Origin of the sequence: Tsukamurella paurometabola (assembly GCF_900631615.1) — a bacterium.
GTDB classification, from domain to species: Bacteria; Actinomycetota; Actinomycetes; order Mycobacteriales; family Mycobacteriaceae; genus Tsukamurella; species Tsukamurella paurometabola_A.
This window is the reverse complement of record NZ_LR131273.1, coordinates 835,924-1,056,472: the sequence shown is the minus strand read 5'-3', so window position 1 is coordinate 1,056,472 and position 220,549 is coordinate 835,924. Positions and strand designations below refer to the sequence as shown.

The following is a 220,549-nucleotide window of genomic DNA, read 5'->3' as shown; positions in this document are numbered from 1 at the left end:
CTTCACCAGCCGGCCGAGGGCGGCCAGGTCGCGCGGATTCGCGTACGAGGACCAGGCGGCGTCGCCGCCGATGAAGCGCTCGTAGGCGGCGTCGAACATCGCCTCCTGCCAGCGCATGTGCTCGTCGACCGCGAGGTCGCCGGGCACGTGCAGGACGCTCGGCGGCAGTCCGGCGCCGCGTCGATTCGACCCGCTCGCTCCGCTCCCGGCGTCGAGCGCCGGGAAGCGGCCCGCGTACGCGGGCACGACCGGAAGCAGGTCCAGCTCGTCCTCGGCGGCGGGCCGGTCGAGGCCGCCCGCGGCGAGTGCGTCGAAGACGAGTTCCGGCATGGTCAGCACGCTCGCGCCCGGATCGATGACGTGCCCGCGCACGCGTTCGGTCCCGGCGCGCCCGCCGACCTGCGGCGACCGCTCCACGACGGTGACCTGGTGACCCGCCCCGAGCAGGTGCAGCGCCGCCGACAGCCCGGACAGCCCCGCCCCGATGATTCCGATGTGCACGGGACGAGTCTAGGAAGGACTCCGAGAAATATATTGCAATGTATGCATATGTGACATACGCTCGGGCTCATGAGCGCAGAACACGACCACGAATCCGGCCACTCGGCGCGGTGGGAGATCGGCTTCGCCATCGCCTCGGGCGTCACGTACACCGCGGGCATGATCGCCGAGTACGCACTGAAGCTGCCCGACGTCGGCACCGCCTTCTTCCTCGCCACCTACTTCTTCGGCGGCTTCTTCACCATCCGCTCCGCCATCAAGTCCACCCTGGCCGGGAAGTTCGAGGTCGACTTCCTCATGCTGGTCGCGGCGATCGGCGCCGCCTCCATCGGCCGGTTCGCCGAGGGCGCGGTGCTGCTCTTCCTGTTCAGCCTCGGCCACGCGCTCGAGGAGTTCGCGCTGGCCCGGGCGTCCAAGTCGATCGAGGCGCTCGCCGGCCTCGCGCCCCGCACCGCGCTGGTGCACGTCGGCGGACCGTCGACCACGGCGGGCGAGTTCGTCGACCGACAGGTCGAGGACGTGGCCGTCGGCGATCTCGTGCTGATCCGCCCCAACGCCCGCGTCAGCTCCGACGGCGTGGTCGTCGACGGCCGGTCCGCGATCGATCAGAGCGCCGTCACCGGCGAGTCCATGCCCGTCGAGAAGGAGCCGCTCGACCCCGCTCGGGCCGGTCGTGTCGCCGACGAGAACAAGGTCTTCGCGGGCACCGTCAACGGCTCCGGCGCCCTGGTCGTGCGGGTCACCGCGCTGGCGAAGGACTCGACGCTGAGCAAGGTCGTCGAGCTCGTCGCCTCCACCGACCAGGCCAAGTCGCCCACGCAGCGCTTCCTCGACAGGTTCCAGCGCATCTACGTGCCGGCCGTGATCGCCTTCGTCATCGGCGTCTTCCTCGTCGGGTACTTCGCGCTGGGCAATCCGTTCGACGACGCCTTCTACCTCGCGATGGCCGTCCTCGTCGCCGCGAGCCCGTGCGCGCTGGCGCTCGCCACCCCGTCGGCCGTGCTCGCCGGCGTGGCCCGCGCCGCCCGCGCCGGCGTCCTCGTCAAGGGCGGCGCCCCGCTCGAGACGCTGGGCCGCGTCACGTCCATCGCCTTCGACAAGACCGGCACGCTCACCTGGGGTGAGCCGCGGGTCACCGACACCGTCGCCGCGCCCGGCGTCGAGCTCGACGAGTTGCTCGCGACCACCCTGGCCGTCGAGAAACTCTCGGATCACCCCCTCGCGGCGGCCGTCGCCGAGGCGGTCGCCGCGCGGACGTCGACGGTGCTGACCGCCTCCGACCTGCAATCCGTCACGGGGCGCGGCGTCCGCGCCGTCGTCGACGGGGAGACCGTCGAGATCGGCAACGAGCGGCTCTTCAGCGACGCCGGCATCGCGCTCGACGGTGCCGTCGCCGCCGACGTCGAGCGGCTCCAGTCCAGCGGCCGCACCCTGATGATCGTGCGCCGCGGCGGCCGCTTCCTCGGCGTGATCGGCGTGATGGACACGCCCCGCCGGGAGGCCGGGCAGGTGCTCGACCGGCTGCGCGAGTCCGGGATGACCGACATCGTGATGATCTCCGGCGACCACCAGCAGGTGGCCGAGGCCGTGGGCCGCGACGTGGGCGTCGACCGGGCGCTCGGCGGGCTGCTGCCCGAGGACAAGGTCACGCAGGTCCGGGACCTCTCCGGGGCCGGCGCGGGCACCGAAGCCCGACGGTGCGCGATGGTCGGGGACGGGGTCAACGACGCGCCCGCCATGGCGCAGGCCGACGTGGGCATCGCGATGGGTGCCGCCGGCTCCGCGGTCGCGCTGGAGACCGCCGACGTCGCGCTGATGAGTGACGACCTCGGCCGCCTGCCCTTCGCCGTGCGGTTGAGCCGGCAGACCAGTCGCATCATCCGGCAGAACCTCATCGCCGCGCTCGGCGTCGTCGTCTTCCTGGTGATCGTCACCTTCCTCGGCATGCCGATGGGGCCGGTGGTCTTCATCCACGAGGGCTCGACCCTCATCGTCGTCGCCAACGCGCTGCGACTGCTGCGCTTCGAGGTGGGGCGGGAGCATGACGGGGTGGAGCACGAGGTGCGCCCGGAACGCGAGCCCGCGGCAGCGTGACCGGGGGGGCGCGCAGCGGAGCACGAGGTACGCCCGGAACGCGAGCCCGCAGCAGCGTGATCGTGCCCGCGGTGGCGTGAGATCCGCTGAGGGCGAACGTCGATGCCCGGCCGGAACAACCCGGCCGGGCATCGACGTTGAGCGGGGCAGACTGAACTTTGGAGGTCCCATGTCTGAGCAGATCTCACTGCCCGTTCTCTTCGTCCCCGACCTCGTCGTGCTCCCCGGCATGGTCGTGCCCATCCCCCTGGACGACGCCGCCGCGCAAGCGGCCGTCGACGCCGGCCGCGCGAGCGAGCGCGGCAGGCTCCTCGTCGCCCCGCGCCTGGACGATCGCTACCCGACGCACGGCGTCGTGGCGTCGATCGTGCAGGTCGGGCGGGTTCCCGGACAGTCCGGGTACGTGGCCGTGCTGCGCGGCGAGCAGCGCGCTCACATCGGGTCCGGCACCACCGGCCCGGGCGCCGCGCTGTGGGTCGAGGTCGACGTCGTCGACGAGACCCCGGTCACCGAGCGCACCCGCGAGCTGGCCGCCGAGTACAAGAAGGTCGTGCTCGCGATGCTGCAGCGCCGCGAGGCGTGGCAGGTCATCGACGCCGTCAACCGGCTCACCGACCCCGCCGCGCTGGCGGACACGTCGGGCTACTCGTCGTGGCTGACCGACGAGCAGAAGCGCGAGCTGCTGGAGACCGGCGACGTCGACGTGCGCCTGCAACGGCTCATCGACTGGACCGGCGAGCACCTGGCCGAGACCGAGGTGAGCGACAAGATCGCCTCCGACGTCCGCGACGGGATGGAGAAGCAGCAGAAGGAGTTCCTGCTCCGCCAGCAACTGAACGCCATCCGCAAGGAGCTCGGGGAGGACGAGCCCGACGGCGCCGACGACTACCGCTCGCGCGTCGAGGCCGCCGACCTGCCTTCGACGGTCCGCGAGGCCGCGCTGCGCGAGGTCGGCAAGCTGGAGCGCGGCACCGACCAGAGCCCCGAGGCCGGCTGGATCCGCACCTGGCTCGACACCGTCCTCGACCTGCCGTGGAACGTCACCACCGAGGACTCGGACGACCTCGACGGTGCGCGGGCGATCCTCGACGCCGACCACCACGGCCTCGACGACGTGAAGGACCGCATCGTCGAGTACCTCGCCGTGCGGTCGCGCCGCGCGCAGCGCGGTATGTCGCTGGTCGGCGGCCGCGGATCGGGGGCCGTCATGGTGCTCGCCGGGCCTCCCGGCGTCGGCAAGACCTCGCTCGGCGAGTCCGTCGCCCGGGCGCTCGGGCGGAAGTTCGTGCGCGTGGCCCTCGGCGGCGTGCGGGACGAGGCGGAGATCCGTGGGCACCGTCGCACCTACGTGGGCGCGCTGCCCGGCCGGATCGTGCGCGCGATCGGCGAGGCGGGGTCGATGAATCCCGTTGTGCTGCTGGATGAGATCGACAAGGTGGGCTCCGACTACCGCGGTGATCCCGCGGCGGCCCTGCTCGAGGTGCTGGACCCGGCGCAGAACCACACCTTCCGCGATCACTACCTGGACCTCGATCTGGACCTGTCCGACGTGGTCTTCCTCGCGACGGCCAACGTGGTGGAGAACATCCCGTCGGCGCTGCTCGACCGCATGGAGCTCGTCACCCTCGACGGCTACACGGAGGACGACAAGGTCGCGATCGCCCGCGACTACCTGGTGCCGCGGCAGCTCGAGCGGGCGGCGCTGACACCCGACGAGGTGACCGTCACCGACGAGGCGCTGCGCGAGATCGCCGCGAACTACACCCGCGAGCCGGGCGTGCGGCAGTTCGAGCGGCTGCTCGCGAAGGCGCTGCGCAAGGTCGCGGTGGAGCAGTCCTCCTCGTCGGAGGGCGGGCGCACCGTCGTCGACGTCGGGGACCTGAAGGGGTACCTGGGCCGGCCCCGGTTCACCCCGGAGACCGCCGAGCGCACCGAGGTGCCCGGCGTCGCGACCGGCCTCGCCGTGACGGGCATGGGCGGCGACGTCCTGTTCATCGAGGCGCTGCACACGCCCGGCGAGTCCGGCCCGGAGTTGAAGCTGACGGGCCAGCTCGGCGACGTGATGAAGGAGTCGGCGCAGATCGCCCTGTCGTACGTGCAGGCGCACGCCGCCGACTTCGGGATCGACCCGGATGCGCTGAACGGGACGGTGCACATCCACTTCCCGGCCGGCGCCGTCCCCAAGGACGGGCCGTCGGCGGGCGTCACAATGGTCACCGCGCTGGTGTCGATGCTGACGGGGCGGCGCGTGCGCAGCGACGTCGGCATGACCGGCGAGGTCACCCTCAACGGCCGGGTGCTGCCCATCGGCGGCGTCAAGCAGAAGCTGCTGGCCGCGCAGCGCAACGGCCTGGCGACGGTGCTCATCCCGCAGCGCAACGAACCCGACCTGGACGACGTCCCCGCCGAGGTCCTCGACGCCCTGGACGTCCGGCCGATGGTCGACGTCGCGGAGATCGTCGCGCAGGCCCTCGAACCGGTGACGGAGAGCGCGCAGGTCGCCGCCTAGCGGGTTCGACGGTGCGGGCGGGTCGCTGCGGCGGCCCGCCCGCTCGGCGTTTCGTGGGGAGCCGGCGGCTCAGGTCGACGCGGCCGCGAGGACGGCGATGACGATCATCCCGACGACCGGGCCGGTGATGGCGAGCACGGTGGTGCAGGCGATCCGGCAGGGGCCGAGGCCCCAGAAGCTGCCGATGGCGGCGAGCACGGGAGTTGCGAGAGCGAGTATCACCGCTGGCCCTAGTAGCGCGTCGAGGTCGTCGATGTCGTTGCTGCCCAGCGCGGCTGTGACGATCAGGAGGAAGCATCCGTACGCCCCGCCGCTGGCGAAGAGGGCGGCGCGGGCGACGCGGGTTCGGAGCGCGTCGCGGTGTTCGGTGCAGACCGTGTTCGTCATGCCCTCCAGTCCACCCCGTCGCGAGTGGCGGCGGATCCGTGGAACTACCCAGTCGACCCCTGGGATTCCCCGCGGTCCGCGGCGGCGGGGCGGGTGTGCCCGGGCGTGCCCAGGGCGGCACCGTCGGGCAGCGTGACCAGGGAGAACATGCCTTGAGCGACCTCCGCTCAACTTTTTCGCGAATTCGGGAACAATTCCGTCGGCCCGCCCGTTGGACAGGACGTACTACTTGAGCGTGCTCCGCTCAATGGGGTAGAACTGAGATGTTCGCCCCTTGAGCCGGGGGCGCTGAAGTCTGGATCTGTAGCAGAACTATCAGGAGGCAAATCAATATGGGACGTGCAGTAGGCATCGACCTCGGCACCACCAACTCGTGCGTCGCTGTCCTCGAGGGCGGCGACCCGGTCGTGATCGCGAACGCCGAGGGCTCGCGGACCACCCCCTCGGTGGTCGCCTTCGCGCGCAACGGTGAGGTCCTGGTGGGTCAGCCCGCCAAGAACCAGGCCGTCACGAACGTCGACCGCACCATCCGCTCGGTCAAGCGCCACATCGGCACCGACTGGTCGCAGAAGATCGACGACAAGGACTACACCAGCCAGGAGATCAGCGCCCGCACGCTGATGAAGCTGAAGCGCGACGCCGAGGCCTACCTGGGCGAGGACGTCACCGACGCCGTCGTCACCGTTCCCGCGTACTTCAACGACGCGCAGCGTCAGGCCACCAAGGAGGCCGGCCAGATCGCGGGCCTGAACGTGCTCCGCATCGTCAACGAGCCCACCGCCGCCGCGCTCGCGTACGGCCTGGACAAGGGCGAGAAGGAGCAGACCATCCTGGTCTTCGACCTCGGTGGCGGCACCTTCGACGTCTCGCTGCTGGAGATCGGCGACGGCGTCGTCGAGGTCCGCGCGACCTCGGGTGACAACAACCTCGGTGGTGACGACTGGGATCAGCGCATCGTCGACTGGCTCGTGGAGAAGTTCAAGGCGCAGCACGGCATCGACCTGACCAAGGACAAGATGGCCATGCAGCGTCTGCGCGAGGCCGCGGAGAAGGCGAAGATCGAGCTGAGCTCGGGCCAGAGCACGTCGATCAACCTGCCGTACATCACGGTGGACGCGGACAAGAACCCGCTGTTCCTCGACGAGAACCTCTCGCGCAGCGAGTTCCAGAAGATCACCAGCGATCTGCTCGAGCGCACCCGCACCCCGTTCCAGGCGGTCATCAAGGACGCCGGCATCTCGGTCAGCGACATCGATCACGTCGTGCTCGTGGGTGGCTCCACCCGTATGCCCGCCGTGACCGAGCTGGTCAAGGAGCTCACCGGCGGCAAGGAGCCCAACAAGGGCGTCAACCCGGACGAGGTCGTCGCCGTGGGCGCCGCCCTGCAGGCCGGCGTGCTGCGCGGCGAGGTCAAGGACGTGCTGCTGCTCGACGTCACCCCGCTGAGCCTCGGCATCGAGACCAAGGGCGGCGTGATGACCAAGCTCATCGAGCGCAACACCACCATCCCCACCAAGCGGTCCGAGACCTTCACCACGGCCGACGACAACCAGCCGTCGGTGCAGATCCAGGTCTTCCAGGGCGAGCGTGAGATCGCCGCGCACAACAAGCTGCTCGGCAGCTTCGAGCTCACCGGCATCGCGCCGGCGCCGCGCGGCGTGCCCCAGATCGAGGTCACCTTCGACATCGACGCCAACGGCATCGTGCACGTGACCGCGAAGGACAAGGGCACCGGCAAGGAGAACACCATCAAGATCTCCGACGGCAGCGGGCTGTCGCAGGAGGAGATCGACCGGATGATCAAGGACGCCGAGGCCCACGCCCAGGAGGACAAGGCTCGCCGCGAGGAGGCGGAGACCCGCAACCAGGCCGAGTCGCTGGTCAACCAGACCGAGAAGTTCCTCAAGGAGAACGAGGACAAGGTCCCGGCGGAGAACAAGACCAAGGTCGAGGCCGCCATCAAGGAGGCGAACGAGGCGCTCCAGGGCACCGACATCGCCGCTGTGAAGGCCGCCGTCGAGAAGCTCTCGGCCGAGTCGCAGGAGCTGGGCCAGGCGCTGTACGCGCAGGCCGGTGCTGAGGCGCAGGCCGACGGTGCCGCCGCCGGCGCCCAGCAGGACGACGGCGTCGTGGACGCCGAGGTCGTGGACGAGGACCCGAAGGACGCCAAGTAATGACGAGTCCCGAGAATCCGGCGCAGCCGGATGAGGTGACCCCGGAGTCGGAGGTCGCGGCGGAGGAATCCGCCGCGGCCCCGGCCGAACCGGGCGAGACGGCGGACGCCGAGGTCGTCGAGGAGGCCGCGCCGGACAAGGAGGCGGAGCTCACCGCCGACCTGCAGCGTGTGACCGCCGAGTACGCCAACTACCGCAAGCGCACCGCGCGTGACGTGGTGGACGCCCGCGCCGCGGGCAAGGCCTTCGTAGTCGGTGAGCTGCTGGTGGTCCTGGACGACCTGGACCGCGCCCGCAGCCACGGCGATCTCGAGTCCGGCCCGCTGAAGTCGGTGTCCGACAAGCTCGACGGCGTGCTCAAGGCCCTGGGCCTCGAGGCCTTCGGCGAGGTAGGCGACGAGTTCGACCCCGCCATCCACGAGGCCGTGCAGCACGAGGGCGACGGTGCCGATCCCGTGGTGGGAGCGGTTCTGCGCCAGGGATATCAGATCGATGGCAAGGTGATCCGTAACGCGATGGTCGCAGTGGTCGACCGTCCGGCGGAGGCCCCGAGCCAGGACGAGCAATAAAGGAGGTGATGCCCAGTGGCACAGAGGGAATGGGTTGAACAGGACTTCTACAAGGAGCTGGGCGTCAGCTCCAGCGCGAGTGCCGACGAGATCAAGAAGGCCTACCGCAAACTGGCCCGCGAGCTGCACCCGGACGCGAATCCGGGCAACACGCAGGCCGAGGAGCGGTTCAAGCGGGTCTCCGAGGCGCACGCCGTGCTCTCCGATCCGGCCAAGCGCAAGGAGTACGACGAGACGCGGCGCCTGTTCGGCAGCGGCCGGTTCGGCTCCGGCGGTGCCGGCGGCTACGGCGGCGGTGGCGGATTCGGCTCCGGTGGCTTCGGCAACACGGGCGGCGGATCCGGCGGGTTCTCGTTCTCGGACATCTTCGACGGTGCCGCCTCCGGCAACGGCGGGGGCGGATTCGGGGACATCTTCGAGGGCCTGTTCAACCGCGGCGGCGCGGGGCAGGGCCCCGGGCCGCAGCCCACGCGGCCGCGCCGCGGCAGCGACCTGGAATCCGAGCTGACGCTGGGCTTCCGGGACGCCACGCTCGGCGTGACCACGCCGATCACGCTGACCTCGCCGTCGCCCTGCACCACCTGCCACGGTTCCGGCGCCAAGCCGGGCACCAGCCCGCGGGTGTGCCAGTCCTGCAACGGCTCCGGTCTCGTGAGCCGCAACCAGGGAGCGTTCAGCTTCTCCGAGCCCTGCCCGGACTGCCGCGGTACCGGCTCGGTGATCGACGATCCCTGCACGGACTGCAACGGCACCGGGGTCACCGTGCGCACCCGCACGGTGAACGTCAAGATCCCGCCCGGCGTCAAGGACGGCCAGCGCATCCGCCTGGCCGGCCAGGGGCAGGCCGGGATGCGCGGGGCACCGTCGGGCGACCTGTTCGTCACGGTCCACGTCAGCGCCGACGACGTCTTCACCCGCAACGGTGACGACCTCCTGGTCACCCTGCCCGTGAGCTTCGCGGAGCTGGCGCTGGGCGCCACCGTCACCGTCCCCACGCTGGGACAGCCGGTGGGCGTGAAGATCCCCGCGGGCACGACCGACGGCCGCACCCTGCGGGTGCGCGGGCGCGGTGTGCCGAAGCGGGCGGGCGGCCACGGCGACCTGCTCGTCAAGGTGCAGGTCGCGGTGCCCCCCTCGCTGGACGAGCGGGCACAGCAGGCGCTGCGCGACTACGCGGAGGCCGAGCGCGCCGCGGGCTTCGACCCGCGGGGCGGATGGGCCGGTGCCGGAAGCACGGCGGGGGCGTGATCATGAGCGTCGACCAGCAGTTCCCCGACGATCCGGACGCGCACGTGTTCATGATCTCGGTCGCTGCGCAGCTCGCGGGGATGCACGCGCAGACCCTCCGCACGTACGACCGGCTCGGGCTCGTGACGCCCGAGCGGTCGGCGGGCGGGGGCCGGCGCTACTCCTCGCGCGACGTCGACCTGCTCCGCGAGGTGCAGCGCCTGTCCCAGGACGAGGGCGTGAACCTCGCCGGCATCAAACGGATCATCGACCTGACCAACCAGGTCGACGCGCTGCAGCGGCGCGTGGAGGAGCTGACCGCTCAGCTCGAGTCCGCGCGCCGTTCCGGCGGCGAACTCGTGCACGTGCCGAAGAGCTCGGCGATGGTGGTCTGGCAGCCCAGGAGCCGCCGCAAGAGCTGACCCGTGGACGCCCGCTCCCAACTGGGAGCGGGCGTCCCACCGACTGCAGCAACGGGGAGCCCGGCTCACGACGGGACCCCTGCTCATGACGGGGAGTCCGGCTCCCAGCTGGGAGCGGAGCTACAGCGGGTCGTGCACCACGTCCTCGGGCGCGGCGCCGCGCACCACGGCCTTCTCGCTCGCGGCCCGCAGGAGCCCCTTGGGGCCGGCGATGAGCACGCGGTGACCGGCGAGGTCCAGGCCGTCCATCGCATCCACCAGCGAGCCGTGCCGCAGCGGCAGCGCGCGGTAGGCGGTCGCGGGATGCTTGAGCCACCACGGATCCCGCCGCGCGTCCGTCACCTGCGTCACCTTGAGCCACGGATTCGTGGCCGCGAGGCGGACCAGGGCGTCCGCGTCGTACAACAGCCCCGGCGAGCGCGCTCCCACGAGGAGGTGCACGTCGGGGTTGTCGGCGTTCATGGCCATCGCCAGCAGCATCGACTTCATCGGGGCGAGGCCCGTGCCCCCGGCGATCATGGTGACGGGGCGGTCACCGTCGGGCCGCAGGAGCCCGTGGACCTGCCCGAACTGCCACACGTCGCCCGGCCGGCTCTCCCCGAAGACCGTGCTGGAGAGGTAGCCGCCGGGCACCGAGCGGATGTGGAACTCCAGCTGGCCCTGCGTGTTCGGCGGCATCGCCAGCGACAGCGGCCGCCACACGCGCGGCACCTGCGGGATCTGGGTCTCGACGTACTGGCCGGGCCGGAACAGCAGCGGCTCGTCGGCGACGAGGCGCACCACCGCCAGCCCTGGGTGCGGCCGCAGCACGTCCACCACGCGGGCCGTCCTGCGGGCGGGCGTCGGATCGGAGTGCGCGCCGCCGCGCATCACCCCGGTGAGCAGGTGCACGCCCTGTTCGAGGACCGCGGCGTCCTCCTCATCGAGGCCGCCGTGCGGCTTGTAGACGGCGTGCACCTCGGCGATGAGGGCCGCCGACATCGTCGCGTAGTGGGCCTCGGTGAGCCCGTACTTGCGGTGGTCACGGCCCAGCTGGGCCAGGAACTCGATGAGCTCGTCGTGCCCCTCCGTCTTCGGGATCGATGTGAAGACGTGATCGAGCACGCGCATGAACGTCGCGCGGTGCCCGGTCATGTTCGCCGGGAAGAGGTCGCGCAGCGACGGGTCCATCGCGAACAGCCGGGCGAACAGGCCCTTCGTGAAATCGTCCGCCACCGGCTTCAGGTCGGCCGCGATCTGCGCCAGACCGTGCCGTGCATGCGAACCCACTGCTGCCCCGCTCCCGTCCTCCGAAGCCGTCCCGAACGGCCCCATCCTACCTGCGGCTTTGCATCCGTCACACCGCTGCGCGCACGGCGCGCCCGGTGCGGCGCGGATTCGTTCCGTCGAGTATCTTTCTCCCGGGCGCGGACGCCGTGCCGAGGGGATCGACGAGCTCGAAGAGAGGGTTCCATCGCATGGTCGCTTTGCGAGTCAGCCGCCGCGCGCGCCGCATCGGATACGGCATCGCCGTCGGAGCGGGCATCGCCCTCGCGCCGATCGCCGCGGGCGCCGCCTCCGCCGACACCGGCCCGGCCGCCGAAGGCCCCGCGACCACGGCGGTCCAGCGGGTGAAGCCGGTCGTCGTGCCCAAGTCCGCCGTCGTGCAGCCCGCCGGGACGCCCGTGCGGAAGCCGGCGGGGAAGCCCGTCGCGGCGCAGCGCGCGGTCGCGCAGCCCGGCGGTGCCCCGGCGTCCGCCGTGCCGCACACCGGGAAGGCCGCCGTGCCGCAGGCCGGGAAGGCCGCCGTGCCGCAGGCCGGGAAGGCCGCCGTGCCGCAGGCCGGGAAGGCCGCCGTGCGGCCGGCGACGACGCGGGCCGCGTCCGCCGTGGCCAGGCCGGTCTCCGGAGAGATCCGCGGTGGCACCTCCGACCGTCGCCCTGTCGTGGTGATCGGTGCCTCCGTCTCCTCGGGCAAGGCCGTCGCAGCGACGCAGGCCTACCCGAGCCGGGTCGCCGCGCTGTCGGGGCGCCCGGTCCGGGTCAGCTCCCGCGTGGGCGCCGGGTACGCCGACGGCTCCATGGCCCGCCTCACCCGCGCCGCGAACCTGCCGGCGCAGAACCCCGACCTGGTCGTGCTGCAGGCCGGCACCAACGACGTCGGCGCGCCGCCGGCCCTGATCGCGGGCCAGGTGCGGCAGGTCGTGGCGACCGTGCGGCAGCAGGCGCCGGGCGCGCGGATCGCCGTGGTCACCGTCTTCCCGTCGATCCACCGCGGGGCCGCGGCCCGCAGCACGGACGCCGCGATCATCAGCGCCGCGCGGTCCGTGGACCCGGGTGTCGCCGTGATCTCCCCGCTCAACGAGGGCTGGACCTACGGCGCCGCCGATGACGGGCATCCCGGCGCGGGCGCCCACCTGCGCATCGCGGAGCGCGTCGCCGGCCTGGTCTGACCACGCCGGCCTGATGCGGCTGATGCGCTTGTGAAAAAAGTCGCGGAAGTTATGCATGTGGCGACTGTTGTGTCAAGATGTCGGCATGAGCGTGTCGCGTTTCGGTGCAATGGTCGGAATCGGAGCCGCGGTGATGGCATCGGTGGTCGGCGCGTCCGCCGGCACCGTCGCCGCTGAGCCGGGCTCCGCCGTCCGTACCGCCGACTCCCGGCCCGTCGTCGTGATCGGCGCGTCGATCTCGACGGGCTACGAGGTCGCCGGAGTCGTCGCCTATCCGCGCATGATCAGCGCCATCGCGGGCCGGTCGGTGTACCTCAGTGCGCGCAGCGGTGCGGGCTACAACGACGGGGCGATCGCCGGGCTCACCCGCGCCGCGAAGCTTCAGGAGCGGGATCCGGCGCTGGTCGTGGTGCAGGCCGGCTCGAACGACGTCGGCGCCTCGACGTCCGCGATCGACGGCCAGGTGCGGCAGGTGATCTCGACGGTTCGCGCGCAGGCGCCGAACGCCAAGGTCGCGCTGATCACCGTGTTCCCGACGGTCCGCGGTAGCGGCTCCGACGCCCGCGCCACCGAGGCCGCCATCGTGAACGCCGCGCGCGCCGTCGATCCGTCGGTGTCCGTGATCTCCCCGCTCAGTGAGGGTTGGGTCTACGGGACCAGTAGCGACGGTCATCCCGATGCCGCCACGCATCAGAAGCTCGCGGAGCGCGTTGCCGCGCTGGCGTGACCGTCGCGCACTGCGCGCACCGTCGTACCTCCGGGCGTGACCGAGGGGCGCCGGCCCCTTCGCCAGGGGCCGGCGCCGCCCCGTAGTCTCGATCGCGCTGTGAGGTGGGTCACCCACGATCTCCGAGTTGAGCGGAACAGACTCAAGCTTCTGCGCGTTGAGGAACACAGAAGGCATACTTGAGTGGAGAACGCTCAGGGTGCACGAGACGTGTTCGAGACGACCCAGGAGGAAGTACGTTGGATTCGTTCCAGCCCACCACCAAGACGCAGGCCGCGCTGACCTCGGCCCTGCAGGCGGCGTCGGCCGCGGGGAACCCGGAGATCTCTCCGGCGCACCTGCTGGTGGCGCTGCTCGACCAGACCGACGGGATCGCCGCGCCGCTGCTCAAGGCGGTGGGCGTGGATCCCGTCACCGTGCGCAACCGCGCGCAGGACCTCGTGGACCGCAAGCCGAAGGCGAGCGGCTCCACCACCACACCGCAGCTCAGCCGCGAGTCGATCGCGTCGATCAGCGCCGCGCAGAAGCTCGCCACCGAGATGGGCGACCAGTACGTCTCCACCGAGCACGTGCTCTACGGGCTCGCGGAGGCGGGCGGTGAGGCCGCGCAGATCCTGACCTCCGCCGGCGCCACCCCGCAGGAGATCCGTGAGGCCTTCACGGCCGTCCGCGGCAGCGCGAAGGTCACCTCCGAGAACCCCGAGGGGCAGTACCAGGCGCTCGAGAAGTACTCGACCGACCTCACCGCCCGCGCCCGCGAGGGCAAGCTCGACCCGGTCATCGGGCGCGACAACGAGATCCGTCGCGTCGTGCAGGTGCTGTCCCGCCGCACCAAGAACAACCCCGTCCTCATCGGTGAGCCCGGTGTCGGCAAGACCGCCATCGTCGAGGGCCTGGCCCAGCGCGTGGTCACGGGTGACGTGCCGGAGTCGCTGCGCGGGAAGACGGTGATCTCGCTCGACCTCGGCTCGATGGTCGCGGGCGCCAAGTACCGCGGTGAGTTCGAGGAGCGGCTCAAGGCCGTCCTCGACGAGATCAAGGCCAGCTCCGGCCAGATCATCACGTTCATCGACGAGCTGCACACCATTGTGGGCGCCGGCGCCACCGGCGACTCCGCCATGGACGCGGGCAACATGATCAAGCCGATGCTGGCCCGCGGCGAGCTGCGGCTCGTCGGCGCCACCACGCTCGACGAGTACCGCCAGTACATCGAGAAGGACGCCGCGCTCGAGCGCCGCTTCCAGCAGGTGCTGGTCGGCGAGCCGTCGGTCGAGGACACCGTCGGCATCCTGCGCGGCCTCAAGGAGCGGTACGAGGTGCACCACGGCGTGCGCATCACCGACTCCGCGCTCGTCGCCGCCGCGTCCCTCTCCGACCGCTACATCACGAGCCGGTTCCTGCCCGACAAGGCGATCGACCTCGTCGACGAGGCCGCCTCGCGCCTGCGGATGGAGATCGACTCGCGGCCCGAGGAGATCGACGCCGAGGAGCGGCTGGTCCGTCGCCTCGAGATCGAGGAGATGGCGCTGTCCAAGGAGTCCGACGCCGCGTCGAAGGACCGCCTGGAGAAGCTGCGCGGCGAGCTCGCCGACCACAAGGAGAAGCTGGCCCAGCTCACCTCCCGCTGGCAGAACGAGAAGGGCGCCATCGATTCGGTGCGCACGCTCAAGGAGCAGCTCGAGACGCTGAAGGGCGAGTCGGAGCGCGCCGAGCGTGACGGCGACCTCGGCCGTGCCGCGGAGCTGCGCTACGGCCAGATCCCCGCGCTGGAGAAGCAGCTCGACGAGGCCGTCGCCTCCTCGGGTGCCGCCTCCGACGGCGAGGTCATGCTCAAGGAGGAGGTCGGCCCCGACGACGTGGCCGACGTGGTCTCCGCCTGGACCGGCGTCCCCGCCGGCCGCATGCTCGAGGGTGAGACGGCGAAGCTGCTGCGCATGGAGTCGGAGATCGGCAAGCGCGTGATCGGCCAGGAGGCCGCGGTCACCGCGGTCTCGGATGCGGTGCGCCGCACCCGCGCCGGCGTCGCGGACCCGAACCGGCCCACCGGCTCGTTCCTGTTCCTCGGCCCCACCGGTGTGGGGAAGACGGAGCTGGCGAAGGGGCTCGCGGAGTTCCTCTTCGACGACGAGCGCGCCATGGTGCGCATCGACATGTCCGAGTACGGCGAGAAGCACTCCGTCGCACGGCTCGTCGGCGCGCCTCCCGGGTACGTCGGTTACGAGGCCGGCGGCCAGCTCACCGAGGCCGTGCGGCGCCGCCCCTACACGGTGGTCCTGTTCGACGAGGTCGAGAAGGCGCACCCGGACGTCTTCGACGTGCTGCTGCAGGTGCTCGACGAGGGCCGGCTCACCGACGGCCAGGGCCGCACGGTGGACTTCCGCAACACGATCCTGATCCTCACGTCGAACCTCGGCGCGGGCGGCACGCCCGAGCAGGTGATGGCCGCGGTGCGAGCGAAGTTCAAGCCGGAGTTCATCAACCGGCTCGACGACGTGCTGATCTTCGACTCGCTGAGCTCTGAGCAACTGACCGGCATCGTCGACATCCAGCTGGACCAGCTGCGCAAGCGGCTGTCCCAGCGCCGGCTGGAGCTCGACGTCTCCGACGAGGCCAAGGGCTGGCTCGCGGAGCGCGGTTTCGACCCGCTCTACGGCGCCCGGCCGCTGCGCCGCCTGGTGCAGCAGGCCATCGGCGACCAGCTCGCCAAGGCGCTGCTCGCGGGCGACGTCCGCAACGGCGACACGGTGAAGGTCACGGTCAGCGACGACGGCGACCGGCTGATCATCGGCTGACACGCCCGTGTGGCCGGGTCCCTCGCGGGACCCGGCCACACGCGTATCGGCACTGAGATCAGACGGAACCGGCCTTCTCGACGACGAGGATGCTCGCTTCGCCGACGGGGACCGCCTTGTGCTCGTCGCCCACCTCGGCGACGCACACGATCCCGGGCGAGAGCCTGCGCACGTGCTCCTCGCCGTGCGCATCGCGGTAGTGCATGTCGACCTCGCCCGCCACCACGGCGGGCGTCGAGGTCTGGAGAAGCGGTCGCGGTCGGATCAGCTCGCCGACGGCGCCGAGAGCAGCCCGGCGTGGAAGTCGGCGATCAGGGCGTCGACGGTACCGCGGGCGTCGTAGCGGTTCGTGCCGATCACGCCCGTCGGCCCGCGCTTGCACCACCCGGCCACGTACACGCCGGGGAGGGCGGCACCGTCGGGCCCGAGGACGCGGCCGTCGGCGTTCGGGATGGTGCCGGTGCCCTCGTCGTAGGGAACCCCCGGTACGGAGGTGCCGCGCAGCCCGATCGACGGCAGCACCGCGCCGCACGCGAGCTCCGACGGTGCGCCGTGGTCGTCGAAGGCGACGGTCAGGGCACCGTCGGACGCGGTGATCGCGGTGGGCGGCGTGCCGAAGCGCAGGACCACCCGTCGGCCGTCCGGGCCGGCGTCCGCCGGGAGCGACTGCAGCAGCGCGAGCTTCTGCGCGCGGTAGAACCGGGCCTGCTCGTCGGTGGGCTCGCCGGCGCTGCCGGAGGCCGACAGGTCCCCGGGCTCGACCACCACGGGCACCGTGCGGGCCAGTCCCACCAGCTCCGGCGCGGTGAACGCGGCGTGCTCCGGACCCCGTCGGGCGAGGATCACGACCTCCCGGACCCGGGAGTCCCGCAGCGCGGCCAGGGCCTCGTCCGTCATGTCCGTGCCGGTGAAGGTCTCCGGGTCGGCGGTGAGGATCCGCGCGACGTCGAGCGCGACGTTGCCGTTGCCCAGCACCACGACCCGCTCGTGCGACAGGTCCACGGTGCGCCCGGCGAAGTCGGGGTGGCCGTTGTACCAGGCCACGAAGTCGGCGGCCGCCGTGACACCGGGGAGGTCCGCGCCCGGCAGCCCCAGCTCGCGACCGTGCAGCGAGCCCACCGCGTACACCACCGCGTGATGCGACCGCGCCAGGTCCTCGTGCGTGACGTCCTCGCCGACCCGCACGCCCAGGTGGGTCGTCACGCCCGACTGCTTGCGCGACTTCGCGAACTGCTCCTGCACCTTCTTGGTGTCGGCGTGATCGGGCGCCACCCCGAACCGCACCAGCCCGCCCGTCTCCGGCAGGCGTTCGTAGACGTCGATCGTCGCGCGGACGTCGATCCGGTGCTGCAGCTCGCTCACCACGTAGTGCCCCGCCGCGCCCGCGCCCACGACCGCCACGCGCAGGGTCTCCGCGTCGGACGACGGTCGCTTGCGCCCGATCCGCGGGTCCGTGAACGGGTGGTCGCGGTCCGCCGCCGAGCCCACCGCCTCGTAGTAGTCCGCGTTCATCGTCTCGAACGGGGCCATCTCGGCGGTCAACTCGTAGTCCGTGGTGATCGCCGAGACCGGACAGGCGTCGATGCAGGCGCCGCAGTCGATGCACACGTCCGGGTCGATGTAGAGCATCTCCGCGGTGGCGTAGTCGGGCTCGTCGGGCGTGGGGTGGATGCAGTCGACGGGGCACTCCGGGACGCACGACGCGTCGTTGCAGCAGTTCTGGACGATCACGTGGGGCATGCTTCGATACTGAGCCGTGCGCCGCGCCCGGGCAAGGGATCGCGCCGCGTGTCAGGCTGGGGTCATGACGACCCTCTCGCCGCACATCGTCCGCACCGAGCGCCACACCACCGCCTACCTCGCCTCGGGGCCGGTCGACGGTCCGCTACTGGTCTTCGTGCACGGCTGGCCCGAGCTCGGGTACTCCTGGCGGCACCAGCTGCGGGCCCTCGGCGCCCTCGGATTCCGGTGCGTCGCGCCCGACATGCGCGGCTACGGCCAATCGACGGTGCACTCCGAGAAGAGCGCCTACCGCCGCGAGGAGGCGGTCGCCGACATGCTGGAGCTGCTCGCCGGCCTCGGCCGCGATTCGGCCGTCTGGATCGGGCACGACTGGGGCGGCCCGGTGGTGTGGAACATCGCCACCCACCACCCCGAGGTCGTCGACGCGGTGGCCGCCCTGAACGTGCCGCACTTCCCGTCGAGCGGGCCCACGCCGTTCGACCTCATCGACCGCGAGAAGTACCCCGCCGACGAGTACCCGTACGGCCAGTGGGACTACCAGGTGCATTACCTGAAGTCCTTCGACGAGGCGACGGCCCAGTTCGAGAGCGACATCCCCGCCCTGATCGCCGCGCTGTTCCGCAGCGGCGACCCGCGCCACCTCGAGGGTCCCGCGCCCACCGCGGTCATCACCCGCGACGGCGGCTGGTTCGGCGGCGGTCCCGTCCCGCAGCTGCCCCTCGATCCGGCGGTGCTCACGCCCGAGGACCACGCCGTGTACGTCGCGGCCTTCGAGCGGAACGGCATGGCCGGCCCCGATTCCTGGTACGTCAACACCCCCGCCGACATGGAGTACGCGAAGACCGAGCTGAACGAGGGCCGCATCGACAAGCCCGCCCTGTTCCTGCACGGCCGCTACGACGCGATCCTCGACACCGTCGGGACGCGCCTGGCCGACCCGATGCGCGCCGCGTGCTCCGACCTCACCGAGGTGATCGTCGACTCCGGGCACTGGATGGGGGAGGAGAAGCCGGCCGAGGTCAGCGCCGCGATCGCGGGCTGGATCGCACGCAGTGTTCCGGCGTCCTACCCGGTTACGCTGGGCCTATGAGTGAAGGAACCGTCGGCTCCGTCGCGGAGGCCAAGTACGTCCTGCTGACCACCTTCCGCAAGGACGGCACCCCGGTCGCGACCCCGCTGTGGGCAGTGCGCGACGGGTCCGACCTCCTCGTCTGGACCGTCGCCGACTCCTGGAAGGTGAAGCGGTTGCGGCGGAACCCGTCCGTGCTGGTCCAGGCGTGCGACGCCCGCGGCAGGAAGACCACCGGCCCCGAGGTCGCGGGGACGGGCGAGATCGTCGACGGTGTCGACGCCGCCGGGAAGATCGCGAAGAAGTACGGGGTGATCGGTTGGCTCACGGTCACCGGGTCCAAGCTGCGGCGCGGTGCCGGCGGCACCGTCGGTATCCGGGTCCGCGACGCGGAGTGATTCCGAAAACCGCGCTGAGCTCACCCACGACGAACCATTTCCATCGTGACCGAGCTCAGGCGCGGTTTCTGTCAGCGTGATGCGTCGCGCCACTGCTCCACGACGGGCTGGAGGTACTGCGCGAGTTCCGGCAGCTGCGGGACCAGCGCGAGCGTGGTGATCGCGCGCAGGACGCCGACGGCGTTGACGAACTCCAGCACGTCCGGGCACAGCCCGCGGATGCCGGCGGCGGCCGCGCCGCGATCGTAGGCGGCCTCCAGGTCGGGACCCAGCGCGGCGAGGTCCCACTCGACGGGGCCCAGCGTGACCAGCTCGAAGTCCGCGTACCGCAGGCCGTCGACCGCGGCGAACATGTTGGCCGGCGGGCAGTCCCCGTGGATCGGCTGCAGGTCCGCGCCGGGGAAGCGGCTTTCGAACTCGGCGCGGGAGCGGACGGCCGGCTCGAGCGCGGCCCACTCGGCGCGGGCGCGGGCGACGTCGGCGGCGGGGAGCAGGTCGGGGCGGCCGTCGAGCAGATCCAGGTGGGCCGCGACGCCGTCCGGGTCGGCCGTCGCGAGGAAGCCCAGCTCGCCCGGGTAGTTGCGCAGCGCCGCGTGCAGCCGGGCCGTGCTCTCCGCGTTCGCGGCGTAGTCCGGCTCGGCGGCGCGATCCTCCTCGACGTACTCCCAGAAGGTCATCGACAGCCCGTCGCGCTGCACCGGCGCCGCGGGGACCAGCGGCGCCGGGCGCAACACCGGCACGCCCTGCGCGGCGAGCCAGGCCGTGACGGCCAGCTCGTCGGCCTGCCGTCGCGCGACGGTCTCCGGTGTCTCGGACGCCGGGAGCACCGTCGGGATGCGGACCACGACGGGCGCCGGCTCCAGCCGCACCACCACGGAGAACAGGTCGTGCAGCACCGTCGTGTCCGTGACGGCGAGGCCGAGCTCGCGGGCCGCTCCGATAGCGGCGTCGACGGCGGCGGCGGTGCGGGCGGTGCGTTCGGTGCCGGTCATGTCGTTCACGCGGGCCATGGTGTCCGATTCGCGGCGCGATGTCGACGGATTTGCGCGAACCGTCAGCGCACGGCGGTGAGGACGCCTACCGCCGCCAGCGCGACCACCGCGACGGTGAGGACGAGGGCGGACAGCGGCGGCCGTGTCCGCACGGTCACGACGGCGGCGACGGCCACGGCCAGGCACACCAGCGCCGCCGCGGGCCGCACGTCGAGGGCCGCCCGCGCCACGATCGCGCTGGTCAGCACCAGCGCGACCGCGGTGCGCACCCGCGCCAGCAGCGTCCGTTCGGCCGCCTGGGTCGACGGTGCGCTCACCTCGCGGGCCTCACGTCACGAGCAGGGAGACGGCCAGGACGATCCCGGCGAGGCCGATGAGCGCCGCCAGCGCGAGGGTCGCGGGCGTGCCGCGCAGCTCGCGGCCCGTGCGCAGCGCGCCCTCGACGGACAGCCACCGGCGGAAGGCGTAGCCGGCGAGCGCGGCGGCGACGAGGAGCAGCGCCACCACGAGCGGCGTCCGTACGGGCGAGGGCACGACGTGCGGCGCGAAGGCCTCCAGTCCGACCGCGGCGGCGACGAGCCCCAGCGAGGTCCGGATCCACGCGAGAAACGTCCGCTCATTCGCCAATGTGAACCGCGCGTCCGGCGCCTCACCATCGGTGAGGTCGCGCGGCGGCCACAGTCGTCCCACGCCGACAACGCTAGCGGGGTGCATAGGCATTCGCCCGTCACATTCACAGGCCCGTCTCAGACACGACGCATAGTTTCGCGCAGGGCGCCCTCGTCGAGGCGCACGATGAAGGCAGGGAACGGACGCGAGGAGGTGGTCGCCGTGGGCGGTGACGCTCGCACCCGCGGTCCCTGGCCCGCCGTCCTGCTCTGTCTCCTGGGAATCGGCGTCGTCGGCGCGGGCATCGCGTACGCGCTGCACATGTCGTCCGACCTGGGCAATGCGCGCCGCGTCCTCCCGGCCGCCCAGTCCGCCGGGGTCTCCGTGAGCGACCAGCGCAGCGTCGCGATCACGCCCGGCCGCGAGGTGATCGGCGCGGTGACCTCGGTCGGCGCCGCCGCGATCACGGTGCGCTCGGCGCCCGACGGTCGCACGGTCGTCCTGCGCACCGACCCGACCACCCAGGTGACCACCACGCACGGCAGCACACTGTCCGATCTCGAGGTCGGCGACGTGGTCATGATCCAGGTGAGTGCCGACGGCAAGTCCGCGCTCGCGATCTACGCCGGTCAGATCTCGGTCGCCGGAACCCCGTCGGTCGGGTGAACTCCCCGGTCGACGCGCTACTGTAGGTGGCGATGTCGTACGTAGTGTTCCTGATCCTCGCGGTGGTCTGCGCGGCGCTCGCCGCCGCGCTCATCTGGTATGAGCGCAACCACACGCCCGCCATGAACTCCGAACGCGCCGACTGGGCCGCCGAGCGGGAGTTCGTGTACTCCGCGGCCGACCCGGCGCTGCACGACGAGTTCCACCGCGGCGGCATGGCCGTCCCGGGTGACCCCGCGATCGTCGACGTGGCCTACGGCAGCTACTTCGGCGCCGCGGCGTACGTCTTCGACCTGCAGGAGGCCGCCACGGTCGTGGCGGTGAGCCGCGGCGCCTCGTCGGGCGCGCTGCTGGACCTGCGCCCCGAGGGCCGGCCGGCCCCCGCCGAGCCCGGCATGGAGCCGCTGGGCGCACTGGGGCCGCGCGTGCTGTACACGAACAACGCCGAGGTCGCGCGCCGCGTCGCCGACCGCCGCATGATCACCTTCGCGGAGCAGGTGCCCGACTACATCGAGTCGCTGTGGAACGAGGGCGAGTGGACGCTGGCGTCCATGGCCGTCACCGACGACCCCGAGGACCTGGACGAGTCGCTCGAGGCCGTGCGCCGCTTCGGCGACCTGCTGCGCGTCCTCCCGCCCGAGGGCCACGCCCGCGTGGTGACCTCCGGCGGGCCGCGCGACCCGGGCCAGCCCGTGCCCGTCCGCTCCGGCAAGGAGTCCGGACGGTGACCGGCACCGGGAACGCAGTGAGCGGTCCGCGTGACGCCGCACCCCTCGACCCGGCCGCGAAGGCCCGGCTCGCCGAGCTCGTGCGCGAGCTGGCCGTCGTGCACGGCAGGGTCACGCTGTCCAGCGGCCGCGAGGCGGACTACTACGTGGACCTGCGCCGCGCCACCCTGCACCACGAGGCGTCGCCGCTGATCGGCGCGCTGCTGCGCGAGCTCACGGCCGACTGGGACTTCGCCGCCGTCGGCGGCCTCACCCTGGGCGCCGACCCGGTGGCCACGGCCGTCATGCACGCACCCGGCCGGCCGATCGACGCGTTCGTCGTCCGCAAGGCCGCGAAGGCCCACGGCATGCAGCGCCAGGTGGAGGGCCCCGACGTGGTCGGCAAGCGCGTCCTCGTCGTCGAGGACACCACGACCACCGGCAACTCGCCGCTCACCGCGGTCCGCGCGCTGCGCGACATCGGCGCCGAGGTGGTCGGCGTCGCGACCGTCGTGGACCGCGCGACCGGCGCGGCCGACGTCATCGCCGCCGAGGGCCTCGAGTACCGCTCGGTGCTCGGCCTCGCCGACCTGGGGCTGTGACCCCCTCGTCCGACGCCGAGGACGGCCCGGACGAGCAGCTCGGGCCGACCGAGTGGGTGACGGGCCTGCCCGGGCCGCACACCGTCGGGCTGGGGCCGTGGGCGTCGGAGCATCCAGGCGTCCCGGCGCCGACCGATCCCCGCTACGACCCCGACCTCCTCGCCGAGGGCGACCGCCGCAACGTCGTCGACGCGTACCGCTACTGGACCCGCGAGGCGATCGTCGCCGACCTCGACGCCCGCCGCCATCCCTTCGAGGTGGCCATCGAGAACCTGGGGCACGACGCCAACATCGGGACCGTCGTGCGCACGGCGAACGCCTTCGGCGCGCGGGCCGTGCACATCGTGGGGCGGCGCCGCTGGAACCGGCGCGGCGCCATGGTCACCGACCGCTACCAGCACCTGCACCACCACGAGGACACGGACGCGCTGGCGGCGTGGTGCGCCGAGCGCGACCTGCCGATCGTCGCCGTCGACAACCTGCCGGGCTCGGTGCCGCTGGAACGGGCCACGCTGCCCCGACGGTGCCTGCTGCTGTTCGGGCAGGAGGGGCCGGGCGTGTCCGGGGGAGCGCGGCACGTCGCGGGCACGACGGTGTCGATCGCCCAGTTCGGCTCGACCCGTTCGATCAACGTGGGAGTGGCGGCCGGCATCGCCATGCACGCCTGGATCCGCGAGCACGCCGATCTCGACGTGGCGTGGTGACCGCTCGCTGACCTGCGGGGACGTGCACTCGTCGGTGACCCGTGATGTGATGTCACCATGAGTTCGGTCGAGTGGAATCAGCGCGCGGCCGCGGCGCAGGCCGCGGTCGTGGAGCGGCACCTGAAACCCGTCTGGGGCATCCCCGGCACCCTGCTCGGCACCCCCGCCTACCCGGCCACCCGGCGCGAGTCCCTGTTCTTCAGCTGGAACTACTGGTGGCAGGCCCACCTGCTCGACGTGGCGGTGGACGCCTACGTCCGGGACGGCGCACCGTCGACCCGGAAACTGGTGCTGCGCATCGCCCGCGGGCACCGGGTGCGGAACCTGTTCCGCGTCACCAACTCGTACAACGACGACATGGCCTGGATGGGCCTCGCGCTCGAGCGGGCGCAGCGGCACGCGGGCCTGAACTCCGCCCGGCGGCTGCGCGTCCTGCGGGACACCCTGTACGACGCCTGGGTGCCCGACGCGGGCGGCGGCATCACGTGGCGCACGAAGGGGCTGTTCCTCAACGCGCCCGCGAACGGCCCGGCCGGCATCTTCCTCGCCCGGATGGGCCGCTTCGAGCGCGCCGAGGAGACCTCGGACTGGCTGTACCGGCGGCTGCTCGACCTGGAGACGGGGCTCATCAACGACGGGGTCGACGGCGACTACGACAGCCCCGAGGCCGGCAAGATCTACCCGGAGAAGTACTCCTACAACCAGGGCGTGACGATCGGCCTGGACGCGGAGCTCTCCTCGGACCTGGCGCCGACGCACGCGCTCCGCGCCGCGGGCCTCATCGCGGCGGTCGCGGAGCACATGACCGAGGGCGGCATCATCACCGGCGGGGACGGGGGCGACGGCGGCCTGTTCAACGGCATCCTCATCCGGTACCTGGCGCTCGCCGCGCGCTCCCTGCGGGGCCCCGGCGCCGAGGACGCGCGCGCCGCGGCCTCGGAGATCGTCTTCGCGTCCGCCGAGGCGGCGTGGCACGGCACGCGCGAGCTCGACGGTCGCGTGCTGTTCTCCGCGGATTGGACGCGCGACGCCCGGATCCCCGGGACGACCGACGCGCCCGCCTACTTCACGGGCGGCACCGTGCGCTCCAGCGAGACGCCCGAGCGCGACCTGTCGGTGCAGATCGGTGGTTGGATGGCGATGGAGGCCGCTGCCGCGCTCGCCCGGAGCTGAGCCGGCCACCGGGACCGAGGAGGTCGCCATGCGGGTCATCGAGGTCGACGGAGCCGCCCTGGCGGTCGCCGAGACGGGGCGGGCCGACGGTCCGGCGGTGCTGCTCGTCGCCGGCGGCGGGCAGTCCATGGACTGGTGGACGCCGGAGTTCTGCGCCCGTCTCGCAGGCGACGACCTGCGGGTGATCCGCTACGACCACCGCGACACCGGGGAGTCCAGCGCCTCGCCGCCGGGCGCGCCCACGTACACCGGCGCCGAGCTCGCGGCCGATCCGGTGCGGATCCTCGACGCCCTCGACATCGGTGCCGCACATATCGTCGGGATGTCCATGGGCGCGGGGATCGGGCAGACGGTGGCGGTCCGCTCGCCGGAGCGGGTGCGGTCGCTGACACTGATCGAGTCCAGCCCGGCGGGCGGTGAGCACGACGCGCTGCCCGGGCCGACGCCCGCCGTGGCGGCGACGTTCGCCGAGCCGCCGCCGGAGATCGACTGGTCCGACGAGACCGCCGTGATCGACTACCGCGTGGACGTCGAGCGGCCGTACGCGGGGCCCGGCGGCCTCGATGAGGAGCGGACGCGGGCGATCGCGACCCGCGAGGTGCGCCGCACGCCGAACATGGAGGCGTCGCTGAACAACCATTTCCTCGCGGAGCCGGCGCCGCCCGTCGACCCCGCGGCGATCGCCGCACCGACGCTGGTGCTCCACAGCGCCGACGACCCGTTGTTCCCGCTCCCGCACGGCGCGGCGCTGGCGCGGATGATCCCGGGCGCGCGGCTGCTCACGCTGCACGGCCCCGGCCATGAGATCCCGCCGCCCGCGACGTGGGACACGGTGATCCCGGAGCTCCGCCGGCACGTGCGCGACGCGGAGGCCTGACCGGCGTCAGTGCGCGTCGAGGTGCGCGGCGTCGGCCCGGTCGCTCCGGTGGACCGGGCAGCCCGGCGCGAACGTGCCCAGCGATTCCGTGCGGAAGCCGTTCGGGTAGCTGCGGATCCGGTGGTTGTCCTGCACCAGCGCGGGGGTGCGCCGGGAGGGGAGGACGGCCAGGAGCCGGGCGCGCAGCTTCATCGCGCCGACGGAGAGGCGCCGCACGACGGGGCCCGGGTCGTCGTAGTGGAAGGCGCGCAGCAGCGGCGGGTCCATGAGAGCACGGCTGAAGACGCCGATCGCCGGGCGCACGGGCGCGAGGTAGAAGCTCTTGAGCAGCTCCAGCGTCGAGTCGGCGACGCGGCGGGCGCCCTCGTCGAAGGCGAAGTGCTCGGCCTCGTAGCGGTCCATGAAGTCGGCGAACTCGTCGTACGTGGCGGGGATGTCGGGGATCGCCATGTGCTTGCCGAGGGTCTGGTAGTAGCGGACCGTCGCGAGCTTCTCCGACTCCGTGAGGTCGCGCCAGCCGTAGTCGGCGATCCAGCGCACCGGCACCACGACGAACGTGCACAGCACGTATCGCATGTCGTCGTCGGAGATGTCGTACATCTTGTGCATCTGGTTGATCCGCCGGATGGCGGCCCTGCCGTCGGCGCTGGCGAAGCCCTTGAGCAGCGGCACCTCGAGCAGGAGTGCCGTGTCGTCGTAGCGCTTCTGCACCCGCTCGGTGAATTCGCCCGTGTCCGCGAGGAGGCGTCCGATGCTGGGCACGGCGTACGTGCGGAACAGGGCGAAGCTCAACGCCTGCGTGATGTCCCACGGGAAGTCGTACGTCCCCAGGTTCCGCGAGATCTCGACGAAGTCGGTCTCGGGGTCCAGGCCGCGGTTCCGGTCGATCTTCCAGCGCCGCGGGCGCGGTGGGCGTGCTGGGCGTGACTGCATGACGTCTCCTCGGTGGGGGTGCCCTCACTGTAAGTCGACTTATACAGATGTGCAAGAGGTCACATAGGATGCTCGACAGTGGTGCGTGCGGCGACCCGCTAGTGCTACCGAACCGGGTTCGGTGTCGAATCACTCACCCTTGACGGAGCGTCGTCACCGTCCGGTCCAGGGCGTCCATGAGCGCGCGGCGCTCGTCGTCGGTGAAGGACCGCGCGACGGCGCTCTCCATGTCCGCGACCGCGCGAGACGCCCGGCGGAGGAGGGTGGCACCGTCGGGCGTCAGGACGGTGGGGAGCTCCCGACCGGCTGTGGGGCGGTCCGCGCGGTCGACGAGGCCGCGGCGCTGGAGGCCCTGGAGCATGGTGTTCATCGACTGCCGGGTGACGAAGGCGGCGCGGGCGAGCTGCGCGTTCGTCGCCTGGGGGAAGCGGCCGATCAGCTCGAGCGCCGCGTACTGCGAGACGCTGAGGTCGAACGGTCGCAGGACCTCCTCCATACGGTTGTGCACCGCTGCCTGCGCGACCTTGATGCGGTAGCAGATCCGGTCGTCCAGGGACTCCTCTTGCGTCATGTCAGCATTCTGACATACAGTCGCGATGTCAGGATTCTGACACTCAGATCTCGCAGAGGAGCATGCATCATGACCACACTTCCGGGACCCGACTTCCTCGCCCTCCAGGTCCGCGACGTCGAGCGGTCGGCACAGTTCTACGAGACCGCGGTCGGCCTGCGGCGCGCGCCCCAGTCGCCTCCGGGCGCGGTGGTGTTCGCCGGCCCGATCCCGTTCGCGGTCCGCGAGCCTTTGCCCGGCGTCGATCTCGACGCCGCCGCACCCGGCCCGGGCGTCGGCATGGCGTTGTGGATGGGCTGCGAGGACGCGCCCGCGCTGCACGACCGTCTCGCCGAGGCCGGCGTGCACATCGTCCGTCCGCCCGCGCCCGGCCCCTTCGGCACCGCGTTCACGTTCCTCGACCCGGACGGCTACGCGGTCACGATGCACGACGCCGCGTGACTCAATCCTCGGTCAGGGCACCGTCGGCCATGCGCCAGCGGCGCGTCGCGCGGACGGTGCCGAGCATCCGGCGGTCGTGCGTGACCAGGATGACGGTGCCGTCGAAGGAATCGACGGCCTGCTCGAGCTGCTCGATCGCGGGCAGGTCCAGGTGGTTGGTCGGCTCGTCGAGGACCAGCAGGTTCACGCCTCGGGCCTGCAACAGAGCGAGGGCGGCGCGGGTCCGCTCGCCCGGCGAGAGCGACGACGCCGGCCGGAGCACGTGGTCCCCGCGCAGCCCGAACTTCGCGAGCAGCGTCCGCACGTCCGCGGGCGGCGTGTCCGGAACCTCCGCGCAGAAGGCGTCCAGCAGCGGACCGTCGGACAGGAAGCGCCCGCGGGCCTGGTCGACCTCGCCCACCTCGACCCCGGAACCGAGCGTGACCGTCCCGGCGTCGGGAGTGAGCCGCCCCAGTAGGAGCCCCAGCAGAGTCGACTTGCCGGCCCCGTTGGGCCCGGTGAGCAGGATGCGGTCGCCGTACTCGACGCTCACCGTCACGGGCCCGACGGTCCGCGAGGGGTAGCTGACCGCGGCGCCCGACGCCGTGACCACGACCGTCCCGCTCCGGGGCGCGGCGGCGATGGACATCCGCAACTCCCACTCCTTGCGGGGCTCGGCGACCACCTCGAGCCGCTCGATGGCGCGCTCGGTCTGCCGCGCCTTCGACGCCTGCTTCTCCGTGGACTCGAGCCGCGCCTTGCGGCCGGCCTTGTCGGGATCGGAGCCGGCCTTCATCTTCCGGCGCGCGTTCCGCACGCCGTGCTCCATCCAGTTCCGCTGCATCTGCGCCCGGTCCTGCAGGTCCGAGAGCTTGCCGGCGTACTCCTCGTACTCCTCGCGCGCGTGCCGCCGCGCCACCTCCCGCTCGGTGAGGTAGGCCTCGTAGCCGCCGCCGTAGACGCCGATCTGCTGCTGGGCGAGATCGAGCTCCACGACGGTGGTCACCGTCCGGGCCAGGAACTCCCGGTCGTGCGAGACCACGACGATCGCCGTCTGCGCCTCGGCGACGAAGCGCTCCAGCAACTCCAGGCCGGCGAGGTCCAGGTCGTTGGTGGGCTCGTCGAGGAGCAGCACGTCGTACCGTGAGGCGAGGACCGCGGCGAGACCGGCGCGGGCGGCCTGCCCGCCCGAGAGTCCCGTCATCGCCGCGTCCGGGCTGCCCAGCCCCACGTCGGACAGGATCGCCGCGAGCCGCTGCTCCAGGTCGGCACCGCCGAGGGCGAGCCACCGGTCCAACGCGGGCGTGTAGTGATCGGTGTCGGGGTCGGTCGCGAGGGCGGCCGCGGCCGCGTCCATCGCCTCCTGCGCCGCCGCGACGCCGGTCCGCCGCGCGACGAACTCGGCGACGGTCTCGCCTGCCCGGCGCTCGTGCTCCTGTGCCAGGTACCCCACGCTCGCGTCGGCGGGGGAGAGGTCGACGGTGCCGGTCACGTCGGGACCGCCCTCGGCGCCCACCCCGGCGAGCAGCTTGAGCAGCGTCGACTTCCCGGCCCCGTTGGCGCCGACCAGCCCCACCACGTCGCCCGGCGCGACCACCAGGTCGAGGCCGGAGAACAGCGTGCGGTCGGCGTACGCGACGGACAGGTCGCGGGCCTGCAGGACGGTCATGTCCGCCGCCCCGGCGCCGCGCCGTCAGTCATCGAGGTCGACGGTGACGTTGGGCTTGGACATCTCCCGGCGGTAGCCGACGATCCCGACGATCGTGCCCACGACGAGCATCACGATCATGCCGCGCAGCGCCCAGTCGAGCACCCACTTGTAGTCCTCCAGCGCCGACGAGGCGTAGTACCCCACGAGCAGGAGGAACGGCGCCCAGATCAGCGACCCCAGCACCGAGGCGATGGTGAACTTCCGCTTGTCCATGCCGACCGCGCCGGCGACCAGCGGGCACAGCGTGCGCACCCACGGGATCCAGCGGGCGATGAGCACGGAGAGGAAGCCGTGCTTGTCCATCAGCTCCTTGACCCGGTGCAGGTTGTGCGCGTTCAAGTAGCGGCCGTCCTGCTTGGCGAGCACGTGGTCGCCCATCTTGACGCCGATGCCGTAGCCCACGTGGTTGCCGGCGATCGCCGCGAGGAAGGCGGCGAGCGCGAGCCCCCACACCGACAGTGCGGAATGCCCGGTGGTGGCCATCGCGAGACCGGCCGTGAGCAGCAGGGAGTCGCCGGGCAGGAACAGCCCGATGATGAAAGCGCATTCGCAGAACACGAATCCGGCCACGACGAGCCAGATCATCACCGGTCCGGCGGTCTGGACGAATTCGAGCACGGGCGGGGCCTAGGCGCCGGTGTCGGCGGCAGCGGCGCGCCGCCCCGCGAGGTACTTCTTGACGACGCCCCACACGATCGGCAGCACCGAGACCAGCACGATGCCGAGGAAGATCTTGTCGATGTTCTCGCGGACCCAGTCGATCTTGCCGAGCCAGACGCCCAGCAGCAGGATGCCGTCGGCCCAGATCACGGCGCCGATCGCGTTCCAGATGACGAACTTGGCGTAGTGCATCTTCGCGGCGCCGGCGGCGATCGGCGCGAAGGTGCGCACGAAGGGCACGAAGCGGGCCAGGATCAGCGTGGCGGGGCCGTACTTCTCGAAGAACTCGTGCGACTCGTCGAGGTACTTGGTCTTGAGGAAACGCGCGTCGGGCTTGAAGAACTTCTCCCCGCCGAAGCGGCCGATGAAGTAGCCCACCTGGGAGCCGAGGATCGCCGCGATCGGCGTCGCGACCAGCAGCACCGGCAGCGACATCGCCGAGCCCGTGTAGGTGGCCTCGCCGACCGCGGTGCCGGTGCCGGCGGCGGTCAGCAGGCCGGCGACGAACAGCAGCGAGTCACCCGGCAGCACCGGGAACAGCACACCGGATTCGATGAACACCACCAGCAGCAGGCCCACCAGGGCGATGCCGCCGAAGGCGTTGAGGACCGCCACCGGATCGGTGATGTCCTTGAGGGCGAACGCCTGCATGGTGGTCGAGGCGGCCAGAGTCAGGTCGTTGAGATGCACCGGACCAGGATACCGGTGCTATCGCAGGAGTTCGTCGATGTAGCACCAGCGCCACGACTCCCCGGGCTGGAAGCTGCGGATCACCGGGTGATTGGTGAGTTCGTGGTGGACGGTCGCGTGCTTGCCCTCCGAGGAGTCGCAGCAGCCGACGTGTCCGCAGGTCAGGCACAGTCGCAGGGCGACGGGGTTCTGCCCCGACTCGACGCACTCGAGGCAGGTCTCGCTCAGCGGCACCGGGTCGGCGAATTCGTCCGAAACGCGAAGATGGTCACATTCGTCCTGCGCCCACGGCGGCGTCAGCAGCTCCGCCACCGCGATCCGCTCGCTGCGCACCGCCGAGACCTCCAGCATCGCCTCCTCGACGTCGAAGTTCGACAGCACCTGCTCCAGCACCTCGTGGTCGCCCTGCCCGGCGTCGCGCATCCGCAGCACCTCCTCGCGCTCGGCGGCGAGCATCTGCAGCCGGACCGCGCGCAGCTGCGCGGCGGGCGTGTTCGCGGCGTCCGGGCCGAGCCGCTCCCAGAAGGCGCGCTCGCGGTTGATCGTGTGCTCCCGCACCCCGTCGAGCACGGTGGCCGGCACGGTGTTCTCCGGGCTCGCGGCGATCTCGTCCAGCCGCGCGAGGCCGGCGTTGAGCGCGGAGCGCATCACCACGGCCTGTTGCAGAGCATCGGTGCGGGCGTTCGGCCCCTGCACCTTGAGCAGTTTGGCGAGCGCGGGCAGCGTCGAGCCCTGGATCAGGAGGCTGCCGGCCACCACGACCATCGCGGCGAAGACGAGGACCTCCCGGTCGGGGAAGTCGAGCGGCAGGATGAACGCCGCCGCCAGGGTGACCACGCCGCGCATCCCCGCCCACGACAGCACCGTCGTCTCGCCGGCCGAGAGGCGCTCGCTGGCGTCGTCCACCTTGATCGCGATGAGGGCCGACGGCGCGCACCACACCATGCGCGCGAGGATCACCGTGATCATCACCGCGATGCACGTCGTGATGATGAGCGGCCAGCCGATCGGCGAGTTGTCCGCGCCCTCGAAGATCGTCCGCATCTGCAGGCCGATGAGCAGGAAGACGGCGTTCTCCAACAGGAACTGGATGGTGCTCCAGTTGATCCGCGCCGACATCCGGCCGATCGCCGTCTGATCGGTGGGCGCCTTGTACGCGACGATGAGCCCCGCGACGACGGTCGCCACCACGCCCGACGCGTGGATGTGCTCGGCGGGCAGGTACGCGATCCACGGGCTGATGAGGCTGATGCCGGTGGTGAGCACCGGATCGGTCAGGCGGCGGAGCGCGAACCGGATCAGCAGGGCGGCGCCCACGCCGACCACCACGCCGCCGACCGCGCTGAGCGCGAACGAGCCCACCACCTCCCAGAAGCCGATGGTGCCCGCGACCGCCGCGATGGCGGTGCGGAGCAGCACGATCGACGTGGCGTCGTTGAACAGGGACTCGCCCTCGAGCAGCGTCGTCACCCGCCGCGGCAGGCCGATGCGCCGGCCCACCGCCGTCGCCGCCACCGCGTCGGGCGGCCCGACGATGGCGCCCAGCGCGAGCCCGGCGGCGAACGGGATGTCGAGCAGGTACGAGGTGACGACGCCGACCGCCGCGGCCGTGAACAGCACCAGCCCGACCGAGAGCATCCCGATCGGCCGGATGTTCTCCTTGAAGTCGACCAGCGAGGCCTTCGACGCCGCCGCGTACAGCAGCGGTGGCAGCAGACCCAGGAGCACCACGTCGGGGTGGAGCGGCACGTCGGGCACCGCGGGGATGAACGAGACGGCGATACCGACCACCGTCAGCACCAGCGGTGCCGCGAGACCGAGACGGTCACAGAATGCACTGACCACCAGAACCGTGGCGACGAGGGCGACCAGCCCAACAGCGAGCTCCATGGGCGATAGTCTTTCACTGAAACGTCGAACCGCTCAGGAGGACAGACATGCCCATCGCGACCCCCGAGGCCTACCGGGAGATGCTGGACCGCGCCCGTGAGGGCGGCTACGCCTATCCGGCGATCAATTGCACGTCGAGCGAGACGATCAATGCGGCGATCAAGGGTTTCGCCGATGCGGGTAGTGACGGGATCATTCAGTTCTCCACCGGGGGTGCCGAGTTCGGTTCCGGTTTGGGGGTCAAGGACATGGTCACGGGTGCGGTCGCGTTGGCGGAGTTCGCGCATGTGGTTGCGGCGCGGTACGACGTGACGGTCGCGCTGCACACCGATCATTGCCCGAAGGACAAGCTCGATTCGTATGTGCGGCCGCTGTTGGCGGTTTCGCAGGAGCGGGTCGATGCCGGCCGGAATCCGTTGTTCCAGTCGCACATGTGGGACGGGTCGGCGGTGCCGTTGGAGGAGAACCTGGAGATCGCGCGGGATCTGCTCGCTCGGGCGAAGGCGGCGAAGATCATCTTGGAGATCGAGATCGGTGTGGTCGGTGGTGAGGAGGACGGTGTCGAGAACGAGATCAACGACAAGTTGTTCACCTCCGATGAGGATTTCGCGAAGACCGTCGACGCGTTGGGTACGGACGGGTATCTGCTCGCGGCGACGTTCGGCAACGTTCACGGTGTGTACAAGCCGGGGAATGTGAAGCTGCGTCCGGCGGTGTTGCGCGATGGGCAGGCGGTCGCGGCGGAGAAGCAGGGGCTGCCGGCCGGGAGTAAGCCGTTCTCCTTCGTCTTCCACGGCGGTTCGGGTTCGCTCAAGAGTGAGATCGAGGAGTCGTTGAGCTACGGGGTGGTGAAGATGAACGTCGATACCGACACCCAGTACGCGTTCACCCGCCCGGTGGCCGGGCACATGTTCGCCAACTACGACGGGGTGCTCAAGATCGACGGCGAGGTCGGCAACAAGAAGACCTACGACCCCCGCTCGTACCTGAAGAAGGCCGAGACCTCCATGGCCGAGCGCGTCGTCGAGGCCTGCAACGATCTGCACTCCGCCGGCAAGTCCATCAGCGCGAAGGGCTAACTCAGGCCAGGGCCAGTCCCAGGAGGACGGCCAGCACGAGCACGATCATGGCCGCGGCCGCCGCCCATTCCGGGCCGGTGAGCCGCGGCCGTGCGCGTTCCGGGGCACGATTCGGGGTGGGTGCGGCAGGCGGGGCCGGCGGCGTCGACGGTGCGGCCTGCGCCCGCCCGGCCGGCCGGGCCTGGGCGGGGCGCGCCTGGCTCGCCCGCTGCGCGCGGGCCTGCTGCGCGGGCGGACGATGCTGCGCCGCACCGTGCGGCGGGTGCGGCCGCGCGGCCATCCGGTGCGGCGCCGCCATCGGCGGGGTGGCGGTGCGCCGGGGCGGCGTCACGCGGCCCGCGCCGCGCGCGATCCGGTCGGTGCGGGGGGTGGGCCGGTCCGGCACCTCGGAGTACGCGAGCTTCGGTTCCGACGGTGCCGTCCGCGGCGCGGGCTTCGGCTCCGGAGCCGGCTTCGCTGCGGGCCGCGGATTGCGGAGGGTGGGGTCCTCCGACGGGGTGCTCATTGCGCCCCGACCCGGGTGCACACCTTCCAGGTGTCCGCGTCCTTCTCCAGCGTGAGGGTGTTGCGCACCTTCGCGCTGGGCTTGTTGGCGTAGTGCACCTCGACCTGCACCTCGGCCTTGTCGCCGCGCACCTCGACGGCCTGCAGACCGTCGAGTTCGGGGAGCAGTCCGTCGGCCTTGGCGTTGCCGTAGACCCGCTGCCACTGGCCGTCGTCGAGGCCGTCGTAGTAGGCCTTGGCGTTGCCGCAGGTCTGCTCCCGCAGCGCGGGGAGATCGCCGCGGCCCACCGCATCGATGAACGAGGTCGTCGCGTTCGCCGCCTGCTGCCGCGGGTCGCCCGACGAGCCCGAGCCCGACTTGGGCACGAGCAGCGCGATCGCCGCGACGATCACCACGACCGCCACCACCGCGGCCGCCACGATCCACAGGGTCCGCCTGCCCTTCGGCTCCTTCGGCGGGGCGCCCTGTCCGCCCGCCGGCGCGTAGTACTCGGGCGACTGCCGCTGCGTCTCGGGCGCAGCGGGTTTCCCGAGGTGGGGGCCGGGCTGCGCCGCCGACGGTGCGGCGCCCGCGGCCGGGGTGGCCGCCAGCGGCGCCAGCGGGATGGCCTCGGTCTCGGGTGTCGCGTCCGGCAGCTCGTTCTGCTCGGTGTCGATGGTCGCCTGGTCGGGCCGCGGGGCAGCAGGGATCGCCGTCGTCGCCGCCTCCGAGGTGGCGGTCTCAGTCGCGTCGTCGGTAGCGGGCTCGTCCTCGTCGGCGTCCTCGTCCGCGGCGGGCTCGTCGCCGGTGGTCTCGTCACCCGCGGTCTCGTCACCCGCGGCCTCGTCGCCGGTGGTCTCGTCGCCGGTGGTCTCGTCGTCGCCCTCGGCGGTGGTGGCGGGCTCGGCCTCGGCGTCGCCGGACTCCTCGTCGTCCGTGGGCGTCTCCGGCGACGTGGTCTCCACCGGCCCGACGGTGCGCAGTGGCGACGGTGCCGTCTCGTCCGTCGCCGGGTCGGCCTCGGAGACGGCAGGCTCCGCGTCGTCCTCGTCGGCGGTCTCGGTGATCGCGACGTCGTCGGCGTCCGCCTGGGTCCCGGGCTCGGCCTCGGGTTCGGGCGCGGCCTCGTCTTCGGCGTCCCGGTCGTCGGCGTCCTGGTCGTCGTCGGTGAGCGCCGCGGCACCCGCGGCAACGGCTGCCGCGCCGGCGACGCCGGTGGCGGCAGTCGCGACCGACGGCCCGTCGGTGTCCTCCGCGTCGTCGTCGCCCGCGCTCTCGCCCGCGTCGGTGCTCTCGGGTTCGCCGGCCTCGTCCGCCTCCGGCTGCGCAGCGGCGTCGGCGTCCGCGTCGGCGTCCTCATCGCTCGCCTCGGCGGACTCCTCGTCGGGCGTCGCCGCCGCGTCCTCGACCGTCTCCTCCGGGGTGTCCTCGTCGGCGGACTCCTCATCGACCGCGGTCTCCGCGGTGTCCTCGTCGTCCGTGGCCTCGGTCTCGGCGGCGGTGCTCTGCGCGGGGAAGGCCGCGGTCTCGGCGGTGCTGGGTCGCGGAACGACGGGCAGCACGGTGGTCTCGGTCTCGTCGGCGGCGGGCGACGTGGTGACGACCGGGCCGACGGTCCGCAGGGGCGACGCCGCAGCCTTCGACTCCGCCTCGCCGCCCTCGGCCTCGGTGGCACCCTCGGCGGCACCCTCGGCGTCGGCCTCCGCGGCACCCCCGGCGTCGGCCTCCGCGGCACCCTCGCCGTCGCCGTCGCCGCTCGCGTCGTCCTCGCGGTCGGAGGCGGAACCCGCGTTCTCACCTTCGGTCGAGGCGCCGTCGCCCTCCGCCTCGCCGGACGCGGCCTCGTCGACCAGTGCACGGCCGGCAGCGGGCAGCACCCGCGTCTCCGCCTCGGACGGCGCCCCGGTCGCGGCCTCGGCCTCCTCCGCGCTCCCCGCATCGTTCGCGGCGGCACCGTCGACGGGGATGGCCCTGGTCTCGGCCTCGGCGGGCGACGGCGCGGGCGCCGTGTCCTCGACGAGCTTGGCGAGCGAGTCGGAGTGCGAGGGCGACACGGCGTCGGCGGGCGCGCTGCCGAGCGTGCCGGCGGTATCCGCCTGGTGATCGTGGAGCGGGGCGGCGGGCCAGGAGGCCAGGCGTCCGCGCAGGTCACGAAGTCGCGACAGGGGTCCCCGGTTCTCATCCCGCGCCATCGGTTCCGCCATCCCCTCGTTCGATATCCGGTCCTCCTCCGCAGCGGCGCGCCGCACGCGGAACACCTGACACCCTAGCGGGCGTGCACCCGCGGGGACCGGCGCGTTGTCCCGCCGCGTACGTCGTCCTCCCCTCCCCGGGCGCCGCATGGAACACTGGAGCAATGACGTCCTTCGGAGATCTCCTCGGCCCGCCCCCGGTCCTGCTCGACATCGACGAAGAGCCGGAACTCCAGCTGAACCAGGGTCGCCCGGCGGCCGAGGTCGCAGCGGACGCGCCCACCTCCTCGCTGGCGTGGGCCGTGCTCGCGGAGCAGGCGCTCGAAGCCGGCCAGGCCGTCACCGCCTACGCGTACGCCCGCACCGGCTACCACCGCGGCCTCGACCAGCTGCGTCGCCAGGGCTGGCGCGGCTTCGGTCCCGTGCCGTACAGCCACGAGAACAACCGCGGCTTCCTGCGGGCGGTGGCCGCGCTGGCCCGCGCCGCGCAGTCGATCGGCGAGGAAGACGAGTACCTGCGCTGCCTGGACCTGTTGAACGACTGTGACCCCGAAGCCGCCGGCGCGCTCGGACTCGGCGCGTAGCCGACTGGTCCGGCGGCACAACGCGCTGCCGCAGGTGATCCAGAGCCGCACCAAGCGGCTCTGGAACGCGAAGCTGCCGATCCTCCAGTGCGCGGTCGCCGCGGGCATCGCGTGGTTCATCGCCAACGACGTGATCGGCCACGTCTCGCCGTTCTTCGCGCCGATCGCCGCGATCATCTCGCTGGGACTCTCGCTCAACCAGCGGCTGCGGCGCTCCCTGGAACTGGTCGGCGGTGTCACCGTCGGGATCGGCGTCGGCGACCTGCTGATCTCCGTGATCGGCACCGGGCCGTGGCAGCTGGCGCTCGTCGTCGCGATCGCGATGGCCGTCGCCGTGCTCGCCGACCGGGGCCCGCTCGTGCCGATGCAGGCGGCGTCGTCGGCGGTGCTGGTCGCGACGCTGCTGCCGCCCGGTTCGACGGGCGGATGGACCCGCATGCTCGACGCCCTCATCGGTGGCCTGGTCGGCGTGGTGATCGTCGCACTCATCCCGAACAACCCCGCGCGGCGTCCGCGGAAGGACGCCGCGAAGGTGCTCGACACCATGCGGCGCGTCACCGCCTCGGTCGCCGCCGGACTGACGGACCGCGACATCTCCTCGCTCGAGTGGGCTCTGGAGACGGCTCGCGCCACCCAGCCCGACCTGGATCAGCTCTCCAGCGACCTCGCCGGCGGCATCGAGATCACCAAGGTCGCGCCGATGTTCTGGAGCTCGCGGCAGCGGATGGACAAGCTGCAGGCCATCGCCGATCCGCTCGACAACGCCGTACGCAACGTGCGGGTCATGGCGCGGCGGGCTCTCGGGTCCAACCAGGCGGGGGAGAAGATCGACCCCGCGCTGGTCACCGAGATCGGCCGGCTCGCCGACGCCTTCAAGATCCTGCGCGACGTGGTGCTGGCCGAGCCGGGGACGCAACCCGACCAGGCGGAGGCGGCGCGCGTCCTGCGTTCCTCCGCGCGGCGGGCCAACGCGCTGCATCTCGAGGAGAGCGAGTCGCTCAACGAGGTGATGATCTACGGGCAGCTGCGCTCGACGATCGTCGACCTCCTGCAGGTCGCCGGGCTCTCCCGTACGTCGGCGGTCGCCCAGATGCGCGACGTGCCGAAGAAGAAGGACGCGGCGCCGAAGCCGGCCGAGTGACGCGCCCGCCGACCGTCAGCTGATGAGCAGCCAGTCGTCGGTGTTGCGGTAGAACGTCGCGCGGGTCACGACGCTGGGGTCGGTGCGGCCGTCGCGGGTCACGACGAGCTCGAGCCCGCCGGTCTGCGCGGCGCGACCGGACAGCCACCGTCGGCGCACGCCCTTCGCGAGCCGGGCGCGGACCCCGCCCCCGTCGCTCGAGCCGGTCGGCTCGACGATCACGGCCTTCGCCTGGCCCGTGAACAGCTTCTCCGAGTCCACGAAGGTCTCGCCGGTGAGCGGGCCGCCGTCGGGGCCGGTGATCTTGGCCTTGCCGACGAGCACGAAGCCGCGGTCGTCACGGATCAGGGGCACGGCGCGGGGCGTGCCGGTCAGCGGATCGCCCGGCGGGTAGATCGCCGAGGCGTGCGAGTTCTGGGTGGGCGCGTACGCCACCTCCACGTCGAGCCGTTCCGAGGCCATCAACCGGGCGATCACCGCCGCCAGCAGGTCATCGGGCCCCGCGACCACGATCCGCTTCGGGAACGTCAGCTTCTGCTTCAGTTCCGCCTTGGCGGAGTCGAGGTCGACGGTGATCGTTTCGAGGTCGCGGAGGCTGCCCGGGATACGGACGTCGGGGGCGCGCACCACGACGGTGCTCTGGGTCACGGAGCTCACCGCTCCTACTGTAAGGTTGCGGCACGGCTCGACGTTATCCAGGTGATTCCGAAGGTGAATATGCGGGCCGGAAGGAGATCGTCCATGCCTGCGATCGTGCTGATCGGCGCCCAGTGGGGCGATGAAGGTAAGGGGAAGGCCACCGATCTGCTGGGGGAGAAGCTCCAGTGGGTGGTCCGCTACCAGGGCGGCAACAACGCCGGCCACACGGTGGTCCTGCCGAACGGCGACAAGTTCGCGCTGCACCTCATCCCGTCGGGCATCCTGACCCCGGGTGTCAAGAACGTCATCGGCAACGGCGTGGTGGTGGACCCGTCGGTCCTGCTCGCCGAGCTCGACGGCCTCGAGGCGCGCGACGTCGACACGTCGAACCTGCTGCTCTCGGCCGACGCGCACCTGCTCATGCCGTACCACGTGGCGATCGACAAGGTCACCGAGCGCTTCCTCGGCAACAAGAAGATCGGCACCACCGGCCGCGGCATCGGCCCCTGCTACCAGGACAAGATCGCCCGCGTCGGCGTCCGCGCGCAGGACGTGCTGGACGAGTCGATCCTCACCCAGAAGGTCGAGGCGGCACTGGAGTTCAAGAACCAGGTGCTCACCAAGATCTACAACCGGCGGGCGCTCGATCCGCGCCAGGTGGTCGACGAGACGCTGGAGCTCGCGGAGAGCTTCAAGCACCGCATCGCCGACACCCGCCTGGAGCTGAACCTCGCGCTGGAGCGCGGCGAGACGGTGCTGCTGGAGGGCTCGCAGGGCACGCTGCTCGACGTCGACCACGGCACGTACCCGTACGTCACCTCGTCGAACCCCACGTCGGGCGGCGCGTCGGTGGGGTCGGGCATCGGCCCCACCCGCATCACGACGGTGCTGGGCATCCTCAAGGCGTACACCACCCGCGTCGGCTCGGGCCCGTTCCCGACGGAGCTCTTCGACGAGTGGGGCGAGTACCTCGCCAAGCACGGCGGCGAGGTGGGCGTCACCACCGGGCGCGCGCGCCGCTGCGGCTGGTTCGACGCCGTGATCGCCCGCTACGCGACCCGCGTCAACGGCATCACCGACTACTTCCTCACTAAGCTCGACGTGCTCAGCTCCATCGAGAACGTGCCGATCTGCGTGGCCTACGAGATCGACGGCGTGCGGTACGACGAGATGCCGCCCAACCAGACCGATTTCCATCACGCGAAGCCGATCTTCGAGACGATGCCCGGCTGGTGGGAGGACATCTCCGGCTGCCGCACCTTCGAGGACCTGCCGAAGAACGCGCAGGACTACGTGCTGCGGCTCGAGGAGCTGTCGGGCGCGCACATCTCCTGCATCGGCGTGGGCCCGGGCCGCGACGAGACCATCGTCCGCCGCGCCATCGTCTGAGGTGTTCTGAAACCGAGCCGATTCGAGGCCGCGGCGAAGTATTTCCATCGTGGCCTCGCTCAGGCTCGGTTTCGGACGCGCCCTAGGGCGTCGGGGCGGGGTTCGGCGTCGCCGACGGAGCGGCGGTCGGGGTCACGCGGTACATCCGCGGTCCCTCGCCGCGCCCGGGTCCGTGGCGCTGAGCGTCGCCGCCCGGTCCGCGCTGCTGCATCGAATGGCCCCTGTGCTTGCCCGTGGCCTCGTTGACCCAGTAGCCGGCGGTGAAGCTGACGCCGCTGATCCCGATGAGCCCGAACACGATCGCCGCGATGAGCAGCTTCCGCGACGGCCCGGTCGTCGACGGCGCGGGCTCCTGCGGGGCCGGGGCGGGCGCTGCGGCTGCGGGGGCGGCCGCGGGCGCGGGCGGGATCGGCGCGGTGGGCGTCGGCTGCGGATCGGTGGGTTCGGTCATGGGTTCTCGCTTCGGTCGGTGCGGTCACCGCGACCGCGCTGGAACCGATGATGCGACGCCCGGCTGGGAATCCGCTGTCAGGTCCCTCCGAATCAGGCCTGCCTTCGTCGGGCTGAGTGGGGTTCGATGTCGCGCGGAGAAGCCATGCGCGCCGCGCATGGCACACAAAACCGCAGTTCAACTGCATTTTCAGCGCATCGAGTCATGCGTGTCGCGCATGGCTCCCGTGAGAGCACACCACCCTTGCGTTGCCGGTGCCGAGACTCGCCGAGGCAGCCGTCAGCGCAGCGTCGGGTCCTGGGCGCGCACGGCGTCCACCTCGGCCATCGACGGGGCGTAGGCGCCGGCGCGGCTCACGGTGAGAGCGGAGGTGATGACGGCGCGGTGCAGCGCGGGCTGCACGTCGCTCCACTGCGCGGCCCGCAGCCGTCGGGCGGCGTACCGCGAGCCCAGGTATCCGGCGTCGAGCAGTCCGGACACCAGACCCGCCATGAAGGAGTCGCCGGCGCCCACGGTGTCGCCGACCTCGACGGTCAGCTGGTCCACGTGCAGCATGTCGCGATTGCCGGCGAGCAGCGCGTACGCGCCCCAGGGGCCGCGGGTGAGGACCACCATCGCCGGGCCGGACGCGATCCAGCGGCGCATCACGTCCTCGACGGGCTCGTCGGGGTGCAGCCAGGCGATGTCCTCGTCGCTGGCCTTCACGACGTCGGCCTGCGCGATCATCTCCGTCACCCGCGGCAGCACGTCGGCGGGCGTGCCCATCAGCGCGGGCCGGATGTTGGGGTCGTAGGAGACGGTGGCGTGGTCCCGGATGCGGCGCACCACGTCGGCGACGCCGTCCGCCCCCGGGGCGAGCGTCGCCGCGAAGCTGCCGGTGTGCAGGTGGCCGTAGCGTTCCAGGGATTCGATCGGCGGCACCTCCCACGTGAGGTCGAACTCGTACGTCGCGCGTCCCTCGGCGTCGACGTGCGCGTACGCGAGCGGCGTGTTGGCGGCACCGTCGGCCCCGGGAACGACCTCCACGCCCGCCCGGGCGGCGGTCTCGGCGATCCGGTGGCCGCGTACGTCCCGCCCCCACCACGACAGGATCGACGTGGGGTCGCCCAGCGAGGCGAGTCCGCACGCGACGTTGAACAGGCTGCCGCCCACGTGCTCGGACGGTTCGGCACCGTCGCGCAGTACGACGTCGACGAGTGCCTCGCCCAGGCACAGCGTCCGATCGGTCATGTCAGTTCCCCTTCGTGGCGGGCTTCTCGACGGCGTCGTCCGCGTCGAGGCCCAGCCGCTCGGCCATCTCCTCGAGCGGAATGCCCTTGGTCTCCGGCATCACCTTTATCACCCAGAGCAGTTGGAGCACCATGAACCCGAAGAAGATGGAGAACGCGACGCCGCCGCCGAAGGCACCGATGATGGGCGGGAACGCGAAGCTCGTGATGGCGGCCCACACCCAGTGGGTGAGGCTACCGAGCGCCTGGCCCCGGCCACGAATGCTGTTGGGGAAGATCTCCGACAGGAACACCCAGATCACCGCGCCCTGCCCGAACGCGTGCGCGGCGATGAACACCATGAGGCCCAGCAGCACGAGGATCGACGAGGTGCTGTCGAAGGACCGGCCGTCGCTCTCGTAGTAGAACATCACGGCGGCCATGAAGCCGAGGGAGACCAGGTAGCCCACCGAGCCGATCAGCATGAGTCGCCGACGCCCGAGCCGGTCGATCACCGACAGCGCGGCCATGGTGGCGACGAGGTTCATCACGCCGACCGCCACGGACATCAGGTACGCCGCGTTGGTGCTGGCGCCGGCGTCCTGCATGACCCGCGGTGCGTAGTAGAGGATCGCGTTGATGCCGGACATCTGGTTGAAGAAGGCGATGGCGATCGCCAGCAGGATCACCTTGCGGTGGCCGCGGGTGTAGAACTTCGTCTTCTCGGTGCCCCGCTCGGCGGCGAGCGTCTCCTCGATCTCGGCCATCTGCGCGTCGGCCTCCGCCGTCGTGGAACACAGCCGCTCGGACGTGGCGCGCGCCGCCGCGAGGTCGCCGTGCCCGGCGAGCCAGCGCGGGGTCTCGGGCACCGTCGGGAGCATCACGAGGAACAGCACCGCCGGCACGACCATCACCCCGAGCATCCACCGCCAGGCGTGCGGGTCGTCGCCCATGACGGTGCGGATGATCGCGTTCGAGGCGTACGCCACCAGGATGCCCAGCACGATGTTGAACTGGACGAGGCCGACGAGGCGACCGCGGAACTTCGGCGGCGCGATCTCGGCGGTGTAGATCGGGGCGCACACGCTCGACGCGCCGATGCCGAGGCCGCCGAGGAAGCGGAAGACCTGCAGGATCTCGACCGAGGACGTGGGCGCGACGGCGCAGCCCACGGCGCTCACGACGTAGAGCACGCCGATCGCGTACAGCACCTTCTTGCGGCCGAACCGGTCCGCGAGCCGGCCGGAGACGATCGCGCCCACGATGGTGCCGATGAGCGCGGTCGTCACCGTGAAGCCGAGTGCGGCGTCGGACAGGTGGAACTGCTCCTGGATCTGCTTCTCGGCGCCGGAGATCACCGCCGTGTCGAAACCGAAGATGAGTCCGCCGGTCGCCGCGACCACGGCGCTCCTGATCACGAGTGCCTTCATGCTCCGAACGTAGGCGTCCCGTGCGGTGCCCCGAGTGATTACAACCGAAACGCTCACCACCGCAGAACGATCGGAAGTAAACGGGAATCCGCGGGTCGGCAGCCGCACCGCGGGGCGCCGTGGTTTGCCAGAATGGACCCCATGACGAACCTCAGCGAGACCGGCGGCAACCCCCGGATCGGCACGGCGCTCACCCCCGGTGCCACGAAGGCGTTGATGCTGGGTTCGGGCGAGCTGGGCAAGGAGGTGGTGATCGCGTTCCAGCGCCTCGGCGTGGAGACGATCGCCGTCGACCGGTACGCGAACGCGCCCGCGATGCAGGTCGCGCACCGCAGCCACGTCATCGACATGACCGACGCCGCCGAGGTCCGCCGCGTCATCGAGGAGGAGAAGCCCGACTTCGTCGTCCCCGAGATCGAGGCCCTCGCCACCGACGCCCTCGTGGCCGTCGACGAGGAGGGGCTTGCCGAGGTCATCCCGACTGCGCGGGCCGTCGCCCTCACGATGGACCGCGAGGGCATCCGCAAGCTCGCCTCGGAGGAGCTCGGGCTCCCGTGCTCGCCCTACGCCTTCGCGTCGTCGCTCGACGAGGTGCGCGCCGCCTCCCGCGAGGTCGGCTTCCCGTGCGTGATCAAGCCGGTCATGTCGAGCTCGGGCAAGGGCCAGTCGGTGGTCCGCTCGGTCGAGGAGCTCGACGGTGCGTGGGAGTACGCGGTGGAGGGCGGTCGCGTCCGCAACGAGCGGGTGATCGTCGAGGGCTTCGTCGACTTCGACTACGAGATCACGCTGCTCACGGTGCGCGTCTACGACGCCGAGCGCGGCAAGGTGGTCACCCGGTTCTGCGAGCCCATCGGGCACCGCCAATCGGACGGCGACTACGTCGAGTCCTGGCAGCCGCAGGCGATGAGCCAGGCGGCCTACGATGCGGCGACGTCCGTCGCGGGCCGTATCACCACGGCCCTCGGCGACGGTGGCACCGGCGGCCGCGGTGTCTTCGGCGTGGAGCTCTTCGTCAAGGGCGATGACGTCTACTTCTCCGAGGTCTCGCCGCGCCCGCACGACACCGGACTGGTGACGCTGGGCTCGCAGCGGCTCTCCGAGTTCGAGCTGCACGCCCGCGCGATCCTCGGCCTGCCCGTGGACACCTCGCTCATGTCGCCGGCCGCGTCGGCGGTGATCTACGGGACGAAGGACAGCAGCTCCGTCGCCTTCGACAGCGTCTCGCGCGCTCTCGACGTGCCCGAGAGCGACCTGCGCCTGTTCGGCAAGCCCGAGGGCTACGCCAAGCGGCGGCTCGGCGTCGCGGTGGCGACCGCCGACACCGTCGAGGTGGCGCGGGCCAATGCCACGGAGGCAGCGAGCCGGGTGGTCGTCGTCGACAGCGACGACCCCGTGCAGCAGGGTGCGCCGGAGACCACCGCCGTGCCCATCCAGCGGCCGCAGCAGCCCGAGGACCTCTCCACCCGCGCGATGCCGGTGCAGCGCCCCGTGCACCAGCCCCCGGCCCAGCAGATCCCCGTCCAGCAGGCGCCGCCGTCCGGCCCGCCGCAGGGCCCGTCGGGTCAGCCCCCGCAGGGGCCGCCCGCGCAGCAGCCGCCGGTGCCGCCGGCTCCGCCGACAGCGGCCGCCCCGGTGGTGCCGCCGCAGCAGTCCTCCTCGCGCGTGGTCCCGCCCCCGCCGCAGGGCGGTGCACCGTCGACCCCGCCCCAGCCTGCGCCCGGTGATCCGGTCGCGCCGACGAGCATGCATCCCGTCGCGGCGCGGCGGCCCGCGCAGCCCCGCCCGATCCAGCCCGCTCCGCGGCCTGCGACCGGCGAGCACGCGACCCGCCCGAAGCCTCCGGCCGCACCGGAGACGGAGGAGTACGACCACAACCCGGCCACCTCGATCAACCTGCCCCCGCAGCGCCCGCAGGACTAGGCGAACCGCTCGAAGGCCTCCACCCAGTCCTCCGCGCGGAGGTCGCGGGGGAGCGGCGTGCCGCGGTGGCCGCGCCGGGCCGCCCACCGCCGTGCCTCCGCCCGACGGTGCCGCGGCGCGACGCCCGCGAGGATCTCGGGCAGCCCGTGGCCTCGGCCGGTGAACACGGCGTGCACGAAGGCCGCGTACTCGCGGCGCCGTCCCGGCGGCACCAGCGGGGTGCCGCGGCGGGTGATCGTGAGCAGCCCGGCGTCGACGGACGGCCGTGGGGTGAAGGCGGAGGCGGGGATCCGCCCGCCGAGGCCGAACTCGTACCAGGGCGACCACTGCGCGGTCATCATCGTCGCGCCGCCGACTCCGGCTCGCCGCCGGGCGACCTCCCATTGGACGATGAGGACGGCGGCGGTCCAGTGGGGCGCGTGCAGTAGTTTGCGGAGCACGGCGGTGGTGAGGTGGAAAGGCAGATTGCCCACCACCGCATGGGGTTCGGCGGGCAGCCGGTGGTGCAGGAAGTCGCCGTGCACGATGGTCGCGCCCGGCGTCGTGCGGCGCAGCCGGTCGGCGTGACGCCGGTCGATCTCGACGGCGGTGAGCGGACGCCCCAGCCGCAGCAGGGGTTCGGTCAACGCGCCCGCGCCGGGACCGATCTCGACGATGGGGCCGTCGGTGCGGCGGGCGAGGTCGATGACGCGGCCGATGACGGCACCGTCGGTGAGGAAGTTCTGGCCGTGCTCGTGACGGCCCCCGTGGTGGGTGGGCATGAAGGGAGTTCTCCGGGTCGAGGTTCACCCGGGCAGCACGAATCGCCGCCCAGCGGAAGGAAGCCGGGGCGGTGAAGCCGAGGAGGTGGGGGAGGCTCCGCCGCCGCTACGGGCGGCCGCGATCCACCACTGCCGCTGCTACTGCTGCGGCTGCTGCCGAAGAACTCACGGGGTGCACACTAGGCGCCCGAGCGGCGCGATGCCAGCGGGTTATCCGCGCTGCAGCCAGTAGGCCTGGGACTTGATGCGGTCCTTGGGCAGGCCGAAGTCGCGCTTGGCGGCCCTGGTGATCTCGCGCGTCGCCTTGGTCTCGGCGGCGACGAAGAGGAAGGCCTCGGAGGGGATTCCGGCCCGGGTGACGGTGGAGACCAGTGTGGCGCCGCGGTTCTCGCGCGGCACCCAGGTGACGGCCTCGCTGTGGACCGGCAGCTCCCGCTCGGCGTCGTGCTGATACTCCAGGTACACGCGGCACGGTGCCTGCGCGGTGCCGAGGATGCTGTTGATGGCGGGGATCGACGCGGCGTCGCCCACGAGCACGTATTCCGACGGTGCCGGCTCCTCCGGGAGGGTCAGGTCGGCGCCCATCATGGTGGCGGCGATGCGGTCGCCGGGCTCGGCATCGAGGGCCCAGCGCGGTGCGGGACCGTCGTGCATCGCGAACTCGATGCTGAACTCGCTGCCGCGCGGGTCGATGATGGTGTAGCCGCGCTGCACCAGGGCGCCCTCGTCGGCGTCGGTGGTGGCGGTGCCGCTCTTGGGGACCCACAGGCGCACCCACATGGTCGGGAACCACGGATTGTCGTGCAGGAAGTCGCCGCCGTCGAAGCGGATGCGGTGGTAATGGTCGCTGACGGATTCCGTCCCGAGCACCGTGAACACGTAGTCGTCCGCCCGCATCGCCTTGAGGATCAGGCCGGTCACTCCTCTACCCATGAAGCTGAGGCTACCCTAAATAGTCGGATCCGCCTACGTAGGTGGTGCGGGCCACGGCGTCGTCGGCGTCGACGGCGCCGGCGATGGCTGCGGCGAACTCGCTGACCGTCGGCAGTGGGCCGTGACTGCGGCGTTCCTCGACGGCGGCGGGATCGCGGCGCTCCAGCAGCCGGACGATGATCGTGCCCTCGATCATGTCGCCGGAGACCACGCGGAGGTCCAGGTCCAGCTCGGCGGCGAGCGCGCGCAGCGCCCGCTCCCCGGCGAGCTTGCTCACGGCGATCGGCTCGTACCCGTCGGGCACGGGACGGGTCTCGGAGAAATGGGCCTGGTGGCTGGTGACGAAGACGATGCGTCCGCCCGGACGCAGGCGCTCCGCGGCGGCGCGGGCGGCCGCGACCTGCGCGTCCCGGTTCAGGCGGATGGCGTAGTCCTCCTCGGCGCCCAGCTCCAGCCCGCCCGATGCGTTGAGGATCGCGGCGTCGAGGCCGCCGAACTCGGCGATCGCCGCGTCGAGCAGGCTCGACGGTCCGTCGGGCGCGGTCACGTCGGCGCCCACGGCGACCGCGCGTCCGCCGGCTTCGCGGACCAGCGTGCACACCTTCTCCGCGCGTCGCTCCTTCTCGCGGTAGTTCACCACCACGTCGTGGCCACGCGCGCCGAGCGCCACCGCCGTCTCGGCACCCACTCCGCGGGACGCCCCGGTCACCACTACGACCGCCATCGCCGAACCTCCGTGCTTCTGATTTAGAACTGACGCCAGCATGACGCTTCGAATTCAGAAGCGCAAGTAGGCTCTGTTCCGTGTCAGTGCGTGATGTGGTGCCCCAGCGGCGCGAGGACCCGGACCCCGAGGTCGTCGCGGCGATGGACCTGCTCGGCCAGCGCTGGGTGCTGCGCATCGTCTGGGAGCTCGGTCCCGGTTCGCTCGGATTCCTCGAATTGCGCAGGCGCATGGGCAATTGCAGCTCCAGCGTGCTCGCGACGAGGCTGGCGCAACTGGTCGAGAAGGGCATCGCCCGCAAGCTCCCCGACAAGCAGTACGAGTTGACCGGGCGTGGCGAGGCCCTCGGCCGGGCGCTTCGGCCGGTCTGGGCCTGGGCGGCCGAATGACCTGCGTCTCGCGGAGGATCGACCTCGCTCGGCGACGTGAATCCGCCACACCGCGCTGAGCGAGCCATTCCCGATCGCGCCGTCGTCGAGGGAGCGCTGACCGCGACCCGCACCGGGGCCGCGGCGGACGACGTCGTGGCGATCGCCACCGACCGGGCCGACGGTCCGGTGGTCGCCGCGCGGCCGAATTAGAATCATCGTGAGCGAAAAGTGCCGCCGCCCCGAAAAATCGGGACGGCGGCACCGTCGTTCGTCAGGCTCAGGCCTAGTTCTGCTGGACCTTGTCCGGCTCCGAGGCGGCCAGCATGTCGTCGCGCTCGACGACCTTCACCCGCTCGCGGCCCTCCGCCTCGCCCAGGCTGCGCTCGTGCTCGTCGAGGCGGTACCAGCCGTCCCACGTGGTGTACGGGGTCTGGTGGTCGTCCAGCCAGTTCGTGACGCCCTCGGTGGACGGGTCCGACGGGGCGTTCAGCTTGCCGGCGTGGAAGTCCTCGAGTAGGCAGGCGATGGTCTCGTTGGCGTCGCCCTTCGTGTGGCCGATGAGGCCGACGGGGCCGCGCTTGATCCAGCCCGTGGTGTACACACCCTGGATGTGCTGACCTGCGTCGATGACCCGGCCCGCCTCGTTGGGGATGACGCCGGCCTGGTCGTCGAACGGTATCTCCGGCAGGTCGTTGGAAAGGTAGCCGACGGCCCGGTAGACGGCGCCGACCTCCCAGTCGGTGAACTTGCCGGTGCCGCGCACGTTGCCGGTGCCGTCGAGCTCGGTGCGCTCCGTGCGCAGGCCGACGACCTTGCCGTTCTCGCCCAGGATCTCGACGGGCGACTCGAAGAGGTGGATGAACAGCTTGTGCGGGCGGTTGTTGGGCTCGCGGATGGCGTAGTTCTCGAGGATCGTCGCGACCTGGTCGGTGATCTTCGACTCGCGGCGGGCCTTGGCCGAGCCCTCGTCGTACTCGATGTCCTCGGGGTTCACCACGACCTCGATGGTCTGCGAGTGGTCGAGCTCCTTGAGCTCGAGCGGGGTGAACTTCACCTGCGCCGGGCCGCGACGGCCGAAGACGTGCACCTCCTTGGCCTTGTTCAGCTTGAGGCCCTCGTAGACGTTCGGCGGGATCTCGGTGGGCAGCAGCTCATCGGCGGTCTTGGCCAGCACGCGGGCCACGTCGAGGCCCACGTTGCCGACGCCGAGGACCGCCACCTTCTCCTCCGTCAGCGGCCACTCGCGCGAGAAGTCCGGGTGGCCGTCGTACCAGGCCACGAACTCGGCGGCGCCGTAGCTGCCGTCGAGGTCGATGCCCGGGATCTCCAGGTTGCGGTCCGCGACGGCACCGGTGGAGAAGATCACCGCGTCGTAGTGGCGGCGCACGTCCTCCAGGGTGAAGTCCTTGCCGAAGTCGAGGTTGCCGAGCAGCCGGACCTGCGGCTTGTCGAGCACCTTGTGCAGCGCGGTGATGATGCCCTTGATCCGCGGATGATCGGGCGCGACGCCGTACCGGATCAGGCCGAACGGGGCCGGCATCTTCTCGAAGAGGTCGATGCTGACGCCGGGGTCCTTCGCCTCGTCGGACTTCATGAGGGCGTCCGCCGCGTAGATACCTGCGGGGCCCGCGCCCACGATCGCGACGCGCAACGGGCGGTTCTGTTCGGTCATGTGAAGTCGGCTACCTTGTCTGCATACGCGGTTGAAGTTCCCCACCAGGTTAGTGCGGACTTATCAACTGTTCCTAGTGCGGGTGGCACATCGCACCCCGCTCCAGGGAACTGGAACGTGTTCTAGTAGCAGAGGGTAGAGACTTCAGTGAGCGCAGACAAGGCCCCCGCCGGACCGCCGCCCGAACGCCGCACCACGGCGACCCCCTTCGTCATCGCCCTCGTGGTGGCGGTGGTCCTGATCGGGGGCATCCTCCTCTGGAACGTGATCCGTCCGTCCGAGGAGCGGCTCAGCGACTCCGCGCAGGTCCAGGTCACCATCGGCCAGTACTACGGCGCCCTGAACAAGGGGCGGTACGCCGACCTGGTCGCCAACACGTGCGCCAAGGACCGCGCCGCCGCCGACTTCCCGAAGGAGGCCGGCTTCCCCGACGCCCGCAAGGCGGCCGTCGAGCGCGAGGGGGAGGCGAAGCTGGACGAGAAGGACGTCAAGAACCTCACCGTGAACGGCGACTCCGCGTCCGCCGACCTCACGGTGCGGTACGAGAAGGCGGGTGAGCGCACCGAGAAGGCGACGTTCGTCCGCGAGGACGGCAAGTGGAAGAAGTGCTCGTGAGCTACGCCGGAGACCTGACTCCCCGCGAGGCCTGGGACCTGCTCGAACAGGACCCGGCGGCGGTCCTCGTGGATTGCCGCACCGAGGCGGAGTGGAACTACGTGGGCATCCCCGAGCTCTCGCAGGTCGGGCGCAATCCCGTGCTCGTCGAATGGCAGCGCTACCCCGACGGCGCGCTCAACCCGACCTTCGTCGAGGAACTCCGCGCGAAGGGCGTCACCGACGACGCGCCCGTCGTCTTCCTCTGCCGTTCCGGGCACCGCTCGATCGGTGCCGCGGAGACGGCCACCGCCGCGGGCGTGCGGCGCGCCTACAACGTGCTCGACGGCTTCGAGGGGCCCCTCGACGCGCTCGGTCACCGGGGCGCTGCGGGCTGGCGCGCCGACGGCCTGCCCTGGCGGCAGTTCTAGGCTTGACACCATGACGGAGTTCAGCCCCCTGCCCGACGGCCTGCGGCCCGAGACGTACGCCGTGCGCGGCGGAGTCCTGCGCACGAACTACGAGGAGACCTCCGAGGCGCTGTTCCTGAATTCGGGCTACACGTACCAGAACGCCGAGGCGGCCGAGGCGGCCTTCAACGGCGACATCGACCGGTTCGTCTACTCGCGGTACGGCAACCCGACGGTGGCGATGTTCCAGGAGCGCCTGCGCCTGCTGGAGGGCGCCGAGGCCTGCTTCGCGACCGCTTCGGGCATGTCGGCGGTCTTCACCGCGCTCGGCGCGCTGCTCAAGGCGGGCGACCGGCTCGTGGCGGCGCGCTCGCTGTTCGGCTCCTGCTACGTGGTGTGCAACGAGATCCTGCCGAGGTGGGGCATCGAGACCGTCTTCGTCGACGGCGAGGACCTCGCGCAGTGGGAGTCGGCGCTGAGTGAGCCCGCGCAGGCGGTGTTCTTCGAGACCCCCGCCAACCCGATGCAGGGCCTCGTCGACGTGCGCGCCGTGGCTGCGCTCGCCCACGCCGCTGGCGCGCAGGTGGTGCTCGACGCGGGCTTCACCCCCGTCGGCTATCAGGATTCGTTCGGCATGGGCGCCGACGTGATCGTCCACTCCTCCACCAAGACCATGGACGGCCAAGGGCGCGTCATGGGCGGTGCGATCCTCGGCCGGTTCGACTACATCGACGGCCCCGTGAAGCAGCTGATGCGGCACACCGGTCCGGCGATGGCGCCGTTCAACGCGTGGGTGCTGCTCAAGGCGCTCGAGACGCTGGACCTTCGGGCCGAACGGGTCAGCGCGAACGCGCAGAAGGTCGCCGAGTTCCTCGACGCCGACCCCCGCGTCTCGAAGGTGCTCTTCCCCTTCCTGCCCTCCCACCCGCAGTACGAACTGGCGAAGCGCCAGATGAAGGCCGGGGGCACGGTCATCACGCTGGAGCTGGCCGATTCGGCTACGGCGGCGGGGAAGGCGCGCGCCTTCGAGTTCCTCAACCGGCTGCAGGTCATCGACATCTCCAACAACTTCGGCGACGCCAAGTCGCTCATCACGCACCCCGCCACCACGACGCACCGCGCGACGGGGCCGGAGGGTCGCGCGAAGATCGGGCTCACCGATTCGATGCTGCGCCTGTCCGTCGGGCTGGAGAACGTCGACGACCTCATCGCCGACCTGGACCGCGCCCTCGGCTGACCCGGCGCCGCGAGTGCGGTCGGTTTCCTGCACTGTCCGTGGGAATTCGACCGCACTCACGCGTTCAGATCGTCGATCGCCGCGCGCCAGCGGCGGACGGCCTCGACGTCCACCGGCGTGTCCCAGCCGCCGTGTCGCACCCCACTGCCGGCGTGGAACGCGTCGATCCCCGCTGCCGTGAGCCGCGGAAGATGATCGAGGCGGAGCCCGCCGCCCGCCAGGAGCCGCTGCGGCGCATCTCTTTCCGCGATGAGGGTGTCGACGCCGTCGTCCACACCGGTCGCCGCGCCCGCCGTGAGGAAGGTGTCCAGGCTCGGGAGGCCGGCGACAGCCTCGCGCAACGCCTTCCGGTCCGCCGCGTGATCGATCGCGCGGTGGAACGTCCACGGCGCGCCCTCGATCGCTTCGACGATGCGCGTGACCGCCGGCAGGTCGACGGTCCCGGCGGGCGTGAGGAAGCCGAGCACGAACTCCTGCGCCCCGGCATCGCGGAGTCGCTGTGCGGTGCTGACCAGTGCGTCGAGGTCTCCCGGTGCGAAACCGGCTCTCAGTCGGAGCATCACGCGCACAGGTAGATCCACGGCGGCGCGGACCTCGGCGGCGGTGGCGGGGGAGGGGCTGAGACCGTCCGCCGCCATATCCGCGACCAGTTCCACCCGATCCGCCCCGCCCTCCTGCGCAGCGACCGCGTCCCACGCGTCCAGAACGATGACCTCCAGCAATGCCATTCGCCCACCCTAGACGTGCTCGGCGCGAGCCGATCGACGCTGCTGGGGACTCACACGGAGTCGTCGAATCGATACGGGGCACTGTAGATGTCGAGGTCGAGGGCGATGCCTCGTGCGCCGAGCGAGGCGAGCGTGGTCGGGGAGAGGGTTACGCCCTCGTTCCCGCCCTGCAGGAACCATCCGCAGAACAGGCGGAGCGTGTATTGATCGGACAGCTCCCGCCAGACGCCGAGATCGGTGGGGAGTCCGGTCAGCAGCCGCGTCACCTGCGTATCGATGTCGGCGGGCTCGGTGTCTTCGACAGCGAGGGACCACAGACCGAACCGGGCGGTCCGGGTGCCGCGCCCGGCCGGTACGAGGTCGCCCCGCGCGTAGGACAGCGTCGGCGAGGTGCCGAGTGTCCGGGTGATGGCCGACGGGTCGAGAGCAAGGCCGCTGAGCTGCAGAGACGCGACGGCGCGGTGTATGAGCGGCACATGGTCGACGGTAGGTCGCAGCGCGCGCGAGATCAACGGAGTATTCGCCGGTGAAACCACTGGCGCCGCGATCAGCGGCCGATCTACGGTGCTGCTCATGGAGGTGCCTGAGCCGACGAGCCTGCGCCCGCTCACTGATCGTGAGCGGGCCATCCTCGACGGCTTCCTGTACTTCGCCTTCCCCGGCGTCGGCGAACTCCGCGCACAGGTTCCCACTCTCCGCGTGAACTCGGACCGGTCCTGCCCCTGCGGTTGCGGCACGGCCGATCTCGTGGCGGACCGCGCGCTGGCACCGGCCGCCGCGGCGAGTCCGCTCCCGGTGGGTGCCGACATCCCCGGCGACGGCGACATACCGTTGGGCGGGATGATCGTGTTCCTGCTCGACGGCTTCCTCGCGAGCCTCGAGGTCTACTCCTACGGCAGCGGCCCGCTCCAGCTGCCGGCGATCGAAGACGTCGTATGGAGCGGGCCCGATGAGTGACTCCGGCGGCGTCCGGCGCCCCACACCCTCGGAGGTCACCGCGTTCGACGCGGCTTGGACTCGGAACGTCGGCTCTGAACTGCCGTACGCGTACTGGCTTCGGGCGACGTGCCATGAGCGATGGGTGAGGCTGCACAGCCTGCCGGAGAGCAAACAATATCCGGACACCGAGGCCGAGTACGACGTGGTGCTCACCCGCTATCTGGCCGAACTCGACGACCTGCGGGCAGGTGCGGACGACCTGTGGGTGGTCACGTCGTCGTACTCGTCCACAGCCCGGCCTGTTCGACGGTCCGCCGACCTCGTCGGTCTGCTCCCGCGGCCGCGCCTGTGGCGCACCTTCACCGAGGACGACGAGGGCGAGGAGTACCGGATCTGGACCCATCACTACCTCTCCATCGTCCGGCGGGATGCCGATGAGGTTCGGCGCCTGCTGCGCTTCGTCGCCGACGAGGTGGTCAGCGGCGTCATGATCACCGATGCGGACGCGACCTGGGTGCATCACCCGTACGACGGTGGCGCCGACCTGATATTGCCGACGACCGGTGAGCGCGACCGCACAGCGGCTCTCTTCTCCGACTGGCTTCCGGCTCCGGGCTTTCCGGGCGCTTCCCTCGGCGATGCGGTTCTGGACTGCGATGGTGCGAACCGCGGGGCGTAGATGTCGGGGCAGTCGTTGAGCGAGCTTCGAGGGTGGAGGCGCGGCCCGGAAAACATCTGGAAGTCTTCGTTGCAGTCGAATAGCCTCCTGGACATGGATATGCGGAAACTCCCCGAATCGCTGCGGCAGTACGACTGCCGTCGGTTCGGCGTGCCTGCATAACCTGCGGCAACCCGGGCCGTCGTTCCAGCGCCGGCCCGGTACCCATGCGTCACACGCATGGCTTCTCGGACCGGTGACCATCACATCGAGACGAGAAAGACATGGAGAAGATCAGTAAGTCGTTGGTCTCGTGGGCGTCCATCTTGGACGACAAGACCCGCGAGCAGGCGATCACCACGGCCAAGCTGCCGTTCATCTACCCGCACATCGCGTTGATGCCCGACGCCCACCTGGGCAAGGGCGCCACCGTCGGTTCGGTCATCCCGAGCCTCGGCGCAGTGATCCCGGCGGCGGTCGGCGTCGACATCGGCTGCGGCATGATCGCGGTCCGTACCCAGTTCACGCTGGCCGATCTGCCGGACGACCGCGCGACGGTCCGCGAGGCCATCGAGCGGGCGATCCCGCTCTCGCCGGGCCGCTACAACACGAAAGTCGTGGCCACGGCGGAGCCGAGGATCGCGGAGCTGACGGCGCTCGCCGAGCGCGCCGATTTCGATCCCGCGACGTACGCCGGGAACTGGGCGCTGCAGCTCGGTACCCTCGGCGGCGGGAATCACTTCATCGAGATCAGCCTCGATGAGGACGACACCGTCTGGGCGTTCCTGCACTCCGGCTCTCGCGGCGTGGGCAACAAGATCGCCCAGCACCACATCGCCGTGGCGACCCGCCTGTGCAAGCAGTGGTGGATCCAGCTGCCGGATCCGGACCTCGCGTACCTCGTGGAGGGCACGCCCGAGTTCCGCCGGTACATCGCCGAGCTGACGTGGGCGCAGCACTTCGCGCTGCTCAACCGTGAGGAGATGATGGACCGGGTGATCCGCCAGCTCGGCGAGTGGGTGGGAACACCTGTCGTCGAGGCGGAGCGGATCAACTGCCACCACAACTTCACCAAGCGCGAGAGGCACTTCGGCAAGGAAGTGTGGGTGTCCAGGAAGGGCGCGATCGAGGCGACCGAGGGCAAGCTCGGCCTGATCCCGGGCTCCATGGGCACCGCGTCCTACATCGTCGAGGGCAAGGGCTACGCCCCGTCGCTCAACAGCTCGCCGCACGGCGCGGGCAGGGAGTACTCCCGGTCCGCGGCGCGGAAGACCTTCACGCACGAGCAGTTGCGGGAGGCCATGGCGGGCATCGAGTTCCGTGACAGCCCCGACTTCATCGACGAGATCCCGCAGGCCTACAAGCCCATCGACCGCGTGATGGCAGATGCGGAGCAGTTGGTCACGGTCCGCGCCGTGCTGCGGCAGATCGTGAACGTCAAGGGGCAGTGAACATGTGCAGGTTGTGGCTGCGGCACGCTGTTGATTCGCAGCCACAACCTGCGCAAGTCCGTGAGAGATCCTCAGCGACCCGCCGCGCCTTCCTCGAGGAGGCGAAGGGCGTCGGGCAGTGCGTACACCGACGACACGAACGGAAGCTTCACGTCCAGGTCGGTGCGCCGGTGCGTCGCGGTCGAACCCCAGACTCGCGTACCGTTCCGGCGCACCCAGGCGATGGTTCGATTGACCCATCGTTCGTAGTCCGAGGAGACGGCCAGCATCGAATCCGCCTGAGACCCGATCGATCCGGTGCTGAGGCCCTCGGCGGTGCAGGTCGCGGGTTCCCAGTACAGGGCCGGCGACGTGTTCGAGTCTACGAGGCCCTCCGTTGTGCTCGGTGTGAGGCGCCTCCAGTTCAGGCGGTTGAACAGCGCTGACCTGGTTCCGCCAGTCATGGCGTCGCTCTCCTCGCGGGCCACGACAGGCGGTCCGAGTGAACGGCTGGCAATCAGCACCTGGGGCACCGCCAGCGCCTCCGCCCTGGACAGGCGGAGCGGCGGCGTCGCGACCACCGGCCATGGATGCAGCGTGACGTCCTCGGGCTCGCCGAGGCGATCCAGCATGCGCGCGTGATCCTCCTCGGTCGCGTAGTACCGGATCGCGGTAACCATGCTCAGCGCTTCCGGAACAGGCGGTCGAGGTGGTAACTGGCGATCTCGACTGCGCGCTCAGGCGTGTGATGCCCGATGATCACCGAGGTGCTCAAGCCGTTGCAGAGGGCGACGAGAGTGTCCGCCTCCAGGCCGGGATCCGCGCCGGCGGCGAGTTCCCCTGCGCGGGAAGCGTCGTCGAAGGCGGCGGCGACGGCCGCGCGGAGCCGGCCGACGCCCCCGGCGAGCGGTTCCGCTGCGAGAGCGGGATCGGTCGACGCGAGACCGCTGAACGCGGAGGAGACCCGGTAGAAGTTCCGGCTGGGAGGGTCGGTCGGCAGCGCCTCCTCGATGAACGCGGTCAACACCTGCCACGGCGTGGGATCCGCTCCGATGCGCGTGAGCCGGGCCCGCCACCGCTCGTTCGATTGCTCCTCGAGCCTCCGGAGCGCCCCCACGAGGAGCTGTTGCTTGCTCGTGAAGTAGTACTGCACGAGCCGCAGTGAGACGCCCGCTTCCGCGGCGACCGAGCGCATCGACACCGCATGCAGGCCGTCGCGAGCAGCGACGCGGGCCAGCGCGTCGGCGATCTCAGCTCGTCGTTCGTCGTGATCCACGGACCTCGGCAACGCCACCTCCTTGTTGATACAGTCGTATCACATCATTTTGATACAGGTGACGTAGAAAGGTGGGTCATGTCTGGACGCGTGCTCGCCGCGGCCTGTCTCGCGCAGCTGATGATCACGCTCGACGTCTCGGTCGTGAACATCGCGCTGCCCGCCGTCCGGGCCGACCTGGGGCTCGGCACCGTCGGGCAGCAGTGGGTGGTCACGGCCTACGCCCTGCCGTTCGCCGGCTTTCTCCTGATCGGTGGCAGGTTCGCGGACCTGGTCGGTGTTCGCACGACGTTCGGTGGCGGCATGGCGCTGTTCACCGCGGCGAGCGTCGTGGCCGGGGCGGCCCCCGACCCGGGGGTCCTCCTCGCGGGGCGTGCGCTCCAGGGGCTGGCCGCGGCGTTCGTCGCGCCCGCCGCGCTGGCACTGGTCACCACCACCTTCGAGGAGGGAGAGGCGCGCACCCGGGCGCTGGCCTGGTGGACCGCGATGAGCATCGCGGGCGGCACGGCCGGCAACCTGTGCGGCGGCGTGCTCACGGAGGCGTTCGGCTGGCGGTCGGTGCTCCTGGTGAACGTTCCGCTCGGCGCGATCGCCTCGACCCTGGCGCGGCGTGCCCCGGTGCCCGCCGGAACGGCGCGATCGCGCGCACGGCGCGGCCGCCTGGACGTGGGCGCCGCGGTCCTGGTGACGACGGCGCTCATGACCGCCGCGTTCGGGCTCGGCGCGATGGGCGAGCGGCGCTGGACGGCCGGCGGCGCGGCGCTCGTGACGGCGGCGATCCTGTTCGCCGCCTTCGTCCGTCGAGACCGCCGCAGTCCGCTGCCGATGGTCCCGGCCGGTGTGCTGAAGGGGCGGGTCGTGCGCTGGGGCAACGTCGGGATCCTGCTCGCCGCGGCGGCGCTGGTTCCCATGTGGTTCTTCCTGTCACTCCAGCTGCAGGTCGTGCTGGGGTATCCGCCCATGATCGCCGGTCTCGCGTTCCTGCCGCACACCGTCATCCAGTTGATCGTGGGCCTGCGGTGCGCGCCGCGCCTCCTCCAGCGATACGACGCAACCGCATTGGTGGCCGTCGGCTCGCTCCTCCTCGCCGCGGGCTTCGCCTGGCAGAGTCGTCTGGTGCCCGAATCGACCTATGTCGCAGCGGTTCTCCTCCCCGCCGTTCTCATCGCGGTGGGGGCGGGCGTCATGAATCTACCGTTGACCGCGATGACCGTCGCCGGCGTTCCCGATTCGATGGCGGGCATCGCCTCGGGAATCATGAACTGCGCCAAGCAGATCGGTGGTGGTATCGGGTTGGCCGTGCTCGTGGCCGCGACCGCGGGTATTGCCGAGCCCGCGACCGCCTACGGCGCCGCGTTCGTGATCATGGCGGGCCTGGTCGCGGCCATCGGCGTCGGAGCCGTGCTCGTCGCGCGGAGTCCTCAGCCGGGGAACGGGTCCTCCGTGTGACCGACGAGATCGGCGACGGAGTCGATCGTGCGGGTGGGGCGGTAGGGGTAGGCGGTCACGGACTCGCGGGTGGAGATGCCGGTGAGCACCAGGATGGTGCGGAGGCCGGCCTCCAGGCCGCAGACGATGTCGGTGTCCATCCGGTCGCCGATCATCAGCGTGTCCGCGGAGTGCGCCCCGAGGGCGCGCAGGGCCGACCGCATCATGAGGGAGTTCGGCTTGCCCACGTAGTACGGCGACCGGTTCGTGGCCTCGCGGATGAGGGCGGCCACGGCGCCGGTCGCGGGCAGCAGGCCGTCGCGCGACGGCCCCGTCGGATCCGGGTTCGTGGCGATGAACCGCGAGCCGCGCTCGATCAGCCGGATGGCGGTGGTGATCGCCTCGAACGAGTACGTGCGGGTCTCGCCCAGTACCACGTAGTCGGGATCGTTGTCGGTGAGCACGTAGCCCACGTCGTGCAGGGCCGTGGTCAAGCCGGACTCACCCACCACGTACGCCGTCCCGTTCGGTCGCTGGTCCTGCAGGAACTTCGCGGTGGCGAGCGCCGACGTCCAGATCCGGGCCTCGGGGATGTCGAGGCCGGTGGCGACCAGTCGCGCGCGCAGGTCGCGGGGCGTGCGCGTCGAGTTGTTGGTCAACACCATGAACGGCGTGCCGGCCGCCGTGAGTTCCGCGATGAAGGCGTCGGCGCCGGGAATGAGGTGCTCCTCGTGGACGAGCACCCCGTCCATGTCCATCAGGTACGTCCACTCGGTCATGCCGCGAATCTACTCCGGATGATTTGGCGTCGCCGTGATTCGAACCTTGACGACCGGACCGCCCACAGGGCATTCTCGACGCAGGTCATGAGTGCCAGTGACAAGCCCCGGCTCGCTGGTCGGCAACCCTCCTCCGCGGTGGGGTGCTCCGGGTGACGACCTGGCCGCATCGGAAGGGTGCGGCAAGCGCGGATTCGCGGCACTGCTCGGCGGTGCCGCGCGTCCTCAACTGTTGAAGGACACGTCTCATGAGTATCACCACCTCCGAGCGCACCGCCGTCTGCCTCACCCCGACCGTCACGTCGCCGGCCGCCGCCGTCCGCAGCGCGCCGCTGTCGCTGGGGCCCCTCGCCGCCGTCACCGGTGCCGACGAGTACGCCCCGCTCAAGGACGGCGCGACCGTCCGCTACGCCAACTTCGACTACGCCGCGAGCGCCCCGGCCCTGGTCGAGGTGCAGGCCGCGGTCCAGGAGGCCCTCGGCGAGTACGCGAGCGTGCACCGCGGCGCCGGCTACCTCTCGCAGCGCTCCACCTCTCGCTACGAGCGAGCCCGCGAGGTCGTCGCCGAGTTCGTGGGCGCCCGCGCCGACGATCACGTCATCTTCACCGGCAACACCACCGACTCGATCAATCTCCTGGCCGGCTGCGTCCCCGGCGAGGTCGTGGCCCTCGACTGCGAGCACCACGCGAACCTGCTGCCGTGGAAGCGGATCGGGGCCCGCGTGATCTCGGCGCCGCTGTCGATCGAGGGCACCCTCGAGGTGCTCGAGAAGGAGCTGCGCGCCCGGCCCGCGGCCCTGGTCAGCGTGACCGGCGCCTCCAACGTCACGGGCGAGGTGCTGCCGATCCGCCGGCTCGCCGCGCTCGCCCATCGCCACGGCGCGCGCATCGCCGTCGACGGCGCCCAGCTGGTCCCGCACCGTCGGATCTCCCTGCGTGAGAGCGGCGTCGACTACCTCGCCTTCTCCGGCCACAAGCTGTACGCGCCCTTCGGGTCCGGCGTGCTCGTCGGCCGCGCCGACTGGTTCGACGAGGCCGAGCCCGTCCGCTGCGGCGGCGGCGCCAGCTACGAGGTGATCGGCACCCCCGTCTCGAAGTCCGTGGAAGTGGCCTGGCACACCGGCCCCGCCCGGCACGAGGCGGGCTCGCCGAACGTCCTCGGCGCCGTCGCGATCGCCGCCGCCTGCGAGGCGATCACCCGGCTCGGCGACGACGCGATCGCCCGCCACGAGCGCTTCCTCACCGACCTGCTGCTCCGCTCGCTCGAGGGCATCGACGGGGTCCGGACCCTGAAGATCTGGGCCGACTCCACCGAGCGGGTGGGCATCGTCGCGTTCACCGTCGACGGCCGCACGCCCCGCGAGGTCGCCGAGTTCCTCTCGTCCGAGTACGGGATCGGCGTGCGCGACGGGAAGTTCTGCGCGCATCCCGTCGTTCACCGATTGGGGTGCTACGACGGTGCCGTCCGCGCGAGCATCGGCCTCGGCACGAGCGAGAACGACGTGCGCCGCCTGGTGCGCGCACTCCACGACCTGTCCGCACGAGCGAAGTAGTCACCGCCCAGGAGGAAACAACGCCATGACCGTCTCCCGCCCCGCCCTCGTGGTCACCGTCGACGGTGAGCCCGAGTCCGTGCACCTGACCCGGGTGCGCGCCGCCGACCTCCGTCTCGCGCAGCGCGAGCGCGGCTACCTGCGTGCCGAGGCCGAGCGCGCCGGGCGGGAGCCGGGGGCCGTCGCGCTCGAGGTCGACGTGGTGATCGACGAGCGCGCGGCCGACGCCCGCGCCAGCTACGCGCCGCAGGGCGACGGCGCGCGGGGCATCACGTACGTGGGCACCCCGTCGGGCCTGAAGTCCCTGATCGAGGACGTCTACGCCGCCGAGGTCGCCGATGCGGTCGTGCTGCGGCCCGTCGGCGGGGCGCGGACCAAGGACCTCATCGCCACCCTGCTCGCGGCGTAGTCGCGGAGCGGCCCGGGTCCGGCCGCGCCCCCGCGGCGGCGAACCGGGCATACTGGTCGCCGTGACCGAGCAGTACTCCGCCCGCACCGAGGCCGTCCGCGCGGCGCTGGTCGCCGCGGGCCACCCCGACACCGTCCGGCACGTGCCCGACGGTGCCAGGACCGCCGCGGAGGCCGCCGCCGCGCTGGGCTGCGAGGTGGGCGCGATCGCCAACAGCCTCGTCTTCCTGGCCGACGGTGCGCCGCTGCTCGTCCTGTCCAGCGGTCGGCACCGGGTGGACACCGCCGGGCTCGCGGGGCGGCTCGGCCACGACGCGATCACCCGCGCCACGCCGGACGACGTGGTCGCCGCGACCGGCCAGGTGATCGGCGGCGTCTCGCCCGTCGGCCATCCGCGGCCCGTGGTCACCGTCATCGACGAGTCGCTCGCCGAGTACCCGGACCTGTACGCGGCCGCGGGTACGCACGACACGATCTTCCGCACCGACTTCGCCGCGCTCGTGGCCCTCACCGGTGCCAGAATCGTCACGACATCGGCGGCATAGGCCGGTTCGCCCGAGTCGACTAGTTCTCCTAATAGTTGTAGGCTGCACGTAGTTTTGCGTGTTCGAAACCCGGCGACGGGATCGGACAGGACCTGCGGAGGCGTGATGACGGACGAGGAACGAGCGGACCGGATCGAGGGGATCGTCGGCGTGATCGCCGAACTGACCCGGCTCAAGGAACGGCACGCGGTGATGACCCGGCACGCGGTCGCCCCGGACGGCGTCGAGCTCGCGGCGTACACCGCGCTGTTCGCGCTGGTGAAGGACGGCCCGATGCGCTCGTCCGTGCTCGCGGACCAGATCCACACCGATCCCTCCACCGCGAGCCGGTACGTGACGACCCTGACCAATCTCGGGTACGCCGAGCGGACCGCGGACCCGTCCGACCGGCGCGCCGCGCTCGTCTCCGCCACCGATGCGGGCAAGGCGAAGGTCGACTTCATCCGGGAGCAGCGCAACGAGAAGCTGCGGCCCCTGATGGAGGAGTGGACCGATGAGGAGATCGACCAGTTCGTCACGCTGGGCAAGCGCGCGCTGGTGCAGTTCGAGCAGGCGCTCAAGCTGATGCGGGAAGGCGAGTGACCGCCGCGACGGCGGACCGCGGCGACGCCGGAGTCGTGGAGACCGCGGGCGCCGGCCTGACGCACAAGCAGATCCTCTACATCCTGTCGGGCCTCATGACCGGCATGTTCCTCGCCGCGCTCGACCAGACCATCGTCTCCACCGCGATCCGCACCATCGCCGACGACCTCAACGGCTACAAGCTGCAGGCCTGGGTCACCACGGCGTACCTCATCACCTCGACGATCGTCACCCCGCTGTACGGCAAGCTGTCCGACATCTACGGCCGCAAGCCGTTCTTCATGTTCGCCATCACCGTGTTCGTGATCGGCTCGCTGCTGTGCAGTACCGCGACCTCGATGTACGAGCTGGCCGCCTACCGCGCCGTGCAGGGCCTCGGCGCCGGCGGGCTGATGTCGCTGGCGCTCACCATCATCGGCGACATCGTCCCGCCGCGCGAGCGCGCCAAGTACCAGGGCTACTTCCTCGCCGTCTTCGGCACCAGCTCGGTGCTGGGCCCCGTTCTCGGCGGACTGTTCTCCGGCGCCGACAGCATCCTCGGCATCTCCGGCTGGCGCTGGGTCTTCCTGGTGAACGTGCCGATCGGCGTCGTGGCGCTGGCCGTCGTCTCCCGCGTGCTGCGCCTGCCGCACACCCGCCGAGAGGGCGTGCGCATCGACTGGTTCGGCGCCATCGCCCTGTCCGTCGGGCTGGTGCCGCTGCTCATCGTCGCCGAGCAGGGCCAGGAGTGGGGCTGGGGCTCGACGCGGGCCATCACCTGCTACGCCGTCGGCGCGGCCGGCGTCCTCGCGTTCATCGGCATCGAGAAGCTCATGGGCGAGGACGCGATCATCCCGCTGCGCATCTTCAAGAACGTCATCTTCGCGCAGGGCGTGCTCATCTCGATGGTCGTCGGCGCCGCCATGTTCGGCGGCATCTCGCTGCTGCCCCAGTACTTCCAGGTGGTCCGCGGCGCCAGCCCCACGAAGGCGGGCTTCCTCATGCTGCCCATGGTCGCCGGGCTCATGCTCGGCTCGATCCTGGCCGGCCAGATGATCTCCCGCACCGGGCGCTACCGGATCTTCCCGATCATCGGCGCGGTGCTGCTCACGGCGGGCATGTTCGGCATGCACTACATCAGCGCCGACGTGCAGATCGGCTACGTCATGGCCGGCGCCGCCGTGATCGGCTTCGGCCTCGGCAACCTGATGCAGCCCCTGACCCTGGCGTTGCAGAACATCCTCCCGCCGCGCGACATGGGCGTCTCCACCGCCGCCGCCACCTTCTTCCGGCAGATCGGCGGCACGCTCGGCGTCGCGGTGTTCCTCTCCGTGCTGTTCTCCCAGATGCCGAACAAGATGAGCTCGCGGATGACGGACGCCGCCGCGGATCCCGAGTACACGGCGGCCGTGCAGCGCGCCGCCGCGGGCCACGACGGTCCGGCCGCGCAGGACTTCGCCGCCAAGCTCGTGCACGGCGATTCCAGCGCCGTCAGCGACATCATGTCCGACACGTCGGCGCTGCAGCAGCTGCCCGACACCCTGGTCCACCCGCTCAAGGCCGGGTTCGCCGACTCGATGGACGTCGTCTTCCTCGCCGTCACCGTGCTGGCCGCCGTCGGCCTGGTGCTCGTGCTGTTCTGGAAGTCCGTGCCCCTGCGCACCGCACCCGCCATCGAGGCGACCACCCCGGAGTCCGGCGATGCCGCGACGCCTGACAGCATCGAGACCGCGGAGATCAGCGCCGCCGCGGAATCGGTGGCGGGCACAGCACCGACGGAGGAGATCGTGACCGAACCGCCCACCGGCCCCGTTCCCACGCCGCCGCCCACACCGGAACAGGCCGCGGCCTCCCGCTCCGAGATCGACGAGCTGCGCGCGCAGAACGCCTCGCTCGCCGCCGAACTCGCGGAGCTGCGCACCGGCTACCGGGCGATCGCCGGCAACACCCGCCTGCGCGCCGCCGGCACCACCGACCCCGTCCGGTTCGCCGTCGAGGCCACCGGACCCGGTGGGGCGCGGGCCGGTCGGCTGGTGCTGCCGCGCGGCGAGATCACCACCCCCGCCTACATCCCGGTCGCCGGCCGGGGCGCGATCGCCGGGCTCACCCCGCGCGAGCTGACGAACCTCGGCGCCGCGGCGCTGACCGTCGACCTGCACGAGATGTACCTGCAGCCGGGCACCGACGTCATCGAGGGCGCCGGCGGCATCGGGCGCGCCATGGCGTGGCCGGCGCCCACGTTCGCCGACACCGGTATCGCCGCCGTCGCGGAGCAACGGAAGACCCGGATCACCGACGAGGGCATCGCCTTCCGCGGCCGGCTCGACGGCTCGCCCCACCGCTGGGACCCGGAGGAGACGGTGCGCCTCGCCCACCGCATGGGCTTCGACGTGGCCTTCGCGCTCGCCGATCCCGCGGACCCCGCGCGCACCGAGCGGTGGGCCCGGCGGGCGCTCGCGGAGCACGCCTGGCAGACCGCCGACCGGCACGACGCCCTCACTCTCTGGGCCGTGGTGACCGGCGGCGCGGACCCCGAGCGCGGGCGCTCCGCCGCCCGCGGGTTGCGGCGGCTGGCCGACGAGGACCGCCGCGCCGGGGGACTGGGCTTCGGTGGCTACCGCATCGAGGGCATCGGCGCGCCCGCCCGGGAGACGGCGCTCCTGCGCGCCGCCGTCGGCGAGCTAGAGACCGACCGACCGCGCTACCTCGGCGGCGTCACCGGACCGGCCGATCTGCTCGCCGCGATCGAGGCGGGCGTCGACGTGATCGACGGCACCGAGCCGGCGCGGGCGGGCGCCGAGGGCCGGGTCTACACCTCCACCGGGGTCCTCGACGTCACCGATCCGGCGCTGCGCGCGGACTTCCGGCCGCTCGACCCCGCGGACGGACGCCCCGGCGGCGCCAACCGCACCGACGCGTTCACCCGCGCCTACGTGCATCACCTCTTCGTGGCGAACGAGGGGCTCGCCGTGACGCTGTGCACGCTGCACAACGAGCACTTCTTCGTCTCCTTGGCCGCGGCCGCGCGCCGGGCGATCCGGGACGGGGGTTACCCGGACTTCACTGCATCCTTCCTGCGGAGGTTCGGTAAGGTCTAGCCCGATCCGGTACCCCGATCGGCAGGAGAAAGCCGTTGCGCCGCAGTGACCAGACCCGTTCCCTCGGCATCCTCGCGGCGGTCGCCGCGACCGGCCTGCTCCTCACCGCGTGCGGCGGCAGCGGCGGCGACGCCCCGGCCCCGTCGTCCGCCGCCCCGGACGTCGACGTGCCGTCGAAGGCCCTCGTCCAGGCCGACCTGCCCGCCGGGCTGACCCTCACCACCGTGCCGGGCGACGACGCCTTCCAGGGGGCCATGAACTCCGTCGGCCAGGTGCAGGCCGCGCAGATCACGCCCGCGGGCTGCAAGGACAAGAACGTCGCCGCGCAGCAGGAGGTCGTCGAGACGATCAAGTTCGGCGTCCAGCAGAGCATCGCGAAGGACAAGTCCGCCCTGTACGGCGTCACCCTCCTCCCGGGATCGGCGCGGCTGGAGGTGTTCGAGGCCGCCGGCACGGGGGAGTGCGCCACCGTCAAGTACGGCGATGCGCTGACCCAGACCGCGGTGCGCAAGGACCTCCCCACCGGCCTCGGCGGGAACGGCTTCGTCTTCGAGATGACCCGCAAGATCGGCGAGCAGTCGGCCGCCGCCCGCACGGCCTACTTCAGCAAGGGCGGCGTGGTCGCCATGGTCACGGCGAATCCGGGCGCCGACGGGACGATCGACCAGGACGGATTCGAGGAGATCCTGCGCCGCGTGGCCGGAAAGCTCTGACCCGGCGGCACGGTCCGCACAGACGGAAGCGGCGGCGAGGAATCCCTCGCCGCCGCTTCGCGTATCGCGTGCGCGTCAGTGCGCGTCGGACCCGGCGGTCTCGGCGCGAGCGATCGACCGGGCGATCTCCTCCTCGGCCTCCTTCTTGCCCACCCACGACGAGCCCTTGACGAACTTGCCGGGCTCGAGGTCCTTGTAGTGGACGAAGAAGTGCTCGATGGCGTCCAGCTCGAACTTGTCGATGTCGCCGATGTCCTGGACCGAGTCCCAACGGGGGTCGCCGGCGGGCACGACGAGCACCTTGTCGTCGCCGCCCTTCTCGTCCTCCATCTTGAACATGCCGATGGCGCGGCAGTCGACGAGCGCGCCGGGGATCACCGACTCCTGCAGCAGCACGAGCGCGTCCAGCGGGTCGCCGTCCTCACCCAGGGTGTCCTCGATGTAGCCGTAATCGGTGGGGTAGCCGAACGACGTGTACAGGTAGCGGTCCAGCTTGAGGCGACCGGTCTTGTGATCCACCTCGTACTTGTTCCGCGAGCCCTTGGCGATCTCGACGGTGACCTCGAATTCGACGCTCATTGTTTCCCTTCGCTCGCGTCAACCATGCACGCCGAGGATACCCGTGTCCCCATGCCGTTAGGGTGGTACGGTGCGACGCTCGCGGATCCGACGGACTCTCCTGCGCCTCGCGGTCACCGTGATCGTGCTGGCGCTGGTCGTCGTCGGCACCATCGCGGCCGCGCTCGGTTACGGCGTCTACCGGGATCGCCAGGACCTCGCGGACACGGTGCCGCCCCGTCCCACGGAGGCGCCGTACCGGTCCTCGATCCAGCAGGTCGCCGGTACCGTCGCGCCGACCGCCGCGGGGATCACGAGCCAGATCGACGCCGCCCTGCGCAACCCCGACCTCGGCGACTTCACGGGCGTCATCGCCGACGCCGGCACCGGGCAGATCCTGTGGCAGCGCGACGCCGCGCGCCCCCGCACCCCGGCGTCGACCACCAAGATCCTGACCGCCGCGGCGGCGCTGCTCACGCTGCCGGCCGACAAGCGGATCACCACCACCGTGGTCGCGGGCGCCGCCCCCGGCGAGGCCGTGCTCGTCGGCGCGGGCGATCCGACGCTGCGCGCGGGCGGACCGTCGCTGTTCACGGACGCACCGAAGATCGCCGACCTCGCCGCGCAGCTGCGCCGCGCCGGCACCCCGATCACGAAGATCACCGTGGACACCTCGCTGTTCACCGGCACCGACTTCGCGCGCGGCTGGGAGCGCGCCGATATCGCGGGCGGCGACATCACGCCGCTGCAGTCGCTCACCGCGGACGCCGGCCGTGTCCGGCCCGCCGAGGACTACTCGCCCCGCGTCACCGACCCCGCGCTGACCGCGGGCCGCGCGCTCGCCGCGGCGCTGGGCCTGCCGCCGACGGCGGTCGCCGAGGGCACCGCACCCCAGGGCGCCGCGCAACTCGCCGCGGTCCGCAGCGCCCCGCTGAGCACCCGCCTGCACGACGCCCTCGTGCACTCGGACAACGTCCTCGCGGAGTCCATCGGCCGCGAGGTCGCGATCGCCACGAATCAGCCGGCCTCCTTCGACGGCGCCGCGCGCGCCGTGACCGGCGCGCTGCGGGGGGCCGGGTTCGACCTCAGCGGCGTCGAGCTCTCCGACACCAGCGGTCTCTCCACCGCGAACCGCATCCCCGCGGCGGTGCTCGACGGCATCGTCACCGCGGCGGCCGGCGGGGGCAAGCCGCAGCTGCGGCCCCTGCTGGACCTGCTCCCGGTCGCCGGCGCCACCGGCACACTCGCCGACCGCTACGTCACCGTCAACCGGCCCGGCGCGGGCTACGTGCGCGCCAAGACCGGCAGCCTCTCGGGCGTCTCCACGCTCGCCGGCTACGTCCCCGGCCGCGACGGTGCGGTGCTCACCTTCACGCTCATGTCCTCCGGTACACCGGTCGACGCGGCCCGGCCCGCCATGGACGCCGTGACCGCCGCGCTCCGCGGCTGCGGGTGCCGCTGATCGCCATGAACGAGCCGAAGGCGGTACGCGCGCAGGTGGACTGGGCGCTGGCCGCCGCGTCCGGCCGCCGCGTCGCGCGGGTCCTCGGCGACGGCCCGGCCACCACGGCCTACACGCGGCGGCGTGCCGCCGAGGAGTTGCTCGCGGACGCGGTCGCCGCGGAGGAGCACGTCCTGCGCGTCACCGGACTCGTCACGCCCGGAGCCGTGCCACCCGCCCGCACCGTGGACCGGCGGGAGTGGGTCTCCGCCGCCGCGCGGTCGATGGAGGCGCTGATCGAGCACGACGAGGCGCGGCACCCCGGCCTCGGCGCGCGCCTCGCGGGCGTGCAGGCCGGCGCGATGCTCGGCATGGTCTCCGGATCCGTTCTGGGCCAGTACGACCCGTTCGGTGTCGCCGACGGTGAGCTGCTGCTCGTGGTCCCCAACGTGCTCGCCGTCGAGCGCGCCCTGCGGCTGCGGCCCGAGGACTTCCGCATGTGGGTCTGCCTGCACGAGGTGACCCATCGGGTGCAGTTCGCAGCCAACCCGTGGCTGCGGGACTACATGCGCGAGAACGTCGCCGCGCTCGCCGGGACCGGTGGTGCGGGCTCCGTCGGCGACCTCCTCGATCGCACCCGGAAGGCCCTCTCCGGCGGCGCCCGGCACGACGGGATCATCGGCGTGCTCGAGATCGCCGCCCCGCCCGAGCAGTTCGCGGCCGTCGAGCGGCTGCTCATGCTGGGCACGCTCCTCGAGGGCCACGCCGACCACGTCATGGACGCCGCAGGACCGGACGTGATCCCCACCGTCGCGACCATCCGCGCCGCCTTCGACCGGCGCCGCGCGGCACCGTCGAACCCGTTCCAGCGGCTCCTGCGCGCCCTGCTCGGCATGGACGCGAAGATCGCGCAGTACGTGCGCGGCAAGAAGTTCGTGGACGCCGTGATCGCCGAGGTGGGCATGGAGCGGTTCAACCGCGTGTGGACCGGCCCCGAGACCCTGCCGCTGCCCGACGAACTCGACGAGCCGCGCCGATGGATCGACCGCGTCCTGTGAACCGCCCCGGACCGGCGGCGCTGCGGGTGCGGCACGCGGTCCGGGACTGGTGGGCCACCCACGGGTCGGGCCGCACGGTGGCCGTGGCGCTCTCCGGCGGCGCCGATTCCCTCGCGCTGCTCACCGGCGCGCTCGCCGAGGGGCTCGACGTGGTCGCGCTCGTCGTCGACCACGGCCTGCAGGAGGGCTCGTGCGCCGTCGCCGAGCGAGCTGCGGCCACGGCGCGCGAGCTGGGCGCACGGGCGACGGTGCTGACGGTCACGGTCGACGGCCCGGGCGGGCCCGAGGCCGCCGCCCGCACCGCTCGGTACGCCGCCCTGGACGGCGCCCGCGACGGCGCCCCGGTGCTGCTCGGGCACACGCTCGACGACCAGGCGGAGACGGTGCTGCTGGGCCTCGGCCGGGGCAGCGGCGCGCGCTCGCTCGCCGGGATGGCCGCCTGGGTTCCGCCCTACGGCCGGCCGCTGCTGGGCGTGCGCCGGGCCGACACCCGGGCCGCGTGCGCGGAGCTCGGCCTGACCCCGTGGGAGGACCCGCACAACCTCGACCCGCGGTACACCCGCGTGCGCGTGCGCACCGAGGTGCTGCCGCTCCTCGAGGACGTCCTCGGCGGGGGAGTGGCGGAGGCCCTCGCCCGGACCGCCGCCTCGCTGCGCGCCGACAACGACGCGCTCGACGGCCTGGCCCCGGCACCGTCGGGCCCGGAGCTGGAGGTCGCCGCCGTGGCGGAACTTCCTGCGGCCCTGCGAGTCCGGGCCCTGCGGAGCTGGCTCGCCGGGTGTGGCGCCCGCGCGCTGACGGCCGCCCACCTCGCCGCCGTCGACGCCCTCGTCACCGACTGGCGCGGGCAGGGGCCGACGGCGATCCCGGGCGGAAGTGCGGGGCGGCGGCTGCAAGTGCACCGGGCAGGTGGCATTCTGAGAGCGTGGTGAACGGCACTGGTGAGTTGTACGCGGGAGACATCGCCTCGGTGGTCCTCTCCGAGGAACAGATCAAGCAGCGGACCGCGGAGCTCGCGGCGCAGATCGCGCAGGAGTACGGCGACCGGGAGACCGACCTCCTCCTGATCACCGTCCTCAAGGGTGCGGTCATGTTCGTGACCGACCTGGCCCGGGCCCTGCCCCTGCCGACCCAGCTCGAGTTCATGGCCGTCTCGAGCTACGGCTCGTCCACGTCCAGCTCCGGCGTGGTGCGGATCCTCAAGGACCTCGACCGCGACATCGCCGGCCGCGACGTGCTCATCGTCGAGGACATCATCGACTCCGGCCTGACACTGAGCTGGCTGCTGCGCAACCTCGCGACGCGGCAGCCCAACTCGCTCGAGGTCGTCACCCTGCTCCGCAAGCCCGACGCGGTGCGGGTGGAGGTCGACGTCAAGTGGGTCGGCTTCGACATCCCCAACGAATTCGTCGTGGGCTACGGCCTCGACTACGCGGAGCGCTACCGGGACATGCCGTACATCGGCGTCCTGGAGCCCAAGGTCTACAGCGAATGACGCTGCTCACCGCTGCGGCGACCGCGGAGCGGGTGCGATCGGGCCGGCTCACCGCCGTCGACGCCACCCGCCAGGCGCTCACCCGCATCGGTGACGACGCCGTGCACGGCTGGCGCGTGCTGCGCCCCGAGCAGGCGCTCGAGGAGGCCGCGGCCGTCGACGCGCGGCCCGACCGCTACTCCCTGCCGCTCGCCGGCGTGCCCATCGCGATCAAGGACAACGTCGCCGTGTCCGGGCACCGGATGCTCGATGGGGTGTCCGAGGCGTGCGGTGCGGGACTGCCCGTCGAGCAGGCCGATCACCCGGTCGTGAAGCGGCTCCGCGCGGCCGGCGCCGTCGTCGTCGGCCTGACCCGCGTTCCCGAGCTCTGCCTGTGGGCCATGACCGACGACGCTCGCGAGGTCGTCGGCAACCCGCACCGGCCCGGCCGCACCGCGGGCGGCAGCTCCGGTGGCAGCGCCGCCGTCGTCGCCGCCGGCCACGTCGCGCTCGCACACGGCAACGACGGACTCGGATCGCTGCGCGGCCCCGCGGCGTGCACGGGGATCGTCGCGATCAAGCCCGGCCGCGGGGTCGTACCCGCGCAGCTCGGTCCCACCAACTGGTTCGGCATGTCCGAGAACGGTCCGATGACGCGGACCGTCGAGGACGCCGCCCTGGGCCTCTCCGTGCTCGCCGGGCGCCCCGAGCTCGCGACCATCGGCGACGGTGCCGGCCTCCGGGTGGGCCTGGGCCTCAACCGTCCCACGGCGGTGACGTTCACCGCGCGCGCCATCACACGGGCCGTGCGCGGTGCCGCCGACCGGCTCGCCGAGCACGGGCACCCGGTCCGCCGCGTGAAGGTGCCCTACCCGGCGTCGCCGCTGCCGCTGCTCGCCCGATGGGCGGAGGCGGCCGCGACCGACGCCGACGACATCGTCGCCCGCGGCGCGAATCCCGCCCTGCTGCAGGCCCGGACCCGGCGGCACGCCGCGATCGGTCGGGCCGTCGCGCGCCGCGGCCTGGTGCGCCCCGCGGACGCCGCGCGCCTCGAGAGCGCCCTGGAGCGGTTCTTCGCCGCCGAGGGCATCGACGTGCTGGTCACGCCCGCGCTGGCGCGCAGGCCCGCGCCCGCCCGCCCGTACGCGGAGCTGCCGTGGGCGGCGAGCGCCCTCCCGAGCCTCGCGTACGCCCCGTTCCCGCCGCTGTGGAACCTCGTCGGCTGGCCGGCGATGACGGTCCCCTTCCTCGGCGAGGGCGTCCAGCTCGTCGCGCGCCCCGGCGGCGAGGCGGACCTCCTCGCGCTGGCCGCGACGATCGAGGTCTGAGTCGCGCGTCGCCGCCGGCGCGTCACGCGAGGGCGAGGGCCTGCAGGAACTCGTCGATCGGGCCGGTCGGCGGGGCGGCGTAGACCAGGTCGAGTCGCGCGGCCCGGATGATCCGCAGCGGCCGGTGGTCGAGTCCGTCGGGAAACGGCGTCCCCGAGTACGGCGCGACCGCGAACTCGACCGCGCCGGCCTGCAGCTCCGCGATCGGATCCGTGCATTCGACCAGCTTTGCGGGCAGCATCCTCTCGCGGTTCCAGTGGGCCATCGCGCTGTCGAGGATCGTGGGGAGTTACCCCTCGCGGTACGCGAATTGCAGGACGGTGACGGGGGAGTCGTCGAGGGCGGCGAGGGCGTCGTAGTTCTCGAGGATGGTCTCGATCCGCCGGAACGCCGCCGGTGCGTCGCCGGTGGGGACGGTCCCGTCGGGCGTGCGGTGGAACAGGGGGAACCCGACGAGTCGCTCCGTGGCCCTGACGGCACGAGTGACGGTGGGCTGCGACAGCCCCGTCATGTGCGCGACCTCACTGATGCTGCCGGAGCGCGAGACGGCGAGAACCAGTCTGAACTGGTCTATCTCGGACATGCGCGACACCCTATGTCGAACGGTCCGTCCTGCGCGGCGCAATCAGAGGGAGGATGTGCGTGTCGCCGCGCAGCGTCCATACAGAAAGTGAATAACCACTGATGAGAGCGCTGAAAGTCGCTCGGAACTGCGGTTATTCAGTTTCTGTATGGACGGCGAGGAAAGGTACCGGGCCATGGGGGACACGCAGTGACGCCGGCAGTTCGGCCGCGGGCTCGCGGGTCAGCCGCGCTTGCGGAGCAGCGGCGTGCCCTCGAAGGGGTTCCAGCTGGTGCTGCCGCGGGTGACGTGCAGGAAGTAGGCCCAGTTCGCGGCACTCGAGTACAGCACGCCGATCGCCACGCCGTAGGCGGTCGGCGGGAAGGTGAAGTCCAGCGCGGTCTCGATCAGGCCGATGAGGAGGCTGATCGCCACGGCGATCCCGAGCAGGCTCAGGCCCTTCCGCCAGGGCCCCTTGATCGCGTAGTAGATCGGGCCGAAGAAGAAGGCGGGGCCGTTGAAGCCCAGGCGGAAGCGCTGCCCGAAGGAGAGCTGTTTGAACGCTGCGGCCGACTCGGGCGACGACGCGGGCTGCCCGTAGCGGGAGAAGAAATCGAACCGGCTGCGCCACCGCTCCGGCACGTCGACGGCGGCCGGCCCCTGCTGCCCGGGATACGGCTGCTGGACGTGCGGCTGCTGGGCGTACGGGTTCCGCGGGTCCTGCGGTCCGTCCGGGTACGGGGGAGGGGTGCTGTCGTCGGTCACCGGAGCAGCTTAATCTTCGCGAATCGGGCGCTGTTCGCTCAGGGCGCACCCACGCGACCGGCTCGGCCGCGACGCTGCACGGTAACCTGGGAAGTCGACCCAGCGCGGCCCGCCGCGCGCCGGAAGAAGAAGGACTGACGAGCCGCGAGGCGAAGCCATATGAAACGGAAATCACTCATCCGCACGCTGGCGATCATCGCCGGGTTCGTCCTGCTCGTGTGGGCGTTCACCATGGTCGGCGGCGGCGACCGCGACTACAAGCCGGAGTCCACCTCGCTGGTCGTGGCGCAGCTCGAGGCCAAGAACGTCACCGACGTCCAGATCGACGACCGCGAGCAGACGCTGCGCGTCACCCTCGCGAAGCCCGTCGAGGGTGAGAACGGCACCGACGGCGCGACGAAGGTCTACGCCAAGTACCCCGCGGGCACCTCCCGCGACATCCTCGGCCTCGTGCAGGACGCGCAGAACCCCGACGGCAAGCCCGTCACGTACACCACGAACGTGACGCAGGAATCGCCGTGGATCTCGATGCTGCTGTTCACGCTGCTCCCGATCCTGCTGCTGGTGGGCCTGTTCTTCTTCCTCATGAACCGCATGCAGGGCGGCGGCCGCGGCGGCGTCATGGGCTTCGGCAAGAGCAAGGCCAAGCAGCTCACCAAGGACATGCCCAAGACCACCTTCGCCGACGTCGCCGGCGCGGACGAGGCGGTCGAGGAGCTGTACGAGATCAAGGACTTCCTGCAGAACCCGGCCCGCTACCAGGCCCTGGGTGCGAAGATCCCCAAGGGCGTGCTGCTCTACGGCCCGCCCGGCACCGGTAAGACGCTGCTCGCGCGCGCCGTCGCGGGCGAGGCCGGCGTGCCCTTCTTCACCATCTCCGGCTCCGACTTCGTCGAGATGTTCGTCGGGGTCGGCGCCTCCCGCGTGCGCGACCTGTTCGAGCAGGCCAAGGAGAACAGCCCCTGCATCATCTTCGTCGACGAGATCGACGCCGTCGGCCGCCAGCGCGGCGCCGGCCTGGGCGGCGGTCACGACGAGCGCGAGCAGACCCTCAACCAGCTGCTCGTCGAGATGGACGGCTTCGGCGACCGCCAGGGCATCATCCTCATCGCGGCCACCAACCGGCCCGACATCCTCGACCCGGCGCTGCTGCGCCCCGGCCGCTTCGACCGGCAGATCCCCGTCTCCAACCCGGACATGGCGGGACGCAAGGCGATCCTCGACGTGCACGCGCAGGGCAAGCCGCTGGCCCCCGACGCCGACCTCGACGGCCTGGCCAAGCGGACCCCCGGCATGTCCGGCGCCGACCTCGCCAACGTCATCAACGAGGCCGCGCTGCTCACCGCCCGCGAGAACGGCACCGTCATCACGGCGCCCACGCTCGAGGAGGCGGTGGACCGGGTCGTCGGGGGGCCGCGCCGCAAGAACCGGATCATCTCCGAGCACGAGAAGAAGGTCACCGCGTACCACGAGGGCGGACACACCCTGGCCGCGTGGGCGACCGAGGGCCTCGACCCCGTCTACAAGGTGACGGTGCTCGCCCGCGGCCGCACGGGCGGCCACGCGCTCGCCGTGCCCGAGAACGACAAGGGCATGTACACCCGCAACGAGATGATCGGCCGGCTGATCTTCGCCATGGGCGGCCGCGCCGCCGAGGAGCTGGTGTTCGCCTCGCCCACGACGGGCGCGTCGAGCGACATCGACCAGGCCACCAAGATCGCCCGCGCCATGGTCACCGAGTACGGCATGAGCGCGCGCCTGGGCGCCGTCAAGTACGGCCAGGACGAGGGCGACCCGTTCCTGGGCCGGGGCATGGGCGGCGGCGCGCAGTACTCCGACGCCGTGGCCGCGCAGATCGACGAGGAGGTGCGCTCGCTCATCGAGGCCGCGCACACCGAGGCGTGGGCCATCCTCAACGAGTACCGCGACGTGCTCGACGTGCTCGCCGGCGAACTGCTGGAGAAGGAGACGCTGGTCCGCAAGGACCTCGAGCGGATCTTCGAGTCCGTGGAGAAGCGCCCGCGGATCACGCAGTTCGACGACTTCGGCAGCCGCATCCCGTCGACCAAGCCGCCGATCAAGACTCCCAAGGAGATCGCGATCGAGAACGGCGAGCCGTGGCCGCCCGTCGACGAGGAGGCGGAGCGCCGCAAGCAGGAGCAGGAGAAGGCCGCGGCCCTCGCCGCCGCCCAGCCCGCGCCGAACGGCCACGCCGGGCAGAACGGCCAGTGGGGCGTGCCCGCGCCCACCGGACAGCCCTGGCCCGCGCCGGGCGCACCGTCGGGCTACGGCCAGCAGGGCCAGCCCCAGCCGGCCTACGGCCAGCCCGGCTACCAGTGGGGTGGACAGCAGGCCTACCCCGGCCCGCAGTACCCGGCGCCCGGCCCGTACGGCAGCCAGCCGCAGGGCCAGTACGGGCAGCAGCCCCCGCAGGGCAGCCGCCCCGACTACGGCGCTCCCGCGGGCTGGTCGGCCCCCGGGTGGCCCCCGCAGGGCCAGCCGCAGAACCCGCAGCAGGGTCAGCAGCCGCAGGGGCAGGCCCCGGGTGAGGACGGCCGGCAGGGCGGGGAGCAGTCCGGCCCGGACCGATCGAGCGAGAGCTGATGGGCAAGGACAGCGGGGCCGCGGTGGCCCCGTTCGACCACGCGCGCGCCGTCGCCGCGGTCCGCGAGCTGCTGATCGCCGTCGGCGAGGACCCGGACCGCGAGGGCCTGCAGAAGACTCCCGAGCGGGTCGCGCGGGCCTTCCAGGAGGTGTTCGCGGGCCTGCACACCGACCCGGACACGGTGCTGGACACCACCTTCGGCGAGGATCACGACGAGCTGGTGCTGGTCAAGGACATCCCGATGTACTCCACGTGCGAGCACCACCTCGTCTCCTTCCACGGCGTGGCGCACGTGGGCTACCTGCCGGGGGAGAGCGGCCGGGTCACCGGGCTGAGCAAGCTGGCCCGCGTGGTGGACCTGTACGCCAAGCGCCCGCAGGTGCAGGAGCGGCTCACCGCGCAGATCGCCGACGCGCTCGTCCGCAAGCTCGACCCGCGCGGCGTCATCGTGGTGATCGAGGCCGAACACCTGTGCATGGCGATGCGCGGCATCCGCAAGCCCGGCGCGAGCACCACGACGTCGGCGGTGCGCGGCGCCTTCAAGGACAGTGCGACCTCGCGCGCCGAGGCGCTCGAACTGATCCTGCGCCGGTGACCGCGGGCCTCGGAACCGGCGGCACGACCCTCGTCATGGGCGTCGTGAACGTCACCGCGGACTCCTTCTCCGACGGTGGCCGCTACCTCGACCCCGCCGCCGCCGTCGCGCGGGCGCGGGACCTCGTGGCCGACGGTGCCGCGATCGTGGACGTGGGCGGGGAGTCGACCCGGCCCGGCGCGCACCGCGTGCCCGCCGAGCTGGAGCGCGATCGCGTGGTGCCGGTGATCTCGGCGCTCGCCGCGGAGGGCATCGCCGTCTCCGTGGACACCATGCGCGCCTCCGTCGCGGCCGCCGCGCTCGAGGCGGGCGCGGCGATCGTCAACGACGTCTCCGGAGGGCGGGCCGACCCGGGCATGACGCGGGTCGTCGCCGATTCGGACGCCCCCTGGATCCTCATGCACTGGCGGCCCTCGCCCGGTGCGCCGGGACCGGTGTGGACCGGCATCCACCACGAGATCACCGAGTACGACGACGTCGTCGCCGAGGTCCGCGACGAGCTGCTGCACCAGGCCGACGCCGCCGTCGCCGCGGGGATCGCCCCCGAACGCATCGTGCTGGACCCGGGCCTCGGCTTCGCGAAGAACGCCGCCCACAACTGGGCGCTGCTGCACGGCCTGCAGGCCCTGCAGGACACCGGTTTCCGTGTCCTCGTGGGAGCCTCCCGCAAGCGCTTCCTCGGTGAGCTCCTGGGTGGCCGCGAGCCGGCGGGCCGCGAGGTGGCGACCGCCGCGGTCTCCGCGCTCGCCGCGCAGGCCGGCGTGTGGGGCGTGCGCGTGCACGACGTGCGGTCGACGGCCGACGCCATCGCCGTCGCCGAGGCATGGAAGAAGGGCGGTGCCTGATGGCGGACCGGATCGAACTCACCGGCCTGCGTGTACGCGGCAACCACGGCGTCTTCGAGCACGAGCGCCGCGACGGGCAGGAGTTCATCGTCGACCTGGTGCTGTGGGTCGACTCGAGGCCCGCGGCGGCCTCGGACGACCTGCGCGACACCGTCGACTACGGCGCGCTCGCGCAGCGCGCCCACGACATCGTCGCGGGGGAACCGCGCAACCTCATCGAGACGGTCGCCGCCGAGATCGCGGACGACATCGCCGCCGACGAGAAGGTGTACGCCGTCGAGGTCACCGTGCACAAGCCGTCCGCGCCGATCCCGCTCACTTTCGCCGACGTGGCCGTCGTCGCCCGCCGCTCCCGCTCCGGCGCGCGGAGCGTGCAATGAGCCGCGCGGTCCTCTCCCTCGGCGCCAACCTCGGCGCCGCGGACGCCGCCGTCCGCGCCGCGATCGACGCCCTCGGCCCGGCCCTGGTCCGCGCCTCCGCGCTGTACCGCACGCCCCCGTGGGGCGGGGTCGAGCAGGACGACTTCGTCAACGCGACGGTGCTCGTCGACGACCCCGCGCGCGACGCCGCCGGCTGGCTCGCGTTCGCCCGCGAGCGGGAGGCCGCCGCGCAGCGCGTGCGCGACGTCCGCTGGGGGCCGCGCACCCTCGACGTCGACGTCATCGCGGTGTGGGAGGACGGGGAACCGGTGCTCTCCGACGACCCGGAGCTGACCCTGCCGCACCCGCGCGCCCACCAGCGCGCGTTCGTCCTGGTCCCCTGGCTGGACGCCGACCCCGACGCGCGGCTCCCCGGCCGCGGCGCCGTCGCCGACCTGCTGCGGGATCTGCCCGCCGACGAGACCGCGGAGGTGACGCGCCTGTGAGCGGACCGTCGAACCGATCGGATCGCGAGCCCGACGAGCCGGGCGGCCCGACGGTGCGCGCGACCAGCTGGATCGAGCTGGTGGTGATCGTCCTGGGCGTGGGCGTCGGCTCCTACCTGCTGGTCCGCAACGTGGTGCCGGTGGTGCCCGTGTGGGCGGGCGCGCTGCTCTACGGCATCGCCGCCGCCGACCTGTACATCGCGCAGCTCGTGCGCTCGCGGCTCGACCGCGGTGAGGTGGGCTGGGGACCGGGCCGGATCCATCCGATCGCCGTCGCCCGCGCCGTGGCGCTCGCCAAGGCGTCCGCGTACCTCGGGGCCGTTGCCCTGGGCTTCTTCGGCGGCATGCTCGTCTTCCTCCTCACCGAGGGCGCGAGCCTGACCGCGACCCACGCCGACCGCCCCGGCGCCTGGATCGGTGCCGGTGGCGCGATGCTGCTCCTCGGGGCCGCACTGTGGCTGGAGCGGTGCTGCCGCACGCCCGACGATCCCGACGACCAGCCCGCCGACACATCGCCAGCCTGAGGAATCCGACCTCAGGTAAAAGGTAAGGTCGCGGATATGACGCAACCACCGATCCCGAGTTCACGAAAGCGTGTCCCGCGACGTTCCTCGGGAGCGGGTCAGTGGATGCTCGGCGTCGTGATCCTCCTGGCGGTCGTGGGCACCGGCATGTGGGTGTTCTCGGACGACCGGCGCTGGGGTCTGGTCTCCCTGATCCTGCTGGTGTGGGGACTCGTGATCGCCGCCTTCCTCATCGCGCGGTACTCGCGCGACCTGCGCGCCGCCGAATCGAAGGAGAGCGGCCTCAAGACCGTGTACGGGCTGCAACTCGAGCGCGAGATCAGCGCGCGCCGTGAGTACGAGCTGCAGGTCGAGCGGGACATCCGCGCGGAGCTCAAGGAGGAGTCCAACGAGGAGCTCACGGCGCTCAAGGCCGAGGTCCTCGCGTTGCGCGCCAACCTCGAGGAACTGCTGGGCCGCGACCTGGGGCCGTCGTACACCGAGCTCTACGCCGCCGCGGAGCAGCGGGCACTCGACGCGCAGCGCGCCAAGTCCGTCTTCGAGGACGACGACCGGTTCCGGGCGCAGCAGGACTTCGCCGGCGTTCCCGAACCCGACGCCGCCGTCGACGACTACTACGGCGCGACCTCCGTCGCGGGCGAGCCGATCGACGAGGCGACGGTCACCGACGTGCCGGCCGCGCCCGTGCCGCCCGGCCCGGCGGGGCCGACGGTGCCGTCGGGCCCCGCAGGTGCCGGCGCCCCGCAGGAGGAGTCGCCCACCACGGTCTTCCACGTGGTGACCGACGAGCCGCCCGCGGCGTCCGCCGCGTCGACCCCCGACGCGCAGCCGCCCGTGGACGTGGAGCACGTCGACCACGTGGAGGGCGCCGACGAGCCCTTCGTTCCGCTGGCGCCGCAGTCCGGGTACCGTTCGCCGCTGCCGCCCCGCCCCTACACCCCCGACACCCCGCCGGCCGCGCCTCCGGCGGCGCCGTACTCCCCGTTCCAGTCGGCACCGCCGCAGGCCCCGCAGTACCAGGGCCAGCCGTTCTCGGGCGCCGCCCAGGGCCCGACCGCCCAGGGCCAGGGCACGCCGGGCCAGGGCGGCCAGGAGCCGGGCGCCAAGCACCAGGGGCAGGCGCCCCAGGGCCGGCCCTGGGCGCAGGACCAGCGGCGCACCCCGCCGGAACAGGCCCCCGAGGACCGGCAGGAGCAGCAGGTCGAGTCGGGCCACGCCGGCCAGCACACCTCCGGCAGCACCGTCGCCGACCTCATCGCGCGGATGAACGCCGACACCGAGCGGTCCAGCGGCGGTCGGCGCCGCAAGCCCGAGTGATGATCTAGCTCACACGCCGTTGCCCGCGCGACCTGCACGGGCATAGCCTTTCGGTGACCGTCTGGTACCCGCGACGCGGGACTGGAACGACCCCCTTGGAGGCGTACGCCCATGCCCGAGTTCTCGGACTCGCCTGATGCCGTCGATCGGCTGGCGGGCATCCCCAATCCCCCCACCCCCGCGCGACTGTCCGTGGGCGTCATCTCCGCGGGCCGCGTCGGCACCGCCCTCGGCGCCGCCTTCGACCGCGCCGGGCACATCGTCACCGCCGCATCCGCACCGTCGCACCGCTCCCGCGAACGCGCCGCGCACCGTCTTCCCGAGGCCCGCCTCGACGCCCCCGCGGTGATCGCCGAGAAGGCCGAGCTGCTCATCCTGGCCGTGCCCGACACGGCGCTCCCCGCCCTGGTCGACGAGCTCGCCGGGCGCGTGAACCCGTCCGCGATCGTGCTGCACACCTCGGGCGCCCTCGGCGTGGGCGTGCTCGCGCCGCTCGCCCGGCTCGGCTGCACGACCATCGCCTTCCATCCCGCCATGACCTTCGTCGACGATCCGGAGGACACCGCGCGGCTCGCCACGTGCTGCGTCGGCGTCACGGCCGCCGACGAGATCGGTCACGCCGTCGGCCAGGCCCTCGCTCTGGAGATCGGGGCCGAGCCCGTCCGGGTGCCGGAATCGGCCCGCCCGCTGTACCACGCCGCCCTCGCGCACGGCGCGAACCACCTCGTGGCCCTCGTCGACGATGCGGTGGTCGCCCTGCGCGCCGCCCTCGCGGGCGGGATCGGGGCCGACACCGTCGGCGGACCGGCCGAGGGGCTCGCCGAGCGCGTACTCGGCCCCCTGGCCCGCGCCGCCCTCGAGAACGCGCTGACCCGCGGACCGTCCGCCCTGACCGGCCCCGCCGCGCGCGGCGACACGGCGGCCGTCATCCGTCACCTCGCCGCGATCGACACCGTCGACCCCGCCATCGCCGACGCCTACCGCGCCCAATCCCGGCGCGCGGCAGCCCAATCCGGAACCTCAGCCATGATCGATCCCGCCCTCGAGAAGGAAAACCGATGAGCGCACCCACCCGCCCGTACACCCCCGGTCAGCTGACGGTGCACCACGATCCGGCGCAGCTGACCAAGGTCACCTCCGCCCTCAAGTCGACCGGGCGGCAGATCGCGTTCGTGCCGACGATGGGCGCGCTGCACGCGGGCCACCTGGAGCTCGTGCACGCGGCCAAGCTGAACGGCGCCGTCGTCGTGGTGTCGATCTTCGTGAACCCGTTGCAGTTCGGCGCGAACGAGGACCTCGACGCGTACCCGCGCACGCTGGACGCCGACGTCGAGAAGCTGCGCGCCGCGGGCGTCGAGCTGGTGTTCGCGCCGTCGGCCGCCGAGATGTACCCGAACGGCCCGCGCACCACCATCCAGCCCGGCCCCGCCGGCCTGGGCCTCGAGGCCGACAGCCGCCCGACGCACTTCGCGGGCATGCTCACCGTGGTGAACAAGCTGCTCAACATCGTCCGGCCGCACACCGCGTACTTCGGTGAGAAGGACTACCAGCAGCTCGTGCTGGTGCGGCAGATGGTGACGGACCTGAACATGGACGTCAAGATCGTCGGCGTCCCGACGGTGCGGGAGGCCGACGGCCTGGCGATGAGCTCGCGCAACGTCTACCTGTCGGAGGCCGAGCGGGAGGCCGCGACCGCCCTCTCCGCGGCGCTGCTCGCCGGCGCCTACGCAGCGCAGGGCGGCGAGAGCGCCATCCTCGCCGCCGCGAACGAGGTGCTCGCGTCGCGCCCCGAGATCGACGTGCAGTACCTGGAGCTGCGCGCCCCCGACCTGGGAACCGCGCCGGAACGCGGTGACGGCCGGCTGCTGGTGGCCGCCAAGGTGGGTACCACGCGCCTGCTGGACAACGTCGGCATCGCCATCGGCACCGGTTTCCTGGAGGAGCCGGGAGCGGAGCGGGCGGGCCTCGTCGGCGGAGTGGAGGCCCAGTGATGCTGCGCACCATGATGACCAGCAAGATCCACCGCGCGACGGTGACGGAGGCGAACCTGCACTACGTGGGGTCGGTCACCGTCGACGCGGATCTGCTGGACGCCGCGAACCTGCTGGAGGGCGAGCAGGTCGCCATCGTCGACGTGACCAACGGCGCGCGCCTGGAGACGTACACCATCGCCGGCGAGCGGGGCAGCGGAGTCATCGGGATCAACGGCGCCGCCGCGCATCTGGTGAACCCGGGCGACATCGTCATCCTCATCGCCTACGGCCAGCTGAACGAGGAGGAGCTGAAGACCTACGCGCCGAGCGTCGTGTTCGTCGACTCCGACAACAAGCCGGTCGAGCTGACCACGGACGCGGCGCACGTGCCGGACGGTTTCGGCCTGGTCACCGGCCGCGGCAGTGGCGCGCTGGTCACGGGCGGGATCTGATGCTGCTGGCGATCGACGCCGGCAACACCTCGGTCACCGTCGGGCTGTTCGCGTCGGCCGCGGGGGAGGAGCTCCTCGGCACGTGGCGGCTGCGCAGCGATCCGCGGATGACCTCGGACGAGCTGGCGCTCATCCTGAACGGCTTCCTCACCGGCGCGGGCGTCGACCCCGCGCGGGTACGCGGCGTGAGCGTCCTGTCGACGGTGCCGGAACTGCTGCGCTCGCTGCGTGCCGTGATGCCCCGGTACTACCCGGCCGCCGAGCACGTGATCCTCGAGCCCGGCGTGAAGACCGGGGTGCCGCTGCTGGTCGACAACCCGCGCGAGGTGGGTACCGATCGCGTCGCCAACGCCGCCGGAGCCTTCGAGCTGATCGGCCGCGAGGGAGGGGTGCCGTGCGTCGTGGTGGATTTCGGCACGTCGACGCGGGTGGACGTGGTGAGCGCGAAGGGGGAGTTCCTCGGCGGCGCGATCGCCGCGGGCGTGGGCAGCGCGCTGGACGCGCTCGCCGAGCGGACCGTGGCGCTGCGGCGCGTCGAGCTCGTCGCGCCCCGGTCGGTGGTCGGCAAGAACACCGTGGAGGCGCTGCAGTCGGGCATCATTTACGGCTTCGCGGGCATGGTGGACGCCCTGGTCGGCCGTGCGCTCGACGTGGTGCCCGGGGCCCGGGTGGTCGCGACGGGCGGCTTCGACGAGGGCATCGCCCCGGAGTGCGCCACGGTGACCGACCACCGCGCCGACCTGACGCTGCAGGGCCTGCGGGCCGTGTACCTGCGTGAGTGCGCGAACCGCGCTCAGCGGGAGAAGCGTGCGGGAACCCGCGGCACCGATTCGCGTCACTGATGATTCGAACTCTTGCCGGGCGCGGCGGCGGGGTGCTAGCTTCGCTGTCATGAGCCAGGTGCGCAGCTGCATGGAGTGTTGTCGGGTCCGCTAGGAACCCGGCCCCCTTCCGCTGCCCGGACGCGCGTTTCCACGCGCTCCGCCACCCTCCTGGAGAATCCTCGATGCACCCCGTGCACTTCACGCCCGCCGCCGGCCAGATCGTCGTCGACGTCCGCGATCAGTCCGAGCGCAACCGCGACGGCATCCTCCCGGGCGCCGTGGCGCTCGACGCGGCCGCCGTCGCCGCCCGGCTCGTGCCCGGCCTCCCCACCAGCCTCGCGGCGGCCGGCCCCGACGCGCAGTGGCTGCTGGTCAGCGGCAACGGCGCCACCGCCGCCGCGATCGCCACCCGCCTCCGGGACCGGGGCGTGCAGGCCTCGTCCGTCGACGGCGGCTTCCGGGCGCTGGCGCTGGGCATCGCCCCCGGCGCCGGGCGCGCCGGAGCGTCCGAGTCCTACGAGCGCACGCTCGCCCAGTTCGCCGCCCACGAGGCCTGATCCCGGCCGACCGCCGGCGATCCGCTCCCCTGTGGGAGCCGGTCACCCCGGATCGAGTTGGTCTCCCCTCGACTGCAGGCGAGGGGACGCCGAATGCTCCCGGGGACGCCTGTTCCCCGCTGGGAGCGGGAACCCGAGTGGAATGGGGACGCGGGTGGAGCGGGCGGCGCCGCACGATCGGCGCACCGTCGGCGCTCGGACCCGCGTCGGTAGAATGACGGCCCGTGACTACTGCACCCCTGGACGATTGGGTCTCCCGCCTCGCGGATGAGGCCGTGGCCTTCGCCGAGCGCAACGGGACGCCGGTGAAGGTGGCGTCGGGCATCTCCCCGTCGGGCCCGATCCACCTGGGCAACCTCCGCGAGGTGATGGTGCCGCACCTGGTGGCCGACGAGCTGCGCCGCCGGGGCCTGCAGGTGGAGCACATCATCTCCTGGGACGACTTCGACCGCTTCCGTAAGGTCCCCAAGGTCCCCGGTGTCGATTCCTCCTGGGACGAGCACATCGGTAAACCACTGACACGCGTTCCCGCGCCCCACGGCTCGGACGCGGAGAACTGGGCCGAGCATTTCCGTCGTGAATTGCAGGGTGCGCTGGAGGATCTCGGCGTCGAGTACCGCGGAATCAGTCAGACGCAGATGTACACCTCTGGTGCGTACACCGAGCAGGTGCTGCACGCGATGGCGCAGCGCGGCCGCATCGATTCCATCCTGGAGCGTTATCGGACGCTCGATCGCGGGCAATCGCCCGCGGCCGCCGGAAATGCGCCGGAATCGGACGCGGAATCCGCGGAGGCGATCGCCGAGGCGGGATCCGGCGCCGCGGAGGACGCGGACGGATCGGGTGATTCCGGCTACTACCCGTACAAGCCGTACTGCTCCGTATGCGGGACCGATTTCACCACGGTAACGGCGTACGACGAGGAAACGACCGCGCTGACATATGTTTGTCGGTGCGGTCATACCGAGACCGTGACACTGCGCGAACACACCAACGGAAAACTGGTGTGGAAGGTCGATTGGCCGATGCGCTGGGCTTTCGAGAAGATCACCTTCGAGCCGTCGGGCGTCGATCACCAGTCGCCCGGCTCGTCGTTCGCGGTGGGCAAGGACGTGGCCCCGATCTTCGGGTGGAAGCGGCCGCTCGGCCCGATGTACGCCTTCGTCGGTATCCGCGGGATGGCGAAGATGTCGTCGTCGAAGGGCGGCGTCCCGACCGCCGCGGTCGCGCTGCGCTACCTGGAACCGCCGCTGCTCCGGTGGCTGTACGGGCGCAAGAAGCCGAACCAGTCCTTCGACGTGGCGCTGGACGGCGACCTGCCGCGCACCTACGACGAGTGGGACGCGCTGGTCCGCAAGACGGCCGGCGACAAGGCGCAGCCCGGCGACATCGCCGCGCACGCCCGTGCGGCATCGGTGCTGGACACCGCCTCGGGGCGGGTGCGGGAGCTGCCGCTGACGCCGCGCCCCATGCCGTACAAGACGCTGGCCTCGGTCGTCGACATCACCACCGGCGACGACGAGCAGACCCTGCGCATCCTGGCCGCGCTCGAGCCCGACCAGCCGCTCGCGGACCTGGCGCCGCTGCGGCCGCGCCTCGACCGCGCGACCACCTGGGTCGCCGAGCAGATGCCCGCCGAGGAGCGCACCGTCGTGCGGACCGAGCCGGACACCGAGCTGCTGGGCTCGCTCACCGACGAGCAGCGGGAGGGCCTGCGGCTGCTGCTGGAGGGCTCCGGCGTTCCCGCCCCGGCCGGTCTCGGCCGGCTCGAGGACGACTGGTCGCTCGCCGGGATCACCCATCAGGTGTACGGCGTCGCCAAGGTGCAACGCGGGCTGGGCGCCGATCAGATAGTCAAGGGTGATAAAGAACTCGCTGCGGCGCAGCGCGCATTCTTCGTCCTGCTCTACCGCTTGCTGGTGGGCAGCGATACCGGCCCACGGTTGCCGACGCTGTTGCTCGCCATCGGCGCGGATCGGGTGCGTTCACTACTGCAGCAGGCGTAGTAGCTGTCCGGTGAATTGCTCGCCATTGCGTGCGATTCGCCGGAATACGGCCACTTCTCGGTCGCGATCGTTACCCGATCGCGACTCGATTCCGCCGTTTCGAATCGAATCAATGTCAATGCTGTGTATACACTCGATTTGAACGACGCAATGGAACCATTACTCGAGAAGGGGCCAATACTATGGCGCGCAAGGTCACCGTTACGCTGGTCGACGACGTGGACGATACGCAGACCGCTGACGAGACCGTGGAATTCGGACTGGACGGCGTCACGTACGAGATCGATCTGTCCTCCAAGAACGCCGCGAAGCTGCGCGGCTCGCTGGAGGAATGGGTCGCGAACGCGCGCCGGGCCGGTGGCCGTAAGCGCGGCACCCGCTCCCTCGCCGCCCCGCGCGGCCGCACGCCGATCGACCGCTCGCAGAGCGCGGCGATCCGCGACTGGGCCCGCAAGTCCGGCATGAAGGTCAACGACCGCGGTCGGATCAGCCAGGACGTGATCGACGCGTACAACGCGGCGAACTGACGAATCGCAAGCCCCCACCCCGGCGCCGATGCGCCGGGGTGAGTCGTATCCGGGACCGTTTCGCTCACGGCGGAACGGGGATCAAATCCCGTCGAGGGCGCGTTTGACCTGGTGTATCAGGACAGTCAGCGGCGGCGACGGTGCCCTCGGGCCCCGACTGCGGGGCACTGCCGACACCACCGCTGACCGGTCCGAACTACAGTGAGAAGACGTTGATTGCAGACGGCTATCTGCGGGCCCGGCCCAGGCCGGTCCCCGAAGTAACCGGGATGTGAGGAAAATGGCCATGTTCGAGAGGTTCACCGACCGCGCTCGCCGCGTCGTCGTCCTGGCGCAAGAAGAAGCCAGGATGCTCAATCACAACTACATCGGCACCGAGCACATCCTCCTGGGCCTGATCCACGAGGGTGAGGGTGTGGCGGCCAAGGCACTCGAGTCGCTGGGCATCTCCCTGGAGGGCGTGCGCAGCCAGGTCGAGGAGATCATCGGGCAGGGCCAGCAGGCCCCGTCGGGTCACATCCCCTTCACGCCGCGCGCCAAGAAGGTCCTGGAGCTGTCGCTGCGCGAGGCGCTGCAGCTCGGCCACAACTACATCGGCACCGAGCACATCCTGCTCGGCCTGATCCGCGAGGGCGAGGGCGTCGCCGCCCAGGTCCTGGTGAAGCTGGGCGCCGATCTCAACCGCGTCCGCCAGCAGGTCATCCAGCTCCTGTCGGGCTACCAGGGCAAGGAGGGCGGCGGTGAGCCGGCCGGCGCCGGAGCCCGCACGAGCGGCGGCGGCGACGCGGGCACCCCGTCGACCTCCCTGGTCCTGGACCAGTTCGGCAGGAACCTGACCGCCGCGGCGGCCCAGGGCAAGCTGGACCCGGTGATCGGCCGGTCCAAGGAGATCGAGCGCATCATGCAGGTGCTCTCGCGGCGCACCAAGAACAACCCGGTGCTCATCGGTGAGCCCGGCGTCGGCAAGACCGCCGTCGTCGAGGGCCTGGCGCAGGCCATCGTCAACGGCAACGTGCCCGAGACGCTCAAGGACAAGCAGCTCTACACCCTGGACCTCGGGTCCCTGGTGGCCGGCTCGCGCTACCGCGGTGACTTCGAGGAGCGCCTGCGCAAGGTCCTCAAGGAGATCGACACCCGCGGCGACATCATCCTGTTCATCGACGAGCTGCACACGCTCGTCGGTGCGGGTGCTGCGGAGGGCGCGATCGACGCCGCGTCGATCCTCAAGCCGAAGCTGGCCCGCGGCGAGCTGCAGACCATCGGTGCGACCACGCTCGACGAGTACCGCAAGTACATCGAGAAGGACGCCGCGCTGGAGCGCCGCTTCCAGCCCGTCCAGGTCGGGGAGCCGAGCGTCGAGCACGCCATCGAGATCCTCAAGGGCCTGCGCGACCGGTACGAGGCGCACCACCGCATCTCCATCACCGACAGCGCGCTGGTCGCCGCTGCCACCCTGGCGGACCGGTACATCAACGACCGCTTCCTGCCGGACAAGGCGATCGACCTCATCGACGAAGCGGGCGCGCGCATGCGCATCCGCCGGATGACCGCCCCGCCGGACCTGCGTGCCTTCGACGACAAGATCGCCGACGCGCGCCGGGAGAAGGAATCGGCGATCGACGAGCAGGACTTCGAGAAGGCCGCGTCGCTGCGCGACAAGGAGAAGCAACTCATCGGCGAGCGCGCCGAGCGCGAGAAGCAGTGGCGCGCCGGCGACCTCGACGTCGTCGCCGAGGTCGACGAGGAGCAGATCGCCGAGGTCCTGGGAAACTGGACCGGCATCCCCGTGTTCAAGCTCACCGAGGAGGAGACCACGCGTCTGCTCCGCATGGAGGACGAGCTGCACAAGCGGATCATCGGCCAGGAGGACGCCGTGAAGGCGGTCTCGAAGGCGATCCGCCGCACCCGTGCGGGCCTGAAGGATCCGAAGCGCCCGTCGGGCTCGTTCATCTTCGCCGGCCCGTCCGGTGTGGGTAAGACCGAGCTGTCGAAGGCGCTCGCGAACTTCCTGTTCGGCGAGGACGACGCGCTCATCCAGATCGACATGGGCGAGTTCCACGACCGCTTCACCGCCTCGCGCCTGTTCGGTGCCCCTCCCGGGTACGTGGGCTACGAGGAGGGCGGCCAGCTCACCGAGAAGGTGCGCCGCAAGCCGTTCTCCGTGGTGCTCTTCGACGAGATCGAGAAGGCGCACAGCGAGATCTACAACACGCTGCTGCAGGTGCTGGAGGACGGTCGCCTGACCGACGGCCAGGGCCGCACGGTCGACTTCAAGAACACCGTGCTGATCTTCACCTCGAACCTCGGTACGGGCGACATCTCGAAGGCGGTCGGCCTGGGCTTCACGTCGGGCGACTCCGACGGCGCCAACTACGACCGGATGAAGCAGAAGGTCAACGACGAGCTCAAGAAGCACTTCCGGCCCGAGTTCCTCAACCGCATCGACGACATCGTCGTCTTCCACCAGCTCACGCAGGACCAGATCATCGAGATGGTCGACCTCATGCTGAACCGGGTGGGTACCGCGCTGAAGAACAAGGACATGGAGCTCGAGGTCAGCGACCAGGCCAAGGCCCTGCTGGCCAAGCGCGGCTTCGATCCGGTCCTCGGCGCCCGGCCGCTGCGCCGCACCATCCAGCGGGAGATCGAGGACGCGCTGTCCGAGAAGATCCTGTTCGGCGAGGTCGGCGCCGGCCAGATCGTCGAGGTCGACGTCGAGGGCTGGGACGGCGAGGGCAAGGGCGAGGACGCGAAGTTCACCTTCACCGGCAAGCCCAAGCCCGCGATCGACCTGGAGAAGTCCGACGACGACGTCCCGGCCCTGGTGGCCGACGCGTCGTCCGGGACGAGCCCGAGCGAGACCGCGTAGTCACCGCCCGTAGCAGCCGAGGGGCCGTCATCCGTCCGCGGATGGCGGCCCTTTGGCATAGCATCGACGCAATCGACACGAGGGGGAGTCGTGGCGTTGCTGCCTGGGTCCGTGTTCGCGGGGTACGTGATCGAGCGGTTGCTCGGCACCGGGGGAATGGGGGAGGTGTACGTCGCGCGGCATCCGCGGTTGCCGCGCAGCGACGCGCTCAAGATCCTGTCGTCGGATCTGTCCGCCGACGCGCAGTTCCGGCGCCGCTTCGAGCAGGAAGCCGATGTGGTCGCCGGCCTGCGCCACCGCGGGATCGTCACGGTGCACGATCGCGGCGAGTTCGACGGCCGGCTGTGGATCGCTCTGGAACTGATCGAGGGATTCGATGCGCGGAGCGCCGCAGGCCCGGCGGGTATGCCCGCTCGCGACGTGGCCGCGATCATCGGCCCGGTCGCCGAGGCCCTCGACTACGCGGGTGCCCGCGGACTGGTACACCGCGACGTCAAGCCGGCGAACATCCTCGTCGGGACGGATCGTCGGGTCGTGCTCACCGATTTCGGCATCGTCCGGATGCAGGAGGCCGGCGGGCGGCTGACCAGTACCGGGCTGATGATCGGCACGGCGCAGTACATGTCGCCGGAGCAGGCCCAAGGGCACCCCGTCGATCCGCGATCGGATCAGTACTCCCTGGCGGTGACGGCGTTCGACCTGCTCGCCGGGAACCCGCCCTTCGCGAGCAGCAACGTCGGAGCCGTGATCATCGCCCACGTGACCCGCCCCGTGCCGAGCGTGCGGACCACGCGTCCCGATCTGCATCCCGGAGTCGACGGCGTCCTGCAGCGCGCGCTCGCGAAATCACCCGCGGACCGGTACCCGTCCTGCGTCGCCTTCGCCTCCGCGCTCGCCGCCGCGCTGTCCGAGCGGCCGGACGCGCGGGCCGCCGGAGTCTCGGTGCCCGCGCACACCGCCGTGGCACCCGCGCCGGTCCGCGCGCCGCTGGCACCGACGTTCGTCGCGACGCGGCCGGTCACGGGGATGCACCCGGCGCCGATCACGGGACGGTTCATCCCCGCGCCGCCGCATCCGTACCCGACGAACGGTGTGCCCCCGGGCGGGCCGGCCGGACCGACGCGCGGCGAGGCGACACGTCGACGGTGGGCGCTCCGTATCGCTCTCGCGTCCGCGCCCCTGCTCCTCCTGGCGGCGCTCCTGTCGATCACGGAGGTGTCCTCCGGCGTGGCGTTGGCGATCTCGTACATCGCGAGCGGTGCGTATTTCGTGGCGACGCTCCTGAACGTCCGGTTCGGTCGCCGAGCTCGAACCGTGGGAGTCGTGTGCGTGTGGGTGGCCAGTTTCATGGTGCCGATCGGCATCACCGCCGTGGTGTTCGAGGTGACGTCAGGGTTCCTCCCCGGACTCATGGCGATGATGTTGTCCAATGCCTGCCAGCCCGGATTCATGTCCGCGGCGTGGTTGGTGGGGTCCGCTCGACAGAAGCTGCTCTTCGCACTGCCGTTGGTCGCGCTCGTCGCCACTCCGGCCCTCGTCGGGCTCGTCATCACGTCGGTCGGACGAGGCGGAATGATCATAGGTTCCGCAGTGGTGGGTATCAGCGTGCCGGTGGCGGTCCTGATCACGGTCCTGGCGGCGCGGGTCGCCGAGGCGCGGGAATCCCCCGATCGTTTTCCGGCACCGTCAGGCCCCGTCGGGAGGTGACGGCGGAAGCCGTGCTCCCCGCAGGCACGGCTGGAGCTGTGCAATAGCATCGCATCGGAATCTCATGTTGCGGATGGGGGTGGGCGGTGCGCTGGCCGGTGCGGCGATGGGTGTCCCGGGTGTTACTGGGGCTCGCGGCGTTGACCGTCGTGGGAACGATGGGCATCGTGATCGACGAGGACGACGTCGGCGGCTCCCTGTTCCTCGTGGGCGTGGTCCTGTTCGTCGCCGCGACGGTGCTGCACTGCCGCCGCCCGCCGCGCCTGGTGCCGCTCGTCGCCTGCTACGGGGTCGGATCGGCGCTGATCCCGATCGTGATCCTGGTGGCGGTCACGCTGGGGCCGGACCGTGGGGCCGAGCACGCCCACTGGGGATGGCGCGACGCCGCGCTCGGGATCGGGATGGCGTGCCTGATGTCGCTCGCCACCCTCATCTGGTGTCTCGGCACCGATCCGGTGGGGAGGGCCGCGTGCTGGGCGGCGATTCCGCTGATCGCCGGTGTCGCGACGAGTTCGGTCCCGTTCGCGGTGGTCCACGACCGGGCGGTCGCGGTGTCGATGGCGGCGGCGCTGCTCGGTGCCGTGCTGTGCGAGGTCTTTCCAGCGCCGGGGCTGACGAGCCCCGCAGCGGCACCCGCGGGTACGTCCGGCGGGTGATGCCGGCCCGCGGAAACCGCTGGCGCACTCTGCCGGTGGTCTGCGAGGCTCGGGAGGTGCTGACCGACGAGCAGGTGGAGGACTTCGTCCGCGACGGCTACGTCGCCGTCCGCGGGGCCTTCAGCGCCGCCACGGCGGCGGCCGCGCGGGACGTTCTGTGGGCGGAGATGGCGGCGTCGGGCATCGACCGGGACGACCCGTCGACCTGGGATCGGCCGGTGATCCGCCTGGGCGAGCACGGCGAGGAGCCGTTCCGGGAGGCCGCGTCGTCGCCGCTCGTCGCGGCCGCGGCGGACCGTCTGGCCGGTGTCGGGCGGTGGGTGCCGCGGGTCTCTCTGGGCACGTTCCCGGTGCGTTTCCCGTGCGCGGACGGGCCCGGCGACGACGGCTGGCACGTGGACGCCAGCTTCCCCGGGGACCAGCCGGAGGCGTTCCTGCACTGGCGGGTCAACGTGCGCAGCACGGGCCGCGCGCTGCTCATGCTGTACCTGTTCTCCGATGTCGGCGACGACGACGCTCCGACGCGGCTGCGCGTGGGCTCGCACCGCGCGATGGCCGCGATGCTGCGCCCGTACGGCGAGGAGGGCGCGGAGATGGGCGCACTCACGACGGAGTACGCCGCCACGGAGGGCCTCCCGGAGGTGTTCGCGACCGGTGCCGCCGGCGACGTGTACCTGTGCCACCCGTTCCTCGTGCACGCCTCGCAGGCGCTGCTGCCGGGGCCAGGCCGCGGCGCGCGCTTCCTGGCGCAGCCGGCCCTGCTCGGCGGCCCTGCGGACCTCGACGCCGCGGACGGCGAGCTGACGCCCGTGGCACGCGCGATCGTCCTCGGCTGCCGGGAGGGGTAAGGATCACGCCGAGCGGATCGGTGGCGCGGGGCGTCAACCGTGCGCAGGCTCGGTGGACCCGGCCGGAGGGCGTGCCGGGCGGTGGACGGGCGCGCACCGTCGGAACCGGCGGGAGTAGGTTGGCAGCATGACCGAGGCCGGATTCGACCAGCGCACGTTCCGACATGTGATGGGGCAGTTCTGCACCGGCGTCACGATCATCGCGACGTCGAACGCCGAGGAGAAGCCGGTCGGCTTCGCCTGCCAGTCCTTCGCCGCGCTGTCACTGGATCCGCCGCTCGTGCTGTTCTGCCCGATGAAGACGTCGCGGACGTGGAAGCACATCGAGGCGTCCGGGACGTTCGCGGTGTCGGTGCTGGGGCAGGAGCAGGAGTCGGTGAGCGCCGCGTTCGGGCGGTCGGTGGACGACAAGTTCGACGGGCTCCGGTGGACGCCGTCGCCGCTCGGCAATCCGACGATCGACGGCTCGCTGACGTGGATCGACTGCACCCTCGAATCCGTGCTCGACGGCGGCGACCACCACATCGCGATCGGCCGGGTGCACCACCTGGGGGACGTCGACGATGCGCGGCCGCTGCTGTTCTACCGCGGTGCCTACCTCTCGACCAACCATCCGCAGCAGCACCCCGCGGCCAGCCTGGAGTCGTTCCTCACCTGGGACTCGGGCGCCTGGCTCTGACGCGCACGCGTCCGCCGGTGCGGACAGAGGGGTGTGCGTTGGTGCGCGAAGCCATGCGTCACGCGCATGGCTCCGCGGAGCAACGCACGGAGCTGCACGCCCCCTACTGGCCGTAGGCGTACCGCAGGTCGGCGAAGACGAGGGTGCTCACCCGCCGCGCGAGGTGCCGGGTGTACTCCGGCGCAGCCAGGTCCGCGCACACGACGGGCGGCGGCGCCGGGAGGTTCCGGCGCCGCGACGCGATCTCCTGCGATCCGGCTACTGCGCGGCCCTGCCCGCGACGTCGAGGACGACCTCGAACTCCAGCAGGTCGGCGCCGGAGGCGACGGGCTTGCGGCCCTCGCCACCGTCGGGGCTGCGCTCGCCGGCGTGCGCCTGCCGGGCCGGCCCGTCGCGCCAGGCGGCGAAGTCCTCCTCGGACTCCCACTGCGTGACCACGAAGTAGCGGTCGTCGCCCTTGACCGGGCGCAGCAGCTGGAAGCCGAGGAAGCCGGGGGAGTTCTCCACGGCGTGCGCGCGGTTCGCGAACCGCTTCTCGAGCTCCGGGCCCGCGCCCTCGGGGACGTGGATGGCGTTGATCTTCACTACCGACATGACCCGACGATACCGCCGCCCGAACCGGTAGGTTGGGCGGCGTGGATGAGTGTGTGGGCCTGAGAGATTGGGGTGGCCGCGAGGGCGCGGGCCCGATCGTGCTGCTGCACGGCCTCATGGGCCGCGGCCGCACCTGGCGCCGGCAGATCCCGTGGCTGCGCCGGTACGGTCGCGTCTTCACCTTCGACGCCGAATTCCACCGCGGCCCGGGCTTTCCCGTGCCGCCCGACGACATCACCACCGAGCGCTTCGTGGCCGACGTCGCCGAGATCCTCACCTGCATCGACCAGGGCCCCGCGACGCTGATCGGTCATTCCATGGGCGGCCTGCACGCCTGGTGCACCGCCGCCGAGTACCCCGAGCTGGTGCGGGCGTTGGTGGTCGAGGACATGTCGCCCGAGTTCACCGGCCAGTCGACCGACACCTGGGCGCCGTGGTTCGCGAGCTGGCCCGAGCGGTTCGCCTCGCAGGCCGAGTGCGAGGCGCTGTTCGGGCCGGTCGCCGGGCGCTACTTCTACGAGGCCTTCGACGACGGTGCGCTGCACGGCGAGCTCGACGTCTTCCGCGCCATCGCCGACCACTGGGGCCCGCGCGATCACTGGCCGCAGTGGCGGGCCGTGCAGGCACCCACCCTGCTCATCGAGGCGGAGTTCACGGTCGTGCCGCCCGGGGTGGGGGAGCGCATGGTCGGCTCCTACGCCGGCCCCGACCTGCGGTACCTCAAGGTCGACGGTGCCGGCCACCTCGTCCACGACGACGCCCCCGGTGTGTACCGCGGCGCCGTCGAGGCCTTCCTCTCCGGTCTGGACTGACCGGTGCCCGAGGGGGACACCGTCCACAACCTGGCGGCGCGGCTGCGGCCGGTGCTCGCGGGAAAGGTGCTGACCGCCTGCGGCATCCGGGTGCCGCGGTACGCCACCGTCGACCTGACGGGCCGCACCGTCGACACGGTGACCGCGCGCGGGAAGCACCTGCTGATGGCGGCCGGGGAGGCCGTGATCCACAGCCATCTGAAGATGGAGGGCGAGTGGCACGCCTACCGGCCCGGCGAGCGCTGGCGCCGCCCCGCCCACACGGCCCGCGCGGTGCTCGCCGTCGACGGCGCGCAGGTCGTCGGGTTCTCGCTCGGGACGCTCGAGATCCTCTCGCCCGCCGAGGCCGACGGTGCCCTCGCCCACCTGGGCCCCGACCCGCTCGGACCCGACTGGGACGCCGACCGCGCCGCGGCGAACCTCGCGGCCGCACCGGACCGCCCCGTCGGGCTGGCGCTCCTGGACCAGACCGTCCTGGCCGGGGTGGGCAACGTCTACCGGAACGAGCTCTGTTTCCTGCGCGGCGCGCACCCGGCGACGCCGGTCGGGGAGTGCGGCGACCCGCTCACCTGGGCCGACGGTGCCGCGCGGCTCCTGCGCGCCAACCTCGGGCGGACGCGCAGGGTGACGACCGGCGTCGACCGGAACGGCATGCGGGCCTTCGTCTACGACCGCGCACGACGGCCCTGCCTGCGCTGCGGGACGGCCATCGTCGCGGGCACGCTCGGCGGCGCGGGGGAGGCCGAGCGGGCGATCTGGTGGTGTCCGCGGTGCCAGCCGCACGGGTCTAACTAACTAGTTGGTTGACAGCTGGGCGAGTCCGCTCTAATCTTTCAACTAACCAGTTAGTTGCAAGCAAAGGGAGAACGACATGTACCAGGTCAGTGATCAGACGGGACGGACCTTCGTGGTCACCGGATCGAACAGCGGAACGGGCAAGGAGGCGGCCAAGCGGCTCGCCGCGGCGGGCGCCGCCGTCGTCATGGCGGTCCGCACCCCCGAGAAGGGCGAAGCCGCGCGGCAGGAGATCCTCGCGCAGGTGCCGGGCGCGGACCTCAGTGTCCGGCGCCTCGACCTCGCGGACCTGGCGTCCGTTCGGGCCTTCGCCGACGGCATCGTCGCCGACGGGGTGGCGGTCGACGCGCTCGTCAACAACGCGGGCGTGATGACGCCGCCCGAGCGGTTCGAGACCGCCGACGGTTTCGAGCTGCAGTTCGGCTCGAACTTCCTCGGCCCGTTCGCCCTCACCAACCTCCTGCTGCCCGTGCTGCTGCAGTCCGCGGCGCCGCGCGTCACCACGATGAGCTCCGGCATGGCGAATTTCGGCCGCATCGACTTCGACGATCCGCAGTCGCAGCGGAGGTACTCGCCGTCGCGGGCCTACGCCCAGTCGAAACTCGCCGACCTCCTGCTCGCGAACCACCTCGCGGCGGAGAGCGACCGGCGCGGTTGGGGCCTGCTCAGCGATGCGGCGCACCCCGGCTACACCCAGACCAACCTGCAGACCGCGGGCGCCAGCCTCGGCGGTGGCAGCGAGCGGGAGTCCGTGGTCACGCGCTTCGCGGGCCGCTTCCTGCCCTCGCAGCAGCCCGAGCAGGGCGCCGAGCCGTTGTTGTTCGCGGCGAGTGATCCGCACGCGCGTAACGGCGAGTACTACGGCCCGCAGGGGCGGTTCGGCCTCGTCGGGGCGCCGGGCGTGACGAAGAAGAACGCGCGGATGCGGGACGCCGACGTCGCCGCGAAGCTGTGGCGCTACGCTGCCGAGGTGACCGGAACCGACCTGCCGCGCGATGCCGCCCGCGGCTAAGCAGCAGCGGGACGCCGCCGCGACCCGCGCCCGCCTGCTCGACGCCGCGACCGTCGAGTTCGCCGAGCACGGGCTCGCGGGCGCGCGCGTCGACCGGATCGCTGCGGCCGCCGAGGCCAACAAGCAGCTGATCTACGCCTACTTCGGCAACAAGCGGCAGCTGTTCGACGCGGTCATCGAGGGCCGTGTCGCGGAGCTGCTGGAGACGGTGCCCTTCACCGCCGAGGACCTGCCCGGCTACGCGGTGCGGCTGCGCGCCTTCAACCGCACCCACCCCGAGCTGATGCGGCTCGTGCTCTGGCACACGCTCGAATGCCCGGGGGAGCTGCTGGAGCTGGAGTTCACGTCGGACTCCAACGCGAAGAAGATCGCCGCGATCCAGGCCGCGCAGGAGGCGGGTGCGGTCACCGCGGCGACATCGGCCCCGGCGCTGCTCCTCGAGGTGCTCGCGCTCATCCACGGCGACATCCTCGCCGGCGGCAGCGAGGCCGTCGAGGTGGCGCTGGACGACGACGCCCTCGCCGCCGCGGTGCGGCGTCTCGTCGCGCCGTAGCGCTCAGGTTCAGCGCTCAGTCGCGCTGCGGCAGCTCGCAGCCGTCCGGGCCGCAGGCCTCGGCGTCGTCGCCGATGACGGTGAGCGGTTCCTCGCCGCGGGCCTTCGTCAGCGCCTCGGTGAAGACCTCCGGCGGCTGCGCGCCCGAGACGGCGTACTTGCCGTCGAAGACGAAGAACGGGACGCCGCCGATGCCGATGCGCTTCGCGGTCTCCTCGTCGGCGCGGACGGCGTCCGCGTAGGCCGTCGGATCGTCGAGCACCGCGCGGGCGGCGGCACCGTCGAACCCGGCTGACTCGGCGATGGCGACGAGGCGGTCGCGGCTGCCGAAGGCGGGCTCGGGATCGGCGAAGTTCGCCGCGTAGAGCGCGTCCAGCAGCGCCTCCTGGCGGCCGAACTCCAGCGCCCAGTGGAGGAGGCGGTGCATGTCGAAGCTGTTGCCGCTGTCGCGGCCGTCGACCTGGTAGGGCAGGCCGAGCTGTTGCGCCTGCGCGCCGAGCCCGCGCTCGTTGGCCGCGGCCTGCGCCTCGCTGATGCCGTACTTGGCCGCGATCCGCGGGATGACGGGCTCGGAATCGCCGGCGGTGGGATCCAGCTCGTAGGAGCGATGGATCACCTCGACCCGGTCGCGCTCCGGGAACGCCGCGAGCGCCTCCTCGAACCGGGCCTTCCCGATGTAGCAGAAGGGGCAGTTGATATCGGTCCAGACGTCCACGCGCATGAGTGGTTCAACGCGCGTGGACGCCCGCCGATTCCCGGTCAGACGGCGTAGGTGACGCCCGTGAGCTTCTCCGAGACGGCCCACAGCTCGGCCCATTTGGCCTTGTCTTTGGACACCGCGGTGGTGGAGCACTTGCCCACGGGACCGCGGGACTGGAACAGCTGCGTCGGCCCCCACCACGGGTGCGGGTCGAGATCCCGGTCGGTGGCCGCGAGCACCAGGGACTCGGCGGCCTTCTCCGGCGGGTTGTTCAGCATCGCGACGGCGGGCTTCATGACCCGGTCCAGCGGGGTGTCCGTGCGGGCGAACAGGCCCGTGGCCGAGACGCCCGGGTGCACGTAGTACGCCCGCTGGTCCGACCCTGCGGCCTCGAACCGGCGCTGCAGCTCGCGCGCGAACATCATGTTCGCGAGCTTGCTCTGCCCGTAGGCCTCGGTGCGCAGGTACTTGCGGTGCTCGTAGTTCGGGTCGTCCATCCGCCAGCGGTAGTTCTGCCGGTGCGCGACCGACGAGACCGCGACGACGCGGTCCGTCAGCCGGTCCAGCAGCAGGCCGGTCAGCGCGAAGTGCCCGAGATGGTTGACGCCGAACTGCATCTCGAAGCCCTGCTTGGTGCGGCGCAGCGGGATGTTCATCAGGCCGGCGTTGTTGACGAGCACGTCGACCTCGCCGGTGCGGTCCGCGAAGGCGCGCACCGAATCCAGGTCGGCCAGGTCCAGAGCCTCGACGGTCACGTCGCCGTCGATGCCGTCGGCGATGCGCTGCGCGCCCGCGACATCGCGGCACGCCATCACGACACGGCCGCCGGTGGCGGCGAGGCGGCGCGTCACGACCTCGCCGAGGCCCCCGTTCGCGCCTGTCACTACATAGGTTGTCATGCGCCTATCTTACTCCGGAGTAAGAAGTGGTCGGTCACGCCTCCCCGGTGAGGGCGAAACGGCCGTCCGCGGTCTGCTCGATCAGCCCGTCCACCAGCAGGGAGTCCAGCGCGCGGTCCCGTTGCGCGGGGTCGCGTTCCCACGCCAGATCGAGCGCGGCGCGGGGGACCGCACCGTCGGATCCGCGGAGCACGTCGAGCAGCCGCCCGCGCGCCTGCCGGTCGGTGCCCTCGTACTTCTGCACCTTCCGCGGCGCGACGGTGCCCGGCGGTGCGCCCGCCGCGAGCCAGGCGCACTCCGCGTGGAGGGGGCATTCGCCGCACCGCGGCGACCGCGCCGTGCAGACCAGCGCGCCCAGCTCCATAAGGCCCGCCGACAGCCGCGTCCGCCGGTCCGCCGGGACGGTGCCCAGCGCCGCCGTCGCCGCGGCCAGGTCGCGCCTGGCCGACGGTGCCGCCGCGTCCGAGTCGCCGTCCGCGGCGCGGGCGAGGACCCGCCGCACGTTGATGTCGACGACGGGCACGTCCTGGCCGAAGGCGAAACAGGCCACCGCGCGGGCGGTGTAGTCGCCCACGCCGGGCAGCGACAGCAGCTCGTCGACGTCGGCGGGGACGGCGCCGTCGAACCGCTCGACGAGGGCCTGCGCGCACGCGTGCAGCCGCATCGCCCGGCGCGGGTAGCCGAGCTTGCCCCAGGCGCGCACGGCGTCGGCGCAGGTGGCCGCGGCCAGGTCCGCGGGGGTGGGCCAGCGCTCCATCCACGCGCGCCAGACGGGCTCGACCCGCACCACCGGTGTCTGCTGCAGCATCACCTCGCTGACCAGGATCGCCCACGCCCCGACGTCGGGCGCCCGCCACGGGAGGTCGCGCTCCGCGGCGTCGAACCACGCGAGCACGGGTGTGAAATCCGGGACAGAATTCCGTCTGGTGTCTCGCGTGGCATGCACGACGTGCATTATGGACCCATGCCCACCTCGACTCCTCCCGGCGCCTGGCGCGCCCTCCGTGACGGCAACCGGCGTTTCGTCGAAGGCACGCCCGCGCACCCGAATCAGGGCGCCAGCCGCGTCGCCGAGCTGACCGCCGGGCAGCAGCCCACCGCCGTGCTGTTCGGCTGCGGCGACTCCCGCGTCGCCGCCGAGGTGATCTTCGATCAGGGCCTCGGCGACATGTTCGTGGTCCGCACCGCCGGCCACATCATCGACGCCGCCGTGCTCGGCTCCATCGAGTACGCCATCGAGGTGCTCAAGGTGCCGCTCATCGCGATCCTCGGGCACGACAGCTGCGGCGCCGTCGCGGCCACCGTCAACTCGATCGACACCGGCACCATGCCGCCCGGCTACATCCGCGACATCGTCGAGCGACTCACCCCGTCGGTGCTCGCCGGCCGCCGCGAGGGGCTCTCCGACGTCAACGACATCACCGCGCAGCACGTCATGGAGACGGGCTGGCTGCTGATGGAGCGCTCGCGGATCATCGCCAAGGGCGTCGAGGAGGGCCGTGTCGCGATCGTCGGCCTCACCTACGAGCTCGCCGAGGGCAAGGTGCACCTGCGCGGCTCCGTCGGCGACATCGGCGAGGCGGCCACCTCGCCGTTCCAGGCCGTCCGTCCGGCCTGATCCGCACCGATTCGTGACACGCCGCCGCAGGTCAGCGGCGTGAGGCCGGGGAAACGCTACCGTTGAGGCGTGCTGGAACCCCATGGACCCCTGCCGCCCGAGATCTACTGGCGCCGCCGCGTGCTGGCCGCCGTCTTGGCGCTGCTCGCGGTGCTCGTGGTGGTGCTCCTGATCGTCTTCGTCGGCGGCGGTAAGGACTCGTCGCAGAACGCCGCGACCGCCTCGTCGACCACCCCGGTCACCACGAGCGGCCTGCCGCCGTCGCAGGCGCCCGACGGTGCCGACCCGTCGGCCGCGAACAACAACGGCGGCGCGGGCGGGGCCGGCGGCTCCGGCGCGCCCCAGTCCGGCGCCGCGGGGTCGGGCCCGGCCTCGGCGTCCGCGAGCTCCTCGGGCGGCGGTGTCCCGACGCCCGGCGCGGTCGTCGCCGGCGGGCCGTGCCCCGACGCCAACATCTCCGTGGTGGTCGGCGCCGACAAGGCGACCTACACCCTCGGCGAGCAGCCGACCTTCGAGGCGACCGTCACCAACGCCGGCCCCGTGCCCTGCTCGCGCGACATCGGCACCGGCCAGCAGCAGCTGATCGTGCTCACGCTCGACGGCAGCAAGCAGCTGTGGACCAACTTCGACTGCACCTTCCAGCCCGGCATCAAGAACGAGGTCCTCCAGCCCGGCCAGCAGCTGCGTTACAAGCTGCAGTGGGCCGGCACCACCTCGGCCCCCGGCTGCCAGGCCCAGCGGGTGCCCGTCGCGCCCGGCGCCTACCAGGTGGTCGCGCAGCTCGGCGCCAAGCGGAGCGCGCCGGTGACCTTCAACATCGTGCGGGCCGCGCCGGAAGCCGGCGCGGATGCGGGAACGGGCACCGGGAACTAGCCGGGCGGCCGCGGCTCAGAAGCGCTCGACCGAGGCCTCGGCGAGGCGGGAGAGCCCCTCGCGGGCCTGCCGCGCACCGTCGGACCCGATGCCGGGGACGGCCTGCAGGTCCGCGGCGGAGGCGGCGAGCAACGGCTGCAGCGAGCCGAACGTGCCGACCAGCGCCTCCACCTGGGAGGCGCGCAGCCGCGGGATCGAGCCGAGGAGCCGGTGGCCGCGCGGGGAGACCGGCTCGTCCTGCGCCTCGACGGTGCCCGAGAAGCCCAGGGCTGCGGCGACGGTCGTGGCGGCGAGCAGGTCGGCGTCGGTGAGCGCGTCGATGCGGGCGACCGCGGCGTCCACGGTGTCGCCGTCGTCGAGGTAGTCGCGCAGCACCGGTTCGCGCAGCGAGATCGACTCGCCCAGAAGGTCTTCCAGCTGCAGCGCGATCTGCCGGCCCGACGTTCCCAGCTCCAGCACGTGTTGTTCGATCTCGACGGCCAGCCGCCGCACCAGCTCCAGCCGCTGCACGACGTGCACCACTTCGCGGACCGTCACGACGTCCTCGATCTCGGCCCGGGACAGTTGCGTGAGGACCTCGTCGAGGCGATGCGCGTACCGCTCCAGCGTGGCGATGGCGAGGTTGGCGCGCGAGAGGATCGGGGCGGCGTCGTCCACGAGGTGGCGCACCCCGCCCACGTAGGCGTGCACGATCGACATCGACGCGCTCACCGAGATCACCGGGTACCCGGTCTGGATCGCGGCGCGTTCCGCCGACCGGTGGCGCGTGCCCGACTCCTGCGTGGGGATCGCGGGATCGGGCACGAGCTGCACGTTCGCCCGCACGATCCTGCTGCCGTCGGTGGAGAGCACCACCGCGCCGTCCATCTTCGCCAGCTCCCGCAGACGGGTGGGCGCGAACTCGACGTCCAGATGGAAGCCGCCGTCGCAGATGCCCTCGACCGCGTCGTCGTGGCCCAGCACGATCAGCGCGCCGGTGCGGCCGCGGAGGATCCGCTCGATCCCGTCGCGCAGCGGCGTGCCGGGCGCCACCCGGATCACCGTGTCGCGCAGCGGCGCGTTCCCGACGAACGCGGCTTGCAGGTTCATAGCGGTAGGTTAGCGCTCCTTCTTGCCCGTGGGAGCGAGGGAGCCCAGACGCAGGGCATCGGCGAGGGTCGCCGCCTCGCCGATGTGGATGCCGTCGACCTTCAGCTTCTGCCCGTCGGGCGACGGCGGGACGATGGCGTGCGTGAAGCCGAGCCGGGCCGCCTCCGCGAGCCGCCGCTCCAGGCCGGTCACGCGGCGCACCTCCCCGGCCAGGCCGACCTCGCCCAGCACGACGGTGTTCGGGCGCAGCGCCTTCTCCACCGCCCCGGACGCCACGGCCAGCGCCAGCGCCAGGTCGGCCGCGGGCTCGGTGATCTTCATGCCGCCGACGGTCGCCGCGTACACGTCCTTCTGCGGCAGGTTCTCGATACCGCCGTGCTTGCTCAGTACCGCCAGGACCATCGCCACCCGGGCCGAGTCCAGGCCCGACACCGCGCGCCGCGGGGACGGCAGGGGAGTCGGCGTCACCAGGGCCTGGAGCTCGCCCAGCATCGGCCGCTTGCCGTCGAGGCCGACGGTGACCGCGGTGCCCGCCGCGGCCTGGTCGCGGTGGTGCAGGAACAGGCCAGACGGGTCCGTGACCTCGACTATGCCGGATTCGCGCTGCTCGAAGCAGCCCACCTCATCGGAGGCGCCGAACCGGTTCTTGATGCCGCGCACCATCCGCAGCGTGGAGTGCTTGTCGCCCTCGAAGCTGAGCACGACGTCCACGAGGTGTTCCAGGGACCGGGGTCCCGCGACGGCGCCGTCCTTGGTGACGTGGCCGACGAGGATCACCGCGATCCCGGACGCCTTCGCCAGTGACGTCAGGGTGGCCGTGATCGCGCGGACCTGCGTGACGCCGCCGTGCACCCCGTCGACGCCGGACGCCGAGAGGGTCTGCACCGAGTCGACCACCATGAGGGTGGGGGAGATCTGCTCGACGTGCCCGAGCACCGTCCCGAGGTCCGACTCGGCGGCCAGGTAGAGCTGGTCGGACAGCGCACCGGTGCGTTCGGCGCGCAGCCGCACCTGGCCCGCGGATTCCTCGCCGGTGACGTACAGGGACTTCCCGCGGCCGGTGGTGGCCCAGCGGTGCACGACCTCCAGGAGCAGCGTCGACTTGCCGACGCCGGGCTCGCCGGCCAGCAGGATCACCGAGCCGGGGACGATGCCGCCGCCCAGGACGCGGTCGAGCTCGTCGATGCCGACGGGTAGCGCGCGCGTCGAGTTGGGGTCGATCCTCGTGATCGGGACCGCGCGGGTCTTCGGGAGGGTGAGGCCGACGTTCGCCGCGGGGCCGGAACCGGCGGCGCGGGCGGGCGCGCCCTCCTCCATCGTGGACCAGGCGCCGCACGAAGGGCAGCGGCCGACCCACTTGGCCACGGTGTGGCCGCACTCGGTGCAGGTGTACTGCACCTTGGCTTTTGCCACGGAAGACCTAGTGGCCGCCGGAGCCCTCGCCGCCGCCGTGCTCGGCGCCGCCGGTGACGGTGATGCCCGCGGCGGAGGCCGAGGCGGCGCCGGCGTCGATCGGGACGTCGATGGGCAGCGAGCCGGCCTTCTCGAGGTGGAACCAGAGCTTGTTGGTCAGGCCCGGACGCCACGAGGCGTCGACGGGGACGGTGACCGTCAGGCGGGTGATGCCGGGGGCCTTGCTGTCGCTGCCCGCAGGGGCGGTGCCGTACAGCGAGCCGTTGGGCGTGAGCGTGGTGTCGCCGCTGATGGTGGCGAAGCGGCCCTTCTCGTCCGAGATGCCCTTGAGCTTGTCGGCCTGATGCGGGTTCAGGTTGGTCAGCACGAAGGCGAGCTTGCCCTGGCTGCCCGAGACCGGGTACAGGACGTGCACGTCGCTGAGCGTGATCTTCTGGTCCACGAACGTCTGGTTGGCGCCGTTGATCGCGGCGACCTGGTTCGCGGTCTGCGAGATCTGGCCCGCGCCGCAGGCGGACACCGAGAGCAGGGCGCCGGCGGCGAGCAGGGCGCCCGCGACGGTGGTGGCGGTGCGGCGGGTCGAGACGGTGCGTGCGGACACGGTTCCTCCAGTTTCCTCCCCGTGCGCGGCGACACCCGCGTGCGGACGGTGCTGAGTATGTCACCACGCAGCGTAGTAGAAGCCGGGTCGGGCCGTGCCGCCGGGCGGCAACAACGGCGCCAGTACTACGCGGCGTCGTGCGCGCCACCGGTCACCGGAACCTGCGGAGAACATCCGCGGCTGCGTTTGTCAAGCCCGGGAGGAGTCCTGACCTGCGACGTTGCCTCGCAGCCCGAATTCGCCCCGTGTTATCCTGGTCATATCGAAAGGGGCAAGGATCAGATGATTTTCAAGGTCGGAGACACCGTTGTCTACCCCCATCACGGTGCCGCACTGATCGAAGCTATCGAGATCAAGACCATCGGTGGACGTGAGCGCGAGTACCTCGTGCTCAAGGTCGCACAGGGTGATCTGACGGTCAAGGTTCCCGCTGAGAACGCCGAGGTCGTCGGCGTTCGCGACGTGGTCGGCCAGGAGGGCCTGGACAAGGTCTTCCAGGTGCTGCGCGCGCCGCACACCGAGGAGCCCACGAACTGGTCGCGCCGGTACAAGGCGAATCTCGAGAAGCTCGCGTCGGGCGATGTGAACAAGGTGGCCGAGGTCGTCCGCGACCTGTGGCGCCGCGAGCAGGACCGCGGCCTCTCGGCCGGCGAGAAGCGCATGCTGACGAAGGCGCGCCAGATCCTCGTGGGCGAGCTCGCGCTCGCCGAGTCCACCGATGACCAGAAGGCCGAGTCGATGCTCGACGAGGTGCTGGCGGCGGCCTCCTGACCGTCGTCGCGCTGGTCCCCGCCGCTGGGCAGGGGACGCGCCTGGGCCTGAACCGGCCCAAGGCCTTCGTGACTCTGCAGGGCCGTTCACTGCTCGAAAGGGCGGTGGACGGCCTGTTCGCGTCCGGGGTGGTCGACGAGGTCGTCGTCATGGTCCCCGCGGACATGCTGTCCGCCGCGCGGGATCTCGTGCCGCGGGCTCGCGTCGTCGTGGGCGGTGCGGAGCGGACGGACTCCGTCCGGGCCGGGCTCGCCGCCGCGGGCGACGCGGAGCTGGTGCTGGTGCACGACGCCGCCCGGCCGCTGACGCCGGCGCCGATGATCGGGCGGGTGGTCGCCGCGCTGCGTGCCGGGGCCGCCGCCGTCGTTCCCGTCCTGCCGGTCGCGGACACCATCAAGCGCGTCGACGCCGACGGTGCCGTCGAGGCCACCGTCGACCGGGCCGACCTGCGGGCCGTGCAGACGCCCCAGGGGTTCACCGCCGCGGCCCTGCGCGCGGCCTACGACGCCGCGCCGGGCGCGCTCGCCACCGACGACGCCGGGCTGGTGGAGCGGGCGGGCGGCACCGTCGTCACCGTTCCCGGCGACGCGCTCGCCATGAAGATCACCACCGCCTTCGACCTGCGGGTCGCGGAAATCCTTGCGCAGGAGCAGAGATGATGATTCCCCGCGTCGGCATCGGCACCGACGTCCACCCGTTCGAGCCCGGCCGGGAGTGCTGGATGCTCGGGCTGCTCTTCGACGGCGACGGCTGCTCCGGCCACTCCGACGGCGACGTCGCCGTGCACGCCCTGTGCGATGCGCTGCTGTCCGCCGGCGGCCTCGGCGACCTGGGCACCGTCTTCGGCGTCGGGCGTTCCGACAACGTGGGCATCACCGGCGCCCAGATGCTCACCCATGTGCGGTCGCTCCTGTCCGACGCGGGCTTCGCCGTCGGCAACGCCGCGGTGCAGCTGATCGGGAACCGGCCCAAGGTCGGGCCGCGACGTGCCGAGGCGCAGGAGGTGCTGAGCGAGTTGCTCGGCGCCCCGGTGTCGGTGTCCGCCACCACGACCGACGGCCTCGGCCTCACCGGCCGCGGCGAGGGCGTCGCCGCGATGGCCACGGCTCTCGTCTACGCCGCGCGCTGACCCCCGGCACGCCAGGCCACAGCCGCCCGCCGGGCGGGCCGTGTCGGTCTCGACAGCCATGCGTCGCGCGCATGTGTCATCCCATCGCGGCCGATCGTTGTCTGTACCTGACAGGCACGGTAATGGTTGGCCGGTAGGGGGATGAGGCGGTGGGAGTCCGCCGCGAGGTCGTGGTTTGACGGTGGGACGGTGCCCAGCATGAGTGAACAACCACATACGGGGGACGCCGGCGAGGCGGTGGTACCGACCGTGGGCGTGGGTCGAATCTGCGATGTGCGTCGCGGTACCAGAGAGGGAGATCGGCCTCAATCGCACGGCGCCGCGGTGCGAGGGTTGCTCGGAAGGTGTCCGGCTCTCGTTTCTCAGAGGTCGGGGACTGATGCCGGTTCGATCGTCAGCACGCCGCGTACGGCGGATTCCAGCCTGCGTCGGTGTTCGTCCGTCGGTGCGCGGTGCCCTCGGAGTAGAAGTGCCGTTGGAAGTTCGACCACGCAGTCTCGTATGGCTTCGACGGCGTAGCGGTCGCGGCGATGCCAGAGGGCGGTTGCGAGGTCGATGAAGAGTTCGGTGAGCTGCCGGTCGAGATTCTGAAGTGCGACCGAGAGGTCTTCGCTGATATCACCTGCCCCGAGGAGGTCGCTTCTGCGCACGGACAGGAGAAACCTGCCCGCCTCGGGTGCGGCCAGAAGGAACGCCGCTGGCGCATCGGCTGCCGCAACGACAGCGTCGGCGGCGCTGTCGCTGCCTCCGCGGTGAAGTGCTGCGTCGACGTCATGCCGCTGCTGTTGTAGGAACTGGGTCGCTGCGCGCAACCAGATCTGCGCCATGAGGCCGCTTCGTGAACTGAAGGAGTGGTAGATCGCTCCGTTGGAAACCCCGGTGAGCTCGGACAATGCGCGCACAGTCACGGCTGCTGCTCCCTGCTCGGCGGCGAGCTTCTGCGCGGCATCCATCAACTGCTCGGGGTCGTGAACGCGAGGACGGGCCATGCCCGAAACAGTAACAGAGGCACCGCTCTGTTATGTCGGTCACGATAAAGCCCGATGATTGTTTCAGAGCAGTCGCTCTGTTAGTTTCAGAGCGCTCGATCTATAACAGTTCGAGTACACGTCTCGCCGAGGAGTCGTCACCGCGCCAATGGAATTCGTGCGTAGTGGAATCGGTCTCGTGGCGGCGAGGGCCGAGTATCTGAGAGGTGCGATTGTGACAGCGAAAGATCCTGGCGACATGTCGGGTTACGAGTTGCTCGAGTGGGTCCGCACGAGCCGACCGAGCGATGTCCCGTCCATCGGCGGCCTGCTCGGGATGGACATCGTCAGGGTCGAAGAGGGCTCGGTGACCGTCACGCTGTCGACTCGTGCGGACTTCGCGAACCCGCTCGGCACCGTTCACGGTGGGATCGCCGCAACGATGCTCGATTCCGCGATGAGCTGCGCCGTGCACAGCACCCTCCCGTCCGGCGTCGGATACACGACGCTCGAACTGAAGATCAATTACATCCGCTCGGCATCAACCGACGGGCAGCGACTGACAGCGCAGGGGCACGTGGTGCACACCGGCCGAAGTACAGCCACCGCCGAGGGGCGCGTCGTCGACGAGAACGACCGCCTCATCGCTCACGCCACGACTACCTGCCTGATCCTGCGCCCGTCGGCCACATAGCCGGCCGCACGCACGTCCACCGCTCACACCCCGCACCGAAATGAGGCAAACCATGAGCATCACCGTCGAAACCCGCAACGACATCGCCACCGTCAACCTTGGAACCGACGAGAATCGCTTTTCGCCGACGTGGCTCGACGCGATCAACGCTGAACTCGATAAGGTCGAACGAAACGCCAAGGCTCTGATCACCACGGGGACCGGCAAGTTCTACTCCAACGGCCTCGACCTCGACTGGCTCGTCGCCAACGGCGATCAGGCCGAGGCCTACGTCGCTCGCGTCCACGCGCTTTTCGCCCGCATCCTCACCTTCCCCCTCCCCACCGCGGCCGCGATCAACGGTCACGCCTTCGGGGCGGGAGCGATGTTGGCGATCGCGCACGACTACCGCATCATGCGCGACGACCGCGGCTACTTCTGCTTCCCGGAAGTCGACATCAACATCCCGTTCACCCCGGGCATGGCGGCGCTCATCCAATCCAAGCTGAGCCCTCAGGCCGCTGTGACCTCGATGACAACAGGGCGTCGTTACGGCGGCCCGGATGCCGTGGCAGCCGGTATCGCCGACGCCACCGCACCCGACTCCGAGGTCGTCACGACGGCCATGGACCGCTTGACGCCGCTCACGGGGAAGAACCCCGCGACCCTGGGCGCGATCAAGAACACGATGTATGCCGCTGTCGTCGCCGAGCTGACCTAGCGATACCGGCTCGTACCCACGCGACGAAGGAGCATGATCACGATGAGTTCAACCGCCGATGCCGTTGACATGGGCACCAACCTGAAGATCTGGAACACACTGCAGAGGATCCCGTTCGGCAACTGGGTATTCAGTCAGGCCGTCTGCTTCAAAGCCCCCTATTTCCGCAGCGTGCACCCCCAGGTGATCGAGCTGCGCCCGGGTCTGTGCCGCGTCACGGCCCCGAACCGCCGCAGCGTGCACAACCACCTGGGGACCTTCCACGCCATCGCGTCATGCAACATGGCCGAACTCGCCGGCGGGATGATGACCGATGCAACGATTCCCGCGACACACCGATGGATCCCCGTCGGAATGACCGTCGAATACCGCGCGAAGGCCACCACGGCGGTCACGGCCGTCGCCCGTTTGGATCCGTTGCCCGAGTTCACGGACGAGCCCACGACGCTCACCGTTCCCGTCGACGTCATGAACGCCGACGGCACCGTATTCGTCACCGCAGCCATCACCATGCACGTCTCGAAGAAGCCGCTCTGATAGCTGGCGGCATGACAGCGCACTCTGCGCCCCTTCGTGAAGGAAATGAACCCGTGACCTCAGATCTGACTCCGGCGGCACCTGCTGCCCGTACGGCGCCGCCGCGGCGGGGGCTCGCCCTGACGCTGCTGTCTGCCGCGGCATTCCTCGCCGCGCTGGACCTGTTCATCGTCAACGTCGCCTTCCACGACATCGAGCAGAGCTTCCCAGATAGTTCCCTGGACGAGCTGTCGTGGGTTCTCAATGCCTACACGATCGTCTATGCAGCGCTTCTGGTCCCGCTTGGACGATGGGCCGATCAGCGAAGTCGCAAAGCCGGATTCACTGTGGGATTGGCTATATTTACTGTTGCCAGCGCAGCGTGCGCTGTTGCCCCGTCGCTAGCCTTCCTCATCGCCGCTCGGGTCGTGCAAGCAGTCGGCGCCGCCGCACTTACCCCCACCAGCCTCGGCCTGATCGTCCAGATCTTCGACGGTGAGAAACGATCGAAAGCGGTACGAGTCTGGGCCGCCGCCGGCGGAATCGCTGCCGCCGCCGGACCTGTCGTTGGCGGATTCCTGGTCGCATCGTCGTGGCGATGGGTGTTCCTCATCAACATCCCGATCGGCGCGATCGTGCTCATCCTTACCGTTCTCGTGATCCCTGACGGCAAAGACCCCGACGACCCCCGCACGCCACATCCCATAGGCGCGGTATGGCTGACGATCGCCATCGGTGCTCTCGCCTTCGCACTGGTCCGAGGCAACACCTGGGGATGGACAAGCGCTAAGACGATCACAGCGTTCGCAGTGGCCGCGGCCGGTGCCGCCCTCACCGCCGAGCACATCGCCCGGAGCAAGCGGCCACTCTTCGAACCCACCATGCTCGCGGTCCCCACATTCCGATGGAACACCCTCGCCGTGATCGGGTTCGGATCCGCATTCGCCGGCGCCCTCCTCACCGGAGTTCTCTGGGCACAGACGGTCTGGAACTACACACCAATCCAGACCGGCCTAGCCGTCGCCCCAGGCCCGCTCATGGTCCCCCTCTTCGCCGTCATCGCATCACGGTTGGCCACAAAGATTCCCGCCGCAGTGACAGTCATCATCGGCTGCATCGCCTTCGCGCTAGGGTGCGTCCTCCTCATTGCTTCGCTCACCGTCCATGGCGCCTACGCCGCCGAACTTCTTCCCGGCCTAGCACTCATCGGCGCCGGAACCGGCCTAGCACTGCCCGAGCTCCTCGCCGGCGCCACCGCTGACCTACCCCCCGAACGCAGCACCACCGGATCAGCAATCGTCAACATGGCACGCCAAATCGGAGCCGTCATCGGAGTCAGCCTCGTCATCGCAGCACTCACCGGGCTCGACACCACCAGCGACCCGACAATCAACTTCCGTCACGCCTGGTGGACATGCGTAGTAGCCGCAGGAATCGGCGCGGCCATCGCGGCACTGGGCATCACGCGACCGCGGCGGTGACCATTCCACGACAAGCCCACCCATCGGTCTCGAGGCCTGTGGACTGATCGGAAGCAGCGGGTTCGGCGGGGCACCGCTGACGGCTCTGCCGCGTTCAGGCGCTCGTCGCACGTCACGGGCGTTCCGTCGGCACAGGCGCGGAGCTACCCCGCGAGCCGCCCGGCCCGCGCGCGCCGCAGGGTGAGCACGCTGTCGACCGTGAGCAGGACGAGCGCGACCCAGACGATGCCGAAGCCGATCCACCGCTCGGGGGAGACGTGCTCACCCAGGAACAGCACCGCGCACAGCAGCTGCATGATCGGCGTCGCGAACTGGATCAGCCCGACGGTCACCAGGGGTATCCGGCGCGCGGCCGCGGCGAAGAGCAGCGGCGGGACCGCGGTCGCCACGCCCGCGAAGGCGAGCAGGGCGGCGTGGCCGGCGCCGTGGCGCGCGAAGTCGAGGCCGCCGCCCCAGACGGCGATGCCCACGAGCACGGCCGCGGCGATCGGCGCGAGGATCGCCGTCTCCAGCGTCAGGCCCTGCAGCGCGTTCAGGTGCACGCCCACCTTGTTCTTCACCAGCCCGTAGAGGCCGAACGAGCAGGCGAGTGCCAGCGCGGTCACCGGGAACGTCCCCGCGACCACCGCCAGGTAGACGAAGGCCAGGACGCCGATGCCGACCGCCACCCACTGCAGCGGCCGCAGCCGCTCGCGCAGCACCACCACGCCGAGCGCGACCGTGACCAGCGGGTTGAGGAAGTAGCCGAGCGCCGCGTCCGACGTGTGGCCCGATGTGACCGCCACGATGTAGACGATCCAGTTGGTGGAGATCAGCAGCGCCGCGATCGTCACGCCGGCCAGGAGCCGCGGCTGGCGCAGCACCGGGCGGATCCAGCCGAGGTCGCGCAGGATCACCAGCGCCGCGCCGCACAGCACCAGCGTCCACAGGATGCGGTGGGCGAGGATCTCCCACGGCCCGGTGGGCTTGAGGGCGTCGAAGTAGAGGGGGAACAGGCCCCAGAGCATGTACGCGGCGATGCCCATGGCGGTGCCGCGGGTCACCTCGGAGACGTCGCGATCTGGCACCGAATGATCCTACCTATCTGCTGAGGTGACTGAGAAGTAGCTCGTGTGCCGGTCGGGGATGCACGGCACCGTAGAATCAATCGGCGTGACGCTGCGCCTTTACGACTCCCTGACCCGCGAGGTCCGTGACTTCGTGCCCCTCGTGGACGGCAAGGCGGGCATCTACCTCTGCGGCGCGACGGTCCAGGGCGTCCCGCACATCGGCCACATCCGCAGCGGCGTCGCGTTCGACGTGCTGCGGCGCTGGCTCCTCGCCAAGGGCCTGGATGTGGCGTTCGTGCGCAACGTGACCGACATCGACGACAAGATCCTGCGCAAGGCCGCCGAGGCGGGGCGCCCCTGGTGGGAGTGGGCGGCGACGCACGAGCGCGAGTTCACCCGCGCCTACGACGCCCTCGGCGTGCTGCCCCCGTCCGCGGAGCCGCGGGCCACCGGGTTCATCACGCAGATGGTCACCTACATGGAGCGCATGATCGAGCGCGGCCACGCGTACGCGGCCCCGTCGGGCGACGGGACGGACGTCTACTTCTCCGTCCGCAGCCTCCCGACGTACGGCGAGCTCAGCCGGCAGAAGGTCGACGACGTGCAGCAGGGCGAGACCCTCGCCGAGGGCAAGCGCGACCCGCTCGACTTCACGCTGTGGAAGGCCGCCAAGCCGGGCGAGCCCAGCTGGCCGTCCCCGTGGGGCGACGGCCGGCCCGGCTGGCACCTCGAGTGCTCCGCGATGGCCACGAGCTACCTGGGCGCGCAGTTCGACATCCACTGCGGCGGCATGGACCTCGTCTTCCCGCACCACGAGAACGAGATCGCGCAGGCGCACGGCGCCGGCGACCCGTTCGCGAACTACTGGCTGCACAACGGCTGGGTCACCATGTCGGGCGAGAAGATGAGCAAATCGCTCGGCAACGTCGTCTCGATCCCGAATCTGCTCACCCAGTACCGGGCCGTCGAGCTGCGGTACTACCTCGGATCGGCGCACTACCGGTCCATGCAGGAGTACTCCGCCGGCGCCCTGGACGAGGCCGTCACCGCGTACGGGCGGATCGAGGCGTTCGTGCGGCGCACCGTCGAACGGGCGGGGGAGGTGCCCGTCGGGGAGTGGACCGACGGTTTCGCCGCCGCACTCGACGACGATCTCGGCGTACCGTCGGCTCTGGCGGAGGTCCACCAGGCCGTGCGGGCGGGGAACGCGGCGCTCGAGTCGGGCGATCTCGATCAGGCGCGGCGGCTCGCGGGCGCGGTGCGGGCCATGACGGCGATCCTCGGCGTCGATCCGCTGGACCCGCACTGGGTGACGGAGAACGCCGGCGACGGTCAGGCCATGGACGCGCTCGGCGTGCTGGTGCAGGCCGAGCTCGAACGCCGCGCCGCGGCCCGGGCCGAGAAGAACTGGGCGGAGGCCGACGCCGCGCGCGACCGGCTGCACGCCGCGGGCATCGAGGTGACCGACGGTGCCGACGGCTCCGCCTGGACGCTGGCGACGAAGACCAAGACGAACAAGTAGGAGGCGGACTCATGGCAGGCAATTCGCAGCGCCGCGGCGCGGTCCGCAAGGCGGGCACCAAGAAGGGACAGGTCACGGGTTCCGGCGGCGTCCGTCGCCGCGGGCTCGAGGGGCGCGGCGCGACGCCGGCCGCCAAGGACCGCCCGTACCACCCCGCGCACAAGAAGGCGCGGGCCGCGGCGAAGGCGGCCGCGAACCCGCAGCGCCGCCCGTCGAAGGTGGCCGGGCGGCCGTCCGACGACGGGCCCGAGTACGTCCTGGGCCGCAACCCGGTGGTCGAGTGCCTCCGGGCCGGCGTCCCCGCGACGGCCCTCTACGTGGCGATCGGCTCGCAGAACGACGAGCGGCTCAGCGAGTCGGTGCAGATCGCGGCCGATACGGGCGTCGCGATCCTCGAGGTGCAGCGCGGCGAGCTCGACCGGCTCAGCGACAACGGCCTGCACCAGGGCATCGCGCTGCAGATCCCGTCGTACTCCTACGCGCACCCCGACGACCTCCTCACGCGGGCGCAGGACCGCGGCGAGGCGCCGCTCATCGTCGCGCTGGACAACATCACCGACCCGCGCAACCTGGGCGCCGTCATCCGGTCGACGGCCGCGTTCGGCGGGCACGGCGTGGTCATCCCGGGCCGACGGTCCGCGGCCGTCACCGCCGTCACCTGGCGCACCTCCGCGGGCGCCGCGGCGCGCCTGCCCGTCGCGCAGGCGCCGAACCTCAACCGCACGCTGGCCGATTACGCGGCCGCGGGCCTGCAGATCGTCGGCCTCGATGCGGGCGGCGACGTCTCGCTCGACGATTACCGTGCCGACACGGGCGTCGTCGTGGTCGTCGGTTCCGAGGGCAAGGGGCTCTCGCGGCTGGTGCGGGAGAACTGCGACGCGATCCTGTCGATCCCCATCGCGTCGTCGGTGGAGTCGCTCAACGCCTCGGTCGCCGCGGGCGTCGTCCTGGCGGAGTTCGCCCGGCAACGCCGCAGCTGACGGGCGGTTTACGAGATAGCAAAATCACACTGCGATAGCAAATCTACCCTGCGGTAGCATTGACGAATGACGTCTCTCGAGGAGCGCCAGGCGGCTCGTCGCCGGCAGATGCTCGACGCGGGCATCGAGATGCTCGGGGCGCCCGAACCGGGTGTGCTCGGCGTCCGCGCGGTGTGCCGGTCCACCGGCATCACCGAGCGCTACTTCTACGAGGCCTTCGGCACGCGGGAGGGTTTCGTGCACGCGGTGTACGACGACGTCGCGCGACGCGCCCAGGAGGCGATCCTCGGTGCGATGGTCCCGGGGCCGGAAACGTCGAATGAGGCGATCAGGGTCGTGGTCACGGCGTTCTTCGAATTCGTCGTGGACAATCCCGCGGTCGGCCGGACGCTGCTGCTCGGCCCGGATCGCGAGCCTGCGCTCGCGGAACGAGGGCTGCAGCACTCGTCCGCGTTCGTGGAGTTGATGACCGCCGCTCGGCCCGAGGGGATCGACGAGAATCTGTCGCGGATGGGATCGACCGCCCTCGTCGGCGCGCAGGCGGCCGCGTACATGGCGTACCTGTCCGGAGGGTTCGACGTTCCACGGGAGGAACTCATCGACTACTGCGTCTTCCTCATCGAGGCGTCCACCGACTACTTCGTCGGCCGGGTCCGCTCCGGATCCTGAGGAACGGCCGCGAGCAACGCCTCCCGTCTACTCGTCAGTAGGTTGGGTAACGGTTACAATCGCAAAATGACCTCGCTCGAGGAACGCCAGGAAGCGCGTCGTCGGCGCATGCTCGACGAGGGCATCGCCCTGCTGGGCGGGCTGGACGCGAGCACGCTCGGTGTCCGCTCGGTGTGCCGGTCCACCGGCATCACCGAGCGCTACTTCTACGAGGCCTTCGGCACCCGCGACGGCTTCGCGCACGCCGTGTACGACGACATCGCCGAGCGCGCGCAGCAGGCTCTGACCACGACCTTCCGGCACGTGCGCGACGCAGCGTACGAGCACGGCGAGCCGGTGACCGCGACCACGATGGGCCTGGAGGGCGTCACGTCCTACGTGCGGTTCGTCGCCGATCAGCCCGAGGTCGGCCGGGCGCTGCTGCTCGGTCCGTACCGGGAGCCGGCGCTCGCCGATCGCGGTCTCCTCCACCGGCCGGGGTTCATCTCCGTCGTCGGGTCCACGCTGCCGCGCGACCTCGATCCGACGTCCCGCCGGCTGGTGGCCACCGGCCTGGTGGGCGCGCTCATCACGCTGTCCACCGAGTACGTGACGGGCCGCCTCGACGTCACCCGCGACGAGCTCGTGACCTACTGCGTGCGGCTCATCGAGTCCGCGGTGCGGGACCCGGTCACCGTCTGAGCCCGCGCTCCGGTGCTACGGGGTGAACCGCGCGACGGTCACGCCCGCACCGTCGAGCACGGTGCGCAGGCGCCGCGCCACCGCGACCGCGGACGGGTTGTCGCCGTGCACGCACACCGAATCGGGCGTGAGCTCCACCTCGGTGCCGTCGATCGCCAGGGCGGTGCCGTCGCCGACCATGCGCAGCACGCGCGCGGCGATCTCGTCGGGGTCGTGCAGCACCGAGCCCTCCCGCGACCGCGGGACGAGCGCACCGTCGGGCAGGTAGGCCCGGTCGGCGAAGGCTTCCCGTACCGTGCGGAGCCCGCGCTCGGCGGCGATGCGCAGGAAGGCGGAGCCGGGCAGGCCGAGCACCGGCAGGTCCGGCGCGGCCGCGAGCACGCCGTCGACGACCGCCGCGGCCTGCGCCTCGTCGGCCACGATCCGGTTGTAGAGCGCGCCGTGCGGCTTGACGTAGGCGACGGTGCCGCCGACGCTCCGCGCGACCGCCTGCAGCGCGCCGATCTGGTAGATCACGTCGGCGGTGAGGTCGGCGGCGGGGACGTCCATGGACCGGCGGCCGAAGCCGCGCAGGTCCGCGTAGCCCACCTGGGCGCCGATCGCTACCCCCGCGGCCACGGCGGCGGCGCAGGTCTCCCGCAGCGTCGTCGGGTCGCCGGCGTGGAAGCCGCACGCCACGTTGGCCGAGGTCACCACGTCGAGCAGAGCGGCGTCGTCGCCGAGGCGCCAGGCGCCGTAGGACTCGCCGCAGTCGGCGTTGAGGTCGATTCTCACGACCTCGACGGTACTGCGTGCACGCAGTCGTGCGCGGCGGTGTCGGCCGGCGCGACGGTGCCGCGGCGGCCGCGCTGCCCGAGCAGGCGGCAGACCATGTAGATCAGGAACGAGATCGACGTGACGAACACGGACACCGGCAGCGCGGGGGCCAGCGACAGGACGATGCCGCCGACGGCCGAGACCAGCGCGAAGATCAGTGACAGCAGCGTCGCCCGGCCGGGGGAGCTGGTGACGCGGGCGGCCGCGGCGGCCGGCGTGATGAGCAGGCTCATCACCAGCAGCGCGCCGACGATCTGCACGCCCTGCGCGGCCGCGGCGCCCACGAGCATCGCGAAGACCACCGACAGCGTCTTCACCGGGACGCCGTGCGCGGCGGCCACGTCGGGGTCCGTGGAGAGGAACAGCAGCGGGCGGTAGATGACCGCGAGGATCGCCAGCACCACGACGGTGGTGATCGCCATGAGCGTCACCCCGCTCATCCCGACGGCCACGATCTGCCCCGTGAGCAGCGCGAACGCGGTGCCCTGCCGGCCCTCGTGCAGCGCCAGGAAGAGCACCGAGAGGCCCAGGCCGAACGCCATGATCACGCCGATCACCGAGTCCCGCTCGCGGGCGTACACGCCGAGCAGGCCGAAGAGCAGGCCCGCGACCAGCGCGCCCAGCAGCGCGCCCGAGCCCACGCTCCAGCCCATGAGCAGGGCGAACGCGGCGCCGGTCAGCGACAGCTCGGACGTGCCGTGCACGCTGAACGCCATCTGTCGCGACACGATGAGCGGGCCCATCACCCCGGCGAGCACGCCGAGCAGCGCCGCGGCGAGCAGCGCCTGCTGCACGAAGGGCTGCTGCAGCAGCTCCCACGTCAGCTCGACGTTCCCGAATTCGCGCAGCCGGTCCATCAGTGCTCCCCTCCCACCACGACCAGCCGGTCGCGCACGTGCAGCACGTCGACGGGGGTGCGGTACAGCCGCGTCAGAGCATCGGAGGTCATCACCTCGGCGGTCGGCCCCACCTCGAACCGCCCGTCCACCAGGTAGAGGACGCGGTCGCAGTAGGGGAGCACGGGGTTGATCTCGTGCGTCACGAACAGCACGGCGGTGGCGTGCTCGCGGCGGCGGCGCTCGATGAGCGAGCCGGCCAGCTGCTGGTTGCCCGGGTCCAGGGAGAGCAGCGGCTCGTCGCACAGCAGGATGGTCGGGTCCGAGGCCAGGGCCTGCGCCACCCGCAGGCGCTGCTGCTCACCGCCGGAGAGCGAGCCGATGGGCGCGTCGGCGAAGGCCTCGGCGTCCACCTGGGCCAGCGCGGCGTCGACGGCGGACCGTCGGGCCCGGCGGTTCCGCAGGCCAAGGCCCCAGGCGGCACCGTCGAATCCCAGGCCCACGAGGTCGCGGCCGCGCAGGGGGACGGCGCCGTCGAGCGCGCGCTGCTGCGGGATGTAGCCGATGCGGCCGTTCACCTCGGCGGTGCCGGCGGAGAGGTGGCTCTGGCCGAGCAGGATGCGCAGCAGTGAGGTCTTGCCGGCGCCGTTCGGGCCGAGGACGGCGACGAACTCGCCGGGCGCGATGTCGAGGTCCAAACCGTCCCAGAGGGTGCGGTCGCCGTAACGCAGCGCGGCGTCGCGCAGCCGGATGACGGGCGCGCCGTTCGACGGTGCGCCGGCCGGGGTCGCGCTCACGGGCGCGGCGCGAGCGCGTCGGACAGCGCCTTGACGTTGCCGGCCTGCCACGCCGTGTAGTCGTCGACGCCGGCGGGCAGCGACTCGGTGACCTTCACGACGGGGACGCCGGCGGTCTCGGCGGTCTTCGCCAGCGCCGCGGTCACGGGGCTCTCGGTCTGGGCGTTGAGCACCACGGCGCGCACCTGCTTGCCGCTGACCAGGGCGTTCGCGGCCGCGATGTCGGCGGGCGCGGGGTCGGTGCCGGACTCGATCGCGGCGGTGTAGCGGGCGGGCGCCACATCGGTGAGGCCCGCGAGGGTCAGGAGGTAGCCGGCGACGGGCTCGGTGGCGGCGATCTTGGCGCCCGGGTTGGCGTGGCCGATGGCGCGCGCCTGCCCGATGACGGTGTCGAGCTTGGTGGAGAACGCGGCGGCCCGGCTCTCGTAACCCTCTCGGTGTGCGGCGTCCTTCTCGGCGAGCGCCTTCGCGACGGCCGCGGCCACCTTCTGCATCGTGGGCAGGTCGTAGAAGACGTGCTCGTTCTCGTGCGCGTGGTCGTGCTCGTTCGCGTCGCCGTGCTCGGCGGCGGTGGTGCCGGACTGCACGGCGACGGCGTCGACCTTCGCCGCCGAGGTGCCCTCGGCGGCCTGCTCCATGTAGGCGTCGTAGTGGCCGCCGTTGTACACGAGCACCGCGGCCTTCTTGACCTTGAGCGTGTCCTGGGCGGACGGCTCGAACTCGTGCGGGTCGCCCGTCGGGTTGGCGAACAGCGAGGTCACCGTCGCGTCGTCGCCGGCGACGGCCTTCGCGACCGCGCCGTAGACGTCGGTCGAGGCCACGACGGCGGGCTTGCCGTCGCTCGAGTCCGAGGAGGCGGTCCCGCATGCGGTGAGCGCCAGGGCCACGGCGGTGACGGCGCCGGCGACCCGGGTGAGACGAAGGCGGTTGCGCACGGCGGGGCTCCTCTGACAGCAATGGGAATCGTTGTCATTTAGAGTAGCGGCGACGTCCTCCGGCTGTCGAATAGGCGAATGCGCATGTATCAGCGCGTTTCCGCGGCCTCCGCCCGCGCCGCCGCGGCCGCCTCCTCGGCGATCGCCCCGAACTGCGCGCCCATTGCGGCCGAGAGGGCCTGGGCCGCCGACAGCGGGCGCACCATGACCATGAAGTCGTCGATCTTGCCGTCGGCGCCGACGTGGATGAAGTCGCAGCCGGTGACCTTCTTGCCGTCGACCACGGCCTCGAAGACCAGGGCGTGGTCGTCACCGTCGTTGATCTCGCGCACGTAGCGGAAGTCCTCGAAGACGCGCAGCACGCCGCGCAGGATCGCGGCGGTGATGTGCCTGCCCTCGTAGGGCTTGAAGGCGACGGGGCTGGTGAAGGTCACGTCGTCGGCGAGCAGGCCGTCGAACGCCTCGCCGTCGCGGGCCTCGACGGCGGCACGGAACTCACGCATGGCAACTCCTACTAAATTAGTTGAATAGGTCTACCGTCGAGTATAGGCAACTAGTTGAATAGAATGGAAGGCATGGCGCTGCGGCACGCGATCTCCTCGACGCTCCTCGTGCTGGGGGAGGCCTCGGGCTACGACCTCTCCAAGGAGTTCGACGGTGCCCGGGCCAACTTCTGGGTCGCGACGCCGCAGCAGCTCTACCGCGAGCTCGAACGCATGGAGTCCGACGGGGCGATCGTCGCGCGGACCGTCGAGCAGGAGAAGCGGCCGAACAAGCGGGTCTTCCGGCTCACCGACGCCGGCTGCGCCGAGCTCGCCGCCTTCACCGCGACCACCCCACGCGCCACGGCGATCCGCGACGAGCTGATGGTGCAGGTACAGGCGGTCGAGGTGGGCGACCCGGCCGCGGTGTGCGAGGCGGTCCGCGCGCTGCGGGACGCCGCCGCGGCGAAGCTCGAGTACTACGAACGCATCGAGCGCAGCTGGCTGGGCGAGCGCACCCCCGAGGAGCTGCTCGCCGACCGGCGTCTCGGCGGGCCCTATCTCACGCTGCTGCGCGGCCTGCGGTTCGAGCGGGAGAACCTCGATTGGGCCGATCTGGCCCTGCCCGTGCTGCGCGCACGCATCCTCTGACCGGCGAGGCACGCGTTTGCCGTCCCGAACGTCCGCGGGTGTGTCACGCTGTCGGGAAACGCTTCTGGGGAGGAGCTCGGCATGGACGAACGCCGGGGATCACGCGCACGCATCGCCGCGACGGCCGGGGGAGGGGTGGCGCTGTGCGCGCTCCTCGCGACCACGGCCTGCGGCGGGGGCGGCACCACCACGACGCGGACCGTGACGGCGGCGCCGGTCACGTCGTCGGCCCACGCCCCGGGCGCGACGGACCCGGGTGCGACGGACGCCGGCGCGACGACGGCCGCGTCGGCACCGGTCGGTGAGGTGCCCGGCAGTCCCGGCGCCGCGAAGGCGCTGCGGCCGTGGCTCGCCGACGTCACGGCGAAGGACCTCGCCGCGCTCACTGCGAAGTGCTGGACGCAGCCACCCGGCGTGATCGGCGCGATGTACGGCGACGCCGCGAAGATCGCGGAGGCCGTCGCGAAGCCGGGCGTGCTCGGGCAGTTCGGCCCGCAGTGGCGCAGTGCGACCACCACGGTCCACCTGCGCCCCAGCGAGGTCGCCTCCGCGTACGGCTGCCCGGACGTCTACCCCACGGGCGGTGCGATGCCGGTCGAGAAGGCGCGGTACGCCGTGGTGCGGTATCTGAGCCGGCACGTCGGGAAGCCCGTCAACGCGGCCGATGTCGAGGCGGACTATCCGCTGCTGTGCCAGGTGCGCAGCGGGACTCCGGACCTGTCCGAGGTCACCGGGTTCGCGGCGGATCAGGTCGAGGAGCCTCGGGTGGTCACGACCTCGGCGGGCAGGGTGACGTCCGTGACCTCGCGCGTCGACACCCGTTCGGGTATCCGCAAGGCGGCGAACTTCACCCTGGACACGGGGCCGGACGGCTACTGCATCAGGAACTTGACGCTCCGCTGATCCCCGTCGGACACCTCCGCTGACCGGGGTGTTGACGTTTCGTTCGAGGAATTCTCCGAAACCGGTGAGAAGTTTCGGCCGCATCCCTATCATTCGCGTAGGACAACCCGTGTAGGCCTGCGGACTGCGATCCGCAGAATCGGACCCGGATCGCCGGGGCTCTCGGGATCGCGAGTACGGAGGACGGATGAGGACGACCGGTGCGAGGGCATCAGCCGTTGTGCGCTGCCTGCTGGTCGCGATGCTCGTGGTCGCGGGAACGGCCTGGGGTGGGGGTCTGGCCCAGGCGGACCCGGCGTACAACCAGTGGGTCGACGTGTGGGACAAGGCCGTGGGGCGTGCCGACTGCCGCCCGGGCGACAGGGTGGAGACCGGAATCCAGGGGGAGGTTCCGCTGGAGGACCGCAAGAGCCGGCGCAGCACGAAGGGGTACAACTGCAACATCGATCTGGTCGGCCAGGATCAGGGCGACGGTGCCGGCATCGTCAGTCCGAGTTACAAGAACTGTTCGTACATCTCCACGTCGTTCCCGACGAATCTCGTCGGCGGCCGGGGGCCGGGCGTGCGGGTGATCGACAACTCGGATCCGAAGAAGCCGCGGCAGACGGCGGTGCTCAACGAGCTCGCGATGGTCACCGGAACGTGGGAGTCGTTGAAGGTCAACGAGAAGCGCGGCCTCCTGGTGGGCACGTCGGTGCCGGCACCGCCGGGTATGGGCTTCGGCTACCTCTCGATCTACGACATCTCGAAGGACTGCACCCGGCCGCGCCTGCTCAACCCCGGCGCCGGCACCAACCTGGGCATGCCGATCCCGATCACCACCCACGAGGGCGCGTTCTCGCCGGACGGTAAGACGTACTGGGCCTCGGGCGCTGTGGGCGGGCACCTCAGCGCTGTCGACATCACCGACCCGTCCCGCCCGATGGTCGTGTGGTCCGGCATCACGGGGATCGAGGGGCACGGCGTCGGTATCTCGCCGGACGGTCGGCAGCTGTACGCCTCGACCCTGGCCGGAATCACGGTGATCGACGTCTCGGCCGTGCAGGACCGCAAGCCCCGCACCGTGGTCACGGCTCCGGTGCCGCACGTCGGCCGACAGTTCTGGCTCGACGGTCAACTCACGCAGCACAGCATCTACGTCACCTACGGCGGCGAGCCGTACGTGTACGTGGTCGATGAGACCGGTTCCGGCGGTGTGAAACTGATGAGCCTGCGCGACCTCTCGGCATTGCGGCTGCGGAATCAGATCAAGCTCGAGATCAACCTGCCGAAGAACGCGACCAGGTGGGCGTCGAGCGCCACCGCCACCAGCGTGTTCGGGTACGACGCGCACTACTGCACCGTCGACCGGGAGAACGATCCGCGGGCGATGGCGTGCGGCTGGATCCAGTCCGGCATCCGCGTCTTCGACATCCGCGACCCCGACCGGATCCGGGAGATCGCCTACTTCAATCCGCCCGCGCAGACGGGGAAGAACCTGCAGCTGCCGAACTCGTTCCACGCCACGCTCCTTTCGATCGCGGCACCGCCGGTGCTGGGCACGTTCGCGGTGGCTCGCGCGATCCTGCAGGGGCAGGCATCGCCGAACGGCCTGTTCAACGATCAGAGTCGGCTGCTCGGCGCGGACCTCTCGGCCGACTGGTGCATGTCGCCGCCCGAGTTCCGTGGCAACGACCTCATGGTGAGCTGCATGGACAACGGCTTCATGCGGCTGCGCATCGACCCGACCGTCTACCCGCCGCGCGGATGACGCCACGACCGCCGTTGATCGCCGCCCCGGCGAGGAAGTGAAGGAAGCGTGCCTGTGACCGAACGGAGATCGGGAGCGACCGTGCAGCGGTGCCTGCTCGTCGCGCTGTTGGCCCTCGTGGGCGTGCTCGGGGCGCCCGGCGCCGCGAGCGCCGACCCGTCGTACATCCCGGAGACCGGCAGGTGGGACAAGGCCGTGGGGCGTGCCGACTGCCGCCCGGGCGACCGGGTGGAGACCGGCATCCAGGGCGACGTACCGCTGGAGGACCGCAAGAGCCGGCGCAGCACGAAGGGCTACAACTGCAACATCGACCTGGTCGGCCAGGACCAGGGCGACGGTGCCGGCATCGTCAGCCCGAGTTACAAGAACTGTTCGTACATCTCCACGTCGTTCCCGACCAATCTCGCGGGCGCCCGCGGGCCCGGCGTGCGGGTGATCGACAACTCGGACCCGAAGAAGCCGTGGCAGACGGCGGTGCTCAACGAGCTCGGCGTGGTCACCGGAACCTGGGAGTCGTTGAAGGTCAACGAGAAGCGCGGCCTCCTGGTGGGCACGTCGGTGCCGCTCGCCGTCGGCTTCGGCTACCTCGCGGTCTACGACATCTCGAAGGACTGCACCCGGCCGCGGCCGCTCAACCCGGGGGAGGGCACCAACCTGGCGATGCCGATCCCGATCACCACCCACGAGGGCGCGTTCTCGCCGGACGGTAAGACCTACTGGGCCTCGGGACCCATCGCCGGCCATCTCACGGCGGTCGATATCACCGACCCGTCCCGCCCGATGGTGGTGTGGTCCGGCATCACCGGGATTTTCGGCCACGGCGTCGGATTCTCCCCGGACGGTCGGCAGCTGTACGCCTCCACCGTCGCCGGGATCACGGTGATCGACGTCTCCGCGGTGCAGGACCGCAAGCCCCGCACCGTGGTCACGGCGCCGGTGCCGCACGTGGGGCGCAAGTTCTGGCTCGACGGCAACATCACCCAGCACAGCATCTACGTCACCTACGGCGGCAAGCCGTACGTGTACGTGGTCGACGAGGCCGGGTCGGGCGGCGTGAAGCTGCTCAGCCTCAGCGATCTCAAAGAGCTGAAGCTGCGCAACCAGATCAAGCTCGAGATCAACCTGCCGAAGAACGCCACGAAGTGGGCCGCGAGCGCCACGTCGAACGGCGTCTTCGGGTACGACGCGCACTACTGCACCGTCGACCGGCCGGAGGAGCCGCGGGCGATGGCGTGCGGCTGGATCCAGTCCGGCATCCGCGTCTTCGACATCCGCGACCCCGACCGGATCCGGGAGATCGCGTACTTCAATCCGCCTGCGCAGACGGGGAAGAACCTGCAATTGCCCAACTCGACGCACGCCATGCTCGGCTCGATCGTCGCGCCGCCGGTCATGGGCACGCTGTCGATCGCGCGGTCGATCCTGCAGGGGGAGTCCCCCGTCGGTGGGTTGCTCAACGATCAGAGCCGGCTGCTCGGCGCGGACCTCTCGGCCGACTGGTGCATGTCGCCGCCCGAGTTCCGCGGCAACGACCTCATGGTGAGCTGTATGGACAACGGCTTCATGCGGCTGCGCATCGACCCGACCGTCTACCCGCCGCGATGACGGGATTCACGGAGCGGCGGTCGGTCCGCGTGGCGGCGGCGGTGGTGGCGGTGGCCCTCGCGGTCGTGATCGGCGTCGTGATCGGGAAGGGGGTGCGCGCAGAGCCGGCGGCGCAGCAGCCCGGCGGGCCGCAGCGGCTCAGCGCCGCCGACATCGGCTTCGCGCAGGACATGATGGCCCACCATCAGCAGGCCCTGCAGATGGTCGAGCTGTTGCGGCCCGACCTCAGCGCGGACATCCGCGGGATCGCCACGCAGATCCAGTTGTCGCAGAGCCGCGAGATCGGCGTGCTGATGGGCTGGCTCGAGGTGCTGGGGGAACCGCTGCAGAACCCGAATCCCATGGCGTGGATGACGGATGCGTCGTCCGCTGCGGCGCCGACGACGACCGGGGGCGGCGGGCACGGCGGCCACACCATGCCGATGCCGGCGGACGGATCGACATCGACGAGCGCTGCCGCGTCGGCGGCCCCGTCGACCACGATGCAGCACTCCATGCCCGGCATGGCGACCAGCGAGGAACTCACCAGGCTCGCCGACGCCACCGGCGTGCAGCAGGAGCTGCTGTTCCTGCAGCTGATGCTGCGGCACCACCAGGGCGGCGTCGACATGGCCGGCTACGCGCAGCGGAAGGGCGATGCGCCCGCCGTCCGGCAGCGGGCGACGGCGATGGCCAAGGAGCAGAGCGACGAGATCAGCATGATGCTCATGCAACTCACCGCACGGAACGCCTCGGCCCTGCCGTATCCCTGAACCGCTGCGCTCAGCGCACGACGTGGGGCATGAGGGCGTCGGGCGGGATGACTCCGAACTTGCCGGCGTTGTAGTCGTCCAGCGCCTGCATCAGCTCGGCCTTGGTGTTCATGACGAACGGGCCGTACTGCGCGACGGGCTCGCGGATCGGCCGGCCACCGAGGATCAGCACCTCCATCGCGGGGCGGTGCGAGTCCTGCGACTCGTCGGCGGCCACGGTGATCCGGTCGCCGGGGCCGAGCTGCGCGAGCTGGCCCTGGTGGATCGGGTGCCCCACGGGGCCGACGGTGCCCTTGCCGCTGAGCACGTAGACCAGCGCGTTGAAGTCGCGGTTCCACGGCAGCGAGGCCTCGGCGCCGGGCGCGATGGTGGCGTGCACGAAGTTGATCGGCGTGCGGGTGGATCCGGGGCCGGCGTGCCCGTCGACCTCGCCCGCGACGATGCGGATCAGCGCGCCGCCGTCGGGGGTGGTGACGAGCGTGGTCTGCCCGCCCTCGAGGTTCTGGTAGGCGGGCGTGGTGAACTTCTCCGACTTCGGCAGGTTCACCCACAGCTGGATGCCGTGGAAGGTGCCGCCCGATTCGACGAGCTCCGCGGGCGGGGTCTCGATGTGCAGGATGCCGGAGCCGGCGGTCATCCACTGGGTCGCCCCGTCGGTGATGAGACCGCCGCCGCCGTGGCTGTCCTGATGCTGGAACAGCCCGTCGATCATGTAGGTCACGGTCTCGAAACCGCGGTGCGGGTGCCAGTTGGTGCCCTTCGGCTCGCCCGGCTCGTACTCGACCTCGCCCATCTGGTCCATGTGGATGAAGGGGTCGAGGTCGCGCGGGTGGACGCCGGCGAACGCGCGCACGACGGGGAAGCCCTCGCCCTCGTGGCCGCGGGGGCCGGTGGTGATCTTCCGGACGGGGCGCTGCGTGTCCGACGGTGCCGCCGCGGTGATGCGGGGCAGGGTCAAGGTGTCTGCTGTGACGGCGGGCATGTCGTCCTCCTCGTGGAGTGGCTGGTGAAGCTGACACTACCATCAACCGGACCGTAGTCCGATTAATTCCTCGCGGGTTCCTCGGGTTGGAAGGAGGGCATCGTCGTTCGCATCGGTCATTCCCGCCGCAGCGAACTCGAGGCTGCGCAGAACGAGGCGCAGGCCGCGTGGCTATGGTCGAAGCCGTGACTCGATCAGTGGGCTTGGCCGTCTCGTACGACGGCACGGAGATCTTCTACGCCGACCACGCGGAGGGAGCGGACCCGGCCAAGCCGGCGTTCCTGCTGGTCCACGGCTGGTCGGCGAGTTCGGACTCGTGGGGCGCGCCGTTCATCGGCGAGCTGACCGGTGCCGGCCACCGCGTGGTCGCCGTGGACAACCGCGGCCACGGCCGCAGCTCGGTCCCGGATTCCGAGCACCCGTACTCCACGGAGCGCTTCGCCGACGATCTCGCGGTGGTCCGCCGCGACCTCGGCCTGAGCGACGTGATCCTCGTCGGCTGGTCGTACGGCGGCCTGATCATCGCCGATCACCTCGCGACCCACGGCACCGACGGCGTCAAGGCTGTGGGCCTCATCGGTGCGATCACCTCCATCGGCGGCGCGAAGGACACCGGCCCGTTCCCCGGCGGCGTCACCGGCGCGTCGATGAACGCGGCCCTGCCGGCCGCGCTGTCGGCGCACCCCGGTAAGGCGATCACGGCGCTGGCCAAGCTGCGGATGCTGCCGCACGGCTTCGATCAGGACGCGCTCGGCCCCGTCGCCCAGCAGCAGTTCGGTATCGCGCTGTCCACGCCTCCGGCGGTGCGCGGCGGCCTGTTCCGGCGCACCGTCGACCACGACGCCGACCTCGCGGCCTGGACCTTCCCGGTCCTGGTGCAGCACGGCCGCGACGACGAGGTGGTGGCGCCGTCGACCGCGGAGCATCACGCACGCATCCTGCCGAACGCCACCCTGTCGTGGTGGGACGGCGGCGGCCACGCGCCGTTCGTGGTGGATCCGGCTCGCAGCGCCCGCGAGCTCCTGGCCCTGCAGGGTTAGGCTGGAGGGCGTGCCTACTGGGAAGTCCGCGGCCGTGCCGCGCCGGATCGCGGTGCTGTCGGTGCACACCTCGCCGCTGGCGCAGCCCGGCACGGGCGACGCGGGCGGGATGAACGTCTACATCTGGCAGACCTCCCTCGAGCTCGCCAAGCGGGGCATCGAGGTGGAGATCTTCACCCGCGCCACCGCATCCACGGATCAGCCGATCGTCGAAGCCGCGCCCGGCATCCGGGTGCGCAACATCGTCGCCGGCCCCTTCGAGGGACTCGACAAGACGGACCTGCCGGCTCAGCTCTGCGCCTTCGCGGCGGGAGTGCAGCGGGCCGAGGCCCGCGAGGAGCCCGGCTACTTCGACCTCATCCACTCGCACTACTGGCTCTCCGGCCAGGTCGGCTGGCTCGCGCGCGACCGCTGGGGCGTGCCGCTGGTGCACACCGCGCACACCCTGGCCGCGGTGAAGAACGACGCCCTCGCCGTCGGTGACACCGCGGAGCCCCAGGCCCGCCTCATCGGCGAGCAGCAGGTCTCCGACGAGGCCGATCGGCTCATCGTCAACACCGAGGTCGAGGCCGGCCAGCTGGCCCGGATCCACGACGTCCCGCCCGACCGGATCGACGTGGTCTACCCCGGCGCCGACCTGAACACCTACACGCCCGCGGCCTCGGACGACGCCCGCGCTGCGGCCCGCCGGGGGCTCGGCCTCGCGCCCGAGGAGCTGGTGCTCACGTTCGTCGGCCGCATTCAGCCGCACAAGGCCCCGGACCTGCTGCTGCGCGCCGCCGCGCCGCTGATCCACGCGCACCCCGAGCGGCGCATCCGCGTGCTCGTGATCGGCGGGCCGTCGGGCACCGGCCTCGAGCGCCCCGACGCGCTCATCGCGCTGGCCCGCGAGCTCGGCATCGAGCACGCGGTGACCTTCGGGCCGCCGCGCCCGCCCGCGGGCCTCGCCGAGGTCTACCGCGCGTCCGACGTGGTCGTCGTGCCCAGCTACTCCGAGTCGTTCGGCCTCGTCGCCGTCGAGGCGCAGGCGTGCGGCACGCCGGTCGTGGCGGCGCAGGTCGGCGGGCTGCCGGTCGCCGTCGCCGACGGGGTCTCCGGCCGCCTGGTCGACGGGCACGAGCCGCCGGTGTGGACCGCCGTGCTGGACGAGCTCACCGCGGATCCCGCGCTGCGGCAGCGGCTCGCCGACGGTGCCGCCGCCCACGCCCGGCAGTTCTCCTGGGCGCGCACGGCCGACGGCCTGCTGGAGAGTTACGCGAAGGCGATCGAGGCGCGAACCGTGGCGGTGCAGACGGTGCGCCGCCGCCGGCGCCGGACGGGAGCACGAGTATGACCACGATGACGCCCGAGCAGATCGAGAAGGCACTCACCGATCGGGAGCTCGAGTTCACGCGCAAGGAGGAGTCGGGCAAGGACGACGCCCACTTCGTGATCGAGCTGCCCGGCGAGAAGAAGCTGAAGACCACCACCCTGCTGACGCTGGGCACGCACGGCGCGCGGGTGGAGGCCTTCGTCTGCCGGCACGTCGACGAGAACTTCGAGGGCGTGTACCGCTATCTGCTGCAACGCAACCGGCGCCTGTACGGGGTGGCGTACACCCTCGACAAGGCGGGCGACATCTACCTCACCGGCCGGTTCGCCGAGCTGACCGAGGACGAGCTCGACCGGATCCTGGGGCAGGTCCTCGAGGCCGCCGACGGCGACTTCAACACCCTGCTCGAGCTCGGCTTCTCCACCGCGATCCGCCGCGAGTTCGACTGGCGCGTCTCCCGCGGCGAACCGTTGTGGAACCTCAAGCCCTTCGAGCACCTGCTGCCAGATTTTCCGGAGCTCCCGGAGCGCTGACCTCGTCGGCCGCCTCGGCATCGCCGGCGGCGCGCGAGCGCGGGATGGCCAGGGCCACCACGGCGGCGACCGCGGCGACGACGCCGGCGATCACGAACGACTCGGTGAACGCGGACTCCGCGGGCAGCTCGACGGCGCGCGGAGTGCCGGCGCCCAGGGTGATGGTGGTGCGGGTGAGCACCGTCGCCATCACGGCCGAGGCGACCGCGGTACCCATCGAGCGCATGAGCGAGTTGAGGCCGTTCGCGGCGGCCGACTCGGTCTCCGGGACGTTGCCCATGATGAGGGCGGGCATCGCCGAGTACGCCACGCCCACACCGCCGAACACGATCATCGAGCCGAGCGACATCTTCCACGTCGCGTCGGTGAGACCGAGCAGGGCGAAGTAGCCCGCCGCCGACATGGTGGCGCCGATCGCGAGCGTCAGGCGCGCGCCGATCCGCTTGGTGAGCAGCGCGGAGACGGGGGAGAGCGCCATCATCACGAGGCCGCCGGGCACCATCCACAGGCCCGCGTTGAGCATCGTCAGGCCGAGGCCGTAGCCGGTGGCCTCGGGGATCTGCAGCAGCTGCGGCATGGTCAGCATGAGCGAGAACATCGCGAAGCCGACCATGATCGAGGCGAGGTTGGTCAGCAGGATCGGCCGGCGCGCCGAGATCCGCAGATCCACCAGGGATTCGCGGGTGCGCAGCTCCCACCATCCCCACAGGACGAGGACGACGACGCCGCCGACGGCGCAGCCGATCGTGGCCGCCGAGGTCCACCCCCAGCTCTGCCCCTTGGTGATCGACAGCAGCACGGAGACCAGGCCGACGCTCAGCCCGACGGTGCCGACCACGTCGAACTTCCCGGGGTTGAGGTTCGGCGACTCGGGGACCACGACGTACACCAGCCCGAGCGTGATGACGCCCAGCGCGAGTGAGAACCAGAACAGCGTGTGGTAGTCGAAGTGCTCGGAGATGTAGGCGCCGAACGGGATACCGATCGCGCCGCCCACGCCGAGCATCGCCGACATGAGCGCGACGGCGCCGGGGATCTTGCGCGCGTGCAACTCGTCGCGCATGAGCGAGATGCCCACCGGCACCAGGCCCATCGCGAAGCCCTGGAACGAGCGGCCCACGACGGTGAGCAGCAGCGTGTGCGACAGCGCGCAGATCAGCGATCCGGCGATGAGACTCAGCAGGCTGGTGAGCAGGATGAGGCGCTTGCCGTACATGTCGCCGAGGCGCCCGGCGATGGGCATGGCGACCGACGAGGCGAGCAGGGTGGAGGTGATGACCCACGAGGCGTTGTCGGCCGTGGTGTCCAGCAGGTGCGGCAGCTGGCCGACGAGCGGCACCACCAGCGACTGCATGAGGGAGGCGAGGAGTCCGCCGAGGCACAGGACGGCGATGAGGAGTCCGTCCGACGGGGCCCCGGCACGGGTCTTTCGGAGCATGTCTGTCATGCCGTCCGACGGTAGTTGCAGAATACAACTCAAGCAACCGGGTGCGGCGAGCGTCACGCCCGCCGGGGGCATTGTGACGTGCATTAATGTGGGGCCGCGAACCGCCACGAATCGGGCTTTCCGGCCCTAGGGTCTGTCGTGTGAACCCCACGACGAAGCTCCGCGCCGGCGCCGCGATGCTCCTCGCGGCGATCGTGGTGCCGATCCTCCTGGTTCTCACGCTCACGCTGCCGCAGTTCCGGCTGGACGCGCGGCCCGTCCCGCTCGACGGTGCGCCGCACACCGTCGAGCTGCCGGCCGGCGCGGAGTACGCGGTGCTCGCGGCGACGCGGACGAAGGAGGGCGCACCGTCGTGCACGCTGACCGGACCCGACGGTGCGCCGATCCCGCTGCGCGAGGTGTCCGGGGGTGTCACCGTGGAGAACCGGATGGTGCTCCGCGTCTTCGACACGGGCTCCGGCGCGATCACGGCGACGTGCCCGCCGACGCCGGGCTACACGGAGGTCGTGCTGGGGAAGCGGCCCGACATGCCGCGCCTGCTGGGCGGGATCTTCGGGGCCTTCGGGTTCGCGCTCCTGGTGGGCGGGCCGGGCCTGGTGCTCCTCATCGGAGGTCTCCGGGGTCGCGCACGAGACGCCTGATTTTGGTTATGACCAGTTTCGCTGATCTGCGGGTATTCGGTGCGCGGGGCCTTTAGACTGGCCCCATGGAAATCGTGATCCGCCCGACCCCCGCCGACGTTGCCGTCACCGCCGCCGACATCGTGGCCGACCACGTGCGCCGCGGTCCCGCCGTGCTGGGACTGGCCACCGGTTCCACCCCGCTCGCCACGTACCAGGAGCTGATCCGCCGCCACCGCGACGAGGGACTGAGCTTCAAGGACTGCGTCTCCTTCAACCTCGACGAGTACGTCGGGCTGCCGAAGGGGCACCCCGAGAGCTACCGCGAGGTGATCCGCAAGGAGTTCACCTCGCACGTCGACATCCCCGACGCCAAGGTCGAGGGGCCGGACGGCACCGCCGCCGACATCGCCGCCGAGGCCACGCGCTACGAGGAGGCGATCAAGGCCGCGGGCGGCGTCGACGTGCAGCTGCTGGGCATCGGCACCGACGGGCACATCGGCTTCAACGAGCCCGTCTCCTCGCTCGCCTCGCGCACCCGCATCAAGACCCTCACCACGCAGACCCGCGAGGACAACGCCCGGTTCTTCGCGTCCATCGACGAGGTGCCGATCCACGTGCTCACCCAGGGCCTCGGCACCATCTCCGAGGCGGGGCACCTCCTGCTCCTCGCCACGGGCGAGGGCAAGGCCGAGGCGATCGCGGCCACCGTCGAAGGTCCCGTCGCCGCGATCAATCCCGCGTCGGTGCTCCAGTTCCACCCGCACGTCACCGTCGTGATCGACGAGGCCGCCGCGTCGCAGCTGCGCCTGCGGGACTACTACGTGCACGTCCTGGCGAACAAGCCGGAGAACCAGCCCTTCTAGGGCTCAGGCCCCTCGGGGCCGAACAGGCCCGTCATCAGGGCCGCGAGGCTCGCGGCGAAGTCCTCGACGGTGGCGGGCTCCGCGTCGAGCTCCGCGCTCGCGCGCAGGTTGGGCACCGCGTCGCCCGGCATCGTCCCGACGAGCTCGTCCATGCGCTCGTGCGTCAGCGGCGTCCCCTCCGCGCGCTGCCGCAGGTGGGAGAGCACGCTCCCGAGCGTGAGGCTCCAGAGTGCGCGGTAGGCCGAGAGCGCTGCGGCGCGGTCGCCGGTGAGCTCGTACGTCGCGCCCATCACGGCGTCGGTGAGCAGGAGTGCGCCCCGGCCGATCCGCTGCGGCCGGATGAGCGCCTCGGGCACCCACGGGTGCGCCGTGAGCGCCTTGTAGAGGGTGGTCATCGCCAGCCGGATGCATGCGCGCGGCTCGTCCGGGAACGGGATGGCCGCGAAGGGCTCCGCGATCGCGTCGAGCGCCAGCGCCAGCAGGTTCTCCTTGTCGTCCACGTGCCGGTACAGGGCCATGGTGGTCACGCCCAGGTCGCCTGCGAGCTCCTTCATCGTGAGTCCGTCGACGCCGGCCTCGTCGAGCCGGGCGAGGGCCCGTTCGACGATCCGTTCCCGCGTGATGCTGGGCGGGCGGCCGCGGCGCGGCGTGATCTGGCGCATGTCCCCATTCTGTCGGAGGGGGCTTGTGAGCGAGGATGACTGAGGCTACCCTTCCAAATTATGTTACTCGATACACAAAAAACTCCCGTGCGGGCGGCGCTACTCCTGGCGGGGCTGTCCCAGTTCCTCGTGGCCTTCGACGCGTCCGTCACCAACGTCGCGCTCCGAGCGATCCGGGACGATGTGCACTTCAGCCCGCAGGGCCTGTCGTGGGTGGTGAACGCCTACGCGATCGTCTTCGGCGGGCTCCTCCTCCTCGCCGGCCGGCTGTCGGACCGGTTCGGCCCGCGAGCGCTGTTGCGCTTCGGCTTCGCACTGTTCACCGTCGCCTCCCTGGCCGCGTACGCGTGCCACGAGCCGTGGCAGGTGATCGTGGTCCGGGTCCTGCAGGGGATCGGTGCCGCCGCGATCGCGCCTGCGGCGATCACCTCGGTGGCGCTCACGTTCCGCGAGCCGGAGCAGCGCGCGAAGGGCTTCGCGGCCATCGCGATCGGCGCCTCGGTCGGCGGCGCGGTGGGCGTGGTGCTCTCGGGCGTGCTCACCGACGCGTTCGGCTGGCGCACCGTGATCGCGTGCGGCGCCGTGGTTTCGGCCCTCGGTCTGGCGCTCACCTCCGCGGCTCCCGGGCCGGTGACGGGGGCGGACCGTCGGACCGATTGGGCCGGAGGAGCGCTCGCCACGGCGGGGCTGACGGTGCTCGCGTACGGGATCGTCGCGGCCACCGACCACGGCTGGGGTAGCGCGCGCACGCTCGGCTGGTTCGTCGTGGCCGTGGTGCTGCTCGCGGCGTTCGTCGCGGTCGAGCGGCGAACGACGGTGCCGCTGGTCGACTTCCGTACGCTCGGCCGGCGCGCGGTGCTGGTCCCGTGCCTGGTGTTCGCCTTCGTGGTCGCGGGGCAGTTCGGCGCGTTCTACTTCGTCTCCCTGTATCTGCAGATGGGCCTGGGCTATTCGGCGACGAAGACCGGACTGATGTTCCTGCCCTTCTCCTTCGGCATCGTGGTCGCCGTGCAGATCGCCACGCGCCTCGTGCCGAGGATCGGCGCCCGGCGGGTGGTCGCGATCGGCACAGCGCTGGCGACGGTCGGCTTCCTGCTGTTCGCCCCGCTCCCCGCCGATGGCGGGTTCCTCACCGCGGTCCTGATCCCGTCGCTGGTGACCTCGGTGGGCATCGGCATGGTCTTCCTGCCGCTCCCGGCCGTCGCCACGGCGGCGGTGGCGCCCTCCGCGGCGGGCATGGTCTCGGGCGTGCTCAACACCTTCCGGCAGGTGGGCGGTGCCCTCGGGCTCGCGATCCTGGTCACGGTGTCGGCCTCGCTGAACGACGGTGCCGCCGTCCTCCCGGGCTACCGCGGTGCGCTGCTCGTGAGTGCCGGCCTCGTGGCGGCGGCGTTCGTCCTCGCCCTGCTCCTGCCCGCGAAGCAGGAAACGGCGGCTCGTTAGAATGGCGTAGTGAATACGCGGCAGCTCGGTTTCGGCGCCCTGGCCGGGCTCGCGGCGGCGATGGGACTCGGCCGGTTCGTGTACACGCCGATCCTGCCGCTCATGCAGGAGCAGACCGGGATCTCCCCCGGTTCCACCGCGATCGTCGCCACGTTCAACTACCTGGGCTACTTCCTCGGCGCACTGGCGCTGGCGCTCTGGCCGCGGCTGGCCCGCAGCACGGTGCTGCTGCGGGCCTCGCTGATCGCCCTGGTCGCGAGCGAGATCGCGATGGTGCTCGCCGTGAACGTGCCGCTCTGGTCCGCGGTGCGACTGATCGCGGGCCTCGCCAGCGCCGTCGTCTTCGTCTACTGCGCCGGCGCCGTCGCCGGGACCGCGGCGGCCGGCGTCGCCTTCTGCGGCGTCGGCGTGGGGATCGCCGCATCGGGCGTGCTCGTCGTCGCGCTCGGCGAGGTGGTCGGCTGGCGCGCGCTGTGGTGGGTGGCCGCCCTCGCCACCGCGGTGTTCGGGGCGTTCGCGTGGCGGCTCCCGCCGGGCGGGGGCGGCACCGTCGACCGGCCCGACGGTGCCGCCCCCGCGGGCGCCCCGCTCCGGCCCGGGATCGCGGGGTGGGCGCTGGGGATCAGCTACTTCCTCGAGGGGCTCGGCTACATCGTGCTCGGCACCTTCCTCGTCGCCGCGGTCGCGGTGGGCGGGCGGTCGTGGGAGGGCCCCGCGGCCTGGGTGATCGTCGGGCTCGCCGCCGCCGTCTCGCCGCTGATCTGGGCGCGGCTGCGGCGGTACCGCTCCGCCGAATCGCTGCTGGTGATCGCGCTGCTGCTGCAGGTGGTCTCGGCGGTGCTGCCCTCGCTGGTGCGCGGGCCTGCGGCCGCGGCGGTCTCCGCGGTGCTGTTCGGCGGCACGTTCATCGGCGCGGTGATGCTGTCGATGGAGGCCGGGGCGCGGATCGGCATTCCGCGTTCGGCCGCGGTGCTCACCGCGGGCTACGGCGTGGGGCAGATCGTGGGCCCGCTGGTCGTCGCGCCGATGCTCGGGGACGGCTACGACGCCGCGTTCCTCACCGCGGGCGGCGTCCTCGTGGCCGCGGCGCTCCTGGCCGCGGTGGCGCGCTGGACGGCCCCCGATCGGGTGGCCGCCGGGGCTTGACTATTTTCCAAAACAGGAAATAATTGCGAGGTATGGATGGCAGCAACCTCGCAGCAGCAGTGATCTACCGCGACGCCCCCGCCGCCCTGGAGTGGCTCGAGAAGGCGTTCGGTTTCGAGACGACGATGGCGATCGACCCGCCGCCGGACCAGCCGACGATGGGCCACTACGAGATGGACTGCGGCGGCGGCCGGATCATGGTCGGCTCCGAGTGGAGCGACTCCGCGCGCAGCCCCGCCAACGTCGGCGGCGTGAACACCCAGTCGCTCCACATCCAGCTCGACGGCGACATCGACGCGCACTGCGAACGGGCCCGCGCAGCCGGGGCGACGATCGTTCAAGAGCCCGAGGACCAGTTCTACGGCGACCGCACCTACCGGGCGGCCGACCTCGACGGTCACGTGTGGACCTTCGCGCAGCACGTCCGCGACGTCGGCCGAGCCGAGGCGGAGGCCGCCATCGGCACGTCGATCCGGGCGAAGAACTGGTCGTGACGGCGCCTCAACTGGACGCGACCCTCGCGGCGCTCTCGGATCCCGTGCGCCGCCGCGTCGTCGAACTCCTTGCGGAACGGCCCCGCCGGCCGGGCGAGCTGACGGCGGAGACGGGGACCAGCCCGTCGACCCTGAGCAAGCACCTCCGGGTGCTGCGCACGTCCGGACTGGTGAGCGAGGAACACCCCGCGCACGACGCACGCGTGCGGATCTACACGCTGCGCTCGGCGCCGATGACCGAGTTGCGCGGCTGGCTCGAGGCCACCGAACGCGGCTGGGCGCAACAGCTCACCGCGTTCCAGGACCTGCTCGCGGAGGAATCGTGACGCCCGCGCACGGCGTCTCCCGGGACCCGGACGCGTCGCGGGTGCTGGTCGCGCTGCGCGTGCCCGCGACACCCGAGCGCGCCTTCGCGACCTTCACCGACCGGATCGACGACTGGTGGGTGCACAACGGGCTGTTCCAATTCACCCGCGGACGCACCGGGACGATGGTCTTCGAGACCGGGCCGTCGGGCCGGCTGCTGGAGCGGTACGACGACGGCACCGAGTTCGTGATCGGCGAGGTCCGCGCCTGGGATCCGCCGCACGGCTTCGTGATCGGCTGGCGCCAAGCCGGGTTCGAGACCGGACAGGACACCGAGCTGCACGTGTCCTTCGCCGCGGTGCAGGCCGATCCGCCGTCCACGCGCGTCACCGTCCAGCACTTCGGGTGGGACGCGATTCCGCCGGAGAACGCAGCGCGGCACGGCTTCCCGCTCCCGGTCTTCTCGCTGCGCTTCGCGCAGTGGTGGCGGGACCACCTCGCCGCCCTCGCCGGTCTCGCCGGGTGATCGATCAGCGGCGCGTCAGGACGGCGTGAAACCGAGCGTCGCGGGTACGCCTTTCGCGCGCGGCGCGGTGTAGTAGGCGGTCACCGTCTGACCCGGGAGCACGCGGACGGGGAGGTGCAGCCAGGCGAAGGTGGCGTCGTCCGTGTTACATGCGACGCGCAGCAGCCGATCGCCCGCCTCCACCGTCAGTGTGTTCGTCCTCCACATCGTCGCCGGCGGCCACTGCTTGACGAGGCCGTCCACGGTGGCCCAGACGTCCGGACCGTTGCCGCCCAGGTTGATGAGATCCGTCGGGTCGCGGGTCCACAGGAAGTCGGCGATGCGGTCCACGAGGTCAAACCTCTGCCAGAATCCTCGCCGGCCCCGTCGGCAGTGGAGCACGATCCGGCCCGTCGGGCGCCCGGCTTTCGATGACTGTGGATGCACCGTTTCCCTCCTGGGTATCGGCGAGGGGCCTCCTCGCCGATACCCAGGGTCGGTGCGACTGCTTGGCTTCGCCTTGCTCGCCGGTTGGCGCTGAGGTTCAGCGTTGCCGGAGAGTGCGCTCGGGTAGTCGGCTACCGACGGCGGAGAGCGCGGTCAGCTCGGCGAGCTGCTCCGCGGTGAGTGCGACGGTGGCGGCGCCGAGGTTGTCGCCGAGGTGCTTTCGTCGCGTGGTGCCGGGGATCGGGACGATGTCGTCGCCCTGCGCCAGCACCCACGCGAGCGCGACCTGGGCGGCGGTCACCGTCGAACCCGCCGACGAGAGCTCGGCGGCGATGGCGTCGATCCGGTCGACGAGCCGCAGGTTCGCCTCGAGGTTCTCGCCCTGCCACCGCGGGATCGACTGGCGGAAGTCGTCGCCGCCCAGCGCCGCGGCGACGGCCTTGCGGTCGGCCGTGAGCAGGCCCCGGCCGAGCGGGCTGAACGGCACCAGGCCGGCGCCCACCTCGCGCGCGGCCTGCAACGGGCCGTCCTCGACGTCGCGGGTGAAGATCGAGTACTCGGATTGCAGCGCGGCGATCGGGTGCACGGCGGCGGCCTTCCGGATGTCGTCGGCGGAGGCCTCGGAGAGCCCGAGCGTGCGGACCTTGCCCGCCGCGACCTGCTCGGCCATCGCGCCCACGGTCTCCTCGACGGGCACCTGTGGGTCGACGCGGTGCAGGTAGTACAGGTCGATGACGTCGACGCCGAGGCGGCGCAGCGAACCGTCGACGCACCCGGCCACCCGCTCCGGCCGGCCGTCGAGGCCGATCGGCCGCGCGTTCTCGTCGTTGACGAAGCCGAACTTGGTGGCGAGCACGATCTCGTCGCGGTGCGCCTGCACGAACGGGGCGAGGAACTCCTCGTTGGCGCCGTTGCCGTACATGTCGGCGGTGTCGTAGAGCGTCACGCCCGCGGCGAGGGCCGCCTCGAGCGTGGCGCGGGACTCGGCGGGGTCGGCGGCGCCGTAGGCGTGGCTCATGCCCATGCAGCCGAGGCCGAGGGCGGAGACGCGCAGGTCACCGAGGGTGCGGGTGGGGAGCATGTCAGTCCTCCTGGGAGTCATGGGGTTCGACGGTGCCGGGCGCCCCGGCGGGTCCGTCCGGGGCGGCGACGCAGTCGCCGAGTGCGCCGCCGTAGGTCGCGATCTTGTAGTCGATCACTGCGAGCGAGTACTGCAGCTCCTCGATCTGCGCGGCCGTGCGGGCGCGGTGGGCCGTGAGCAGCGCGAGCCGGGCGGGGATCGTGGCGTCCCCGCCGTCGACGAGGTGGATGTACTCCGTGATGTCGGAGATCGGCATGCCGGAGAGTCGGAGCCGGGTCAGGAAGATGACCCGGGCGATCGCCCGCGGGCCGTAGCGGCGGTGACCGGCACCGTCGCGGTCGACGGTGACCAGCCCTATCCGCTCGTAGTAGCGCAGGGTGTGGCCCGAGACGCCCACCAGCTCCGCCAGTTCCGCGACGGTGAGCGGGCCGTCCTGCGCCGGCCCGGCGAGCAGTTCGGCGACGTCCGGCAGCGGCCCACGCGTGCCGACGATCCTGGCGAGTTCCTCTGTTCTTGCGACCACGGGAGCAACGCTAGGCCTTCGAGCGCGCTCGAAGTCAACACAGTTCTCCGGGGCACCGCCTCACCTGCGCGGGCGTCGCCGCTCCTGCGCCGCGCGCGGCGTCACCGGCGGAGCGTCAGTCCCGGTCGGGGGCCCATGGCTGGACGAAACCCAGGTCGCCCAGGCCTTCGGCGGCGGCGATGAGCGGGTAGCCGGTGGCACCGTCGATCTCCTCGCGGAGGATGTCGGCGTGGCCGGCGTGGCGGGCCACCTCCTCGATGATGTGCAGCAGGATCCAGCGCACCGTCCATCCCTCGAAGCCCTCGGGGAACCACGGGGCCGGGCGTGCGGGCGCGACCGCGTCGAGGTCCGCCCCGTCCGCGACCGCCAGGACGCGCGCGGTCGCCGCGTCGTAGCCGGCGAGCAGCGCGGTGAGGGTCTCGTCGTCGCCGACTCGGAAGTCGTCGCCCTCGGCCATCGCGTCGAGTCGCGGATCGCTGAACAGCGCCGGTGCCGCCTCGGCGCGGGCCGACGACGCGTCGACGGTGAGCGTGACGTGCTTGAGCAGTCCGCCCACGGTGAGCGTGCTGCGAGCGGGGGAGAGGCGGATCTGCTCCTCCGTGAGACCGAACGCGGTGTGCCGCAGACCGTCGAGCTGCTGCGCGAGGAAGCCGCGGAGACCCGCCCGCTCGGATCCGGCCGGGGGTGCCATGAAGGGCATGAAGAACTCCTGGGGTTGGCGGTGGTGTCCCCCAGTCAACCGCGCACCCCTGACAAGGATCGCCGGTGGGCGATGTCGCCCTCGACAGTGGTGTCAGGCCCTATCTGTGTTCGAAGCAGAGTGGTAAAATAGAAAACATGAGCTATTCGGACGACGCATTCACACTGGGCAGGCGGGTGTGCACCCCTCTGCCCCGAGTGTTCGACGGTGCGGTGTCCGGGCTCAGCGCGGCGGGTGCGTTGGCGCGTCTGCGGGTGTTGGCTGTCGAGCAGAATCGGTTGGAGGCGGAGCGGTCGGCTGTGTTGACCAGGCTCTACGAGCTGCGTGATGACGCCCGGCGGGCGCAGGAGGAGTCGTCGCGCCGGTTCGTGGACGACTGGGACGAGTTGGTCGCGGAGGTCGGTGCCGCGCTGGGTGCGGGGCGCACGGCGCGGCGTCGGCGGTGCATCGTGGGCTGGATCTGCGGGAGAGGTGCCCACGCCTGTTCGAGTTGTTCGCGGCCGGGACGGTGAGCGCGACGGTGGTCCGGGAGGTCCTGCGATCATCGGCGGCCGTCCTGGACGATCGGGTCGCGGTCGTCTTCGATGGACGGATCACGGAGTGGTTGATCGCCCGGAGCGGACAGTCGCTGTCGGTGCGGGCGGTGGCGGACGCGGCGAAGAGCCTCCTGGTGCGGTTGGACCCCGCGGCGGCACGGGAGACGCCGCCGGCGGGGCCGCGGGAGCGGCTGGAGTTCCATGCGCGTGCGGACGGGCTGGTGGATCTGGAGGCGGTGATGCCGAAGGAGCAGGCGCTGCGGTTGTCGGCACTGGTCGGGCCGGTGGCGCAGTCGGTGTGCCGGGACGACGGCCGTACCCTGGGGCAGCGGCAGGTCGCCGCGCTCGTCGCGTTGGCCGAGGGCTACGGGAGCCTGGCGTGTCTGTGCGGCAAGGATGCCTGTGACCTCCGGGAGGCCCGTCCGCGGACCGGGGCGGTGTCACAGGAGATCCGAGCCCTGGCGGTGATCGTCCTCAACGAAACCGACCTCGCCGACATCGTTGCCGACGTTGCTGATGGGGACGCCGCCGAGCCTGACTCCGAACCCGATCTGTTCACCGATGGCGCTACCTGCGAGCACGAGCAATGCGATGAGGGTGCCGCCGACGAGAGCGGCACAGCCGCCGGCACCGATGCAGGCGCCGGCGCAGGTCGCGGAGCCGTGGTCCTCGCTGGGGATCCGGGGATCACGGGCCCGGTCACCGTCGAACAGGCGCGGGAGCTGATGGCCGCCGCGCAGACGCAGTGGAGGGTCCTCGGCCGCCGCGACCCCACGACCGGCGAGGTGCACGCCCGCGGCGCCGGAGGCTATCGGCCTACCTGGTATCAGCAGCTCGTCATGCGCCTGACCTACCCCACCTGTGTCTTCCCCGGCTGCAGCACGCCCTCCGACCGGTGTCAGGCCGACCACGTCGCCGAATACGACCACCACGATCCCGCCGCCGGCGGAACCACCACCGTCGCCGGACGCGGCTCACCGGGCAACCTCCTGCCCCTGTGCGGATTCCACCACCGGATCAAGACCGAGACCGGTTGGCTCTCCGACGTCCTACCCGACGGCACCGTCGAATGGCGCCATCCCGCCGGAGGAGTCCACACCGTCCCACCTGGCACCGCCCGAGACCTACTGCCCGGGCTCGAACGGATCATCTGGGACGCGCCCGACCCGATACCGCCACAGCCGAAGAACCCCGACGGACTCGCAACTGCCGCGAAGCGACGCGCGAAGGCACGCCGAGCCCTCCGCGCGGAGAACCAGCTCCTGCGCGAGGCGCACCGCGAACACCGCACCGCCGAGGCGGAGGAGCGCGCCCGGGACCGGGAGCGCGCCGAGGCGCTGGCAGCCGGCGTGACCTACGACGACACGCGGCCGCTCCAACCGCCGCCCTTCTGAGCAGTGACGGAAGTGAGGAGAGCAACCCGTGCTTCCCCCCGACCTTTTCATTAGCGGGTATCACGATCTGGTAGGCAGTCAGGGTATGGGCGCAGTAGGGCAGAGGTACATGGTCGCGAGCGGCGAGCGGGTGGGCTTGGGATGGTTCTTGCCCGACGATTTCGCCGCTGTTCACGCCTTCGCTTCCGATCCGCGCGTGAGTGAGTTCATGACGTGGGGGCCGAACAGTCCTGCCGATACGCATCGTTTTCTCACCGAGCGACTGACGCCCTCGGCGGATGCCTTCCAGCTCGCTGTGCTCGTGAGGGGTCGGGTTGTCGGAAGCGCTGCAGTGTGGCAGACGGATTCGGCGAACATGGTCGGGGAGATGGGATACTCACTGTCCCCTGACGTATGGGGGAACGGCTACGCAACCGAAGCGGCGAAGCTGCTGATCGGGATCGGGCGTGATCGGCTCGGGCTCGTGCGAATCGCAGCGACGTGCGACGTGGACAACGTGGCGTCGGCACGGGTGCTGGAGAAGGTCGGGATGGTCCGCGAGGGAACCCTTCGTTCCCTCAAAGTCGTGCGCGGCGAGCGTCGCGATCATCACCTGTACGCGCTGATCACGCCGCAGTAGCGGTGGGATCTGCGCAGTGACTCGCCTATCGGGCCCCGTCGCTGCGGAGAGTCGGCGGAGGCTCGTGCCGGCTGCTGCTGATGTGGTGATTGGACGGCGGCACGTCTCGCCACTCGGCCTCCTCGCCGAGCGTCCACTTGCGGAAGGCGGGGGTGAAACCGCCCGACAACTCACCGCGCTTCTGTCGGCGACGGACGACGACCATCAGGATGACCGGAACGACCGCGACCGCGACGAAGAAGGCGATGATGACCGCGACTCCTGCATCCATGTATTCAGTATGGAGCATCGCTGCTGCGATCCGCCCGGTCACGCGATTCGATCGGTCAGTGGGAGCGCGCCGTCCAGCGACCGTCCTGACGGGTGATCGAGATCGGGTGGTCGAAGGCGTGGCTGATCGCGTCGGTGGTCAGCACGTCGTCGACCGCGCCCGCCGCGGTGATCCGGCCGTCGCGGATCAGGACGGCGTGCGTGGTGGTCACCGGGATCTCCTCCAGGTGGTGGGTCACCAGGATCGAGGCGAGCTCGGGGTGGGCGCGTCGCGCACCGTCGACGGTGGTGAGCAGGCGCTCGCGCGCGGCGAGGTCGAGTCCGGTGGCGGGCTCGTCCAACAGCAGCAGCGCCGGGTCTCCCATCAGCGCGCGGGCGATCAGGGCCCGCCCCCGCTCGCCCTGGGAGAGCGTCGGCCAGCGCGACTCGATGTGGCGCGACATGCCGAGCGTGTCGACGAGCTCCTCCGCGCGCGTGCGCTGCGCCTCGGTCGGTGCCCAGCGCGGCGGGAACTCCGGCGTGTTCGTCACGCCGGTGATCACGACGTCGCGCACCGTCAGCGGCGCGTCGAGGCGGTGGCGCGGGTTGACGTGTCCGATATGGGTGCGCAGCTCGCGCATGTCGACCCGCCCGAGACGCTTGCCGAGCACGTCGACGGTGCCGCGCGTCGGGTGCGTCACCGCGCCGCAGAGTCCGAGCAACGTCGACTTGCCTGCCCCGTTCGCGCCCAGCAGGACCCAGTGCTCGCCCCGGCGTACGGTGAGGGAGACGTCGTCGAGGAGGTTTCGACCGGTGCGGACCAGGTCCACGTGGTCGATGCTCAGCACGTGCGGCTCGTTCGTCGCGGTTTCAGTCACTGTCCACCTCTCCACTCAAATTGATTGGATGATTGTATGACTTCGCACCGGTGGGATCCATCCCAGTACCTCCGTTACGGCGACGAGCGCACACGGCCGTTCCTCGACCTGCTCGCCCGCATCCCCGGTGACGCCCGCACCGTCGTGGACCTGGGGTGCGGCCCGGGCAACGACGTCGCGCCGCTCCGCGCGCGCTGGCCCGAGGCGGCGATCCACGGCGTCGACTCCAGCGCGGAGATGATCGAGCGCGCCCGCACGGACGTGGCCGACCCCCGCGCGACGTTCGAGGCCGGCGACGCGACCGCCTGGCGTCCCGACGGCGAACTCCCCGACGTGATCGTCTCGAACGCCATGTACCAGTGGGTCGACCGGCACATCGATCTCCTGCCCGCCACCGCTGACGGTGCCGGCCGGGCCTTCGCCTTCCAGGTGCCGGGCAATCAGGACGCCCCGTCGCACGCGCTGCTGGCGAAGACGGCGAAGGAGTTCGGCGTCACCGACTTCCGCCGCGTCGACGTGCGCGACCCCGCCGAATACCTCGCCGTCCTACAGCGTCCCGGCTGGACCGTCGACGTGTGGGAGACCACGTACCTGCACGTCCTGCCGGGTCCCGACGCCGTCTTCGAGTGGATCTCCGGCACCGGCGCGCGCCCGGTGCTCGCGCGGCTCGACGGTGCCGAGCGTGACGACTTCGTCGCCCGCTACAAGACGGAGCTGAACATCGCATACCCGCCACGGGAATTCGGGACCGTGCTGCCGTTCCGACGGATCTTCGCCGTCGCGGTCAGGGAGTAGCGTCTACGTCCGCGCTGCGCGCTCGAAGGCGTAGTCGCGGAAGGCGCGCACCGCCCGGGGCAGCGCGGTGTCGGGTCGCCAGAGGAGGCCCACCTCGCGGGTGGGCGCGGGTCCGGACATGGGCACCAGCACGAGGCCGGGCGGCCAGAGGGGGTCCTCGTCGACCGGAAGGAGCGCCACCCCGAGGCCGGCGGCGACCAGGCCGGCGACGGTGAACGACTCGGAGGACTCGAAGGCGATCCGCGGCCGGAACCCCGCGGCGGCGCAGCGCTCCTCGAGGATGCGGCGCAGGCCGAACTCGGGGTGCATCGTGATGAAGTCCGCGTCCGCCGCCTCGGACAGGTGCACGGACGCGCGCTCGGCCAGCGGATGACCTGCGGGGACCGCGAGGGCCAGGCGTTGCACCGCGAGCAACCCGAAGGCGACGGCGCTGGTCGCGGGGCGGGGCGAGACGATCGCGAGGTCCGCCTCGTCGGCGAGCACCCGCTCGGTGACCGTCCCGGCGGCGAACTGCGACAGCTCGAACGTCACCCGCGGCTCCCGCTCCCGGAAGCCGGAGACCAGTCGCGGCACCAGCGCGACGCCGAAGGAGTGCAGGAACGAGAGCCGGATCGTGCCCTGCGACGGGCTGCGCAGGTCCGCGATCTGCGCCCGTGCCGCCTCCAGCTCGGCGTGTGCGCGGCGCGCGTGGTCGAGGTAGATCTCGCCGCTCGCGTTGAGCACGAGCCGCCCGTGCCGCCGGTCGAAGAGCGGCGCCCCGATGTCCGCTTCGAGTCGCGCCAGAGTGCGCGACAGCGTGGGCTGCGTGATCCGCAGCGCCGCCGCGGCGTCGGTCATGTGCTGGGTCTCGGCCAGTGTGATGAACCGCGCGAGGTCGTCCGCCGTGCTCGGAACGGGCCTACCAGCTGCGGTCATGCGTTATTTCTATCAGGATCGACTGATCCATGCATTTCACACATCGTCAGTTCCGGAGCAAGGTGAGTCCCATGACCGCCACCGTCGACAGCATCGGGACCGCGCCGCTCCGGGCCGGGACACCCGCGTACCGTCGGACCACCCTGGCGCTGTTCGTCGCGGGCCTGACGACCTTCGGCTCGATGTACTCGACGCAGGCCGTGCTCCCCGAGCTGACGCGGGTCTTCGGTGCGGCACCGGCGGTCTCCGCGCTCGCGGTCTCCGTCACCACCGGCCTGCTGGCGCTGGCGATCATCCCCGTCAGCGCGCTGTCCGAACGCTTCGGCCGGACCCGGGTGATGACGGTGTCGGCCGTCGCCGCCGTGCTGCTGGGCCTGGTGATCCCGCTCGCGCCGAGCCTGCCCCTCCTCCTGACTCTCCGTGCGCTGCAGGGGATCGCGCTCGCGGGCGTCCCCGCCGTCGCCATGGCCTACCTGGCCGAGGAGGTGGACGGGCGCGACCTCGGCGGGGCGATGGGGCGGTACGTCGCGGGCACGACGATCGGTGGGCTCCTCGGCCGCGTCGTGACGGCGGTGGGCCTCGACGTCATGGCCTGGCGCGGCGCCATGGAGTTGTTCGCCGTCGCCGCGGCGGTGCTCACGGTGGTGATGATCCGCACGCTCCCGGCATCGCGCTTCCACGTTCCGACGCCGGTCTCGGTGGGGACGACGGTGCGCGGCATGCTCGGCCACCTCCGCCGCCCCGAACTCGCGACCCTGTTCGTGCTCGCCTTCCTGCTCATGGGCGGCTTCGTCAGTGTCTACAACTTCCTCGGATTCCGGCTGCTGGCAGCGCCCTTCGCGTTCGCGCCCGGCGTCGTGGGGCTGGTCTTCCTCATCTACCTCGCGGGGACGTTCTCCTCCGGTGCGGCGGGCCGGCTGGCGGACCGCCGCGGCCGGCGCCGCGTCCTGCTGGGCTCGATCGCGACGATGGGCGCGGGCCTGCTGGTCACGCTGCCCGACTCGACACCCGCCGTGCTCGCGGGGATGGTCGTCTTCACCGCGGGCTTCTTCGCGGCGCACAGCGTCGCCAGCGGCTGGGTGGGGCGGCTCGCGACCGAACACCGCGCGGAGGCGTCCTCGGGGTACCTGTTCTGCTACTACGCGGGCTCGTCGGTGCTCGGGGCGTCCGGCGGCGCGGCGTTCGCGGCGCTCGGGTGGACGGGTCTCGTCGTCGCGGTCTCGGTCGCCGTCGCCGCGGCGTTCGTGCTGGTCATCGCAGTGCTTCCCGGTTCGGCCAGCGCGTGCCGGGAGCGCTGAGTAGCGTCGACGCCATGCGCATCGGAGTCCAGCTTCAGCCCCAGCACTTCACCGACTACCAGCAGCTCCGCGACGCCGTCGCCAAGCTCGAGGATCTGGGTGTCGACGTCGTCTACAACTGGGATCACTTCTTCCCACTGTCCGGCGACCCCGACGGCACGCACCTCGAGTGCTGGACGATGCTCGCCGCCTGGGCCGAGCAGACCTCGCGGATCGAGATCGGCGCCCTGGTCACCTGCAACAGCTATCGCAACCCCGATCTGCTCGCCGACATGGCGCGCACCGTCGACCACATCTCGAAGGGCCGCCTGATCCTGGGCATCGGCTCCGGATGGTTCCAGCGCGACTACGACGAGTACGGCTACGAATTCGGTACCGCCGGATCGCGGCTCGACGACCTCGGGGCCGCGCTGCCGCGGATCACCGAGCGGTGGAGCAAGCTCAACCCCGCTCCTACGCGGGACATCCCGATCCTCATCGGCGGTGGCGGCGAGAAGAAGACGCTGCCCCTGGTGGCGCAGTACGCCTCGGTGTGGCACTACTTCGTGGACCTGGAGACCTACCGGCACAAGTCGGCGGTGCTCGCCGAGGCGTGCGCGAAGATCGGTCGCGACCCGAAGGAGATCGCGCACAACGTCGCCATCCCGCGCGGCGGCGGTGTCGATGACGCGCTGGCCTTCGCCGATCAGCTCGTCGCCGAGGGAGCGACGCAGTTCACCGCCGAGCTCTCCGCTCCCGCCTTCGACTACACGATCATCGAGGCCCTCCTGCGCTGGCGCGACGCGCAGTAGGCGGCACCGTCGTTCCCGGCCGGCCGGGACGTGCGACCCGACGAAGGTCCCTGGCGGCGTGCCGTCGGACGGGGTGAGAGTGGGGCGGCGGGCACCCGTCCGCACCCCGACCCCAGGAGCGCGTCATGGAACGTTTCACCGCCGGCACCACCGTCCTCGATCGCGACGAGGCGGCCGAATTGCTGCGCCGCAAGGACGTCGGGCGCATCGTGATCGCGATCGGGGGTGAGGCCGAGGTCTTCCCCGTGAATTACGTGCTCGGCGAGGGCTGCAACGTCCTGTTCCGGACCGGTCCGGGCAGCAAGCTCGCCTCGGCCGTCGTGGCGCACGAGGTGGCCTTCGAGGTGGACGAGGTCGGTGGGGACCAGGCCTGGAGCGTCATCGTGCGCGGACCCGCGCGCGTGCGCACGGACTCGTCCGCCCTGTCGGTGACGGACGCACTGTCGCTGCGGCCGTTCATCGACGACGGCAAGTACGAGGTCGTCGAGGTCCTCGCCGAACGGGTCAGCGCCCGCGGTTTCGGCCGCACCTGGTCCTGAACCGGCGGGACATCGATCGGGACGTCCGCCGCTCCCGTCGGGGCCGCTCGCGGCCGACGATCGATCCATGGACGGTGGAACCGAGACGACCGCCACGGACGTGGCACCCGAGCGGCGGCTGCGCGCCGCGCGCCCCGAACCCGCGCGCGGCAGGCCCGCCGGCGGATGGATCCGGGACCTCGTGGTCACCACGGATCACAAGACGATCGGCGTGATGTACATCGTCACGTCGATGCTGTTCTTCTTCGTGGGCGGCCTCATGGCCCTCATCATGCGGGGCGAGCTCGCGGAGCCCGGCCTGCAGTTCCTCTCCACCGAGCAGTTCAACCAGTTGTTCACCATGCACGGCACGGTGATGCTCCTGCTGTACGCGACCCCGATCGCGTTCGGCTTCGCCAACTACCTCGTGCCCCTGCAGATCGGCGCGCCCGACGTCGCGTTCCCCCGGCTCAACGCCGTCGGCTACTGGCTGTACCTGTTCGGCGGCCTCACCGCATCCGCGGGCTTCATGGTTCCCGGAGGCGCGGCCGACTTCGGTTGGACCGCATACACCCCGTTGTCCGACGCCGCGCACAGTCCGGGCGTCGGCGGCGACCTGTGGTTGATGGGGCTGACCGTCGGCGGGCTCGGGACGATCCTCGCTTCGGTGAACATGGTGACCACCGTGCTCTGCCTGCGTGCGCCCGGGATGACGATGTTCCGGATGCCGATCTTCACGTGGAACATGTTCGTGGTGAGCGTCCTCGCGCTGATGATCTTCCCGCTGTTGGCGTCCGCGTTGGTCGGGCTGGAGGTGGACCGGCAGTTCGGTGCGCACCTCTTCGATGCGGCGAACGGCGGGGCGCTCCTGTGGCAGCACCTGTTCTGGTTCTTCGGGCATCCCGAGGTGTACGTGCTGGCCCTGCCCTTCTTCGGCATCGTCTCCGAGATCTTCCCCGTGTTCAGCCGCAAGCCGATCTTCGGCTACAGCGGGCTGGTGATGGCGACGCTGGCCATCGCCGCGATCTCGATGGCGGTGTGGGCGCACCACATGTACGCCACCGGCGCGGTGCTGCTGCCCTTCTTCAGCTTCATGACCTTCCTCATCGCGGTGCCCACGGGCGTGAAGTTCTTCAACTGGATCGGCACCATGTGGAAGGGGAACATGACCTTCGAGTCCCCGATGCTGTTCTCGATCGGCTTTCTCGTGACCTTCCTCTTCGGCGGCCTGACCGGCGTGCTGCTGGCGTCGCCGCCGCTCGACTTCCACGTCTCCGACACGTACTTCGTGGTCGCCCATTTCCACTACACGCTCTTCGGCACCATCGTGTTCGCGGCGTTCGCCGGCGTCTACTTCTGGTTCCCGAAGGCGACGGGGCGCCTCCTGAACGAGCGGCTCGCGCGCTGGCACTTCTGGCTCACCTTCATCGGCTTCCACGCCACCTTCCTGGTGCAGCACTGGCTCGGCGCGGAGGGCATGCCGCGCCGGTACGCGGACTACCTGGCGAGCGACGGCTTCACGAGCCTGAACCGGATCTCGACGGTCGGCGCGTTCATCCTGGGCGCCTCGACGCTGCCCTTCGTGTGGAACGTCTTCACGAGCTACCGCTACGGCGAGGTGGTCACGGTCGACGATCCGTGGGGCTTCGGCAACAGCCTCGAGTGGGCCACCAGCTGCCCGCCGCCGCGGCACAACTTCACCGAGCTGCCCCGCATCCGCTCCGAGCGGCCCGCGTTCGAGCTGCACTACCCGCACATGGTCGAGCGCATGCGGGCGGAGAAGCACAACGCGCGTTAGCGGGCCGGGACGAACGTGACCACGCCGCTCCACGGGGCGTCGCCGGGGGCGCGGGGGTCGGGCTGCGGTCCCTCGGCCAGACGGTGCGCCTCGGGAGCGTCGAGGCGCCCGAGCGCCACGGCGGCCGGGAACAGGGCGGCGATCCGCTCAGCGCACCACCCGCGGTTCTCGAAATGAGCCACGCCGTCGGCGGGCAGGAAGCGCCACGGTGCGCTCCGCAGGATGCCCCGGTTCCGTTCCGCCATGACCGAACCCACGCCCGCGGAGCCGAGGTCGAGGCACCAGCGGGCCACGCCCGCGGCGCGCAGAGTGTCCGCGAGGGCGTCGGCCTGAACGGGGGAGAGGTACATGACCACGCCCTCGGACAGGGCCAGGACCCGGCGGCCCGCGAGCTCACTCAGCAGCGTAGCCAGCGCGCCGGCGTCGGCCAGGTCCAGCGCAACCCGCCGCAACCGGCAGTGGGCTTCCTCGGCGGCGAGGACCGCCGCCTTGTGCTCCAGGATCGTGGGCAGGTCGACCTCGATCCACTCCAGGTCGGCGGGCAGGTCGAGCCGGTAGGGACGGGCATCGAGTCCCGCGCCGAGGTTGATGACGGTGTCGCAGCCGTCCGCGATGGCCGTGGCCACCGCCTCGTCGACCAGGACCGTGCGCGCGGTGAGGTACCAGCCGTCGCCGCCGCCCGCCGCGGGCGCCGCACTCTCCGCGATGGCGCGGCCCGTCGTACCGGCGAGGCGCGCGGCGAACGGATCGCGGAACAGCGCATCGGCCCGGGCGGATTCGACCGCGCGGTGGTGCGCGACCCAGCGCGCCGTGTCGTCGACGGTGTCGATGAGCCGGTCGTCCATATCGCCTCCCTCTATAGAAGTAGAGTGCTCTATGGTTATAGAGGATCGGGATCCGGGAGGGCAAGCATGGATGAACGGCGCACGGCGATCTGCGAGGCGGTCCTGGACCTCGCGGCCGCGGGCGGCAACCGGGCGGTGACGCACGGCGCCGTCGACAAGCGACTGAACCTCCCGAAGGGATCGACGTCGTACTACTACCGCACCCGCTCGGAACTGCTGCGCGCCGCGATCGGGCGCCTGCGCGAGCGGTCCCGCGCCGCGTTCGAGCAGGCGGCACCGGACTCCGTCGACCCCGACGTCGCGGCGGACGTGACGGCGCACCAACTGCACCTGTTGCTCACCGACCGCCGGCGCGACGCCCTCGCGCGGTACGCGCTCGCCCCGGACGCGGAGGCGGAAGGGCTCGCCGCCGACCTCGCGACCTGCCTGTTCTCCGTGCCGCTCGCGACCGGCCTGTTCACGGCGCTCGGCACCGTCGACCCCGGCCGGGCCGCGGCTGACCTGGTCAGCCTGCTCGAGGGCCTGCTCTTCGACCGGCTCCACGGCGCGCGCTCCCTGGCCCCGCCGCGCACCCCGGAGGCGAGCATCGCGGACCTGCGTGGGCCGATTGCCCGGTTGTTTCTTAGAAGCTACTAACGAACACTGCTGGATTTGCGCTGAGATCGACAGTGCCGTAAATCATCTGGCGCACGGATTCCTGGCGACCAGCGCCACCCGCTGTCCAATTCAGATCGCCCCGCACAGTTGCCTTCGCGGCGCCGAGCGCATCCGGGGTGATCGTGAGCTTCGTGTAGTCGGTGGGCGCGGTCCATGTCACCTCTCCTGCGGTACCCAAGGTGTATGACATCTGCTTGCAGCCGGCCACGTCGGAGGCGTCCCACTTCCGTGACTTCGCACAGCCCTCGGCCCACTCACGTACCGCTTGGCGTGCAGCCTCGGCCCCGGATTCAGTGACCGCAGTACGCACCGTCATGTAGCGGGTCGACGGCGTGAACGGTGCGAGCGTGCTGCCCACCGATGAGTCAGAGGTGATCTGTAGGTTGTTCGTTGTCGTACCCCAGTACAGAGGGCCTGGGAAGACGTTGATCTTTGTCGTGCCCTCGGAGAGCTTCGTGCCGAACAATGTCGCCAGACCTAGTACCGCGGGGGTCGTGGTGCCGAGCGTCACCGTGAGGACGCCGTCCTCCAGCTTCCAACCATCAGCACGCTTGTTTACCTTGATGCTCCCGCTGACCACCTGATCGCCGACGTTGTAGTTTGCGGCGATCGTCGTGAACTCGCCCGCAGACATGCCCTCGGACAGCTGGACGCCCGTGATCTTGTCGCGCTGGTACTGCGCCTTGAGTGCGGAATCTGTGAGGAATCGCTTGTCGTTGGCGGGATCCGACAGGCTCAGCGCCGTCGCGGCATCGCCGCGATTGAGTGCGTCGAGATACCGGGAGACCACGGCCTTGGGGCTGGTGTCATCTGAGCCCCCAGTCATTACGGCGACCACGGTGACCACGGCGATGATCGCCACCAGTGCGATGCTGCCGCCCGCGAGCCACCACCGATATCGGGCGGCGAAGGACTGGGGGCGGGGAGGTGGTCCTTGCGGTGGAAAGCCGCCGAACGGCGTACCCGCCGGTGGGCCGGCATATGACCCTAGTGGGCTGGGGTGCGCCATTGCAGGGCCAGGCTGCTGCGCTCCAGGCTGCTGGACGCTCGGTGGCGGCGGGCCTGCGGGGGGAAAGCCGGGTGCGCCGGGCTGCTGAGACTGCTGCTCAAACCGTTCGTTCGGATTCTCTGGGTTGGTCATCGCTGTCCCTCGATGTTCTTCAGCACAATCTTTCCGATCTCGCGGCCGGCGTCGGTGTTCCCGCCACGGCAGTAGTTGGTCGCGATGGTGAGATTCTTGTGGGTCTGGAACGTCAGGGTGCATACCCACGGCCCGTCGTCCGCGGGGGTCACCGTTGTGGCCCAGGCGAGAGGAGCGGTGGCGCTGAGGATGCTGACGGTGCGGTCGTACGGCCTATTGTTGGGCGCCTCGGGTAGTTGGGTGAACTTGGTGCAGGTGGTGATCACGTTCTTGACCGACTCCTGCGCGGCGTTCGCGTCGGCAGCGGAGGGGAAGACTCCGACCTGCACGTAGCCGAACGCACGGTACATCTCGGCCGTGTTGTCGGTATACCGCTGCCCCGCAACGCTGGTGGTCTTCCCGATGGCGGACTGGCTGAAGGGTGCCGACGCCAGGGCGCAAGCGGCGGGCTCTGTCTTCGAGTCCGGATCGATCCCGGTATAGGGCGAGTTGATGGCTTTGAAGGACTGCAGCGTCACATCTGTCATCTGCTGAGCGGACGGCAGCACCGATGCAGGGATGATCCGAAGCACGCTCGAATCTTCGGCGTTTTCCGCGGGCTCGGCGGCGGACGTAGCGGGAGCGGAGCCGAATGTGAGTTCGTCGTCCTTCTTGGTGGCCTGCGCGATGACGATCGCTACCACGGCGATCACGACGATCGAGACGATCGCGATGAGCGACACCAGCAAGGGGACAGGGATGCGCCGCTGCTTGGGCGGAGGAGGCGCACCCCAGCCGCCATTCGATGGTTGGTACTGCTGTTGGAATTGCGGCGGATACGGCACCTGCCCGTGGGGATGTCCGCTCTGGTGGTAATGCTGGGGATCCTGGTCGGACACGGCGATCCCTTTCTCGGTCCTCGCTCCCCGGCGGCACCGGTGGACGCAAAATTCGGACTCATACTAAAGGACTGCGCGGTACCAGTGCGGGCTGCAGCTCCTTCTGTGAGCGTTAAACTACGGCGCATGACCTACGGCACCCTGATCCTGCTCCGTCACGGCGAGAGCGAGTGGAACGCGTCCAACCAGTTCACCGGCTGGGTCGATGTGGCGCTGACGGAGAAGGGGCGCGGCGAGGCCGTCCGCGGCGGTGAGCTGCTCAAGGAGGCCGGCCTGCTGCCGGACCTCCTGTACACCTCGCTGCTGCGCCGCGCGATCACCACCGCGAACCTCGCGCTGGACGCCGCGGACCGGCACTGGATCCCCGTCGTGCGCGACTGGCGCCTCAACGAGCGGCACTACGGCGCGCTGCAGGGCCTGAACAAGGCCGAGACCAAGGACAAGTACGGCGACGAGCAGTTCATGCTGTGGCGCCGCAGCTACGACACCCCGCCGCCCGCGATCGACCCCGCCGACGAGTACAGCCAGACCGACGACCCGCGGTACGCCCACCTCCCGCAGGTGCCGCTCACCGAATGCCTCCTCGACGTGGTCAAGCGGTTCGTGCCCTACTACCAGGCCGTCATCGAGCCGCAGGTCGCGCAGGGGAAGACGGTGCTGGTGGCGGCGCACGGCAACTCGCTGCGCGCCCTCGTCAAGCACCTCGACGGCATTTCCGACGCCGACATCGCACAGCTCAACATCCCCACCGGGATCCCGCTCACCTACACGTTCACCGAGGACGGCACCGTCGCCAACCCCGGCGGCACCTACCTGGATCCCGAGGCCGCCGCCGCCGGCGCCGCTGCGGTCGCGAACCAGGGCGCCAAGTAGTCGTTTCGGTACCGCCCCTTAAGTTTCTCCTCAGGCTCCGGGGCCGCCGAGGAGATAGGTTGGGTCACATGGCTGACGTGACTGTGACCCACTCCCCGGAACAGGAGCGCTACGTGCTCACCGTCGACGGCGAGCAGGCGGGCTACCTCGACTACGTGGACGAGGTGGACGTGCGGCTGCTCACCCATACCGTGGTCGATGCGGAGTACGGCGGCAACGGCTACGCGGCGGTGCTGACCAAGGCCGCCCTCGACGACGTCGTCGCCTCCGGGAAGACCGCCCGGGCGGTGTGCTCGTACGTCGCGAGCTACGTGACGAAGCACCCCGAGTACGCCGCCGTTGTCGAGGTGGCCGCCGACCGGTAACCCGTTGTTCACCAATCGTTCCCGATGTGAAGAATCGATGGGGGACCTGGGTACACTGACCGCGTGACTGTGGCCCTCTGTGTGGTGTCCGCCCTGGTGGGCGCCCTCATCGGATGGCTCGCGCGGCGCGTCCGGCAGCGGGTGACCACCGCCGAACCGGCCGGCCCGACCCGCATGACCGTGGCCGAGCTGCACCGCGCGGTGATCCGCGAATCGCCCACCGGGCTCGTGGTCGTCGACCGGTTCCGGGACGTGATCGCGTGCAACGCGCGCGCCGAGGAGTTCTCCCTCGTCCGCGAGCAACTCCTCGACGACCGGGTATGGGAAGCCGCCTCCGGGGTCCTCGAGACCGGGGCGCCCCGCACCGTCGAACTGACGGTCTCACGGCGATCGGACCGGGCGAGCATCGCCGTCCGCTGCCGGGTCGAGCTCATCCAGGGTGCGGAGCCCGACGAGCAGTACGCCGTCGTCTACGCCGACGACGACACCGAGAACCAGCGCATGGAGGCCACCCGCCGCGATTTCGTGGCGAACGTCTCGCACGAACTCAAGACCCCGGTCGGCGCGATCGGGCTGCTCGCCGAGGCGCTGCTGGAATCCGACGACGATCCGGAAGCCGTGCGGCACTTCGGTTCCCGCGTACTCGTCGAATCGACTCGCATGGGCAACATGGTCAACGAGTTGATCGCCCTCTCCCGCCTGCAGGGCGCGGAGAAGCTCCCCGACCTCGGCAGTGTGGAAGTCGACGACGTGGTCGGCGAGGCCGTCGCGCGCGCCCAGGTCTCCGCCGAGGCGAACAACATCTCGCTCATCGTCGACCAGCCCTCCGGCCTGGAGATCCGCGGCGACGACACGCTGCTGCTCACGGCCCTGTCCAACCTCATCTCCAACGCGATCGCCTACTCGCCGCAGAACACCCAGGTCTCGATCAGCCGCCGCCTGCGCCCCGCCACCGGGCCCGACGGTGCCGCATCGGTCGAGATCGCGGTCACCGACCGCGGCATCGGCATCGCCCCCGAAGACCAGGAGCGCGTCTTCGAGCGCTTCTTCCGCGTCGACAAGGCGCGGTCCCGGATGACCGGCGGCACCGGACTCGGTCTCGCCATCGTCAAACACGTCGCCGCGAACCACGGCGGCACCATTAGGCTCTGGAGCAAACCGGGCATGGGTTCGACCTTCACGCTGGTGCTGCCGGCGCCGGTCGAGCCGGGCGCGGGCCCTGCAGAGCGCGACGACCACAGTGAGGATGTACTGCGGTGACACACGTACTGATCGTCGAGGACGAGGAATCGCTGGCCGACCCGCTGGCCTTCCTGCTCCGCAAGGAGGGCTTCGAGACCACCGTCGTGACCGACGGTGCCGAGGCCCTGCGGCACTTCGACTCCGCCGGCGCCGACATCGTCCTGCTCGACCTCATGCTGCCCGGCATGAGCGGCACCGACGTGTGCAAGCAGCTGCGCGCCCGCTCGTCCGTGCCGGTCATCATGGTGACCGCGCGGGACAGCGAGATCGACAAGGTCGTGGGCCTCGAACTGGGCGCCGACGACTACGTCACCAAGCCCTACTCCGCCCGCGAGCTCATCGCCCGCATCCGCGCGGTGCTGCGCCGCGGCGCCGACACCGCCGCCGCGGACGGCCTGGACGACGGGGTGCTCGAGGGCGGCCCCGTGCGGATGGACGTCGAGCGGCACGTCGTGACCGTCGGTGGCGAGGCCGTGACCCTGCCGCTCAAGGAGTTCGACCTCCTGGAGTACCTGCTGCGCAACAGCGGCCGCGTCCTCACCCGCGGGCAGCTCATCGACCGCGTCTGGGGCGCCGACTACGTGGGCGACACCAAGACCCTCGACGTGCACGTCAAGCGCCTGCGCAGCAAGATCGAGGCGGACCCGGCCAACCCGAAGCACCTGGTCACCGTCCGCGGCCTCGGATACAAGCTCGAGCCGTAGGCGCCGCGCCGCTCACGGCCGGAGGCGCGGCTCCCCGTGGCACCGACGCTCGTCGGCGGCCGCCGCCCGAAGTCGGTCCGCCGGTAGGTTCGTCTCCGTGGGGATGTACGACGTGAACTGTGCGATCACCGGCGTGAGCCTGACGTACACCGAGGCCGCGATGGTGGTCCTCAGCCGGAAGCCGGGCGGCGTCTATCGTCCGGCGGCGCTGCCGATGGTCGGAGACTACGACTACTACGGTGGCATCACGCCGGAGGACAGCAGCAGGAACACCGAGCTGATCGCGGCCGGAATCGCGCAGGCGACGAAGTCCGGGAGGTATTGGACGGACGACGGGTGGCCGTCCGGCGGCTGGGATCCGTCCATCCATGAGGTCATCAGCAACCTGGTTCGCAACATGTGCGAATGGCTGGGGTTGTACGCGGGGGAGGAGCCACCCTCGGATTCCGGCACGACGTTCGACGGCGTCCCGCTCGTCTTCGCGCTCATCGCCCGCCCCGTGTGGGACGCGATCGTCGCTGACAGAGAAGGGGAGATCGATGTCGCCGGCGCCTTCGGCGCTGTCTTCGGCGACGAGCCGTTGCCGCGCGCGCTGTACGGCTGCGGGGGCGGGGCACCGAGCTCCGAGCTGACGGCCCTCGCCGCAGTCGACCGCTTCCTCGCCACGCGCGGCATGCGCTGGCAGTCGCATGCGGATGGGCTCGCCGGCGATGGCTTCGGAGGGCAGCACTCCCACGAGGAGATGCTCGCCTGGCTGGACCGCGCCCGCACCGAATTCGCCGATGACCCCGTGCTGGCCGCCGGGCTCGACGCCTACGAGACGGTTCTGACGGCCTCGATCGCCGAGCTCGACGAGGGTGGTCCGCCCGCTTCCGCCGGGTCGCGCGATGCGCCGAGCGCGCCCGATGTGGCGAGTCCGTGCGCCGACCTGAGGCCGACCGCGTCTGTCACGTGCGGGGTGCACCATCTGAACGGGCTCACCGCGTGGATGCCGACGTGGTCCGTCGAGACGGATCTGCATGCGCCCAACGGTGAGGCTCAGGCCACTCGCGCGGGGCTGACGGTGCGGGTTCCCGGGATGTACCTCGTCACCGCGCAGATGCCGTGGGAGGGCGCCTCTGGCGGTGAGAGTCTCATGTGCAAGGTGTACGCCGAGGGGATGCAGATCCTGGAATCGACGAACATCGCCATGACGTGGGAGAACGTCAGCGTCATCTCCGGCCTCGTTCCGCTCACTGCCGGCCAGCGGATCTTCCTGAGCCTCATCCATTCCGGACCCCGCCCCATCGCCGTCGGTGGGCCGATCCAGGGCGGGGTGCAGGCGCGCCTCGCCATGACCAGGATGGCCTAGACCCGATCAGGGTGAGCTACAGCTCCACGTACTTCATGTCGTAGTTCTGCCGCTCCGTCGCCGCGGCGGTGGCGGGGTGCACGGCGACCAGGCGGTCCTGGCGCGCCTCGCACTCGCGGGCCAGCGCGGCGTAGGCATCCTCGCCCAGCAGCTCCGTCAGCTCCGGGGCGTAGCTCTGCCACACCTGCTGTGCGCCGACGTGCGCCTCCGGCGAGCCCGTGCAGTACCACTGCAGGTCCAGGCCGCCCGCTCCCCAGCCGCGCCGGTCGTACTCGCCGATCGTGGTGCGCAGGATCTGCTCGCCGTCGGGGCGCTCGATCCACTCCTGGGTGCGCCGGACGGGCAGCTGCCAGCACACGTCGGGCTTGACGGTGAGCGGCTCCACCCCGGTCCGCAGGGCCATGGCGTGCAGGGCGCAGCCCTCACCGCCGGGGAAGCCCGGACGGTTGAGGAAGATGCAGGCACCGTCGTACCGGCGGGTCCGCAGGGCGGGCTCGTCGTCGAGGTCGTCCTCCTCGAGGTACCCCTTCTTCCCCAGTCCCTTGCTGCGGAACTGCCAGTCGTCGTCGGTGAGCTCGGCGACGGCCTTCTTCAGCCGCTTCCTGTCGTCCTTGTCCGAGAGGAAGGCGCCGTGGCTGCAACAGCCGTCCGTCTCGCGGCCCGGCTCGATGCCGTGGCACGAGGGGGTGCCGAACATGCACGTCCAGTGCGAGAGCAGCCAGGTGAGATCCGCGGCGATGAGGTGCTGCGGATCGGCGGGATCGGTGAACTCCAGCCACTCGCGCGGGAAGTCCAGGGGGACCTCGGGCACGGGGCGCCCCTTCGGCTGAGCGGCGGACCGCCGCAGGCCGGGCATCGGAAGGTCGGTCACAGGGGCCACGGTAGTCGGGTCTAGATTGGCGGGGTGAGATTGGGAGTCCTCGACATCGGGTCCAATACGGTGCACCTGCTCGTGGTCGACGCCCACTGGGGTGCGCACCCGACGCCGATGAGCTCGACCAAGGCCACGCTGCGGCTCGCCGAGAAGATCGAGCCGAGCGGCCGGCTCAGCCAGGCCGGCGAGGACGCCCTCGTCGAATCCGTCGAGGAGTTCACCAAGATCGCGCGCAGCTCCGGCTGCTCCGAGGTGATGGCCTTCGCGACCTCCGCGGTCCGCGACGCCAGCAACACCGACACCGTGCTCGCGCACGTCAAGCAGGCCACCGGCGTCGACGTCGAGGTGCTCTCCGGCGCCGACGAGTCCCGGCTCACCGCGCTCGCCGTGCGCCGCTGGTACGGCTGGAGCGTGGGCCGGGTGCTCAACATCGACATCGGCGGCGGCTCGCTCGAGATGAGCAACGGCGTCGACGAGGAGCCGGACGTCGCGCTCTCCCTGCCGCTGGGTGCCGGCCGGATCACGCGCGAGTGGCTTCCCGACGACCCGCCCGGCCGCCGCCGCGTCGCGATGCTGCGCGACTGGCTCGACGCCGAGATCGCCCCCGCCGCCGCCCGGCTCGAGGCCGCCGGCACGCCCGACCTGGTCGCCGGCACGTCGAAGACGATGCGCACCCTCGCGCGGCTCACCGGCGCGGCGCCCTCGTCCGCGGGCCCGCGCGTCAAGCGCACGCTCACCGCGAGCGGGCTGCGGCAGCTGATCGCCTTCATCAGCCGGATGACGGTGGCCGACCGCAAGGAGCTCGAGGGGCTCAGCTCCGACCGAGCGGGCCAGATCGTGGCCGGTGCGCTGGTCGCCGAGGCCGCCATGCGGGCGATGAAGGTCGAGGAGTTGGACATCTGCCCGTGGGCGCTGCGGGAGGGCGTGATCCTGCGGTATCTGGACACGCAGGCGGGCTTCACGCCGGAGAGCAGCCGGTAGAGCCCATTAAAGGCACGAAGTAACATAACGGACCGCCGCGTGTGCCGTCACGATTGCGCCGCGGTGTACAAGTAGAATCTTCTGAGACCACACAGGGCGTGAGTGGCGGGTGTGACAATTCCGGCACGCGCGGGGCCCACGAGGCCGACGAGCCACAGGACGGTGACGTGATGAGCGAGGAGCGAAGGATTTCGCTGGCGGAGCTGCTCGCCAGGGAAGGCGAGCCCGCACCCGCGCCGACGGGCGGGCGCCGCCGGCGCCACCGCGGTGGCGAGAACTCGATCACCGTCGCCGAGCTGACCGGCGAGATCCCCGTCGTCCGCGACGACGCCCCCGCGCCGGGCGCCGACACGCGCGCCGCGCAGACCGAGGCCCAGGCCGCGCCGGCCGCCCCGCAGGCTCCGCAGGCACCGACGACCCCGCAAGCGGCCCCGCAGGCACAGCAGGCCCCGGCCGAGCCCGAGGTCGTGACCCCGGAGGTCGAGCCCGAGGCGGCGGCACCGGCCGCCGAGCCCGCGTCCGCGCCGCGGACCGACGTTCCCCCGCAGCCCGACCAGGACGACGACGAGCCGATCACCTCCTCGTTCCTCGCCGCCGCCGTGGCCGATCCCGGCCCGGCCGAGGCGCCCGCGCAGCAGGAACCCGAGGCTCCGGCCGTGGACGAGACGCCCGCGCCGGACGAGGCCCCCGCCGCGCGGGAGAGCCGCCGTTCCGGGCTGCTCCGGTGGAACCGTGGCGCGAAGGCGCAGGAGCGGGAGGCGACCGCACCGTCGGACGAGCCCGCGGAGGCGGACCAGCCCGCCGACGCACCCGCCGCCGAGGCCCCCGCCGCCGCGCAGGCGGCCGACGCACCGTCGGAGAACGCGCCGTCGGAGAACGCACCGTCGGAGGACGACGGCAAGGACTACGCCTGGTCGCGCTGGGACCAGGCCGAGACGCCGATCATGGCGACCGCCGACTTCAACACCGCGCAGGTCCGCGAGCGGCAGTCGCGGTTCGCGGAGGTCGAGGCCGACGACACCGTGGACGTGAAGCCCGTCGCCGTGCCCGCTCCCGATGTCGACGCGCCCGCCGCTCCCGACACCGCCTCGATGAGCGCGCAGCAGATCGACGACGCCCGCGCCGAGGCGACTCCCGACTTCCTCGCCAAGACCGGCGACGACGTCGTGGACGAGGACGCCGACGAGAAGTCGGGCGGCAAGGGCCGCGGCTGGCTGCTGCTCGCCGGCGAGGTCCTGCTCGGCCTCGTGGCCGGCGCCGGCCTGTTCTACGGCTTCTTCAAGCTGTGGAACTGGGGCGGCGGCAAGGCGACCATCGCGCTGACCGTCGTGCTGGCGTTCATCGTGATCATCGGCATCGTCACCTTCACGCACTACCTGCGGAAGACCACCGACTACCTCACCCTGGGCCTGGCCCTGTTCGTGGGCCTGGTGATCACCTTCGGTCCGCTACTGATGGCGCTCGGCTCGAACTGAGTACCCTCGGCGACGTGAGCGGTATACCGGTCGGACTGTCGACGGCCTCGGTCTACCCCGAGAAGCTCGAGGACGCCTTCCGGTACGCCGCGGAGACCGGCTACGACGGGGTCGAACTCATGGTCTGGCACGAGGGCGCCAGCCAGGACATCGCGAACGTCGCCGGCCTGTCCATGCGGTACGACGTGCCCGTGCTGTCCGTCCACGCGCCCTGCCTGCTCATCAGCCAGCGCGTGTGGGGGCCCGACCCCATGGCAAAGCTCGGCCGCGCCGTCACGGCCGCGGAGGACCTCGGGGCGAGCACGGTCGTCGTGCACCCGCCCTTCCGGTGGCAGCGGCGCTACGCCGAGAACTTCGTCGACCTGGTGAGCGAGCTCGAGGACGACAGCGACGTGGCCGTCGCCGTGGAGAACATGTTCCCCATGCGGCTCGACGCCTTCTTCGGGCGCCGCGGCGAGTCCGTGGAGCGGCTCAAGCGCCGCGGCCACCCCGGGACGGCCGTCTCGGCCTTCGCCCCGTCGATCGACCCGACCGACGTGGGTTACGCGAACTACACGCTGGACCTCTCGCACACCGCGACCGCCGGCGTCGACGCCCTCGAGCTCATGGACCGCATGGGCGACGGCCTGCGGCACCTGCACCTCACCGACGGTCTGGGAGCCGCCGTCGACGAGCACCTCGTGCCCGGTCGCGGCACCCAGCCCGCCGCCGAGGTGTGCCGCCGGCTGGCCGCCTCCGGCTTCGACGGGCACGTGATCCTGGAGATCGCGACGGGCTCGGCGAAGACGCCCGAGGAGCGGCGTGCGATGCTCACGGAGGCGCTGGAATTCGCGCGGGAGCACCTGCGCGCCGACCCGGCCGCCTGACGTCGAAGCACCCGAGCGGGTGCCCCGGTAAGGAGAGCGCACAGATGGCTTTGTTCGCGGACCTCGTCTCCGTCGCGAAGGCCCCCGGCGGGTACGCCGCCGAGATCGATCCCACCTGGTCGGTGGGCAGCAAGGTGCACGGCGGCGCGCTGTTGGCGCTGATCGCCTCGGCGGCGCAGGCCGCCTACCTCGACGACGGGGGAGACCCCGACGTGACGCCCGTGGTGATCTCCGCGGAGTACCTCGGCGCACCCGACCCCGGCCACGTCGAGCTGCGGACCGACGTGCGCAAGCGCGGCCGCACCACGTCGTTCGTGAACGTCGAGGCGGTGCAGGGCGACCGCGTCTACGTGCAGGCCGCCGTGACCCTCGCGCGCCGCGACGAGGGCGACGAGCGCTACGCCGAGCCGACCGCCGTCGACGCGATGCCGCCCACGCCCCCGGCCGATGCACTGGCCTGGGACCCGGAGCATCCGGCGGCCAAGATCTTCAAGGTCGGCCGCGTGGCCGAGGTGCGCTACGACGCCTCCACGCTGCCCGTGATCGAGGGGCGCACCGGTCCCGCCGAGACGCGCGGCTGGGTGCGGCTGCGCGAGGAGCCCGTCTCGGGCCTGTTCGCACTGCTCGCCACCGACATCTCGCTGCCGGTGGTCGCCAACCTCGGCGGCATCGGCTGGGCGCCCACGATCACGCTGACCGCGTCCGTGCGGCGCGAGCCCGTGGACGGCTGGCTGCGGTTCCGCGCCTCGGCGCCGGTCGTCGGGCAGCGGTGGTTCGAGGAGGACCACGTGCTGGTCGACGAGTCCGGCCACGTCGTCGCCACGTCCCGGCAGCTGGCGATGATGCCGGCGCCGCGGCCCCCGAAGTCCTGAACGCGAAGAAACGAGGAGGAACGGAGATGGATGGTCGTATCGCACTGATCGGCGGCGGACGGATCGGGGAGGCCCTGTTGGGCGGCCTGATCGCGGCCGGGCACGCGCCGGGGTCCCTGACGGTCGCCGAGCCGCACGCGGGCCGGGGCGGGGAGCTGGCGGAGCGCTACGGGGTGTCGACGGTGACCACCGTCGCCGAGGCGGTCGACGGTGCGGACCTCGTGGTGATCGCCGTCAAGCCCGATGTGGTCGGGGCGATCCTGCCGGACGTGGCGGCCGCGCTGCGCCCGGGTGCGGTGGTCTCCTCGGTGGCCGCGGGCGTGCCCACGACCGTCTACGAGGCCGCCCTGCCCGCCGGGACGCCCGTGGTGCGGGTCATGCCCAACACGGCGATGCTCGTCGGCCGGTCGATGAGCGGGATCTCCGGGGGCCGGGAGGCGACGGAGGCCCACGTGGCGCTCGTGCGGGAGGTGATGGACGCGGTGGGGCAGACCCTCGTCGTGCCGGAGGCGAAGCTCGACGCGCTCACGGCGCTGTCCGGCTCCGGGCCCGCCTACGCCTTCCTCGTCGCCGAGGCGATGATCGACGCGGGCGTCGATCTGGGGCTCACGCGGGACCAGGCGACGACCCTCGCCACCCACACGATCGCGGGCGCGGGTGCACTAATGGTTGAGACTTCCTCGTCGCCCGTCGAGCTCCGTGCGGCGGTGACTTCGCCGGGCGGCACGACGGCCGCCGCGATCCGCGAGCTGGAGAAAAACGGCCTCCGACCTGCCTTTTACGCGGCGACGAGGGCGTGTGCGGAGCGTTCGGCCGAGCTCGGTCGCCTCGCTTAGAAGGTTCGGTTAGCTCACTCCCGTCGCATTATTCCCATTGGTACCGCTAAGCTGCTCGAAGCACGTGCGTGTCAGGTCCGCCGGAGGGGAAGCCGGCGGCGCGACATGTGCCGGAGGTTAGGGATTACATGGCGTCTGCAAACAAGAACACCAAGCCCGCCGAGATCGGTGCCGGAGCCCAGGCTCCTGCGGCAGCCGGCTCGTCGTTCCTGACGGTGGCCGAGGTCGCCACCCTCATGCGGGTGTCGAAAATGACGGTCTACCGCCTGGTGCACAACGGGGAGCTCCCCGCGGTGCGCGTCGGCCGGTCCTTCCGGGTCCACGAGAAGGCCGTCCACGACTACCTGCAGACCTCGTTCTTCGACGCGGGCTAGGCCCGCGGGAAGAGCGTCTGCAGCAGCGGCGGCACGGGCGGATTTCGCCTGGGCCGCCGCGACGGGTAATGTAGAAGCCTGCTGCGTGGGCGCGGGGGCTCTTCCGTACCCGGCCGCCGCGCACCGAACATGGCAATTCGATAGAGAGACGTGAGGAACCCATGGGTTCAGTGATCAAGAAGCGCCGCAAGCGCATGTCGAAGAAGAAGCACCGCAAGCTGCTCCGCCGCACCCGGGTGCAGCGTAGGAAACTCGGCAAGTAGGCCTTCTGGTCACACTTTCATGAGAGCCCGCCCAGGACATGGGCGGGCTTTCGTGTTTCCGGTTACTCTTCAGTAATGAGCGAGTCGGTCGTCACAGCGCCGCGCGTCGTCATGGTGACGGGCGCGTCCACGTTCGTGGGCGGCTACCTCGTGCGCCGGCTGGCGCAGCGGCCGGACATCGAGCGCGTGATCGGCGTGGACGCCGTCCCGCCGACCAAGGCCATGCACCGGCGGATGGAGCCCGCCGAGTTCATCCGCGTCGACTACCGCAGCCACATCTTCGGCAAGATCATGGCGACCAACGAGGTCGACACGGTGGTGCACTGCTCCACGTCGGTCACCGACAACCACTTCCCGTCGGCGTCCACCAAGGACGCGATCGTCTTCGGTTCCATGCGGGTGTTCGCCGCATGCCAGAAGTCGGAGACGGTCAAGCGGGTCGTCATGCGCTCGGCCACGCAGGTCTACGGTTCGCGCTCGCGCAACCCCGCCCTCATCACCGAGGATCTGGTCGGCGGCGCCGCGGCCAGCGGCCACCCGCGCGACCTGCTCGACGCCGAGGCCTACGCCCGCAGCATGGCCCGCCGCCGCACCGACATCGACCTCACGATCCTGCGGCTCGCGCCCATCCTCGGGCCGAACATCGAGACGCTGCTCGGCTCGCTGTTCGAGCGCCCCGTCGTGCCGTCGATCATCGGCCGCGACGCCCGGCTGCAGTTGCTGCACCAGGACGACGCGCTGGGCGCCCTGGAACACGCCGTCGTGGCCGGGCGGCCCGGGACGTACAACATCGCCGGTGACGGCGCGATCTCCATGTCGCAGGCCATCCGCCTCTCGGGCCGGGTGCCCCTCCCCGTGGTCAAGCCCGCGTTCGGCCCCGCCGTCGCGGCGATCCGCGGCCGGGGCCGCGGCCCGACGGACAAGGTGCAGCTCGCCTACCTGAGTTTCGGCAACGCCTTCGACACCACGCGCATGCGGCGGGAACTGGGCTTCGAGCCGCGGTTCACCACGCGCCAGGCCATGGAAGACGCCGCACGCCACGGCCGCACAGAACCTACAATCGGTGTGGATTCGATCGTGGGCGTCGAGCAGCGGGTCGCCTCGCTGGCCCGGCGGCTCGCGGGAATCGGTTCCGAGTACGGCACGGCTGGACGGTAGACACATGACCAACGCTTCAGGCTCACAGCACGCGAAGGTGCTGCAGCTGCCCGTGTCCATCGACACCGCTCGCACCGAGGGGCGCGAGCGCGCGCAGCAGCGGCACCCGTCCGCGCTGACCGGTGGCCCGGCACCGTCGGCCCCGCGCCGCGAGGCCACGGTGCACGCCCTCAACCCCGACTACATCGCCGCCGCGCAGCCGGGCGAGCCCGGCCCCGGCTGGCGCGAGCGCGCCGCGGAATCGGTGGTCGACGGTGCCGCGTTCGTCCGCGAGCGGCTCACCGGCGACTACGACATCGACCCGTTCGGCTTCGACCCGCACCTGACCGACGCGCTGTTCCTCCCGGCACTGCGCCCCGTCTACGACAAGTGGTTCCGCGTGGACACCACCGGCGCCGACAATCTGCCCCGCGAGGGCGGCGCGCTGCTCGTCGCGAACCACTCCGGCGTGATCCCGCTCGACGGGCTGATGTCGGCCGTCGCGGTGCACGACAACCACCCCGACCAGCGGCACCTGCGGCTGCTCGCCGCCGACCTGGCCTTCGAGTACCCGGTGATCGGGGAGGTCGCGCGGAAGCTGGGCGCCACCGTCGCCTGCAACGCCGACGCGGAGGCGCTGCTCACCCGTGGCGAGCTGGTGGCCGTGTGGCCCGAGGGCTTCAAGGGCATCGGCAAGCTCTACCGCGACCGGTACAAGCTGCAGCGCTTCGGCCGCGGCGGCTTCGTGACCGCGGCGATCCGCGCACAGGTGCCGATCATCCCGGTGTCCATCGTGGGCGCCGAGGAGATCTACCCGATGCTCGCCGACGTCAAGCCCGTCGCCCGGCTGCTGGGCCTGCCCTACGCGCCGATCACGCCGCTGTTCCCGTGGCTCGGCCCGCTGGGCATGGTGCCGCTCCCGTCGAAGTGGCACATCGAGTTCGGCGAGCCCATCGCGACCGACCGTTTCACCGAGGCCGATGCCGACGATCCCATGGTCGTCTTCGAACTCACCGACAACGTGCGCGAGACCATCCAGCAGTCGCTGTACCGCATCCTCGCGCGCCGGAAGAACATCTTCCAGGACTTCTAGGCCGACGGTCCGCGGTGTCCGCTCAGACGCGGACGGGGCCGGTGGTGAGCGACCACGGGATCACGGGGAAGCCGTCGAGGGTGTCCGCCGCGCCGCCGGTCGTCCCGGTACCTCCGTCCGTTCCGGGGTCGCCGTCCGTTCCGGTGACGCCGATGGGCAGCTCGCGGGTCAGGTTCGCGAGCGGCGCCGCGGCGTGGACGACCTCCGGGCGGCGGAAGCGGTGGCTGAACGCCGCGGCGAGGAGGTACGCGATCGCGCCGGCGACGCCGCCGGCCACCAGCGCGTACGCGGCGCGGTCGGCCGGCGCGGTGGTGGCGGTCAGGGCCACGTCGCCGGTGGCTGCGGGGGACTGAGCGCGGAGCTCGCTCTGCACCAGCGCCAGCTGCGCGTCGATGGACTTGAGCGCGATGCCCAGTTGCGTGACGCCCTTGTCGAGCGAGGCCACCGCCGCCTGGGCGCCCGGCCGGGCACGGGCGAGGGTGGTCAGGCCGTCGCGCAGTTCGCGCGCGGCCGTGCGTGCGGAGGTGAGGCCGGCGCTGCCCCGGGCCGCGGCGGCGGCGAGGTCCCCGAGCGCCCGGTCGAGCGACGGCACGGTCTCGAGCGCGGAGAGCGGGCCGGTGCGGGCGAGCACCGCGTCGATCCGCGACCGCAGCTCGACGTCCGCGGGGTCGGTGCTGGTGGCGACGCTGGTGCGGAGCCCGCGCAGGGAGGCGCGGACGGAGCCGACCGTACTCGCCATCGCCGAGGCCTGATCGAACGTCGTGCTCCAGCCGGACGTGGTCTGCGAGACCCGCGCGAGGGTGGCCGACGCGGTCCCGGTCGACTCGAGGGAGGCGGAGAGGGATTCGGCTCCCGCCCGTGCCGTGTCGATGCTGTCGAAGATCTGCGGCACCGCCGAGGTGGCGGACGTGAGCCCCGACGCCGACGACGTGAGGGCGTCGGACAGCAGGGTGAACATCGTCCGGGAGTCGTCCGCGGCCTTGAGCGCCACCGCCGACGACGGGTCGCGGCCCACCGCGCCGGAGGCGGCGTCGGCGGCCGAGGGACCGGCGGCCAGGAAAGCGCCGCCGCCCGCGGCGAGCGCGACGAGGACGGCGAAGAGCGCGGTCCCCGACAGGGCCCAGGCGGCGCTGAGCAGAACGGGGACGCGGGCGAACATCGATCGGAGCACGGCGGGAAGAGTGGCCGCGGGTGACCTCGCCGGCAGGGGGTTCACACGATCGCCATCTCCGCAGGTCGGAGTGACGTTCAGCTCCGGAAAAACACGCCGCAGGACAGTGGGGGCACGAGCCCGCACCGGGGCGGACATCGGAGGAATACTCCGTCATCGCCCCATAACGGACATCGCGGGATCAGTCGTCGCTGAAGTGCTTGATGAGTGCGGCCGCACCGCCGATCGCGGCGCCGACACCGATGGCGGTGGGCACGCCGATCTTGGCTGCCTTGCGCCCGGTGCGGTAGTCGCGGATCTCCCAGCCGCGCACCCGCGCCACGTCGCGCAGGTCGGAGTCCGGGTTGATGGCGACCGCGGTGCCCACCAGGGAGAGCATCGGCACGTCGTTGTGGGAGTCGCTGTACGCGGTGCAGCGCTTGAGATTCAGGCCCTCGCGGATCGCGAGCGACCGCACGGCGTGCGCCTTGCCCAGGCCGTGCAGGATGTCGCCGACGAGCTTGCCGGTGAACACCCCGTCCTGCGATTCCGCCACGGTGCCGAGCGCGCCCGTCAGGCCCAGCCGGTCGGCGATGGTCTGCGCCAGTTCCACGGGGGTGGCGGTCACGAGCCACACCTGCTGACCGGCATCGAGGTGCATCTGCGCCAGCGCGCGGGTGCCCGGCCAGATCTTGTCGGCGATGATCTCGTCGTAGATCTCCTCGCCGACGGCCTTGAGTTCCTCGGTGGACCGCCCGGCGATGAAGGAGAGCGCCTTCTCGCGCCCGGCGGCCACGTCGTCGCTGTTCTCCTTGCCCGTGAGCCGGAACTTGGCCTGCGCCCACACGGCCGAGGCCAGGTCGGAGTACGAGAAGTAGTTGCGCGCGGCGAGGCCGCGGGCGAAGTGGACGATCGAGGCGCCCTGCACCATCGTGTTGTCGACGTCGAAGAAGGCCGCCGCGGTGAGGTCGGGCGGCACCTGGCCGTCCTCGCGGCCCTCCTTCTCGAGCAGGAGCGAATGGGCGGCGTCCGCACTCGCCTCGCCCGCCGCGCTCTGCCGGCGTTCGTCGGCGCTGGCCTGGTCGGACAAGGGCACCTCCCCACTCGCGTGATCCCACGTGCGTGATCTCCCCTCAACCTTAGCGGCGCGCGCGGCGGCGGGGGTGGGACACTCGGCACATGTCCGTGATCACTCTGCTCACCAGGCAGGGGTGCGGGATGTGCGCCCGCGCCCACGACGAGCTCACCGCTCTGGTCGGCGAACTCCGCGCCGCCGGCCGCCCCGTCGACTACCGGCAACTGGACGTCGACGCGCCCGGCAACACCGAGTACCGCGGCGAGTACGGCGACATGCTGCCGGTGGTCCTGCTCGACGGTGCGATGCACAGCTACTGGGATGTGGACACCGTGGGGCTGCGCGCGGAACTCGGCCCGTGAACGCCCGCGGCGGCGCGAAGCGGACATTCCGCGGCTGCCGGCGGATATCCTCGGGTGAGCGGCCCTCGCGGGTGACCCGCCGTCACCTGCACGGGTGAGGTGAGGCTGTGCGCGTTTTCCCATTTCAGGGGATGCGGGGTACCGTGCCTTAACGGGAAACTACGGACTGTAGTTCACCCGTCATGATCTTCGAAGGAGCAGCGAGGGTGTCGGTTCTGCTGTTCGGCGCGTCGCACCGCAGCGCGCCGGTGTCGGTCCTCGAGAAACTGGCGATCACCGAGACCGATCGTCCCAAGGTGCTGGCGCAGCTCATGGAGTCGCCCCACATCGACGAGGTCATGGTCGTCACCACCTGCAACCGGGTCGAGATCTACGCCGTCGTCGAGGCCTTCCACCCCGCCCTGGAAGCCGTCTCCGACGTCCTCTCCGCCCGCTCCGGCCTCACCATCAACGAGCTCAGCAAGCACGCCTTCGTGCGCTACTCCGAGGCCGCCGTCCAGCACCTCTTCTCCGTGGCCTCCGGCCTCGACTCGATGGTCGTCGGCGAGCAGCAGATCCTCGGCCAGATCCGGGGCGCCTACGCCGCCTCCGACGAGCACCAGGTCGCCGGGCGCGTGGTTCACGACCTGGCGCAGCGCGCCCTGCACGTGGGCAAGCGGGTGCACACCGACACCGGCATCGACAAGGCCGGCGCCTCCGTCGTGTCGGTCGCGCTGGATCGCGCGCAGGCGGTGCTCGCGCCGCAGGGGGGCGAAGTGCGCCGTGCCGTGGTCGTGGGTGCCGGCGCCATGGGCGGCCTCGCGGTGGCCCACCTGGCCCGCGCCGGCGCGGTCGACGTCTCGGTCGCCAATCGGACCCCCGAGAAGGCGGACCGCCTCGCGCAGGCCGCGCTCGACGCGGGCGTCGCCGCCGCGCGCGGGGTGGACATGGACGACCTGGTGGCCGCCCTCGCCGACGCCGACGTCCTCATCGCCTGCACCGGCGCCGTCGGCAGCGTCGTGAGCCTCGCCGACGTGCACTCCGCGCTGGCGCAGCGCACCGTCGACACCGATCTCGTGGTCTGCGACCTGGGCCTGCCCCGCGACGTGGACCCGGCCGTCGCCGGCCTGCCGGGCGTCACGGTCATCGACATCGACGCGCTCTCGCGCGAGCCGGGCACGCAGGCCGCGGAGGAGGACGCCGAGAAGGCCCGCCGCATCGTCTCCGACGAGCTGGCCGAATACCTCTCCGCGCAGCGCTCGGCCGAGGTCACCCCGACGGTGACGGCGCTGCGGCGCCGCGCCGCCGAGGTGGTGGAAGCCGAACTGCTGCGGCTGGATTCGCGTCTCCCGGGTCTCGAGGGCGCGGACCGGGACGAGGTGGCGCAGACGGTGCGCCGCGTCGTCGACAAGCTCCTGCACGCCCCGACGGTGCGCGTCAAACAACTGGCCGCCACCCCGGGCGGCGACTCCTACGCGGAGGCGCTGCGCGAGCTGTTCGAACTCAAGCCGGGCGCCACGGGCGCCGTCTCCGCGACCGAAGGATCCGACGACCGAAGTGTCTGACGTGACCGCCACCCCGATTCCCGACCCCATCCGCATCGGCACCCGCGGCTCGCTCCTGGCGACCACGCAGGCGGGCACCGTGCGCGACGCCCTGATCGCGGCGGGCCACCCCGCCGAGCTGGTCATCGTGACCACGCCGGGCGACCTCAGTTCCGACCCGGTCGAGAAGATCGGTGTCGGCGTCTTCACCTCCGCGCTGCGGGACGCCCTCGCGAACGGCGAGGTCGACGTGGCCGTGCACTCGTTCAAGGACCTGCCCACCGCACCCGACGAGCGGCTGTCGATGCCCGCCGTGCCGCCCCGCGAGGACTCGCGCGACGCCCTGGTGGCGCGCGACGGTCTGGTGCTGGGGGAGCTGCCCGCGGGGTCCGTGGTCGGCACCTCGAGCCCGCGGCGAGCCAGTCAGCTTACCGCACTGGGTCTGGGTTTGGAAATCCGCCCCCTACGAGGCAACCTTGACTCTCGGTTACGCAAAGTAGCGGACGGCGAACTCGACGCGATCGTGGTCGCCCTCGCCGGACTCAAGCGGATCGGTCGCCACAACGAGGTGACGGAGGCGCTGGATCCGGTGCAGATGCTGCCGGCGCCCGCACAGGGCGCACTCGCGGTGGAGTGCCGACGCGACGATGCGGAACTGCATTCCGTGCTCTCCGGCCTGGACGATCCGGTCACGCGCGCGGCGGTCACCGCCGAGCGCGCCCTCCTCGCCGAGCTGGAGGCCGGGTGTACCGCGCCCGTCGGTGCGATCGCGGAAGTCGTCGAGTCCCTCGACGACGACGGTCGGATCTTCGAGGAGCTGTCGTTGCGCGGCATCGCGCTGGCGGCGGACGGCTCCGACTCGGTCCGCGCCTCCGTGGTCGGTCCGGTGGGCGACGCCGGCGCGCTGGGCATCGCGCTGGCACGGGAGCTGCTCGACCTGGGCGCACGCGACCTGCTCGCGTAGCACCCGCAACTACTGGGAGCCGATACATGAGCCGCACTGCACAGTCCGCGAAGGCCGACACGGCAGCCGACACCGACACGGTGTCCACCCGCGTCGCCGCGAAGACGAACAAGCCCGCCCGGGGCCGGGCGGTGGCACCGGGCCGCATCACCTTCGTGGGGTCGGGCCCGGGCGATCCGGGGCTCCTCACCCTGCGTGCTGAGCAGACTATCGCGGGCGCCCGGACGGTCTACACCGACCCCGACGTTCCGCAGACCGTCGTCGACATGGTGGGCACCGCGCTGCCGGTCGAGCCCGTCGAGGCCGAGGACGCCGCCGACACGACCGCCGCGAAGGGCCGCAAGGGCGAGCCCGCCGTGCGCAACCCCGCCACCGTGCTGCCCGCGCTGGGCGAGCCCGCCGAGGTCGCCAAGACCCTGCTGACGCAGGCCCGGCACGGCCAGGACGTCGTGCGCCTCGTCGCCGGCGACCCGCTGTCGTCCGACGCCGTGCTGGCCGAGGTCAACGCCGTCGCCCGCACCCAGATCGCCTTCGAGATCGTCCCGGGCCTGGCGCCCGCGACCGCCGTCCCCACCTACGCCGGCATGGCGCTGGGCTCGTCGCACACCGAGGCCGACGTGCGCGGTGAGGTCGACTGGGCGGCCCTGGCCGCCGCACCGTCGCCCCTCGTGCTGAGCGCGACCGCCGAGCACCTCGCCGACACCGCCTCCGCGCTGGTCGAGAACGGCCTCGCGCCGCAGACGCCGGTCGCGGTGACCGCGCAGGGCTCGACCTGCAAGCAGAAGACCCTGGAGGCCACCCTGGCCACGCTCGGGGACACCGCGGCGGGCCTGACGGGTCCGCTCGTGGTCACCGTCGGCAAGGTCGTGGGCCAGCGGAACAAGCTCTCCTGGTGGGAGTCGCGCGCGCTGTACGGCTGGACCGTGCTCGTGCCCCGCACCAAGGATCAGGCCGCCGAGATGTCGAACCGGCTGCGCGCCCACGGATCCATTCCGATGGAGGTCCCGACCATCGCCGTCGAGCCGCCCCGCAGCCCCGCGCAGATGGAGCGCGCGGTCAAGGGCCTCGTCGACGGCCGGTACCAGTGGGTGGTGTTCACCTCCACGAACGCCGTGCGCGCCGTCTGGGAGAAGTTCACCGAGTTCGGCCTGGACGCCCGCGCCTTCTCCGGCGTGAAGATCGCCTGCGTCGGCGAGCAGACCGCCGCCAAGGTCCGCGCCTTCGGCATCGAGCCGGAGCTGCTGCCCACGGGCGAGCAGTCCAGCCTGGGCATGCTCGAGGTGTTCCCGCCCTTCGACGACGTCTTCGACCCGGTCAACCGCGTCCTGCTGCCGCGCGCCGACATCGCCACCGAGACCCTCGCCGAGGGGCTGCGCGACCGCGGCTGGGAGATCGACGACGTGACCGCGTACCGCACGGTGCGCGCCGCGCCGCCGCCCGCCTCGACCCGCGAGATGATCAAGTCCGGCGACTTCGACGCGGTGTGCTTCACCTCCAGCTCGACGGTGCGCAACCTCGTCGGCATCGCCGGGAAGCCGCACGCCCGCACCATCGTCGCGTGCATCGGCCCGAAGACGGCCGAGACCGCGATCGAGTTCGGCCTGCGGGTGGACGTGCAGCCCGAGACCGCGTCGGTCGAGGACCTCGTGGAGGCCCTGGCCGCCCACGCGTCCCGGCTCCGTGCGGAGGGCGCCCTGCCCCCGCCGCGGAAGAAGCCGCGCCGCTCGCGGAGCTGATGCGGCCCGCTGGCTGCGCTCCCGGCGCCGTCCGTAGGCTGGAACCATGAGTTTTCCTCAGGTCCGTCCCCGCAGGCTGCGCAGCACGCCCGCCGTCCGGCGGCTCGTCGCCGAGGTCTCGGTGGAGCCCCGGCAGCTCGTCCTGCCGATGTTCGTGCGCGACGGGATCGACGCGCCGCTGCCGATCTCGTCGATGCCGGGCGTCGTCCAGCACACCGTCGACTCGCTGCGCGCCGCCGCGGAGGAGGCCGTGCGCGAGGGCATCGGCGGGATCATGCTGTTCGGCGTCCCCGACGACGCCGACAAGGACGCCGAGGGCAGCGCGTCGTGGAACCCCGACGGGATCCTCAACCGCGGCCTGCGGGCCCTGCGGGACGACCTCGGCGACGCGACCGTGGTCATGGCGGACACGTGCCTGGACGAGTTCACCTCGCACGGCCACTGCGGCGTGCTCGACGGTGCCGGGCGCGTCGACAACGACGCCACCCTGGAGCGCTACGTGCTGATGGGTGTCGCGCAGGCCGATGCGGGCGCGCACATGCTGGGACCGTCGGGGATGATGGACGGCCAGATCGGCGTCCTGCGCTCCGCGCTGGATGCCGCCGGCCACCAGGACGTCTCGCTGCTCGCGTACACCGCGAAGTACGCCTCGCCGTTCTACGGCCCGTTCCGCGAGGCCGTCGGCTCGTCGCTGCAGGGCGACCGCCGGACGTACCAGCAGGATTCCGCGAACCGGCGGGAGTCGCTGCGCGAGCTGGAGCTCGACCTCGCCGAGGGCGCCGACATCGTGATGGTCAAGCCCGCCATGAGCTACCTCGACGTGCTGGCCGACGTGGCCGCCGCGTCGCCGGTCCCCGTTGCCGCGTACCAGATCTCGGGGGAGTACGCGATGATCACCGCCGCGGCGCAGAACGGCTGGATCGACCGTGACGCCGCGATCCGGGAGTCGTTGCTGTCGATCCGTCGCGCCGGCGCCGACATCGTGCTCACGTACTGGGCGACCGAGGCGGCGGGATGGCTGAACAGGGGAACCTGGTGAGCGGAGGATTCCACCACCAGGGCCCCGTCTGGCCCGGTCCCGGCCCGCAGCCGCCCACCTGGCCCGCGCCGCCGCCCGTGCCCAAGCCCGAGCGCGGGCCCCGGCCCGACGATGTGAAACTCTCCGTGCAGCTGTGGATCTTCGTGATCCTCGCGGCGGCGATCTCCCGCGTCGCGCAGGCGATCTCGACGCGCGGCTCGAAGGAGCTGCGAGAGCAGTTCGATGCCATGCGTGAGGGCGACGGCTTCCTCGCGCGGACCTCACGCGAGCAGTACAAGACCTTCGAGCAGTACGACACCGCGACCTTCGTTCTCGCGATCGTCACGGTCGTCGTCGGCGTCGCTGTGGCCGCGGTCCTCGTGTACTTCCTGTGGCGCGGGCAGAACTGGGCGCGGCTCGCGCTGCAGTTCGTCGCCGCGTTCGTCCTCGTGCAGGGCGTGATGGCCTTCTTCTCGCACAACGCCACAGTCGCGATCCCGGCGATCCTCGCGGCGATCGCGGTGGTGGGGGCGATCATCTGCGCGAACAGCCGCGAATCGCTCGAGTACTGCAATCCGGGCGTGACGGCGGCTCGCCGGTGAGCGGGTCCGCGGCACCGCTCTACGCCGAGCGGGGGCTCTCGCGCGTGTGGCTGCTGATCGTGCCCGTGGCGACGGTGGGGATGATCCTCACGCAATGGCTGCTGGCCGGCCGCACCTCCGAGTGGTGGATCTGGCTGCTGCTGGGTCTCGCCACCCAGGCCTTCGTGTGGCTGCAGGTCACGGCCGGCCGCACTCACGTCTCGATGGCGATCACGCCCGAGGAGCTGCGCTGCGGCGAGGAGACGATCCCCGTCGCCGAGATCGCCCGGATCCTCCCCGGGAAGGCGCCCGATCATCCCCGTAAGGCGAAGCCCGAGGACTTCCCGGCCTGGTCCACAGCCCGCGCCATGGGGCGGCTGCGCACCGTGCCGCGGCGCCGGTACGGCATGGGGATCCAGCTCACCGACGGCTCCGTCGTCCAGGCCTGGGCCCGCAACGATTACGCCCTGCGCGCGGCTCTGGAACCGCTGCTGGCGGCGCGGCCCGGGAACTGAGCCTCAGCCGATGAGCGCGGCGGCCGTGCGCCCTGCGCCTGCCGTTGTACGTGGTCTGAGTTCCGAAAGTCGACTCCATCGGGCCGGGGCGACGATATTCTTCGCCCCGCCCCGATGGAGTGGAGTTTCAGATCCGGACCGCTCCGAGGTGTCGCCGGGAGCACGCCATGTCGGTGATGTCGGCGAACACGCTGTCCCAGCCGAACATGACGTCGGCGTAGTCGATACGCAGAACGTGGTAGCCGCCGACGGTCGACTTCCGGTCGCGCCGCGCGTCCTCTCTGCGCTGGTGTGCGTCGTCGTGGAATCCCCTGCTGTCGCACTCGATGATCAGCCGGTCGCCGACGAGCAGATCCACTCGTCCCACCGTGGGAATCGTCACTTGGCTGCGCACGCGGATGTTCGCCGACCGGAGTCGATGGCGCGTCACGGACTCGGTGCCCGACTGCGCGGCCGGATCCAGATCGCCGAGCAGCCGCTGGATCCGCAACGGTGCACCCTCGAAGACGTCGCGCACCTCCTGCACGGTGTGCGGGTCGGGCGATCGGAGAAGCGAATCCAGGACGGCCACGACGTAGTCCTCGTCGATGCAGTTGACGGCGCACTGCAGAGCGAGGTGCAGCGGATCGACAGCCCGCAACGAGGTCCCCAGCGAGACTGGCCGCGGCACCCCTTCTGTGTTCTGAGCGGCGTGCGGCGGTGCGCCGGCCACCGCACGTGGGTGCGCTTGGCGACCGGTGGTATCCAGATCCCGGGTGTGCGAGCCAGCGCCGAGAGGCAGGTCAGTGTCGCCCCGGCCTCGACCGCCGTGACGACCTCCGGGCTCGCGGTCGCGGTCGCGTACCAACCGCGCCGGATCGGGATCAGGACACGGGCCCGCACGAGCTCGGCGACGTCGGCCGGATCGACGCCGAGCCCGACCAGGTGGCGGCGGCCGACGACACCGCCGTTCTGCGCGGCGACCTCCGCGATCAGTTCGTTCACGCTCAGATCGTCGTCGCAGCCGACGCCGCGTCGGGCCGGAAAACCGCTCGCCTGTGGACGAAAAAGGTTTCGTACGCACACCTGTGGACGGAGCCGCTCCCGAAACTTCCATCGAGCGAGGTGGGGCGGCATGTATCGCCGTCCCGCCGCGCTCGATTCGACTTTCGGAACGGCTACTGCCAGGCCGGGCGGGTGTCGCCGCGGAGGGCGGCGAGGCCGCGGCGGATCCGCTCGGTCTGCCGCGGCGGCATCGGCGGCAGCGACTCGGGGCGGAACCAGGCGATCTCGAGCGACTCGTCGTCGGCGACGTGTGCCTCGCCGTCGACGTACCGGCACAGGAACAGCAGCGTGAGGTACTGCGCGACATCGCCGTTCGGGTAGTGGACGGGCTCGTCGGTGCGGATCGACAGCAGGTCGAGCACCTCCGCCTCGACGCCGGCCTCCTCGCGGATCTCGCGGACGATGGCCTCGGCGGGCTGCTCGCCGGGTTCGAGGATGCCGGCGATCGACGCCCACTCCCCGGTGTCGGCGCGGCGGCCGAGCAGGACCTCGCCGGTCTCGTTGACGACCACCGCGGCGACGCCGGGCAGCCACAGCAGGTCGGTGCCGATCTTCGTGCGGACGCGGCGCACGTACTCGGGAATGGGCATGCTTCTAGAGTACGAACCGATCCGCGGGGAGACGCGCGCCGCGAGGTGGGGCACGGTGGTGGTGCGGCCGCGGTGGCGGCCCGATACCCCTAGGGGGTACCATTCGAGGTGCGCGACGATCGCGCCAGTGGTGAAGGAGCGAGATATGGCAGTGGAGACCACGTACACCGTGACCGGCATGACCTGCGGGCACTGCGCGTCGTCGGTGCGCGAGGAGATCTCGGAGCTCGGCGGCGTGACCGGCGTCGAGGTGAACGTCGAGACCGGCGCCGTGACCGTGGCGAGCGAGGCCGAGCTGGCGCGCGACGCGGTGGAGGCAGCCGTGAAGGAAGCCGGCTACACGCTGGTCTGAGCGGTCCCGCTTCGCGCGGATCGCCGCCCCGACCGGTTACGGTGGGGGCATGTCTGAGCAGGGTTTCGGGGACTTCGAGTTCGAGCGCAAGTTCTTCGTGCGCGAGGTCCCCGAGGCCGCTGCGCTCGACCCCGCTCCGACCCTCATCGTGCAGGCGTACCTGTTCGCCGCCGACGGCTACGCCGTCCGCGTTCGCGTGCAGGGGCCGGCGCCGGCGGAACTCGCCGACGATCCCGGGGCCCTCGTCGATGCGCTCGACGGCGTGACCACCGGGACGATGACGGCCAAGGGGCCGGCCGTGAGCGGCACCCGCTACGAGGCCGAACGCGAGCTCGACGCCCTGGTCGCCGGCCAGATCGTGCGCCGCGCCGAGCACGTCGTCGCCAAGGTGCGCTACTCCATGTGGCTCGGCGAGGACGGCTGGGTCATCGACGACTTCCTGGGCGCGAACGCCCCGCTCGTGATGGCGGAGGTGGAGCGCGGCGGTCCCGTGACCGACCTCGCGATCCCCGACTTCTGCGCCACCGAGGTGTCCGAGGACGACCGCTTCCGCAACGAGTACCTGGCGCACATCCCGTTCGGCGGCTGGGCGGACGCCTACGCCCGCGAGCTGGCCCTTCTCGGCCCGCGCTTCGTGCACTCCCTCGGCGAGAACCGCCTCGGCGGCGTCTGAGGTCCCTCGTTCCCTCGGCGGCGGAGATCGATCTCCGCCCGTGGTCGGTTGACGTCCCCTGTATTAACACTGTTAACTTAACGTCGTTAATACATTTGGAAGGGGACGCACGATGATCGACGCACTCACCCGCTTCGTCGCGCGCCGCGCGAAGGCCGTCCTGCTGCTGGCCGTGATCCTGCTCGCCGCGCTGGGCTTCGCGGGAGCCGGCGTCGCCGACAAGCTGCAGGCCGGCGGCTACGTCGACCCGCAGGCCGAGGCCATGCAGACCTACAACCGCATGGCCGACGACTTCCACCGCGGCGGGCTGCCGCTCGTCCTCGCCGTCTCGATCCCCGAGGGGCAGGAGGCCGCCGCGGGCGCGTACGGCCGCGGCCTGGTCGACCGCCTCAAGGCCGACGGCCGCGTCGAGAGCGTCGTCGACGGCTTCTCCACGCCCACCCCGATGCTGCTCAGCGAGGACAAGCGCACCGCGCTCATCGTCGCCGCCATCGCCGGCGGCGAGTCCCGGGCCCCGCTCAACGCGAAGGCCATCGTCGGGGAGCTCCCGGCGCCGCCCGCGCCGGTCACCATGACGCCCGGCGGCCAGGCGTACAGCTACGCCCAGATCAACGACCAGTCCTCGAGTGATCTGCTGCTCGCCGAGGCCGTGGCCATCCCCATCACCTTCCTGGTCCTGGTGTGGGTGTTCGGCGGGCTGATCGCGGCGGCCATCCCGGTCCTCATCGGCATCGCGGCGATCATCGCCACCACCGGCATCCTGCGTGCCTTCACCACGTTCACGGACGTCTCGATCTTCGCGCTCAACCTCACCACCGCGATGGGGCTCGCGCTGGCGATCGACTACACGCTGCTGGTGATCTCCCGCTACCGCGAAGAGGTGGCCGCGGGCAGCGACCGCCCGGAGGCCCTGCGCCGCACCATGAACACCGCCGGCCGCACCGTGCTGTTCTCCGCGGTCATCGTCGGCCTGTCGCTGGCCGCGATGGCGATCTTCCCGATGTACTTCCTGCGCTCCTTCGCCTACGCCGGCGTCGCCGTGGTCGCCTTCGCCGCGCTCGCCACGCTGATCCTCACGCCCGCGATCCTCACGGTGCTCGGCGACCGGGTGGACGCCCTGAAGATCGGCCGCCGCCGCGCGGAACCCGCACCGCAGGACAGCCACTTCTACCGGCTCACCCGGGCCGTGCTGCGGCGCGCCGTACCCATCGGCCTGGCGCTCATCGCACTGCTGCTGATCCTCGGGACTCCATTCCTGAGCATCCATTTCGGCTTCCCGGACGACCGCGTGCTGCCGAAGACCGCGACCTCGCACCAGGTCGGCGACACCATCCGCTCCGACTTCGCCGAGGACGCCTCCGGCCAGGTCAGCATCGTCCTCACCGACCCCGTCGACGACGGTGCCGTGGCCGACTACGCCGTGCGCCTCTCGCAGGTGCCGGACACCGGGGCGGTGGTGGCACCGTCGGGCACGTACCTCGCCGGGCAGCGCGTGGCCGACGGTGACCCGACCGCCCGGGCGGCGAACGGGACCGCACTGCTGCTGGTCTCGTCGACGCTCGACCCGCTCTCCCAGGCGGCCTCCGACCAGCTCGACCGGCTGCACGAGGTGCAGGCGCCCGCGCCCCCGACCTTCGGCGGTTCCGCGCAGCTCAACCGGGACTCCGTGCAGTCGATCCTCGACACCCTGCCGACGGTGCTCATCGTGATCGCGGTGACCACCTTCCTGCTGCTGTTCCTCCTCACGGGCTCGCTGGTACTGCCGCTCAAGGCCCTGGTGATGAACGTGATCTCGCTGTCGGCGGTGTTCGGCGCGCTGGTGGCGATCTTCCAGTGGGGCTGGCTCGGCGGGCTCGACACCACGGTGACCGGCGCGATCATCGCGAACATGCCCGTCCTCATGTTCTGCATCGCCTTCGGTCTCTCCATGGACTACGAGGTGTTCCTGCTGTCGCGGATCAAGGAGTTCTGGGACCACGCCCCGGCCAAGGACCACGCGGCCAACGACGAGGCCGTCGCTATGGGCATCACCCGCACCGGCCGCGTGGTGACCGCCGCGGCGCTGCTCATGGCGATCGTCTTCGCCGCCATCGGATTCGCAGGCGTCTCGTTCATGAAGATGTTCGGCGTGGGCATGATGATCGCGGTGCTGCTGGACGCCACCCTGATCCGGATGCTGCTCGTCCCCGCCTTCATGCGGGTGGCCGGCGTGTGGAACTGGTGGGCGCCCGCGCCGATGAAGCGGCTGTACGACCGCGTGGGTCTGCGAGAATCCTGAAGCTATGGAGCAGGCACGACGGCGGCGGAACAAACGCGGCGACGGGGAGCGGCTGGCGGCCGAGATCCTCGACGCCGCCACGGACCTGCTCATCGAGACGGGCAGCGCCGAGGCCGTGTCGATCCGGGCCGTGGCGCAGCGCGCCGGGGTCACCCCGCCGTCGATCTACCTGCACTACCCGGACAAGGATGCCCTCCTCACGGCGGTCGTTGCCCGGTACCTCGGGCAGCTCGATGATGCCCTGTCTGAGGCCGAGGCCGGCGCACCCACCCCGCTCGACGCGGCGCGAGCGCAGGGACTCGCCTTCGTCCGGTTCGCGCTCGCCACGCCTGAGCTGTACCGGCTCGCGGCGATGACCCCATCGGACTACGCCTCCGATGTCGACGTGGTGTTGAACACCGCGGCCTTCGCACACCTCGAGCAGAACGTCCGCGACTTGCAGGAGCTGGGGTACTACCCGCCTGGGGACCCCCAGCCCATCGCGCTGCGGATGCTCACCGTTGTGCACGGCGTCGCGTCCCTTCTCGTCGCGAAGCCCTTCCTGCCGTGGGGCGATCCGCTGGAGTACGCCGACCGCGTGATCAGCGGTGCCTGCCTCGGGATGGCGCTGACCGCAGGGATGGATGAGCTGCCCGACGGTGCCGGTGCGCTTCGCTTGGTCCGCGAGCTCCGCGGCCAGGGCCCGCTCGGATCAGGCTGACCGCAACCGCTGCGCGGCGGCCCGTCGTGCCGCACTGTGTTCCTCACATCCCGAGGAGGACAGATGATCGAGGTGCGGAACCTCACCAAGACCTACGGGTCCGGCGCGGCGGCGACGCCCGTGCTCCGGGACGTGGGCTTCACCGTGGCCGCGGGCGAGATCTTCGCGGTCGTCGGCCCCAGCGGTGCCGGGAAGTCGACGCTCGCGCAGTGCCTGGGCCTGCTGGAACGGCCGACGAGCGGCACCGTCGCGATCGGTGGGCAGGACCTCACCGCGCTGCCCGAATCGCAGCTGCGGGCCGCCCGGAGGAGGATCGGCACCGTCTTCCAGGCCTCGAGCCTGCTGCGGCGGCGCACCGCGGCCGAGAACGTCGCGCTGCCGCTGGAGTACCTCGGCGTCACCAAGGGCGAGACGCGGGCCCGCGTCGCCGAACTCCTCGACCGGGTCGGCCTGGCGGACAAGGCCGGCCACTACCCGCACCAGCTGTCCGGGGGCCAACGCCAACGCGTCGGCATCGCCCGCGCGCTGGCGCTGCGGCCCAAGGTCCTGCTCTCCGACGAGGCCACGTCGGGCCTCGACCCGGAGGCCACCGCGCAGTACCTCGACCTGCTGCGGGACGTGCGCGACGAGCTGAACCCCGCCGTCGTGCTCATCACCCACGAGATGGACACCATCGTCCGCGTCGCCGACAGCGCCGCCCGTCTCGATCACGGCGTCCTCGCCGAACAGGGTGCCCTCGTCGACCTGCTCACCGACCCGGCATCAGTGCTCGGCGAGGCGCTGCGGGCCACCGGACCGGCGGCGCCGGCACCGTCGGGCCAGACGACGGTGCGCCTGACCTACGACACCGCCGTGCCGGCCGATTGGCTCAGCCGGATCACCCTCGAGACGGGTGCCGCGGTGGCACTGCTCTCGGCGTCCGTGCAGGCCGTCGGGAGCGTGACGATCGGCACCGTCACGATCGGCGTGGACGACGGTGACCTCGGGCGCGTCCTCGACGCCGCGCGCGGCCTCGGGCTGCGCACCGGGGCCGACACCCGCGAGGCGGTGCCGGCATGACCCACCTCGCCTCCGGGATCACGGTGCCGCTCGCCGAGATCCCCGACCTCGTGCTGCCCGCTCTGCGCGACACGGTGGTCATGGTCGGCCTCGTCATGGTGATCGTGCTCGTCGTCGGCGTGCCGCTCGGAGCCCTGGTGCACAACCTCGCGCCCGGCGGTCTGCTCGCGAGACCCGCTCTGCACCAACCGCTCACGTGGGTCATCAGCATCGGCCGGTCGCTGCCGTTCCTCGTGCTCATGACGGCGATCATTCCGTTCACCCGCTTGCTCACCGGCACCAACATCGGCATCGCCGCGGCCGTCGTCCCGATGTCCATCGCGGGCATCGCCTTCTTCGCCCGCATCGTCGAGAACAGCCTGCGCGCCCTGCCGCCCGACGTGGTGACCGTCGCCAAGGCCTCCGGCGGATCCAACGCCCAGATCATCTGGGGCGCACAGATCCCCGAGGCACTGCCGGGCATCGTCGGCGGCCTCACCATCAACACCATCGCCATGATCGAGTACTCCACGATCGCCGGCACGATCGGTGCCGGCGGCCTCGGCTACGTCGCCGTGACCTACGGCTACCAGCGCTTCGACCACGGCGTCATGATCGCCACCATCGTCGTCCTCATCGTGGTGGTCACCGCGATCCAACTCGCCGGCGACGCGCTCGTGCGGCACCTCACCCCCGAACAGACCGTCCTCCGAAAGGCCCTCGCATGAGCGACACCGAAACCCCCACGCCCGCCGCGCCTCCCGCCGACGACGATCACGGCTTCACCACGCGCGGCTCGCGCCGCCCCCTCGTCATCGGCGCGGTGATCATTGTCGTGCTCGTGGTGGCCGGGCTCGTCGGCTGGCGCGCTTTCGGCGGGTCCGACGCGAAGACCGCGAACGAGACCGCCGGCGCCACCCTGCTGGTCGCCACCACGGAGGGCAACGCGGCGGAGCAGGCGCTCATCGAGTTCGTGGCGAAGGACGTCGCCCCCAGGCACGGGATCACCGTCGCGTTCAAGGGACTCGCCGATTCCACCACGATCAACCGCGCCGTCAGCGAGGGCGAGGTGGCCGCCACCGTCTACCAGCACAAGCTGTGGCTCGGCCAGGTGCTGCAGGCCAACCCGGACTTCCGGGAGGAGGCCGCGACGCCCGTCTTCCGGTGGGGCTTCGGGCTGTTCTCCGACAAGTACACCGACCCGCGACAGCTGCCGCAGAACGCGAAGGTCTCGCTGTACTCCGACCCGGCCAACGAGGCCCAGGGGCTGTGGTTCCTCGAGCGCGCCGGGCTCATCACCCTCAAGCCGGGCGTGAACAAGTGGCAGGCCACCGTCAAGGACATCGCGTCGAACCCGAAGAACCTGCAGTTCACCCTGCTCGATTTCGCCGCGCAGACCCGTGCCCTCCCGGACCTCGACGCCGCCGTCGGCTACACGGAGTACTACCTCGCCGCGGGCGTGAGCATCGAGAAGGAGATCTTCGCCCCGCCCGCGCCCGACGAGTTCGCCGGCCAGCTGACCATCGGCAGCAGGTGGAAGGACAGCGAGAACATCAAGAACCTCGTCGCCGCCTTCAAGGACCCTGCGGTGCAGGAGTTCCTGCGCACCGACCCGCGCGTGAAGAAAATCCTGCTGCCGCTGTAGGACAGCGGCTCCGGTGCCGCCCCGCACCAGCGCGGGGCGGCACCGGGCTAGCGGACGGCGACGCTGTTGGCGGGGTCCAGCATGGGCACGTCGAGGGCGGCGGCGGGGATGCCGAAGGCGTCCACCAGCGACTCGGCGAGCGGGCGGGCCTTCCCGCACAGCTCGTTCACGCCGCGGCGGATGGCCTTGGCCCGCTCCACCGACACGTGGCGGTGCATGAGGTACCACCCGAGGTCGCGCTCGAGCAGCGAGTAGACGTACAGGTTGCGCATCAGCTTGAGGGCGTCGCGGGTCTCACGGTCCGTGACGTCGGTGATCGCGTCGACGAAGGACTCGAGCACGATGCGCTCGATGTGCGCCTCGCCCACCTTGATCAGGTGGTCCTGGGTCTCGGTGAAGACCTCGAGCGGGTCGGCGTCCTCCTCCTTCGCGCGGCGCATGCGGGCGGCCGCGGTGCGCAGCAGGTGGTCCTCGCGGTTCCGGAGCAGGCGCAGCTGCGTGCCGGGGTGGGTGAGCTCGCTCTCCTCGGTGTCCTCGTCGGAGTCGTCGAGCAGCGTCTGCACCACCTGGCGGGCGGCGGTCTTCTCGAGCACCACGTCGCGCGCCATCTCGGCGACGAAGCGCACCCAGCCCACGGCGTCGAGGCCCTGGACGTCGGCGGCGTAGGCCGTCAGCTGCTCCTTGGCGACGAGCTGCGTGAGCACGAGGTTGTCACCCTCGAAGGTGGTGAAGACGTCGATGTCGCCGCGCAGCAGCGGGAGCCGGTTCTCGGACAGGTAGCCGGCGCCGCCGCAGGCCTCGCGGGCCGCGCTGATCGCGTCCGAGGCGAGCCGGGTGTGGCCGGCCTTGATCGCCGCGGCCTTGCCCTCGATCTCGCGGGCGTAGTCGGGATCGACGGAGTCGGGGTCGGCGGTCTGCAGCTCGTGCAGCTCCGCGGTGAGCTCGTTCTGGGCGATCGCGAAGGCGTAGGCGCGGGCGACCAGCGGCAGCAGGCGGCGCTGATGCGTGCGGTAGTCGAGCAGCAGCAGTTCGTTCTCGCCGCCCGGCGCGTCGAACTGGCGGCGCACCAGCGCGTACTTGGTAGCGAGGGTGATGCCGAGGCGGCCCGCGGCGCCCGCCGCAGCGCCGACGGTGACGCGGCCGCGGATCAGCGTGCCGAGCATCGTGAAGAAGCGCTTGTTGTCGGACTCGATGGGGCTGGAGTACGTGCCGTCCTCCGCGACGTCCGCGTAGCGGTTGAGCAGCTCGCGGCGCGGGATGCGCACGTGGTCGAAGACGATGCGGCCGTTGTCCACACCGGGCAGGCCGCCCTTGTAGCCGCAGTCGGAGGTGGTGACGCCGGGCAGGTCGTCGCCGTTCTCGTCGCGGATCGGCACCACGAAGCAGTGCACGCCGCGGCCCGTGGGCTCCTCGCCCGGGCCGCCGGTGATGAGCTGCGCGAAGACCGTGGCCCAGCGCGCGTGCTTGCCGGCGCCGCCGATGTAGTCCTTGCGTGCGCTGGACGTGGGGGAGTGGATCTCGAACTCGTCCGTCTCCGGGAGGTACGTGGCGGTGGTCTCGAGTTCCTGCACGTTGGAGCCGTGGCCCGTCTCCGTCATGGCGAAGCAGCCGAGCACGTCGAGGTCGATCAGGCCCTTGACGTAGGTGTCGTGGTGGTACTGCGTGCCCAGATTCTCCACCGCGCCGCCGAACAGGCCCCACTGCACGCCCGCCTTGACCATGAGCGAGAGGTCGCCGTAGCCGAGCGTCTCGATCGCGGTGACCGCGGCGCCCACGTCACCGGTGCCGCCGTGCTCGGCCTTGAAGCCGTCGGCCGGGAAGCCCAGCGGCACCATGTCCTTCATCTGCGAGAGCATCAGCTCGCGGTACTCGTCCAGGCTCAGCCCCGTCTTGGGGACCACGTTCCCGTCCTGGATCTGGGCGCGCACGACGTCCCGGGTGGCGGCCCACCGGCCGTCGAGGATGGCGCGCAGCGCTGCGGTCAGTTCGGGCGACGATGCCGGCGAGGTCGGAGCACTCATGCCCCCAACCGTACCGAGCGGGGGCGATTCATGCCGATTCCGAGAGGGGGATCACGAGGCGTACGCACGGCGGTCCTCCGCCCGGCCGCCGTCGACCGCGGCCCGGACCGAGGCGGGCACCGGCAGGTCCTGCCCGGGGGTGGGCTCGATGCGTGCGTAGCCCTTCCGCAGCGGCAGCACACCCGACCAGCCGCCCTCGCTCGACGACGCTCCGCCGGTGCGCGCCTTCGCGATCCAGTTGTCCTCCGTGATCGGGAGGGTGAGCACCGTGGTCGCCGCGAGCTCCTTGCGGGTGTGGGCGCGGAGCTCGCCGCTGCGGCCGGGCAGCAGCGCGTCCGTGAACGCGTCGAGCAGCTCCGTGCCGTCGACCGTCACGGGCTCGAGGACGCCCCGCAGCACCGCCGAGCGGTAGTTCATCGAGTGGTCGAAGGCGGTGTCGGCCACCACCAGCGCGTCGAGGTGGGTCACCGTCACCGTGGCCGGGGCGCCCGCGGCCACGTGCCGCAGGGCGCCGGCGCCCGTCGAACCGTGGAGCACGATCCGCTCGCCGACGCGGGCGTAGGCGATCGGGATCGACCACGGCAGGCCGTCGGCCACCGTCGACAGCACGGCGACGACGCCCTCGTCGAGGATCTCGTCGAGGAGGCGGCGGTCGCCGCCGCGCTGGGGGTATCGCGTGAGCTGGTCCATGCGATCCATCCTGCGGGCGATACCGGATCAGCAGAAGATCCAGAATCTGTAACTTTCGAGAACCAGTATTGTGGTCGAGTGCCCCGCCCGCCCGCGTCGCTGCCCGACTTCTGGACCACCCGCGCGCACGCCGGCCCCGGCGCGCGCTCCAGCACGGCGATCGCCGAGGCCGTCCTCGACGGGCTCGACCGCGGCGCCCTGCACCCCGGCGATGCGCTGCCGTCGTCGCGGGCGCTCGCCGCCGGGCTGGGCGTCGCCCGGAACACCGTGATCGCCGCGTACGACACGCTGGCCGCGATGGGTGTGACGACGGCCGTACCCGGCAGCGGCACCCGCATCGCGCCCGGCACGGACCGATTCGCGCACGCCCTCCACGCCGCTCCCGCGCCGCGCCGCGCCGCGGCCGCACCGTCGGACCCGGGCGTCGTGAGCCTGGAGCCGGGCGTGCCCGACGTGACCCTCATCGACCAGCGCCGGTGGCGCAGTTCCTGGCGGCACGCCGTCTCGCTCCCGCCCACGGCCTCGCCCGCGCCGCACGTCGCGGCCCTGCAGGAGGCCCTCGCCGTGCACCTGCGGCGGCGGCGCGCCGTCCGCGCCGCGCCCGGCGACCTGCGGCTGTTCCCCGGCGTCAACCCCGCGCTGTCCGCCATCGCCGGTGAGCTCGGCGCTCTGATCGCGGTGGAGACGCCCGGCTACCGGCGGGCCTTCGACGCCTTCCGCGCCACCGGGAACGAGGTCGTGGGCGTGCCCGTCGACGGCGACGGCCTCGTCGTCGACCGGCTGCCGCGCCGCCGGTGCCTCGTTTACACCACGCCGGCGCACCAGTACCCGACTGGCGTGCGGCTCTCCATGGCGCGGCGGCTCGACCTCGTCGACTGGGCGCGGGCGACCGACAGCGTGATCGTCGAGGACGACTACGACGGCGAGTTCTCCTACGACGTGGCGCCCCTGCCGGCGCTGCAGACCCTGGCGCCCGATCACGTGGTCTACCTCGGCACCGCCTCGAAGGCGCTGACCCCGCAGCTGCGGCTCGCGTGGGCGGCGGTCCCCGCGTCGCTGCGCGGGCTGCCGCACGCGGGGCACGGATCGAGCGCGGGCGTCGACGGCGCCGCGGCCTCGATGCTGGCGCACTTCCTCGACTCCGGCGCCTGGGACGCCCACGTCGCGCGGGCCGCCCGCACCTACGGCGCGCGGCGTGCGGCCGTCCGGCGCGCCCTCGCGCACCACCTCCCGGACGCGCTCGTGCTGGGCGCCGATGCCGGGCTGCATCTCACCGTCGACCTGGGCTCGGAGGTTGCTCTCCGCGCGGCCGTGGCGGCGCTGGCCCGGCACGGCTACCGCGTTTCGACGCTCGCCGCCCACGCGCTCGCCGCCGGCGACGTCGCCGACACGGCGATGCTGCTGTCCTACGCGCTGATCCCCGAGACCCGCGCCGACGCGATCATCGCGCTGCTGCGCGCCTGACGCCGTCAGACCCGCTGCAGTCCGCGCACCCCGTCGCGGATGTCGAAGGACGCCGCCGTCTCCACCGGTGCACCCGGCTTCGAGACGTACGGCAGCACACGGTAATCCGCGCGGACGGTCTCCGGCGTGATCCGGGTGCTGATGTAGCCGCGCTGGTTGCGCAGCAGCCGGATGTGCGGATTGTCGCGCAGCTGCGCCTTGCCCTTCTCGTCGAGCTCCGCGGAGCCGTCGCCGCCACTGGTGATCGACGTGGCCGTCAGCTCGGAGGCCACCACGGCGTCGCCGCGCCGGATGTCGTTGGCGTAGTGGGTGTGCACGTCGCCGGTGAGCACCACCGGATTGCGTGTGCCCGCCGCCTGCCAGCCGTCGATCACGCGGTCGCGCGACCCGACGTAGCCGTCCCACGCGTCGGGGTTGTAGCCGGCGGCGTCGGTGGGGTCGTAATCGATCGGGGCGAACATCACCTGCTGGCCGAGCACGTCCCAGCGGGCGCGGGACGCGTGCAACCCGTCGAGCAGCCAGCGCTCCTGCTCCGCGCCCGTGAGACTGCGGGCGGGGTTGCGGTTCTCGGGGTCGGTGGCCGGCACCTTGTCGTTCCCGACCTGATCGTCGCGGTACTGGCGGGTGTCCAGCATGTGGAAGGTGGCGAGGTCGCCCCACTGCACGCGGCGGTACAGGCGCAGCGACAACCCGTTCGGCACCTGCGCCCGCCGGAGCGGCATGTTCTCGTAGTACGCCTGGAACGCCGCGCGGCGCCGCTCCAGGAAGTCCGGCTGCGGCTTCTCCGGCTTCTCGTAGACCTCGCCGGCCCAGTTGTTGTCGACCTCGTGGTCGTCCCACACCGCCACCCACGGCGCCGCCGCGTGCGCCAGCTGCAGATCCGGATCGGACTTGTACTGCGCGTACCGCTGCCGGTAGTTCGCCAGCGTGACGGTCTCCGGGCCGCGGTGGTCGCGCACGTTCCCGGTCTTGAGCTCGTACCCGCCGGCCTCGTACTCGTACTGGTAGTCGCCGAGGTGCAGGATCAGCTGCGGCCGCTCCTCCGCCATGTGCCGGTACGCGGTGAAATAGCCGTGCTCGTACTGCGCGCAGCTGGCGAAGGCCATCGCCAGCGGCGTCATGGCGCCGGGCTCCGGGGTGGTGTGCGTGCGCCCCGTCGGCGACAGCGCGCCCTCGGCGCGGAAGCGGTAGAAGTACTCCCGCCCGGGCTGCAGGCCCGCCAGCTCGACGTGGACGCTGTGCCCGGCCTCGGGCGCCGCCGTCGCGTCGCCGCGCTGCACGACCTTCGCGAACCGCTCGTCCTCGGCCACCTCCCACTGCACGGGGAAGGCCCGCGCCGGGATCCCGCCCATGCCGTCGTCGGCGAGGGGATCGCGGGCCAGGCGGGTCCAGAGCACCGCACCGTCGGGGGCGGGATCGCCCGAGGCGACGCCCAGGGCGAAGAGGTCGCCGCGGGGCGTGGCGCTCCGCGAGGCGCTCGGCGCGGCCGGGCCGCCCGGCGCGCAGCCGGCGCCGGCCAGGGCCGCGGCTCCCGCGGCGCCGAGGAGGAACGTACGACGGGAAACGAAAGGCGAGGGCATACCTGCACCGTGCCCGCCCGGGGTGACGCGGGCGCGTCGCCGACATGAGCACCCGGTGAACGCACCGCCGGCGGTGCGGCGCCGGGACGCCGGGACCCGACTCAGCGGCGGGCGGCCTCGAACGCGTCCCACGCGCGGCGGATCTCGGGCGACGGGTCGTACACGATGCGGTTCCGGTCGTCGATCACCAGCGTCGCGCGGGAGGTGCCGTTGTACGTGGGCCACTCGCCGGCCGGGCGGCCGGTGCGGGCGAACGTGATCCAGTCGCGCTGCATGCCGTCGGAGACGCGCATCGCGATGCGGCGGTCGCCGAGCGCGCCGAGCACCCACCCCGTGGTGCCGTGGTAGACGCCGAAGACGGCCATCAGCTCGGAGGCGTGCGTGGCGCCGTAGCCCAGGAGATCCAGCGTCTTCGGGGAGAAGTCGTAGCGGTAGAAGTATGTCGGCGCGTGCTTGGCGTGCGCCTGCGCGATCCGCAGCGACGGCGCCCAGAACATGTAGTCGCCGATGATCCGGTTCAGCGACGCGACGTCCGGGAAGCCCGGGTAGGCGGCGGCGAGCGGCGCGAAACCCTCCGTCGTGGCACCCACGGTGTGCGCCGCCCGCTCGGCCGACGGCTTGCCCATACCGGGCATCTTCGTGAACAGCGTCGCCTCGGTGCGGTTCGTGCCGATGATGAGCGGCACCTGCGCGCCCCGTCCGGCCGCGATCGCGACCTCCGGGTCCTCCGGGAGGTAGTCACCGTCGACCGTGGGACCGAAGGGCACCACGCCGAGTTGCTCCCGGTTGAGCTCGCCCATGAGCCGGTTGCCGGCGCGGCCCAGCTCCTCGGAGGTGGCCGTGTCGATGTGCTCGGGGCCGCCGATGATCTCCACGAACCGCTTGCCCCAGCCGCGTGCGGTCACCGCGTCGACGGTGAGCCCGGGGGCCGAGCTCTGCGCGATCGCGCGGTGGAACAGTCCGCGGGCCGCGGGCGTCGCGAGGAGCGTGGTGACGGCGTTGCCGCCCGCGCTCTCGCCGAAGATCGTGACGTTGCCCGGATCGCCGCCGAACGCCGCGATGTTGCGGTGCACCCACTCCAAGGCCGCGACCTGATCGCGCAGGCCGAGATTCCCGTCGATGGGGCGCTCGGCGGTGGAGAACTCCGTGAGATCGAGGTAGCCGAGGGCGCCGAGGCGGTAGTTGATCGAGACGTAGACGATGTCGCCCCGCTCGACCAGCGAGTTGCCGTAGTACAGCGGCGTCGCGGAGCTGCCCATGAGGTACGCCCCGCCGTGGATGAAGACCATCACGGGGCGCGGCGTCGTCGCCTCGCGGGCCGGCGCGACCACGTTGAGCGTGAGGGAATCCTCACTGGTGGGCTGGTACTCGCGGAAGCCGACCAGCGTGTACTTCTTGTTCTGCGGGGCGGCCGCGCTGAACTCCGTCGCCGAGCGGACCCCGGCCCACGGCTCGACCGGCTGGGGCGCGCGGTAACGCAGCGGCCCGACGGGCGGTTGCGCGTACGGGATACCGCGGTAGGCGTGCACCGTCTTCTGGTCGCGGCCGGAGATCTCGCCGCTGTCGATCCGTACCCGCGGGCCCTCGGTCATGGTCAGCCTTCCTCGTTCCTGGCCGCATCGACGGCCGCGACCAGCGCCGCGATGTCGCGCTCGAAGGCGCGGACGATCGGCCACGGGTCGGGCACCTGCTTCTTGCAGGCGATCACACCGATGTTCAGTGTGCCCTCCTGCGAGAAGACCGTCACGTTGAGGCCCGCACCGTGGAAGACCGGCCCCAGCGGGTACATCGAGTGGATCCGCGCGCCCAGGAAGTACAGGGGGAAGTCGGGGCCCGGGACGTTGGAGATCACCAGGTTGTAGATCACCGGGTGCAGCTCGGGCAGGTTGTTGTCGCCGTAGATCCGGGCGCCGATCTGCATGATCGACGCCGGCGCGAACTGCGCCCACGAGCGGAGCAGGTTGTCGTCGAGCTCGCCGTGATGCTCCTTGCTCGTCGCGACCCGCTCGCGGATCGCCTCCAGCCGCGCGACCGGGGCGTCGACGTCCGTCGTCATGCGGGTGAACATGCCCGTCACCTTGTTGGTGCCCTCGGTGAGCGTCGCGCCGATCTCCGCCTCGTGCACCGAGACGGGGATCATCGCGACCAGCGGCTGCTCGGGGAGCTCGCCCCGGTCGTGCAGGAACTCGCGCATCGCGCCCGAGCAGGCCGCGAGCACCACGTCGTTGACCTTGACGCCGAAGTGGTCCTTGACCTTCTTCACGTCGGCCAGCGGCACCGAGGCGAAGGCGATGGCGCGGTGGCCGGTGATGGAGCTGTTCAGCGAGGTGCGGGGCGCGCTGAACGGGGCGGGCATGGCCGCGCCGCGGCGCGAGCGGGTCCACCACCGGACGGGGACCGGCACGGTGCGGGGGAGCAGCGAGACCAGCGACAGCGGGCGGAGCAGGACGTTCCTCGCACCGTCGGCGGCGAGGGCGAGCAGCGGCGCCCCGCCCGTGGACTTGTCCACCATCGCCGGGTCGAGCGCCGGCGGTTCGGGGGTGAGCGAGCACAGCTGGGCCATGAGGCCGGCGCCGGTCACCCCGTCGACGCCCGCGTGGTGCATGCGCATCATGATCGCGATCCGCCCGTCGGCGAGGCCCTCGATGACCCACATCTCCCACAGCGGCTTGCTGCGGTCCAGCGCCTGGCCCGCGATGTGCGCGCACAGCTCCGCGAGCTCCTGTTCGCCGCCGGGTGCGGGGACCGCGATGCGGTGCACGTGCGCCTCGATGTCGAAGGACTCGTCCTCCACCCACACGGGGTGGTCGAGGTTCACGACGGAGTCGTGCAGCTTGCGCCGGAAGGCCGGCATCGCGGTGATCCGCCGCGCCAGCTCACTGCGCAGGTCCTCGAACCGGTAGCCGCCCTCGACGGTGCCGGGATCCAGCTCGAGGATCCCGCTGACGTGCATCAGCTGGGACCGGGACTCGAGATAGAGGAAGGAGGCGTCCAGCCCGCTGAGTCGTTCCATGGCTCTACTCCTACCGTGCGCGGCGCGGCCCCGTGGGTGGAACCTGTTCCACTATAGGGTGCGGCCGCTACGGGCGTTGTCGAAGTCGTATCGCCTTTCGATCCGCCCGACGAGGCGGATTTCCGCTGAACTCCTACACCCTGTAGTTGACGACTTGCCCTCGTTTGGGAGACTGGAGGTCGTGAGTTCTCCCATCGTCCCCGGTAGCGACACAGCGGCCCCGGCCAGCGCCGCCCTCTTCGAGCGCGCGGCCCGCTCCATCCCCGGCGGGGTGAACTCCCCGGTGCGTGCCTTCTCGGCCGTCGGCGGCACCCCGCGGTTCATCACCAGCGCCGCGGGCTCGCAGCTCACCGACGCCGACGGCAACACCTACGTCGACCTGGTCTCCAGCTGGGGGCCGATGATCCTGGGCCACGCGCACCCCGCCGTCGTCGACGCCGTGCAGCGCGCCGCCACCACCGGCCTGAGCTTCGGCGCCCCCACCGAGGCCGAGGTCGCGCTCGCCGAGGAGATCATCGCCCGCGTCGCGCCCGTCGACCGGGTGCGCCTGGTCAACTCCGGCACCGAGGCCACCATGAGCGCCGTCCGCCTGGCCCGCGGCGTCACCGGCCGCGCCAAGATCATCAAGTTCGCCGGCTGCTACCACGGCCACGTCGACGCGCTGCTCGCCGACGCGGGCTCCGGCGTCGCCACCCTGGGCCTGCCCACCAGCCCCGGCGTGACGGGCGCGCAGGCGGCCGACACCGTCGTCCTGCCCTACAACGACCTCGCCGCCGTCCGCGCGGCCTTCGCCCAGTACCCCGGTCAGATCGCGGCCGTCATCACCGAGGCCGCCGCCGGGAACATGGGCGCCGTGCCCCCGGCGCCGGGTTTCAACGAGGGCCTGCGCGAGATCACCAGGGCCGACGGTGCCCTCCTCATCCTCGACGAGGTCATGACGGGTTTCCGCGTCAGCCGGTCCGGCTGGTACGGCCTCGACCCCGTGGACGCCGACCTGTTCACCTTCGGCAAGGTCATGTCGGGAGGCCTGCCCGCTGCGGCGTTCGGCGGGTCCGCCGAGGTCATGGGCCATCTCGCGCCGCTCGGCCCCGTCTACCAGGCCGGCACGCTGTCCGGGAACCCCGTCGCCGTGGCCGCGGGCCTCGCCACGCTGCAGAACGCGACCGACGAGGTGTACGCCCAGCTCAACTCGAACTCGATCCGCCTCGGCGGGCTCATCGGTGACGCGCTCACCGCGGAGGGCGTGCGGCACCACGTCCAGTACGCCGGCAACCTCGTCTCCGTCTTCTTCACCGACGGCCCCGTCGCCGACTACGCGCAGGCCAAGGCCGCCGAGACCTTCCGCTTCGCGCCGTTCTTCCACGCCCTGCTCGAGCAGGGGATCTACCCGCCGCCCAGCGCCTTCGAGGCGTGGTTCGTCTCCGCCGCGCTGAGCGACGACGATTTCGCATCCATCGAGGCGGCACTGCCCGCCGCCGCCCGCGCGGCCGCCGCGGCGACAGAATAGAAGGCCCGATGACCGCCACCCCCGAAACGACGATCGTGCACGTCATGCGGCACGGCGAGGTGCACAACCCCGACGGCATCCTCTACGGGCGCCTGCCCGGGTTCCGCCTGTCCGAGAAGGGCCGGGCCCAGGCGCAGACGGTGGCCGACACGCTCGCCGACCACGACATCACCGCCGTCTTCGCCTCGCCGCTGCAGCGCGCCCAGGAGACCGCGACCCCCATCGCCGCCTCCCACGGACTGTCGATCATCACCGACGAGGAGCTCATCGAGGCCGGGAACCGGTTCGAGGGCCTCAAGGTGGCCGTCGGCGACGGCGCCCTGCGCCAGCCCAAGCACTGGCCCAAGCTGCGCGACCCCTTCACGCCCTCGTGGGGCGAGCCCTACCTGCAGATCGCGCACCGCATGGTCGGCGTCGTCGACATCGCCCGCGAGCGCGCCCGCGGCCACGAGGCCGTCCTGGTGAGCCACCAGCTGCCCGTCGTGACCCTGCGCCGCCACCTCGAGGGCAAGCGGCTCTGGCACGACCCCCGCAACCGGCAGTGCTCCCTCGCCTCGCTCACCAGCCTCGTCTACGACGGCGACGAGCTCGTGGACATCGTGTACTCCGAGCCGGCGGGCGCCACCGACCCGCTGGTGCGCGGCGCGTGAGGCGCGCCCGCCGCGGCGCCGCGCGCGCCACGACCGCCCGCCGCGCCGCCGCGCTCCTCGTCGCCGGTGCGGTCGCCTTCGGCACCTCCGGCTGCGTCCAGCTCTCCGACCAGGCCAGCAAGGGCGGCGTCATCGCGCCCGGCGGCAAGGTCCGGCAGTTCTACGAGCCCGGGCAGCGCAGCACCGTCGAGAACCTGTCCGGGCGCAGCGTGACCGACCCGAACACCACGATCAAGCTCTCCGACTACGCCGGCAAGGTCGTCGTCGTCAACGTGTGGGGCAGCTGGTGCGCCCCGTGCCGCATCGAATCCCCCGAACTCGAACGCACCTACCTCGCCACCAAGGACAAGGGCGTGCAGTTCCTCGGCATCAACGTCCGCGAGACCGCCGGCGACGACGCCGCCCGCGACTTCATCGGCTCGCAGGGCCTGACCTACCCGTCGATCTACGACCCGCCCGGCAAGACGCTGCTGGCCATCGGCGAGCAGTACCCGACCACCGTCGTGCCGATGACCTTCGTGCTCGACCGGCAGCACCGCGTGGCCGCCTCCTACCTCACGACCGTCGGCGAGAAGGAACTCACCGCCACGATCGAGAAGGTCCTGGGGGAGGGCTGATGGGGGACGCCTTCGCCAACGCCGCCGTCTCCGGGCCGCTGCTGCTCGCGCTCGGCGCGTGCCTGCTCGCGGGGCTCGTCTCCTTCGCCTCGCCGTGCATCGTGCCGCTCGTGCCCGGCTACCTGTCGTACCTGGCAGGGCTCGTCGGCGCCGAGGCGCCGGCCGCCACCGTCGACGAGGCGAAGGCGGGGGCGCGGGCGGGCCGCTGGCGCGTCATGGGCGCCGCGATCCTGTTCGTCGCCGGCTTCACCGCCGTCTTCCTGCTGATGACGATGTCGGTGTTCGGGCTCGCCACGTCGATCCGGCTCAACGCCGACACCCTCATGCGGATCGGCGGGGTCGTCACCATCGTCATGGGGCTCGCCTTCATCGGCCTGGTCCCGATGCTCGAGCGCGATGTCCGCTTCGCGCCGCGACAGTGGACCACCCTCGCCGGCGCGCCGCTGCTGGGCGGCGTCTTCGCGCTCGGCTGGACCCCGTGCATCGGCCCCACACTGGCCGGGATCCTGTCCATCGTCGTCGGCACCGACGCCGAGCCCGCCCGCGGTGCGGTCCTCATCGTCGCCTACTGCGCGGGTCTCGGCCTGCCCTTCATCGTCCTGGCCCTCGGGTCGACGGTGGCCGTCCGCGCCGTCGGCTGGCTGCGCCGCAACTCGCGCCGCATCCAGATCTTCGGCGGCGTGCTGATGATCGCCGTCGGCGTCGCGCTGGTCACCGGCTACTGGGCCGAGTTCATCGACCTGGTGCGCCGCCTCTTCGTCTCCAACACAGTGATGCCGATCTGATGACCACACCCGTCAAACAGTCCCCACTCCGCCGCGCCGTCGCCGCGGTCCGCAACGCGTGGCGCTCGCTCACGTCCATGAAGACCGCGCTGGTCCTGCTGTTCCTGCTCGCCGTCGCGGCGATGCCCGGCGCGCTGCTGCCGCAGCGCGACGTCGAGGCCGAGGCCACCGCGAAGTGGATCGCCGACCACGGCAGGCTCGGCGAGATCATGGACGAGCTGCAGTTCTTCGGCGTCTTCAAGTCGGTGTGGTTCACGTCGATCTACGCGCTGCTGTTCGTCTCGCTCGTCGGCTGCATCCTGCCGCGGACCGTCGAACACTTCCGCGCCCTGCGCACCCCGCCCGTCGCGACGCCCCGCAACCTGTCGCGACTGCCGCGGCACACCACCCGCGAGAGCGACCAGGATCCCGAGGCCGCGGCGCAGACGGTGCTCGCCGGCCTGCGCGGCTGGCGCAAGATCGCCCGGGTGGAAAAGGCCGCCGAGGCCGGCACCGATGGCGGCGCCACCGTCACCGTCTCCGCCGAGAAGGGCTACCTCCGCGAAGCCGGCAACCTGATCTTCCACATCTCGCTGGTGGGCATCCTCATCGCGATCGGTGTCGGCCAGCAGTTCTCCTACGAGGGCTCGCGCATCGTCATCGCCGGCGACGACGGCTTCTGCAACACCTCGTCGAACTACGACAACTTCCGCGCCGGCAACCTCGTCGACGGGACCGGGCTCGCGCCCTTCTGCCTCAAGGCCGACGAGGTGCAGGCCACCTTCCTGCCGAACGCGCAGCCCGACATGTTCCGCACGATGGCCTCGTACCAGGACAGCGAGGGCCTGCGCAACGACACGTGGAAGAAGTACGCGATCGAGGTCAACAAGCCGCTCCGCATGGAGGGCGTGCGCGTCTACATGCTCGGCCACGGCTACGCCGGAACGTTCACCGTGACCTACCCGAACGGCGCCGTCCGCACGCAGACGATGCAGTTCGCGCCGCAGGACAAGGTCAACTTCCTCTCCTCGGGCGCGCTGCGCTTCGACCCGCCCGCCGAGCTGTACCGCACCGAGGACGAGCGGCGCACCAAGCAGATCGGGATCGAGGGGCTGCTCGCCCCCACCAAGCAGCTCGACGGGACGCTGCTGACCTCGCGGTTCCCCGCACCGAACGATCCGGCCGTCGCGGTGGACATCTACCAGGGCGACACCGGCCTCGACACCGGGAAGCCGCAGAACATCTTCTCGCTCAGCCGCGACCAGATCGACTCGAAGCGGCTCGAGAAGAAGGCCCGCGTGAACCTCGGCGTGGGACAGTCGACCACGCTCGAGGACGGCACCCAGGTGCGCTTCGACGGGGTCACCAACTTCGCGGCGCTCCAGGTCAGCCACAACCCGGCGCAGAACTGGACGCTGGTGTTCGCGATCGGGATGCTCGGCGGGCTCATCGTCTCGCTGACCGTGCGGCGCCGGAGGGTGTTCGTGCGGCTGACCCCGCGCGAGCACGGCGGTACCGTGATGGAGATCGCCGGACTGGCCCGCACCGACGAGGCCGGGTGGACCGAGGACTTCGAAGCACTGGCCGACCGCCTGGTCGGCCCCGACGGTGAGAAAGTGGCATGACCATGGGAACCGAGACCAACGTCGACCTGGCGAACTTCGCCGACGTGCTGTTCACCAGCGCGACAGGGATCTACGCCCTCGCGCTGGTCCTGATGGTCATCGAGCTCGCGACATCGCAGGTGGACGCGACCGCCGCGCGCGACCGCAAGCGCGAGCTCGTCGCCGCGGGAGGCGGACCGATCGCCACCGAGAACACTCCCGGGCGGGTGGTCGACGACGGTCCGCGGCGCACGAAGTCCGAGCGGATCGGGCGCATGGGCTACGCCCTCGTGGTCGCGGGACTGCTCGTGCACGTCAGCTCGATCGTGCTGCGCGGTGTCGCCACCGGCCGCATGCCGTGGGGCAACATGTACGAGTTCATGTCGATCATGTGCGCGGGCGCGGTGCTGGCCTCGCTGGTGCTGCTGCGCAAGCCCGAGGCCCGCCCGATCCTCGGGTTCGTGCTGGTCCCGATCCTGATCTTCATGTTCGTCGCCGAGGGCGTGCTGTACACGACCGCCGGTCCCGTGGTGCCCTCGCTGAAGTCCTACTGGCTCGCGATCCACGTCTCGATCGTGTCGATCGGCGCCGGCATCTTCCTGGTGTCCGGCGTCGCCAGCCTGCTGTACCTGATCCGCCGCCGGTTCGAGCTGCCCGACGGTTCCGTCACCGTCACCTCCGGCGTCGGCGGGCGGCTGCTGCAGGCCATCCCGTCCACGCAGGTGCTCGACCGCGTCGCGTACGGCACGGTGATCGTCGCCTTCCCCCTGTTCAGTGCGGGCGTCATCTGCGGCGCGGTGTGGGCCGAGGCGGCGTGGGGCCGGCCGTGGGGTTGGGACCCGAAGGAGACCACCTCGTTCATCGCGTGGGTCCTCTACGCGGCGTACCTGCACGCGCGGGCGACGTCGGTGTGGCGCAAGGCCGCGCCCTACCTGAACATCCTCGGCTTCGCGGTGATCGTGTTCAACCTGTTCATCATCAACTACTTCGCGACGGGCAGCCTGCACTCCTACGCAGGCTGATCCCGCCCGCTGATCCCGGGCACCGCGGCCCGCCGCGGGCCCGGCGACCCGCGTACGAGAAGGGCGCCGCCCCGCCGAGGGATCTCGGTGGAGCGGCGCCCTTCCGCGCGTCGCGGGGAGCTACGCGGTGGTGTTCTGGTTCAACAGAGCAAAGACCTCCGAGGCGCGGAAGCGACGGTGCCCGCCGGGCGTCCGGACGGAGCCGAGGAGGCCCGCGCCGGCCCACCGGGTGACCGTCTTGGGGTTCACGTTGAACAGCGCGGCCACCTGGCCTGGGGTCATGAGGCGCTCGGGCTGTCGGGGAGCAGCGGCCCGCGGGTCCGCTGCGCGCTGGGCGATGTTCGAGTGTGCCGTCGTCATGATGCCCAGTATGCAGCGATTTGCCCGAGTACTCGAACCTCTATCCGAGTGCCAAGAATTGGTAAAGTCGGATTTCGGACGGGGAGTAGGCTCTGGGGCATGACCGATACGGGTGCGGCCAAGAAGGCCCTGGCACGCGACATTTTTTTCTATACGCTGTTCCGCCTGGGACTCGTCGTCGCCGTCTTCGCGGTGCTCTACGGGATCGGGTACCTCGTCCTCGACGAGGTGCCGCCCGTTCCCGTCTTCCTCTTCGCGCTCGTGGTGTCGCTGCCACTGTCGATGGTGCTCGGCAAGAAGCTGCGGACGCGGGTGAACGAGAGCGCCGCGGTGATCGATGAGGCGCGCCGGGCGAAGCGCGACGACTTCCGGCGGCGGCTGCAGGGCGTGGACGAGTGACGACCGTCGTTCACGACCGGTCCGCCGACCGGTCGTGGGTCGACAACGCCGTCCGGCTGATCGAGGCCGACGCGCGCCGCAGCGCGGACACGCACCTGCTGCGGTTCCCGCTGGGGGACTGGGCGCGGGATGCGCGGATCGACCTGTACCTCAAGGACGAGACCACGCACATCACGGGCAGCCTCAAGCATCGGCTGGCCCGGTCCCTGTTCCTGTACTCGCTGTGCAACGGGTGGGTGCGCGAGGGCACGACGGTGATCGAGGCGTCGTCGGGCTCCACCGCGGTGTCCGAGGCGTACTTCGCCAAGCTGCTGGGCCTGCCCTTCGTCGCCGTGATGACGAAGTCGACGTCGCCGGCGAAGGTGGCGCTCATCGAGCGCGAGGGCGGCACCTGCCACTTCGTGGACCGCGCCGACCAGGTGTACACCGAGGCCGCCAGGCTCGCCGAGGAGCGCGGCGGCCACTACATGGACCAGTTCACGCACGCCGAGTGCGCGACGGACTGGCGCGGCAACAACAACATCGCCGAGTCGATCTTCTCCCAGCTCTCACTGGAGGAGCACCCGGAGCCGGCGTGGATCGTGGTCGGCGCGGGCACCGGCGGCACCTCCGCGACCATCGGCCGCTACATCCGCTACCGGCGCCACGCCACCCGCCTGTGCGTCGTGGACCCCGAGAACTCCAGCTTCCTGCCCGGGTTCGTCGCGCGCGACTGCTCGGTGCAGACGGGGCGGTCCTCCCGCATCGAGGGCATCGGCCGTCCGCGCGTGGAGCCGTCGTTCATCCCGGAGATCGTCGACCGCATGGTGGGCGTGCCCGACGCCGGTTCGATCGCCGCGGCCCGCATCGCCTCCTCGATGCTCGGACGGCGCGTGGGCGGCTCCACCGGCACCAACCTGTGGGGCGCCTTCGGCGTGATCGCCGAGATGCTGCAGGCCGGCCGGTCCGGCAGCGTCGTCACCCTCCTCGCCGATGACGGTGACCGCTACCTCGACACCTACTTCGACGACGCCTGGGTGCAGTCCAACGGCTTCGACCTCATCCCGCCCACGCTCACCGTCGAGCGCTTCCTCGCCGACGGGTCCTGGCGGGAGTAGGGGCCGACGGCGGGTCTCGGCACGCGGATCGGGTAACTATTCGGTCCGGGAAGCCATGCGTGCCACGCATGGCTATGATTTCCGCAGGTCAGGGGCTTTTTTCCTGACGCGGGTCATGCGCCGGACGCATGGCCCGGGCAGGCGTTGTCGCTCCGCGCACGTCGCTCAACGCGGTCAGACCCGCAGGAGGAAGGACTCCGCCTCGGTGGGCGGGTCGGGCAGGTGCAGCAGCTCGATCCGTTCCAGGCGGGTCACCCTCACCATGACCGTGTCGAGGTCCGGGCGCAGCGGGCCGGTGTTGCGTACCACGGCGAACGCGGCCTCGCCGGCGTGGACGGCCGCCACCGGATCGTCCAGGATCACTGGTTCGACGGTGGGAGTGTTCTCGCGGTTCCACAGGACGATCGTGTCCTCGAGGCGGGTGGGGATCGGCAGGTCCGCGCGGTGGGCCAGGCGGAGCGATGCGGGGCGGTCGCCGCCGAGCGCGCGAAGCTCGTCGAAGCCGCTCACGATGCGCTCGATCAGGGCGATGGCGGGACGTGCTGCTGGGGTCGGCGGAGCGCCCTCCGCGGTGCGCCGGAACAGTGCGAAGCCCACGAGCTCCTCCGTCTTCGCCACCGACCGCGTGACCGTGGATTGCGCGACGCCGTGCACCCGGGCCGCCTCGCTGATGCTGTGCGTGCGGGCCACTGTCGCCACCACTCGCAACCGTTCGATGTCCGACATGCCGGGACGGTACCGCCGACCACCGACGAGTTTCGTGAGCACGGCGCGGGAGACGGGCCGCGGAGGCCGTGTCGGCCGCATCGGCGGCGACGCGAGAGTCCGGGACGTCAGGTCATGCGTGCCGCGCATAGCGCGGGCGCGAGAAAGTGGCTCTGAACTGCAAGTATCGAAGCCATGCGCGGCACGCATGGCTTCCCGGATCGACTACAGGTCCGGATTGTCAGGGCGGGACTCACGCGCCCAGGAACAGGCCGATCGCGGCGCCGATGGACCAGACGAGCATGGCGAGGCCGGTCTGGGCGAGCGCGGGGATCAGGGCCGGGCCCTGGCCGCCGCGCGCCACCGGCAGCGCGGCACGCACGGCGAGCGGGGCGGAGGCGAGCGACAGGAGCGCCCACGGGGTGGCGACGGCCGCGAGGGCCAGGCCCAGCACCGTCGGGACGGCGACGAGGACGGAGAACAGCACGCGGGTCCGCGCGTCGCCCAGCCGGACGGCGAGGGTGATCTTGCCGGACTCGCGGTCGGTGGGGATGTCGCGCAGGTTGTTGGCGACGAGCACCGCCGAGCTGTACGAGCCCACGGCGCACGCGGCGAGCCAGCCGGCCGCGTCGACCCGGCCGGCCTGCACGAACTCCGTACCCAGCACCGCGACCAGGCCGAAGAAGACGAACACCGCGATCTCGCCGAAGCCGAGGTAGCCGTAGGGCTTCTTCCCGCCCGTGTAGAACCACGCCCCGGCCACGCACGCCAGCCCCACGAGGATCAGCCACGGCGCTGAGGTCAGCGACAGCACCACACCCGCGATCCCGCCGACCCCGAAGCACGCGAACGCGGCGCGCTTCACCGCGGCGGGCGAGGCGAGCCCGGACCCGACGAGCCGCAGCGGCCCGACGCGCTCGTCGTCGGTGCCGCGGATTCCGTCGGAGTAGTCGTTGGCGAAGTTCACGCCCACGATCAGCGACAGCGACACCACGAGCGCGAGCAGCGCCTTCCACCAGACCGCCTCGCCCAGGAACCCCGCCGCCCCCGTCCCCGCGATCACCGGGGCGATCGCGTTCGGGAGCGTGCGGGGCCGGGCCCCTTCGAGCCACTGCGCTGCGGTTGCCATGGACCCCAGCCTATGCAGTCGCTACAGGACCGAGGTGTCCAGGTCGAGCGTGGTGCGATCGAGCTTCGCCAGCAGGTCGAACTCGGTGTGCGCCTTCGGCAGCTCGTACACGAAGAAGTACTGCGTGGTCGCCCGCTTGCCGCGGTAGAAGGCGTCGTCGCGCGCGGTGCCGTCCTCGGCGTACGTCGCGAGCGCCTGGTCGAGCCACAGCCACGCCACCACGACGTGGCCGAGGCCGTCCAGGTACGAGGTCGCGTTCGCCAGCGACAGCGCGGGATCTCCGGTGCCGCCCAGTGCCATCGTGACCTCGACCGCGCGCTGCGCGGCCGCCCGCAGCGCGGCGGCGTGCGGCGCGAGTTCCTCGATCTTCTCGGCACGGGCGGCGGTCGCCTCGATCCGCCCGAGCAGCGCGCCGAACGCGGCGCCCCCGTGCTGCGGGACCTTGCGGCCGAGCAGGTCCAGTCCGTGGATCGCCTTGGCGCCCTCGTGGATCGCGTTGAGCCGGTTGTCGCGGTAGAGCTGCTCGACGTTGAACTCGCGCGTGTACCCGTAGCCGCCGTGGATCTGGATGGCGAAGTCGTTCGCCTTCGTCGCCCACTCGCTCGGCCAGCTCTTGATGATCGGCGTGAGGAAGTCCAGCAGCTGACTCGCGGCCGTCCGCTCCTCCTCCGACGGCGCCGTGTGCGCGTCGTCCACCAGCCGCGCCCCGAACAGCGCGAGACCGAGCCCGCCCTCGACGTAGCTCTTCTGCGCGAGCAGCATGCGGCGCACATCGGGGTGCTCGATGATCGGGACCTGCGGGCCCGACGGTGCCGTGACCGGCCGGCCCTGCACGCGGGTCCTGGCGTACTCGAGGGACTGCAGGTAGCCGGTGTAGCCGATGGCCGACGACGCGAGGCCCACCGCGACGCGGGCCTCGTTCATCATCTGGAACATCTGCACCAGGCCGCGGTTCTCCTCGCCCACGAGGTAGCCGGTCGCACCGTCGAGGGAGAGCAGGCAGTTGGTGGTGCCCTTGTTACCCATCTTGTGGTTGAGGCTCACCAGGTGCACGGCGTTGCGCTCGCCGACCGACTGATCTTCGTTCACCAGGTACTTCGGGACGATGAACAGGGAGATGCCCTTGACGCCGTCCGGTGCGCCGGGGACCTTCGCGAGCACCAGGTGCACGATGTTCTCGGTCATCTCGTGGTCGCCGCCGGTGATCCACATCTTGGTGCCCGTGATGGCGTAGGTGCCGTCGCCGCGGGGCTCGGCCTTGGCGCTGATGTCGGCGAGCGCGGAGCCGGCGTCGGGCTCCGAGAGGCACATGGTGCCGGTGAACCGGCCCTCGATCATCGGCTCGAGGAACAGGCGCTTCTGCTCGTCGGTGCCGAAGGAGCGGATGACGTTGCCGTTGCCCAGCGTGAGGCCCGAGTACACGGTGGTCGAGACGTTCGCGGCCTGCATCCACGCGAATGCGGCCTTGCTGATCAGCGAGGGCAGGCCGATGCCGCCCTCCTCCGCGGGCAGCTCGGCGAAGGTGAAGCCCGCCTCGTTGATCGCGTCGAGCCCGGCCTTGGTCGCGGGCAGCGTCTTCGCGGTGCCGTCGGGCTGGATCGTCGGCTCGTTCGCGTCCGCGTCCTTGTAGTGGTTCGACAGCTTCTGCACCGCGATGTCGGCGGCGAGATCGAGGGCGGCGTCGAAGGTCTCCTTGGAGTGGTCCGCGAAGGCCTCGCGCTTGGTCAGTTCCTCCGCATTCAGCCACTCGTAGAGCAGGAAGTCGACGTCGCGGGGGCTGAGCAGCGGGGTCTGCGCTGCGATGTTCTGCTTCATGGCTCCAAATCCTACATCAGTGAATATTTGAGAAACGATCGGTCAGTGCCCGCCGGTCGACCTTGCCGGGCCCGCGCCGCGGCAGCTCGTCGAGCAGGTACAGCGCCCGCGGCGCCGCCGTCCGGTCCAGCTCGCGCTCGACGGCCGCGCGCAGCAGGTCGACGGTGACCTCCGCCCCCGGCGCCGGCACGACCGCGGCGGCCACGCGCTGGCCGAGCCGCGGATCCGGCTGGGCGAAGACGGCGACCTCGGCCACACCCGGCACCCGGGCGAGGACGGCCTCCACGACCTGGGGGAGCACCGTCAGGCCCCCGGTGGAGATGGCCTCGTCGAGCCGGCCCGTGACGGCGAGGACGCCGTCCGTGAGCGTCCCCGCGTCGTCGGTGCGGAACCAGCCGGGCTCGGCGAACGCGGGATGCTCGGGCAGGTTCCGGTAGCCGAGGGCCACCGTCGGGCCGCCGAGGACGACGCGCGATTGCGGTCCGTCCAGGCGGATCTCGACGCCCGGGAGGGGCGCACCGTCGTACACGCATCCGCCGGCGGTCTCGCTCATCCCGTACGTGCGGACCATGCGGATCCCCGCGGCGAGCGCCGCCTCCCGGACCGGGGCGGGGCAGGCGGCGCCGCCGATGAGCACCCCGTCGAACCGGGCCAGGGCCTCCGTCGCGGCGGGGTCGGCGAGCACCTTCACCAGCTGGGTCGGCACCAGGGAGACGTACCGGCGGTCCGCGGTCATGTTCGCGTGCGCGGCCGCGAGGCCGGAGGGATCGAAGCCGGCGCGCACGTCGAGCTGCGCGGGCGCGTGGCCCGCGGCGAGGGAGCGCAGCATCACCTGCACCCCCGCGACGTGGTGCGGCGGCATCGCGAGCAGCCACTGCCCCGGTCCGCCGAGCCGGGCGTGCGTTCCCGCGGCGCTGGCGGTGAGGTTGGCGCGGGTGAGCATGGCGCCCTTCGGCGTGCCCGTCGTCCCGGAGGTCGCGACGACGAGGGCCACGCGCTCGTCGATCGGCGTGCCCGCGGCGAGCGCGCCGGCGAGCCGCTCGGTCTCGCGCGGATCGCGGGCGGGCACGGGCAGCCACGCGGGCGCCGTACCGTCCAGGAGGGCGCTGAGCTGCGGCAGGGCGGATTCGACGGTGTCGATCGGCAGCGGCTCGAGGTTCACGGGTCGAGGCTACTGCGCCTCGCCGGGATGCCCCTCGTGGCGCAGCGGGTCGTCGTCGAAGGGCCAGCCCTTGCGCTCCAGGCGTTCGCGGACGCGGGCGATGTCCTTCTCGAGCGGCAACTCGTGGGTGCGGCCGCTGATCGCGACGCCGGCGTCGACGCGGGTGATGGGCTCGAGCCCCTCGGCGGAGAGCTGCGCGTCGTTGATCAGCTCGCGCGTGACCTCCTTGAGTTCCTCCTTCGTCAGCTGCCGGTCGAGCAGCGCGAGGAGCGGCTGGTAGTCGGTGCTGGGCACCCCGTCGGGATAGCCGGCGCGCAGCCAATCCACGATCCTGGCCAGAAAGCCCGGACTCGAACTCATGAGACCCCACCTCCGGTGCGAGGTGCGCCCCGGCGGGGCGCGATAGTGCTGGTGATACGGATACCGATACGGGAACGGCCCCCTATCGCTCACCACAATAGGGGGCCGTGCGCGATGCGGTGCATCGACCGCTCAGCGAAGCGGAACGTGTTTCAGCCGGCGAAACCCGTGAGCGGCCAGCCGCCCGCGGCCAGCTTGCTCGCGACGTGGCGCAGGTCCTCGTCGCTGGGCTCGGCCTGGGTCACCTTGGTGATCGCGGCCTCGATCTCGTTCTTGTGGACCTCGTCGGGACGCTGGGCCAGGATGCGGCCGATCACCGCGTCGACCTCGGTCTCCGAGAGCTGCTTCGTGAGGAGCGCGAGCAGCGGGAAGTAGTCCTTCGGCGGGACGCCCTCCGGGTAGCCGACGCGGAGCCAGTCGAGGACCTGCTGGAGGATGCCGTCCTGGTTGTTCTCGGTGGTCATTCGTCCGCCCCTACTTCTTCTTCTCGAACCACGGGTAGATGTTGTCGAACGTGAGCTCGTACTTGAAGCCCGACGCGACGATCATCGCGATGCCGAGCACGACGGCGGCGATCACGATGACGAACGCGACCGCGGCGAGCACGTTGCCCAGCGGGTTGGGCTGGTGGACGGTGCCGTCCTCCTGCTCGTGGCCGTTGCCGATGGCCAGGCCGCGCACACCCACAGCGAAGAGGGCGGGCAGGCCGGCGCCGAGGATGAGGCCCACGAGGAGGACCTTCCAGACCGCGTTGAGGGCGAGGGAGATGGTTTCCATGTCTTAGACCTTCGCAATCTTCTCGTCGGCGGTCGGCGCGACCGCGTTGGTCTCGTCGTCCCACTCGGCGTTGACGTTGTTGGAGTCGACCTTCTGCTGCTGCGCGCGCCAGTACATGTACCCGGAGAGGGCGCAGAGGATGGCGAAGGCGACCAGCGGGCCGGCGAGGCCGGGGATCTTCGCGGCGACGAACCACATGGCCGCGCCCACGACGGCGGCGGCCGGGAGGGTGATCAGCCACGCGGCGACCATGCGGACGGCGACGTTCCAGCGCACCTTGGCGCCCGGCTTGCCGACGCCCGAACCGAGGATCGAGCCGGTGGCGACGTGCGTGGTGGAGAGGGCGAAGCCGAGGTGGCTCGACGTGAGGATGATGGTGGCCGACGACGCCTCGGCGGCCATGCCCTGCGGCGAGCTGATCTCGATGAGGCCCTTGCCCAGGGTGCGGATGATGCGCCAGCCGCCCAGGAAGGTGCCCAGGGCGATCGCGGCGGCGGCGGAGAACTTCACCCACAGCGGGACGCCGTGCGTGTCGTTCCAGAACAGGAAGCCGCCGCTGGCCTCGGGGGAGCCGGCGCTGTAGCCGATGAGCGCGAGGGTGATGACGCCCATGGTCTTCTGCGCGTCGTTGGTGCCGTGCGCGAGGGAGACGAGCGAGGCGGTGCCGATCTGGCCCCAGCGGAAGCCCTCCTCGGTGAACCGCTCGGCGACGCCGGCGACGATCTTGAAGATCAGGTACGTGCCGGCCGCGGCCACGAGGCCCGCGACGACCGGGGCGAACAGCGCCGGGAGGACGACCTTGCCGATGACACCGTCGAGCTTGCCGTGGCCGATCCAGACGACACCGCTGAGGCCGAGGGCCGCGATGGTGGCGCCGATCATGCCGCCGAACAGCGCGTGCGAGCTGGAGCTCGGCAGGCCGAGCAGCCAGGTCAGCAGGTTCCAGACGATGCCGCCGATGAGGCCGGCGAGCACGATGATGAGCAGCGCGCGCCCGTGGTTGGCGGTGAACTCGGCCTTGGGGGAGCCGTCCTTGTTCTGGATCTTGATGACCGCGTTGGTCACGGTGAGAGCGACCTCGACGGACAGGAAGGCGCCGACCAGGTTCAGGATCGCCGACAGGCTCACGGCGGTCTTGGGCTTGAGGGCGCCGGTCGCGATGGACGTCGCCATCGCGTTGCCCGTGTCGTGGAAGCCGTTGGTGAAGTCGAAGGCGAGGGCCGTCACGATCACCAACAGCAGGATGATGAGTTCGCTGTTCATGGTGAAAATACTGAGGCCGAGGTGCCCGTTCCACCAAACGGGTGAGACGGGTCCGACATCCTTCTGACCTGCAGGTTCTCGCTCGTCCGGCGAGCGTTCACCCAATGTTCATTCAGTGCGCTCTCAGATTGCGGACTCGATGTCCGATTTGTCCCGTTATTCCTATGCCGTGCGAACCGCTGACGTGCGACGACTACTATTCCGGCATGGCGTCTTTGGATATCCGTGTGCTGGGCCAGGTCTCGCTCTCCGTGGACGGCGCACCCAACGAGGTGTCGGGCGTGAAGCCGCGCTCCGTGCTCGCGCTGCTGGTGATGAACCGCGGCCGTGCCGTCACGGTCGACTCGCTCAGCGAGCAGGTCTGGGACGGCAACCCGCCCGCCTCCGCCCGGGCCAGCCTGCAGGTCTTCGTCAGCGGCCTCCGCAAGGCGCTCCGCGGACCGGGCGCCGGTTCGGGTCTCGACGCTCTGCTGGTGACCTCGGGCTCCACCTATCGCCTGGACCTGGAACCGGAGCAGTCGGACATCGGCCGGTTCGACTCGGCCCGCCGTCGCGGCGCCGAGCTCGCCGCCGCCGGCCGCTACGACCAGGCCTCGCTCGCCTTCGCCTCCGCGCTCGCGGAGTTCCGCGGCGACGCGGTGGCCGACCTGCGCGGGCTGCAGTTCGCGGACAATTTCGCGATCGGCATGGCCGAGGAGCGGGCCGCGGTGCAGTCCGCGATGTACGACGCGGAGATCGCCGCCGGCCGCGCGTCGTCGGTCATCGGCGAGCTGCGCCGCCTGGTCTCCGAGCATCCGCTGCAGGAGCCGTTGTGGGGCCAGCTCATCACCGCCCTCTACGTGACGGGTCGGCAGGCCGACGCCCTCGAGGCCGCACGCGAGCTGCGCCGCACCCTCGCCGACGAGCTCGGTGCCGATCCGACGCCGGCGCTCGTCGAGTTGGAGGGCAAGGTGCTGCGGCAGGAGCAGCTGGCCTTCACCGCGGCGCGCCCGTCGGCGCAGCCGGGCGACGGGCGCGCCTTCGAGAAGACCGAGACCGACGTGACCATCGACGGGGCCGGCCCGCGCGGCAGCCTGACCGCCGCCGACGGCACCGAGTACCCGGTGCACGGCGAGGTGCGGCTCGGCCGCCTGCCCGACAACGACATCAGCATCGACGACACCAAGGTCTCCCGCGAGCACGCCGTGATCACCGGGTCCGTGAGCGGTTTCGCCGTCCGCGACCTGCAGTCCTCGAACGGCACCTACGTGGGCGAGCGGCGGGTCGCCGGGCAGCACCCGCTGTCCGACGGGGACGAGCTCACGCTCGGCCGCACCACTTTCCGCTTCCACGTGATCGAGGAGTAGCGTGCCGCCCGCCGGCTTCTACCACGTCGCGTTCGCGGTCCCGGACCTCGATGCGGCGATGGCGACCATCACCGCATCGGTGGGCGTGCGCTGGCACGAGCCGCAGACCGCGACGCTCCGGGACTGGACGTACCGCATCGTCTTCAGCACGGCCGAGCCGCGGATCGAACTCGTCGAGGGATCGGTCGGGAGTCCGTGGGACGTGAGTGCGACCGGACCGCGGTTCGACCACCTCGGCTTCTGGGCGGAATCCCTGGAGTCGACGGTGGACCGGTGGACCGCCTGCGACGGCCTGCGGCTGGACTACGACGGCCGGGAGGACGGCCGCCGGTTCGCGTACTTCGCCGCGGACGCGCTCGGCATCCGGTTCGAGGCCGTCGACGAGTCACGGCGCGCCGACGTCGACGCCGGGTGGCCCGTCGAGGACGCGTCCTCGGACCGCTTGGAGCGGTAGCCGCCTACTTCGGTGCGATGCTGCGATCGGACATCGGCGTGTCGTCGCAGAGTTGCACCGAAGTTTCGGCGCTACCGTGGGCGGATGATCAACGGGGCGCACATCATCCACTACTCCGCCGACGCGGACGCCGACCGCGCGTTCCTGCGCGACGTGCTCGGCGTCGAGGGGGTGGACGCCGGCCAGGGCTGGCTGATCCTGCCGCTGCCCGCCTCGGAGGTCGCGGTGCATCCCACCGACGGCCCGCCGAAGCAGGAGCTGTACCTGATGTGCGACGACGTCGAGGCGGAGGTCGCGGCGCTGCGGGCGAAGGGCGTCGAGGCGGCGCCGATCACCGATCAGGGCTGGGGTCTGCTCACCTCGCTGCCCCTCCCCGGCGGCGGCGAGATCGGGCTGTACCAGCCGCGCCATCCCCGCGCTCACGGCTGAGGGACACATGCCCTCAGGGCTGCGGGGCGGCGTCGGACAGGAGCCGGCTCAGGAGGTCGAGGTCCTTCGTCATCGCGGACCGCATCGCTCGGGCCATGACCGGAGCGGCCATGCGCGCGAATCCGCTCGGCGTGCCGCGGTTCCGCAGGCGCATGAGCGTGCCGCCGGGCACGGACTCCCAGGTGTACGTGGTCTCCATGGGGAAGGGGCCGTCGGCGGTGCGCATGACCATCCGCTCGTCCGCGACGAGCTCGGTCACCTCGTAGGTGTACGCCAGCGGCCGCCCCAGGAACCGGGCCTCGAAGTCCATCCGCGAGCCGATCCGTACCGGCGGCTCCGTCCGCCACGCCACGGACCGGATGTTCGCGTACCAGCGCGGGGCGTTCGACGGGTCGCCCGCGAACTCCGCGACCCGCTCGCGCGCAACGGGAATCACGCGCTCGACCACCACATCGACGTCCATGCGAGCACGATACGCGCGGCGCCGCCCGGTGTCAGTCCGGCAGGGCCGCGCGGAGGAGGAGAGCGGCACCGTCGGACGTGCGGGGCCCGCGGCGGAGGAACCGGCCGAGCAGGGCGCGTTTGTCGCCCGCGAAGCGCGGGATCACGTGCAGGTGCACGTGATCGACGGTCTGGAAGGCCGCGCGGCCGTCGTTGACGACGAGGTTCACGCCATCGGCCCCGAGCTCGCCGGCGCGCGCCGCCCGGGCCAGACGGTGCCCGAGCGCGAACATCCGGGTGCCGTCCTCGGCGGGGAGGTCCGCCAGACGCGCCGCGTGCCGCTTCGGGACCACGAGGGTGTGGCCCTCGCTGACGGGGCGGACGTCGAGGAAGGCGATCAGCTCGTCGGTCTCGGCGACGATCGCCGCGGGCGCCTCACCCGCGACGATCGCGCAGAAGTTGCAGCTCTGCACGCGGTCAGACTACGTGGTGGACCGGCCGAGGCTGATCGTCTCAGGGCCGACTCCCAGGGCGGATGGTACCGGTGTGGAGATCGTGTGACGGATGCGTGAAGCGGGTTCCGTGCGCGACGTCGTCGGCCCTATCGTCGGAGATCCTCGGAACCCGTCGGCCCTGCGCACAGGACGAAATCGAGTATTCGACAAGATGACATAGATGCACTAGTTGCGATTCAAGACAGACTGCTCTAATCTTCCTCTTAGGTAAAGCAAGTTTCAACGCGGCGCAGCTAGTACGCGAGGTGTCGCCGAGGTTGAAACGCGCATACCCCGCCCGGGCCCTGCGGGAGGCGAGGCCCGGTGCCGGTAGCCCGTGCGTTGCCGGCTTGCGGAAGACGACCCGCGCCCTCGCGTCGACGTCGAGCCCGCTCTCACCGAGACGCGCTCGTGCCGGTGGCAGGGAGGGCGTGAACTGCCGCGTCACCACAACAGGAGTATCTCTATGTCTTCTCGCACAACGCATGCGCTTGCAGGTCTCACCGTCGTCATCGCTGCGACGCTGACGGTTGCCCCGATCGCGAACGCCGCGCCGGCCCCGAAGCCCTCGGGTGAGACCAAACCCAAAGCCGACGATCAGTTCGCCGACAGTTCGCGCACCGTGGTCACGCGCGATGGCTGGAAGGTGGTGGTCACAAAGACGATGGAAGCGTTGCGTTCCGTTCCCCCACTGAACCGCTCGCCGCAGTCGTTCGAAGCTTTCTCGACCATCGGAGGTGAGGCCACAGTCTCGGTCGCCGATCCCACGAAGAAGCCGAAGTCGAAGGTGAAGTCGGCCGTTCTGACCACAGGGCTGCAGGTGGGCTGCGCCGTCACTGCGGACAGCTTGACCGTGGGCGGCAGCATCTCGAATGCGACCAACGTGGGGGTGACCCCGTCGGTGACAGCGAATCTCACTGGAACCGCGACGGGGCAGGGCGGCACGACCGGCGGCAGCGGTGGCGGTAGTGTGTCGGCCGGTGTGACGCCGGGGATCTCGGCCACGATCGGCGACACCCTCACCGAGACCGGATCGATCTCGGGCGTACTGAAGCCGGGAACGACCAAGGATATTCCGTACGCCAAGAAGAGTCTCGAGGGCCCGGATGCGGCCACCTACACGCGTGAGGTCCGGGTGGCGGTGGACAACTGCATCGGCGGTGTTCAGGTCCGCTCGTACGCGACGATCGCGCTGCAGACCGACCGGACCGACGATTCGATCACGACGTACGGCAAGCCGATCTTCATCACCCGCCCGTAGTGCGCATCGTGACGACGACTGATTCCTTGTGGAGGGGTGGATCGCAATGACTGACGCCAACTCGGCGGACACGCAACAGGTTCCGATGCAGCGAGGACAATATTCCGCGGTGCAGCACGACCCGCAGCACTCTGCAGCAAGTACCGGGGATGCCGAAGCGCTGCGCACGCTGGCGTTCAAGGCACTCGGTTTCGTGATCGGGCTCGCGATGCTGGTGGGATGTGGCTTCGCGGTCGAGCATCTCGGTGAGTGGGGGCAACGGTGGACGATGCCCGCCGTGTTCGTGGCGTTCGTCCTGGTGATGCTGATCGCGAGCCAGCTCGTCGTCGGGGGATTCTCGGCGATCTGGGCGGCGGTTCGTAACGGCCGCAGTTAGGTTCGCTGTGGTGGCGAGATCACCCGCGAACGGAGGAACATCCGGTAACGGCGACGCCGCCTTCTTCGCGGCCTCCCTGCGTCGGCTGTTCGTCGCTGCGGGGTCGCCGACGGTCGCGGAGGTCGCGCGACTGACGGGGGTCAGTAACGGCACGATCTCGCACTGGCGCACGGGACGACATTTTCCGACCGACTTCTCGACGATCGAGCCACTATTGGTCCTGCTGACTGACCGCGCGCATCGGCTTCGTCGGAACAGCACCGGCCCCGAGGGCGGCGCGACTGTGCTCACAGTACGGCAGTGGCAGTCCCTGTTCGATACCACCATCGGCGCAGAGGCGAAGACGCCCGCAGTCGGTCAGATCGCCGCGTCGGCCGAGAAGTGGGTGGGGGCGTCCGACGACCTGACCGTCGAGGCGGTGCGAACCATGCTTCTCGACTGTCTCGAGATCTCCGTCGACGGGGCTGTCACGACGCGGGCGTGGGCCCCCACCTCATCGGGCGATGACGGCGCGCGAACGGTGACGTCGGAACTGATCGATCTCGGCGTCCTCGTCGAGCCGGTGCTGCGGATGGCGGACGGCGGTTTCGAGGTCGGGCGCGTTGCCCTGGTCGACGTGGCGCTGATCGATGCCTGGCCACGTCTGGCGAGGTGGGTGGCCGACTCCTATCCGACGTTGATCGCCAGAACCGGGCTGGAGCACGACGCGCAACGGTGGACCTCCGCCGGTCGCCCCCGTGTGTGGCTGTACGACCACACCAGGCTGGTACTGACGGCGGATGCGTTGATCGCGCTCTCGTCGACGGGCGTGCCCGTCGGCAACGGCAACGCGGATCCCGATTTCCGATTCGGTGGAGCGGCGGCGTCGCAGGTGCCGGAAAGCGCGATCGAGTTCTGGACCGCGTCGCAGTCGGCGGCCCTGTCGGAACTGCGCACCCATCAGATCGTCATGGGCGTCATCGTGGCGCTGGCAGTCATGGTGCTCGGCCTCGGGATCGCGCTCGGGGTGATGGCGGGATGACGACCCGGCGGGAGAGTGGTCAGCCTACGTCGGAAGCCGTTCTCCATACCGACCTGGGCGTATAGCGGGTCGCTGTACGCCGCCGAGACGGCCATGAGCGTTCAACGAGAGCCCTATATGCGTCGCGTTCATATGCCGTCTGAACTGGGGTTATGTGCGTTCGACGTACGGCACCCCGATTGACTCGGTTGCGGTTCGCTGGCGGACTGGGATTCATCGACGCGCTGCCGGGCGTACCGCCTCGATCTGACCTCAGGGTCGACGAGGGGCTTGTTCGAAATGAAGGTGAGTGAGATCTATGGCAGCGCACGCGAGGGGCAATCCGGTCCACGCCTCGGGCTCGGCCGGAGACGCCGGCGGGTCGGTGGCCCAGCAGCGTCTTCAGGGTGCGTTCCTGACAGTGATCGGGTTGGCCGGGATGTTCGGTGGGGTGATGTTCTCCATCGAGGCACCCCGGTTCACCCCGGTGCCCGTGGTGTTCCTGACCTTCTGGCTGATCATGGTGATCGTCGGCCGGATCTTCTTCACCGGGCTGAGCAAGCTTCGCTCCGCCGGTGTCGGTGCACCCGCACCGGAGCAGGTGCGCGCGGCCGCCGCCGTGGCCGGGATCGTGGTGGCGGTCGGAATGATGGGCTTCGCCGCGACCGGGCCCGGCGCCGGTGTCGCGTCGGCGGCGCCGTGCCCCGGTGGTGGGCCGGCGACCTGTGGCCCCGGCCCCGGCCCGGAGCTGACGATCACCCCGCCCGCGCAGCAGACCACCGCTCCCGGTGGGCAGCAGGGGAGTCAGGGCAGCGGTCAGGACAACAACGGCATCGCCACCTCACCCGCCGGCAGCGGCGGCAACGACGGCGGAAACATCCAGGCCCAGACCCCGGACTTCGGTAGCCCGGGTGGGCAGGCGCCGAACATTCCGGGTAACCCGACCGGCCAGGGCCAGCAGCCCGGCCAGGGCCAGCAGACCGGACAGCAGAACCCGGTCCGCACGACCGCACCCGGACGCCCCGACCAGACAGGCCAGCAGCAGACCGGCCAGCCGACACAGTCCGGACAGCCTTCTCAGTCGACGGTGACCGTCACGCAGACCCAGTCGCAGTGCCCCGCTCCCGGCGCCGCCGGCAACGGCGGCGCCCCCGGTGGGGGCAACGGTGGACCCGGTGCGCCCGGCGCGGAAGGCGGCAGCGGTCCCGACGGGGACGGTGAGAACAAGGACGGTGCACCGTCGTGGTCCTACCTCGTCGCCGAAGCGACCGGTGTCATGGCCGGCCGTCGCCGCAACACCAGCGGCGGTTCCAAGCCCACCGCCGATCAGGCGTGGAAGCTGTGGGACCAGGCGCAGCCCGGAGGCAGCGCCGGCCGCAGCCCGGAAGAGATGGCCCGAATGGCGGGCCTCAAGCTCAACCCGGACGGCACCAGTGCTGACCCGAGCTACGACATCATCACTGTCCCCAAGGAAGATGGGGACTACCAGAAGCTGATCCTGATGAAGAACCAGGACGCTCCCAAGCAGTACCGATTCCCGCTCAACCCCCCCGAAGGCGGCCGCTCGGTCAAGAACGATGACGGCTCCATCTCCGTCTTCGACCGCAATGGCGAGCAGGTCGGCCAGTTCAACGCCCCTTGGGCCTACGACGCCAACGGCAAGGAGGTACCCACCTGGTACGACATCGAGGGCGACGAGATGGTCCAGCACATCGAGCCCGGGCCGGACAACGTATACCCGATCATCGCCGATCCGTTCTGGGACAAGGTTAAGAGCGTTGGCAGCGGTGTGAAGAACTTCGGTGCCGGCGTCGGCCGCAGCGTGCTCGACACCGCCGAAGGCGTCGGCCAGATGGTCGCCCACCCCGTCGACACTGCCAAGGGCATGGCCCCACTCGTCGGCCTGGGCGAAGAAGGCGGCCCCGGGGTCGCCGACTCCTGGAAAGCCGTTGGCAACGCCTTCATCGCCAAGGATGACTTCGACCGCGGCGACACTGCGTACGCCTCCGGCAAGGTCGTCGGCAATGTCCTCCAGACAATCGTCGACCCCACCAAGGGAGCAGGGAAGGCTGCCTCTACGGCTGGCAAGGTTGCCAAGGGTGCCGAAGAAGCCGCCCAAGCCACGGCTAAGACAACAGGCAAAGCAGCAGAAGCGGCTGGAGACGTAGCCAGCACTGCAGGTAAGACCGCGACGGATGCTGCAGGTGATGCTGCTAGTGGCGCGGGTTTGAAGTTGTTGGACGGTTCGCCTTCTCGAGGATCTGCTCGGCGGTCTTGGTCCAGACGAACGGCTGTGCTCTCGGGTTCCAGCCGTCGATGAACGCCCGGATCTTGGCGTTGAGGTCCTGGACGGAGGTGAACACGCCGCGCCGGATGGCCTGTCGTTCGACGATCCCGAACCAGGCCTCGACGAGATTCATCCAGGAGGCGTGTGTCGGGGTGAAGTGCACGACGATCCGGGGATGCTTGGCGAGCCAGGCCTTGACGTTCGCATGCTTGTGAGCTGCGTAGTTGTCCATCACCAGGTGCAGCTCGACCGGGTTGCCGTCGGAGTCGAGCACGTCGCGGTAGGCCCGCTCGATCTGACGCAGGAACGCCAGGAACTCCTGGTGCCGGTGCTTGGGTTTGAGGGCGGCGGTGACCTTGCCGGTCGCGATGTCGAGGGCGGCGAACAAGGTGGTGGTGCCGTGCCGGTAGTAGTCATGGGAGCGGCGTTCGACCTTCCCGGGCTGGGTCGGCAGGATCGGCACCGTCCGATCCAGGGCTTGGATCTGCGACTTCTCATCCACGCACAGCACGATCGCGTTCTGAGGCGGGTTCAAGTACAGGCCGCAGATGTCGGTGACCTTGCCGACCAGCTCGGGGTCGGTGGAGAACCGGAACGATTCGGCCTTGAACGGTTTGATCCCGTACGCGCGCCACGCCCGCGCCACCGCGGCCGGCGACACCTTGATCCGGGCGGCGAGCAGCCTCGTCGACCAATGCGTCACCCCAAGGCTTTTCGGCGGCGGCGTGAGCGTTGCGACGATGATCGCATCCTGATCGAGCTCCCGCGGCCGGCCTGGCCGAACCCGATCGGACAGGCCCTCCAGGCCACGCTCGAGATACCGATCCCGCCACGCGATCACCGTCGTCCGGCTCGCATCGACCAACTCAGCGATCCGCTGATTCGACTCACCATCAGCGGCCAGCAACACGATCCGCGCCCGCTTGGCCGCGGACGCCCGCACCGAAGCGGACCGGGTCCACGACTCCAGCACCTCCCGATCACCATCGCGCAGCGTCAACGCCGGAGCAGGATGATTCGCCATGCCTCAATTCTCGCAGGCACCAAACTGTTCAATGATTAACGACACGCGCCACTAGCACCGCGGGGAGGGCCGCGACGGACGCCGCTGGCGATGCCGCGAGTACCGGTACACGGGTCGCTTCCGACGCGGCGCAAACAGCCGGACGAGCCGCGACAGACGCCGCAGGTGACGCAGCCAGCACGGCAGGCAGGACTGCGACAGATGCTGCTGGCGATGCGACAAGTGCCGGTACGCAGGCAGCTTCCGACGCCGCCCAAACCGCCGGCAAGACCGCAACAGATGCGGCCGGCGATGCAGCCGACGCGGCACGAGACGCAGCCGCCCAGTCAGGACGCAACGTGGCCGAACTAACCTCTGGCGGCACAGGCAACTGGACCAAGGAACTTCACAAGCCAAAGCCTGACACCACCTACATCGTCGACGGCGGAAAGTTCATCTACAACACAGACTCCAAGGGGCGCGTAACCGAAACCCGAGGGCTCCTCTCCGATCTCAAACCATCCGACCGCAACGGCTACCAGCAGAAGGTCTCAGGTCGAGCAGACCGCCTCCCAGGCGACCAAGGCGGACACCTTTGGGGCACCCGATTCGGCGGCCCCGGAGAAGGAATCAACATCACCGCAATGAAGGAAAGCCTCAACCAGGCAGGAAAGAACTCCTTCTACAAAATTGAAGAGCAATGGGCAAAGCAAATCGCCGGTGGAAACCCGGTCGATGCTACAATCAAACTCGCCTACAAGGGCGACTCAGTACGACCCTCGGGACTGCTGCACCGATAGAGACAGTTACGGTGTCATGCCGCTGATGCGGCTGTGTTGATGATCGCCTCGTATTCGATCGGCGTCAACCGGCCGAGGCGGGCCTGGCGGCGCCGGCGGTGGTAGGTCCGTTCGATCCAGGTGACGATCGCGATCCGGAGTTGCTCGCGGGTGCTCCATCGCTGCCGGTCGAGGACGTTGCGCTGCAGCAGTGCGAAGAACGACTCCATCGCGGCGTTGTCGCCGGCGGCGCCGACTCTGCCCATCGATCCGACCAGATGGTGTCGGTTCAACGCCGACACGAATTTGCGGGACCGGAATTGAGAGCCTCTGTCGGAGTGCACAATACAACCTGCGACGTCGTGGCTACGGCGGGCAACCGCATTGTTCAACGCACTGACGGCGAGACGTGATTGCATGCGGGAGTCGATACTGTAGCCGACGATCCGCCCCGAGCAGGCGTCCTTGATCGCGCAAAGGTAGACCTTGCCCTCGTCAGTCCAATGCTCGGTGATATCGCTGAGCCACAACTGGTTCGGAGATTCGGCGGTGAAGTCGCGTTCGACGAGGTCGTCGTGCACCGGCGGGCCGGGTTTCTTCCCGTTCCGGCCGCGTTTCTTCCCGAACCTTGACCACCAGCTGTTCTCCGAGCAGATCCGCCACGCCGTCCGCGCACTCATGCTCTGGCCAGCAGCTTCGGCCTCATCGGCGAGAAATCGATACCCGAACTCCGGGTCATCACGGTGGGCATCGAACAGCGCGTTCGCCCGCACGGCCTCGGTTCGTTCAGCCGTGGTGACCGCCTCGGTCAGCCACCGGTAGTACGGCGGACGAGAGAGCTTGAGAACCCGGCACGTCACCGCCACGGGAATGCCGTCGGCGGCGAGCTCCTTCACGAGCGGGTAGAGCCTTTTCCCGGCAGATTCGCCTGCGACAGATACGCCGCCGCCCGCCGCAATACCTCATTCTCCTGCTCCAGCAAGCGATTCCGCTTCCGCAGCTCACGCAGCTCAACCGATTCCGTTGATGTCGTTCCCGGCCTGCGGCCGTCATCGATATCCGCGCGGCGCAACCACTTCTGCAGCGTCATCTCATGAATCCCGAAGTCCTTCGCGATCTGGGCGAGCGTCACCCCCGACTCGCGCTCACGGGCCACGCGGACCACGTCATCACGGAACTCCTGCGGATACGGCTTCGGCACGATAGTCATCCTTCCAGGCCACCCTATGCGGGCAAGCCAGATCAGATGTCCTTATCGGTGCAGCAGTCCCCTCCTCGTACGTGGTCTCCTGGATAAACGAATCCGGAAACACAGTCACCCGCCGACTCTTCAACTAGCAAAGTAAGGTGCGATATGGACCCGGAAAAGGTGTCGTCCCTGCAGGAGCAGGCCGCGCGAAGCTTGTTCGAGGCTGTAAACTCGTTGGACGAATGGCAGAGCGCGGAGTTTAGATTCGAAATCGTCGGAGGGTATGCCAGTGAGGCGACACTAGTGGACGGTGATCCTAATATCGTCTCTGCTCCGATAGATATCGGCGGGTGGCTGTATGAACTGCGCACCGAGATGGCAACTCCGAGCGGCCCGTGGTTCACCTGTACGCTGTCGTTAACACCATCGGGCGAGTTTGGCTACAATTTCGATTACGATACAGAGCCGAAGTGGGACGGTGGCCCTAGGCCGTCCGACGACGAGTACGAGCGTGATCTGCAGGAGTTTCCGCGTTCTCAGGAAGATGTTCCTGAGTGGTTCCCCAGCAACCTTTCCGAAAGGTCTTAAAATGAGCATTAACGCTAGCGTTCGGCGGGGAGTTGCCGGAGGTTTGATTGCAACGGTAATGGGCTCAGTGCTGGCTACCGGGGCGGTTTCCGCCGATCCAGAGCGTGTCGCAGCCGGGCCCTTGTCGATACCGCGAGCGGCGCTTGCGGGGTGGAACGTCTCTGGTCCCGATACAGAGGGCACGACAGCTGCCTCGGTAAAGCTGCCGGGAAAGAACTGGGCATCGGTCGTCGAACTTGGGATTACGGGAGCTGACGGTCGGACAAGCGAGGATGTGGCGCGGTCGATTGTGCTCAACGCGCCGAATACATCGGGTTACGTGAAGAACAAGGCTCGCGTGGTGGGCTTGGTCGTCACTCCGACCAACATCTCCGGTGTCCAGGCGACCCGTGCTACAGCGAGTATCGAGGTGCAGGGGGCTCCTGTGTCCGCGGATCGGTTCCACGTGGTTGTCGTGAATACTAAGCCGCAGACCTACTTCGTCTCAGCCGTCCCTTTTGAGGCTGCGGATCGGATCGCGCAGGCCAACGCGGCGGAGTCAGGACTCACCGCGAACCGCTAGAAGCTGAGATCGAACCCGGGCACCGAGATATGAATCGGTGTCCGGGTTCGATCCTTCATGAGACAACGCGGCAGCTGACCAGCTCGCCCAGGTCGAAGATGTAACGCGACCCGTGTCGGCAACAACATCACGCACTTCCCCGTTCTCGATACGGTCGAGTGCAGGCGAATCGGTGGGTCTCGACCCGCGACCGATCCCCGAGGTCCAGCACGACGCGCTCACTGCGGCCCGCGACGAGATCCTCACCGACAAGGCCTCGGGGAAGCTCGCCCTCCCGGTCCCGGCACGACAAGGCGTTGCTGTCGGCGAACCGCGCCGGTGACCACTGGTCATCACCAAGCTCGCGAAGCCGCACTGCCTGAGGCGCTACTTCGCGCGCGGGTTGATCGGCGCTGGGCCGCGACGCCGAGACGGTTCAGCGGGCGCTCGGTTCCTCGTCGGCAAGGACGCCGTTGAACACCACAGCCGCACGTGGCCTACGGCGGAGAACCGGCCCCGGCAGCAACGTGCACGCTCGCGAAGGCAGCGATGTTGCCATCTGCGGACTGGGGCCTGATTCACCCCGCCTGACGCGGTCTAGTAGTAGTACGGGAACGGGGACCAGTCAGGAGCGCGCTTCTCCAGGAACGAATCCCGGCCCTCCACGGCCTCGTCGGTCATGTAGGCCAACCGCGTTGCCTCGCCGGCGAACAACTGCTGCCCGACGAGCCCGTCGTCGGGGAGGTTGAACGCGTACTTCAGCATGCGCTGCGCCTGCGGGCTCTTGCCCAGGATCTTCGCGGTCCACTCCAGCGCGACGTTCTCCAGCTCAGCATGATCCACGACGCGGTTCACGGCGCCCATGCGGTGCATCTCCTCGGCGCTGTAGGTCTCGCCCAGGAAGAAGATCTCGCGCGCGAACTTGTTGCCCACCTGCTTGGCCAGGTAGGCGCTGCCGTACCCGGCGTCGAAACTGCCCACATCGGCGTCGGTCTGCTTGAACTTCGCGTGCTCGCGCGAAGCCAGCGTCAGGTCGCAGGTCACGTGCAGCGAGTGGCCGCCGCCCGCGGCCCAGCCGTTGACCAGCGCGATCACGACCTTCGGCATGAACCGGATGAGGCGCTGCACCTCGAGGATGTGCAGCCGGCCGCCCTCGGCCTTGACGCGGGCCTCGTCGACGCCGGCCGCGGTCGCCGCCTCGACGTCGGAGTCGTGGCTCGTCGCGTACTGGTAGCCGGAGCGCCCGCGGATGCGCTGGTCGCCGCCCGAGCAGAACGCCCACACGCCGTCCTTCGGCGCCGGCCCGTTGCCGGTGAGCAGGACCGCGCCGACGTCGGCCGTGCACCGCGCATGGTCGAGCGCGCGGTACAGCTCGTCGACGGTGTGCGGGCGGAAGGCGTTGCGCACCTCCGGCCGGTCGAAGGCCACGCGGACGGTGCCCTGCGCGATGTGCCGGTGGTACGTGATGTCGGTCAGGTCCTCGAATCCGGGGACCGGCTGCCACAGCTCGGGGTTGAAAGTCACGGCTCCGACTCTACTGTTGGGGGCGTGGTGGACGTCGACGAACTGGTGGCCGCGGCCCGCGTGGTGCAGCTGCCCATGCGGGTGCGCTTCCGTGGGATCACGGCCCGCGAGGCGCTGGTCTTCGAGGGCCCCGCCGGCTGGGGCGAGTTCGGGCCCTTCCCCGAGTACGACGACGCCGAAGCCGCGCACTGGCTGCGCGCGGGGATCGAGGCCGCGTACGAGGGCCTGCCGGAGCCGCTGCGCGACGTGGTGCCCGTCAACGCGACGGTGCCCGCCGTCGGGCCGAGCCGGGTCCCCGAGGTGCTCGCGCGGTTCCCCGGCTGCCGGGTTGCGAAGGTGAAGGTCGCGGAGCAGGGGCAGACCCTCGAGGACGACCTCGCCCGCGTCGCGGCCGTGCGGAAGGCCATGCCGGACGGCGCGATCCGCGTCGACGCGAACGGCGGGTGGACCGTCGACCAGGCCGAGCGCGCGATCGTCCGGCTGCTGGAGGGCGGCCCGCTCGACTACGCCGAGCAGCCCTGCGCCACCGTCGAGGAGCTCGCCGAGGTGCGGCGCCGGCTCGACGGTGCGTGCGATATCGCCGCAGACGAATCCATCCGGCGCG

236 protein-coding genes, 1 pseudogene and 1 riboswitch (2 of these 238 running past the window's edge) are annotated in these 220,549 nt (G+C 71.2%); of the genes and pseudogenes, 153 read left to right on the top strand and 84 right to left on the bottom strand.

Features of this window, described 5'->3' with window-relative positions; genetic code table 11:
- On the bottom strand, nucleotides 1-501 hold the beginning of the coding sequence (gene crtI / locus ELY19_RS05520; protein WP_227967201.1) for a phytoene desaturase family protein. Its footprint begins 987 nt before the window's first position; only the first 501 of its 1,488 coding nucleotides appear in the window; the start codon lies at nucleotides 499-501; its stop codon lies beyond the left edge, outside the window.
- Between the two features lie 69 nt (nucleotides 502-570).
- Between crtI and ELY19_RS05515 the strand changes: the two genes are divergently transcribed.
- Complete coding sequence (locus ELY19_RS05515; protein ID WP_126195321.1) at nucleotides 571-2,595, top strand: heavy metal translocating P-type ATPase; 2,025 nt, start codon at nucleotides 571-573, stop codon at nucleotides 2,593-2,595.
- Nucleotides 2,596-2,764: 169 nt separating this feature from the next.
- Complete coding sequence (lon, locus tag ELY19_RS05510) at nucleotides 2,765-5,104, top strand: endopeptidase La (protein ID WP_126195320.1); 2,340 nt, start codon at nucleotides 2,765-2,767, stop codon at nucleotides 5,102-5,104.
- A 69-nt stretch (nucleotides 5,105-5,173) separates the two neighbouring features.
- On the opposite strand, the gene ELY19_RS05505 is transcribed toward lon, so the two are convergent.
- Nucleotides 5,174-5,491 (bottom strand): hypothetical protein, encoded by a 318-nt coding sequence (locus tag ELY19_RS05505; protein WP_126195319.1) that lies wholly within the window; start codon nucleotides 5,489-5,491, stop codon nucleotides 5,174-5,176.
- A 332-nt stretch (nucleotides 5,492-5,823) separates the two neighbouring features.
- Between ELY19_RS05505 and dnaK the strand changes: the two genes are divergently transcribed.
- From dnaK to ELY19_RS05485, 4 genes are read left to right on the top strand one after another with little or no spacing between them, the layout of a single operon-like run.
- Nucleotides 5,824-7,665, top strand: coding sequence for a molecular chaperone DnaK (gene dnaK / locus ELY19_RS05500; RefSeq protein WP_126195318.1), 1,842 nt, complete (start codon nucleotides 5,824-5,826; stop codon nucleotides 7,663-7,665).
- A complete protein-coding gene (gene grpE / locus ELY19_RS05495) occupies nucleotides 7,665-8,234 on the top strand; it encodes a nucleotide exchange factor GrpE (protein WP_126195317.1) in 570 nt (189 codons plus the stop codon). The genes dnaK and grpE overlap by 1 nt, the downstream gene beginning before the upstream one ends.
- A gap of 15 nt (nucleotides 8,235-8,249) precedes the next feature.
- Nucleotides 8,250-9,482, top strand: coding sequence for a molecular chaperone DnaJ (gene dnaJ / locus ELY19_RS05490; RefSeq protein ID WP_126195316.1), 1,233 nt, complete (start codon nucleotides 8,250-8,252; stop codon nucleotides 9,480-9,482).
- A gap of 2 nt (nucleotides 9,483-9,484) precedes the next feature.
- Nucleotides 9,485-9,883, top strand: a complete 399-nt coding sequence (locus ELY19_RS05485; RefSeq protein WP_126195315.1) for a heat shock protein transcriptional repressor HspR — start codon at nucleotides 9,485-9,487, stop codon at nucleotides 9,881-9,883.
- Nucleotides 9,884-10,003: 120 nt separating this feature from the next.
- On the opposite strand, the gene ELY19_RS05480 is transcribed toward ELY19_RS05485, so the two are convergent.
- Complete coding sequence (locus ELY19_RS05480) at nucleotides 10,004-11,152, bottom strand: FAD-binding oxidoreductase (RefSeq protein WP_164711525.1); 1,149 nt, start codon at nucleotides 11,150-11,152, stop codon at nucleotides 10,004-10,006.
- Between the two features lie 188 nt (nucleotides 11,153-11,340).
- Between ELY19_RS05480 and ELY19_RS05475 the strand changes: the two genes are divergently transcribed.
- The 3 genes from ELY19_RS05475 to clpB all read left to right on the top strand — a co-directional run bounded on the left by ELY19_RS05475 (nucleotide 11,341) and on the right by clpB (nucleotide 15,834).
- Nucleotides 11,341-12,315 carry an SGNH/GDSL hydrolase family protein gene (locus tag ELY19_RS05475; protein ID WP_126195313.1) on the top strand — a complete coding sequence of 325 codons (975 nt, stop codon included), beginning with the start codon at nucleotides 11,341-11,343 and terminating at the stop codon, nucleotides 12,313-12,315.
- An 85-nt stretch (nucleotides 12,316-12,400) separates the two neighbouring features.
- Nucleotides 12,401-13,042, top strand: a complete 642-nt coding sequence (locus ELY19_RS05470) for an SGNH/GDSL hydrolase family protein (RefSeq protein WP_164711524.1) — start codon at nucleotides 12,401-12,403, stop codon at nucleotides 13,040-13,042.
- Nucleotides 13,043-13,281: 239 nt separating this feature from the next.
- Nucleotides 13,282-15,834 carry an ATP-dependent chaperone ClpB gene (clpB, locus tag ELY19_RS05465; protein ID WP_126195311.1) on the top strand — a complete coding sequence of 851 codons (2,553 nt, stop codon included), beginning with the start codon at nucleotides 13,282-13,284 and terminating at the stop codon, nucleotides 15,832-15,834.
- Nucleotides 15,835-15,892: 58 nt separating this feature from the next.
- Here clpB and ELY19_RS23375 read toward each other — a convergent pair whose 3' ends face one another.
- Nucleotides 15,893-16,060, bottom strand: a complete 168-nt coding sequence (locus tag ELY19_RS23375; protein ID WP_164711467.1) for a hypothetical protein — start codon at nucleotides 16,058-16,060, stop codon at nucleotides 15,893-15,895.
- 38 nt (nucleotides 16,061-16,098) lie between these two features.
- Nucleotides 16,099-17,574, bottom strand: coding sequence for an FAD-dependent oxidoreductase (locus ELY19_RS05460; protein ID WP_126195310.1), 1,476 nt, complete (start codon nucleotides 17,572-17,574; stop codon nucleotides 16,099-16,101).
- A 64-nt stretch (nucleotides 17,575-17,638) separates the two neighbouring features.
- On the opposite strand from ELY19_RS05460, the gene ELY19_RS05455 reads away from it, so the two are divergent.
- Both ELY19_RS05455 and ELY19_RS05450 read left to right on the top strand, forming a co-directional pair.
- Entirely contained in the window at nucleotides 17,639-18,667 is a 1,029-nt protein-coding gene (locus ELY19_RS05455; protein WP_126195309.1) for an alpha/beta hydrolase, read from the top strand.
- Complete coding sequence (locus ELY19_RS05450; protein ID WP_126195308.1) at nucleotides 18,664-19,044, top strand: PPOX class F420-dependent oxidoreductase; 381 nt, start codon at nucleotides 18,664-18,666, stop codon at nucleotides 19,042-19,044. The genes ELY19_RS05455 and ELY19_RS05450 overlap by 4 nt, the downstream gene beginning before the upstream one ends.
- 71 nt (nucleotides 19,045-19,115) lie before the next feature.
- Here the strand turns inward: ELY19_RS05450 and ELY19_RS05445 are convergent, their stop codons facing one another.
- The 3 genes from ELY19_RS05445 to ELY19_RS05435 form a co-directional block, all read right to left on the bottom strand.
- A complete protein-coding gene (locus tag ELY19_RS05445; RefSeq protein ID WP_126198706.1) occupies nucleotides 19,116-20,036 on the bottom strand; it encodes an aminoglycoside phosphotransferase family protein in 921 nt (306 codons plus the stop codon).
- A 62-nt stretch (nucleotides 20,037-20,098) separates the two neighbouring features.
- On the bottom strand, nucleotides 20,099-20,353 hold the full coding sequence (locus ELY19_RS05440) for a DUF202 domain-containing protein (protein WP_126195307.1): 255 nt from the start codon (nucleotides 20,351-20,353) through the stop codon (nucleotides 20,099-20,101).
- 10 nt (nucleotides 20,354-20,363) lie between these two features.
- Nucleotides 20,364-20,750 carry a YidH family protein gene (locus tag ELY19_RS05435; protein ID WP_126195306.1) on the bottom strand — a complete coding sequence of 129 codons (387 nt, stop codon included), beginning with the start codon at nucleotides 20,748-20,750 and terminating at the stop codon, nucleotides 20,364-20,366.
- 81 nt (nucleotides 20,751-20,831) lie between these two features.
- Here ELY19_RS05435 and ELY19_RS05430 point away from each other — a divergent pair, with 81 nt between their 5' ends.
- Genes ELY19_RS05430 through ELY19_RS05405 form a run of 6 tightly spaced genes read left to right on the top strand, consistent with a single transcriptional unit; the run spans nucleotide 20,832 to nucleotide 25,374 of the window.
- On the top strand, nucleotides 20,832-21,311 hold the full coding sequence (locus ELY19_RS05430) for a hypothetical protein (RefSeq protein WP_126195305.1): 480 nt from the start codon (nucleotides 20,832-20,834) through the stop codon (nucleotides 21,309-21,311).
- A 32-nt stretch (nucleotides 21,312-21,343) separates the two neighbouring features.
- On the top strand, nucleotides 21,344-22,039 hold the full coding sequence (locus ELY19_RS05425) for a TtfA family protein (RefSeq protein WP_126195304.1): 696 nt from the start codon (nucleotides 21,344-21,346) through the stop codon (nucleotides 22,037-22,039).
- Between the two features lie 17 nt (nucleotides 22,040-22,056).
- Nucleotides 22,057-22,620: an orotate phosphoribosyltransferase gene (gene pyrE, locus ELY19_RS05420; RefSeq protein ID WP_126198705.1), complete on the top strand. Its 564-nt coding sequence runs from the start codon at nucleotides 22,057-22,059 to the stop codon at nucleotides 22,618-22,620.
- Nucleotides 22,617-23,324, top strand: a complete 708-nt coding sequence (locus ELY19_RS05415) for a TrmH family RNA methyltransferase (RefSeq protein ID WP_416222724.1) — start codon at nucleotides 22,617-22,619, stop codon at nucleotides 23,322-23,324. The genes pyrE and ELY19_RS05415 overlap by 4 nt, the downstream gene beginning before the upstream one ends.
- 57 nt (nucleotides 23,325-23,381) lie before the next feature.
- Entirely contained in the window at nucleotides 23,382-24,497 is a 1,116-nt protein-coding gene (locus ELY19_RS05410; protein WP_126195303.1) for a glycoside hydrolase family 76 protein, read from the top strand.
- Nucleotides 24,498-24,525: 28 nt separating this feature from the next.
- On the top strand, nucleotides 24,526-25,374 hold the full coding sequence (locus ELY19_RS05405; RefSeq protein ID WP_126195302.1) for an alpha/beta fold hydrolase: 849 nt from the start codon (nucleotides 24,526-24,528) through the stop codon (nucleotides 25,372-25,374).
- Between the two features lie 6 nt (nucleotides 25,375-25,380).
- Here the strand turns inward: ELY19_RS05405 and ELY19_RS05400 are convergent, their stop codons facing one another.
- A complete protein-coding gene (locus tag ELY19_RS05400; protein WP_126195301.1) occupies nucleotides 25,381-26,307 on the bottom strand; it encodes an oxygenase MpaB family protein in 927 nt (308 codons plus the stop codon).
- A gap of 133 nt (nucleotides 26,308-26,440) precedes the next feature.
- Nucleotides 26,441-26,878, bottom strand: coding sequence for a MarR family winged helix-turn-helix transcriptional regulator (locus ELY19_RS05395; RefSeq protein ID WP_126195300.1), 438 nt, complete (start codon nucleotides 26,876-26,878; stop codon nucleotides 26,441-26,443).
- 69 nt (nucleotides 26,879-26,947) lie between these two features.
- Here ELY19_RS05395 and ELY19_RS05390 point away from each other — a divergent pair, with 69 nt between their 5' ends.
- A complete protein-coding gene (locus ELY19_RS05390) occupies nucleotides 26,948-27,319 on the top strand; it encodes a VOC family protein (RefSeq protein ID WP_126195299.1) in 372 nt (123 codons plus the stop codon).
- A gap of 1 nt (nucleotide 27,320) precedes the next feature.
- On the opposite strand, the gene ELY19_RS05385 is transcribed toward ELY19_RS05390, so the two are convergent.
- From ELY19_RS05385 to ELY19_RS05370, 4 genes are read right to left on the bottom strand one after another with little or no spacing between them, the layout of a single operon-like run.
- Nucleotides 27,321-28,967, bottom strand: coding sequence for an ABC-F family ATP-binding cassette domain-containing protein (locus ELY19_RS05385; protein WP_126195298.1), 1,647 nt, complete (start codon nucleotides 28,965-28,967; stop codon nucleotides 27,321-27,323).
- A gap of 24 nt (nucleotides 28,968-28,991) precedes the next feature.
- Nucleotides 28,992-29,627 (bottom strand): DedA family protein, encoded by a 636-nt coding sequence (locus tag ELY19_RS05380; protein WP_126195297.1) that lies wholly within the window; start codon nucleotides 29,625-29,627, stop codon nucleotides 28,992-28,994.
- 9 nt (nucleotides 29,628-29,636) lie between these two features.
- Nucleotides 29,637-30,359, bottom strand: a complete 723-nt coding sequence (locus ELY19_RS05375; protein ID WP_227967200.1) for a DedA family protein — start codon at nucleotides 30,357-30,359, stop codon at nucleotides 29,637-29,639.
- Between the two features lie 18 nt (nucleotides 30,360-30,377).
- The gene (locus ELY19_RS05370) at nucleotides 30,378-32,249 is read right to left on the bottom strand and encodes a Na+/H+ antiporter (RefSeq protein WP_126195296.1); all 1,872 of its coding nucleotides are present in this window, start codon (nucleotides 32,247-32,249) and stop codon (nucleotides 30,378-30,380) included.
- 47 nt (nucleotides 32,250-32,296) lie between these two features.
- Between ELY19_RS05370 and fbaA the strand changes: the two genes are divergently transcribed.
- Complete coding sequence (gene fbaA / locus ELY19_RS05365) at nucleotides 32,297-33,328, top strand: class II fructose-bisphosphate aldolase (protein ID WP_126195295.1); 1,032 nt, start codon at nucleotides 32,297-32,299, stop codon at nucleotides 33,326-33,328.
- Between the two features lies 1 nt (nucleotide 33,329).
- On the opposite strand, the gene ELY19_RS05360 is transcribed toward fbaA, so the two are convergent.
- Both ELY19_RS05360 and ELY19_RS05355 read right to left on the bottom strand, forming a co-directional pair.
- Complete coding sequence (locus ELY19_RS05360; RefSeq protein WP_126195294.1) at nucleotides 33,330-33,833, bottom strand: hypothetical protein; 504 nt, start codon at nucleotides 33,831-33,833, stop codon at nucleotides 33,330-33,332.
- Nucleotides 33,830-36,070, bottom strand: coding sequence for an Rv0361 family membrane protein (locus tag ELY19_RS05355; RefSeq protein ID WP_126195293.1), 2,241 nt, complete (start codon nucleotides 36,068-36,070; stop codon nucleotides 33,830-33,832). The genes ELY19_RS05360 and ELY19_RS05355 overlap by 4 nt, the downstream gene beginning before the upstream one ends.
- Nucleotides 36,071-36,168: 98 nt before the next feature.
- On the opposite strand from ELY19_RS05355, the gene ELY19_RS05350 reads away from it, so the two are divergent.
- Both ELY19_RS05350 and ELY19_RS05345 read left to right on the top strand, forming a co-directional pair.
- Nucleotides 36,169-36,588 (top strand): DUF3151 domain-containing protein, encoded by a 420-nt coding sequence (locus ELY19_RS05350; RefSeq protein WP_126195292.1) that lies wholly within the window; start codon nucleotides 36,169-36,171, stop codon nucleotides 36,586-36,588.
- A complete protein-coding gene (locus ELY19_RS05345) occupies nucleotides 36,548-37,729 on the top strand; it encodes an FUSC family protein (RefSeq protein WP_126195291.1) in 1,182 nt (393 codons plus the stop codon). Before ELY19_RS05350 ends, ELY19_RS05345 begins: the two co-directional genes overlap by 41 nt.
- Before the next feature lie 15 nt (nucleotides 37,730-37,744).
- Here ELY19_RS05345 and ELY19_RS05340 read toward each other — a convergent pair whose 3' ends face one another.
- On the bottom strand, nucleotides 37,745-38,386 hold the full coding sequence (locus ELY19_RS05340) for a hypothetical protein (protein WP_126195290.1): 642 nt from the start codon (nucleotides 38,384-38,386) through the stop codon (nucleotides 37,745-37,747).
- 84 nt (nucleotides 38,387-38,470) lie between these two features.
- On the opposite strand from ELY19_RS05340, the gene ELY19_RS05335 reads away from it, so the two are divergent.
- Nucleotides 38,471-39,757 carry an adenylosuccinate synthase gene (locus ELY19_RS05335; protein WP_068531228.1) on the top strand — a complete coding sequence of 429 codons (1,287 nt, stop codon included), beginning with the start codon at nucleotides 38,471-38,473 and terminating at the stop codon, nucleotides 39,755-39,757.
- 82 nt (nucleotides 39,758-39,839) lie between these two features.
- On the opposite strand, the gene ELY19_RS05330 is transcribed toward ELY19_RS05335, so the two are convergent.
- The 3 genes from ELY19_RS05330 to ELY19_RS05320 form a co-directional block, all read right to left on the bottom strand.
- On the bottom strand, nucleotides 39,840-40,208 hold the full coding sequence (locus ELY19_RS05330) for a hypothetical protein (protein ID WP_126195289.1): 369 nt from the start codon (nucleotides 40,206-40,208) through the stop codon (nucleotides 39,840-39,842).
- Nucleotides 40,209-40,487: 279 nt separating this feature from the next.
- A complete protein-coding gene (locus ELY19_RS05325; protein WP_126195288.1) occupies nucleotides 40,488-41,438 on the bottom strand; it encodes a PfkB family carbohydrate kinase in 951 nt (316 codons plus the stop codon).
- Nucleotide 41,439: 1 nt separating this feature from the next.
- Nucleotides 41,440-42,846: a sugar porter family MFS transporter gene (locus ELY19_RS05320; RefSeq protein WP_126195287.1), complete on the bottom strand. Its 1,407-nt coding sequence runs from the start codon at nucleotides 42,844-42,846 to the stop codon at nucleotides 41,440-41,442.
- Nucleotides 42,847-42,987: 141 nt separating this feature from the next.
- Here ELY19_RS05320 and purT point away from each other — a divergent pair, with 141 nt between their 5' ends.
- Nucleotides 42,988-44,766: a formate-dependent phosphoribosylglycinamide formyltransferase gene (purT, locus tag ELY19_RS05315; protein ID WP_227967199.1), complete on the top strand. Its 1,779-nt coding sequence runs from the start codon at nucleotides 42,988-42,990 to the stop codon at nucleotides 44,764-44,766.
- Here purT and erm read toward each other — a convergent pair.
- The 3 genes from erm to ELY19_RS05300 form a co-directional block, all read right to left on the bottom strand.
- Nucleotides 44,763-45,527, bottom strand: a complete 765-nt coding sequence (gene erm / locus ELY19_RS05310) for a 23S ribosomal RNA methyltransferase Erm (RefSeq protein WP_126195285.1) — start codon at nucleotides 45,525-45,527, stop codon at nucleotides 44,763-44,765. The two genes, purT and erm, sit on opposite strands and share 4 nt — an antisense overlap.
- Before the next feature lie 210 nt (nucleotides 45,528-45,737).
- A complete protein-coding gene (locus tag ELY19_RS05305; RefSeq protein WP_126195284.1) occupies nucleotides 45,738-46,460 on the bottom strand; it encodes a siderophore-interacting protein in 723 nt (240 codons plus the stop codon).
- Nucleotides 46,461-46,470: 10 nt separating this feature from the next.
- Complete coding sequence (locus tag ELY19_RS05300) at nucleotides 46,471-47,184, bottom strand: SDR family oxidoreductase (protein ID WP_126195283.1); 714 nt, start codon at nucleotides 47,182-47,184, stop codon at nucleotides 46,471-46,473.
- 80 nt (nucleotides 47,185-47,264) lie between these two features.
- Here ELY19_RS05300 and ELY19_RS05295 point away from each other — a divergent pair, with 80 nt between their 5' ends.
- Together ELY19_RS05295 and ELY19_RS23370 are read left to right on the top strand one after the other, a co-directional pair.
- Nucleotides 47,265-47,573, top strand: coding sequence for a winged helix-turn-helix transcriptional regulator (locus ELY19_RS05295; RefSeq protein WP_227967198.1), 309 nt, complete (start codon nucleotides 47,265-47,267; stop codon nucleotides 47,571-47,573).
- 36 nt (nucleotides 47,574-47,609) lie between these two features.
- On the top strand, nucleotides 47,610-47,765 hold the full coding sequence (locus tag ELY19_RS23370) for a hypothetical protein (RefSeq protein WP_164711523.1): 156 nt from the start codon (nucleotides 47,610-47,612) through the stop codon (nucleotides 47,763-47,765).
- A 73-nt stretch (nucleotides 47,766-47,838) separates the two neighbouring features.
- Here ELY19_RS23370 and ELY19_RS05290 read toward each other — a convergent pair whose 3' ends face one another.
- Entirely contained in the window at nucleotides 47,839-49,227 is a 1,389-nt protein-coding gene (locus ELY19_RS05290) for an FAD-dependent oxidoreductase (RefSeq protein WP_126195282.1), read from the bottom strand.
- A gap of 147 nt (nucleotides 49,228-49,374) precedes the next feature.
- On the opposite strand from ELY19_RS05290, the gene ELY19_RS05285 reads away from it, so the two are divergent.
- Genes ELY19_RS05285 through ELY19_RS05275 form a run of 3 tightly spaced genes read left to right on the top strand, consistent with a single transcriptional unit; the run spans nucleotide 49,375 to nucleotide 51,468 of the window.
- Nucleotides 49,375-49,842: an Rv0361 family membrane protein gene (locus ELY19_RS05285; RefSeq protein WP_126195281.1), complete on the top strand. Its 468-nt coding sequence runs from the start codon at nucleotides 49,375-49,377 to the stop codon at nucleotides 49,840-49,842.
- Nucleotides 49,839-50,252, top strand: coding sequence for a rhodanese-like domain-containing protein (locus ELY19_RS05280; RefSeq protein WP_126195280.1), 414 nt, complete (start codon nucleotides 49,839-49,841; stop codon nucleotides 50,250-50,252). Before ELY19_RS05285 ends, ELY19_RS05280 begins: the two co-directional genes overlap by 4 nt.
- Before the next feature lie 10 nt (nucleotides 50,253-50,262).
- Nucleotides 50,263-51,468 (top strand): O-succinylhomoserine sulfhydrylase, encoded by a 1,206-nt coding sequence (locus tag ELY19_RS05275; protein WP_126195279.1) that lies wholly within the window; start codon nucleotides 50,263-50,265, stop codon nucleotides 51,466-51,468.
- Nucleotides 51,469-51,524: 56 nt separating this feature from the next.
- On the opposite strand, the gene ELY19_RS05270 is transcribed toward ELY19_RS05275, so the two are convergent.
- Both ELY19_RS05270 and ELY19_RS05265 read right to left on the bottom strand, forming a co-directional pair.
- Nucleotides 51,525-52,196, bottom strand: a complete 672-nt coding sequence (locus ELY19_RS05270) for a copper homeostasis protein CutC (RefSeq protein WP_126195278.1) — start codon at nucleotides 52,194-52,196, stop codon at nucleotides 51,525-51,527.
- Nucleotides 52,197-52,246: 50 nt separating this feature from the next.
- On the bottom strand, nucleotides 52,247-52,771 hold the full coding sequence (locus ELY19_RS05265) for a DUF4279 domain-containing protein (protein ID WP_164711522.1): 525 nt from the start codon (nucleotides 52,769-52,771) through the stop codon (nucleotides 52,247-52,249).
- Here ELY19_RS05265 and ELY19_RS05260 point away from each other — a divergent pair.
- The 3 genes from ELY19_RS05260 (at nucleotide 52,770) to ELY19_RS05250 (ending at nucleotide 55,244) form a co-directional block, all read left to right on the top strand.
- Entirely contained in the window at nucleotides 52,770-53,153 is a 384-nt protein-coding gene (locus ELY19_RS05260) for a hypothetical protein (protein WP_197715986.1), read from the top strand. The two genes, ELY19_RS05265 and ELY19_RS05260, sit on opposite strands and share 2 nt — an antisense overlap.
- Nucleotides 53,154-53,277: 124 nt before the next feature.
- Nucleotides 53,278-53,814: a DUF3885 domain-containing protein gene (locus tag ELY19_RS05255; protein ID WP_126195276.1), complete on the top strand. Its 537-nt coding sequence runs from the start codon at nucleotides 53,278-53,280 to the stop codon at nucleotides 53,812-53,814.
- Nucleotides 53,815-54,077: 263 nt separating this feature from the next.
- Nucleotides 54,078-55,244, top strand: a complete 1,167-nt coding sequence (locus ELY19_RS05250) for an RtcB family protein (protein ID WP_126195275.1) — start codon at nucleotides 54,078-54,080, stop codon at nucleotides 55,242-55,244.
- A 71-nt stretch (nucleotides 55,245-55,315) separates the two neighbouring features.
- On the opposite strand, the gene ELY19_RS05245 is transcribed toward ELY19_RS05250, so the two are convergent.
- Both ELY19_RS05245 and ELY19_RS05240 read right to left on the bottom strand, forming a co-directional pair.
- On the bottom strand, nucleotides 55,316-55,855 hold the full coding sequence (locus ELY19_RS05245; protein ID WP_126195274.1) for a hypothetical protein: 540 nt from the start codon (nucleotides 55,853-55,855) through the stop codon (nucleotides 55,316-55,318).
- 50 nt (nucleotides 55,856-55,905) lie between these two features.
- Nucleotides 55,906-56,517 carry a TetR/AcrR family transcriptional regulator gene (locus ELY19_RS05240; RefSeq protein ID WP_416222723.1) on the bottom strand — a complete coding sequence of 204 codons (612 nt, stop codon included), beginning with the start codon at nucleotides 56,515-56,517 and terminating at the stop codon, nucleotides 55,906-55,908.
- 60 nt (nucleotides 56,518-56,577) lie between these two features.
- On the opposite strand from ELY19_RS05240, the gene ELY19_RS05235 reads away from it, so the two are divergent.
- Nucleotides 56,578-57,948, top strand: a complete 1,371-nt coding sequence (locus ELY19_RS05235) for an MFS transporter (RefSeq protein ID WP_164711521.1) — start codon at nucleotides 56,578-56,580, stop codon at nucleotides 57,946-57,948.
- Here the strand turns inward: ELY19_RS05235 and ELY19_RS05230 are convergent.
- On the bottom strand, nucleotides 57,921-58,706 hold the full coding sequence (locus ELY19_RS05230; protein ID WP_126195271.1) for an HAD-IIA family hydrolase: 786 nt from the start codon (nucleotides 58,704-58,706) through the stop codon (nucleotides 57,921-57,923). The two genes, ELY19_RS05235 and ELY19_RS05230, sit on opposite strands and share 28 nt — an antisense overlap.
- An 83-nt stretch (nucleotides 58,707-58,789) precedes the next feature.
- Nucleotides 58,790-58,901: riboswitch (SAM riboswitch) on the top strand.
- 53 nt (nucleotides 58,902-58,954) lie between these two features.
- Here ELY19_RS05230 and ELY19_RS05225 point away from each other — a divergent pair.
- From ELY19_RS05225 to ELY19_RS05200, 7 genes and pseudogenes are all read left to right on the top strand, one after another.
- Nucleotides 58,955-60,259, top strand: coding sequence for an aminotransferase class V-fold PLP-dependent enzyme (locus ELY19_RS05225; protein ID WP_126195270.1), 1,305 nt, complete (start codon nucleotides 58,955-58,957; stop codon nucleotides 60,257-60,259).
- 25 nt (nucleotides 60,260-60,284) lie between these two features.
- Nucleotides 60,285-60,668: a hypothetical protein gene (locus tag ELY19_RS05220; protein ID WP_126195269.1), complete on the top strand. Its 384-nt coding sequence runs from the start codon at nucleotides 60,285-60,287 to the stop codon at nucleotides 60,666-60,668.
- A 61-nt stretch (nucleotides 60,669-60,729) separates the two neighbouring features.
- A complete protein-coding gene (locus ELY19_RS05215; protein WP_227967197.1) occupies nucleotides 60,730-61,212 on the top strand; it encodes a YbaK/EbsC family protein in 483 nt (160 codons plus the stop codon).
- 105 nt (nucleotides 61,213-61,317) lie between these two features.
- Complete coding sequence (locus tag ELY19_RS05210) at nucleotides 61,318-61,794, top strand: MarR family winged helix-turn-helix transcriptional regulator (RefSeq protein ID WP_126195267.1); 477 nt, start codon at nucleotides 61,318-61,320, stop codon at nucleotides 61,792-61,794.
- Nucleotides 61,791-63,467 (top strand): annotated as a pseudogene (locus ELY19_RS23725) (MDR family MFS transporter); the annotation flags it as partial. The gene ELY19_RS05210 and the pseudogene ELY19_RS23725, both read left to right, overlap by 4 nt.
- Before the next feature lie 63 nt (nucleotides 63,468-63,530).
- Nucleotides 63,531-64,871: a tRNA-guanine transglycosylase gene (locus ELY19_RS23720; RefSeq protein WP_416222732.1), complete on the top strand. Its 1,341-nt coding sequence runs from the start codon at nucleotides 63,531-63,533 to the stop codon at nucleotides 64,869-64,871.
- Nucleotides 64,872-64,906: 35 nt separating this feature from the next.
- Nucleotides 64,907-65,584 (top strand): periplasmic substrate-binding domain-containing protein, encoded by a 678-nt coding sequence (locus ELY19_RS05200; protein WP_126195265.1) that lies wholly within the window; start codon nucleotides 64,907-64,909, stop codon nucleotides 65,582-65,584.
- A gap of 75 nt (nucleotides 65,585-65,659) precedes the next feature.
- On the opposite strand, the gene ELY19_RS05195 is transcribed toward ELY19_RS05200, so the two are convergent.
- Nucleotides 65,660-66,163: an inorganic diphosphatase gene (locus tag ELY19_RS05195; protein ID WP_126195264.1), complete on the bottom strand. Its 504-nt coding sequence runs from the start codon at nucleotides 66,161-66,163 to the stop codon at nucleotides 65,660-65,662.
- 70 nt (nucleotides 66,164-66,233) lie between these two features.
- Here ELY19_RS05195 and dacB point away from each other — a divergent pair, with 70 nt between their 5' ends.
- Genes dacB through ELY19_RS05170 form a run of 5 tightly spaced genes read left to right on the top strand, consistent with a single transcriptional unit; the run spans nucleotide 66,234 to nucleotide 71,443 of the window.
- Complete coding sequence (gene dacB / locus ELY19_RS05190) at nucleotides 66,234-67,604, top strand: D-alanyl-D-alanine carboxypeptidase/D-alanyl-D-alanine endopeptidase (protein WP_126195263.1); 1,371 nt, start codon at nucleotides 66,234-66,236, stop codon at nucleotides 67,602-67,604.
- A gap of 5 nt (nucleotides 67,605-67,609) precedes the next feature.
- Nucleotides 67,610-68,641, top strand: coding sequence for an Rv3626c family coenzyme F420 biosynthesis-associated protein (locus ELY19_RS05185; RefSeq protein WP_126195262.1), 1,032 nt, complete (start codon nucleotides 67,610-67,612; stop codon nucleotides 68,639-68,641).
- A complete protein-coding gene (tilS, locus tag ELY19_RS05180; RefSeq protein WP_126195261.1) occupies nucleotides 68,620-69,573 on the top strand; it encodes a tRNA lysidine(34) synthetase TilS in 954 nt (317 codons plus the stop codon). The genes ELY19_RS05185 and tilS overlap by 22 nt, the downstream gene beginning before the upstream one ends.
- The gene (hpt, locus tag ELY19_RS05175; RefSeq protein ID WP_416222731.1) at nucleotides 69,570-70,136 is read left to right on the top strand and encodes a hypoxanthine phosphoribosyltransferase; all 567 of its coding nucleotides are present in this window, start codon (nucleotides 69,570-69,572) and stop codon (nucleotides 70,134-70,136) included. Before tilS ends, hpt begins: the two co-directional genes overlap by 4 nt.
- Nucleotides 70,133-71,443: an amidase gene (locus tag ELY19_RS05170; protein WP_126195259.1), complete on the top strand. Its 1,311-nt coding sequence runs from the start codon at nucleotides 70,133-70,135 to the stop codon at nucleotides 71,441-71,443. Before hpt ends, ELY19_RS05170 begins: the two co-directional genes overlap by 4 nt.
- Before the next feature lie 22 nt (nucleotides 71,444-71,465).
- Here the strand turns inward: ELY19_RS05170 and ELY19_RS05165 are convergent, their stop codons facing one another.
- From ELY19_RS05165 to ELY19_RS05155, 3 genes are all read right to left on the bottom strand, one after another.
- Nucleotides 71,466-71,708 (bottom strand): hypothetical protein, encoded by a 243-nt coding sequence (locus ELY19_RS05165; protein ID WP_126195258.1) that lies wholly within the window; start codon nucleotides 71,706-71,708, stop codon nucleotides 71,466-71,468.
- A 24-nt stretch (nucleotides 71,709-71,732) separates the two neighbouring features.
- On the bottom strand, nucleotides 71,733-72,026 hold the full coding sequence (locus ELY19_RS05160; protein ID WP_126195257.1) for a helix-turn-helix domain-containing protein: 294 nt from the start codon (nucleotides 72,024-72,026) through the stop codon (nucleotides 71,733-71,735).
- Nucleotides 72,027-72,248: 222 nt separating this feature from the next.
- Complete coding sequence (locus ELY19_RS05155) at nucleotides 72,249-72,647, bottom strand: DUF2628 domain-containing protein (protein WP_126198701.1); 399 nt, start codon at nucleotides 72,645-72,647, stop codon at nucleotides 72,249-72,251.
- Between the two features lie 282 nt (nucleotides 72,648-72,929).
- Between ELY19_RS05155 and ftsH the strand changes: the two genes are divergently transcribed.
- The 19 genes from ftsH (at nucleotide 72,930) to hsaB (ending at nucleotide 92,619) form a co-directional block, all read left to right on the top strand.
- Nucleotides 72,930-75,374: an ATP-dependent zinc metalloprotease FtsH gene (gene ftsH / locus ELY19_RS05150; protein WP_126195256.1), complete on the top strand. Its 2,445-nt coding sequence runs from the start codon at nucleotides 72,930-72,932 to the stop codon at nucleotides 75,372-75,374.
- Complete coding sequence (gene folE, locus ELY19_RS05145) at nucleotides 75,374-75,970, top strand: GTP cyclohydrolase I FolE (RefSeq protein ID WP_126195255.1); 597 nt, start codon at nucleotides 75,374-75,376, stop codon at nucleotides 75,968-75,970. Before ftsH ends, folE begins: the two co-directional genes overlap by 1 nt.
- Before the next feature lie 35 nt (nucleotides 75,971-76,005).
- Nucleotides 76,006-76,815, top strand: coding sequence for a dihydropteroate synthase (gene folP / locus ELY19_RS05140; protein ID WP_126198700.1), 810 nt, complete (start codon nucleotides 76,006-76,008; stop codon nucleotides 76,813-76,815).
- A complete protein-coding gene (gene folB, locus ELY19_RS05135) occupies nucleotides 76,815-77,195 on the top strand; it encodes a dihydroneopterin aldolase (RefSeq protein ID WP_126195254.1) in 381 nt (126 codons plus the stop codon). Before folP ends, folB begins: the two co-directional genes overlap by 1 nt.
- Nucleotides 77,192-77,680, top strand: coding sequence for a 2-amino-4-hydroxy-6-hydroxymethyldihydropteridine diphosphokinase (folK, locus tag ELY19_RS05130; RefSeq protein WP_126195253.1), 489 nt, complete (start codon nucleotides 77,192-77,194; stop codon nucleotides 77,678-77,680). Before folB ends, folK begins: the two co-directional genes overlap by 4 nt.
- The gene (locus ELY19_RS05125) at nucleotides 77,677-78,204 is read left to right on the top strand and encodes a DUF3180 domain-containing protein (RefSeq protein WP_126195252.1); all 528 of its coding nucleotides are present in this window, start codon (nucleotides 77,677-77,679) and stop codon (nucleotides 78,202-78,204) included. The genes folK and ELY19_RS05125 overlap by 4 nt, the downstream gene beginning before the upstream one ends.
- A 105-nt stretch (nucleotides 78,205-78,309) precedes the next feature.
- A complete protein-coding gene (locus tag ELY19_RS05120) occupies nucleotides 78,310-79,521 on the top strand; it encodes a DUF6779 domain-containing protein (RefSeq protein WP_126195251.1) in 1,212 nt (403 codons plus the stop codon).
- A 111-nt stretch (nucleotides 79,522-79,632) separates the two neighbouring features.
- Nucleotides 79,633-80,583, top strand: coding sequence for a Rossmann-like and DUF2520 domain-containing protein (locus ELY19_RS05115; RefSeq protein ID WP_126195250.1), 951 nt, complete (start codon nucleotides 79,633-79,635; stop codon nucleotides 80,581-80,583).
- Nucleotides 80,580-81,512, top strand: a complete 933-nt coding sequence (gene panC, locus ELY19_RS05110; RefSeq protein ID WP_126195249.1) for a pantoate--beta-alanine ligase — start codon at nucleotides 80,580-80,582, stop codon at nucleotides 81,510-81,512. The genes ELY19_RS05115 and panC overlap by 4 nt, the downstream gene beginning before the upstream one ends.
- A complete protein-coding gene (gene panD, locus ELY19_RS05105; protein WP_126195248.1) occupies nucleotides 81,512-81,946 on the top strand; it encodes an aspartate 1-decarboxylase in 435 nt (144 codons plus the stop codon). Before panC ends, panD begins: the two co-directional genes overlap by 1 nt.
- Nucleotides 81,946-82,788, top strand: a complete 843-nt coding sequence (locus tag ELY19_RS05100) for a type III pantothenate kinase (protein WP_126195247.1) — start codon at nucleotides 81,946-81,948, stop codon at nucleotides 82,786-82,788. Before panD ends, ELY19_RS05100 begins: the two co-directional genes overlap by 1 nt.
- 164 nt (nucleotides 82,789-82,952) lie before the next feature.
- Nucleotides 82,953-83,327, top strand: coding sequence for a rhodanese-like domain-containing protein (locus ELY19_RS05095; protein ID WP_126195246.1), 375 nt, complete (start codon nucleotides 82,953-82,955; stop codon nucleotides 83,325-83,327).
- A gap of 224 nt (nucleotides 83,328-83,551) precedes the next feature.
- Nucleotides 83,552-85,333 (top strand): lysine--tRNA ligase, encoded by a 1,782-nt coding sequence (locus ELY19_RS05090; protein ID WP_126195245.1) that lies wholly within the window; start codon nucleotides 83,552-83,554, stop codon nucleotides 85,331-85,333.
- A gap of 182 nt (nucleotides 85,334-85,515) precedes the next feature.
- Nucleotides 85,516-85,860, top strand: coding sequence for a histone-like nucleoid-structuring protein Lsr2 (locus tag ELY19_RS05085; protein ID WP_126195244.1), 345 nt, complete (start codon nucleotides 85,516-85,518; stop codon nucleotides 85,858-85,860).
- Between the two features lie 286 nt (nucleotides 85,861-86,146).
- Nucleotides 86,147-88,729 carry an ATP-dependent Clp protease ATP-binding subunit gene (locus ELY19_RS05080; RefSeq protein ID WP_126195243.1) on the top strand — a complete coding sequence of 861 codons (2,583 nt, stop codon included), beginning with the start codon at nucleotides 86,147-86,149 and terminating at the stop codon, nucleotides 88,727-88,729.
- Between the two features lie 90 nt (nucleotides 88,730-88,819).
- The gene (locus tag ELY19_RS05075; protein ID WP_227967194.1) at nucleotides 88,820-90,436 is read left to right on the top strand and encodes a serine/threonine-protein kinase; all 1,617 of its coding nucleotides are present in this window, start codon (nucleotides 88,820-88,822) and stop codon (nucleotides 90,434-90,436) included.
- Nucleotides 90,437-90,522: 86 nt separating this feature from the next.
- The gene (locus ELY19_RS05070; RefSeq protein ID WP_164711520.1) at nucleotides 90,523-91,092 is read left to right on the top strand and encodes a hypothetical protein; all 570 of its coding nucleotides are present in this window, start codon (nucleotides 90,523-90,525) and stop codon (nucleotides 91,090-91,092) included.
- A 56-nt stretch (nucleotides 91,093-91,148) separates the two neighbouring features.
- On the top strand, nucleotides 91,149-91,940 hold the full coding sequence (locus ELY19_RS05065; protein WP_197715985.1) for a phytanoyl-CoA dioxygenase family protein: 792 nt from the start codon (nucleotides 91,149-91,151) through the stop codon (nucleotides 91,938-91,940).
- Between the two features lie 127 nt (nucleotides 91,941-92,067).
- Nucleotides 92,068-92,619 (top strand): 3-hydroxy-9,10-secoandrosta-1,3,5(10)-triene-9,17-dione monooxygenase reductase subunit, encoded by a 552-nt coding sequence (gene hsaB, locus ELY19_RS05060; protein WP_126195240.1) that lies wholly within the window; start codon nucleotides 92,068-92,070, stop codon nucleotides 92,617-92,619.
- Between the two features lie 258 nt (nucleotides 92,620-92,877).
- Here hsaB and ELY19_RS05055 read toward each other — a convergent pair whose 3' ends face one another.
- Entirely contained in the window at nucleotides 92,878-93,213 is a 336-nt protein-coding gene (locus ELY19_RS05055; protein ID WP_126195239.1) for an antibiotic biosynthesis monooxygenase family protein, read from the bottom strand.
- Between the two features lie 53 nt (nucleotides 93,214-93,266).
- Between ELY19_RS05055 and ELY19_RS05050 the strand changes: the two genes are divergently transcribed.
- The 4 genes from ELY19_RS05050 to ELY19_RS24045 all read left to right on the top strand — a co-directional run bounded on the left by ELY19_RS05050 (nucleotide 93,267) and on the right by ELY19_RS24045 (nucleotide 96,385).
- Entirely contained in the window at nucleotides 93,267-94,025 is a 759-nt protein-coding gene (locus ELY19_RS05050; protein WP_227967192.1) for an alpha/beta fold hydrolase, read from the top strand.
- Nucleotides 94,026-94,028: 3 nt separating this feature from the next.
- Nucleotides 94,029-94,820: a DNA-formamidopyrimidine glycosylase family protein gene (locus tag ELY19_RS05045; RefSeq protein WP_126195237.1), complete on the top strand. Its 792-nt coding sequence runs from the start codon at nucleotides 94,029-94,031 to the stop codon at nucleotides 94,818-94,820.
- Between the two features lie 76 nt (nucleotides 94,821-94,896).
- Complete coding sequence (locus tag ELY19_RS05040) at nucleotides 94,897-95,832, top strand: SDR family oxidoreductase (RefSeq protein WP_126195236.1); 936 nt, start codon at nucleotides 94,897-94,899, stop codon at nucleotides 95,830-95,832.
- Nucleotides 95,816-96,385, top strand: a complete 570-nt coding sequence (locus ELY19_RS24045; RefSeq protein ID WP_126195235.1) for a TetR/AcrR family transcriptional regulator — start codon at nucleotides 95,816-95,818, stop codon at nucleotides 96,383-96,385. The genes ELY19_RS05040 and ELY19_RS24045 overlap by 17 nt, the downstream gene beginning before the upstream one ends.
- Before the next feature lie 16 nt (nucleotides 96,386-96,401).
- Here the strand turns inward: ELY19_RS24045 and ELY19_RS05030 are convergent, their stop codons facing one another.
- Genes ELY19_RS05030 through ELY19_RS05020 form a run of 3 tightly spaced genes read right to left on the bottom strand, consistent with a single transcriptional unit; the run spans nucleotide 96,402 to nucleotide 98,939 of the window.
- Nucleotides 96,402-97,106, bottom strand: coding sequence for a DsbA family oxidoreductase (locus ELY19_RS05030; protein ID WP_126195234.1), 705 nt, complete (start codon nucleotides 97,104-97,106; stop codon nucleotides 96,402-96,404).
- A gap of 38 nt (nucleotides 97,107-97,144) precedes the next feature.
- Nucleotides 97,145-97,984, bottom strand: a complete 840-nt coding sequence (locus tag ELY19_RS05025) for an SDR family NAD(P)-dependent oxidoreductase (RefSeq protein ID WP_126195233.1) — start codon at nucleotides 97,982-97,984, stop codon at nucleotides 97,145-97,147.
- Between the two features lie 34 nt (nucleotides 97,985-98,018).
- Nucleotides 98,019-98,939 (bottom strand): iron-sulfur binding domain-containing protein, encoded by a 921-nt coding sequence (locus ELY19_RS05020; protein WP_126195232.1) that lies wholly within the window; start codon nucleotides 98,937-98,939, stop codon nucleotides 98,019-98,021.
- Nucleotides 98,940-98,948: 9 nt separating this feature from the next.
- Here ELY19_RS05020 and ELY19_RS05015 point away from each other — a divergent pair, with 9 nt between their 5' ends.
- Both ELY19_RS05015 and ELY19_RS05010 read left to right on the top strand, forming a co-directional pair.
- Nucleotides 98,949-99,602, top strand: a complete 654-nt coding sequence (locus tag ELY19_RS05015; protein WP_126195231.1) for a carbonic anhydrase — start codon at nucleotides 98,949-98,951, stop codon at nucleotides 99,600-99,602.
- Nucleotides 99,603-99,671: 69 nt separating this feature from the next.
- Nucleotides 99,672-100,475 carry a BsuPI-related putative proteinase inhibitor gene (locus ELY19_RS05010; RefSeq protein WP_126195230.1) on the top strand — a complete coding sequence of 268 codons (804 nt, stop codon included), beginning with the start codon at nucleotides 99,672-99,674 and terminating at the stop codon, nucleotides 100,473-100,475.
- 15 nt (nucleotides 100,476-100,490) lie between these two features.
- Here the strand turns inward: ELY19_RS05010 and disA are convergent, their stop codons facing one another.
- From disA to ELY19_RS04995, 3 genes are read right to left on the bottom strand one after another with little or no spacing between them, the layout of a single operon-like run.
- Complete coding sequence (disA, locus tag ELY19_RS05005; protein ID WP_126195229.1) at nucleotides 100,491-101,564, bottom strand: DNA integrity scanning diadenylate cyclase DisA; 1,074 nt, start codon at nucleotides 101,562-101,564, stop codon at nucleotides 100,491-100,493.
- A gap of 9 nt (nucleotides 101,565-101,573) precedes the next feature.
- Nucleotides 101,574-102,977 carry a DNA repair protein RadA gene (gene radA / locus ELY19_RS05000; RefSeq protein ID WP_126195228.1) on the bottom strand — a complete coding sequence of 468 codons (1,404 nt, stop codon included), beginning with the start codon at nucleotides 102,975-102,977 and terminating at the stop codon, nucleotides 101,574-101,576.
- Between the two features lie 7 nt (nucleotides 102,978-102,984).
- Nucleotides 102,985-103,578 (bottom strand): copper chaperone PCu(A)C domain-containing protein, encoded by a 594-nt coding sequence (locus tag ELY19_RS04995; RefSeq protein WP_126195227.1) that lies wholly within the window; start codon nucleotides 103,576-103,578, stop codon nucleotides 102,985-102,987.
- A 282-nt stretch (nucleotides 103,579-103,860) separates the two neighbouring features.
- On the opposite strand from ELY19_RS04995, the gene ELY19_RS04990 reads away from it, so the two are divergent.
- The 3 genes from ELY19_RS04990 to ispF are packed head-to-tail and all read left to right on the top strand — an operon-like array spanning nucleotide 103,861 to nucleotide 105,478.
- On the top strand, nucleotides 103,861-104,349 hold the full coding sequence (locus tag ELY19_RS04990; protein ID WP_126195226.1) for a CarD family transcriptional regulator: 489 nt from the start codon (nucleotides 103,861-103,863) through the stop codon (nucleotides 104,347-104,349).
- Nucleotides 104,346-105,008 carry a 2-C-methyl-D-erythritol 4-phosphate cytidylyltransferase gene (ispD, locus tag ELY19_RS04985; protein ID WP_126195225.1) on the top strand — a complete coding sequence of 221 codons (663 nt, stop codon included), beginning with the start codon at nucleotides 104,346-104,348 and terminating at the stop codon, nucleotides 105,006-105,008. The genes ELY19_RS04990 and ispD overlap by 4 nt, the downstream gene beginning before the upstream one ends.
- A complete protein-coding gene (gene ispF, locus ELY19_RS04980) occupies nucleotides 105,005-105,478 on the top strand; it encodes a 2-C-methyl-D-erythritol 2,4-cyclodiphosphate synthase (RefSeq protein ID WP_126195224.1) in 474 nt (157 codons plus the stop codon). Before ispD ends, ispF begins: the two co-directional genes overlap by 4 nt.
- Before the next feature lie 362 nt (nucleotides 105,479-105,840).
- Here ispF and ELY19_RS04975 read toward each other — a convergent pair whose 3' ends face one another.
- Nucleotides 105,841-106,467, bottom strand: coding sequence for a TetR/AcrR family transcriptional regulator (locus tag ELY19_RS04975; RefSeq protein ID WP_126195223.1), 627 nt, complete (start codon nucleotides 106,465-106,467; stop codon nucleotides 105,841-105,843).
- 238 nt (nucleotides 106,468-106,705) lie between these two features.
- On the opposite strand from ELY19_RS04975, the gene ELY19_RS04970 reads away from it, so the two are divergent.
- The 4 genes from ELY19_RS04970 to ELY19_RS04955 all read left to right on the top strand — a co-directional run bounded on the left by ELY19_RS04970 (nucleotide 106,706) and on the right by ELY19_RS04955 (nucleotide 109,837).
- Nucleotides 106,706-107,140: a PaaI family thioesterase gene (locus ELY19_RS04970; RefSeq protein WP_126198698.1), complete on the top strand. Its 435-nt coding sequence runs from the start codon at nucleotides 106,706-106,708 to the stop codon at nucleotides 107,138-107,140.
- 52 nt (nucleotides 107,141-107,192) lie between these two features.
- Complete coding sequence (locus ELY19_RS04965; RefSeq protein ID WP_126195222.1) at nucleotides 107,193-107,840, top strand: enoyl-CoA hydratase/isomerase family protein; 648 nt, start codon at nucleotides 107,193-107,195, stop codon at nucleotides 107,838-107,840.
- A gap of 69 nt (nucleotides 107,841-107,909) precedes the next feature.
- Nucleotides 107,910-108,377 carry a hotdog fold domain-containing protein gene (locus tag ELY19_RS04960; RefSeq protein ID WP_126198697.1) on the top strand — a complete coding sequence of 156 codons (468 nt, stop codon included), beginning with the start codon at nucleotides 107,910-107,912 and terminating at the stop codon, nucleotides 108,375-108,377.
- A 53-nt stretch (nucleotides 108,378-108,430) separates the two neighbouring features.
- A complete protein-coding gene (locus tag ELY19_RS04955; RefSeq protein ID WP_227967190.1) occupies nucleotides 108,431-109,837 on the top strand; it encodes an MFS transporter in 1,407 nt (468 codons plus the stop codon).
- Nucleotides 109,838-109,980: 143 nt separating this feature from the next.
- Here ELY19_RS04955 and rarD read toward each other — a convergent pair whose 3' ends face one another.
- Nucleotides 109,981-110,904, bottom strand: a complete 924-nt coding sequence (gene rarD / locus ELY19_RS04950; RefSeq protein WP_126195220.1) for an EamA family transporter RarD — start codon at nucleotides 110,902-110,904, stop codon at nucleotides 109,981-109,983.
- 85 nt (nucleotides 110,905-110,989) lie between these two features.
- Between rarD and cysS the strand changes: the two genes are divergently transcribed.
- The 4 genes from cysS to ELY19_RS04930 all read left to right on the top strand — a co-directional run bounded on the left by cysS (nucleotide 110,990) and on the right by ELY19_RS04930 (nucleotide 114,738).
- Entirely contained in the window at nucleotides 110,990-112,408 is a 1,419-nt protein-coding gene (gene cysS / locus ELY19_RS04945; protein WP_126195219.1) for a cysteine--tRNA ligase, read from the top strand.
- 11 nt (nucleotides 112,409-112,419) lie between these two features.
- Nucleotides 112,420-113,388 carry a 23S rRNA (guanosine(2251)-2'-O)-methyltransferase RlmB gene (gene rlmB / locus ELY19_RS04940; RefSeq protein ID WP_126195218.1) on the top strand — a complete coding sequence of 323 codons (969 nt, stop codon included), beginning with the start codon at nucleotides 112,420-112,422 and terminating at the stop codon, nucleotides 113,386-113,388.
- Between the two features lie 66 nt (nucleotides 113,389-113,454).
- Complete coding sequence (locus ELY19_RS04935) at nucleotides 113,455-114,057, top strand: TetR/AcrR family transcriptional regulator (RefSeq protein ID WP_126195217.1); 603 nt, start codon at nucleotides 113,455-113,457, stop codon at nucleotides 114,055-114,057.
- Nucleotides 114,058-114,123: 66 nt separating this feature from the next.
- The gene (locus tag ELY19_RS04930) at nucleotides 114,124-114,738 is read left to right on the top strand and encodes a TetR/AcrR family transcriptional regulator (RefSeq protein ID WP_126195216.1); all 615 of its coding nucleotides are present in this window, start codon (nucleotides 114,124-114,126) and stop codon (nucleotides 114,736-114,738) included.
- Nucleotides 114,739-114,753: 15 nt separating this feature from the next.
- Here ELY19_RS04930 and ELY19_RS04925 read toward each other — a convergent pair whose 3' ends face one another.
- The 5 genes from ELY19_RS04925 to ELY19_RS04905 all read right to left on the bottom strand — a co-directional run bounded on the left by ELY19_RS04925 (nucleotide 114,754) and on the right by ELY19_RS04905 (nucleotide 118,625).
- A complete protein-coding gene (locus tag ELY19_RS04925) occupies nucleotides 114,754-115,512 on the bottom strand; it encodes a LamB/YcsF family protein (protein ID WP_126195215.1) in 759 nt (252 codons plus the stop codon).
- Nucleotides 115,509-116,411, bottom strand: coding sequence for a metal ABC transporter permease (locus ELY19_RS04920; protein ID WP_126195214.1), 903 nt, complete (start codon nucleotides 116,409-116,411; stop codon nucleotides 115,509-115,511). The genes ELY19_RS04925 and ELY19_RS04920 overlap by 4 nt, the downstream gene beginning before the upstream one ends.
- Nucleotides 116,411-117,187: a metal ABC transporter ATP-binding protein gene (locus tag ELY19_RS04915; RefSeq protein WP_126195213.1), complete on the bottom strand. Its 777-nt coding sequence runs from the start codon at nucleotides 117,185-117,187 to the stop codon at nucleotides 116,411-116,413. Before ELY19_RS04915 ends, ELY19_RS04920 begins: the two co-directional genes overlap by 1 nt.
- The gene (locus ELY19_RS04910) at nucleotides 117,184-118,122 is read right to left on the bottom strand and encodes a metal ABC transporter solute-binding protein, Zn/Mn family (protein WP_126195212.1); all 939 of its coding nucleotides are present in this window, start codon (nucleotides 118,120-118,122) and stop codon (nucleotides 117,184-117,186) included. Before ELY19_RS04910 ends, ELY19_RS04915 begins: the two co-directional genes overlap by 4 nt.
- 89 nt (nucleotides 118,123-118,211) lie before the next feature.
- Nucleotides 118,212-118,625 carry a nuclear transport factor 2 family protein gene (locus tag ELY19_RS04905; protein WP_126195211.1) on the bottom strand — a complete coding sequence of 138 codons (414 nt, stop codon included), beginning with the start codon at nucleotides 118,623-118,625 and terminating at the stop codon, nucleotides 118,212-118,214.
- A 72-nt stretch (nucleotides 118,626-118,697) separates the two neighbouring features.
- Between ELY19_RS04905 and ELY19_RS04900 the strand changes: the two genes are divergently transcribed.
- The 5 genes from ELY19_RS04900 to ELY19_RS04880 all read left to right on the top strand — a co-directional run bounded on the left by ELY19_RS04900 (nucleotide 118,698) and on the right by ELY19_RS04880 (nucleotide 124,265).
- Complete coding sequence (locus ELY19_RS04900) at nucleotides 118,698-119,255, top strand: PadR family transcriptional regulator (RefSeq protein ID WP_126195210.1); 558 nt, start codon at nucleotides 118,698-118,700, stop codon at nucleotides 119,253-119,255.
- An 81-nt stretch (nucleotides 119,256-119,336) separates the two neighbouring features.
- Nucleotides 119,337-120,158 carry a hypothetical protein gene (locus ELY19_RS04895; RefSeq protein ID WP_126195209.1) on the top strand — a complete coding sequence of 274 codons (822 nt, stop codon included), beginning with the start codon at nucleotides 119,337-119,339 and terminating at the stop codon, nucleotides 120,156-120,158.
- A 187-nt stretch (nucleotides 120,159-120,345) separates the two neighbouring features.
- Nucleotides 120,346-121,908, top strand: a complete 1,563-nt coding sequence (locus tag ELY19_RS04890) for an LVIVD repeat-containing protein (protein WP_126195208.1) — start codon at nucleotides 120,346-120,348, stop codon at nucleotides 121,906-121,908.
- A gap of 54 nt (nucleotides 121,909-121,962) precedes the next feature.
- Nucleotides 121,963-123,513, top strand: a complete 1,551-nt coding sequence (locus ELY19_RS04885) for an LVIVD repeat-containing protein (protein WP_126195207.1) — start codon at nucleotides 121,963-121,965, stop codon at nucleotides 123,511-123,513.
- A complete protein-coding gene (locus ELY19_RS04880; protein ID WP_126195206.1) occupies nucleotides 123,510-124,265 on the top strand; it encodes a DUF305 domain-containing protein in 756 nt (251 codons plus the stop codon). The genes ELY19_RS04885 and ELY19_RS04880 overlap by 4 nt, the downstream gene beginning before the upstream one ends.
- Nucleotides 124,266-124,275: 10 nt before the next feature.
- Here the strand turns inward: ELY19_RS04880 and ELY19_RS04875 are convergent, their stop codons facing one another.
- Nucleotides 124,276-125,247: a pirin family protein gene (locus ELY19_RS04875; RefSeq protein ID WP_126195205.1), complete on the bottom strand. Its 972-nt coding sequence runs from the start codon at nucleotides 125,245-125,247 to the stop codon at nucleotides 124,276-124,278.
- A 185-nt stretch (nucleotides 125,248-125,432) separates the two neighbouring features.
- Between ELY19_RS04875 and ELY19_RS04870 the strand changes: the two genes are divergently transcribed.
- The 3 genes from ELY19_RS04870 to ELY19_RS04860 are packed head-to-tail and all read left to right on the top strand — an operon-like array spanning nucleotide 125,433 to nucleotide 128,132.
- The gene (locus ELY19_RS04870; protein WP_164711519.1) at nucleotides 125,433-126,287 is read left to right on the top strand and encodes an alpha/beta fold hydrolase; all 855 of its coding nucleotides are present in this window, start codon (nucleotides 125,433-125,435) and stop codon (nucleotides 126,285-126,287) included.
- 10 nt (nucleotides 126,288-126,297) lie between these two features.
- The gene (mshA, locus tag ELY19_RS04865; RefSeq protein ID WP_126195203.1) at nucleotides 126,298-127,620 is read left to right on the top strand and encodes a D-inositol-3-phosphate glycosyltransferase; all 1,323 of its coding nucleotides are present in this window, start codon (nucleotides 126,298-126,300) and stop codon (nucleotides 127,618-127,620) included.
- 5 nt (nucleotides 127,621-127,625) lie between these two features.
- Nucleotides 127,626-128,132 (top strand): type III secretion system chaperone family protein, encoded by a 507-nt coding sequence (locus tag ELY19_RS04860; RefSeq protein WP_374101511.1) that lies wholly within the window; start codon nucleotides 127,626-127,628, stop codon nucleotides 128,130-128,132.
- Here ELY19_RS04860 and ELY19_RS04855 read toward each other — a convergent pair.
- Nucleotides 128,080-129,579 carry an MFS transporter gene (locus tag ELY19_RS04855; protein WP_126195201.1) on the bottom strand — a complete coding sequence of 500 codons (1,500 nt, stop codon included), beginning with the start codon at nucleotides 129,577-129,579 and terminating at the stop codon, nucleotides 128,080-128,082. The genes ELY19_RS04860 and ELY19_RS04855 overlap by 53 nt on opposite strands.
- A gap of 140 nt (nucleotides 129,580-129,719) precedes the next feature.
- Here ELY19_RS04855 and ELY19_RS04850 point away from each other — a divergent pair, with 140 nt between their 5' ends.
- Both ELY19_RS04850 and nagB read left to right on the top strand, forming a co-directional pair.
- Nucleotides 129,720-130,220: a hypothetical protein gene (locus tag ELY19_RS04850; protein ID WP_126195200.1), complete on the top strand. Its 501-nt coding sequence runs from the start codon at nucleotides 129,720-129,722 to the stop codon at nucleotides 130,218-130,220.
- A gap of 65 nt (nucleotides 130,221-130,285) precedes the next feature.
- Nucleotides 130,286-131,065 (top strand): glucosamine-6-phosphate deaminase, encoded by a 780-nt coding sequence (gene nagB, locus ELY19_RS04845; protein ID WP_126195199.1) that lies wholly within the window; start codon nucleotides 130,286-130,288, stop codon nucleotides 131,063-131,065.
- Here the strand turns inward: nagB and ELY19_RS04840 are convergent.
- Nucleotides 131,062-131,727: a TetR/AcrR family transcriptional regulator gene (locus ELY19_RS04840; RefSeq protein WP_126195198.1), complete on the bottom strand. Its 666-nt coding sequence runs from the start codon at nucleotides 131,725-131,727 to the stop codon at nucleotides 131,062-131,064. The genes nagB and ELY19_RS04840 overlap by 4 nt on opposite strands.
- A gap of 87 nt (nucleotides 131,728-131,814) precedes the next feature.
- On the opposite strand from ELY19_RS04840, the gene ELY19_RS04835 reads away from it, so the two are divergent.
- Genes ELY19_RS04835 through ELY19_RS04815 form a run of 5 tightly spaced genes read left to right on the top strand, consistent with a single transcriptional unit; the run spans nucleotide 131,815 to nucleotide 135,642 of the window.
- Nucleotides 131,815-133,170, top strand: coding sequence for an MFS transporter (locus ELY19_RS04835; RefSeq protein ID WP_227967188.1), 1,356 nt, complete (start codon nucleotides 131,815-131,817; stop codon nucleotides 133,168-133,170).
- A gap of 9 nt (nucleotides 133,171-133,179) precedes the next feature.
- Nucleotides 133,180-134,316 carry a YbfB/YjiJ family MFS transporter gene (locus ELY19_RS04830; RefSeq protein WP_126195196.1) on the top strand — a complete coding sequence of 379 codons (1,137 nt, stop codon included), beginning with the start codon at nucleotides 133,180-133,182 and terminating at the stop codon, nucleotides 134,314-134,316.
- A gap of 32 nt (nucleotides 134,317-134,348) precedes the next feature.
- Entirely contained in the window at nucleotides 134,349-134,810 is a 462-nt protein-coding gene (locus ELY19_RS04825) for a VOC family protein (protein WP_126195195.1), read from the top strand.
- Complete coding sequence (locus tag ELY19_RS04820) at nucleotides 134,807-135,136, top strand: ArsR/SmtB family transcription factor (protein WP_227967187.1); 330 nt, start codon at nucleotides 134,807-134,809, stop codon at nucleotides 135,134-135,136. The genes ELY19_RS04825 and ELY19_RS04820 overlap by 4 nt, the downstream gene beginning before the upstream one ends.
- Nucleotides 135,133-135,642, top strand: coding sequence for an SRPBCC domain-containing protein (locus ELY19_RS04815; protein WP_126195194.1), 510 nt, complete (start codon nucleotides 135,133-135,135; stop codon nucleotides 135,640-135,642). Before ELY19_RS04820 ends, ELY19_RS04815 begins: the two co-directional genes overlap by 4 nt.
- A gap of 15 nt (nucleotides 135,643-135,657) precedes the next feature.
- Here ELY19_RS04815 and ELY19_RS04810 read toward each other — a convergent pair whose 3' ends face one another.
- From ELY19_RS04810 to ELY19_RS04795, 4 genes are all read right to left on the bottom strand, one after another.
- Nucleotides 135,658-135,972, bottom strand: a complete 315-nt coding sequence (locus ELY19_RS04810) for a hypothetical protein (RefSeq protein WP_126195193.1) — start codon at nucleotides 135,970-135,972, stop codon at nucleotides 135,658-135,660.
- 193 nt (nucleotides 135,973-136,165) lie between these two features.
- A complete protein-coding gene (locus tag ELY19_RS04805) occupies nucleotides 136,166-137,149 on the bottom strand; it encodes an aldo/keto reductase (RefSeq protein ID WP_126195192.1) in 984 nt (327 codons plus the stop codon).
- Nucleotide 137,150: 1 nt separating this feature from the next.
- Nucleotides 137,151-137,672 (bottom strand): MerR family transcriptional regulator, encoded by a 522-nt coding sequence (locus ELY19_RS04800; RefSeq protein ID WP_126195191.1) that lies wholly within the window; start codon nucleotides 137,670-137,672, stop codon nucleotides 137,151-137,153.
- 115 nt (nucleotides 137,673-137,787) lie between these two features.
- Nucleotides 137,788-138,372 carry a DinB family protein gene (locus tag ELY19_RS04795; protein ID WP_126195190.1) on the bottom strand — a complete coding sequence of 195 codons (585 nt, stop codon included), beginning with the start codon at nucleotides 138,370-138,372 and terminating at the stop codon, nucleotides 137,788-137,790.
- 137 nt (nucleotides 138,373-138,509) lie between these two features.
- Here ELY19_RS04795 and ELY19_RS23365 point away from each other — a divergent pair, with 137 nt between their 5' ends.
- The 3 genes from ELY19_RS23365 to ELY19_RS04785 all read left to right on the top strand — a co-directional run bounded on the left by ELY19_RS23365 (nucleotide 138,510) and on the right by ELY19_RS04785 (nucleotide 140,921).
- Nucleotides 138,510-138,884 (top strand): hypothetical protein, encoded by a 375-nt coding sequence (locus ELY19_RS23365; protein WP_164711518.1) that lies wholly within the window; start codon nucleotides 138,510-138,512, stop codon nucleotides 138,882-138,884.
- Nucleotides 138,881-140,302, top strand: coding sequence for an HNH endonuclease signature motif containing protein (locus ELY19_RS04790; protein ID WP_416222722.1), 1,422 nt, complete (start codon nucleotides 138,881-138,883; stop codon nucleotides 140,300-140,302). Before ELY19_RS23365 ends, ELY19_RS04790 begins: the two co-directional genes overlap by 4 nt.
- A gap of 109 nt (nucleotides 140,303-140,411) precedes the next feature.
- A complete protein-coding gene (locus ELY19_RS04785) occupies nucleotides 140,412-140,921 on the top strand; it encodes a GNAT family N-acetyltransferase (RefSeq protein ID WP_126195188.1) in 510 nt (169 codons plus the stop codon).
- 25 nt (nucleotides 140,922-140,946) lie between these two features.
- Here the strand turns inward: ELY19_RS04785 and ELY19_RS04780 are convergent, their stop codons facing one another.
- Together ELY19_RS04780 and ELY19_RS04775 are read right to left on the bottom strand one after the other, a co-directional pair.
- Nucleotides 140,947-141,192, bottom strand: coding sequence for a hypothetical protein (locus tag ELY19_RS04780; RefSeq protein ID WP_126195187.1), 246 nt, complete (start codon nucleotides 141,190-141,192; stop codon nucleotides 140,947-140,949).
- Between the two features lie 55 nt (nucleotides 141,193-141,247).
- Nucleotides 141,248-142,048, bottom strand: a complete 801-nt coding sequence (locus tag ELY19_RS04775) for an ABC transporter ATP-binding protein (RefSeq protein ID WP_197715984.1) — start codon at nucleotides 142,046-142,048, stop codon at nucleotides 141,248-141,250.
- Between the two features lie 36 nt (nucleotides 142,049-142,084).
- On the opposite strand from ELY19_RS04775, the gene ELY19_RS04770 reads away from it, so the two are divergent.
- Nucleotides 142,085-142,843, top strand: coding sequence for a methyltransferase domain-containing protein (locus ELY19_RS04770; RefSeq protein WP_126195186.1), 759 nt, complete (start codon nucleotides 142,085-142,087; stop codon nucleotides 142,841-142,843).
- 3 nt (nucleotides 142,844-142,846) lie between these two features.
- Here the strand turns inward: ELY19_RS04770 and ELY19_RS04765 are convergent, their stop codons facing one another.
- Nucleotides 142,847-143,758, bottom strand: coding sequence for a LysR family transcriptional regulator (locus ELY19_RS04765; RefSeq protein WP_126195185.1), 912 nt, complete (start codon nucleotides 143,756-143,758; stop codon nucleotides 142,847-142,849).
- A 71-nt stretch (nucleotides 143,759-143,829) separates the two neighbouring features.
- Here ELY19_RS04765 and ELY19_RS04760 point away from each other — a divergent pair, with 71 nt between their 5' ends.
- From ELY19_RS04760 to ctaD, 4 genes are all read left to right on the top strand, one after another.
- Nucleotides 143,830-145,056 carry an MFS transporter gene (locus tag ELY19_RS04760; RefSeq protein ID WP_164711516.1) on the top strand — a complete coding sequence of 409 codons (1,227 nt, stop codon included), beginning with the start codon at nucleotides 143,830-143,832 and terminating at the stop codon, nucleotides 145,054-145,056.
- 14 nt (nucleotides 145,057-145,070) lie between these two features.
- Nucleotides 145,071-145,847, top strand: a complete 777-nt coding sequence (locus ELY19_RS04755) for an LLM class F420-dependent oxidoreductase (protein WP_126195183.1) — start codon at nucleotides 145,071-145,073, stop codon at nucleotides 145,845-145,847.
- A 125-nt stretch (nucleotides 145,848-145,972) separates the two neighbouring features.
- The gene (locus ELY19_RS04750; protein WP_126195182.1) at nucleotides 145,973-146,386 is read left to right on the top strand and encodes a pyridoxamine 5'-phosphate oxidase family protein; all 414 of its coding nucleotides are present in this window, start codon (nucleotides 145,973-145,975) and stop codon (nucleotides 146,384-146,386) included.
- Nucleotides 146,387-146,453: 67 nt separating this feature from the next.
- Nucleotides 146,454-148,163 (top strand): aa3-type cytochrome oxidase subunit I, encoded by a 1,710-nt coding sequence (ctaD, locus tag ELY19_RS04745; RefSeq protein WP_126195181.1) that lies wholly within the window; start codon nucleotides 146,454-146,456, stop codon nucleotides 148,161-148,163.
- Here the strand turns inward: ctaD and ELY19_RS04740 are convergent.
- Nucleotides 148,160-149,008, bottom strand: coding sequence for a class I SAM-dependent methyltransferase (locus ELY19_RS04740; RefSeq protein WP_126195180.1), 849 nt, complete (start codon nucleotides 149,006-149,008; stop codon nucleotides 148,160-148,162). The genes ctaD and ELY19_RS04740 overlap by 4 nt on opposite strands.
- A gap of 66 nt (nucleotides 149,009-149,074) precedes the next feature.
- Here ELY19_RS04740 and ELY19_RS04735 point away from each other — a divergent pair, with 66 nt between their 5' ends.
- On the top strand, nucleotides 149,075-149,644 hold the full coding sequence (locus tag ELY19_RS04735; RefSeq protein WP_126195179.1) for a TetR/AcrR family transcriptional regulator: 570 nt from the start codon (nucleotides 149,075-149,077) through the stop codon (nucleotides 149,642-149,644).
- On the opposite strand, the gene ELY19_RS04730 is transcribed toward ELY19_RS04735, so the two are convergent.
- Nucleotides 149,631-150,527 carry a hypothetical protein gene (locus ELY19_RS04730; protein ID WP_126195178.1) on the bottom strand — a complete coding sequence of 299 codons (897 nt, stop codon included), beginning with the start codon at nucleotides 150,525-150,527 and terminating at the stop codon, nucleotides 149,631-149,633. The two genes, ELY19_RS04735 and ELY19_RS04730, sit on opposite strands and share 14 nt — an antisense overlap.
- A gap of 275 nt (nucleotides 150,528-150,802) precedes the next feature.
- Nucleotides 150,803-151,684 carry a sensor domain-containing protein gene (locus tag ELY19_RS04725; protein ID WP_126195177.1) on the bottom strand — a complete coding sequence of 294 codons (882 nt, stop codon included), beginning with the start codon at nucleotides 151,682-151,684 and terminating at the stop codon, nucleotides 150,803-150,805.
- 126 nt (nucleotides 151,685-151,810) lie between these two features.
- On the opposite strand from ELY19_RS04725, the gene ELY19_RS04720 reads away from it, so the two are divergent.
- From ELY19_RS04720 to ELY19_RS04700, 5 genes are all read left to right on the top strand, one after another.
- Complete coding sequence (locus ELY19_RS04720) at nucleotides 151,811-152,557, top strand: phosphoglyceromutase (protein WP_126195176.1); 747 nt, start codon at nucleotides 151,811-151,813, stop codon at nucleotides 152,555-152,557.
- A gap of 68 nt (nucleotides 152,558-152,625) precedes the next feature.
- Nucleotides 152,626-152,922, top strand: coding sequence for a GNAT family N-acetyltransferase (locus ELY19_RS04715; RefSeq protein WP_126195175.1), 297 nt, complete (start codon nucleotides 152,626-152,628; stop codon nucleotides 152,920-152,922).
- A gap of 63 nt (nucleotides 152,923-152,985) precedes the next feature.
- Nucleotides 152,986-154,182, top strand: a complete 1,197-nt coding sequence (locus ELY19_RS04710) for a sensor histidine kinase (protein ID WP_126195174.1) — start codon at nucleotides 152,986-152,988, stop codon at nucleotides 154,180-154,182.
- A complete protein-coding gene (locus tag ELY19_RS04705; protein WP_068523801.1) occupies nucleotides 154,179-154,868 on the top strand; it encodes a response regulator in 690 nt (229 codons plus the stop codon). Before ELY19_RS04710 ends, ELY19_RS04705 begins: the two co-directional genes overlap by 4 nt.
- Nucleotides 154,869-154,971: 103 nt before the next feature.
- Nucleotides 154,972-156,219, top strand: coding sequence for a hypothetical protein (locus tag ELY19_RS04700; protein ID WP_518166002.1), 1,248 nt, complete (start codon nucleotides 154,972-154,974; stop codon nucleotides 156,217-156,219).
- A gap of 16 nt (nucleotides 156,220-156,235) precedes the next feature.
- Here ELY19_RS04700 and ELY19_RS04695 read toward each other — a convergent pair whose 3' ends face one another.
- A complete protein-coding gene (locus ELY19_RS04695; protein ID WP_126198694.1) occupies nucleotides 156,236-157,075 on the bottom strand; it encodes a DUF3109 family protein in 840 nt (279 codons plus the stop codon).
- 48 nt (nucleotides 157,076-157,123) lie between these two features.
- Here ELY19_RS04695 and ELY19_RS04690 point away from each other — a divergent pair, with 48 nt between their 5' ends.
- The 9 genes from ELY19_RS04690 to ELY19_RS04650 all read left to right on the top strand — a co-directional run bounded on the left by ELY19_RS04690 (nucleotide 157,124) and on the right by ELY19_RS04650 (nucleotide 164,990).
- Nucleotides 157,124-158,074, top strand: a complete 951-nt coding sequence (locus ELY19_RS04690; RefSeq protein WP_126195172.1) for a Ppx/GppA family phosphatase — start codon at nucleotides 157,124-157,126, stop codon at nucleotides 158,072-158,074.
- Between the two features lie 170 nt (nucleotides 158,075-158,244).
- Nucleotides 158,245-159,549, top strand: a complete 1,305-nt coding sequence (locus tag ELY19_RS23360) for an Rv0497 family membrane protein (protein ID WP_164711515.1) — start codon at nucleotides 158,245-158,247, stop codon at nucleotides 159,547-159,549.
- A gap of 14 nt (nucleotides 159,550-159,563) precedes the next feature.
- Nucleotides 159,564-160,415, top strand: coding sequence for a sugar phosphate isomerase/epimerase family protein (locus ELY19_RS04680; protein WP_126195171.1), 852 nt, complete (start codon nucleotides 159,564-159,566; stop codon nucleotides 160,413-160,415).
- 44 nt (nucleotides 160,416-160,459) lie between these two features.
- On the top strand, nucleotides 160,460-161,287 hold the full coding sequence (locus tag ELY19_RS04675) for a thioesterase family protein (RefSeq protein ID WP_126195170.1): 828 nt from the start codon (nucleotides 160,460-160,462) through the stop codon (nucleotides 161,285-161,287).
- A gap of 26 nt (nucleotides 161,288-161,313) precedes the next feature.
- Complete coding sequence (proC, locus tag ELY19_RS04670; protein ID WP_126195169.1) at nucleotides 161,314-162,123, top strand: pyrroline-5-carboxylate reductase; 810 nt, start codon at nucleotides 161,314-161,316, stop codon at nucleotides 162,121-162,123.
- A gap of 128 nt (nucleotides 162,124-162,251) precedes the next feature.
- Entirely contained in the window at nucleotides 162,252-162,497 is a 246-nt protein-coding gene (locus ELY19_RS04665) for a helix-turn-helix domain-containing protein (RefSeq protein WP_126195168.1), read from the top strand.
- Between the two features lie 161 nt (nucleotides 162,498-162,658).
- Complete coding sequence (locus tag ELY19_RS04660; protein ID WP_003402602.1) at nucleotides 162,659-162,760, top strand: 30S ribosomal protein bS22; 102 nt, start codon at nucleotides 162,659-162,661, stop codon at nucleotides 162,758-162,760.
- A gap of 75 nt (nucleotides 162,761-162,835) precedes the next feature.
- Complete coding sequence (locus ELY19_RS04655) at nucleotides 162,836-163,918, top strand: NAD-dependent epimerase/dehydratase family protein (RefSeq protein WP_126195167.1); 1,083 nt, start codon at nucleotides 162,836-162,838, stop codon at nucleotides 163,916-163,918.
- A 4-nt stretch (nucleotides 163,919-163,922) separates the two neighbouring features.
- Nucleotides 163,923-164,990: a lysophospholipid acyltransferase family protein gene (locus ELY19_RS04650; protein ID WP_126195166.1), complete on the top strand. Its 1,068-nt coding sequence runs from the start codon at nucleotides 163,923-163,925 to the stop codon at nucleotides 164,988-164,990.
- A gap of 22 nt (nucleotides 164,991-165,012) precedes the next feature.
- On the opposite strand, the gene ELY19_RS04645 is transcribed toward ELY19_RS04650, so the two are convergent.
- Nucleotides 165,013-166,161: a hypothetical protein gene (locus tag ELY19_RS04645; RefSeq protein ID WP_126195165.1), complete on the bottom strand. Its 1,149-nt coding sequence runs from the start codon at nucleotides 166,159-166,161 to the stop codon at nucleotides 165,013-165,015.
- 181 nt (nucleotides 166,162-166,342) lie between these two features.
- Nucleotides 166,343-167,236 carry an HAD family hydrolase gene (locus tag ELY19_RS04640; protein ID WP_374101504.1) on the bottom strand — a complete coding sequence of 298 codons (894 nt, stop codon included), beginning with the start codon at nucleotides 167,234-167,236 and terminating at the stop codon, nucleotides 166,343-166,345.
- A gap of 83 nt (nucleotides 167,237-167,319) precedes the next feature.
- On the opposite strand from ELY19_RS04640, the gene ELY19_RS04635 reads away from it, so the two are divergent.
- The 7 genes from ELY19_RS04635 (at nucleotide 167,320) to mce1N (ending at nucleotide 173,914) form a co-directional block, all read left to right on the top strand.
- Complete coding sequence (locus ELY19_RS04635) at nucleotides 167,320-167,577, top strand: glutaredoxin family protein (RefSeq protein ID WP_126195163.1); 258 nt, start codon at nucleotides 167,320-167,322, stop codon at nucleotides 167,575-167,577.
- A gap of 206 nt (nucleotides 167,578-167,783) precedes the next feature.
- A complete protein-coding gene (locus ELY19_RS04630; protein ID WP_126195162.1) occupies nucleotides 167,784-169,121 on the top strand; it encodes a glutamyl-tRNA reductase in 1,338 nt (445 codons plus the stop codon).
- The gene (gene hemC, locus ELY19_RS04625) at nucleotides 169,114-170,064 is read left to right on the top strand and encodes a hydroxymethylbilane synthase (protein WP_126195161.1); all 951 of its coding nucleotides are present in this window, start codon (nucleotides 169,114-169,116) and stop codon (nucleotides 170,062-170,064) included. The genes ELY19_RS04630 and hemC overlap by 8 nt, the downstream gene beginning before the upstream one ends.
- A gap of 26 nt (nucleotides 170,065-170,090) precedes the next feature.
- The gene (locus ELY19_RS04620) at nucleotides 170,091-171,800 is read left to right on the top strand and encodes a bifunctional uroporphyrinogen-III C-methyltransferase/uroporphyrinogen-III synthase (RefSeq protein ID WP_227967185.1); all 1,710 of its coding nucleotides are present in this window, start codon (nucleotides 170,091-170,093) and stop codon (nucleotides 171,798-171,800) included.
- A gap of 46 nt (nucleotides 171,801-171,846) precedes the next feature.
- Complete coding sequence (gene hemB, locus ELY19_RS04615; protein WP_126195160.1) at nucleotides 171,847-172,839, top strand: porphobilinogen synthase; 993 nt, start codon at nucleotides 171,847-171,849, stop codon at nucleotides 172,837-172,839.
- Entirely contained in the window at nucleotides 172,815-173,420 is a 606-nt protein-coding gene (locus ELY19_RS04610) for a hypothetical protein (protein ID WP_126195159.1), read from the top strand. Before hemB ends, ELY19_RS04610 begins: the two co-directional genes overlap by 25 nt.
- The gene (mce1N, locus tag ELY19_RS04605) at nucleotides 173,417-173,914 is read left to right on the top strand and encodes a transport-regulating membrane protein Mce1N (RefSeq protein WP_126195158.1); all 498 of its coding nucleotides are present in this window, start codon (nucleotides 173,417-173,419) and stop codon (nucleotides 173,912-173,914) included. The genes ELY19_RS04610 and mce1N overlap by 4 nt, the downstream gene beginning before the upstream one ends.
- Before the next feature lie 127 nt (nucleotides 173,915-174,041).
- Here mce1N and ELY19_RS04600 read toward each other — a convergent pair whose 3' ends face one another.
- Together ELY19_RS04600 and ELY19_RS04595 are read right to left on the bottom strand one after the other, a co-directional pair.
- A complete protein-coding gene (locus ELY19_RS04600) occupies nucleotides 174,042-174,584 on the bottom strand; it encodes an endonuclease domain-containing protein (protein ID WP_126195157.1) in 543 nt (180 codons plus the stop codon).
- Between the two features lie 487 nt (nucleotides 174,585-175,071).
- A complete protein-coding gene (locus ELY19_RS04595; protein ID WP_126195156.1) occupies nucleotides 175,072-175,548 on the bottom strand; it encodes an NUDIX hydrolase in 477 nt (158 codons plus the stop codon).
- 145 nt (nucleotides 175,549-175,693) lie between these two features.
- Here ELY19_RS04595 and ELY19_RS04590 point away from each other — a divergent pair, with 145 nt between their 5' ends.
- The 7 genes from ELY19_RS04590 (at nucleotide 175,694) to ELY19_RS04560 (ending at nucleotide 182,234) form a co-directional block, all read left to right on the top strand.
- On the top strand, nucleotides 175,694-175,900 hold the full coding sequence (locus tag ELY19_RS04590; protein WP_126195155.1) for a heavy-metal-associated domain-containing protein: 207 nt from the start codon (nucleotides 175,694-175,696) through the stop codon (nucleotides 175,898-175,900).
- A gap of 49 nt (nucleotides 175,901-175,949) precedes the next feature.
- Nucleotides 175,950-176,573 carry a CYTH domain-containing protein gene (locus tag ELY19_RS04585; RefSeq protein WP_126195154.1) on the top strand — a complete coding sequence of 208 codons (624 nt, stop codon included), beginning with the start codon at nucleotides 175,950-175,952 and terminating at the stop codon, nucleotides 176,571-176,573.
- A 112-nt stretch (nucleotides 176,574-176,685) separates the two neighbouring features.
- On the top strand, nucleotides 176,686-178,851 hold the full coding sequence (locus ELY19_RS04580) for an MMPL family transporter (RefSeq protein ID WP_126195153.1): 2,166 nt from the start codon (nucleotides 176,686-176,688) through the stop codon (nucleotides 178,849-178,851).
- A gap of 4 nt (nucleotides 178,852-178,855) precedes the next feature.
- The gene (locus ELY19_RS04575; RefSeq protein ID WP_126195152.1) at nucleotides 178,856-179,551 is read left to right on the top strand and encodes a TetR/AcrR family transcriptional regulator; all 696 of its coding nucleotides are present in this window, start codon (nucleotides 178,856-178,858) and stop codon (nucleotides 179,549-179,551) included.
- 63 nt (nucleotides 179,552-179,614) lie between these two features.
- Nucleotides 179,615-180,610: a methionine ABC transporter ATP-binding protein gene (locus ELY19_RS04570; RefSeq protein WP_126195151.1), complete on the top strand. Its 996-nt coding sequence runs from the start codon at nucleotides 179,615-179,617 to the stop codon at nucleotides 180,608-180,610.
- Entirely contained in the window at nucleotides 180,607-181,317 is a 711-nt protein-coding gene (locus ELY19_RS04565; protein ID WP_126195150.1) for a methionine ABC transporter permease, read from the top strand. The genes ELY19_RS04570 and ELY19_RS04565 overlap by 4 nt, the downstream gene beginning before the upstream one ends.
- A complete protein-coding gene (locus tag ELY19_RS04560) occupies nucleotides 181,314-182,234 on the top strand; it encodes a MetQ/NlpA family ABC transporter substrate-binding protein (protein ID WP_126195149.1) in 921 nt (306 codons plus the stop codon). The genes ELY19_RS04565 and ELY19_RS04560 overlap by 4 nt, the downstream gene beginning before the upstream one ends.
- A 47-nt stretch (nucleotides 182,235-182,281) precedes the next feature.
- On the opposite strand, the gene ELY19_RS04555 is transcribed toward ELY19_RS04560, so the two are convergent.
- Both ELY19_RS04555 and ELY19_RS04550 read right to left on the bottom strand, forming a co-directional pair.
- On the bottom strand, nucleotides 182,282-184,255 hold the full coding sequence (locus tag ELY19_RS04555; protein WP_126195148.1) for an acyl-CoA dehydrogenase family protein: 1,974 nt from the start codon (nucleotides 184,253-184,255) through the stop codon (nucleotides 182,282-182,284).
- Nucleotides 184,256-184,306: 51 nt separating this feature from the next.
- The gene (locus ELY19_RS04550) at nucleotides 184,307-184,945 is read right to left on the bottom strand and encodes a pyridoxamine 5'-phosphate oxidase family protein (protein ID WP_227967183.1); all 639 of its coding nucleotides are present in this window, start codon (nucleotides 184,943-184,945) and stop codon (nucleotides 184,307-184,309) included.
- A 78-nt stretch (nucleotides 184,946-185,023) separates the two neighbouring features.
- Between ELY19_RS04550 and ELY19_RS04545 the strand changes: the two genes are divergently transcribed.
- A complete protein-coding gene (locus ELY19_RS04545) occupies nucleotides 185,024-186,409 on the top strand; it encodes an aminotransferase-like domain-containing protein (protein ID WP_164711514.1) in 1,386 nt (461 codons plus the stop codon).
- A 5-nt stretch (nucleotides 186,410-186,414) separates the two neighbouring features.
- Here ELY19_RS04545 and ELY19_RS04540 read toward each other — a convergent pair whose 3' ends face one another.
- The 3 genes from ELY19_RS04540 to ELY19_RS04530 form a co-directional block, all read right to left on the bottom strand.
- Nucleotides 186,415-187,989 (bottom strand): alkaline phosphatase D family protein, encoded by a 1,575-nt coding sequence (locus ELY19_RS04540; protein ID WP_126195145.1) that lies wholly within the window; start codon nucleotides 187,987-187,989, stop codon nucleotides 186,415-186,417.
- A 101-nt stretch (nucleotides 187,990-188,090) separates the two neighbouring features.
- Nucleotides 188,091-189,581 carry a carboxylesterase/lipase family protein gene (locus ELY19_RS04535; RefSeq protein WP_126195144.1) on the bottom strand — a complete coding sequence of 497 codons (1,491 nt, stop codon included), beginning with the start codon at nucleotides 189,579-189,581 and terminating at the stop codon, nucleotides 188,091-188,093.
- A 2-nt stretch (nucleotides 189,582-189,583) separates the two neighbouring features.
- Nucleotides 189,584-191,002 (bottom strand): WS/DGAT/MGAT family O-acyltransferase, encoded by a 1,419-nt coding sequence (locus ELY19_RS04530; RefSeq protein WP_126195143.1) that lies wholly within the window; start codon nucleotides 191,000-191,002, stop codon nucleotides 189,584-189,586.
- 181 nt (nucleotides 191,003-191,183) lie between these two features.
- On the opposite strand from ELY19_RS04530, the gene hemL reads away from it, so the two are divergent.
- From hemL to ccsB, 6 genes are read left to right on the top strand one after another with little or no spacing between them, the layout of a single operon-like run.
- Complete coding sequence (gene hemL, locus ELY19_RS04525; RefSeq protein ID WP_197715983.1) at nucleotides 191,184-192,509, top strand: glutamate-1-semialdehyde 2,1-aminomutase; 1,326 nt, start codon at nucleotides 191,184-191,186, stop codon at nucleotides 192,507-192,509.
- Between the two features lie 8 nt (nucleotides 192,510-192,517).
- Nucleotides 192,518-193,159, top strand: coding sequence for a histidine phosphatase family protein (locus ELY19_RS04520; RefSeq protein WP_126195142.1), 642 nt, complete (start codon nucleotides 192,518-192,520; stop codon nucleotides 193,157-193,159).
- Entirely contained in the window at nucleotides 193,156-193,776 is a 621-nt protein-coding gene (locus ELY19_RS04515; protein ID WP_126195141.1) for a TlpA disulfide reductase family protein, read from the top strand. Before ELY19_RS04520 ends, ELY19_RS04515 begins: the two co-directional genes overlap by 4 nt.
- Nucleotides 193,776-194,561, top strand: a complete 786-nt coding sequence (locus ELY19_RS04510) for a cytochrome c biogenesis CcdA family protein (RefSeq protein ID WP_126195140.1) — start codon at nucleotides 193,776-193,778, stop codon at nucleotides 194,559-194,561. The genes ELY19_RS04515 and ELY19_RS04510 overlap by 1 nt, the downstream gene beginning before the upstream one ends.
- The gene (gene resB / locus ELY19_RS04505) at nucleotides 194,561-196,165 is read left to right on the top strand and encodes a cytochrome c biogenesis protein ResB (protein ID WP_126195139.1); all 1,605 of its coding nucleotides are present in this window, start codon (nucleotides 194,561-194,563) and stop codon (nucleotides 196,163-196,165) included. Before ELY19_RS04510 ends, resB begins: the two co-directional genes overlap by 1 nt.
- Nucleotides 196,162-197,166, top strand: coding sequence for a c-type cytochrome biogenesis protein CcsB (ccsB, locus tag ELY19_RS04500; protein WP_126195138.1), 1,005 nt, complete (start codon nucleotides 196,162-196,164; stop codon nucleotides 197,164-197,166). Before resB ends, ccsB begins: the two co-directional genes overlap by 4 nt.
- A gap of 120 nt (nucleotides 197,167-197,286) precedes the next feature.
- Here the strand turns inward: ccsB and ELY19_RS04495 are convergent, their stop codons facing one another.
- Nucleotides 197,287-197,526 (bottom strand): BldC family transcriptional regulator, encoded by a 240-nt coding sequence (locus tag ELY19_RS04495; RefSeq protein WP_416222721.1) that lies wholly within the window; start codon nucleotides 197,524-197,526, stop codon nucleotides 197,287-197,289.
- Nucleotides 197,527-197,625: 99 nt separating this feature from the next.
- Here ELY19_RS04495 and ELY19_RS04490 point away from each other — a divergent pair, with 99 nt between their 5' ends.
- Nucleotides 197,626-197,925: a DUF4229 domain-containing protein gene (locus ELY19_RS04490; RefSeq protein WP_126195137.1), complete on the top strand. Its 300-nt coding sequence runs from the start codon at nucleotides 197,626-197,628 to the stop codon at nucleotides 197,923-197,925.
- Entirely contained in the window at nucleotides 197,922-199,022 is a 1,101-nt protein-coding gene (cds1, locus tag ELY19_RS04485) for an L-cysteine desulfhydrase Cds1 (RefSeq protein ID WP_126195136.1), read from the top strand. The genes ELY19_RS04490 and cds1 overlap by 4 nt, the downstream gene beginning before the upstream one ends.
- Before the next feature lie 174 nt (nucleotides 199,023-199,196).
- On the opposite strand, the gene ELY19_RS04480 is transcribed toward cds1, so the two are convergent.
- From ELY19_RS04480 to ELY19_RS04445, 8 genes are all read right to left on the bottom strand, one after another.
- Entirely contained in the window at nucleotides 199,197-199,748 is a 552-nt protein-coding gene (locus ELY19_RS04480) for a LysR family transcriptional regulator (protein WP_164711513.1), read from the bottom strand.
- A gap of 232 nt (nucleotides 199,749-199,980) precedes the next feature.
- On the bottom strand, nucleotides 199,981-200,856 hold the full coding sequence (locus ELY19_RS04475) for a 1,4-dihydroxy-2-naphthoate polyprenyltransferase (RefSeq protein WP_126195134.1): 876 nt from the start codon (nucleotides 200,854-200,856) through the stop codon (nucleotides 199,981-199,983).
- A gap of 21 nt (nucleotides 200,857-200,877) precedes the next feature.
- Nucleotides 200,878-202,671: an acyl-CoA dehydrogenase gene (locus tag ELY19_RS04470; protein ID WP_126195133.1), complete on the bottom strand. Its 1,794-nt coding sequence runs from the start codon at nucleotides 202,669-202,671 to the stop codon at nucleotides 200,878-200,880.
- A gap of 16 nt (nucleotides 202,672-202,687) precedes the next feature.
- A complete protein-coding gene (menE, locus tag ELY19_RS04465; protein WP_126195132.1) occupies nucleotides 202,688-203,833 on the bottom strand; it encodes an o-succinylbenzoate--CoA ligase in 1,146 nt (381 codons plus the stop codon).
- A 9-nt stretch (nucleotides 203,834-203,842) separates the two neighbouring features.
- The gene (locus ELY19_RS04460; protein ID WP_126195131.1) at nucleotides 203,843-204,193 is read right to left on the bottom strand and encodes a DUF3349 domain-containing protein; all 351 of its coding nucleotides are present in this window, start codon (nucleotides 204,191-204,193) and stop codon (nucleotides 203,843-203,845) included.
- Between the two features lie 152 nt (nucleotides 204,194-204,345).
- A complete protein-coding gene (locus ELY19_RS04455; RefSeq protein WP_126195130.1) occupies nucleotides 204,346-204,657 on the bottom strand; it encodes a DUF3349 domain-containing protein in 312 nt (103 codons plus the stop codon).
- A gap of 10 nt (nucleotides 204,658-204,667) precedes the next feature.
- Nucleotides 204,668-204,970, bottom strand: coding sequence for a hypothetical protein (locus tag ELY19_RS04450; protein WP_126195129.1), 303 nt, complete (start codon nucleotides 204,968-204,970; stop codon nucleotides 204,668-204,670).
- Between the two features lie 3 nt (nucleotides 204,971-204,973).
- Nucleotides 204,974-206,233, bottom strand: coding sequence for an inorganic phosphate transporter (locus ELY19_RS04445; protein ID WP_126195128.1), 1,260 nt, complete (start codon nucleotides 206,231-206,233; stop codon nucleotides 204,974-204,976).
- Nucleotides 206,234-206,439: 206 nt separating this feature from the next.
- On the opposite strand from ELY19_RS04445, the gene ELY19_RS04440 reads away from it, so the two are divergent.
- The 3 genes from ELY19_RS04440 (at nucleotide 206,440) to ELY19_RS04430 (ending at nucleotide 208,462) form a co-directional block, all read left to right on the top strand.
- Entirely contained in the window at nucleotides 206,440-207,579 is a 1,140-nt protein-coding gene (locus tag ELY19_RS04440; RefSeq protein ID WP_126195127.1) for a BTAD domain-containing putative transcriptional regulator, read from the top strand.
- 1 nt (nucleotide 207,580) lies between these two features.
- Nucleotides 207,581-208,033 (top strand): VOC family protein, encoded by a 453-nt coding sequence (locus ELY19_RS04435; RefSeq protein WP_197715982.1) that lies wholly within the window; start codon nucleotides 207,581-207,583, stop codon nucleotides 208,031-208,033.
- An 84-nt stretch (nucleotides 208,034-208,117) separates the two neighbouring features.
- Nucleotides 208,118-208,462: a VOC family protein gene (locus tag ELY19_RS04430; RefSeq protein ID WP_126195126.1), complete on the top strand. Its 345-nt coding sequence runs from the start codon at nucleotides 208,118-208,120 to the stop codon at nucleotides 208,460-208,462.
- A gap of 13 nt (nucleotides 208,463-208,475) precedes the next feature.
- On the opposite strand, the gene ELY19_RS04425 is transcribed toward ELY19_RS04430, so the two are convergent.
- Together ELY19_RS04425 and ELY19_RS04420 are read right to left on the bottom strand one after the other, a co-directional pair.
- A complete protein-coding gene (locus ELY19_RS04425; RefSeq protein ID WP_126195125.1) occupies nucleotides 208,476-208,925 on the bottom strand; it encodes an SRPBCC family protein in 450 nt (149 codons plus the stop codon).
- Between the two features lie 31 nt (nucleotides 208,926-208,956).
- Nucleotides 208,957-209,376: an HIT family protein gene (locus ELY19_RS04420; protein ID WP_126195124.1), complete on the bottom strand. Its 420-nt coding sequence runs from the start codon at nucleotides 209,374-209,376 to the stop codon at nucleotides 208,957-208,959.
- A 487-nt stretch (nucleotides 209,377-209,863) separates the two neighbouring features.
- On the opposite strand from ELY19_RS04420, the gene ELY19_RS04415 reads away from it, so the two are divergent.
- The 4 genes from ELY19_RS04415 to ELY19_RS23355 all read left to right on the top strand — a co-directional run bounded on the left by ELY19_RS04415 (nucleotide 209,864) and on the right by ELY19_RS23355 (nucleotide 214,354).
- Nucleotides 209,864-210,658 carry an MspA family porin gene (locus tag ELY19_RS04415; protein WP_126195123.1) on the top strand — a complete coding sequence of 265 codons (795 nt, stop codon included), beginning with the start codon at nucleotides 209,864-209,866 and terminating at the stop codon, nucleotides 210,656-210,658.
- Between the two features lie 46 nt (nucleotides 210,659-210,704).
- The gene (locus ELY19_RS04410; protein WP_126195122.1) at nucleotides 210,705-211,034 is read left to right on the top strand and encodes a hypothetical protein; all 330 of its coding nucleotides are present in this window, start codon (nucleotides 210,705-210,707) and stop codon (nucleotides 211,032-211,034) included.
- 10 nt (nucleotides 211,035-211,044) lie between these two features.
- Nucleotides 211,045-212,055, top strand: coding sequence for a helix-turn-helix domain-containing protein (locus tag ELY19_RS04405; RefSeq protein WP_126195121.1), 1,011 nt, complete (start codon nucleotides 211,045-211,047; stop codon nucleotides 212,053-212,055).
- Nucleotides 212,056-212,353: 298 nt separating this feature from the next.
- Entirely contained in the window at nucleotides 212,354-214,354 is a 2,001-nt protein-coding gene (locus tag ELY19_RS23355) for a hypothetical protein (RefSeq protein WP_164711512.1), read from the top strand.
- On the opposite strand, the gene ELY19_RS04395 is transcribed toward ELY19_RS23355, so the two are convergent.
- Nucleotides 214,248-215,345, bottom strand: coding sequence for an IS630 family transposase (locus ELY19_RS04395; RefSeq protein ID WP_126194392.1), 1,098 nt, complete (start codon nucleotides 215,343-215,345; stop codon nucleotides 214,248-214,250). The genes ELY19_RS23355 and ELY19_RS04395 overlap by 107 nt on opposite strands.
- A 338-nt stretch (nucleotides 215,346-215,683) precedes the next feature.
- Here ELY19_RS04395 and ELY19_RS04390 point away from each other — a divergent pair, with 338 nt between their 5' ends.
- Nucleotides 215,684-216,124 (top strand): DNA/RNA non-specific endonuclease, encoded by a 441-nt coding sequence (locus ELY19_RS04390; protein WP_126195120.1) that lies wholly within the window; start codon nucleotides 215,684-215,686, stop codon nucleotides 216,122-216,124.
- Between the two features lie 14 nt (nucleotides 216,125-216,138).
- Here the strand turns inward: ELY19_RS04390 and ELY19_RS04385 are convergent.
- Nucleotides 216,139-217,304 (bottom strand): IS3 family transposase gene (locus ELY19_RS04385; protein ID WP_126195119.1). Its coding sequence is split into 2 segments (ribosomal slippage): nucleotides 216,139-217,017 and nucleotides 217,020-217,304, totalling 1,164 coding nucleotides; the frame shifts between segments, so codons are not numbered across the junction.
- A gap of 153 nt (nucleotides 217,305-217,457) precedes the next feature.
- Here ELY19_RS04385 and ELY19_RS04380 point away from each other — a divergent pair.
- From ELY19_RS04380 to ELY19_RS23350, 3 genes are all read left to right on the top strand, one after another.
- Entirely contained in the window at nucleotides 217,458-217,880 is a 423-nt protein-coding gene (locus tag ELY19_RS04380) for a hypothetical protein (RefSeq protein ID WP_126195118.1), read from the top strand.
- A 1-nt stretch (nucleotide 217,881) separates the two neighbouring features.
- The gene (locus ELY19_RS04375) at nucleotides 217,882-218,442 is read left to right on the top strand and encodes a hypothetical protein (RefSeq protein ID WP_126195117.1); all 561 of its coding nucleotides are present in this window, start codon (nucleotides 217,882-217,884) and stop codon (nucleotides 218,440-218,442) included.
- A 172-nt stretch (nucleotides 218,443-218,614) separates the two neighbouring features.
- A complete protein-coding gene (locus tag ELY19_RS23350) occupies nucleotides 218,615-218,764 on the top strand; it encodes a hypothetical protein (RefSeq protein WP_164711511.1) in 150 nt (49 codons plus the stop codon).
- Between the two features lie 254 nt (nucleotides 218,765-219,018).
- Here ELY19_RS23350 and ELY19_RS04370 read toward each other — a convergent pair whose 3' ends face one another.
- Entirely contained in the window at nucleotides 219,019-219,945 is a 927-nt protein-coding gene (locus ELY19_RS04370; RefSeq protein ID WP_126195116.1) for a 1,4-dihydroxy-2-naphthoyl-CoA synthase, read from the bottom strand.
- A gap of 75 nt (nucleotides 219,946-220,020) precedes the next feature.
- Between ELY19_RS04370 and ELY19_RS04365 the strand changes: the two genes are divergently transcribed.
- Nucleotides 220,021-220,549: the 5' portion of an o-succinylbenzoate synthase gene (locus ELY19_RS04365; protein ID WP_232015617.1), read on the top strand. Its footprint extends 395 nt past the window's final position; 529 of the gene's 924 nt are visible here — the first part of the coding sequence; its start codon is at nucleotides 220,021-220,023; its stop codon lies off the right edge, out of view.

Coding starts and splice junctions, on each gene's coding strand:
- ELY19_RS04570 (WP_126195151.1), top strand. CDS start 179,615: ATGATCGAGGTGCGGAACCTCACCAAGACCTACGGGTCCGGCGCGGCG.
- ELY19_RS05170 (WP_126195259.1), top strand. CDS start 70,133: ATGACGCTGCTCACCGCTGCGGCGACCGCGGAGCGGGTGCGATCGGGC.
- ELY19_RS04520 (WP_126195142.1), top strand. CDS start 192,518: ATGACCGCCACCCCCGAAACGACGATCGTGCACGTCATGCGGCACGGC.
- ELY19_RS04900 (WP_126195210.1), top strand. CDS start 118,698: ATGGCGCTGCGGCACGCGATCTCCTCGACGCTCCTCGTGCTGGGGGAG.
- ELY19_RS05185 (WP_126195262.1), top strand. CDS start 67,610: ATGAACGAGCCGAAGGCGGTACGCGCGCAGGTGGACTGGGCGCTGGCC.
- ELY19_RS04620 (WP_227967185.1), top strand. CDS start 170,091: ATGAGCCGCACTGCACAGTCCGCGAAGGCCGACACGGCAGCCGACACC.
- ELY19_RS04765 (WP_126195185.1), bottom strand. CDS start 143,758: ATGACCGCAGCTGGTAGGCCCGTTCCGAGCACGGCGGACGACCTCGCG.
- ELY19_RS04460 (WP_126195131.1), bottom strand. CDS start 204,193: ATGAGTTCGAGTCCGGGCTTTCTGGCCAGGATCGTGGATTGGCTGCGC.
- ELY19_RS04380 (WP_126195118.1), top strand. CDS start 217,458: ATGGACCCGGAAAAGGTGTCGTCCCTGCAGGAGCAGGCCGCGCGAAGC.
- ELY19_RS04805 (WP_126195192.1), bottom strand. CDS start 137,149: ATGCTCCCCACCCGCACCCTCGGTGACCTGCGCGTCTCCGCCCTCGGC.
- folE (WP_126195255.1), top strand. CDS start 75,374: ATGGGCAAGGACAGCGGGGCCGCGGTGGCCCCGTTCGACCACGCGCGC.
- ELY19_RS04445 (WP_126195128.1), bottom strand. CDS start 206,233: ATGAACAGCGAACTCATCATCCTGCTGTTGGTGATCGTGACGGCCCTC.
- ELY19_RS04495 (WP_416222721.1), bottom strand. CDS start 197,526: ATGACGACGGCACACTCGAACATCGCCCAGCGCGCAGCGGACCCGCGG.
- ELY19_RS04575 (WP_126195152.1), top strand. CDS start 178,856: ATGGAGCAGGCACGACGGCGGCGGAACAAACGCGGCGACGGGGAGCGG.
- folB (WP_126195254.1), top strand. CDS start 76,815: ATGGCGGACCGGATCGAACTCACCGGCCTGCGTGTACGCGGCAACCAC.
- ELY19_RS05115 (WP_126195250.1), top strand. CDS start 79,633: ATGCCCGAGTTCTCGGACTCGCCTGATGCCGTCGATCGGCTGGCGGGC.
- ELY19_RS05245 (WP_126195274.1), bottom strand. CDS start 55,855: ATGCTGGATCGCCTCGGCGAGCCCGAGGACGTCACGCTGCATCCATGG.
- ELY19_RS05165 (WP_126195258.1), bottom strand. CDS start 71,708: ATGGCCCACTGGAACCGCGAGAGGATGCTGCCCGCAAAGCTGGTCGAA.
- ELY19_RS04375 (WP_126195117.1), top strand. CDS start 217,882: ATGAGCATTAACGCTAGCGTTCGGCGGGGAGTTGCCGGAGGTTTGATT.
- folP (WP_126198700.1), top strand. CDS start 76,006: ATGGGCGTCGTGAACGTCACCGCGGACTCCTTCTCCGACGGTGGCCGC.
- ELY19_RS24045 (WP_126195235.1), top strand. CDS start 95,816: ATGCCGCCCGCGGCTAAGCAGCAGCGGGACGCCGCCGCGACCCGCGCC.
- ELY19_RS04795 (WP_126195190.1), bottom strand. CDS start 138,372: ATGCCCTTCATGGCACCCCCGGCCGGATCCGAGCGGGCGGGTCTCCGC.
- ELY19_RS04855 (WP_126195201.1), bottom strand. CDS start 129,579: ATGACAGACATGCTCCGAAAGACCCGTGCCGGGGCCCCGTCGGACGGA.
- hemB (WP_126195160.1), top strand. CDS start 171,847: ATGAGTTTTCCTCAGGTCCGTCCCCGCAGGCTGCGCAGCACGCCCGCC.
- ELY19_RS04760 (WP_164711516.1), top strand. CDS start 143,830: ATGACCGCCACCGTCGACAGCATCGGGACCGCGCCGCTCCGGGCCGGG.
- ELY19_RS04990 (WP_126195226.1), top strand. CDS start 103,861: ATGATTTTCAAGGTCGGAGACACCGTTGTCTACCCCCATCACGGTGCC.
- ELY19_RS04665 (WP_126195168.1), top strand. CDS start 162,252: ATGGCGTCTGCAAACAAGAACACCAAGCCCGCCGAGATCGGTGCCGGA.
- ELY19_RS04430 (WP_126195126.1), top strand. CDS start 208,118: ATGATCAACGGGGCGCACATCATCCACTACTCCGCCGACGCGGACGCC.
- ELY19_RS05515 (WP_126195321.1), top strand. CDS start 571: ATGAGCGCAGAACACGACCACGAATCCGGCCACTCGGCGCGGTGGGAG.
- disA (WP_126195229.1), bottom strand. CDS start 101,564: ATGAACCTGCAAGCCGCGTTCGTCGGGAACGCGCCGCTGCGCGACACG.
- proC (WP_126195169.1), top strand. CDS start 161,314: ATGGATGGTCGTATCGCACTGATCGGCGGCGGACGGATCGGGGAGGCC.
- ELY19_RS05330 (WP_126195289.1), bottom strand. CDS start 40,208: ATGACCGAACCCACCGATCCGCAGCCGACGCCCACCGCGCCGATCCCG.
- grpE (WP_126195317.1), top strand. CDS start 7,665: ATGACGAGTCCCGAGAATCCGGCGCAGCCGGATGAGGTGACCCCGGAG.
- ELY19_RS04635 (WP_126195163.1), top strand. CDS start 167,320: ATGTCCGTGATCACTCTGCTCACCAGGCAGGGGTGCGGGATGTGCGCC.
- ELY19_RS04875 (WP_126195205.1), bottom strand. CDS start 125,247: ATGCCCGCCGTCACAGCAGACACCTTGACCCTGCCCCGCATCACCGCG.
- ELY19_RS04840 (WP_126195198.1), bottom strand. CDS start 131,727: ATGCGCCAGATCACGCCGCGCCGCGGCCGCCCGCCCAGCATCACGCGG.
- resB (WP_126195139.1), top strand. CDS start 194,561: ATGACCACACCCGTCAAACAGTCCCCACTCCGCCGCGCCGTCGCCGCG.
- ELY19_RS04770 (WP_126195186.1), top strand. CDS start 142,085: ATGACTTCGCACCGGTGGGATCCATCCCAGTACCTCCGTTACGGCGAC.
- ELY19_RS04750 (WP_126195182.1), top strand. CDS start 145,973: ATGGAACGTTTCACCGCCGGCACCACCGTCCTCGATCGCGACGAGGCG.
- ELY19_RS05390 (WP_126195299.1), top strand. CDS start 26,948: ATGACCACACTTCCGGGACCCGACTTCCTCGCCCTCCAGGTCCGCGAC.
- ELY19_RS05235 (WP_164711521.1), top strand. CDS start 56,578: ATGTCTGGACGCGTGCTCGCCGCGGCCTGTCTCGCGCAGCTGATGATC.
- ELY19_RS23355 (WP_164711512.1), top strand. CDS start 212,354: ATGGCAGCGCACGCGAGGGGCAATCCGGTCCACGCCTCGGGCTCGGCC.
- fbaA (WP_126195295.1), top strand. CDS start 32,297: ATGCCCATCGCGACCCCCGAGGCCTACCGGGAGATGCTGGACCGCGCC.
- ELY19_RS04880 (WP_126195206.1), top strand. CDS start 123,510: ATGACGGGATTCACGGAGCGGCGGTCGGTCCGCGTGGCGGCGGCGGTG.
- ccsB (WP_126195138.1), top strand. CDS start 196,162: ATGACCATGGGAACCGAGACCAACGTCGACCTGGCGAACTTCGCCGAC.
- rlmB (WP_126195218.1), top strand. CDS start 112,420: ATGGCAGGCAATTCGCAGCGCCGCGGCGCGGTCCGCAAGGCGGGCACC.
- panD (WP_126195248.1), top strand. CDS start 81,512: ATGCTGCGCACCATGATGACCAGCAAGATCCACCGCGCGACGGTGACG.
- dnaK (WP_126195318.1), top strand. CDS start 5,824: ATGGGACGTGCAGTAGGCATCGACCTCGGCACCACCAACTCGTGCGTC.
- ELY19_RS05485 (WP_126195315.1), top strand. CDS start 9,485: ATGAGCGTCGACCAGCAGTTCCCCGACGATCCGGACGCGCACGTGTTC.
- ELY19_RS04490 (WP_126195137.1), top strand. CDS start 197,626: ATGACCGATACGGGTGCGGCCAAGAAGGCCCTGGCACGCGACATTTTT.
- ELY19_RS05015 (WP_126195231.1), top strand. CDS start 98,949: ATGCCCACCTCGACTCCTCCCGGCGCCTGGCGCGCCCTCCGTGACGGC.
- ELY19_RS05395 (WP_126195300.1), bottom strand. CDS start 26,878: ATGACGCAAGAGGAGTCCCTGGACGACCGGATCTGCTACCGCATCAAG.
- ELY19_RS04450 (WP_126195129.1), bottom strand. CDS start 204,970: ATGGAAACCATCTCCCTCGCCCTCAACGCGGTCTGGAAGGTCCTCCTC.
- ELY19_RS05335 (WP_068531228.1), top strand. CDS start 38,471: ATGCCTGCGATCGTGCTGATCGGCGCCCAGTGGGGCGATGAAGGTAAG.
- ELY19_RS05450 (WP_126195308.1), top strand. CDS start 18,664: ATGAGTGAAGGAACCGTCGGCTCCGTCGCGGAGGCCAAGTACGTCCTG.
- ELY19_RS05460 (WP_126195310.1), bottom strand. CDS start 17,574: ATGCCCCACGTGATCGTCCAGAACTGCTGCAACGACGCGTCGTGCGTC.
- ELY19_RS05320 (WP_126195287.1), bottom strand. CDS start 42,846: ATGAAGGCACTCGTGATCAGGAGCGCCGTGGTCGCGGCGACCGGCGGA.
- ELY19_RS05020 (WP_126195232.1), bottom strand. CDS start 98,939: ATGCACGTCGTGCATGCCACGCGAGACACCAGACGGAATTCTGTCCCG.
- ELY19_RS04930 (WP_126195216.1), top strand. CDS start 114,124: ATGACCTCGCTCGAGGAACGCCAGGAAGCGCGTCGTCGGCGCATGCTC.
- ELY19_RS05430 (WP_126195305.1), top strand. CDS start 20,832: ATGAAGGCAGGGAACGGACGCGAGGAGGTGGTCGCCGTGGGCGGTGAC.
- ELY19_RS05275 (WP_126195279.1), top strand. CDS start 50,263: ATGACGGAGTTCAGCCCCCTGCCCGACGGCCTGCGGCCCGAGACGTAC.
- ELY19_RS04580 (WP_126195153.1), top strand. CDS start 176,686: ATGATCGACGCACTCACCCGCTTCGTCGCGCGCCGCGCGAAGGCCGTC.
- ELY19_RS04675 (WP_126195170.1), top strand. CDS start 160,460: ATGGCTTTGTTCGCGGACCTCGTCTCCGTCGCGAAGGCCCCCGGCGGG.
- ELY19_RS05160 (WP_126195257.1), bottom strand. CDS start 72,026: ATGTCCGAGATAGACCAGTTCAGACTGGTTCTCGCCGTCTCGCGCTCC.
- ELY19_RS04905 (WP_126195211.1), bottom strand. CDS start 118,625: ATGCGTGAGTTCCGTGCCGCCGTCGAGGCCCGCGACGGCGAGGCGTTC.
- ELY19_RS04655 (WP_126195167.1), top strand. CDS start 162,836: ATGAGCGAGTCGGTCGTCACAGCGCCGCGCGTCGTCATGGTGACGGGC.
- ELY19_RS05030 (WP_126195234.1), bottom strand. CDS start 97,106: ATGCGCGTGGACGTCTGGACCGATATCAACTGCCCCTTCTGCTACATC.
- lon (WP_126195320.1), top strand. CDS start 2,765: ATGTCTGAGCAGATCTCACTGCCCGTTCTCTTCGTCCCCGACCTCGTC.
- ELY19_RS04825 (WP_126195195.1), top strand. CDS start 134,349: ATGGATGGCAGCAACCTCGCAGCAGCAGTGATCTACCGCGACGCCCCC.
- ELY19_RS05210 (WP_126195267.1), top strand. CDS start 61,318: ATGACGGACGAGGAACGAGCGGACCGGATCGAGGGGATCGTCGGCGTG.
- ELY19_RS05270 (WP_126195278.1), bottom strand. CDS start 52,196: ATGGCATTGCTGGAGGTCATCGTTCTGGACGCGTGGGACGCGGTCGCT.
- ELY19_RS05100 (WP_126195247.1), top strand. CDS start 81,946: ATGCTGCTGGCGATCGACGCCGGCAACACCTCGGTCACCGTCGGGCTG.
- ELY19_RS04560 (WP_126195149.1), top strand. CDS start 181,314: ATGAGCGACACCGAAACCCCCACGCCCGCCGCGCCTCCCGCCGACGAC.
- ELY19_RS04555 (WP_126195148.1), bottom strand. CDS start 184,255: ATGAGTGCTCCGACCTCGCCGGCATCGTCGCCCGAACTGACCGCAGCG.
- ELY19_RS05405 (WP_126195302.1), top strand. CDS start 24,526: ATGCGGGTCATCGAGGTCGACGGAGCCGCCCTGGCGGTCGCCGAGACG.
- ELY19_RS04415 (WP_126195123.1), top strand. CDS start 209,864: ATGTCTTCTCGCACAACGCATGCGCTTGCAGGTCTCACCGTCGTCATC.
- ELY19_RS05095 (WP_126195246.1), top strand. CDS start 82,953: ATGCACCCCGTGCACTTCACGCCCGCCGCCGGCCAGATCGTCGTCGAC.
- hsaB (WP_126195240.1), top strand. CDS start 92,068: ATGACCGAGGCCGGATTCGACCAGCGCACGTTCCGACATGTGATGGGG.
- ELY19_RS04440 (WP_126195127.1), top strand. CDS start 206,440: ATGGCGTCTTTGGATATCCGTGTGCTGGGCCAGGTCTCGCTCTCCGTG.
- folK (WP_126195253.1), top strand. CDS start 77,192: ATGAGCCGCGCGGTCCTCTCCCTCGGCGCCAACCTCGGCGCCGCGGAC.
- ELY19_RS04755 (WP_126195183.1), top strand. CDS start 145,071: ATGCGCATCGGAGTCCAGCTTCAGCCCCAGCACTTCACCGACTACCAG.
- erm (WP_126195285.1), bottom strand. CDS start 45,527: ATGCCCACCCACCACGGGGGCCGTCACGAGCACGGCCAGAACTTCCTC.
- ELY19_RS04965 (WP_126195222.1), top strand. CDS start 107,193: ATGAGCATCACCGTCGAAACCCGCAACGACATCGCCACCGTCAACCTT.
- ELY19_RS04780 (WP_126195187.1), bottom strand. CDS start 141,192: ATGGATGCAGGAGTCGCGGTCATCATCGCCTTCTTCGTCGCGGTCGCG.
- ELY19_RS04455 (WP_126195130.1), bottom strand. CDS start 204,657: ATGACCACCGAGAACAACCAGGACGGCATCCTCCAGCAGGTCCTCGAC.
- ELY19_RS04740 (WP_126195180.1), bottom strand. CDS start 149,008: ATGGACGACCGGCTCATCGACACCGTCGACGACACGGCGCGCTGGGTC.
- panC (WP_126195249.1), top strand. CDS start 80,580: ATGAGCGCACCCACCCGCCCGTACACCCCCGGTCAGCTGACGGTGCAC.
- ELY19_RS05410 (WP_126195303.1), top strand. CDS start 23,382: ATGAGTTCGGTCGAGTGGAATCAGCGCGCGGCCGCGGCGCAGGCCGCG.
- ELY19_RS04960 (WP_126198697.1), top strand. CDS start 107,910: ATGGGCACCAACCTGAAGATCTGGAACACACTGCAGAGGATCCCGTTC.
- ELY19_RS05195 (WP_126195264.1), bottom strand. CDS start 66,163: ATGAGCGTCGAATTCGAGGTCACCGTCGAGATCGCCAAGGGCTCGCGG.
- ELY19_RS04860 (WP_374101511.1), top strand. CDS start 127,626: ATGACGCCCGAGCAGATCGAGAAGGCACTCACCGATCGGGAGCTCGAG.
- ctaD (WP_126195181.1), top strand. CDS start 146,454: ATGGACGGTGGAACCGAGACGACCGCCACGGACGTGGCACCCGAGCGG.
- ELY19_RS04975 (WP_126195223.1), bottom strand. CDS start 106,467: ATGGCCCGTCCTCGCGTTCACGACCCCGAGCAGTTGATGGATGCCGCG.
- ELY19_RS04700 (WP_518166002.1), top strand. CDS start 154,972: ATGTACGACGTGAACTGTGCGATCACCGGCGTGAGCCTGACGTACACC.
- ELY19_RS04395 (WP_126194392.1), bottom strand. CDS start 215,345: ATGGCGAATCATCCTGCTCCGGCGTTGACGCTGCGCGATGGTGATCGG.
- ELY19_RS04895 (WP_126195209.1), top strand. CDS start 119,337: ATGGACGAACGCCGGGGATCACGCGCACGCATCGCCGCGACGGCCGGG.
- ELY19_RS05325 (WP_126195288.1), bottom strand. CDS start 41,438: ATGACCGATCGGACGCTGTGCCTGGGCGAGGCACTCGTCGACGTCGTA.
- ELY19_RS05260 (WP_197715986.1), top strand. CDS start 52,770: ATGGAGGTGCCTGAGCCGACGAGCCTGCGCCCGCTCACTGATCGTGAG.
- ELY19_RS04970 (WP_126198698.1), top strand. CDS start 106,706: ATGTCGGGTTACGAGTTGCTCGAGTGGGTCCGCACGAGCCGACCGAGC.
- ELY19_RS04715 (WP_126195175.1), top strand. CDS start 152,626: ATGGCTGACGTGACTGTGACCCACTCCCCGGAACAGGAGCGCTACGTG.
- nagB (WP_126195199.1), top strand. CDS start 130,286: ATGGAAATCGTGATCCGCCCGACCCCCGCCGACGTTGCCGTCACCGCC.
- ELY19_RS05250 (WP_126195275.1), top strand. CDS start 54,078: ATGGAGAAGATCAGTAAGTCGTTGGTCTCGTGGGCGTCCATCTTGGAC.
- ELY19_RS05085 (WP_126195244.1), top strand. CDS start 85,516: ATGGCGCGCAAGGTCACCGTTACGCTGGTCGACGACGTGGACGATACG.
- ELY19_RS05475 (WP_126195313.1), top strand. CDS start 11,341: ATGGTCGCTTTGCGAGTCAGCCGCCGCGCGCGCCGCATCGGATACGGC.
- tilS (WP_126195261.1), top strand. CDS start 68,620: ATGGATCGACCGCGTCCTGTGAACCGCCCCGGACCGGCGGCGCTGCGG.
- ELY19_RS05300 (WP_126195283.1), bottom strand. CDS start 47,184: ATGGCGGTCGTAGTGGTGACCGGGGCGTCCCGCGGAGTGGGTGCCGAG.
- ELY19_RS04470 (WP_126195133.1), bottom strand. CDS start 202,671: ATGAAGCAGAACATCGCAGCGCAGACCCCGCTGCTCAGCCCCCGCGAC.
- ELY19_RS05350 (WP_126195292.1), top strand. CDS start 36,169: ATGACGTCCTTCGGAGATCTCCTCGGCCCGCCCCCGGTCCTGCTCGAC.
- ELY19_RS23365 (WP_164711518.1), top strand. CDS start 138,510: ATGAGCTATTCGGACGACGCATTCACACTGGGCAGGCGGGTGTGCACC.
- ELY19_RS05455 (WP_126195309.1), top strand. CDS start 17,639: ATGACGACCCTCTCGCCGCACATCGTCCGCACCGAGCGCCACACCACC.
- ELY19_RS05220 (WP_126195269.1), top strand. CDS start 60,285: ATGACCGTCTCCCGCCCCGCCCTCGTGGTCACCGTCGACGGTGAGCCC.
- ELY19_RS05470 (WP_164711524.1), top strand. CDS start 12,401: ATGAGCGTGTCGCGTTTCGGTGCAATGGTCGGAATCGGAGCCGCGGTG.
- ELY19_RS04590 (WP_126195155.1), top strand. CDS start 175,694: ATGGCAGTGGAGACCACGTACACCGTGACCGGCATGACCTGCGGGCAC.
- ELY19_RS04530 (WP_126195143.1), bottom strand. CDS start 191,002: ATGGAACGACTCAGCGGGCTGGACGCCTCCTTCCTCTATCTCGAGTCC.
- ELY19_RS04785 (WP_126195188.1), top strand. CDS start 140,412: ATGGTCGCGAGCGGCGAGCGGGTGGGCTTGGGATGGTTCTTGCCCGAC.
- ELY19_RS05055 (WP_126195239.1), bottom strand. CDS start 93,213: ATGTCGGTAGTGAAGATCAACGCCATCCACGTCCCCGAGGGCGCGGGC.
- ELY19_RS05445 (WP_126198706.1), bottom strand. CDS start 20,036: ATGACCGGCACCGAACGCACCGCCCGCACCGCCGCCGCCGTCGACGCC.
- ELY19_RS05400 (WP_126195301.1), bottom strand. CDS start 26,307: ATGCAGTCACGCCCAGCACGCCCACCGCGCCCGCGGCGCTGGAAGATC.
- ELY19_RS04540 (WP_126195145.1), bottom strand. CDS start 187,989: ATGCCCTCGCCTTTCGTTTCCCGTCGTACGTTCCTCCTCGGCGCCGCG.
- ELY19_RS04650 (WP_126195166.1), top strand. CDS start 163,923: ATGACCAACGCTTCAGGCTCACAGCACGCGAAGGTGCTGCAGCTGCCC.
- ELY19_RS05290 (WP_126195282.1), bottom strand. CDS start 49,227: ATGACCGAACAGAACCGCCCGTTGCGCGTCGCGATCGTGGGCGCGGGC.
- ELY19_RS05360 (WP_126195294.1), bottom strand. CDS start 33,833: ATGAGCACCCCGTCGGAGGACCCCACCCTCCGCAATCCGCGGCCCGCA.
- ELY19_RS04610 (WP_126195159.1), top strand. CDS start 172,815: ATGGCTGAACAGGGGAACCTGGTGAGCGGAGGATTCCACCACCAGGGC.
- ELY19_RS05425 (WP_126195304.1), top strand. CDS start 21,344: ATGTCGTACGTAGTGTTCCTGATCCTCGCGGTGGTCTGCGCGGCGCTC.
- ELY19_RS05040 (WP_126195236.1), top strand. CDS start 94,897: ATGTACCAGGTCAGTGATCAGACGGGACGGACCTTCGTGGTCACCGGA.
- ELY19_RS05080 (WP_126195243.1), top strand. CDS start 86,147: ATGTTCGAGAGGTTCACCGACCGCGCTCGCCGCGTCGTCGTCCTGGCG.
- ELY19_RS05120 (WP_126195251.1), top strand. CDS start 78,310: ATGCTCGGCGTCGTGATCCTCCTGGCGGTCGTGGGCACCGGCATGTGG.
- ELY19_RS05505 (WP_126195319.1), bottom strand. CDS start 5,491: ATGACGAACACGGTCTGCACCGAACACCGCGACGCGCTCCGAACCCGC.
- ELY19_RS04660 (WP_003402602.1), top strand. CDS start 162,659: ATGGGTTCAGTGATCAAGAAGCGCCGCAAGCGCATGTCGAAGAAGAAG.
- ELY19_RS04550 (WP_227967183.1), bottom strand. CDS start 184,945: ATGGACCAGCTCACGCGATACCCCCAGCGCGGCGGCGACCGCCGCCTC.
- ELY19_RS04720 (WP_126195176.1), top strand. CDS start 151,811: ATGACCTACGGCACCCTGATCCTGCTCCGTCACGGCGAGAGCGAGTGG.
- ELY19_RS04475 (WP_126195134.1), bottom strand. CDS start 200,856: ATGGCAACCGCAGCGCAGTGGCTCGAAGGGGCCCGGCCCCGCACGCTC.
- ELY19_RS04735 (WP_126195179.1), top strand. CDS start 149,075: ATGGATGAACGGCGCACGGCGATCTGCGAGGCGGTCCTGGACCTCGCG.
- ELY19_RS05230 (WP_126195271.1), bottom strand. CDS start 58,706: ATGACCGAGTGGACGTACCTGATGGACATGGACGGGGTGCTCGTCCAC.
- ELY19_RS04565 (WP_126195150.1), top strand. CDS start 180,607: ATGACCCACCTCGCCTCCGGGATCACGGTGCCGCTCGCCGAGATCCCC.
- ELY19_RS05370 (WP_126195296.1), bottom strand. CDS start 32,249: ATGGAGCTCGCTGTTGGGCTGGTCGCCCTCGTCGCCACGGTTCTGGTG.
- ELY19_RS04510 (WP_126195140.1), top strand. CDS start 193,776: ATGGGGGACGCCTTCGCCAACGCCGCCGTCTCCGGGCCGCTGCTGCTC.
- ELY19_RS04920 (WP_126195214.1), bottom strand. CDS start 116,411: ATGGACCGGCTGCGCGAATTCGGGAACGTCGAGCTGACGTGGGAGCTG.
- ELY19_RS04595 (WP_126195156.1), bottom strand. CDS start 175,548: ATGCCCATTCCCGAGTACGTGCGCCGCGTCCGCACGAAGATCGGCACC.
- ELY19_RS04890 (WP_126195208.1), top strand. CDS start 120,346: ATGAGGACGACCGGTGCGAGGGCATCAGCCGTTGTGCGCTGCCTGCTG.
- ELY19_RS04585 (WP_126195154.1), top strand. CDS start 175,950: ATGTCTGAGCAGGGTTTCGGGGACTTCGAGTTCGAGCGCAAGTTCTTC.
- ELY19_RS04410 (WP_126195122.1), top strand. CDS start 210,705: ATGACTGACGCCAACTCGGCGGACACGCAACAGGTTCCGATGCAGCGA.
- ELY19_RS05385 (WP_126195298.1), bottom strand. CDS start 28,967: ATGACCGTCCTGCAGGCCCGCGACCTGTCCGTCGCGTACGCCGACCGC.
- ELY19_RS04535 (WP_126195144.1), bottom strand. CDS start 189,581: ATGACCGAGGGCCCGCGGGTACGGATCGACAGCGGCGAGATCTCCGGC.
- ELY19_RS05025 (WP_126195233.1), bottom strand. CDS start 97,984: ATGACAACCTATGTAGTGACAGGCGCGAACGGGGGCCTCGGCGAGGTC.
- ftsH (WP_126195256.1), top strand. CDS start 72,930: ATGAAACGGAAATCACTCATCCGCACGCTGGCGATCATCGCCGGGTTC.
- ispF (WP_126195224.1), top strand. CDS start 105,005: ATGATGATTCCCCGCGTCGGCATCGGCACCGACGTCCACCCGTTCGAG.
- ELY19_RS05305 (WP_126195284.1), bottom strand. CDS start 46,460: ATGGGTAGAGGAGTGACCGGCCTGATCCTCAAGGCGATGCGGGCGGAC.
- ELY19_RS05435 (WP_126195306.1), bottom strand. CDS start 20,750: ATGCACCCCGCTAGCGTTGTCGGCGTGGGACGACTGTGGCCGCCGCGC.
- ELY19_RS05265 (WP_164711522.1), bottom strand. CDS start 52,771: ATGAGCAGCACCGTAGATCGGCCGCTGATCGCGGCGCCAGTGGTTTCA.
- ELY19_RS04695 (WP_126198694.1), bottom strand. CDS start 157,075: ATGCCCGGCCTGCGGCGGTCCGCCGCTCAGCCGAAGGGGCGCCCCGTG.
- ELY19_RS04480 (WP_164711513.1), bottom strand. CDS start 199,748: ATGTCGGACATCGAACGGTTGCGAGTGGTGGCGACAGTGGCCCGCACG.
- ELY19_RS23360 (WP_164711515.1), top strand. CDS start 158,245: ATGAGCGAGGAGCGAAGGATTTCGCTGGCGGAGCTGCTCGCCAGGGAA.
- ELY19_RS04935 (WP_126195217.1), top strand. CDS start 113,455: ATGACGTCTCTCGAGGAGCGCCAGGCGGCTCGTCGCCGGCAGATGCTC.
- ELY19_RS04425 (WP_126195125.1), bottom strand. CDS start 208,925: ATGGACGTCGATGTGGTGGTCGAGCGCGTGATTCCCGTTGCGCGCGAG.
- purT (WP_227967199.1), top strand. CDS start 42,988: ATGACGAACCTCAGCGAGACCGGCGGCAACCCCCGGATCGGCACGGCG.
- ELY19_RS05225 (WP_126195270.1), top strand. CDS start 58,955: ATGAGTATCACCACCTCCGAGCGCACCGCCGTCTGCCTCACCCCGACC.